The organism is Glycomyces mayteni (assembly GCF_042428885.1).
In the GTDB taxonomy this organism is placed as follows: domain Bacteria; phylum Actinomycetota; class Actinomycetes; order Mycobacteriales; family Micromonosporaceae; genus Glycomyces; species Glycomyces mayteni.
Window position 1 is genome coordinate 1,008,885 of record NZ_JBHMBP010000004.1, and the last position, 226,183, is coordinate 1,235,067.

Sequence of the window (226,183 nt, forward strand, 5' to 3'; positions counted from 1 at the left end):
CGTTCGTGTACCTCATCCCCGTGGTGATGCTCTTCAGCGTCGGCGTCGTGCCCGGCATCATCGCCACCATCATCTTCGCGATGCCCCCCGGCGTGCGCCTCACCGAACTCGGCCTGCGCCAAGTGGACCGCGAGGTCGTCGAGGCCGGGCAGGCGTTCGGCGCCTCCCCCGCGCGCATCCTCGTCCGGATCAAGATGCCGCTCGCGCTGCCCACGATCATGGCCGGGCTCAACCAGGTCATCATGCTCGCACTGTCCATGGTGGTCATCGCTGGCCTCGTCGGCGGGGGCGGCCTCGGCGCCGTCATCTCCGGGTCCCTGGGCCGCCTCGACATCGCCGCCGGGTTCAACGCCGGGCTCGCCGTGGTCCTCCTCGCGATCCTCCTCGACCGCGTCACGCAGGGCCTGTCCGACCGCACCCCGGTGGCCCGCGCCGCCCGGCTCGCCCGCTAGCCGACCCCCGAAACCGAACGCCCCCAAAAGAAGGCGCGCGCCCGTGCGCCGGAAAGCAGGAGACATGCAACGACGTTCGATCATGAAGGGCGCCGTCGCCACCGGTGCGACCGCCTCGCTGGCCCTGGCCGGATGCTCCGTCGAGGAGGAGCCCGGCGACGCCGCCGCCGAAGGCGTCGACTTCGGCCTGCCCGAGGGCGAGGGCGAGATCGTCATCGCCTACATCAACTGGGACGAGGCCGTCGTCGCCACCGAGCTGTGGCGACAGGCCCTCGAATCCGCCGGGTACACCGTGAGCACCCAGGAGTTCACCGAGGTCGGGCCGCTCTTCGAGGGCCTGTCCTCCGGCGACCTCGACGTGTTCCTCGACGGCTGGCTGCCGATCACGCACGCCACCTACATGGACACCTACGGGGACCAGCTGGAGCAGCTCGGCACCTGGAACGAGAACGCCGCGCTCACCGTCGCCGTCCCCACCTATGTGGACGTGGACTCGCTGGAGGACCTCAACGCCAACGCGGACCTCTTCGGCGGCCGCATCGTCGGCATCGAGGCCAGCGCGGGCCTGACCGAGGCCGTGCAGAACAGCGCGATCCCGACGTACGGCATCACCGACCTGACGCTGGAGACCTCCTCCACGACGGCGATGCTCACCGAGCTCGACTCGGCGATCGCCGCCGAGGAGCCGATCGTGGTGACTTTGTGGCAGCCGCACTGGGCGTACGCGAAGTACGACCTGAAGAACCTCGCGGACCCGCAGACCACGCTCGGCGAGGCCGAGACCATCAACGTCCTGGCGCGCACCGGTTTCACCGAGGAGTTCGCCGACGTCGCGGACGCGCTGGGGACGTTCGCGATGAGCGACGACCAGCTCGCGGACCTGGAGAACCTGGTGTTCGCCGAGAACGGCGGCGACGTCCAGGCCGGGGTCACGGCGTGGCTCAAGGACAACGAGTTCAAGGACCTCATCGCCTAGGGGCGGACCGTACTCGCGCGCGGCGCCGCGGCTCCGGGGCATTGGGGGCCCCGCGGCAGGAACGAGGACTGAGCCGCCTCCACCGCGGTTCGCGCGCGTCGGCCGTACGCGGCCCGGCCGTCCGCCCCCACAGGCGGCGGCCCTCCGGTGCGGGACCGGCCGATCCCCGGTCCCGCACCGGAACAGTCCGGGAACGTTCGTTTGTATTGAAATATGTTGATGGGTCGGTTACGATGTGACTCGGCAACCGGTCTCCAGACCGGCGGCCGCAGGTTGGCGGTGGCATTCCCCGGCATCGCGCACCGCATGGCGCATAGGAGCACCATGTCGTTCCACAACCGTGACAAGTCCATCCGGCCCGACGACCCCGCCCCGGCGGGACCGGGCCTCGACCGGCGGCGCCTCATCAAGGGCGCCGTGGCCGCGGGCGGCCTCGCCGCCGCGGGAGCCGGCGGCCTCGGCCTGGCCGCCGCACAGGAGCCGTCCACTGAGGACGCCTCGACGGCCGACCTCTCCACCCTGGCGGTCCACCCGGGCCTGCTGCACACCCAGGCCGACTTCGACCGCATGAAGGCCAAGGTGAACGCGGGCCTGGACCCGTGGCACTCGGGCTGGAACAAGCTCATCGCCAACTCCCACGCGCAGAGCACGTGGACCGCGCGCCCCACCTCGGTCATCGTCCGCGGCGGCGACGGCCAGAACTACCCGCAGCTGTACAACGACATCGCCGCGGCGTACCAGAACGCGCTGCGGTGGCGGGTCGCCGGCACGACCGCCCACCGCGACAAGGCGATCGAGATCCTCAACGGCTGGTCGCACACGCTCACCTCCGTCACCGGCAACGCCGACCGGTTCCTGGCGGCGGGCATCTACGGGTACCAGCTGTGCTGCGCGGCCGACATCGTGCGCGGCCAGTCCGGGTTCGACCTGGGCGCGTTCCAGGACATGATGACGAGCATCTTCCTGCCGATGAACAACTCGTTCCTCACCAACCACAACGACGCGTGCATCACGAACTACTGGGCGAACTGGGACCTGTGCAACATGGCGTCCAAGCTCGCGATCGGCCTCATCTGCGACGACAACGCCATCCGGGACCAGGCGATCGACTACTTCTGGAACGGCGAGGGCAACGGCTCCATCGAGAACGCGATCCCGTTCGTGTACTCCGGCGGCCTCGCCCAGTGGCAGGAGTCCGGGCGCGACCAGGGCCACTCCATCATGGGCATCGGGCTCATGGCGACCTTCATGGAGATGGCCTGGAACCAGGGGATCGACCTCTACGGCGCCAACGGCAACGCGTTCGCCAAGGCCGCCGAGTACGTGGCGCGCTACAACCTCGGGAACACCGTGCCGTACACGACGTACAGCTGGGGCACCGGCCAGAACTGCGCCTACAGCGAGCAGACGGTCATCGGCTCCGGCGGGCGCGGGCAGGTGCGCCCGGTCTGGGAGATGGTCTTCCACCACTACACCGCCCGCAAGGGCTTCGCGATGCCCAACGTGGCGGACATGTGCGGCGCCAACAGCCCCGAAGGCGGCGGCGGCGACTACGGCACCACCTCCGGCGGCTTCGACACCCTCGGCTTCGGCACCCTCGCGCACGTGCGCCTGACATGGGCCGAGATGCCCACGAACCTGAAGCCCCTGGGCTAGCCCCGACGCGGCCGGGTGCCCCGCACCCGGCCGCACGGGACGCGCGGGCCCTTCGCGTCGCCGTGAGCCGGTAGCATCCCCGAGCAGGACCCGCCTCCAGCCGCCGGCCCCGCCGGTGTGCTGCCGACGAGGAGGGCCTGGCCTATGGGTCAGGGCGAGGCGGTATCCGAGTCCGTTCGTTCGCTCGCAAGGCGGAGGGGCCTCCCAATACCGGTGTTGTATTGGGAGGCCCCGACAACGCGGCGAGCGGGCGAACGGGCCGGATAACGTCCGTTCTGACCCATAGGCCAGGCCCTAGGAGACCCGTTGTTCGGCATGCTCGCCCCCTGCCCGTCCCGCACCCCCAACGACCTCAAACCCCGCTGGATGGGCCACTTCTGCGGCCTGTGCCTCGAACTGCGCGACGACGCCGGGCACCTCGCCCGCCTCACCACCAACTACGACGCGCTCGCGCTCTCGGTGCTCGTGGAGGCCCAGCAGGACATGGCCGACTCGCGCGACGCCGGGCCGTGCGCGCTGCGCGGCATGCGGCGGCAGACCGTCGCCACCGGCGACGGCCCCCGGCTCGCCGCGACCGCCTCACTGCTGCTCGCCTCCGCGAAGCTGCGCGACCACGTCGAGGACGGCGACGACATCGCTGCCCGCCCCGGCGCCCGCGGCCTCGCCGGGATGACCGCGGACCGGCTGCGCGCCAAGGCCGTCGGCCTCGGCGAGTCGATCGGGCTGGACGTGGAGCCGCTCGTCGCGGCCATCGCGGGCCAGCGCGGCGCCGAAGCCGCCTGCGGTCCCGGCACCGCGATCACCGCGGTCACGGCCCCGGCCGAGACGGCGACCGCCGAGCTGTTCGCGCACGCCGCGGTCCTGGGCGGCCGCCCGGGGAACGCCGGGGCGTTCCGGGCCGCGGGCGCGGCGTTCGGCCGCCTGGCGCACCTGCTCGACGCCGCCGAGGACTTCGAGGAGGACGCCGCGAAGGGCGCGTGGAACCCGCTGGCGGCCACCGGGGTCGGCGTCGAGGGCGCGCGGCCCCTGGTGCGCGGCGCGCTCGCCGACCTGCGGGCGGCGCTGGAGTCGGCGGCGCTCATCGACCCCACGATGACGGGCCTGCTGCTGGACCGGTATGCGCACCATGCGGTGTCGCGGACGTTCGGTTCGACCTGCGCGACCTATCCGGCCGCCGAGCGGCGCGAGTACCGGCGCTACCGGGAGCGCCGCCGCGACCGCCGCGACCGCCGCGACTCCTACGAGCACGACCGGTACCGGCCCGAGCCGCGCGGCTTCTTCGGGGGCCTGTGCGCGTTCACGGTGCTGTGCTGCACGTGCCAGATGTGCTGCCGGGAGCACTACGAGGGCCCGTGGTCCCGGAAGCGCCGCGAGGGGTGCTGCCGGGACGGGTGCGACTGCTGCGAGTGCGACTGCTGCCCGTGCGGATGCGACTGACGCAGGGCCGCAAGCGGGTTCAGCGCGGCGGCTGAGGCCAGTGGTGCTGGGAGCCCTGGCCCGGCTGCTGCGGGGGCTGGTAGCCGTACGGGGGCTGGGCGGCCGGGCCCGCGGGGTCGCGCCACTGCGGGGGCGGGGCCTGCGGGGCCGCGGGAGGCGGCGTGTCGGCGCCCTTGGGCCGGTTGCCGGGGCGGTCGGCCAGCCACGCGCGCACGGGCTTGGTGAACGCGAGCACCAGGATCAGCAGGGCGGCCGTGATCTGGAGGATCGCGAGCACCACCGTGAACGGGTTGAAGACCCGGAACAAGGCGATGAGCGCCAGTGCCCCGAGTCCGATATAGATCGGGAGACGCGGGTTGTCGGACCCGAAGCGGCCCAGGGCCTCTCGGGCGACGGCCCAGATGAGGACGAGGTTCACCGCGGCGGCGACCGCGCCGAGGGCGACGCTCAGCCCCACGGAACCCGTGAGACCGAGCAGGGTGGCGACCACCGTGGCGGCCAAGTGGACCCACAGGGTCTGGAGGATCACCGTGACCTGCCGGGGCCGGTCGTCGCTGGCGAGGACGCCCCAGCGCTGCCCCCAGGTGGGCGGCGGCGGCAGGACCGGCCCGGACGGCTGTCCGTACTGGACCTCCCCCGGGTCCTGCGGCCGGTACTGGAAGGCCGCGCCCCGCGGCGGGCGGCTCGGGTCGGGTGCGGGCCCGGAAGTAAAGGGAGAGTTGGTCATCGATCGGCTCCGAGGAGTGCTTTCCGTTGAGGCGACAGGCTACCCCACCACCCGATTATGCGCCTCAGTCGACCGGCTCGAAGAGGGCGACCGTCTCGAAGTGCTGGGTCATCGGGAACGCGTCGAACGCGCGCAGGCGCTTGAGCTCGTACCCCTCGATCGCCAGGTCGCTCGCGTCCCGCGCCAGCGCGCCCGCGTCGCACGCGACGTAGCAGATCGCGCGCGGCCGGGCCTCGCCGAGCGCCACGACGACCTCGGGCCCGGCCCCGGCGCGGGGCGGGTCGAGGACGACGAGGTCGACCGAGCCGAGGTCGGGGATGATCGCGGCGACGTCGCCGTCGAGGGCCCCGGCGTTCTTGAACGCGGCGAGGTTCGCGGCGGTGCGCGCGGCGGGCGCGTTCTCGACGGCGACGACGCGCCCGGTGTCCCCGACGGCGGGGGCGAGGCCGGTCGCGAAGAGCCCGGCGCCCGCGTACAGGTCCCACGCGGACTCGCCCTCGCGCGGCTGGAGGAAGTCGAGCGCGGTCTCCAGGAACGTGGGGGCGGCGGCGGGGTGGACCTGCCAGAACGCGTCGAAGCCGATCTCGAACACGGTGTCGCCGACGGTCTGGTGCAGGAGCCTGGGGCCGCTCTTGTGGTGGGGGCGGGCGGTGCGGCGCAGCTGCGTGTACACCGACAGCTCGTCGTCGTCGGCGTGGACGACGCCCACGGCGCCCATGCCGTCCCAGTTCCGGTCGAGGACGTCGGACTCGCGGATGCGCTCGGAGGCGATGCGGCACCAGTCGATGTGGACGAGGTCGTGGGACTTGTGCCGGCGCAGGCCGGGGCGGCCGTCCTCGTCGACGGCGTACTGCATGCGGGTGCGCCATTCGAGGGGCCCGCCGGGGAGGGCCTCGACCTCGACGCCGTCGAGGAGGGCCGGGTCGATGCCGCCGATGCGGGTGAGCTGGTCGAACAGGACCTTCGCCTTGAGGCGGCGCTGGGCCTCGGGGGCGGCGTGCTGGAAGTCGCAGCCGCCGCACTTGCCGGGCCCGGCCCACGGGCAGGGGGGCGTCACGCGGTCGGGGGAGGCGTCGAGGACCTCGACGGCGTCGGCGAACGCGAAGCGCTTCTTGCGGTCGGTGATCTCGATGCGGACGCGCTCGCCGGGGAGGGCGTGGCGCACGAAGTAGACCTCGCCGTCCACGCGGGCCACGCAGTGGCCTCCGGCCGCGACGTCTCCGACGGTGACGATCATGGTGTCCTTCTTCCCCCTGGGCCCGCGCCGGGCGCGGCGGGCCGCAGGCAAGGATACGGGACCGCGCTACTTGGGGATGCGGCGCAGCGGCGGCGGCTCGGTGCTGTCGCCGAGGATCCACGGGACGGTGCAGACCATGACGCCGGGCTCGTACTTGAGCTGGCGGTGGAGGGCCTTGGTGGTCTGGTTGTGGAGCAGGCTGGTCGACCAGTTGAAGTAGCCGCGGGACAGGCGGCCCTTCTGGGGGCCGAGGCCGACGACGTACTCGGGGAGGTAGACGGTGACGACGTCCCGGGGCGCGTCGCGGCGGCGGGCCTTGACGTAGTCGACGATCGGGCCGGTGATCTCGCGGTAGGGCGAGTCGAGGACGGTGAGGGGGACGCCGATGCGGCGGCGGTCCCACTCGGCGACGAGGCGGCGGGACGCGGCGGCGTCGACGTTGACGGTGAGCGCGGTGATGGTGTCGGGCCGCGGGGCCTTCGCGTACGAGAGCATCCGCATGAGCGGCAGGTTGACGCTGGAGGCGAGGACGATCGCGTGGCTGCGCGAGGGGAGCTGCGGCCTGCCCTTGGGGAGCTCGATCTCGCCGCGCACGGCCGCGTAGTGGGTGCTGATGGCGCGCATGAGGAGGTAGCAGCCGCCGATGATGAGCACGGCGATCCAGCCGCCGCGCCGGAACATCGTGAACGCGACGATGGCGAGGACGGCGGCGCACGCGAGGACCGCGGCGACGGCGGTGGCGCGGGCCCGGTGGGCGCGGGCGCGGCGGGCCGGGTCGCGCTCGACGTCGAGGACGCGCCGCCAGTGGCGCGACATCGCGGCGTGCGACAGGACCATCGAGAGGAACACGCCCACGACGTACAGGCCGATGAGCTCGTACGCGCCGCCGCCGTAGAGGACGACGAGGAGCGCGGCGGCGACGGCGAGGATGAGGATGCCGTTGGAGTACACGAGCCGGTCGCCGCGCTTGTGGAGCTGGCGGGGCAGGAGCGAGTCCTCGGCGAACACGGACGCGAGCTGCGGGAATCCCACGAACGCGGTGTTCGCGGCGAGGAGGAGGACCCCGGCGGTGGCGAGCATGACGGGCCACAGCGCGGCGGGCGAGGAGCCGAAGACGGTGTCGGCGAGCTGCGCGAGGAGCGGGTGCCGCAGGTCGGGGGCGCTCGCGGGGTTGGCGGAGGTCTGGGCGCCGGTGAGGAATGCGAGGACCACCGTGCCGATGAACAGGGCGACGGTGGCCGCGCCGACGGCGGTGATCGCGGCGGCGGCGTTGCGCCCGCGCGGGGGCCGGAAGAAGCGCACGCGGGTCGTGAACGTCTCGATGCCGGTGACGGCGACCGATCCGGCGGCGAAGGCCCTGGCGCACAGCAGGAACAGGGCCGCGGAGGTCCACTCCTGGGCGCCTTCGCGGGCGTCGTGCCCGGCCGAGGCGGCCGTCAGGTCCTCCCCCGCGGCCAGGCGCACGAGCCCGGTGAGGACGATCGCGGCGACTCCGGCGACGAACGCGACGGTGACGGCGGCGGCGACGCGCCCGGAGACGCGCAGGCCGCGGAGGTTGAACGCGGCCAGCAGCGCGATCGCGGCGGCGGCGAGCCATTCGCGCCAGGGGCGCAGGCCCGGCACGAGCGCGTCGACGGCGGCGACTGCCGCCGCGGTGGACACGGCGACGGTGAGGATGTAGTCGAGGACGAGCGCGGCGGCGGCGAGGCGGCCCGCGCCGGGCCCGAAGTTCGCGGTGACGACCCGGTAGTCCCCGCCGCCGCCCGGGTACGCCTGGACGGTGTACCGGTACGAGGCGATGACCGCGACCATGACCGCCGCGACGGCGAGCCCGGTCCACGGCGACAGCGCGTACGCGGCGGTCCCGGCGACGCCGAGGACGAGGAACACCTGCTCGGGGGCGTACGCGATCGAGGAGATGGGGTTGACCGCGAGCAGGGGGATGGCGTACCGCTTGGAGAGCACCAGGGACGATCCGCGCCCGGAGGCGAACGGCTCGCCCACCAGCAGCCGCTTGAGGACCGCCCACGACCTTGTCACGGCCGTAGCGTAGCGCCCCTCGGCACGGCACGGGGCCGCGAGATTCCCCGCGGCCCCACTGGTGCCCGCCGGTAGCGGGCGGCCCGGTCGTGAACGGCCGGATCGTGAACGGATCAGTCGTGAACGGATCAGTCGCGGACGGCCGCCTCGACGGTGAGCGTCCCGGCCGCGGTGTCCAGGACCGCGCCGGTCCCCAGGGGCACCACGCGCGGGTCGAGGTCGTGGCCGATCTTCAGGCCGCCGAGGACGGGCACGCCGAGGTCCCCGAGCTTGTCGAGCAGGACCTCGTTCATGGTCCACTCGCCGGGCTTGTACTCGTCGAGGGGGTGCGGCACGAACTGGCCGACCGCGATCCCCGCGAGGCCGTCGAAGTGCCCGGCCCGGATGATCCGGGTGAGCATGTTGTCGACCCGGTAGCGGGCCTCCTCGACCTCTTCGACCAGGAGGATCGCGCCGTCGAGGTCGGGCCAGTTGGACCGGTCCGGCTCGGCGGCCATGAGGGACAGGTTCCCGCCGAGGAGCTTCCCCGAGGCCGTCCCGGGGACCTCCACGCCCGCGGTGGACTCGGCGGGGTCGCGGGTGAGGACCACGGGGTCGGCGGTCATGATCGCGGCCTTGAGGGACGCGGCGGTCGCGTCCGTGTTGTTCGAGGACCAGGCCGTCATCGGCGAGTGGAGCGTGGGGATGCGGGTCTGGTCGGCGACGGCGAAGTGCAGCGCGGTGATGTCGGAGTAGCCGATGACGAGCTTCGGGTGGTCTTCGAGGGCCTCGACGTCGGCGTCGTCGATGATCCGGGTGGTCCCGTAGCCGCCGCGGACGGTCATGAGCGCCTTGGCCTCCGGGTGGGCGAGCGCGTAGTTGAGGTCGGCGAGCCGGTCCGCGTCGGGCGCCGACAGGTACCCGAACGTGTCGAGGGCGTGCTCGGTGAGCTCGACGCGCAGGCCCCAGGATTCGAGGATCGCGGTGCCGCGGGCGACGGCCGCGGCGGTGGAGGGCCCGCCGGGGGCCGGGACGACGACGAGGTCGCCGGGGACGAGCTTCTTCGGCTTGCGGCCGCGGCCCTTGGCGGCGGCGGGCGCGGCGGTCGCGGCGGCGGCGACGGCCCCGGCGGCGAGGCCGCCGATGAGGGCGCGGCGGGACAGGGACGGGCGACGTTCCATGATGGCTCCTTCTGCGGCAGAACACGTTCCATTACCTAGACGCTTTCTCGGGCCGGATGACGCAGCCCGGTGCGGCATATTTCGGGAACGTCCGGGCGGGACGCGAGCGGGGCGCGGCGACCGGGGGCGCGGTAAGGTCACTGCACGTCCGATCGAGGGGTGGGGTGCCGGTGCACGTGGTGATCATGGGGTGCGGGCGCGTCGGCTCGTCCCTGGCGCGGAGCCTGGTGGAGCGCGGGCACACGATCGGGATCATCGACCAGGACCCGAAGGCGTTCCGGCGCCTGGGCCCGGACTTCGACGAGACCACGGTGCGCGGCGTCGGGTTCGACCGGGAGGTCCTCGCGAAGGCCGGGATCGGGCGCGCGGACGCGTTCGTGTCGGTGTCCTCGGGCGACAACTCGAACATCATCGCCGCGCGGGTCGCGCGCGAGAACTACGGCGTCCCGAAGGTGATCGCGCGGATCTACGACCCTCAGCGCGCCACGGTCTACGAGCGCCTCGGCATCCCCACCGTGGCGACGGTCCGGTGGACCGCCGACCGGCTCCTGCGCCACCTGGTCCCGGACGGGCAGGAGGCGCTGTGGCGGGACCCGACGGCGACGCTGTCGATGGTCGAGGTCCTGTGCGACGAGGGCTGGTACGGGACGGCGCTGTCGGTCCTGGAGCAGGCCACGGGCCACCGGGTCGCGTACATCAACCGGTTCGGGCGGGCGGCGCTGCCGACCGCCTCGACCGTCCTCCAGGACGGCGACCAGGTGTTCATGCTCGTCGCCGACGGCGACGAGGCGGGGATCAAGCGGATCGCGGGCGCGGCCCCGCAGGGGGGTTCGTGATGCGGGTGGCGATCGCCGGGGCCGGGAACGTGGGCCGGTCCATCGCGTCGGAGCTGGTCGGCAACGGCCACCAGGTGCTCCTCATCGAGCGCGACCCCGACTCGATGCGGCCCGAGCGGGTCCCCGAGGCCGAGTGGCTCCTCGCGGACGCGTGCGAGCTGGAGAACCTGCGCCAGGCGCACCTGGAGCTGTGCGACGTGGCGGTCGCCGCGACCGGGGACGACAAGGTGAACCTGGTGGTGAGCCTGCTGTCGAAGACGGAGTTCGCGGTGCCGCGCGTGGTCGCGCGGGTGAACCGGGCCGAGAACGAGTGGCTGTTCAACGAGGAGTGGGGCGTGGACGTCTCGGTCTCCAAGCCCCGGCTCCTGGCCGCGCTCGTGGAGGAGGCCGTGAGCGTCGGGGACCTGGTGCGGCTCTTGACGTTCCGCCAGTCGCAGGCGAACCTGGTGGAGATCACGCTGCCGGTGGACGCCCCGCACGTGGGGCGGCGGGTGGCCGAGGTGCCGCTGCCGCACGACGTGGCGCTGGTGGCGGTCATCCGGGGCCGGCGGGTCATCGCGCCGACGCCCGACGACACGGTGGAGGCGGGCGACGAGCTCGTGTTCGTGTGCCACGAGGACGCCGAGGACGCGACGCGCGCGGTCATGCTCGGCAAGACCCGCCTCTGACCGGGGCGCGCTTTTCATCGGGCGAGGCGACGAAATTTCCCCTGGTGGGGTTTACATCCGCTCCGCGCTCACGTTACATTGAAAGTTCTCAATGTTCCTATATTTTGGGAGCGCTATCATGCTCAACTTCCGAAGACGAGGCCCGCACGGCACGCGGCTGCGGAGCCTCATCGTCCTCATCGCGGCGCTGTTCGCGGCCGGGACCGCCGCGGTCCTGTTCGTCCAGCCCGCCTCCAGCCACGGCACCGCCATCGGCCCCTCCTCGCGGCACTACAGCTGCTGGGAGCGGTGGGGCTCGGACTTCCAGAACCCCGACATGGCCCAGGAGGACCCGATGTGCTGGGCCGCCTGGCAGAACGACCCCAACGCCATGTGGAACTGGAACGGCCTCTACCGCGAGCAGGTCGGCGGCAACCACCAGGCGGCCCTGCCCGACAACCACCTCTGCTCCGGCGGCCTGACGGGCGGCACCCGGTACGCCCCCCTCGACGACCCCGGGCCCTGGAAGACCACCCAGGTGGACGCGAACTTCACGTTCACCAACTGGGACCAGGCCAACCACGGGGCCGACTACTACCGGATCTACGTGACCAAGCAGGGGTACGACGCCGAGACCGACGCGCTCGACTGGGCCGACCTGGAACTGCTGAAGGACACCGGGGACATCGACCCGGGCGTGGGCCGCACGCCGCCCTCCGGCGGCGGCACGCTCATCGACATCCCGGTCTCGGCGCCGAACCGCACCGGGCACCACGTGGTCTTCATGATCTGGCAGGCCAGCCACTTCGACCAGTCGTTCTACTCCTGCTCGGACGTGTGGTTCGGCGACGGCCAGCCCGAGGAGCCCACCGGCGGGCCCACCACGGGCGGGCCCACGGGCGGCCCGACCAGCGGTGAGCCGACGGAGGAGCCCACCACCGGCGGCCCGGCCGCCGGGTACGCGTGCTCGGCGACGGGCGCGGTCAACTCGTGGGGCTCCGGCGCCACCGTCAGCGTCAAGGTCAAGAACACCGGCACCCAGGCGATCCACAACTGGATGCTCCACTGGACCTGGCCGGCTTCGGGAGTGACCGTCAGCCAGATATGGAACGCCGAGCACTCCGTCATGGGCGGGGTGGAGATGGCGTCCCCGGTCTCCTGGAACGCCGCGGTCCCCGTGGGCGGCACCGTCGAGTTCGGGTTCAACGTCTCCGGTTCGCTCACGGGCGCACCGGTCTTCGAGTGCTTCCCGAGTTAGGCGCGGACGCGCAGCGGCCCGGAGCGGACGCTCCGGGCCGCTGCGCGCACGTCTCAGGCCGCGTTCGGGGACGCGGCGCCCGCCTCCTCGACGGCCTTCATGTGGCGGCGCACCGCCCAGATCGTGAACGCCGTCAGCGCGATCGTCACCGGCCAGCCGCCGAACAGCGTCACCAGACCAAGCGCGTTCTCCGCGTCGATCCAGTACAGCCAGATGCGGACCGCGTTCTTGGCGATGAAGACGATCCCCCACAGGATCGTGATCCGGCTCAGCACGTCCACGAGCGGCTTGTTCTGCCGCCACTCCTTCTTGCCGCCCTGCGCCACGACCGCGTAGATCCACCCGATCACCGGGTGGCGCACCAGCGCCGAGACGATGAGCAGGACCCCGTAGATCGCCCCCTGGATGATGCCGGGGAGGTAGAAGTCGCGCGCGTCGGTGGACCGCCAGGCCAGGAACGCACCGAGCGCGATCCCGAAGAGCCCGTTGAGCGCGTGGCGCACCGACTCCTTGCGGACCGCCCGCCAGGCCGCGATGCCCAGGGCGCTCGCGGCGGACAGGATGATCGCCCACTGGAGGCCCGACAGCGGCCCGATCCGGTCGGGCAGCAGCGGGTTGAGGACCACGAACAGGGTGATCGGGACGGCGGCCTCGACGACGCCCTTGACGCCGCCGAGCTGCTGGGAGAGCTGCTCGGTGAACGGCGGGAGCTCGTCCGGGTCGGCGCCGTCGCGGGACTCGGCGTCGGGTTCGCGGCTCGGCGTCTCGGTGCTCAATGCGGGCCTTCCAGTTCGGGACGGTCCGCGCTCAGGGGCGCAGCTCGTAGGACGGGTTGAAGATCGCGAGGCGACCGTCGCCCAGCCGGCCGACCCGTCCGCGTGCGACGAGCCTGGTCCCGGCCTCCAGGCCCACGATACGCCGTCGGCCCATCCAGACCAATGCGACCTGACCGGTGCCGTCGTACAGTTCCGCCTCCACGGACGGCGAGCGCCCGTCGGCGCGGTGCACGACGGCCCGCAGCCGCCCGGCCACGACGGCGAGCTGCCGCGCCTCCAGGTCCGCGAGCGGGACCGCGTCCGGGTCGGTCTCGCGGCGCACCTCGGCGGCGAACAGCTCCTGGTGCGGGACCGCCAGGCGCCGCAGCCAGGCGCGCAGGCCCGGGCGGGCGGGGGCGGCGTCCACTACCGCTTCGGGCGGGGCGAGGGCTTGCGGCGCACCTGCGGGCGCGGGGTGTCCCCGGCCGCGATGATCGCGCGGGAGCCGTCGCCGCCCTCGGCCTTGCGCTGGGCGATGCGGGCCGCGGCCTCCTCGGCCATCTTCGGCGGGAGCTTCAGCGGCAGCGGCTCGCGCACCGGCATGGCGATGCCGCCGCGGTCGATCACCAGGTTCGTGAGGGCCTCGTCCAGTTCGGGCGCGGCGTCCTCGTCGAGGGCGCGCTGCCCCTGGAACGTGGCCTGCACGAACCAGCGCGGGCCGTCGACGCCGCAGAAGCGCACCGAGTTGACGCCCTTCTTCGTGGCGACCTTCGCGATGAGCTCGGTGCCCCAGCGGCCCTCGACCTCCTCGGTCTCGCCGCCCTGGCCCTTGACGGTGGCCGCGAGCTCCTCGCGGATCTCCGGCCAGATGCCCTCCGAGCGGGGGGCGGCGCGCACGAGCAGCTGGAGCGCGGACGCGCCCGTCGTGAGCAGGACCTGGCTGATGTTGCCCTTGGCGTCGGTCTGGGCCTGGAAGCCCACGCCCTTGGGGACGGGCAGTCGGATCGCTCCCAGGTCGATGCGCCGGATGTCGTCCTCGGGGGCGTCGGCGGCGTCGTAGGGGCCCTCGGTGGCCTCACGCTCGTAGGTGTCGCCGCTCTCGGCCAGCGAGTCGAGGACCGCGCCCTCAGCGGGGCGCTGCTTCTTCGACCCCCGTCGCCGTTTAAACACGTTCGCTCTCCTCTGCAAGTCGGCGGTGCCCGCCGGTGGATCCGTGGCCGCCCGTGCCGCGCGCGGTGGGCGCGAACTCGTCGACTTCGGTGAAGCGGGCTCGCACCACCGGTTGGACAACCAATTGTGCGACACGGTCGCCGCGTTCGATGACGGCGGTCCGCTCGGGGTCGAGGTTCACGAGGTTGATCTTGATCTCACCGCGGTACCCGGAGTCGATCGTCCCGGGCGCGTTCACGATGGTGACGCCGAGGCGGTGCGCGAGCCCGGAGCGCGGGTTCGTGTAGCCGACGTGCCCCTCGGGGATCGCCACCGCGATCCCGGTGCCGACGAGCGCGCGCTGGCCCGGGGCGAGCGTGACCCCCTCGGCGGCGTACAGGTCGGCGCCCGCGTCGCCCGGGTGGGCGTAGGCGGGGACGGGCAGGTCGGGGTCGAGCCGCCGGACGGCGACCGGGACTTCCGCGGTCATCGGGTTCCTCTCACTCGCGCCGCACGCCGCGGCGGGAACCGGGGGTGCGGGGATATGGTCTCAGACATGAGGAGTGGGGAACGGTACGCCGAGCGCATGAGCCTCCCGGTGGCGGGCTGGCTCGCGGTGCTGGCGCTCGCGGTGGTCGCCGCGGCCCTGTCGAACATGGGCGACATGCGCTGGTGGCGCGTGGCCGCCAGCGCGGTGGTCCTGGTCGTGCCCCTGGTGGGGGCGTGGTGGCTGGGCCGGCTCCCGGTGCGGGTGGTCGAGGAGTCGGGCGAGGTGTGGCTGCACGTGGACGACGCGCGGCTGCCGATGTCGGCGGTCGCCTCGGTCGAGGTGCTGGAGCCGGTGGCGTACTCGGACGCGCTGGGCGTGGCCCAGCACCCGCTGGCGTTCGCGGTGCAGCGGCCGTGGCTGAACCGGGGGGTGCGGATCGTGCTCGACGACCCCGAGGACCCGACGCCGTACTGGATCGTGTCCTCGCGGCGCCCCGAGCGGCTGCGTGCGGCGATGCTGGCGCCGGAGCCCGCCGGAGTCTGAACGGCGGGTGAACGGGCCCCCGGGGGCAAGCGAGACGGCCCGCAGGGAGTTCCTACGAGCCGTGCGCTGTCCGAGGGGTCGCTTGCCGCGCCTACGCGCAGTCCTTGCAGATCGGCTGCCCGTTCTTCTCCTTGGCGTACTGGCTCCGGTGGTGGACCAGGAAGCAGGAGGAGCAGCGGAACTCGTCCTGCTGCATCGGCAGGACCTTGACGGAGAGCTCCTCGTCGCCGAGGTCGGCGCCGGGCAGCTCGAAGTTCTCGGCGACCTCGGCCTCGTCGACGTCCACCGAGCCCGATTGATCGGTGCGGCCCTTCGCGAGGGCTTCGATGCCGTCGGGTCCGGCGTTCTCTTCCTTGTCCCGGCGGGGGGCGTCGTAGTCGGTTGCCATCGTTTTCCACTCCCATTGGTTTTGCATTCGTGGCACCGGATCCGGGCTCGGGGTGCTGCCGTCGTGCTCGGGTGGCACGGCGGCTCGGCTCGGGTCCGGGCGGGTTCGGTTCCTCCGTGCAGGCGGCGTACCTTACCGCGTGCAGTCCATTCCTATACACGATGCCCCCCGCTTTTTCATCCCCGTTGTGGCGAGAAACACTTTCCTTACGAGGGCTGCGAGTGTACCGCCTCTCGCCCACGGAGACGACCCGCGCACGATAGCCTCTCCATGGCAACGTTTGCGGGACGTCGGATCGTCTAGGTGCCAGAAGATGAACTGCTGGGGTCAGAACACTCGGGGAGGCAAGCCGTGCGTATCGCTCGTATCCGCGCTTTGATCGTGCTGTGCGCATTGGCGCTGGTCGCTGGACTGGCGACGCTCTGGGCCATCAGGAACGACTCGCAGCTCTCCGCGAGCAGCGACTGCGAGCCGGGCGCCGTGGAGATCAAGACCGCCCCGATCCCCGACCCCTCCGAGATCGAGGTGGTCGTCCTCAACGGGACCGACCAGTCCGGCCTCGCCGAGCAGGCGGCCTCCCAGCTGGAGGACCGCGGCTTCGTCGTCGTGGACACCGGCGACGCCCCCGAGGCCTACGACGGCACCGCGCTGGTCCAGTACGGGCCCGAGCAGTACGCCGCCGGGCTGCACACGTACGCGTACTTCTACCAGGGGCGCGACGGGTTCGCGCTCGACTGGGACCAGCCGATCACGATCACCCTGGGGAGTGACTTCCGCGAGGTCAGGTCCGCGTCCGACGCACGGCAGTCGTTCGCGCAGAGCGGCGGCATCGAGGCACCCGAGGGCACCTGCACGGTAGAATAGGCCGCCGTCACCCCCGACGCCTCACTGAAAATGCGGAAACACAGCTCGAAACGGCATCACGGACGGGCCGCAGGCGATTTTCGGCGCTACAATTCACGCCTGCCCGGTCGTTGTGCCGACCTGGGCTGCCGACCCAATATCCAATGCTCACCCGCTATGGAGCCCGGCTGCGCCGTGCCCGCCATTGCCTCGGAAGGTTGCTCGTGACTGACGCACGTCCCACCGGCACAGACGTCAATTCCCTGACCGACTCGCTGCTCGCTCTGGCCCGAGAGAGCAACGGGCAGCTGACGTCCGCGACGGTCGCCCAGGTTCTGGAGTCGGCGTCGGCCTCCCCCGCCGAAGGCAAGAAGGTCCTCCGCGCGCTCGCCGAGGCCGACGTCACCGTGGTCGTGGACGGCTCCTCCTCCACGCGCAAGCGCGTCCCCGCCGCCCGCACCGCCACCTCCTCCCGGACCACGACGGCCAAGGCCGCCAAGAAGACCGCGGTGAAGAAGACGGCCGCGAAGAAGGCCGCCGCCGCCGAGACCGACGAGGCCGACGCCCCGGTCCGGAAGGCCGCGAAGAAGACCGCCGTCAAGAAGGCGGCCGCGAAGAAGACCGCGGCCAAGAAGGCCGTCGCGAAGAAGGCCGCCCCCGGCGAGGAGGAGCCCGACGAGGCCGACCTCGCCGCCGCGGCCGAGGACGACGACGCGCTGGCCGAGGCCGCCGCCGCGGCCCCCGCGAAGAAGGCGTCCCGCAAGAAGGCCGCCAAGAAGGCGACGTCCCGCAAGTCCAAGAAGGACGACGAGGACGACGACGAGGAAGACGGCTTCGAGTGGGACGAGGAAGACTCCGAAGCCCTCAAGCAGGCCCGCAAGGACGCCGAGATGACGGCCTCGGCCGACTCCGTCCGCGCCTACCTCAAGCAGATCGGCAAGGTCCCCCTCCTCAACGCGGCCCAGGAGGTCGAGCTCGCCAAGCGCATCGAGGCCGGCCTGTACGCCGTCGAGCGCATCAAGCAGCTCAAGGAGGCCGGCGGCGAGATCCCGACGCAGATGCGCCGCGACCTCGAATGGATCGTCCGCGACGGCGACCGCGCCAAGGACCACCTCCTGGAGGCGAACCTCCGCCTCGTCGTCTCCCTCGCGAAGCGCTACACCGGCCGCGGCATGGCGTTCCTGGACCTCATCCAGGAGGGCAACCTCGGCCTCATCCGCGCCGTCGAGAAGTTCGACTACACCAAGGGCTACAAGTTCTCCACGTACGCCACCTGGTGGATCCGCCAGGCGATCACCAGGGCCATGGCCGACCAGGCGCGGACCATCCGCATACCGGTCCACATGGTGGAGGTCATCAACAAGCTCGGCCGCATACAGCGCGAGCTGCTCCAGGACCTCGGCCGCGAGCCCAGCCCCGACGAGCTGGCGAAGGAAATGGACATCTCCCCGGAGAAGGTCCTGGAGATCCAACAGTACGCGCGCGAGCCCATCTCGCTGGACCAGACCATCGGCGACGAGGGCGACAGCCAGCTCGGCGACTTCATCGAGGACTCCGAGGCCATCGTGGCCGTCGACGCCGTCTCCTTCTCGCTCCTCCAGGGCCAGCTCCAGCAGGTGCTCCAGACCCTCTCCGAGCGCGAGGCGGGCGTCGTGCGCCTCCGCTTCGGCCTCACCGACGGCCAGCCGCGGACCCTGGACGAGATCGGCCAGGTCTACGGCGTCACGCGCGAGCGGATCCGCCAGATCGAGTCCAAGACGATGTCCAAATTGCGACACCCGTCCCGCTCCCAGGTGCTCCGCGACTACCTCGATTAGCGGGGTCCGGTTTCGCTGTCGGCATACACCGCAGCCGAACCGCTCGCCGCAGCAAGGCCGGGACCTGGTGTGTATCACCCGAAAGGGTGGGTACCTGAAAGACGCGCCGGGTTGTCGATCGCCGCTTCGTGGGCTACGGTGTGGAACAACTATCCCGACCGCAAGAGCGAGTGAGCCGAGTCTCAGTCGGAACTTGTCGGGAAGGGGTAGTACAGTGCAGGCGTTGAACGGAACGTGCCGGTCAACCGGCTGACAGAACACCCGCGTTGTGCAGATTGCACAACGACCGAACGCAGCGGAGGACCTGGTATGACATCCACCCTGACGCCCCCGCCCCAGACGGAGGAACGTCCGATCGCGGGCGAGCGCTGCGATCGGTGTAGCGCCGCGGCAAAGCTTCGCGTGACCCTGGCCGAAGGCGGCGACCTCGTCTTCTGCGGCCACCACGCGAACCAGTTCGCCGAGAAGCTCGTCCCGATCGCCATCGACTTCACCGCCGACCCCGAATTCGAGTGGCGCGGCACCGACCTCATGGCCTCGGAGAACTAGCCCGTACGACAAAGACTTCAAGGGCCCGAGCGGATCTCCGCTCGGGCCCTGCGTCGTCCCCGGGACTTACATCCGCGAACTCACCACGATCGGATCTCCGCGATCCGCTCCTCCAGCTGCTCGATCGTCGCCTGCGCGCTCGGCGGCCCGCCGCACTTCGAGCGCAGCGTCGCGTGGATCTTCCCGTGCGGCTCGTTCGTGGAGAACGAGCGCGCGCCCACCAGGGCGTTCAACTGCTTGCGCAGCTTCAGGCGCCGCTGCGCGTTCGTCATCGGCGGCTCCGCGGTCTGGCGCTCCGCGACCTCCGTGCGGGCCCCGCCGCCCTTCTGCTTCGACATCTGCTCGCGCTGGCGCTTCTGGAGCAGCAGGTGGATCTGCTCGGGCGTCAGCAGCCCCGGCAGGCCCAGGTACTCCTGCTCCTCGTGGCTCCCCGACTGCACCGGCAGACCGAACGAGCCGCCGTCGAAGATCACCTGGTCGAGCTCCGCGCTCGACTCCAGGGTCTCGCGCTGCCCGCCGAGTTCGGTGCCCTCGTTGAGGACCCGCTGCGCCTGCTCCAGCAGCAGCTCCGGGTCCTGGTGCTCCGACTTCGGCTTGATCACGTGGTCGCGGTCCTGCTCCAGGTTCTCCGCGAGCGTCAAGAGCGGCACCACGCTCGGCAGAAACACCGACGCGGTCTCCCCCGGGCGGCGTGACCGCACGAAGCGGCCGATCGCCTGCGCGAAGTACAGCGGGGTGTGCGCGTTCGTCGCGTAGACGCCGACCGCCAGGCGCGGGATGTCCACGCCCTCCGACACCATGCGCACCGCCACCAGCCACTCCTGTTCGGACACTGCGAACTTCGCGATCTTCTCCGAGGAGCCCGCGTCGTCCGAGAGCACGATCGCCGCGCTCTTGCCGGTGACCCGCTTCAGGATGCCCGCATACGCGCGCGCCGAGTTCTGGTCCGAGGCGATGATGAGGCCCCCGGCGTCCGGGATGCCCGCGGCGCGCAGCGACGTCAGCCGCCGGTCCGCGGCCCGGATGACCTGCGAGATCCACTCCCCCTCCGGGTCGAGCGCGGTGCGCCACGCCTGGCTGGTGAGGTCCTTCGTCAGCGGCTCCCCCAGGCGCACGGCGAGCTCGTCGCCCGCACTCGTGCGCCACTTCGCCTGCCCCGAGTAGGCCATGAACATGACGGGGCGGACCACGCCGTCGGCGAGCGCGTCCCGGTAGCCGTAGAGGGAGTCCGCGCGCGAGCGCTTCGCGCCGTCGTCGTACTCCTCGTAGTCCACGAACGGGATCGGGTTGTCGTCCGAGCGGAACGGGGTGCCGGTGAGCGCCAGGCGCCGCTCGGCCTCCTCGAACGCGGTCTTGACGCCGTCGCCCCACGAGCGGGCGTCGCCGGCGTGGTGGATCTCGTCGAGGATGACGAGGGTGCGGCGGGCGAGCGTGCGGCGCCGGTGCACCGCCGGGTCCGCGCCGATCTGCGCGTAGGTGAGGACCACGCCGTGGTAGTCGGCGGCACTGTGGACGGCCGAGTTGCGGAACGCCGGGTCGAGCTGGATGCCGAAGCGGGCGGCCGCGCCGGACCACTGGACCTTCAGGTGCTCGGTGGGGCAGACGACGGTCACCGTGTCGACGGTGCCGTCGGCGAGCAGGTCGTAGGCGATGCGCAGGGCGAACGTGGTCTTCCCGGCGCCGGGGGTGGCGACGGCGAGGAAGTCGCGCGACTGACCCCGGTGGTACGACACCATCGCCTTGCGCTGCCAGACCCGAAGCGACGGAAGCGACTCGGGTGGGGCGGCCGGGATCATGCGGGCTCCTTCCGGTGGACGACGGACCCGGATGATTCTAGGCCGAGGGACGGGTCACGTTCAGCGCTCCAGGAGGATGGTGTTGGGGCCGACGTTGACACTGGAGACGCGCATCATGGCGCCGAACTTCCCGGTCTCGACGTGCGCCCCGAGCGCCCGCAGGTGCGCGGCGACGGCCTCGACCAGGGGTTCGGCGACCGGGCCGGGGGCCGCGGCGTTCCAAGAGGGCCTGCGGCCCTTGCGCGTGTCGGCGTAGAGCGTGAACTGGCTGACCAGCAGGACCGGCGCGCCGTCGTCGGAGGCGGACCGCTCGCCCTCGCGGATGCGCAGGCTCCAGATCTTCTCGGCGATCCAGCGCGCCTCGGCGTCTCCATCCGTGTGGGTGACGCCCAGGAGCACCAGGAGGCCCTCCCCGATCGCGCCGACGCTGGCTCCCTCGACGGTGACTTCGGCTTCGGCGACGGTCTGGACGACTGCTCTCATGCCCCCGATCCTCCCCTATGGCGCAGGCGTACGCTCGAAGCAGGGTGGGCGGGCGGACGAGGAGGCACGGCATGGGTCGGCGCGAGAAGACAGCGGTCATCACCGATGCGGCCATCTCCCTGGAGGAGGAGCGCCGGTACCGGACCATCCGCTACATCGTGATGATGTCGATCCGCGGGTTCCTGGTGATCCTGCTCGGCGTCCTCGTCATGGCCGACGCGCCGTACCTGTGGCTGTGGCTGCTGTTCGGCGTCGCGGGCATGGCGGTGCTCCCGTGGCTGGCGGTGCTCCTGGCGAACGACCGGGTCGTCAAGCGCCCCGGCCGGTTCTTCCACCGGCAGCGGCGGGCCCAGACGCTCCCGGCGCCCGACCGGCCCATGATCGATGCGGAGTAGCGCCCCGCGGCGCGGCGACCCGGCCGGTGATCGTTTCCGTGTCCAGACCACCGCGTGGCAATATTGAGGGATATTGCCCGCGCGATGAGGAGTGAGCGAACGTGAGCGGACTTCCCGAGACCGGCACCGGCGGTCTGGACGGCGGCGGTTCGACCCTGCTCGAAGAGCAGACCCAGACCCAGCCGAACTACACCTACGAGGACGGCGACGAGGAGCGCTTCTCGCACTACGTCCCGAAGGACAAGCTCATGGCCGCGATGGTCGACGGCGTCCCGGTGAAGGCCCTGTGCGGCAAGATGTGGGTCCCCACGCGCGACCCCGACCGGTTCCCGATCTGCCCGCAGTGCAAGGACATCTACGAGAAGATGCGGAAGTAGCGCGCAGCGCGCCTCTCACCTTCCTCCCGAGTGCCTGTGTGACGCGGGCCAAGCTGCTATAACGCTCGTGTGGCCATCCCTGGATTCGAGCCGACGAGCATGAGCCTCGTCGCGGAGCTGATCGGCACCGCGGTGTTCGCCGCCTCCGGCGCGAGCGCCGCGGTCGGCAAGCGCCTGGACCTGTTCGGCGTCGTCGTCATCGGCACGCTGTGCGCGCTCGGCGGCGGCGCCGTCCGCGACATCCTCATCGACGCCAAGCCCCTCGTGCTCACCGACTGGCGCTACCCGCTCGTGGCGGTCCTCGCGTCCCTCGTGGTGTTCCGGTTCCACCCCGCGCTCTCGCGCATGCGCCCCACCATGCTGGTCCTCGACGCGGCCGGGCTCGCGCTGTTCACCGTGGTCGGGACCCTGAAGGGCCTGGACTACGGCTTCGCGGTCTACGCGGCTTGCATCGTCGGAGTACTCTCCGGTATCGGCGGCGGCATCCTGCGCGACGTCCTCGTCCAGGAGATCCCCGCGGTCCTGCGCGAGGACTTCTACGCGATGGCCGCGGTGATCGGCGCGATCATCGTCGCCGTGGGCGCCCGGTGGGAGTCGCAGATCGGCCACTGGACGCTCATGATGATCGCCATCGCGACGATCTTCGTTGTACGGATGGTGGCCATCAGGTATCGCTGGCAGGCCCCGAAGCCGAATATCTGATCGTGTCTCCCGGGTTCGTGCCACCCTTCGAGCCGGGGGATCGCAAAGCGAGAAATCCGCTGCAAGCTGGTAAACCCGAGCCCGGTGCCCGCCGGGCGCGGTGCGGGGCCCCTCCCGCACGGGGGGATTGCAGCGAAAGGCGAAACCGATGGCACCTGTCGACAGCATCCGTCAGCGACCGGCCCAGCGACCGGCGCAGCGCGCGACCGAGTACTCCGGCGACCCCGTGCGCGCCTATCTCAACGGCATCGGCAAACACCGCCTGCTCACCGCCTCCGAGGAGGTCGAGTGCGCCAAGGCCATCGAGGCCGGCCTCATGGCCGAGTGCCGCATCTGCGAGACCACCGACCCCGACCGCCGCTCCGACCTGGCCCGCGTCGCCGCCGACGGCCGCGCCGCCAAGCAGCGGATGCTGGAGTCGAACCTGCGCCTGGTCGTGTCCGTCGCCAAGCGCTACTCCGGCGCCGGGATGAGCCTGCTGGACCTCATCCAGGAGGGGAACCTGGGCCTGATCCGCGCGGTCGAGAAGTTCGACTACCAGAAGGGCTACAAGTTCTCCACGTACGCCACGTGGTGGATCCGCCAGGCCATCAACCGGGCCGTCACCGACCAGTCCCGCACGATCCGCGTCCCCGCCCACACGGTGGACCAGATCAAGCGGATGAACCGGGTGCGCCAGGACCTCATGGCCGAGCTGGGCCGCGAGCCCCGCTACGAGGAGATCGCCCGCGAGCTCGACACGACCCCGGGCAAGGTCCTTGAGCTCATGTCCTACGACCGCGAGCCGGTGAGCCTCGACCAGACCGTCGGCGAGGACGACTCGACGGCCCTCGGCGACCTGGTCGCGCACCTCCCCCGCGAGAACGCCGGCGACGACGCCGTCTCCTACGCCCTGCTGCGCCGCCACATCGCGAACGTCCTCGCGTCACTGCCCGAACGGGAACAAACCGTCCTGCGCCTGCGTTTCGGTATCGACGACGGGCGCCAGCGCACCCTCGAAGAGGTCTCCGCCGACTTCGGCCTCTCCCGCGAGCGGGTCCGCCAGATCGAGAAGAACGCGCTGCACCGCCTCCGCCAGCCCGACTACGCGGGACGGCTCGCCGACTATGTGGCGTGAGGCGCCTCACGCCTCTGCGATCGCAGACCTGTTCTTGTCGCACCCCGCTCATACGGTTGGGGCGTGATTCGAGCCTTCAAGTATCCGCTGCGACCGACAGTCAAGCAGCAGCGTGCACTTGAGGCGATGTTCCTGGACCATTGCGAGCTCTACAACGCCGCATTGGAAGAGCGACGGACCGCTTGGTCGAAGCGCAGGGACCGGATCGGATACTTCGACCAGTGCGGCCAGCTCAAGGACGTCCGGCGGGACGACCCGGAGGGCCATGGCCGGTGGGCCGCCGCCTCCCAGCAGGCCACGCTCCGAAGGCTGGACCACGCCTACGCCGCATACTTTCGCCGTTGCAGAACCGGTGGGAAACCCGGGCACCCCCGCTTTCGGTCCGCTCGGCGGTTCGACTCGGTGACCTGGCCGCAGCACGGCAACGGGTGCGGATGGGATCCGAATCCCGACGACCCGGTGACGAGGGTCCGCCTCCTTGGAGTCGGGCACGTCCGGGTGCACCGGCACCGGCCGCTGGAAGGCCGGATCAAGACGATCACCGTCAAGCGCGAAGGCCGTCGCTGGTTCGTCGTGCTCGCCTGCGAAGCGGCAGTGCCCGCGCCGCTGCCGAAGACCGGCAGGGCGATCGGCCTCGATCTCGGCATCACCCGTTTCGCAACGATCTCGACCGGCGAGCACGTGCCGAATCCGAAGCACCTTGAGGCGTCGGCGGCGAAGATCGCCGATGCGCGGCGGGCACTCGCCGCCTTTCCTGCGAAGACCCCGTACTCGAAACGGACCAGGAAGCACCGGCTCGCTTCGGAGAAAGTCGCGGACCTGCACCGGAAGGTCGCGCGCCAGCGAGCGGACTTCGCGCACAAGACCGCGCTCGACCTGGTCCGCCGATTCGACGCGATCGCCGTCGAAGCGCTCAACGTCCGGGGCATGACCCGACGCGTCGAACCGCGAGCCGACCCCGATCGGCCCGGCGGGCACCTCAGCAACGGCGCGGCCGCGAAGACCGCGCTGAACCGGAAGATCCTCGATGCCGGATGGCGGCAGTTCCTGAACTTCCTCGCGTACAAGGCAGCATGGGCCGGTCGTGAAGTGAAGGCAGTCAACCCCGCCTATACCTCTCAGAAGTGCCCGCGTCAGGACTGCGGGCACACCTGCGGCGACAACCGGCATCGGGAGGTCTTCCACTGCACCCGTTGCGGCTATCATGATCATGCCGATCGCGTGGGTGCAATGAATGTAGCTTCCCGGGCCGGGCTGGTCCGCTTCGATGGGGCATACGTCGCACCGGAGGAAGTCGAGCCGATGTGGCGAACACGGCGAGACGGAGTCATCATTGGTGCAGACAGGGGGTCTGGCGGCTACTTGACCCACCCCGCCCGGTGCCCTGCGGGCGGACAGAGTGAAGGAACGAAGCTGTGACCACGGACCTCGTCGACACCACCGAGATGTACCTGCGCACGATCCTCGAACTGGAGGAGGAGGGCGTCCCTGCGCTGCGCGCCCGGATCGCCGAGCGGCTGGAGCAGAGCGGTCCGACGGTCTCGCAGACCGTCGGCCGGATGCAGCGCCACGGCCTGCTGAACGTGAAGAGCGACCGGCACCTGGAGCTCACCGAGGAGGGCCGCCGTCAGGCGGTCGCGGTGATGCGCAAGCACCGGCTCGCCGAGCGGCTCCTGGTCGACGTCATCGGGATGTCCTACACCGAGGCGCACGACGAGGCGTGCAAGTGGGAGCACGTCATGAGCGACACCGTCGAGAAGCGCGTGTACGAGCTGCTCAAGCACCCCACGAGGTCCCCGTACGGCAACACGATCCCCGGCCTGGGCGAGCTGGACGCCGACGCGCCCTCGGATGCGCGCGAGGCCGACGAGCGGCCCTTGAGCGTGGTCTCCTCCGGCGCGAAGGTGCGCGTGACGCGCCTGTGCGAGTCGGCGCAGACCCACCCGGACCTGCTGAACGCGCTGCACGAGGCGGGCGTGGACCCGGGCGCGGAGATCGCGGTGGACCGCCAGGACGGCGAGGTCGCGGTGACCTCCGGGACGCGGATGCTGCGCCTGTCGGTGGACGACGCCGCGAAGATCTTCGCCGTTCCTGTCGTTTAGTCCGAATTCGTTGCGGCGCAAGCCGTTTCACGGGCACTGCCGTGTCTTTCAAGCGCCTGACTGAGTCTTGACCACGGGACTACCGGGGCGTAGGCTGGCCAAAGCGTTGGAAACGGTTTCAACTGCGCGGTAGCTCCGCTCCCGGAGCCGAACGCCTGAAACCCCCCGAACTGCACTCCGCACCTGAGCGCCCTCCTTGCACCCCCGGCAGGGAGGGCGCTCGCGTGTGCGGGGGAACGGAACGGCCGCCGGACATGAGTCCGGCGGCCGTTCCTCATGCTGCGGTCACCCGGCGGCTTCGGCCTGGGCAGTGGAGATGCCGACGGCGAGCTGCGCGAAGCCGTCCACGAGGCCCTCGACCGCGGCCGGGTCGGTGTCCACGGGCGTGGTGTAGCGCATCTCGAAGATGGTGCCGCCGTCGTACCAGCCCATCTCCAGGGCCGGGCCGGCGCCGGTGTCCTCGGTGTGGACGACCCAGTACGCGGCCTCGCCGAGGCCGGTGACCTCGGAGGTGCCGTCGGCCAGCTCCTCCTCGTAGACGTCCACGGAGGCCTCGGTGCCGATGATGAACAGCGTCAGGTCCGGGTAGGCGGCCTCGCCGGTCTGGACGGCGCAGGTGAGCTGCGCGGGCGCGTCCTCCCCGGCGTCCTCGCCGGGCCCGCCGGAGGCGAAGCGGAAGTCCTCGCCGGTGGTGGAGTTGAGGAGCGCGGAGTCGATGAACGGGCAGGCGCCCGCGGCGTCGGCGAGGTCGAGCTCCACGGGCTCGGTGTCCTCGGCGGACGCGGACTCCTCGTTGGCGGCGGTGTCGAGCGGGCCCTCGTCCTCGGGGGTCTCGTCGCTGCACGCGGCGAGGGCGAGGAGCAGGGCCGCCGGGGCGGCGATCAGGAGTCGCTTCATGATTCCTCCCCGCGGGCGATCTCGCGGCCGCGCGCGGCCCAGTCGCTCCAGGATCCGATGTACACCGGCGGCGTCGGCAGGCCCGCGGCGGTGACGGCGAGCGCGCTGCGCGCGGCGCCGACCCCGGAGCCGCAGTAGAACGCGGGCTCGGGGACGGACTCGTAGCGGGCGCGGATGCGGTCCACGTCGCCCAGGTCGTCCTCGCCGAGGAACAGGTTGACCGCGCCGGGGACGTGCCCGGCGACGGGGTCCACGGGCTCGAACTCGCCGCGGTACCGCTCGGGGCTGCGCACGTCCACGAGGCTGTGGTCGGCGGCCCAGGCGGCGGCGCCGTCGGCGTCGAGCACGGGGAGGCCGCCGGGGCGCACGGTCACGTTGCCAGCGGGGCGCTGCGGGACCTGGGTCTCCAGGGGGAGCCCGGCCTCGGTCCAGGCGGCGAGGCCGCCGGTGAGGACGCGGACGTCCTCGATCCCGGCCCAGCGGAGCGTCCACCAGGTGCGGGCGGCGGACATGCCGTCGCCGCCGTCGTAGACGAGCACGGGGGTGCCGTCGTCGATTCCTGCTGCGCGCAGGACCCCTTGGAGCGCTTCGGGATCGGGCAGCGGATGGCGTCCGCCCACTGGACCGACCGGGCCGCAGACGTCCCGGTCGAAGTCGAGCCAGACGGCCCCGGGCAGGTGCCCCGCGGCGTACTCGGCTTCCTTGGAGTCGCCGCCGAGCGTCCACCGGACGTCGATGCGGACCGCGTCGGTCCAGGCGGCGGCCTCGACTGCGTCGATGAGTGGCCTCATGGGTCCCAGGTTATAGGAGGTGCGCGTTCGGCTCCGCGGCCGCCGCCGCGAATTCGGGCATCACGGTCACGACCACCCCGTGCTCCCGCAGGAAGGCGTCTCCGCCGGGCGCGGCCACGAAGGTGAGCGGCTCGGGCATGGCGTACGCGGTGCGGGCGACCCCGGCGTCGGCGAGGAGGTGCGCGCAGGGCGCGGGCCGGGAGGCGCGGCGGGCGCACGGCTCCATGGACGAGTAGGCGACCGCGCCGCGGGCGGCGGCCCCGGCATGGCGCAGGGCGACCTCCTCGGCGTGGTCGCGGGGGTCCTCGGCGCGCGACCAGCCCTCGCCGACGACGCGCCCGTCCTTGACGAGGACGGCGCCGACGCTGAACGCGGTCGCCGAGGGCGGGCAGCGCAATGCCAGCTCGCAGGCGCGGCGCATCCAGCGCGCGTCGTCCTCATCGGACTCGTTGGCGGCGTTCGGGGCCGGGCCGTTCGGGTGCTGCACGGGCCCTACCGTACCGGCAGGGTCCGCGACAGGGCGGCAGCCCGCGGGCGTTGCCGCTTGCCGATACCATGTGGGAGTCCCCCGACACTCCAGTCACGGTTGCGTGCGCGAGGCGCAGTCCCGACAGTCGTCTTCGAGTTGAGGTGCAGCAGTTTTGGCCGTCCAGTCCCCTCCAGCCCCGACCCAGGCGCCGCCTGCCGCGGGCCCGCCGGCCCCCGGCGCGGCCCCCGGCCGCTGGACCGACCGGGTCGCGGCCGCGCTGCGGCAGACGCCCGGCCAGCTGCGGGGCGTCCTCGCGGTCCTCGCCGTCCTGATCCTCGGCGCGGGGGTCACCGGCATGACCTCGATCCTCGCGAAGTCCGCGGTCATCGAGGAGACCACCAGCCAGTCCGGCCGCCTCTCGGTGGCCGCGCTCCAGCTCTACCAGGCGCTCTCGCAGGCCGACGCGACCGCGGCGTCCTCGTACCTGACGGCGGGCACCCCGTCGGAGGACATGAACGAGACGTACCGGACCGCGCTGCGCGACGCCACGGTCGCGCTCGCGACCGCCGCGGGCGAGGTGAAGACCGCCGAGGACGTGGAGCTGGTGGCCCAGCTCAACGCCCGCCTGCCGGTGTACACGGGCCTGGTCGAGACCGCCCGCACGTTCAACCGGCTCGGCGAGCCGGTCGGCGCGACCTACCAGGAGCAGGCCTCCACGCTCATGCGCCAGGAGATGCTCCCGTCGGCGCACACGCTCCAGGAGAACGCGCTCGCGCAGCTCACCGAGTCCCGCGACGGCGCCGCGGCGTTCCCGTGGGCCGCGGCCGCGCTCGTGGTCCTCGCGCTCGGGACGCTGTTCTGGGCGCAGCTGTGGCTCACCCGCAAGACGAACCGCACGTTCAACCTCGGGCTCGTGGGCGCCACGGTCCTGCTCGTGGTGTTCGCCGGGTGGCTGGCGATGGCGTCGCTGGCGTCCGCGGGCCACACGAACCGGTCCCACGAGGAGGGCTCCGGGCCGCTCGAACTGCTCGCGCAGGCCGAGATCGCGGCCCAGCAGGCCCGCGCCGAGGAGTCGCTCCTGCTCATCGCCCGCGGCGAGGACGACGACGCCGCATCCCGGTACGCGGAGCACATCGAGGAGCTGACCGCCGACGGCGGCCTGTTCGACCAGCTCGACGCGGCCTTCGCCGACGACCCCGGGCTCGGCGCGAAGGTGGACGCCGCGCGCGACGCGGCTACCGCGTGGAGCAACGGGCACGGCGAGGTCGTCAAGCTCGCCCAGGAGGGCAGCTACACCGAGGCCGTGGCGCTCGCCGTCGGCGACGACGAGGCGAGCCTCCAGACCTCCTTCAACGGCCTCAACGCGGCCCTGACCGAGGCCACCGAGACCAGCGCCGACCGGTTCGTCGACGCGACCCTCGACGCGCAGCGGACGCTCTCGGGCGCCGCCGCGGGCCTCGCGGCCCTGTCCCTGGCGGCGCTCATCTGCGCGGCCGTCGGCATCCAAGTCCGAGTGGCGGAGTACTACGCATGAACCGAACCGGAAGATCGCTCGCCGCGTTCGCGGCGGTCGCGTGCCTCGCCCTCGCCGCGTGCTCCGGCCCCGCGAGCATGGAGCCGCCAACCGTGGACGTGCCGACGCCGCTGCCCGACGGCATCGACTTCGCCCCCGAGGCCAGCCCCGCGGACGCCGACGTCAGCTGCGACCCGCTCTCGTCCTACTCCCCCGGGGCGGTCACCGCGGAGCAGGCGCGGGCGCTGCTGGAGAACCCCGAGCAGATCAGCATCGGCATCAGCCAGTCCACGAACCTCATGGGCTACCGCGACCCCGAGACCAACGACCTCGCCGGGTTCGACATCGACATCGCCGAGGCGATGGTCCAGGCCGTCATGGGCGACGCGACGAAGGTCCGCTGGGTGCCCATGAACTCCGCCGACCGCGAGCAGGCCCTCGCCGACGGCCGCGTCGACATGGTCGTGCGGACCATGTCGATCACCTGCGAGCGGTGGGAGAACGTCGAGTTCTCCACCGAGTACTACCACGCGGGCCAGCGCCTCCTGGTCGCCAAGGACTCCGGGATCGCCGGCCTCGCCGAGATGACCGCCGAACAGCAGGTGTGCACCGGCGCGAGCTCCACGTCCGTGGGGAACATCGCGGCGGTGAACCCCGAGGTCCAGCCGGTCACGGTCCCGGACTTCAACGACTGCCTGGTGCTGCTCCAGCAGGGCACCGTGGACGGGGTCGCGATCGACGACACGATCCTCGCGGGGATGGCCGTGCAGGACCCGACGCTCCAGGTCGTGGGGGACGCGTTCTCCGAGGAGCACTACGGGATCGCGTTCCAGAAGGGCGACACCGACCTCGCGCGGTTCGTGAACGGGGCGCTCGCGGACATGATCGCGGACGGGCGCTGGCAGGACTCGTACGACACGTGGCTGGCCGGCCCGCTCGCGACGGGCCCGGCCGCGCTGACCACGCAGTACCGGGACTAGTAGGGGAGCCGATGAGCGACCAGCAGCCGCCGCCCGAGCACACCCAGCGGTACATGGCGGGCCAGTACCAGCAGCCGCCGACCGAGGAGAGCGACACGCTCGCGGTCCGCAGGCGCATGTCCACGCCTCCGGCGGTGCCGCCGCAGCCGGGCTTCGCGCCCCCCGGGCCGCCCGGGCCGGGGACGGCCGCACTGTCGCCGCCGAGCCTGACGGCCCCCGTGGGGCCGCCGCAGGCGCACGCGGCGCAAGCGCAGGTGGCGCAGTCGCAGCAGGTGGTGCCCGCGAACGCGGTCGCCTCCCCGCCGCCCGCGCCGTACCGGGCCCCGGCCGCGCCGCTGCCGCAGCCGATCACCGGGCCGGTGACGCGCTCGACGACGTCGAGCACGCGCCAGCGCGGGGGCCTGTCGGACATGCCGCCGGTGCCGCCGCGCGACCCGGCCGAGGCGGTCATGGCATCGCCGCAGGTGTCGGAGCACAAGCGGTTCTGCTCCTCGTGCGGGAAACCGGTGGGGCGCCCGCAGGCGGGCCGCGCGGGCCGCGTCGAGGGCTTCTGCCCGTACTGCCGCGCGCGGTACTGGTTCACGCCGGCGCTGGCGCCCGGGGACCTGCTGTCGGACCGGTACGAGGTGCTGGGCGCGATCGCGCACGGCGGGCTCGGCTGGATCTACCTGGCGAACGACCGGAACTTCGCTGACGACCTGACGCAGCGGTGGGTCGTCATCAAGGGCCTGATCAACACCTCGGACGAGGACGCGATCGAGGCGGCGATCAACGAGCGGCGGTTCCTGGTCGGGATCGACCACCCGAACGTGGTGGACATCCACGACTTCGTGACGGCCGCGGACCCGCGCTCGGGGCAGCTCCAGTCGTACATCGTGATGGAGTACATCGCGGGGAAGTCCCTGCGGGACATCAGGGACGCGAGCGACGCGGAGGGCGAGCGGAAGCCCCTGCCGCTGGAGCAGGTGCTCACGTACACCGCGGAGCTGCTGCCCGCGTTCAGCTACCTGCACGACCGGGGCCTGCTGTTCTGCGACTTCAAGCCCGACAACGTGATCCACGTGGAGACGTGGCTCAAGCTCATCGACCTCGGGGCCGTGCGGCACGTCGAGGACATGGAGTCGGCGATCTACGGGACGCCCGGGTACTCGGTGCCGAACGACGAGATCCTCTCGGTGGGCCCGTCGGTGACCTCGGACCTGTACACGATCGGCCGGTCGATGGCCGTGCTGGCGCTGGACTTCAAGGGCTTCACGACGACGTACCGGGACCACCTGCCGCCGGCGTCGGAGGCGCCGCAGTTCGCGGAGTACGGGTCGTTCCACCGGCTCCTGATGCGCGCGACGCACATCGAGCCGCGCTCGCGCTTCCAGGACGCGGACGACATGCGCACGCAGGTGCGCGGGGTGCTCCACGAGGTGCAGTCGATCCAGCGCGGGGAGCCGCGCTCGGAGCCCTCGACGCTGTTCTCCGGCGAGCAGTCGGTGTTCGGGGAGCCCGACGTGGAGTACGACGTCCACAAGATCGGGGACCCGTTCGAGGTGGCGCACGCGCTGCCGACGCCGATGGTGGACCTCGCGGACCCGATGGCCGCGTTCCTGGCGACGCAGCAGGCCACGGACGTGAACGGCATCCTCACGGAGTTGAACTCGGCGCCGCAGCAGAGCCCGGAGGTGCAGCTGCGGCGGGTGCGCACGCTCGTGAACGCGGGCGAGCTGCACCAGGCCGCGGCGGTGCTCGACCAGTTCGCGCAGCGCGAGGGGAACACGTGGCAGGTGACGTGGCTGCGGGGGATCATCTCGCTGCTGGCCGCGGACTTCGCGACGGCGGCGGCGCATTTCGACGCGGTCTACTCGCACCTGCCCGGGGAGCTGTCGCCGCGCCTGGCGCTGGCGGCGTGCGCGGAGCTCGCGGGCCGCGCCGACCTGGCGCTGCCGCACTACACGCGGATCTGGGCGTGCGACCACCGGTTCGTGTCGGCCGCGTACGGCCGGGCGCGCCTGCTGGACCTCGAAGGGAACTCGACGGACGCGATCACGACGCTGCACCAGGTCCCGAAGACCTCGGCGCAGTACGGGATCGCGCAGACCGCGGCGATCCAGACGGCGCTGCACTCGCGCACCGCGCCGCCGTCGCTGCTGGACCTGCACCACATGGCCGGTCGCCTGGACGAGCTGAAGCTCGAACCGCGGCGCCGGCACCTGGTGTCGACGCGGATTCTGCACCTGGCGCTGGAGACGGTGCAGCGCACCGGTCCGGCCGCGGAGCCGCCGGTCTTCGGGGCGCGCCCCGAGGAGCGCGAGATGCGCCTGGCGCTGGAGCGGGCCTACCGGGACCTCGCCCACGCCTGCACCCGCAGGGAGGACCAGGTGTACTACTTCGACCTGGCCAACCGCCACCGCCCCCGCACGATGCTGTAGCGAAGGAGCCCTATGCAGCCCTCACCGACCATGGGCGCCGCGAAGCGTTGCACCGCTTGCGGTCTCCCGGCAGACCTCGGACGCTTCTGCGAGGACTGCGGCGGCGACCTGGAGGAGTTCGAGGTCCCCGCCGAGGCCGTCCCGTGGCGCTCGTCGGCGGCGGTCGAGGAGAACCCGGAGCATCCGGGCGGCTCCGACGACCACCTGACGTTCGAGATGCCGGGGATCGGCGCGGCGACGGACGTCGGGAAGCGCCACCACTACAACCAGGACTCGATCGCGATCGCCCTGGCCGAGGACGGCCGGAAGATCACGGTGGTGTGCGACGGCGTCTCGGGCGCCTCCGACTCCGAGCGGGCGTCACTCGCAGGGGTGGAAGCGGCGGTGACGGAGATCCGCTCGGCGCTGGCCGAGGGCCTGTCGGCGGAGGACGCGTCGCGGCGCGGGGTGGGCGCGGCCCACTCGGCGGTGGCCGCGGTCGGCAAGCAGTACCCGAACTCGCCGCCGTCGTCGACGTACGTGTCGGCGGTGGTCGAGGGGAACCAGGCGGTGCTGTGCTGGGTCGGGGACTCGCGGGCGTACTGGGCCGGGGAGAAGGAGGCGCGGTGCCTCACGGTGGACGACACGATCCAGGCGCGCCTGGAGTACCAGGGCGTGGACCCGTCCGATGAGCGGTACAAGAATCCGTACGCGAAAGCCCTGCTGGCGTGGCTCGGCGCGGACGCGCCGACGCTGAACCCGAACCTCCTCCGCGTGGATCTGGGCGGCGGGCATGTCGTAGTGTGCAGCGATGGTCTGTCGCGTTATTTCAATGACGATCACGACCTTCTGCCACTGCCGGACGGCAGTGTTGGCGAGAAGGCGGTAGCGTTGACACGACAAGCGCTCGCTAACGGCGGGCATGACAACATCAGTGTCGCGGTGGTGGAACTCGAATCCCCCGGTTCGGCCCAGGTCGACGAACGCGCGCGCGAGCGCGCTGACCAGGGCTCGCCGGTCGGGGAGAACGGGGCCGCCCCGCTGCTCGGTGTCGTCAGCGAGGCCGAGTACACCCAAATGCTTGGAGGGGGACGACCTTGACCTACCAGCCGACCTACGGCGGTGCCCCACAGCCGGGCGGGTACCAGTGCGCGTGCGGGGCGTTCCCGCAGGCACAGTTCTGCGAGCAGTGCGGGACCCCCAACCCGGCGTGGCAGCAAGGCCAGCCTCCGCAGTCCCCTGCGGCGTTCGGACAGGGCTACCCGTCGAACGACCCGTACGCGCAGGACCCTTACGGGCAGCAACAGCAGCAGCCGGGCGGGTACGGGCAGGACCCCTACGGCCAGCCGCAGCAGCAGGACCCCTACGGCCAGCAGCAGCCCGGCGGCTACGGACAAGACCCCTACGGGCAGTCGCAGCCCCAGGGCGGCGGGTACGGCCAGCAGGACCCGTACGGGCAGCAGCAGCCTGGTGGCTACGGGCAGGACCCGTACGGCCAGCCGCAGCAGCAGGACCCCTACGGCCAGCAGCAGCCCGGCGGCTACGGGCAGGACCCGTACGGCCAGCCCCAGCAGCAGGACCCGTACGGCCAGCAGCCGGGCGGGTACGGCCAGCAGGACCCTTACGGGCAGCCGTCGCAGCCCCAGGACCCGTACGGCCAGCCGCAGCAGGACCCGTACGGGCAGCAGCCCGGCGGGTACGGGCAGGACCCGTACGGGCAGCAGTCGTACGCGCCGACCTCGGCGCCCCCCGGGCCGCCTCCGGGCGTGCCGGCCGCGCCGTTCGGCGCCCCGACCTCCGCGCCGCCCTCGACGGGCACCGGCGGGTTCTCGATGCCCGACTCGCAGCCCGCGGACCTCGCGTCGAACTACGCACCGTCGCAGGCGGCCACCCGCTGGGGCGTCGCCGTCACCGCGGACCAGGGCTACTTCAACAAGGTCGCGGCCTCGGACGGGGCCTCGCAGCTCCAGTACCCGTCGTTCGCGAAGCCGCGCCGCTTCCCGCTCGACAAGGGCGAGCTGGGGATCGGCCGCTACAGCGCCAAGCGGGGCATCACCCCGGACATCGACCTGTCGGGCGACGTCGCGGACCCGGGCGTGAGCGCGCAGCACGCGCGGCTCTACGCCAAGCCCGACGGCTCGTGGACGATCATGGACGTCGGCTCCTCGAACGGCACGTTCCTCAACGGCTCCGACGAGCCGCTGGCGCCGAACGTGGAGTTCCCGGTCGGGGACGGCACCTACATCAACATCGGGGCGTGGACGCGCCTGACGATCCACTACGAAGGCTAAGCGCCGCAACGTGAAAGGGCCGGGTCCGATCGGACCCGGCCCTTGTCGCGCCCCTAGCCCCGCATGAACTGCGTCACGGCGCTGGAGACGGCCGGGTTCGCGAGGATCTTGCGGTGGCCGAGGCCCTCGGTGGCCATGAGCTCGGCGTTCGGCCAGGCGGCGGCTACGGCCTCGCCGTGGCGGAACGGGTTGGGGCGGTCGCGGCGGTCGTGGACGATGAGCGCCGGGGACGGCACGTCGACGCCGCGCAGGGAGAAGTCGTCGAGCTTCACGCCCGCCTTGGCCTCGCCCAGGGGCGCCAGGCGGTCCATGATGCGCGGGCCGACCGGGACGATCGCGCCGATCGTGTCGCGGAAGCCCTCCTTGCCGCCGATGAACGGGGCGAGCATCGCCAGGCGGACATCGGCGAGGTCCTCGCCGCCCGCGAGCATCCCGTGGACGGCGCTGAGGCAGCCCATGGAGTGGCCCACGACCCCGTGGGGGGTGCCGAACTTCTCGTGGACGGTGGACATCGCGTCGACCAGGTGCATGCCGTTGGCGTGCCGGTCGCCCCACGGGCCCGCCCCGGAGTTGCCGTGGCTGGGCGCGTCGAAGGCGACCACGCGGAAGCCCGCGGCGACGAGGTTCGCGGCGATGAACTTGAAGTCGCCGGTCGAGCCGCCCCAGCCGTGCACGAGGTAGACGAGGGGGCCCTCGCCCCAGTCGTACCCCCACACGGTGGTGCCGAGGCATTCGAGCTCGAACACCGAGGCCCCCGCGGGGGCCGGGCCGCGCAGGCGCTTGTCGGGGCCCGCGGGGAGCCGGAACCACATCTCGCACAGGAACTTCGCGGCCGGGCCGGGCGCGACGCGCTCGGCGGCCGTGAAGGCGGAGCGGATATACCAAGGAGCACGAACGGTCGTGCTTTTATTTGACGAGCCGGAACTCTGGGTCGTGGACGCCATGGGTGCGTGGCCTTCCTGGTCAGAATCTGTGACTGTCGATCAGCCGGTGGAACGCCGCCCAAGCGCGGTCGGCGGCGTCGGGATAGGACAGGATGCGGCTCATCCAGTTGTAGGACAGCAGGATGCCGAAGACCTCCTGCGCGACCTGGAAGACGTCGGTGTCTTCGGCGAGCTCGCCCTCGGCGACCGCCGTGGACGCGATGCGGGCGAGCGAGTCGAGCATCAGGCGCTGCTCGGCCACCATGCGGTCGTGCAGGGGGCCGGGCAGGTCGTCGAACTCGGCGGCGGCGGCCAGGAACAGGCAGCCGCCCGGTCGTGCGTACCAGGCCATCCAGTGCTCGACCACGGCCTGGAGCCGGGTCGTCCCGCGCGGCTTCGCCAGCGCGGGCCGGAAGACCTCCTCGCTGAACTGCTCGCTGTTGCGCGCCATGCACGCGAGCTGGAGGGCCTCTTTGGACTTGAAGTGGGCGTACACACCGGACTTGGACATGTCGGCGGCGGCCGCGAGCGACCCGATGGTCAGCCCGGACAGCCCCGAGTACCTGGCCATCCGGACCGCGACGTCGAGGATGGCCTGCCTGGTGAGTTCGCCTTTCCGCACGTCCTCAAAATAGCACGGTCGTGCTTGAAAAAGCCAGACCGCGGACTAGGACATCGCGTACACCGCCGCGGTGAACTCCACCTTCATCCAGGTCGAGGAGTCCTCCGGCGTCACGGAGGTGACGTCGGCGACCACGATCTGGGCCTTGTCGGTGTACAGGCACAGGCTCATGCCCTCCGTCAGCGGGGCCGCGGCCGGGTCCCACGGGTCGATCGTCCACGACAGCGCCGGGTTCGACCCGTCGATCTCGGCCCAGCACTGGTCGGCGGTGACCGCGGCGTCGAAGAACGTCCCGGAGATCCCCGACGGCGTGGTCAGGTAGCTGGTCTGGCCCGTGTTCGTCGAGTAGTCGATGTCGCACGGGTTGAGCACCAGGTCCGTGTAGTACGCGGGCGCGTCGGAGGTCATGTACTCGGTCCAGATCGAGCCGTTCGTGGTGATGTCGTCGAAGTCGACCGCCATGTACTGGCAGGTCGAGGCCGAGTCGAAGGTCGTGGTCAGCGAGACGGTGTAGTCCGAGTAGACCTCGGTCCACTGGCCCGAGGAGGCCGTGGTCGGGTCCTCGTCCGGCTCGGACGTGTCCGGGTCGTCGGGCTCGGAGGTGTCGGGGTCGTCCGGGTCGTTCTGGGAGACCGCCTCGGTCGGGTCGTCGCCCGGGTCGTCGCCGTCGCCGTTGAGGAACCACACCAGGCCCCCGATGAGCGCGATCGCGAGGATGGCGGCGATCACGGTGACCCCGATGGCGGTCCCGTTCGACTTCGGCTGCTGCCCGAACGGCGGCGGCGCCCCGTAGACCGGCGGCTGGCCCGGGTACTGCGGCGCCGTGTACTGCCCGGCCTGCTGCTGCGGGGCCGTGTACTGCATGGTCGGCTGCTGCATCGACGGGTACTGGCCGGGCGAGACCTGGCCCGGCGCGTAGCCCGGAGCCGGGGACTGCGGGGGCGCCGAGTAGGACCCCGGCTGCGCGTACGGCACCGACGTCACGGGCGAGGCGGGAGGCGCGGACATCGGGAACGCGGAGCTGGGGGCCGGGGGCTCCCCGCCGGGCACCGCGCCCGGGTAGGCGGCGGCGGGGGGCGCGGAGGAGCCGTCGAAGACCGACGCCGGCGCGCTCGGGGCCGGCGGCGGGCCCGTCGGGGCCGCGGTGTCCACCAGCGTCGAGGGCACCCCCGAGTCCCCCAGGAGGCTCGACAGCTCCCAGCGCTGGCGCTCGGCCAGTGCGTTCACCGCGTCGGGCCAGGGGCGCGTAGAGGGCGCCACAGGGCCGATGAGCGACATCAGCTCCGCGGGCGTGGGGCGCGCGCCGGGGAGGCGGATGAGGCAGCGCTCCACGATCGCGCGCACGCGCGGCGAGAGCACCGACAGGTCCGGCTGCGACCGGACCACGTTGTTCAGCGTCTCCAGGGTCGAGGCCCCGGTGAACGGGCTCGCGCCGGTCGCGGCGAGCACCAGGACCGAGCCGAGGGAGAACACGTCCGAGGCGGCCGAGACCGTGCCGGACTCGGCCTGCTCGGGCGACATGAACCCCGGCGTGCCGATCACGCCCCCGGTCTTCGTCAGGTTCGTGTCCGTGACGCCGTCCGCGGCGCGCGCGATCCCGAAGTCGATCACCCGCGGGCCGTCGGCGGCCAGGATCACGTTCGCGGGCTTGAGGTCCCGGTGGACCATCCCGGCCTTGTGGATCGCCGCCAGCGCCGACGCGAGCCCCGCGGCGAGGCGCACCACGGCGGCCTCGGGCAGCGGCCCGGAGGCCTCGACGACGTCCTTCAGGTTGGGGCCCAGGAGGAACTCGGAGGCGAGCCACGGGACCGGGTCGTCGGGCCCGGCGTCGAGCACCGAGGCGGTGTACGCGCCCGCGACCTGCTTCGACGCGTCCACTTCGCGCCGGAACCTGGCCCGGAACTCCTCGTCCTGGATGAGCGCGGCCGCGATGAGCTTGACGGCCACGGGGCGGCCGTCGGGCGCGCTGGCGAGGAACACGCGGCCCATGGCGCCGCGGCCGAGTTCGGCGATGGTCCGGTAGGGACCGATCCGTTCGGGATCGCCGGGAGCCAAGGGCTGCATTGGTGCCTCCGGGGAGCGAGGGGCGGGCGGTACCCCCCATTCTATTGCCGTTGTGCCAGCGTGCGCTGGACGCGAGGCGCTGGGCCTATGGGACACAAGCGGATCAGACCACGCGAAAGGGGCCGTTCCGCATCCGCGGAACGGCCCCTGACGGGTCGATCGATACCTAGCTGCAACCGCTGGTCGCGCCGCAGCCCTCGCAGGCGTAGCAGGAACCGGCGGGGCGCATCTTCGTGCCGCAGTTCATGCACAGCGGCGCGTCGGCGCTGCGGGCCTGGGCCGAGGTGAGGATGTCCAGGCGGGAGGGCTTGGACTCGATCTGGACGCGTTCGGCGACCGCCTCCTCGATGGGCGCGGAGGCGCGGAGCGCGTCGAGGTCGACCTCGGGCTGGGAGACCTTGGCGGGGTCTTCGCCGTTGAGCTCGGCGGTGCGCTCGGCCGTGGTGAGGATGCCGATGGCGGCGCGCTCCTCGTACGGCAGGTAGTCCAGGGCCAGGCGGCGGAAGATGTAGTCGACCACCGAGGAGGCCATGCGGATGTCCGGGTCGTCGGTCATGCCGGCGGGCTCGAAGCGCATGTTGGTGAACTTCTCGACGTACTTCTCCAGCGGCACGCCGTACTGGAGGGCGATCGAGATGGACACCGACAGGGCGTCCATGACGCCCGCGAGGGTCGAGCCCTGCTTGGACATCTTGAGGAAGACCTCGCCGAGGCCGTCGTCCGGGTAGGACGAGGAGGTCATGTAGCCCTCCGCGCCGCCGACCGAGAACGAGATGGTCTGGCTGGGGCGCTTCTTGGGGAGCTTGCGGCGGATCGGGCCGTGGGCGGCCACGGTCTCGATCGCCTTCTCCACGGCCGCCTCGACGGCCTGCTCCGCTTCCTTCTTCTTCGCGGAGAGCGGCTGGCCGACCTTGCAGTTGTCGCGGTAGATCGCGAGGGCCTTGAGGCCGAGCTTCCAGCCCTGGAAGTAGACCTCCTCGATGTCCTCCACCGTGGCCGACTCGGGCAGGTTCACGGTCTTGGAGATCGCGCCGGACAGGAACGGCTGCACGGCGGCCATCATGAGCACGTGGCCCATCGGCGCGATCGCGCGCTCGCCCATGGCGCAGTCGAACACCGGGTAGTGCTCCTCGCGCAGGGCCGGGGCGCCGACGACGTGGCCGTGGTCGGCGACGTAGTCGACGATGGCCTGGCGGTCGTCGTCGCTGTAGCCCAGGCGGGTCAGCGCGCGCGGGATGGACTGGTTGACGATCTCCATGGAGCCGCCGCCGACGAGCTTCTTGTGCTTGACGAGGGCCAGGTCCGGCTCGATGCCGGTGGTGTCGGCGTCCATCATGAACGAGATGGTGCCGGTGGGCGCGAGGACCGAGGCCTGGGCGTTGCGCCAGCCGTTGACGGCGCCGATCCCGTTGCCCTTGGCCCACTCGGCCTTCGCGGCCTCCAGGACGGTGGCGTCCACGTCGCCGAACGTCTCGACGGCGTCGGCGGCCGCGGCGTGCTTGGCCATGACGCGCTGGTGCGGCTCGGCGTTGCGCTCGTACCCGGCGTAGGGGCCGACGGCCCCGGCGATCTCGGCGGAGCGGCGGTAGGACACGCCGGTCATGAGCGCGGTGATGGCGGCGGCGAGCGCGCGGCCCTCGGCGGAGTCGTACGCGTAGCCCGAGGTCATGAGCAGCGCGCCCAGGTTCGAGTAGCCGATGCCGAGCTGGCGGTAGTCGCGGGTGGTCTCGCCGATCTTCTCGGTCGGGAAGTCCGCGAAGGAGATCGAGATCTCCATGGCGGTGATGACGAACTCGACGGCCTTGGTGAAGCGGTCGACGTCGAACGAGCCGTCGTCGCCGAGGAACTTCATGAGGTTGAGGCTGGCGAGGTTGCACGAGGAGTCGTCGAGGCTCATGTACTCCGAGCACGGGTTGGACGCGTAGATGCGGTCCGTGTTCGGGTTGGTGTGCCAGTCGTTGATGATGTCGTCGTACTGGATGCCCGGGTCGGCGCACTCCCACGCGGCCTTGGCCATGCGGCGGAACACGTCGCGCGCGTCGCGGCGCTCGATCTCGTCGCCGGTCTGGCGGGCGGTGAGGGCGTAGTCGGTGCCCTCCTCGACGGCCTTCATGAACACGTCGGAGACGCGCACGGAGTTGTTGGCGTTCTGGTACTGGACCGAGAACATGTCCTCGCCGCCGAGGTCCACGTCGAACCCGGCGTCGCGCAGGGCCCGGATCTTGTCCTCCTCGCGGGCCTTGGTGTCGATGAACGCCTCGATGTCGGGGTGGTCGACGTCGAGGACGACCATCTTGGCGGCGCGGCGGGTGGCGCCGCCGGACTTGATGGTGCCCGCGGAGGCGTCGGCGCCGCGCATGAAGCTGATCGGGCCGGAGGCGTTGCCGCCGGAGGAGAGCAGCTCGGCGGAGGCGCGGATCTTGGAGAGGTTGACCCCGGCGCCGGAGCCGCCCTTGAAGATCATGCCCTCTTCCTTGTACCAGTCGAGGATCGACTCCATGGTGTCGTCCACGCTGAGGATGAAGCACGCGGAGACCTGCTGGGGCGCGGCGGTGCCGACGTTGAACCAGACCGGGGAGTTGAAGCTGAAGTACTGGTGGAGCAGGAGCCAGGTGAGCTCGTCGGCGAAGACCTGCGCGTCCTCGGCGGTGGCGAAGTAGCCGTACTTCTCCCCCGCGTTGTGGTAGGCGTGGACGACGCGGTCGATGACCTGCTTGAGGCCGGTCTCGCGCTGCGGGGTCCCGAGGGCGCCGCGGAAGTACTTCGAGGTGACGATCTGGGTCGCGTTCTGGCTCCAGAAGGCCGGGAACTCGACGCCGCGCTGCTCGAAGTTGACGGTGCCGTCGCGCCAGTTCGTCATGACGACGTCGCGCGACTCCCATTCGACCTCGTCGTACGGGTGGACGCCCGCGGTCGTGAAGACGCGCTCGACCGTGAGGCCCTCCTTGGGCCCGGTCTTCTTGGCGGTCCTGGTCGTCGGCGCTGCTGCGGCCTTGGTGGTCTTCGGCATGTTCCTCGCCCCTGTCTGCTCATGCCTGGTCATGGGAATCGGATGTCTCGGGGTGGTGCTAGCCGCTGTTGCGGGCGGCGTGCTCCTCGCGGAGCTGGGCTATGGCGGCCTCGAAGTCCTCTAGGGACTCGAAGTCCTGGTACACGCTGGCGAAGCGCAGGTAGGCGACCTCGTCGAGCCGGCGCAGCGGCTTGAGGATCGCCAGGCCCACCTCGTGGGCGGGGACCTCGGCGGCGCCGGTCGAGCGGATCTCGTCCTCGACGGCCTGGGCCAGCTTGGCGACGTCGTCGGCGTCCACGGGACGGCCCTGGCAGGCCTTGAGGACGCCGCTGGCGACCTTCCCGCGGCTGAACGGCTCGGTGGCCCCGCTGCGCTTGACGACGGCGAGGATCGACTCCTCGACGGTGGTGAAGCGCTTCTCGCACTCCTGGCAGACCCGGCGGCGGCGGATGATCTTGCCGTCCTCCGCCTCGCGCGAATCGACCACGCGACTGTCGGGATGGCGACAGTAAGGGCATCGCATATCGCTAGTCTCCTTCTCACAACCATCGTCTCGCGGGCCGCCGACACTCCGTGCGGCTCCGGCCGTCGCGCCGGGAGGGACAGTCTGCCCCTCGCCGTCCCGGCGGGTGCGGGAACCCCAACACCTAGTGAGAGACGATACAACACACCACAAGATCTAGTGGCAAGAATAGCGCAGATCGCTGCGCGGCGAGCTTCGGAAACCGGACCCCGGGGACACGAGTCAACCAGACCGGGTCGTAAAATCGTTCACCCGTTCGGGTGAATACACCCTGAAACACATTCCTACCAGCGCGGCGACACGCCGACGTCGCACGAATGTTTGACTAGAGACCGCACGTGAGTTACATTGTCGGAATCAGACATACCGTCCCATTTGTCTTACAGGAGCCTCCTGTGGCTAGCGAGACCACGACATCCCGGCCGAAAACGCGCAAGTTGACGCGTCGGCAGCAGCAAGTCCTCGAATACATCGAGGAGTTCATCAACAACAAGGGCTACCCCCCGAGCGTCCGCGAGATCGGTGCGGAGGTCGGACTCGCCTCGGCGTCGTCCGTCGCGTACCAGATGAAGCAGCTCGAACGGAAGGGCTACCTCAACCGCCTGGCCGGACGGCCGCGCGCGGTGGGGGTCCGCCAGTCCACGCCGGGCGGGGTCCAGACCTGCTCCCAGCACCCGCGGCCCCGGTACGTCCCGATGGTCGGCGAGATCGCCGCGGGGCAGCCGATCCTGGCCGAGGAGCGCGACTACGACGTCATGCCCCTGCCCGCGGAGTTCGTGGGCGAGGGCGTCCACTTCCTCCTGCGCGTCAAGGGCGACTCGATGACCGAGGCGGCCATCACCGACGGCGACTGGGTCGTGGTGCGCCAGCAGCCCGACGCGCTCAACGGCGAGATCGTGGCCGCGATGATCGACGGCGAGGCCACGGTCAAGACCTGGAAGCGCAAGAACGGCAAGCCGTGGCTGCTCCCGGCGAACGCGCTGTACGACCCGATCGACGCCTCCGAGGCCGAGATCCTGGGCCGCGTCGTCGCGGTGCTCCGCAAGATCTAGTCAGACCTCGAACGCCAATTTCATTGCGCGCCTAGCGGTTCCGACCGTAAGTCGTGCCGCCTTCAGGCGGGCCCCAGTAGCCGTCATCGGCGTCAGGGGTCCGTTCGGCGTTTCCGCCCCCGTAGACCCCGCCCTGCTGGCGCTGCTGCTGCTGCCGGTTCTGCTGCGCGCCGTACACGTTGCCGGTGGGCTCGCGGCGAGGCGGCGGCTGCTGGCCGCCTCCGGCCCCGTAGACGTTCCCGGAGGGCTCCTGGCGGGAGCTGAAGGACTGGCCGGGCCCGGCGTTGTCGTAGACGCTGCCGTGGCCGCCGCCCTCGAACGCGCCGTACTGCGGTTCCTGGCGGCCCTGCGGGGGACGGCCCTGCTGCTGTTGCTGGCCTCCGCCGCCGCCGTAGACGTTCCCGCCGCCGGGCTCGGAGCGGGCGCCGCCGCCGTAGACGCCGCCCTGCTCGGGGCGGGCCTGCTGGCCGCCGCCCCCGTAGACGTTCCCGCTCGGCTCCTGGCGGGCGCCGCCGTACACGTTGCCGCGGGCGACCTCCCCCAGGTCCGGGTCGGGCTGGCCCGATTCGAGGCCCAGGTCCACGGGGTCGTCGTCGGCGAGGAAGGACTCCCGGCGACCGCGCGGGGCCTCCTCGGCCGCGAAGCCGAGCTCGTCGTCCCCGTCGTCGCCGTCCTGGTTCGCCTTGCGGTGCTTGCGGATCACCACGATGCCCAGGACCATGACGAGCATGCCGAGGATCGCGATGCCCGCGAGGATCTTCACGATCGTGCCGAAGCCCAGGTCCAGGATGCGGTCCACGAGGCTCTTGCCGTCGTCGCCCGAGGCGGGCGCGGCCTCGTCGTCGCCGCCGGAGGTCTCCTCCTCCGCGACGGGCGCGGCCGGCGCGTACTTGGTGACGGTGCCGAACGAGCCGTCGTCGTCTTCAGACGCGAGGGTGACGAAGTTGCCTTCGGCGTCGTAGGCGAGGCCCTCGGCCTGCCCGGAGTCGGCGACCGGCGTGGCCGCGGGCTCGCCGCCCAGGGCCGCGAGCACGTCGCCGCCCTCGACGGTCCACTCGTAGACGTTCGACTCGGTGCGCAGCGCGACCTTCGAGCCGTCGGCGTTCATCGCCCCGCCCGAGACCGCGCCGCCGTCGGGGAGGGCGACCGTGCCGACCTGGTCGAGCGGCGTGTTCTCGGCCTGGTTGTCACCCGAGGGCGAGTAGAGCGTGGCCTCGCCCGCGTCGGAGGTGACGAACAGCGGCTTCTTGCCCGGCAGGAGCAGGAACGTGCCGACGTCCTTGGGACCGTCGGGGAAGACGTAGCGCCAGACCGCGCTGTTGGGGAGGTCGTTCAGGTCGAGCTGGTTGAGCGTCAGCCACTCGCGGTTGGCGCCGTCGCCGATGTCGCCGACCCACAGGTACTCGCCGTTCTCGCTGTCGAGGACCAGCGCCTGCGGGTCGCGCGGCTGGTGGTCGATGAACGCCTCGTCGGCGCCGCGCGGGTTGCAGTCCTCGCCGACGCGCTCGACCGACAGCGTGCCGTCCTGGTTGTCGGCGGACGACACGATCCACCAGCCGTCGCCGTCCGCGGCGGCGGCGATGCCCGCTGGGTTCTGGTTGCGCGGGTCGTGCAGGGTGCACAGCACCTCGCCGCCGGACTCTTCATCCTGGGCGAAGACGGGGGACGCGGCCGTGACCAGGACGAGCACTCCGGCCGTCCCGGCGACGAGCCGCGCAGGCAGGGGCCGACGGCCCACACGGCGCTCTCGCATCACGCAAGTGTTCCAGAACACGCCATGTCAGCGCGGGGACCCCCATGAGACATGTTCAGGACCACTGCGATTCAGTCCTTTTCCAGGACGAACGCTCGCAATTCACCGGCCAGTCGGTCGTCCACACGGGCCGTTATGACCGTGCCGTCACCTCGGTGTTCAGTGGTGAGCACCTCGCCGCGGGACCGCAGGCGCGAGACCAGATCGCCTCTGACGTAAGGGATGCAGACCGTCAGCTCCGTATTCGGCTGCGGCAGCGCCTGCTCGATTGCGTCGCGGAGCTTGTCGATCCCCTCGCCCGAGTGCGCCGACACGAACACCGCGTCGGGCCAGTCCGAGCGCAGCTGGAGCATCGTGTCCGGGTCGACCAGGTCGAGCTTGTTCACCACGACCAGCTCCGGGATCTCCTCGGCGCCGACCTCGGCGAGCACCTCGCGGACCGCCTCGGCCTGGCCGAGCGGGTCCGGGTGCGAGCCGTCGATCACGTGGACCACCAGGTCCGACTCCGCGACCTCTTCGAGCGTCGAGCGGAACGCCTCCACGAGCTGGTGCGGCAGGTGCCGCACGAACCCGACCGTGTCGGTGACCGTGTACTCCCGGCCCTCCGCGGTGCGCGAGCGCCGCGTCGAGGTGTCGAGGGTCGCGAACAGCGCGTCCTGCACGAGGATGCCCGCACCCGTGAGGGCGTTGAGCAGGCTCGACTTCCCGGCGTTCGTGTACCCGGCGATGGCCACGCCCGGCACCCGGTTGCGGGTGCGCGAGTCGCGCTTGGTCTCGCGGGTGACGGTGAGCTTCGCGAGCTCCCGGCGCAGCTTCGCGACCTTCGCGCGGATGCGGCGGCGGTCGGTCTCCAGCTTCGTCTCGCCGGGGCCGCGCAGGCCCACGCCGCCGTTCGAGCCGCCCTGGCGGCTCATGGCGTCGCCCCAGCCGCGCAGGCGCGGCAGGAGGTACTGGAGCTGCGCCAGCTCGACCTGCGCCTTGCCCTCGGCGCTCTTGGCGTGCTGCGCGAAGATGTCGAGGATCAGGGCCGTGCGGTCGATGACCTTGACGTTCACGGCCTTCTCAAGGGCGATGAGCTGGCCCGGCGACAGCTCGCCGTCGGCGATCACCGTGTCGGCGCCCAGCGCCTCCACGGTGTCCTTCAGCTCCATGACCTTGCCGGAGCCGATGAACGTGCCCGCGTCGGGCTTGGAGCGGCGCTGGATCAGGCCGTCGACGACCTCCGAGCCCGCGGTCTCGGCGAGCTGCGCGAGCTCGTCGAGGGAGTTCTCGGCGTCCTCGACCGTGCCCTCGGTCCAGACGCCGACCAGGACGACGCGCTCCAGGCGCAGGCGCCGGTACTCGGCGTCGGTGACGTCGGCCAGCTCGGTGGAGGCCAGACCGGAGACGCGCCGCAGCGCCTGGCGCGCCTCCAGGTCCAGGTCGCCCGTCGAAGGGGCGTCGGAGGAGAAGTCTTCTCGGGTGTTCTCAAAAGGTTCGTGCATCACCACAAGCTTGACACGCGCCGCCCCCGGAGGCGAACCGATATCGCGCACAGCGAACGGCGTCGATCCCTGCCGCGCCGCGGCGCTGTGGCGGGGCCCCGGCCCAGCGCAGGGCCCAGGCGGCGGCGTCCCGAACAGTGGCATCATTCAAGAATCCGGCAACTGGTCCACAACGAAGTGCACATCAAAGGAGCGGCATGAGCACTGCCCGTCTTCCCAGCGCGGGGTTCTCCATCACCGTCCGGCTGGCCCTCTCGGCCGACCCGGGCGCCGCGGGACGCCTCGCCACCGTCGTAGGCCAGGCCGGGGCCATCGTCACCGCCCTCGACGTGGTCGGTTCCGACAACAAGCGCATGACCGTCGACCTCACCTGCGACACCTCCGACGCGTCGCACGCCGAGCAGGTCACGCACATCCTGGAGTCGATGCCGGACTTCGACGTCAAGAAGGTCTCCGACCGGACGTTCCTCATGCACCTCGGCGGCAAGATCGAGGTCGCCCCCAAGGTCCCGCTGCGCAACCGCGACGACCTGTCGATGGCGTACACCCCCGGCGTCGCCCGCGTCTGCATGGCCATCGCCGAGAACCCCGACGACGCCCGCCGCCTCACCATCAAGCGCAACACCGTCGCCGTCGTCACCGACGGCTCCGCCGTCCTCGGCCTCGGCAACATCGGCCCCGCGGCCGCGATGCCCGTCATGGAGGGCAAGGCGGCCCTGTTCAAGAAGTTCGGCGACGTCGACGCCTGGCCGGTGTGCCTCGACACGCAGGACACCGACGAGATCGTCAACATCGTCGCCGCCCTCGCCCCGACCTACGGCGGCATCAACCTGGAGGACATCGCCGCGCCGCGCTGCTTCGAGATCGAGGCCCGCCTGCGCGAGCGCCTCGACATCCCCGTCTTCCACGACGACCAGCACGGCACCGCCATCGTCGTCCTCGCGGCCCTCACCAACGCGCTCCGCGTCGTCGGCAAGGACTTCAAGGACGTGCGCGCCACCGTCGTCGGCTGCGGCGCCGCCGGGACCGCGATCATGCGGCTCCTGGAGAAGGCCGGCATCGGCGACATCATCCCCGTCGACCGCGACGGCGCGCTCCACTCGGGCATGGAGTGCGAGAACGAGACGTGGAAGTGGCTCGGCGAGCACTTCAACAAGACCGACTACTCCGGGGACCTCTCCGGCGCCGTCGAGGGCTCCGACATCTTCATCGGCGTGAGCGCCCCGAACATCCTCAAGGGCTCCGACGTCGCGAAGATGGCGAAGGACCCGATCGTGTTCGCGCTCGCCAACCCCGACCCGGAGATCTCCCCCACCGAGGCCGCGCGCTACGCGGCGATCGTGGCGACCGGCCGCTCGGACCAGCCGAACCAGATCAACAACGTGCTCGCGTTCCCGGGCGTCTTCCGCGGCCTCCTGGACGCGCAGGCCCGCGACTGGAACGACGACGCGGCCGTCGCGGCGGCCACGGCCATCGCCGACTGCGTCGGCGAGGACAAGGTCAACGCGACCTACATCGTCCCGAGCGTCTTCGACCCGAACGTGGCCCCCGCGGTCGCGGCGGCGGTCAAGCGAGTGATGCGGTAGCAGGCAGGCAAGGAGCCCTGGGAGCCTTCGGGTCCCGGGGCTTCTGTCGTCGCTACAGCCGGAAGGCGCCCTCGGCCACGATCACGGCCGGGCCGGTCATGTACAGGGTGTCCTCGGCGACCTCGATCGTGAGGGTCCCGCCGGGGACGTCCACCCGGCACACGCCCGTGTCGAGCCCGGCGTGGCGCAGCGCGACCGCGCCGACCGCGCACGCGCCCGTGCCGCACGAGGCGGTCTCGCCGACGCCGCGCTCGTGGACGCGCATGCGCACGTGCGGGGCGGTGCCGGTCACGAACTCGACGTTGACGCCCTCGGGGAACAGCGCCGCGTCGTACCGCGGCTGGTGGAACAGCTCCAGGGCCTCCAGCTCGGCCTCGTCCCCGAGTTGGCACACCAGGTGCGGGTTCCCCATCGAGACGACCTGTCCGGGCCATGTGAACCCCTCGACGGACGCCTGGGAGGTGGTCCCGAACTCGGCCGCGCCCATGTCGACGCGGAGCTCGTCCCCTGCGACCGTCACGGTCTTGATCCCGGCGCGGGTCGCCACGGCGACCTCGGGGCCCTCGGCGAGGCCCTTGTCGAGGAGGTAGCGCACGAAGACGCGCACGCCGTTGCCGCACATCTCGGCGATCGAGCCGTCGGCGTTGCGGTAGTCCATGAACCACTCGGCCGCCGGGTCCTCCGAGGGCGCCACGCGCAGCAGGCCGTCGCCGCCGATGCCGAACCGGCGGTCGCACAGGAGCGCGACCTGGGCGTCCTTGAGCGGGAGGGCGTCCTCGGGGTCGGGCACGATCACGAAGTCGTTGCCGGTGCCGTGCCCTTTGGCGAACTCGATGGTGGTCACTTGGCAATTGTGCCCCACCGCCCCCGCGCTAGCCTTGTGCCGTGACACAGACGACCGACGCCGGGCCGCTCGCCGAGCTGAAAGCGAAGTTCCCCAACGGGGTGTGGACGACCCGCGCGAACGCGCGGCTCCAGGACGCGCTCATCGAAGGATCGGGCCTCGGCCGCCTCCAGGCCGCGGTCGGCTGGGCCGCCCGCATGCAGGCCACCGACGCCCCCGAGCCGTTCGCCGCGCCGCGGATGCTCCTGTTCGCCGGGGAGTACCCCGAGAACTGGGACGCGGGCGACTACGCCCCCGTCGCCGACCAGGCCGCGGCCCTCGAACGCGGCGAGGGCCCCCTCGCCGAGCAGGCCGCCCGCTCCGGGCTGCCGCTGACCGTGGTCCGCACCGGCGCCAGCGACGGCGCCGAGGGCCCGCTCCTCGACGACACCGAGCTGGACGCCGCGCTGCGCCTGGGCCGCGAGACCGCCGACCGCGCGATCGACGAGGGCGCCGACGTCCTCCTCATCTCCGGGCTCGGCGCGGGCGCGGTCACCGCGTCCGTCGCGGTCTGCTCGTTCATCGCCAAGGACGAGATCACCAACTTCCAGCCGCAGCTCCACGCCCCCGGCGGCTCGGTCTTCGACGCCGCCTGGATGGGCCGCGTCTCGGCCCTGCGCGACCACCTCGCGTTCAACCGCGGCTTCAAGCGCAGTCCCCAGGAGCTCATCGCGCGCCTCGGCGGCGCGGAGCTCGGCGCGATGGCCGCGGCGATCTTCACCGCCGCCACCCGCTCCACCGCGATGATCGTCGACGGCCCCGCCGCGGTCGCCGCCGTCATGCTCGCCCGCGACTTCGGCCTGGCCGCCCCCAAGTGGTGCTACGCCCCGAACCGCTCCGCCCACCCGGTCGTCGCCAAACTCGCCAAGCAGGCCGGCCTCGCCGACGACCTCGCCCTGGACCTCGACCTCCCCGACGCCGCCGCCCTCCCCCTCGGCTGGGACCTCGTCCAGAACAGCCTCCGCATCTCCCAGTCCCTCCCCATGCCCGCCAAGCAAGAACCCGAGCCCGAGCCGAACGAGCCCGTCATCGGCGGCATCGGCCCGGTCCCCACGCCCGAAGCCAGCGAGGCGACCCTCGAAGAGGGCACGGCCGAGCAGTAGGACGGACACCGAACCGGCCCGCAGCGCCCGCTGCGGCCCGGTTCGTCGTCGGTGCGTCAGTCGTTGATCGCGCGGAGGACCGGTTTGGTGGTGAGGGCCGCCGTCAGGGTCGGGGAGGCGGCGATGATGTCGCTGGTGACGGTGAAGACGGTCTGCTCGCCGGGGATGAGGGTGACGAGGGCCTTGTCTACCAAGGCGGCGGGGTCGAGGCGGTCGGCGAAGATGCAGAGGTCGCGCAGGACGGTCTCGGCGGTGATCGTGACCTGGACGCCGCCGGGGACCGGGGCGGTCTCGGCGGTGAAATCGGCGGTGGGCCAGTCCATGTCCTTGTCCTCCTTGGTGAACCAGGTGGCGCGGGGGAAGTCCTCGCGGCCGGTCACGAGGAACTCGCCGGGCTTGGGGGCGACCTGGGCGTCGAGGACGAGTTCGGCGGTGTCGCGGGCCGGGACGCCGATGGTGAGGAGGGCGCGGCCGTTGATGCGGCCCTGCGCGGTGCACTTCCAGAAGCCCACGACCGAGCCCCAGGGGGTGTCGGAGTCGTTGACCAGCACCAGTTTGACGCCGTCCTCGTGGGGCTGGAAGGTCGCGATGCGGTCGGCGTAGGCGTCCTTGAGGGCGTACCAGAGGGGCTTGAGGCGCTCCTCGCCGTCGATCGCGGCCCAGGAGGTGACGGGCCAGCAGTCGTTGAGCTGCCACACGATCGAGCCGGCGCAGTACGGCTGGAGGGCGCGGAAGTGCTCGATGCCGAGGCGGATCGCCCTGGCCTGGTTGACCTGCGTGAAGTACAGCCAGTCGTCGAAGTCGCGCACGGGCGGCAGGTGCGCGTCGAGGCCGCGCTGGAGCTTCGCCTGGCCGTCGTCGGCCTTCTGGTGCCACAGCATGCTCGGGCTCTCGGCGCGGAGCGGCTCGTCGGTCGTCATGCGCCGCACCGTGGCCCACGTCGGCGGCGCCTGGTAGCCGAACTCGGCGACGAAGCGCGGCCGCCAGTCGCGGTAGTGCGCGTAGTCCTCCCGGTTCCACACGTCCCAGATGTGGACGGACCCGTGCGCCTGCTCGTTCGGGTGCAGCTCGCGCGCACCGGAGTACGGGCTGCCGGGCCAGTACGGGCGGGTGCCGTCCACTTCGGAGACGAGCTTCGGGAGCAGGTCGTGGTAGTAGCCCGCGCCCCACGTCAGGTCGCCGAGGGGCCCCTGCCAGTCCCAGTCGTGCCAGCCCCAGAGGTTCTCGTTGTTGCCCGTCCACGTCACCAGGCTCGGGTGCGGGGCCAGGCGGGCGAGGTTGTCGCGGGCCTCGGCCTCGACCTCGGAGCGGAACGGCTCCTCCTCGGGGTATGCGGCGCAGGCGAACAGGAAGTCCTGCCCGACCATGAGGCCCAGCTCGTCGCAGAGCCGATAGAAGTCCTCGGACTCGTAGACCCCGCCGCCCCACACGCGGATGTAGTCGATCCCGGCCGCCACGGCCTGCCGCAGCCGCCGCTCGATGCGCGCGGCGTCGATGCGGCCGAACAGGGCCTCGTCGGGGATCCAGTTGACGCCCTTGACCCACACGGCCCGGCCGTTGACCTTCAGCGTGTACGGGCGGCCGTCGGCGTCGGGCTCGGTGTCGAGTTCCACGGTGCGGAAGCCGATCCGGCTCGTCCACGAGTCGAGCTCCCCGCCGCCCGAGCGCAGCGACACCGCCACGTCGTAGAGGGGCTGGCCGCCGCGGTTGTGCGGCCACCACGGCTGCGGGTTCGGGACCTCGACGCGGACGGGCACGGTCGCGGCGCCGGCCGGGACGCCCACGGTCGTGGCGTGCCCGCCTGCGGTGCAGACGAGTTCGAGCTCCGCGTCGGCGGCACGCTGGAGATCCACAGTGAACTCGACGACGCCGGTGAAGGTGCGATCGGCGACCTCGACGGTGGCGCGCGGGACGACCTCGGCGATCCGCGCGGTGCGCCAGGTCTCCAGGCGCACCGGCCGCCAGATGCCCACGCCCGCGAGGTTCGGGCCCCAGTCCCAGCCGAAGTTGCACGCGGCCTTGCGGATGAAGTTCCCGGGCTCGGGGTAGGCGTTGGGGCGGTCGCCGAGCCGGTCGCGCTGGGCCTCGGCGTACGCGTACGGCGAGGTGAAGGCGACTTCGAGCTCGTTGGCGCCCTCGCGCACCGCCGCTCGCGCGTCGAAGCGGTAGCGGCGGTGCATGTTCGCGGTCTCGCCGACCGGGGTCCCGTTGAGGCGCACCTGCGCGACAGTGTCGAGGCCGTCGAAGACCAGGTCGACCCGGTCCTCCTCGCCCGCCGCGAAGTCGAAGGAGGTCCGGTACGTCCAGTCGCGGCGGCCGACCCACGCGAGGTCGCGCTCCGCCTCGTCGGTGTACGGGTCGGCCACGAGGCCCGCGGCGAGGAGGTCGGAGACCACCTCGCCGGGGACCGACGCCGGGATCGCCTCGACGGCGGGGAGCGCCCCGGGGCCACCGGTGACGGTCCAGCCTTCGTGCAGGGTTCGCTTGACGCTCAATGGGTCTCCTCTGGCTGGGTCGGTCGGCTCCGTCCGCCCGCCCAGGGGTGCGGGCGGGTCGTCGGCACGGGTCCGCTCCACGGTGGCACACGTCTCGATCGCGGGCGCGCTCCCGCGCCAAAGCGACTGAACCGAATAAGCAGCCCGAAAGTATAGGCTCCGGCGCCGATCGTCAACACCTTGCCGACTCCGTGACCGAATTGAAGTCATACATGTCGATAGATTGTTAGCGCCATTCTTGCTCAGAGCCCTGGCGATCCCTCCGGAACATCAATATTCTGACATTCGGAAATGTTCTTGACTTATCCGAGCACCGGTGGGCCGCCTGCACCGCCGGCACTTGACAGCCGCGACCGCAGGTGGTTCAGTGCCATCACTGACCCGGTTAAGGTGCCAGCGGTCACACCGTCGTCGCGCCCTCATCCGACTGCACCGGACCGCGTCCCCCGTCCATCCCTCGTACGAATTGCGGAGCAGACCATGATCAGACGGCGCACACTGTTCACCATCACCGCGGGCTCGGCGGCCCTGGCCGCCGCCGGCTGCACCGACGACGGCGGCGGGGGCGGGGACCCCGCCGACCTCTCGATGAACGAGTTCCCCCGCAACGAGACCCTCTACTCCACCGGCACCGCCTGGAGCCCGCCCTCCGACTGGAACACCGTCACCCCCGGCGAGGCCACCGGCCTCAACGGCCTCGGGTACGAGACCCTGTTCCTGTTCGACCCCAACACGACCGAGCTCACCCCCTGGCTCGCCGAGTCGGGCGAGTGGACCGAGGAGCTGGTCTACACCCTCAAGCTCCGCGCCGGCGTGCTCTGGTCGGACGGCGAGCAGTTCACCGCCGACGACGTCAAGTACACCGTCGAGCTCGGGCAGGTCGAGGCCGTCCCGTACCACAACATCTGGGACTGGCTCTCCGCCGTCGAGGTCGTCGACGACCTCACCGTGGCCCTCACCTTCACCGAAGCGCGCCACCAGGAGTGGAACAACTTCCTGTGGGCCGAGCAGATGCTCCCCGAGCACGTCTTCTCCGCGCTGTCCGAAGAGGAGATCCTCACCGGGGCCAACGAGGACCCCGTCGTCACCGGCCCCTACACGGTCCACAGCTACGACCAGGACCGCCTCGCGTGGGTCAAGCGCGACGACTGGTGGGCCACCGAGGCGCTCGGCCTGGAGGTCCAGCCGACCTTCATCGTCGACATCGTCAACACCTCCAACGACGTCACGCTCAACCTCATGGCGCAGGGCGAGATCGACATCTCCAACAACTTCCTGCCCGGCATCCAGGACCTCATCGCGTCCAACCCCGACCTGAGCACCTACTTCGACGGCCCGCCGTACATGCTCTCGGCGAACACCGCGATGCTCATCCCCAACACCACGATCGAGCCGCTCGACGACCCCGAGTTCCGCCGCGCCATGGCCTTCGCGATCGACGGGCCGAAGATCGTCGACTCGGTGTACGGCGGGCTCGTCGCCGCCGCCAGCCCGACGGGCCTGCTCCCGATCTGGGAGCAGTACTACGACCAGGCCGTCCTCGACGAGGTCGGCTTCTCCTACGACGTCGACCAGGCCAAGTCGATCCTCGCCGCCGCCGGGTACGAGGACGCCGACGGCGACGGCTTCGTGGAGACCAAGGGCGGCGACCCGATCGCGTTCAAGCTCAACGTCCCCACCGGCTGGACCGACTGGGAGGAGGCCGCCCGCAGCATGGCCGCCGACCTCCAGGCCGCCGGCATCAACGTCACCGAGGAGTTCATCGACGCGGGCGCCGTGGACGACGCCCGCACCACCGGCGACTTCCAGCTCATGCTCAACAACTGGAGCGGCACCAGCCACACGCCGTGGACCCACTACCGGTACCTGTTCGAGCTCCCGGTGCAGGACAACCAGACCGTCGCGAACTTCTCGCGCTGGACCAACGAGGAGGCCTGGACCCTCACCCAGCAGCTCGCCGCGACCGCCTCCGACGACCCGCAGTACCAGGCGCTCATCTCGCAGCTCCAGCGCCACTCGCTGGTCGACATGCCCGCGATCCCGATCTGGTACAACGGCGCCTGGTCCCAGGTCAACAACAGCGTCTGGACCAACTGGCCCGCCGACGCCGGGGACGCCCCCAAGGTGTTCCCCTCCATGTGGAACAGCCTGTGGAACATGGGCGCGATCTACATGCTCACCGAGCTCAAGCACCCCGAGTAGGCCCGAGGGGGCCGGGCCGCCGCGGCCCGGCCCCCGCACCGACCCTCCGGGAAGGAGACCCATGGGCCGATACTTCCGGCGCAAACTGCTCATCTACGGCATCACCTTCGTCATCGCCGTCACCATCAACTTCGCGGTCCCTCGGCTCATGCCCGGGGACCCGGTGTCGCGCATGCTCAGCCGCAACTCGGTGGCGAACCTCGAATCCTCGCAGGAGATGCGCCACTACTTCGAGAACCTCTTCGGGCTCGACGTCCCCATGTGGCAGCAGTACCTCAACTACTGGGCGGCCCTGTTCAAGGGCGACATGGGCGTCAGCGTCTTCGCGTTCCCCGCCCCCGTGTCGTCGGTGGTCCTCGACGCGCTGCCCTACACGCTGGCCCTGCTGCTCCCGGCGATCCTCCTGAGCTGGTTCGCCGGGAACGCCATCGGCGCGATGGCCGCCCGCAACCGCCTGCTCGACAACGGGGTCCTGCCGATCGGGTACGTCCTCAACGCCGTCCCCTACATGTGGCTGGCGATCCTCCTGGCCTGGGCGGCGGGCATCATCCTCGGCTGGTTCCCCGTCGCCGGCGGCTACAGCTTCGCGATGACCCCCAACGCCAGCTGGGCGTTCTTCGTCGACCTGGTCCACCACTGGTTCCTGCCGTTCCTGTCGCTCTTCCTGGTCTCCCTGGGCGGCTGGGCGATCGGCATGCGCAACCTCGTCATCTACGAGCTGGAGTCCGACTACTCCAACTACCTCCAGGCCCTCGGCGCCCCGAACCGGCTCGTGCGCAGGTACGCCTTCCGCAACGCGGTCCTGCCGCAGGTCACCGGGCTCGCGCTGCAACTGGGCGTCGTCGTCGGCGGCGCGCTGGTCACCGAGGTCGTGTTCGCCTACCCCGGTCTCGGGAGCCTCCTGCTGGAGGCCGTCAACAGCCGCGACTTCTTCCTGCTCCAAGGCATTCTGCTGTTCATCGTGATCGGGGTGCTCGTGTTCAACTTCCTCGCCGACCTGGTGTACGTCCTGGTCGACCCCCGCACCCGCCTCGGCCTCGAAGGAGGGCAGTCATGAGCGCCGAAGCGCTGCTCCAGTCCGAACCGGTCGGCCGCCGCAACGAGCACCTCTACTTCGCCCTGCGCAACCCCAAGGTCTCCGTCGGGCTCGTCCTGGTGCTCGCGCTGCTGCTGCTCGGCGTGATCGGGCCGCTGTTCCTCTCCGACTCCCCCAACGAGTACGTGGGACCGAAGTCGGAGGCGCCCTCGGGCGAGTACTGGTTCGGCACCACCTACTTCGGGCAGGACGTGTTCACCCAGTTCGTCCACGGCCTGCGCTCGTCCTACCTCGTCGGGGCCCTCGGCGGCGGGATCGCCTTCGCGATCGGCCTGACGATCGGCTTCACCGCCGGGTACCGCGGCGGCCTGGTCGACGAGTTCCTCAACATGATCACCAACGTCGTCCTGGTGCTCCCCGCGATCGCCGTCCTCATCGTCATCAGCTCATACCTGGAGGTGCGCGGCATCGTCACGCAGGCGGTCATCATCGGGGCCTTCTCCTGGCCCTGGGTCGCCAGAGCCGTGCGGGCCCAGACGTTCACGCTCCGCAACCGGGACTATGTGGACCTCGCACGGCTCACCGGCAGGCGGGCGCCGCAGATCATCGTCCGCGAGATCATGCCGAACATGGCCTCCTACCTGCTCATGACGATGATCCTGCTGTTCGGCGGCGCGATCCTGTTCGCCGCGACGCTCGACTTCATCGGCCTGGGCCCCACCAACGCCGTCTCGCTCGGCACGATGATGCAGCAGTCGATGGCCTGGTCCTCGCTGCACCTGGGCATGTGGTGGTGGTTCGTCCCGCCCGGCGCGGCGATCACCGTCATCGTCGGCGCCCTGTACATCACCAACGTCGGCCTCGACGAGGTCTTCAACCCCAAGCTCCGGGAGATGTAGCCATGGCATTGGAAGTGGAGGACCTCAAGGTCCACTACCGCACCACCAAGGGCGACGTGCGCGCGCTCGACGGGGTGTCGTTCTCCCTGGCCGACGGCGAGATCGTCGGCCTGGCGGGCGAGTCGGGCTGCGGCAAGACCACCCTCGGCAAGAGCCTCATCCGCCTCGACGGGCGCATGCGCCACGTCGGCGGCAGGGCCGTCCTCGACGGCGACGAGCTGCCGATCGGCGACGACAGGGCCATGAACGCCCGCCGCTGGAAGGAGGTCTCGATCATCCCGCAGTACTCCATGAGCGCCCTCAACCCGACCCGCAGGATCGGGAAGATGACCGCCGAACTGCTCCGGGCGCGCGGGAAGTCCTACCGGGCGCTCAAGGACGAGCTCGTCCACCGGCTCCATCTCGTCGGCCTCTCCGAGGACGTCCTCGGGAACTACCCGATCGAGCTGTCGGGCGGCATGAAGCAGCGCGTGGTCATGGTCCTGTCCACCCTCCTCGACCCGAGCCTGCTCATCGCCGACGAGGTGACCTCGGCGCTCGACGTCACCAACCAGAAGGCCGTCGCCGAGACCCTGGTCCGCTTCCGCGACATGGGCTTCGTCAAATCGATGATCGTGGTCACCCACGACCTCTCGCTGGTGTACCAGATCGCCGACACCATCATGGTCATGTACGCCGGGCAGATCGTCGAGAAGGCCCCCGCCGAGACCATCGTCACCTCGCCCAGGCACCCGTACACGAAGGCCCTCATCGGGGCCCTGCCCGAAGTGGGCCTCGAATACGGCGACGAGAAGCTCAAGAGCATCCCGGGCAAGCCCCCGCACCTGCTCGACCCGCCGACCGGCTGCCGGTTCCGGGCCCGCTGCCCGCTCGCCGCGGACGAGTGCGCCCAGGAGCCGCCGAAGGTCGCGATCGACGACCGCCACGAGGTCGCCTGCTGGAAGGCCGAGGACTGACATGCTGCAGCTTGAGAACGTGTGGAAGTCCTACCGGGTCGGCGCGCTCGGCTCGAAGCACCTCACCGCCGTCCGGGACGTGAGCCTCCAGGTCGCCCCCGGCGAGGTCCTCTCCGTCGTCGGCGAGTCCGGCAGCGGCAAGACCACGATCGGCAAGATGGTCCTCCAGCTCACCTCCGTCACCCGCGGGCGGATCCTCCTCGGCGGCGAGGACGTCACCGCCAGGCGCCACGCCGAGCGCAAGGAGTACTACCGGCGCGTCCAGGGCGTCTTCCAGGACCCGTTCAGCTCCTACAACCCGATCTTCAAGGCCGACAGGGTCTTCGAGACCGTGCGCGAGTCGTTCCGGCCCGGGACGGGCGCGGCGCAGTGGCGCGCGCGGGTCGAGGAGGTGCTCCACTCGGTGCGCCTCGACCCGGCCTCGGTGCTCGGCAAGTACCCGCACCAGCTCTCGGGCGGGCAGCTCCAGCGCATGCTCATCGCCCGCGCGCTGCTGCTGGACATCGAGGTGCTGGTGGCCGACGAGATCATCTCCATGCTCGACGCCTCGACCCGCATCGACGTGCTCAACCTCCTGGGCGAGTTGAAGGAGCGCGGCCTGGGCGTGCTGTTCATCACCCACGACCTGTCGCTGGCGAACTACATCTCCGAACGCGTCGTCATCATGCGCCACGGCGCCGTGGTCGAGACCGGCGCGACCGCCAAGGTGTTCACCGACCCGCAGCACCCGTACTCTCGGAACCTGCTGTCGTCGGTGCCCCAGCTCCACCGGAAGTGGTCCGACGACCCCGTCGAGCCCGAGGACCTGGAGCCCGACGGGGACCGCGACACACCTCCGCCTCCGCTGCGCGAGCACGCGGAGCAGCACTGGGTCGCGGCCGGCTGACCCGGACCGACCAGTGCCACGAGGAGCACCCAGATGAACAGGCGCGTGACCATCGCCGACATCGCCGCCGCGGCGGGCGTGTCGAAGGGCGCGGTCTCCTACGCGCTCAACGGCAGGCCCGGGGTCTCCGAGGCCACCCGCAAGAAGATCCTGGCGATCGCCGCCGAGATGGGCTTCGTCCCCAACCGGGCCGCCCGCTCGCTGTCGGTGTCCTCGGCGCAGGCGGTCGGCATCGCGCTGCGCCGCTCGGCCCGCACGCTCGGCATCGAGCCGTACTTCATGGAGCTCATCAGCGGCATCGAGGCGACGCTCTCGGCCGGGTCCTTCGGGCTGACCCTCCAGATCGTCGACACCGTCGAGGAGGAGCTGGAAGTCTACCGGCGCTGGTGGGCCGAGCGCCGCGTCGACGGGGTCCTCCTGTGCGACGTGGGGACCGCGGACCGGCGGCTCGACTTCATGGCCGACCTGGGGCTGCCCGCGGTGGCCGTGGGCGGGCCGGTCGAGGGCGCGCGCCTCCCGGCGGTCTGGCACGACGACGCCGAGCCGTGCCGCGAGATCCTGGAGTACCTGCACGCCTTGGGCCACAGGCGGATCGCGCGCGTCGCCGGGTTCGCGCACCTGCTGCACACCGAGATCCGCGACAACGCCTACGCCGAGACCGCCGCCGACCTGGGCCTGGAGTCCATGGAGACGTTCCACAGCGACTACACCGGCGAGCAGGGCGCGCGGATCACCCGGCGCCTCCTGTCCTCGGCGGGGCGCCCCACCGCGATCATCTACGACAACGACGTCACGGCCGTGGCCGGACTCGGCGTCGCCCACGAGCTGGGCATCGGCGTCCCGAACGGGCTGTCCATCGTGGCCTGGGACGACTCGCCGCTGTGCCGCCTCACCCATCCCGCGCTCACGTCCCTGACGCGCGACATCAGCGCCTACGGCTCGCAGTGCGCCGAAGCGCTCCTGACGGTCATCGGCGCCGAACCGGGCGCCGACCGCGCTTTCTCGGTTCAGTGCCGGCCCGCCCAGCTCTCCCCGCGCGCCTCAACCGGCCCCGCGAAGCCCTGACGCGCGGCCCGGCGTCGTTCCTGCCAGGGCAATTCCCGAGCACGTCTTGAACCCCATCAATATTTATGGTTCTCTATGTTGAAGTCGGGGTGAACCGATTCACCTCTGACCTGAACCTACAGATGGGATCACCATGGAACACGGCACGACCGACGCCGCCCCGGCACGGCGTCGGATGCGCAGATGGCTCATGGCCGTACTGGCCGCCACAGCGATCGCCTTCGGCGGCCTGTGGCAGCTCGTCCCGGCCGGCGCCCAGCAGGGCGGCTTCTCGATCGACGGCACGCAGCTCATCGACGCGAACGGCAACCCGTTCATCATGCGCGGCACCTCCCACCCCGACGTCTGGTACCAGGGCGAGTTCGCCAGCTACGGCGAGATCTCGGACCTCGGCGCGAACACCGTCCGCGTCGTCCTCGGCTCCGGCCAGCGCAACTGGGGCGTCTCGACCGCCGCGCGGGTCCAGCAGATCGTGGACGAGTGCAAGGCGCAGCGCCTGATCTGCATGCTCGAAGTCCACGACACCACCGGCTACGGCGAGGAGTCGGGTGCGGCCACCCTGGATCAGGCCGTCACCTTCTGGCAGGGCCTGTTCAGCGTGCTCGACGGCGAGGAGGCGTACGTCCTCATCAACATCGGCAACGAGCCGGTCGGCAACACCAACCCGCAGCAGTGGACGCAGCAGACCGTGGACGCGATCGAGCGGATGCGGTCGATCGGCTTCGAGCACACGCTGGTCGTGGACGCCCCGAACTGGGGCCAGGACTGGCAGAACGTGATGCGCGACAACGCCGAGACCGTCGCGGCGGCCGACGAGGACGGCAACACGCTGTTCTCGATCCACATGTACGCGGTCTACTCGAACCCGCAGACCGTGATCGACTACTTCGACGCGTTCGAGGAGATGAACCTCCCGCTCATCGTCGGCGAGTACGGCGACACGTTCCAGGGCCAGACGGTCGCGTGGGAGACGATCCAGTCCGAGGCGCAGGCCCGCGGCATCGGCTGGCTGGCGTGGTCCTACTCGGGCAACACCGGCGGGGACCTCGACCAGACCACGAGCTTCAACCCCTCGGCGCTGACCACGTGGGGGCAGCGGGTCTTCACGTCCACCAACGGCATCCAGAACACGGCCGAGCGGGCCACGGTCTTCGGCGACGACCCGGACCCGACCGACCCGACCTCGTCCCCGACGGACGGCCCGACCACGGGCGGTCCGGTCGGCGGCGACTGCACGGCCGCGATCGGCGTCGTGAACGACTGGGGCTCGGGCTGGCAGGGCAAGGTCACGGTGACGGCCACCGGCGCCGCCCTGGACGGCTGGCGGCTCACTTGGACGTGGGCGGGGTCGACCCGGATCACGTCCTCGTGGAACGCGACGATCACCAGTTCCGGCGCGGGCGTCACGGCCGCCGACGTGGGCTGGAACGGCGCCGTCGCGGCGGGGCAGAGCCGCGAGGTCTTCGGCTTCATAGGGTCCACCCCGGCGGCGACGCCGACGGTGTCCTGCGAGGCGATCTAGCGCAGAGAAGGGCGGAGGCCGCCGGACCGATGCGGTCCGGCGGCCTCTGCTTGGCCTCGCTGTGAATTCAGCCGTTCTTGGTGGGGAGCTGGAACTTGCCGACCCCGCCCTTCGGCATCTGCGAGCGGACCTTCGACTTCTTGTCGCCGATCGACTGGTGCCCGGCCTTGCCGGACTTCTTGCCGCGGGCCAGCGCCCGGCGCTCCTCGCGGTTGAGCGGCGCGTCGTCGGCGGCGTCCTGCTGCGGTTCCGGAGTTTCAGTCATGCGGATCCCCTTCTCGGGTCGAGCTTGAAGAGACGTGAGCGCGAAACGGAGCGTTGCTCGACGTCTCATGGCCGTGCTTCCAGCGGAAGCTGCACTCATCGTGGTCGGCCGGTCGGCATTCCCGCCCACAGCGGCCGTATCTCTTCTAAAGGATCATGCCGCTCACTCTAGCGCCCTCCCGCCGCGGGCACAACGCCCTTTCCGCCCGCGCCATCGGTGACTACCCTCATACGCATGGCACAGGCCCCTTCCCCGGTGAAACTCGCGCGCGTCCGCACCGTCGCGCAGGACGCGATGCGGGGCGCGCGGTGGTGGACGCTCCTCGACCTGGAGAAGACGCTGCGCGCCGACACGGAGTTCTGGCGGGACCTGTGGGCGCCGTCGCTGGCGATCGCGGCGCACAAGGTGGGGCTCAAGGGCGCGCGGGCGCGGCTCGACGAGGCGATCGAGGCCGGGTTCCACCAGACGGACCTGTTCGAGCCGGAGCTGTCGGCCGCGTTCGGCGCGGACCCGGACTGGGCGGAGGTCCTGGATCGGGCCAGGGCGAACGTCCCGGCGCCGCCGCTGCGGATCACCGCGTGGCCCGAGCCGGCGGCGGGCGCGCCGCTGCGGCTCGACCGGATCGAGGCGCACCGGGAGGGCCAGCTCGCGTCCCGGCTGCCGCGGCCGCGGGAGGGCGCGTGGCAGACCGCGCGGGACCTGCTGGCGTGGACGTCGGCGCTGTGGCGGCACGCGAACGCGCGGATCAACGCGGGCGACGCGGTGGACGTCCTGGAGCAGGTCGCCCTCGGCGCGCGGTACTCGTGCGTGGAGTACTCGATCGTGCTGGCGCAGGGCCTGAACGCGCTGCGCATCCCGGCCCGCCGGGTGTGGCTGCGCCGCGGGGACTACCACGACGGGGTCGGGCAGGGGCACGCCGTCGCGGAGGCGTGGATCGACGACCTGGACCGGTGGGTGCTCCTGGACGGCCAGCACGGCGCGTACTGGGCCGACGAGGACGGTCGCCCGCTGAGCCTCCCCGAGCTCCAGGCCCGGGAGCATCCGGCGCGGCCGGTCCACGTGGGGCCGCGGCAGGCGATCCAGGACCCGGCGATGTGGTGGGCGTACTTCGCGCACGCGTCGGTGACGGGCGCGGCGTGGGCCCCCGAGGGGTTCGTGCCGGTGTTCCAGGAGGGCCAGGTGCTCCCCACGGAGCGGCTGCTGCGCGACCCCGCGCCCGCGTACCCGCGCCTCTCGGACGTCGCGGTCGGCGTGGTCGCCCAGGACGGCGCGCCCGCGGTGCGGATCAGGCCCGAGCACCCGTACGCGGTCGGCGGCGTCTGGAACGGCGAGCCCCTCCCGGCACCGCCGAAGGACGCCGAACGGCGCTTCACCCGCGTCCTCGACCGCGAACCGGGCGAGTACAAGGCCGACCTGGCTGCGCTGACCCCCTACGGCCCCTTGCCGAGCCGCGAACTGCGATGGACCGCCGCCTGACGCCTGCGACACGGGTCACGACCCGATCGGGTGACCACACCCGGGCCCGGATTGTCGGTCCGGGCGGGGAGGGTGGCTGGGAGTATTACCCACCCATCGGGTGGGTAGGGCCCCGCCCGCCGCTGCCCGGCCGCGCGCACCCGCCCCATGGCCGCTCGCGCCCCTGCCTCACAACCGCGCTCCGCTTCCGCCCGCCTCTCGATCACGCGCCTCCTCCGCTCGCCTCTGCCGCCGCGCGCCGCGCCCGCCACCGCCGACGTCCCCGCCCGCCCCCACCCGCGCTCTCGCCCGCCGAGTCGCCTCCGCCCCCATCCCCGGGTCGCCCGCCCGTCCTCCTCCGGAGCCACCCTCTCCCCCGTTGCCGACGGGTTTCGCAAGTGGAACGATCCGAAATATTCTCTAGTATTCCGATGGGATTACTGCTAACTTCGAGTCATGAAGCCCGCCAACGCACTCGCAAGGCGGCGCGAGGTCGACCAGATGCGCGTCGCCAGCGCCCTCTGTCGCTGACCCCCGACCCCCGCCGGTCCGGGCCAGGCCGTTCCTCCCCTGCGACGCCGTCCCGGGCCGGCGGTACTCCACTCCCCCGGCGCCGCCGCGCGCCCACCGACTCCGCATCCCCGCCACCTGCCTTCCCACCGCAAGGAGCACCATGACCGCCATCTCCCGCCGCGCCGTCCTCGCCGCGGCCCCCATCGCCGCCACCGGGGCCGCCATCGGCGCCGCATCACCGGCCGCGGCCCACGGCGACAGCGCCGCCGTCCTCGACTGGTTCGACGCCACCAACGCCGCGGTCACCGCGGCCCCGGCCGCCGCCCAGGTCACCAACAGCCGCACTTGGGCTATCGCGTGGCTCGCCGCCGCCCGCGCCGTGCAGCGGGTCCCCCACGGCGTCAACGCGAAGCACTACCGCGAGGCCGCCCTCGCGGCGGCCGTCCACCGGGCGCTGTACGCGCTGGCCCCGACCCAGCAGGCCGCGCTCGACGCGGCGCTGGAGGAGGCGCTCGCCCGCGTCCCGGACGGCCGGGCCAAGCGCAAGGGCGTCGCGGCCGGGGTCGACCGCGCCGACGACCTGCTGAGCGAGCGCGTCGGCGACGGGCTCGACCCGGCGTCGGTGAACGCCGCGTACACGCCCCCGGCCGCCGCGCCGGGCGTGTGGCAGCCGACGCCGCCCGCGTTCGGGCCGGGGCAGCAGGCGGGCACCCGCTTCGCGGTGCCGTTCGCGCTCGACAGCGCCGACCAGTTCCGCCTCGACGCGCCCCCGGCGCTCGGGACACCGCAGTACCGGGCCGACGTCGCGGAGGTCTACGTCTACGGCGGCCTGAACAGCACCGCCCGCACCCAGGAGCAGACCGACACCGCGCAGTTCTGGTTCGGCTCCTCGTTCACGCTCTACAACCCGGTGCTGCGGGCGGCCCTGGAGCACCACACCGGGTCGCTGCGCGACCAGGTCGAGCTGGTGGCGCTGTTCCACGTCGCGTCGGTGGACACGCAGATCGCCACGTCGGACTCGAAGTACGCGCACGTGTGGTGGCGGCCGGTGACCGCCATCGCCGGGCCGCTCGACGACGGCGACCCGGCCACCCTGCGGGACCCCGACTGGCTGCCGTACCACAACACGCCGTCCCACCCGGACTACCCGAGCGGGCACAACACCTACTCGGGTTCGGCCGAGGAGGTGCTCACCCAGCTCGTCGGCGACGGGCCGGGCGCGGCGTTCACGATCCCGAGCCCCAGCGCGCCGGGCGTGACCCGCACGTACACGACGTGGCACCCGCTGACCACGGAGAACACGGACGCGCGCGTGTGGTCGGGCATCCACTCGCGCTCGGCGGACCTCGCGGGGGTGGAGCTGAGCCGGAACGTCGCGGCCTTCGTCCTCGGCCGCGCCGGAGACCTGCTGGCCTAGAAGGACTTCACTCCTGAGGAGTCGGGCGCCCCGCCGAGTGCAGACGGCCGGGGCGCCCGTCTTTGTGTGGCGCAAGGGGACCGGCGCGTCGCGGGGTGCCGTGGGCGCCCTCCCAAGGCACTTAATATTGACCGTTTACGATGTATTGACAGGCAAGCGCTCCCACGGTAGGTTTGCTGCAATTCCCTCAAATCCATCCCGCGCCGAAGTCCCGGCGCTCCCCCTAAGTGATTCGCCTGTTCCTCCCAATCAGCAGGCGTTTCGCAATTGGGAGCGCTCCCTTGGGCGAAGACCCCCGGCTCCCGGCTCGTCGGCGGGTCTTCGCCCTCCGCCTTGCCGGACCGCGTCGCCTGCTACCGCAGGGCCTCGTCGAGGATGTACCGCTCGGCGTCGAGCAGCCGCAGGTCCCGTGCCGGGCGGCGCAGGTGCCCCTTCTGCACGATCCGCTCGAACGCGGGGTCCCCGGCCTGGGCCATGCGGCGGATGCCCTCGATGTGGTCTACGATCCGCTTGCGGATGACCTTGATGAACCGCTGCCTGTCCCGGTCGGAGAGCCCGTACGCGTCGGCGAACATCCGCAGCCGCCGCGCCCGGTCGGGCTTCTTCCAGCCCAAGGTGATCGAGTCGCGGTCGGTGAAGATCGGGACCCACGTCCACGCCGCGTACGCGACGTCGTAGATCCGCGCGCCGGGGCTCGCCAGGTCGAAGTCGATGAGCGAGAGCGTCCCGTCGGGTCGCCACACCACGTTGTGCGGCGCGGCGTCGTGGTGGCAGATCACCTCGGTGTCGGGGGGCGGCGGCCCGAAGGACCGCCAGGTCGCGCCGGGCGGCGGCCGGAAGCCGTACTGCGCGTCGTGGTACATGCGCAGCATCTTCGCGACCGCGCTCATGGTCTCGTCGGTGGTCCAGTGCGGCGCGAGCGGGTACTTGCCCGGCTCGCCCTCCACGAAGGACAGCACCTCGCGCGCGTGCTCGTCGACGCCCAGGACCCGCGGCGCTCCGGTGAAACCGGCGCCGTCGAGGTGCCTGAGCAGGGCGTGGACCGCGGGGGTCCAGGGTCCGGTGTTCCGGCGGACCGTGTCCCCCAGCCGGATGACCGTGCTCGTGTTGCCGCCAATAAGCGGAATCTCGTCTTCGCTCACCGGTCCCCGCTGTGCGTGTGCATCGTCGTCAGCTCTCGGCGCCGTCGACGAGTGCGTCGACGAACGCTCCGACCTCGAACGGGGCCAGGTCGTCCGGGCCTTCTCCGAGTCCGACCAGCTTAACCGGTACCCCCAACTGCCGCTGAACCGCGATCACGATCCCGCCCTTGGCGGACCCGTCGAGCTTGGTCAGGACGATGCCGGTCACCTGCACGACCTCGCCGAAGACCTTCGCCTGCTGGAGCCCGTTCTGCCCGGTGGTCGCGTCGAGGACCAGGAGCGTCTCCGCGACCGGGCCCTGCTTCTCGATGACGCGCTTGACCTTCCCGAGCTCGTCCATGAGCCCGGCCTTGTTCTGGAGGCGGCCCGCGGTGTCGACCAGGACCACGTCGGCGCCGTCCTCGGCGCCGGCCTTGACGGCGTCGAACGCCACCGAGGCGGGGTCGGCGCCCTCGCCGCGGCGCACCACCTTCGCGCCCACGCGGGCGCCCCAGGTCTCCAGCTGCTCGGCGGCGGCGGCGCGGAACGTGTCGGCCGCGCCCATGACGACGGACTTGCCCTCGGCGACGAGCACCCGGGCGACGCGCCCGCAGGTCGTGGTCTTCCCGGAGCCGTTGACGCCGACCATGAGGATCACCGCGGGCCCCTCGCCGGAGGGCGAGGCGGTGGCGATGGACCGGTCGAGACCGGGTTCGAGGACCGCGGTCAGCTCGGCCTTGAGCAGGCGCCGCAGCTCCTCGGGGTCGCGGGTGCCGAGGACCTTGACCTGCTCGCGCAGGCGCTCGACCACCGCGGTCGTGTCGGCGAGGCCGACGTCGGCGGTCAGGAGCGTCTCCTCGACCTCGTCCCACACGTCGTCGTCGAGCTTGTCGCTCGCGAGCAGGGCCAGGAGGCCCTTGCCGAGCGCGTTGTTCGAGCGGGCCAGGCGCGACCGCAGCCGCACCAGGCGGCCCGCGACGGGCTCAGGGGCCTCGATGACGGGCGCGGCGGGAGCCGCGGCCTTCGGTGCCTCGGTCGGTGTCTCAGTCTTCGGCGCGGCCTCGACCTGCGGTTCCTCGGCGGGCGCCTCGACAGGCGGCTTCGACCGGCCGCGCACGGCCAGCACCACGCCGACGACGACGGCCACCGCGACGACGGCGGCGACCAGCCAGATCCACAGGTTGTCCACAGGTAAAGCCCTCCACGAGTCGACGATCGTCAACCACTGTACTGGGCTGCCCTTACTCCTCTTCGCGGGAGAACTTCTGGCTGATGACCTGCGTGACACCCGCGCGCATGGTGACGCCGTACAGCGCGTCGCCGATCTCCATCGTCCGCTTCTGGTGCGTGATGATGAGCAGCTGCGAGTTCTCCTGGAGCTGGCGCAGCAGGTCGAGCAGGCGCCCCAGGTTCACGTCGTCGAGCGCCGCCTCGACCTCGTCCATCAGATAGAACGGGCTGGGGCGGGCGCGGAAGATCGCCACCAGCAGCGCCAGCGCGGTCAGCGACCGCTCCCCGCCCGAGAGCAGCGAGAGCCGCTTGACCTTCTTGCCGGGCGGGCGGGCCTCGACCTCGACGCCGGAGCGGAGCAGGTCGTCGGGGTCGGTGAGCAGGATGCGGCCCTCGCCGCCGGGGAACACGGTCTGGAAGACGTGCTCGAACTCGCGGGCGGTGTCGGCGAACGCCTCGGCGAAGACCTGCTGGATGCGGTCGTCCACCTCCTTGACGACGGTGGTGAGGTCGGCGCGGGTCTTCTTGACGTCTTCGAGCTGCTCGCTGAGGAACTTGTACCGCTCTTCGAGGGCCGCGAACTCCTCCAGGGCCAGGGGGTTCACCTTGCCGAGGAGCTTGAGCTCGCGTTCGCCGCGGGCGGCGCGCTTCTCCATGAGGGGCCGGTCGAACTCGGCCGGGAGCGGCTCGGGCTTGCCCTTCTCGGCGGCGGCGTTGATCTCGTCGGTGCTGGGCGGGACGGGCTGGTCGGGCCCGTACTCGGCGATGAGCGTCTCGATGTCGACGCCGAACTCGGCCCCGGCCTTCTCTTCGAGGGCCTCGATGCGCAGGCGCTGCTCGGCACGGGCGACCTCGTCGCGGTGGGCGGCGGAGGTGATGCGTTCGAGCTCGGCGGCGGTGGCGGCGGCGCGGGTGCGCAGCTCGGTGAGGGCGGCCTCGCGGCGGGACTGCTCGGCGGCGACGGTGTCGCGTTCGATGGCGGCGGCTTCGAGGGAGTCGGTGAGGCGCACGCCCGCTTCTTCGGCGGCCTCGGCGACGAGGGCGGCGACGGCCGCGCCGCGGGCGCGGGCGGCCCGGCGGGCCTCGGCGCGGGCGCGGGAGGCGCGCTCGGACTGGGCCTGGCGGGTGAGGGCGTCGGCGCGTCCGGCGAGCGCGGAGGCGCGCTCCTCGGCGGCGCGGATCGCGAGGCGGGTCTCCATCTCGTTCTGGCGGGCGGCGTCGAGCTGGCGGGAGAGGACGTCGCGCTCGTCGGTGGAGGGCTCCTCGATCTCAGGGAGCGATTCGAGCTCGTCGAGCTGCGCTTCGAGGCCCTCGATCCCGGCGCTGTCGGCCTCGCGGGCGGTCTGGGCGCGGTCCTTGGCCTGGGCGAGGCGGGCGACCTCGGCTTCGGAGCCGCGGGCGGCGGCGCCGAGTTCGGCGAGGCGGCGGGCGACGACGCTGTGCGCGGCCTGGGCCTGGCGCTGGGCGCCGCGGACCTGCTCGGCGGCGGCCTCGGCGTCGGCGTGGGCGTCGCGGGCGGCGTCGAGGCGCTCGCCGAGCTGCGCGGCGAGGGACTCGGCGGCGATCTTCTTGTCGCGGGCCTCGTCGACGGCGGCCTGGATCTCGATGTAGGACTGGGCCTTCGCGGAGCCGCCGTGGGCGGTCGCGGTGCCGAGGACGTCGCCGGCGCGGGTGACGGCGGTGAGGCCGGGGTGGGCCTCCACGATGGCGCGGGCGGCGTCGAGGTCGTCGGCGACGACCATCCCGGCGAGGACGGCGCGCACGGTGGAGGAGAGCTCGGCGGGCGCGGAGACGGTGTCCGCGACCGACAGGAGTCCACTGGGGACGGTCACCTGGGCCTGGGCCCCGGCGATCAAGAACGCGGCCTGCCCGCCGTCCTCGTCGCGCAGGAGGCGGATGGCCTCGGCGGCGGTGGCGGGGCCGGTGACGGCGATGGCGTCGGCGAGGCGCCCGAGCGCGGCGGCGAGCACCGGCTCGAAGCCGGGCCTGACGGTGAGCAGCGCGGCCACGGACCCGAGGACCCCGGGGACGGCGTCGTCGCGCGCGAGCAGGGCGGCCGCGCCGTCCTTGCGGCGCAGGCCCACGGCGAGGGCCTCCTCGCGGGCGGCCCACTGGGACGCTTCGCGGTCGGCGTCGCGCTCGGCGGCCTGGAGGCGGTCGAGTTCGGCCTTCGCGGCCGCGGTGCGGGCCTTGGCTTCGGCGATGGCGTCGTCGAACTCGGCGTCGGCCTCGACCGCTTCGCTCTCGGCTTCGGCTTCGGCGTGCGCCTCGGCGGCGGCCTCGGCGCGCTCCTTCGCCTCGGCGAGCGCGATGGAGGCGCGTTCGAGCTCCTCCGCGGCGGCGGCGGTGCGGGACTTGAGGGAGTCGACGCGCCCGCGCAGCGTCGCGAGGGCCTCGCGGCGCTCGGCGGCGGCCTTGACGGCGCCGACGATCCGCTGCTCGGCGTCGCTGAGCGCGGTCTCGGTCTCCTCGCGGGCCTCGACGGCGGCGGCGAGCCGCTCGGAGTCCTCGGCGATGCCTTCGCGCAGTTCGATCTCCTGCTCGCGGATGCGCTGCGCCTCGGTCTCCAGGACCTCGGGGTCGCGTCCGGCGCGGTCGTCCTGCTCCTCGGCGAGGTAGCGGCGGCGCTCGGCGGCGAGCTGCGCGGTCGAGCGGAGCCGCTCGGCGACCGCCTGGAGGCGGTACCAGGTCTCCTGGAGGCGCGCGAGGCGCGGCTTGTCGGCGGCGTGCGCGGTCTCGACCTCGCCGACCTGGAGGGCGAGGCGCTCGTGCTCGTCGGCGAGGACGGTGCGGCGCTCCTTGATCGCCTCCTCGTCGGCGAGGTCCTTCGCGATGTTCGAGCGCAGGGACGCGAGGTCGTCGGCGAGGAGGCGCAGGCGGGCCTCGCGCAGGTCCATCTGGATGGTCTGGGCCCGGCGCGCGAGCTCGGCCTGGCGGCCGAGCGGCTTCAGCTGGCGGCGCAGCTCGCCGGTGAGGTCGGAGAGCCGGTCGAGGTTGCCCTGCATGCCTTCGAGCTTGCGGAGGGCCTTCTCCTTGCGCTTGCGGTGCTTGAGGACGCCCGCGGCCTCCTCGATGAACGCGCGGCGGTCCTCGGGGCGGGCGTGCAGATAGGAGTCGAGCTTGCCCTGGCCGACCAGGACGTGCATCTCGCGGCCGATGCCGGCGTCGGAGAGGAGGTCCTGCACGTCGAGGAGGCGGCAGCGGTCGCCGTTGATCTCGTACTCGCCCTCGCCGGAGCGGAACATGCGGCGGGTGATCGAGACCTCGGAGTAGTCGATGGGGATCGCGCCGTCGGAGTTGTCGATCGTGAGGGTGACCTCGGCGCGGCCGAGCGCGGGGCGGCCGGTGGTGCCCGCGAAGATGACGTCCTCCATCTTGCCGCCGCGCAGGGACTTCGCGCCCTGCTCGCCGAGGACCCAAGCGATGGCGTCGACGACATTGGACTTGCCGGAGCCGTTCGGGCCGACGACGCAGGTGATCCCCGGCTCGAAGCGCAGGGTGGTGGCCGAGGCGAAGGACTTGAATCCCTTCAGCGTGAGGCTCTTCAGGTGCAACGGTCGCTCCGGCTGTCGGCGTCGTCGGGGTACGGGACCGTCCCAGCCTACAAGGCGGCTGTGACCGGATCGGGGAGATCAAAGCTCTCAAAGAGGACGAACCCGGACCGCCCTCCTGGGGTTTCGCCCTCCGGACACGACAATGCGCGCCCGCTGCTGGCAGCTGGCGCGCCTATCTTCCGTTGTGCGAGTGACGGTCTAGGTCAACGCGGGCTCGTGCAGCCGCATCAGCTCCTCGACCTGATCCTGCTCGATCTCGTCCTCTCGGGACCGCAGCTCGGCAAGCTCGGTCTCAAGGTTCCGTACTCGCGCGCGTAGCTGGACCACTTCTTCGAGCAGGCGCTTGTTGGGAGCCTGGCCGATGTGGCCGTAGAGGGCTTTCGCCATAGTTTCTCCTTGCGATCACGTCGTCAGGTGGCGTTGGCGTACGCACCGGAATAGACGTCGCATTTGCTGAGTGATTTTTTTAGCCGCCGGGGCCGATTGCCCCTTGCCGGACCAGTGGAGCACGGCTCGTGAACACTGGCCGTCACCCACCATCTTCCGCCTTTCCGGCGGTCTTCGTCAAGCTTTGCACATGCTCGGACCCCCGGATTCGACGGGGGTCACACCTGCGGGGGCACCTCAGTGAGGGCCCCGTCACCGTGCGCTCAGTGCGCGGCCGGACCGGACCTGGTAGGGTCCCGTGGAACGCGAATAACCCCCGTGTATTTCCCCCCGCGACGGAGCCGTACCCCCATGCGAAGACTCCAGGGCGGACGCCACCGCGATCCCGCCGAGAGCACGCGCCGGATGTTCATCGCCATCCTGGCCTCGTTCGGCCTCGCGGCGGGAGCCACCTCACTGTGGGCGGTCGGCTCGCCACTCGACGGCACCGAGGCCGCGACCCAGGACCCCGCCACCAGCGCCTCGACCTCCGCGTCGGCCGAGGAGTCCCCCACGGTCTCCCCGCTCGCCGACATCCAGGAGGCCGAGATCCTCCCGCAGGACGCCGAGGAGGAGCCCACCACCGAGGCGGCCGAGACCACCACGGCCGCAGCGGAGGAAGAGGACGACGGCGGCTCCGGCGGCGGAGACAGCGGAGGCGGCGACGACGCCCCGTACGCCGACGCGGAGTCCGAGATCCTCGGCATTGTCAACGACCGGCGCGCCGAGAACGGCTGCGGCGACCTCGCCCGCGACTCCCGCCTCGACACCGCCGCGCGCCTCCACGCCGAGGACATGGCCGTCAACGACTACTTCGACCACACCTCGCAGGACGGCCGCAGCCCCACCGACCGGGCCAACGCCCAGGGCTACGAAGGCGGCGTCGGCGAGAACATCGCCTACGGCTACCCCGACGCCGAGGCGGTCATGGAGGGGTGGATGAACTCCGAGGGCCACCGCGCGAACATCCTCAACTGCGGCTACGACGTCATCGGCATCGGCGCGTACGACCGGGACGGCACCATCTACTGGGTGCAGATGTTCGGCTAGCCCCGCACGGGCCGCATTATCGCAGGTGAACGGCGCCGCGACCTCGTACTGTCGTCCATCCGACTCAATGCTGGACTGGACGATTACCAACAGTCATGCTGGGGTGGCCGCCTGATCGGCGCGCATCTGGGGAGGCGACCGAAGAACACCCGAAGGATGAGGTGCCAACCGTGCGTGTCATGCTGTACGACCCGAACCAGGTCTTCTCCGCCAGCATTCGACCCCTGCTCCACCGACGCGGCGACCACCCCGTCGAGGCACGCAGCGCCAAAGCGCTCGCCGCCGCGGACGCGCAAGTCGACTGCTGCCTCGTCGCCCTCGAAGCGGTCTCCCGGAACCGGGTCCTGACCGACTGCAAGCGGCCGGTCTTCCTCATCACCGACCGCGAGGACGGGTCGGTGCTCCGCAAGGCCGTCTCGGTCTCCGCCGCGGGCATCGCGAACACCCACATCCTCCCGAGCGAACTGCTCCGGGCCATCGACACCGGACTCGCGAGCCCGCCCTACTACGACCCGCAGCTCCTGCGGGCCGCGCTCCAGCCCGCACCGCTCCTCGGCGACGACGACGCCCTGGAGCTCGCGCACCACCTGACGCCCCGCGAGGACGACGTGCTCCGCCGCATCGTCCGCGGCGAGCCGACCAGCCACATGGCCGACCAGATGGGGGTGTCGGTCTCCACGGTGCGGTCGCACGTGCAGAACGTCCTCGGCAAGCTCGGCGTCAACTCGCGCCTCGCCGCGATCGCCTTCGCCATCAACTACGGCATCGACACCGTCAGGGAGAAGCACCCGCAACTGAGCTGACCGGAGTCCCTGGGCATACTTGAAACGTGCCAGAACTCCCCGAAGTCGAGACGGTCCGCCGCGGGGTCGACGCGGCCTTCCGCGGCGGACGCATCAGCACCGCCGAGGTCTACAACCCGCGGACCGTCCGCCGCCACGCGCCCGGCGTCGCGGACTTCCAGGCGAACCTCAAGGGCCTGGAGATCACCGGATCGGGCCGCCGCGGCAAGTTCATGTGGCTCGCCCTCGACGACGGCCGCGCGCTCATCTGCCACCTCGGCATGAGCGGCCAGCTCCACGTCGTCACCGACGGCCGCGAGGCCCACAAGCACCTGCGCGGGCGCCTGGTGTTCGCCGACGACCGCGAACTGTGGTTCATCGACCAGCGGACCTTCGGGTACTGGGAGCTGTCCGACATGGGCGACGACGTGCCGAAGACCATGGCCCACATCGCCCCCGACGTCTTCGAGGCCGCCTTCGACGCCTCCGCCAGTGCCGACCGGCTCCTCAAGCGCACCATCGAGGTCAAGAAGGCCCTCCTGGACCAGGGCTGGATCTCCGGCGTCGGCAACATCTACGCCGACGAGGCCCTGTGGCGCGCGCGCCTGCGCGGCCGCCGCTCCGGCGACTCCCTCACCCGCCGCAAGGCCCTGGAGCTCCTCGGCCACGTCAAGGACGTCCTCACCGAGTCCCTCGCCGTCGGCGGCACCTCCTTCGACGAGCTCTACGTCGACGCCCGCGGCGAGGCCGGCTACTTCGCCCGCGAACTCGCCGTCTACGGCCGCGCCGGCCAGCCCTGCAAACGCTGCGCCACCCCGATCGTCCGAGAAGTCATCGGCGACCGCTCGGCCCACTACTGCCCGAAGTGTCAGAGGTAGGCCGTAGCCTTCGGTTCGCATCGCCCTATGCTCGATCGCCACTCGTTCGGGTGACACGACCGCCCCGGGCCCCGATTTTTGTCGGACCCCCGCGGAAGGATGGCAGCCATGCTTCCCCGGGTGGGTGGGGGTTAGGGATGGTCGTACCCACCCGCCCACCCATACGTTCACGTGGGACAACGCCGAGGGGCGGGAACCGGATCTCCGGTTCCCGCCCCTCGTTCAGGTTCGTCTAGCGCTGCTTGACGCCCATGCGGTCCGAGAGGACCTGCCAGGCGAGCTTGGCGGCGATCTGCTCGGCGTCCTTCTTCGAGCCGCCGGTGCCCTCGCCGAACTCCTCGCCCGCGACCACGGCCCAGGCCGTGAACTGCTTGGCGTGGTCGGGGCCCGACTCGGTGATCCGGTACTCGGGCACGCCGAGACCGGAGTCGGCCGTCAGCTCCTGGAGGCTGGTCTTCCAGTCCAGGGCCGCGCCCTGGCCGGCCGCGGCCTCCATGAGCGGGTCGAAGAAGTGGTGGACCACCCGCTTGGCGGTCTCGACCCCGTACTGGAGGTAGACCGCACCGAGCAGCGCCTCCACCGCGTCCGCCAGGATCGAGTTCTTGCCCCGGCCGCCGGAGGTCTCCTCGCCCTTGCCGAGCATGAGGTGCGGGCCGATGCCGCCCGCGCCCATGCGGCGGGCGACTCCCGCCAGCGCCTTCATGTTCACCACCGACGCGCGCAGGCGCGCGAGCTGCCCTTCGGGCAGGTCGGGGTGGTTCTGGTAGAGCGCCGTGGTCACCACGAGGCTGAGCACGGAGTCCCCGAGGAACTCCAGCCGCTCGTTCGTGGGCAGCCCGCCGTGCTCGTACGCGTACGAGCGGTGGGTCAGGGCGAGACGCAGCAGTTCGGGGTCGATATCGCTGACCCCGAACACCGCTTGGAAATGTTGTACTGCCTTGTCGCCCATAAGCGGGAGGACTTAGGCTTCGAGGACCTGGCGGCCCTTGTACGTGCCGCAGACCTCGCAGACCTGGTGGCCGCGCTTCTTGGCGTGGCACTGCGGGCACTCGACCAGCTGGATCGGCGTCGCCTTCCACTGCGACCGACGGTGCCGGGTGTTGCTGCGCGACATACGACGCTTCGGAACAGCCACTTCAGAACTCCATACTTATTCGCTGTGCTATTTCGATTCGCCGTCGGTGTCGGCGAGCCGAAGCTTCTCCAAACCCGCCCAACGGGGGTCCACGGTCTCGTGAACGTGGTCGTCGGGCAGTTCGTCCCAGGGGACGCCGCAATCGGCGCACAGCCCCGGGCAGTCAGGTCGGCACAGCGGGGTGACCGGCATCGCCAGCACCAGCGCGTCCCGAACCGCGGGCTCCAGATCGAGCAGATCGCCACTGAGCCGCAGAATCTCGTCGGCTTCGGTGGTCTCGTCGGTGACGGAGCCTTCGTAAGCGTACAGCTCCTGCACCTGGACGTTGAGAGCGTCCTCCACGGGTGCGAGGCACCTCGCACACTCGCCTGCGGCGACCGCCGCGACCGTGCCGTCGGCGAGGACGCCTTCGCTGACCGCGGTCAGGTGGAAGTCCAGGTCGAGCGGGGCCGACTCCGGGACGGCGTAGCCCGCGAGACCGAGCCCGGCGGGTGCCGGGACCTCAAGCGCGACGTGCATCGTCGTGCCCGAGCTGCGCCCGAGCTCCGCGGTGTCGAACACCAGCGGCGCGGCGGGATCAGGAGCGGTCGTCATGGGTGTGCTGCGGTCCTTCGTTCAGGGAGGTTCGCCTCGATCGAGGCCGACCGGTAATGCTACATCAGCCCCGGGACCCGGCCCAACCCAGGCCGGAGCGGAGCGGGGACGTGATGTCGGCGATACCCGGCCCGTCCGCGGGCCCGGAACGTCGGACCCGCGGGCAAGACTGGCGGCCTACCCTCCCACCCGGGAGCGCCCCGCCCGCAGCCCTGCGGCCAACGCCCGCGCGGCTGCGCCGCCGGGCGCGCAGCGTCTCGCGGCCGGGCTGCGGCCGGATACGGGACCGGCCCGGACGACGGCCGAGGCCGCACCGCCTTGACGGCCGGCCGGTGCTTCGCCGTCGGGGCCTCGGCTCACCGGGCCCGAGGCCGCGGCGTCCCGCCGACTCCCCGCTGCAGCCGTACAGGCACTACAGCTGCGGGAGCGGCTTCTCGTCCTCGAACTGCTCCTGCTGCTGGGGGGCGAAGCTGCCGATCTCGCGGAGGGTGTGCATCTTGTCGCGGCCGCGCTCGACGCCCGAGAGGGCGCGGTGCAGGAACTGCTCGAAGTTGGCGAGCGTCGTGTCGACGTACTCGTCGACCTCGTCGCGCAGGCGCTGGGCCTCGCCGCGGGCCTCCGCGATGATGCGGTTGCCCTCGTGCTCGGCCGAGACGGTGATCTCGTGGCGGGAGACGAGCCGCGCGTGCTCCGACTCGCCCTCCGCGATGATCCGCTCGGCCTCGCGCTCGCCGGCGTTGATGATGTTGTCGCGCTCCTGGAGCATGGCCTCGGCCCGGCGCAGGTCGCCGGGGAGTTCGTTCTGGAGCTCTTCGAGCATGGCGATCATCTCGGCCCGGTCGACTTTGCAGGCGCGGGACATGGGCACGGCTTTCGCCTGCTCCACGTAAGCGATGATCTCTTCGATCCGGTCGAGCGCACCCACCGATTTGCTCCCGTCGATGTCTGTCATGGGGACATTGTCCCGTATGAGGGTGGAAAGTGCTGCTATTCCTGCCGCAAGCGCTCGATCAGTCGCGATTGGACGATTTCGGGCACGTGCGACGAGACGTCGCCGCCCCATTTCGTGACGTCCTTGACCATCGAGGACGACAGAAACGAGTAGAGGGGGTTGGTGGGGATGAACACCGTCTCTATGCCCGCCAACCCGTAGTTCATCTGGGCCATCTGTAGTTCGTAGTCGAAGTCGGAGGCCGCGCGCACGCCTCTGACGAGCACTCCGGCGCCGTGCTTCTGGCAGAAGTCGACCACCAGTCCCTGGAAGGACGCGACTCGTACATTGGGCATGTCCGCGGTGGTCTCTTTGAGGAGCTCCACCCGCTCCTCGACGCTGAACAGCGCGTTCTTGGAGGCGTTGTGGAAGACCGCGACCCAGACTTCATCGTACAACTGGGCGGCGCGTCCGAAGATGTCGAGATGACCGTACGTCACCGGATCGAATGACCCGGAGCAGGCGGCGATTCGGGCTTCAGGTTTCACAGGGCGTGACCGTAGCAAAGTGCCGTGGTGCCGTAGCGCCGGACGCGGTCTTCTGCGATCTTCGCGGGCCAGGGCACCGCGGCGTCCTTGCCGCCGCGCTCCACGACCACGTCGGCGTCCGGTGCGAGCCAACCGTGTTCGACCAGCGCTTCCAGCACGCCCGCGACCGCCGCGTCGGTGACGGCGTAGGGCGGGTCGGCGAAGACGATGTCGTACGGTTCGGCCGGGCCGTTCAGGACGGCCTTCTCCACGGGGGCGCAGATCACGTCGCCGCCGCGGGCGCCGAGGTCGGCGAGGTTCTTGCGGAGGAGCTTCGCGGTGAGCGCGTGGGACTCCACGAACAGGGCCGCGGAGGCGCCGCGCGAGAGCGCCTCGATGCCGACCGCGCCGGACCCGGCGTACAGGTCGGCGAAGCGGAGGCCGTCGAGGTCCCCGCCGGGCGCGAGCGAGTTGAACAGCGCTTCGCGGACCCGGTCCGAGGTGGGCCGGGTGCGGTCCCCCGGGGGCGTGGCGAGGCGGCGGCCCTTGAGGCTGCCGGCGATGATTCTGGTCATTTGGCTCCGAGTCTAGTCCGCCCGCGCGCCGTCAGCCCTTCTCCAGGAACTCGCCCCGGTCGGCCGCGAGGTCGTCCACGAGGGCGGCGAACTCGGGGAAGCGCTTGAGCTCCGGGTCGGCGTCGACGAGCGCGGCGGCCTCAGTGCGGGACGCGGCGATGATGTCGACGTCCTTCAGCAGCGACAAGAGCTTCACGTGCGACTTCATGCCGGACTGGGCCGCGCCGAGGACGTCGCCCTCGCGGCGCTGCTCCAGGTCGAGCTCGGCCAGCGCGAAGCCGTCGGTGGTCGAGGCGACGGCATCGAGGCGCTCGCGGGAGGGCGTGCCCTCCATGGCCTCGGAGACGAGGAGGCACAGCCCGGCGTGGGTGCCGCGGCCGACGCGGCCGCGGAGCTGGTGGAGCTGGGAGATGCCGAAGCGCTCGGCGTCGAGGACGACCATGGCGGTGGCGTTGGGGACGTTGACGCCGACCTCGATGACGGTGGTGGCGACGAGGACGTCGATGTCGCCGGCGGCGTAGGCGCGCATGACGCGGTCCTTCTCGTCGGCGTCGAGGCGGCCGTGGAGGAGGCCCAGGCGCAGGCCGTGGAGCTGGTTGCCGCACAGTTCCTCGATGATGTCGGTGACGGCGAGCGGCGGGCGCTTGTCCCCCACGTTCGGGTCCTCGGCGTCGTCGCCGCCGACGCGGGGGCAGACGACGTAGGCCTGGCGTCCGGCGGCGACCTCTTCGCGGATGCGCGTCCAGGTGCGCTGCATCCAGCGGCCGTCGCCGTAGGGCACGACGTGGGTGGCGATGGGGCTGCGGCCCGCGGGGAGCTCGGTGAGGCGGCTGGTCTCCAGGTCGCCGTAGACGGTCATGGCGACGGTGCGCGGGATGGGGGTGGCGGTCATGACGAGCGTGTGCGGGGTGTGCTTGGCCTTGGCGCGCAGGGCGTCGCGCTGCTCGACGCCGAAGCGGTGCTGCTCGTCGACGACGACGAGGCCGAGGTTGGCGAACTCGACGCCGTCGTAGAGGAGCGCGTGGGTGCCGATGACGATCCCGGCGGCGCCGGTCTTGACGGCGTCGAGGACGGGGCGGCGCTGGGCGGCCGTGGCCGAGCCGGTGAGGAGTTCGACGCGGGTGGCTTCGGCAGGGGCGCCGAGCTGGCCGCCTTCGGCGAGGTCGCCGAGCATCTCGGCGATGGACCGGTGGTGCTGGGCGGCGAGGACCTCGGTGGGGGCGAGGAGCGCGGCCTGGCCGCCGTGGGCGACGACCTGGAGCATGGCGCGCAGGGCGACGAGGGTCTTGCCGGAGCCGACGTCGCCTTGGAGGAGGCGGTGCATGGGGTGCTCGCGGGCGAGTTCGGCGGCGATCTCGGCGCCGACCTGGCGCTGCCCGGCGGTGAGGTCGAAGGGCAGGCGCGCGTCGAACGCGTCGAGGATCGCGCCGCCTTCGGGGTACGGGTCGGCGGCCTCGCCCGCGGACTCGGCTTTGCGGCGCACGAGGACGGTCTGCATGACCAGGGCCTCTTGCCATTTGAGGCGCTTCTTGGCGGCGCCGAGGAACTCGTGGGAGTCGGGGCGGTGGATCTGGCGCAGCGCGGTCCCGTAGTCGAGGAGGCCGAGGCGCTCGCGCAGGGGCGCCGGGAGGGGGTCGGGCGGGCTGGGGACGAGGCCGAGGACGGTGTGGACGGCCTTGGCGATGTTCCAGGTGGGGAGTTCGGCGGTGGCCGGGTAGACGGGGATGAGCGTCCCGGCGAACTCCTCGATGGCGCTTCCCGGGTCGTCGGCGTCCTCGGCGAGGAGCTGGTACTGCGGGGAGTTGAGCTGGAGGCGGCCGCGGAACTGGGCCACCTTGCCCGCGAACAGGCCCCAGCGTCCGGCGACGAGCTCCTTCGCGCGCCAGCCCTGGTTGAAGAACGTGAGGGTGAGCGAGCGCCCCGCTTCGTCGGCGACGACCACTTCGAGGAGGTCCCCGCGGCCGCCGCGCCCGCGGCCCTTGCCGGAGCGGGGCGTGAACGTCTTCTTGACGGCGGCGCGCACCTGCGCGGCGACGGTGACGTCGTCGCCGATGCCGAGCGAGGCGAGGTCGGTGCGCTCGCCGCGCTGGGCGTAGCGGAACGGGTAGTGCCCGAGGAGGTCCCCGGCGGTGTCGAGTCCCAGTCCGTCGGCGAGGGCATCGGCGGTCTTCTTGCCCAGGACCTCGCGCAGTCGGGTCTCCAGCCCCACGGTCATTCGGCTCCGATCAGCAGCAGCGGCTCAGTGTCTGCGGCGGGCAACTCCTGGATCTCCACGGTCGGCCACGCCTCGCGCACATGATGACTCAAGGCTGTGACAGTTTCCGGGTCCGACCCGGCGCCGGGCAGGACCGTGAGGAGTTCGGCCCCTTCGGCGCAGAGCCGGTCGGCGAGGTCGCGGGCGGCTTCGGCGGCGTCGGCGAAGGACGCCGGGTCCTGTCCGCGGACGGCCGCGGTGAACCCGCCGGGGGCCCGGCGGACCTCGCCGGTACGGCAGGCCTCGATCGTCTCGGCCATGGCGGCCACGTCGTCGTCGAACGGCCGCTCGGGGTCGTGGATGGCGACGGCGGCGACGGCCTGCACGGGGGTGGGGGCCATGATCGCGGCGGTGCGGCGGCCGTCGCCGCGGGGGGCCGCGACGGCGCGGTCCGCGGCGTCCGCGGCCGCCTCGGTGTCGGAGATCACGACGGCGCCGTCGGCGCCGTCGGCGAGCGCGGCGGCGAGTTCGGCCCCGACGGTGGCGGCGGTCGCGGTGCGGCAGCCTTCGCCCGCAAGGAACTCGCGGAGCCCGGCGGCCTCGGTGACCACGATGAGAGCCCGCGTCGGCGCCTCGATCCCGGTCACGTGGGCCGGGCGGCGGGCGGGGGCGGCGTGCATGCGGGCGTCCGCGTGGGACTCGGCGGCGTGCACGGTCGCGGTGTCGTCGAAGCGGGTCACGGAGATCCGGTGGACGCGGCCGCGCTCGATCCCGGCCTCGATGGCCGCGCCGATGTCGTTGACGTGCACGTGGACGTTGAACGTGGTGACGTCCCGGGCGGCCCGGGAGCCGATGATGACCACGGAGTCGCCGAGGTCGGTGAGGCGGTGGCGCAGTTCGGAGGCGGCGCCCGCGTTCGCTTCGAGGAGGTACTGGACCTCGTAGCCGTAGACCTCCGAGCCGGTCTCGCGCGGGACCTGCTCGGTCTCCTCGACCGCGCGCACGCGGTGGCGTTCGAGGAGGTCCAGCGCTCCCGTGGGGCGGGACCCGGTGAGGGTCTCCACGAGCGCTTCGAGCAGCAGCGCGAGCGCGAGGCCCCCGGCGTCCACAACCCCGGCGCGGGCCAGCGCGGGCAGCTGCCCGGGGGTCGCGGCGACCGCTTCGGCGGCGGCCTCGGCGGCGGCGCGGGAGGCGGACACGAGCCCGAACGGCGCGGCCTTCGCGGCGGCGGACGCCGCGGATTCGGCGACGGTGAGGATCGTCCCGGCCTGCGGCACGGCGACGGCCCCGGTGGCGGCGTCGGTCGCGGACCTGAGTCCGGCGGCGAAGCCCTTGGCGTCCACGGTGTCGGCGTTCCAGGCGTCGGCGAGGCCGCGGAGCATCTGCGCGAGGATCACCCCGGAGTTCCCGCGGGCCGACAGCAGCGCCCGCCCGGCGGCCTCGTCCAGGAGCGCTTCGAGCCCGAGCCCTGGCGTGCCGCCCTGGAAGGCGGCCTGGAGGGTCGCGACCATGTTCGTCGCCGTGTCCGAGTCGGCCACGGGGTACACGTTCAGCTCGTCCACTCCGCGCCGGTGCCGCGTGAGCGTGTCGATGCCGCGCGCGGCCCACTCGCGCATGAGCTCCGCGTCGAGGGCCTGGCGTCCGGTCTCAGGGATTTCCACCACGGGCCATGAGGATACGCCTCCGGGGCGGCATGCGGAAGCGCATGCCGCCCCGGAGGGCCTGCTCAGAGTTCGCCGAAGCGCAGGGAGAGGTTCGCGGCTTCGACGGCTTCGGCCGCGTCGCCGGTCGCGGTGCCGGTGAAGGCCTCGAAACCGCCGTCGACCTGGACGATCGCCGCGAAGACCGTGAGGTCGCCCGACGTGTAGGTGTGGAACCGCGCGTCGCGGCCGTCGACCCAGTAGACCTGGGACGAGACCTCGCCGTCGGGTGCGCCCAACTGCTCGCCGAGGAGCGCGACGAACGCGGTGTCCGCGTCGGCGAGCGCAGCGTCGGCGCCGCCGACCTGGCCCGCGTCGAGCACGCCGACATAGGCGCTGCCGCTGCCGTCCTCCGCCGCGACACCCGCCGCGTCGCTGAACAGCCCGGGCGGCTCGGAGGCCGCGGCCCACGAGGCCGCCGCGCCGCTGGCGAGGAACTTGAGCGTCCCGGGACCGGCGATGAGCACCGGCTCCGCCTCGGGTGCGGGCGACTCGATCGTCCCGGTGTTGTCGCCGTCGGGAGTGCCGCCGCCGGGGTTGAAGAGGATGAACCCGCCGACGCCGAGCGCCGCCGCGATGACGACGATCCCGATGAGCAGGAGCCACATCGGGCCCTTGCCCTTCTTGTTCTTGCGCTGGATCGTGTCGGGCGCGCCCCAGGGCTGCGCTCCACCGCCGCCGGACACGGGGACGAGCTGGCCGCCCTGCGGTCCGAACTGGCCGCCGCCGAACGGCGGCTGCTGGCCGTAAGGAGGCTGCTGCCCGTACTGGCCGGCGGGCGAGGAGACGGGCATCCCGGAAGCGGGGATCGAGGACACCGGCGGCATCCCGGAGACCGGCATGCCGGAGACGGGCATTCCCCCGCCGCCGCCGAACGGGTCCGCGGCCGGCATCTGCTGGGGGGACTGGGCCGGCTGGTCGAAGGGGGAGATGGGGACGCCGGGGGGCGGGCCGAACGGGGGCTGGGAGGGCTGGCCGGGGCCGCCGACGTACTTGACGGTCCCGTCGGCCTCGACAGGACCCGGCTGCTGCTGGCTCATCCCCGACATCCGCTGGCTCTCGGGCGACCACGGCGGCGGTTCCTCCGGCGGCTGCTCGTTGGGGCGGTACACCGGGGGCTGTTGCGGGGACTGCCATCCGTCGGCAGGCTGCTGCGGGGTGTTGCTCATGTTCGACTCACCAAAGAAGCTATGGGCATCGGCACATCATCTGTATGCGGCCAGCCTACGGGATTACCGCCCATCCTAGAGTCACCGACGGTAGCGGACCGCGGCAGCCGCCACAGTACAGAGCAGTGAAGCGGCGTCCTGGAAGGACGCGCGTCCGCGGCTGTGGCGCAGGTCCCCTGACCTGGATGGCAGGGGCCTCGCACGGTCCGTTAGAATTGCCGGGTTGCCCGCCCTCAGGCGGGCCGAAATGAACGTCAAGCAGGAGTTATGGATTATGTCGAGCGTGTGTGAAGTCTGTGCCAAGCGCCCGGGCTTCGGCAACAACGTCCCGTGGTCCCACAAGAAGACCCGTCGTCGTTGGAACCCGAACCTGCAGACCATCCGCATCGCGACTGGCTCCGGCGACAACAAGCGCCGCGCCAAGGTCTGCACCTCGTGCATCAAGGCCGGCAAGGTCACCCGCTAAGGGCTGACGCCGCAGAGACTTACGCCGCCGGGGCTCGGCCCCGGCGGCGCTTTGTCGTATCCGGGGACTGCGTGATCCTCGCTACGCCCGGGCCCCGGCCCGGGCGTTTTCGTCGCACCCGGGCGGGAGGTTGGGACCTGCCCACCCAAGGAGGGTGGGCAGGTCCCTAGGCGCCCGAGAAGTGGTCCCAGCCGGTGGGGCCGGACCATTTGCGGCCGTCGACCGTGACGCCGCCGCCGTCGGCGACGGCGCCGATGCGTCGCCAGCCTTCGGGGAGGAGGACGTCGGCGGGGAAGGCCGCGGCGAGGGCGTGGTCCTCGCCGCCGGTGAGGAGCCAGCGGCGGGCGTCGGAGCCGAGGGCTTCGGCGGCGTTGCGCATCGGCTCGGGTATCGGGAGCGCACTGGTGTCGACGTCGATGGCGACGCCGGAGGCGGTCGCGATGTGGCCGAGGTCGGCGAGGAGGCCGTCCGAGACGTCGATCATGGCGTTGACGCCCATGAGGGCCGCGTCGCGCGCCGCGGCGTACGGCGGCTGGGGCCGCCGGTAGGCGCCGACGAGCGCGCCCGGGGAGCGGAAGCCGCGGGAGAGCACGTTGAGGCCGCCCGCGGCCCAGCCGATCTTCCCCGCCAGCGCGATGACGTCGCCGGGGCGGGCGCCCGAGCGGGTGACCGGGGCGCGGCCTTCGAGGTCGCCGAGGGCGGTGACGGTGATGGTGAGCTGGTCGCCGCGGGTGGTGTCGCCGCCGACGACGGCGGCGGCGACGGCGGCGGCCTCGTCGGCGAGGCCGGAGGCGAGCCCTTCGAGCCATTCGGCGGGCGTGTCCTGGGGGGCGCAGACCGCGGCGAGGAGCGCGGTGGGCCGGGCGCCCATGGCGGCGATGTCGGCGAGGTTGACGGCGGCGGCCTTGTGGCCGACGTCGGCCGCGGAGCACCAGTCGCGGCGGAAGTGGTTGCCCTCCACGAGCATGTCGGTGCAGGCGACGACGCGGGCGTCGGGGGCGGCGACCACGGCGGCGTCGTCGCCGGGGCCGAGGAGGACCGCGTCGGTGGTGCCGAAATGGCGGGTGAATCGCTCGATGAGGCGGAATTCGCCGACCTCTGCGACGGTCTCGCTCACGGTCGCCCCATTCCTCGGTCGCTTGAAGGTCGGTGGATCACTCGGTAATCTTCGCTCAACGGCGAACGGGATGCGGTCAGGCCCGCCCGTGTCGGGTCCGGGCCACCGCGCTTCGCCGGTCACGGGGAGGTGGCCCGACGATGGTGCAGGCGTACATGCTCATCCAGACCGAGGTCGGCATGGCCGAGTCGGTGACCGAGGCCGTGTCCGGGATCGACGGGGTGGTCCGCGTCGACACCGTGACCGGCCCGTACGACGTGGTCGTGCTCACCGAGGCGTCCTCCGGCGATCCGCTGGGGCACGCGGTGGTCGGTAGAGTCCAGAAGGTGGCGGGCATAACCCGCACGCTGACGTGTTCGATCCTCAAGTTCTGAGGGGGCGCCCGGTGGGCGACAAGAGGCTTCCCGCGGTCATCGCGACCGTGGTGGCGGTGCCGGTGGCTGCCGTGGCGGGGGTGCTCATCTACAACGCGATGGCGCCCGTGGCCGAGGAGCACTCCGACCTGGTGCAGGCGGACCTGTCGCCGGTGACGGTGGCCGCGCCCGAGCTGACCGGGGACGACGCCGTGATCTGCCTCGCCCTGACGGCGACCGCGCCTGAGGCGGCGGGCGGCCTGGACGCGCGGCCCGTCGAGGGCGGCGAGCGCGCCGCGGAGTCGGTCCTCGCGTACGGCGACCCGGCGGTCGTCGCGACCTGCGGGGCCGCGCCCGTGGAGGTCGCCGACACCGACGCGGTCTACAAGCTCAACGGCGTCTGCTGGTACTCCGACGAGACCGGCGGGCAGTGGACGACCTTGGACCGGCAGGTCCCGGTCGCCGTCGAGGTGCCCGCCGAGCACGAGCAGCCCGTGGACGTCCTGAACGACCTCTCGACGGTGATCGCCGAGAAGGTCCCGGCCGCCGAGGACGCGCCCACCGGGTGCGCGTGAGCGCCCCGCTGGACCGGTCGTTCTTCGCCCGGGACTCGGTCGTCGTGGCCCCGGAGCTGCTGGGCTGCACCGTGACCGCGAACGGCGTGTCCGTGCGGCTGACGGAGGTCGAGGCGTACCGCGAGGACGACCCGGCCTCGCACTCCTTCCGCGGGCCCACGGCCCGGACCCGCGTCATGTTCGGGCCCGCGGGGTTCCTGTACGTGTACTTCACGTACGGCATGCACTTCTGCGCGAACCTGGTGTGCGGCGCGGACGGGGCGGGCGCGGCGGTGCTGCTGCGCGCCGGCGAGGTCGTCGAGGGCGCGCCGCTCGCGCAGGGGCGGCGCGGCGAGAACGTCGCCGAAAGGGACCTGGCGCGCGGGCCCGCGCGCCTGGCGCAGGCGATGGGCTGGGACCGGGGCGACGACGGCCGCGACATGGTCGGCGCCGTCAGTCCGGGCGCGGCCGCGGCGGTGCTCGCGGGCCCGCGGACCGGGATCACGAAGGCCGCGGACGCGCCCTGGCGGTTCTGGATCGCGGGCGACCGGTACGTGTCGCCGTACAAGCGGCACCCGAAGGCGCCCGCCGCCGGGGCGGACTGAGCCTCACTCCAGGCGCACGTCGAAGTACGGCGAGCGCATCAGGTCGCGGAACGCCTCCAGGGCGCCGTCGTCGAGGTGGATCTCGGAGTTCCTGCCGCCGTTGGAGTCCGCGGGCGTCTCGAAGTAGACGATGGCCTTCAGGCGCGGGTAGTGCGCCATCTGGTACCGCGCGGCCTGGAAGACCGCGGTCTGGTGGTCGGGGTAGTCCTCCTCGTGGAACACGCCCCATTCGGCGAGCATCATCGGCTTGGCCGGGTGCTCCTTCGCGATCCAGTGGTAGAACCCGGGCCACGCCGTGTCGCCCTTCGTCTGGTCGACGATCTCCCCGAAGTCGGAGCGCCCGTCGTCGTGGAGGGACTGGCCGTAGCCCGACAGGCCGATCCAGTCGACCACGTCGTCCCCCGGGTACAGCTGGTCGTGCCAGGGCTTCTCGACCCACTTGAGGTAGCCCATGTAGTTCATGACGGTGACGAGGTTGTCGACGCCGTGCGCGCGCAGCCGCTCCACGACGTACCGGAACATCGCCGCGTAGTCCGCGGCCTCCATGCCCGAGCCCGCCTTCTGGACCACGTCGTTCTCGGGCTCGTGGTGGACGGTGAAGAAGAACGGCTTGTCGAAGTTCGCGGTGATGTGCTCGGCGAGCCGGTCCAGGTACGCGTCGGTCTCGGGGTCGCCCGCGGCGATCTCGGCCCAGGAGGCCATGCGCGGCTTCCAGTTGATGAACAGCGTGCGCGGCTTCTCGGGGTCCTGGGTGAGCGCGATCTGCGCGTCGGTCGGGAACAGGCGGTCGTCCCCGCGCTCGTAGGCGTGGTAGATCTGCTGCGTGTGCTGCACGCGCTCCTCGAAGGCGAGCAGCTCGTCCTCCTTGACGCGGCTGGTGTGCGCCGCGGGCGCGACCCCCACGAGCGCGCCGCACGTCGGCACCAGCTTCGGCCCCGTCGAGCAGGTGCTCAACTGGTCCTCCGACTGCCCGGACTCCGGGAGCGGCTCAGTCGGGTCGGCGGCGGGCATCCCGGGGACGGCGGTCGGGTCCGCCGAGCCGACCGGGTCCAGCGGCGCGGTCGGGACCGTCCCGGTCGACGGGGGCTCCGAAGCGGACGGCGACTCGGAGGCCGAGGCCGACGGGGACTCGGACGGCGTGTCCGACGGCCCCGCCGAGGGCGCGGTCGAGGGCGCGATCGGCGGCGCCGAGGTCGCGGCGCCCGGGCCGGTCGGGGCCGGGGCCGTCGGCGGGAGCGGGCCGGTCGGTGCGTCCGGTTCGGAGACCGTGCGCAGGGCCGGGCCCGTGTTGTACTCGGCGCCTTCGAGTTCCAGGTACGCCTTGCGGTCGGGGCTGGTGATCGCGAAGCCGTAGCGGCCGGGCGCGTTGATCGCGCCGGTGACGTCGAAGACGATCTCGGTGGTGGAGGCGTTCACCTCGACGGCGTCCCAGACCGTGCCGTAGGGCGGCGCGGTCGCGGCCGTCAGGGAGCACAGGCAGCTCACCGGGTGGACGGAGGCGACCTCGACGGTCATGCCCTCCGAGTCCGGCGGGACGGCGACGGGCAGGCGCAGCTCGGCGGTGTGGTCGGGGCGCACGGTGGTCTCGTCCACGGCGAACTGGAGGTGCGCGACGGCGATGCCGAGGTCGTCGGAGTACCCGACGGGGAGCACCGACGGCGCCTGGGGCGCGCGGCCCTCGACGCCCGTGGCGGTGAAGGACGCCGCGAGGGGCCGGTGGTCGACCGTGCCCTGCCCGCCCTCCCACGCCTCGCGCAGCGGCTCGCCGAAGCGGCCGTCGCCCGAGCCGACGCCGTAGCCGATGACGAAACCCGCCAGGACCAGCGGGAGGACCGCGAGGACGGTCACGATGCCCCGGCCTGTCGCGAGCGGAAGTCGCTGCCGCGAGTCGGAGCCGCCCATGGTCCACCTTCTTCCGTCCAATGTGATCCGGACTCAATATTGCGAATCACCATATTAGCGAACAAATTGCTTTCTACTCGTCACCTCTCGCAAACACAACCCCCGTCGCGCGCGCCGCGCCGCCCGCCCGTCACCTAACGGACACATCGCTCGTTACTCATTCGAGATCCCTAGAACGAGAAAGGGCTTCGCGTTGAGGACCCCTGCCGCCCGCACGCTCGCCGATTACGGCGTCATCGTCCGCCGCTCCTGGTGGCTCGTCATCGGCACCGTCGCCGCGGCGCTCGCCGCCGGCGTCGCCTACACCGAGCTGAGCCCGGAGGTGTACGAGTCCACGGCCGCGGTCCTGGTCCTCCCCACCGAGGGCGACACCGCCGTCCAGGGGGCGCGCACCGCCGGACAGGTCAACCTGGACACCGAGGCGCAGCTCGTCAAGTCCACCGAGGTCGCCGACGCCGCCGCCGAGGCGCTCGGCGCCGACCCGGCCGACGACCTCGTCTCGCACGTGTCGGTGACCGTGCCGCCGAACACCGCGGTCCTGGAGATCAGCTTCCAGGCCGGGAGCCCGCAGGCCGCGCAGGAGGGCTCCGTCGCGTTCAGCGAGGCGTACCTCGCGCACCGCCTCGCCGGGGCCACCGCTTCGCTCGACCGCGAGATCGCCGCCGCGAACACCGAGCTCGACACCGTCGGCGGCGAGATCGCCGAGGCCCAGGACCGGCTCGACGGCATGGACTCCGGCGACGGCGGCCGGGCCGGGCTCGAATCGGACCTTGAGGACCTCCAGAACCGCGCCGGGGAGCTGGAGACCGAGATCGCCGGGCTCCAGGCGCAGACCGAGGCCGTCACGCCCGGACGCGTCATCAACTCCGCGTCGCTGCCGCAGACCCCGATCAGCCCCAAGGCGATGTTCAACCTCGCCGCGGCCCTCGGGGTCGGGCTGCCGCTGGGCCTCATGCTCGCGTGGGCCCGGCACCGCCTGGCCCGCAAGGTCTCCTACCCGGCCGACCTGGTCGACCGGTGCGAGCTCGACGTCGTCGCCTCCGTGCCGCCGGGCGTGAAGTTCCAGCGCCGCGAGGTCTTCGGGGCCTACAGCCCCGGGGGGCGCGTGTTCGCGCAGCTGCGCAACATCGTCGCCTCGCAGCTGACGCACGACCAGCGCGTCATCGTCGTCGCCGGGATCGCCCCCGGCCCGGCCGCGAGCGTCGTCGCCGCGAACCTCGCCACCGCCATGGCCCGCGCGGGCGACCGCGTCACGGCCGTGGCCGCGAACCCGAGCACCACCGTGGGCCTGCCCGAGCTGTTCGGCACCGACCCGGTCCCGGGCCTGGCCGACGCGTGGTCAGGCCGGATCGACCTGTCCGAGACCGTGCAGGCCGCGCCGCGGCAGCCGAGCCTCTCGGTCATCGGCCCCGGCGCCGCCGCCAGGGCCACCGGGCCCACCAGCGAGGCCGCCGCCGAGACGTTCGCGAAGCTCGCCGAGGCGGGCCGGTTCGTCGTCGTGGACGCGCCGCCGCTGTCGTGCTCGGCCGACGCGCAGCTCCTCGCCGGGCACGCCGACGCCGTGATCCTCGCCGTCCAGTCCCAGCGGGACGCCATCAGCGAGACCGCCGCCGCCGCGGTCGCCATGCGGCAGATCGACACGCCGCTGCTCGGCGCGGTCCTGCTCCCGGCCGTGCTCGGCCCGATGAACACCGTGCCGCTGCCGACCGCGCGCCGCGAGCTGTCCGGGCGGCGCGCGCCGACCGCCGACGAGACGCCGACCGACTCCCTCGAACCCGTGGAGTCCGGAGAGGACGCATCGACCGAGGTGATCCCGGCCGTGCCGTCGGCGGCCCCGGCCGCCGAGCCCCGATGACGCTGCTCGCGGCCGTCCGCACGGCCGACCGCACCCGACCCGGCCCGGACGAGCGCCGCGAGGGCGCGTCCCTGACATGGCTCCTCGCGGCCTACCCGCTGTGGTGGGCCCTGGGACTCGGGGTCCTCGCCATCCCGTTCGTCGCGGCCGTCGCGGCCGTGAAACTGGTGCGCCGCAAGTCGATCGCCGTGCCGCCCGCGTTCGGGTGGTGGCTGCTGTTCCTTCTCGCGGTGGTCCTCAGCCTCGCGAACCTCGGCGTGGACCCGCCCGGGGTCGTCCCCGAGACGTTCCTGTCGAGCCTGCCCGGCGCGACCTACCGGTTCGGGTTCTACTGCTGCTGCACCCTCATCGCGCTGTGGGCGTACAACCTCGTCGTCGAGGGGAAGCTCCGGCGCGAGCACCTGATCCGGCTCCTCGCGTGGCTGTTCGCCGTCACCGTCGCGGGCGGGCTGCTCGGCACGTTCTTCGGGGGCTTCGAGTACACGTCCCCGGTCGAGGCCCTGCTGCCGAAGGCCGTCGCGAAGGACGGGTTCGTGCAGTCCCTCGTCCACCCGCAGGCCGCGCAGACCATGGACTTCCTCGGCTACGAGACGCCGCGCCCGGCCGCCCCGTGGGGCTACACGAATACCTGGGGCAACAACTTCGCGATCACCGCCGTCTGGTTCGTCGTCGCCGCGTTCTGCGCGCCCGTCAAGACCAAGTGGCGCGTCGGGGCGGTCGTGCTCCTGACGGTCTCGCTCATACCCGCGGTCTACTCGATGAACCGCGGCCTGTGGCTGGGCCTGGCGGCCGTCGCGGTGTTCACCGCGCTGCGGCTCCTGGTGTCCGGCAGGCCCGGCGGGATGCTCGCGCTCGGCGGCGCCGGATGCGCGGCCGTGCTCCTCGTCGTGCTCACGCCGCTCGGAACCGTGGTGCAGGCGCGCATGGACAACGGCCACTCCGACGAGGGCCGCGCGTTCTCCTCCGAGCGGGCGACCGAACTGGTCATGGCGCACTCGCCGGTCCTCGGGTTCGGGTCCACCCGCAAGACCCTCGGGTCCGGCGAGTCGATCGCCGTCGGCCCCACCCCCGAGTGCCCGCGCTGCGGCGGGCGGACCCTCGGCGGCAACGGCCAGCTCTGGCAGGTCATGTTCGCCCACGGCGTCGCCGGGACCGTCGCCTACCTCGGGTTCGCGCTCGCGGTCCTGTGGCGCTTCAGATCCGACCACTCCGCCGTGGGGATCGCCGGGAGCGCCGTCGTCGGGTTCTCGCTGCTGACGATGTTCTACTACAACGCCCTCGTGACGCCGCTCCTGCTCACCCTGCTCAGCTACGTCCTCCTCGCCGCCAACAGAACCACCGCGCCCGCTGCCCAGGGCCCAGAGACGGAGAACCGATGAGTCGAGCACTGAAGACCGCCGACGACCTGCGACGGCGGGCCACGTACCTCGCCGAGGTCGTCGACCAGCTGTACCCCGGCGGCGCCGCCGCGGACGCGCCCGCGCGCCCGTACATCGTCGTCCCCGGACGGCGCAAGCCCCGCGTGCTCATCCCGGCCGCCGACCGGAAGGTCGCCGCCGCGGCCCTCTCCCGGTACGCGCGCCCGGCCGCGCGCGGCGCCCGCCTCAAGCGCGACGCCGCCGTCCTGGCGCTGCGCCTGGGACTGGACCGGATGCTCCTGCCGCACCGCGTCAAGGTCGGCGGGGCCGAGGGGATCGACGACCACCTGGCGGCGGTCCTCGGCCACGACGTCCACCTGAGCATCCACATCGGACCGGCGCGGGCGAACCGCAAGCCGGTGCTCCAGATCCTCGACGGGGACGCGAACACCGTCGCGTTCGCCAAGCTCGGCGTCAACGCGCTCACCAGGGAGCTCGTGGACGCCGAGACCGCCGCGACCAAGCGCCTCAGCGAGTTCTGCGAACTGCGGCTGCTCCAAGTGCCGCGGCTCCTCCACTCGGGGAACTGGAACGGCCACAACCTCATGGTCACCTCCGCGCTCCCCGCGTGGGAGGCCCCCGCCGACCTCGGGCCCGGCCGCCGCAGCGCCGCCATGCGCGAGCTCGCCGACGCCTGCGGCACCGGCCGCTTCCCGCTCGGCGAGTCCGACTACGCCGCGCGCCTGCGCCTGCGGCTCAAGGCCCTCACCGACCGCGGCGAACCCGACGCCGACACGCTCCAGACCGCCGGGGAGACCCTCCTCGACCGGTACGCGTCCACGTCGATGACCTTCGGCGCCTGGCACGGCGACTGGGCCCCGTGGAACATGCGCGAGACCGGCGACCGGATCTACCTGTGGGACCTGGAGCGGTTCGAGACCGGCGTCCCCTACGGCTTCGACGCCGCGCACTACCGGCTCCAGGACGACATCGTCACCAAGGCCGCCGACCCGACCACGGCCGTGCTCGGGCTCGTCGCCGACGCGCCCGCGATCCTCGCGCCCATGGGCGTCGCGCCCGGCGAGGCCGAGCCGACCGCGCTGCTGTACCTCGTGGACCTCGCCGCCCGCTACATGGGCGACCAGGCCGAGCGCGCCGGCGCGGCGCTCGGGGCGCTGGGCCGCTGGCTCCTGCCGACCCTCCTGCGCCACATCGCCCGCCAGCGGACCGCGCAGGCCGGCTCCACCGACGGAACCTGTTGAGCGGCGAGGAAGCACCATGAGCCAGCGGACCATGCGCGAGCGCATCCCGACCCAGTTGAAGGCCGTCGTCGGCCACTCGTCGCGCACCTTCGGGCGCCTGACGGCCTCCTCCCGGATGCTCCCGGGCCTGCTCGTGTGCGGCGGCCAGCGCTGCGGCACCACGTCCCTGTACCGGGCCCTGGCCCAGCACCCGGCGATCCTGAAGCCGGTGTTCCACAAGGGCGTCCACTACTTCGACACGAACTACCGGCGCGGCCCGGCCTGGTACCGCGGGCACTTCCCGACCCAGGGCGCGGCGGCCCGGGTCGCCGACCGGACCGGCCTCGCGCCGGTCGCGTTCGAGTCGAGCCCGTACTACCTGTACCACCCGCTGGCCGCGGAGCGCTTCGCCCGGGACCTGCCCGGCGTCAAGGTGATCGTCCTCGTGCGCGACCCGGTCGAGCGGGCCTGGTCGCACCACGCGCACGAGGTGGCGCGCGGGTTCGAGCCGATCGCGGACTTCGCGGAGGCCGTGGAGGCCGAGTCCTCGCGCCTCGACGGCGTGGAGGCGCGGCTCAAGGCCGACCCGTCGCTGTACAGCTTCGACCACCAGCACCACGCGTACACCGCGCGCGGGCAGTACACGGACTTCCTTGAGCCGCTCGCCGAGCGGGTCGGCCGGGACCGGGTGCTCGTGCTCGACTCGGGCGAGTTCTTCACGCGCCCCGACGACGCGTTCGAGCGGGTCCTGCGGTTCCTGGGCCTGCCGTGGATCGGGGACTTCGCGTTCGCCCGCCACAACGCGCGCGGGCGGCCCTCGCCGATGTCCGCAGAGTTGCGGGAGCTGCTGACCGAGCATTACGGGCCCTACGACGAGCGGCTCGCGGAATGGCTTGGGGGCGTGCCGAGTTGGCGGCGCTGACCGCGTCCGTCGCGGAACAGGAGGCCGCCGGGCGCGAGGAGCTGCGCGGGACCGCGCGCGGGGGCCTGGCGAACCTCGTGGGGGCCGCGGTCTCCGGGCTCGGGGGCCTGGCGGTCACGTGGCTTGCGGCCGTGGCGCTGTCCCCCGCGGAGGCGGGCGCGTTCTTCGCGGCGACCTCGGTGTTCATGCTCGCGGGCGCGCTCGCGCGCCTGGGCACGCCGACGGGGCTCGTGTACTGGGTGGCGCGGCTGCACAAGAACGGGCGGGACGCGGCCATCGGGTCGGTCCTGCGCCTGGGCCTGTGGCCCGCGGCGGTCGCGTCGTTCGCGGCCGCGGCGGTGCTGCTGGTGACCGCGCCGCTGTTCGCGAGCCCGGACCTGGTGCGGCTGCTCGCGGTGTTCATCCCCGCGTCGGTCGCGATGGAGGCGCTGCTCGCGGCGACCCGCGGGTACCGGCTCATGGGCCCGTCGGTGGTCATCGACAAGCTCGGGCGGACCGTGGCGCAGCTCGTGGGCCTGGGCGCGATCGCCTTGGCGGGCACGGCGACCGCGCAGTGGATCACGTTCGCGTGGGTGCTGCCGTACCTGCCGGCGGCGCTGGCGGCGGGCTGGTACCTGCTGCGGCGACACCGCCGGGCCGCGGTGGACCGGGCGTTCCCCGACCGGGTGTCGGGGCGGGCGTTCTGGGGGTTCACGGCGCCGCGTGCGGCGGCGAGCGTCGCGCAACTGGGCTTGCAGCGCCTCGACATCATCATGGTCGCGGCGCTCGCGGGGCTCGGCGCGGCCGCGGTGTACACGGTGGCGACGCGGTTCGTGATCGTCGGGCAGATGGCCTCGGGCGCGGTGGGCCAGTCGGTGCAGCCGCGCGCGGCCGCGGCGATGGCCGCCGGGGAGCCCGCCTCGGCGCGGGCGCTGTACCAGGAGTCCACTGCGTGGATCGTGGCGCTGACGTGGCCGGTGTACCTGGCAGTGGGGCTGCTCGCGGACTGGTACCTGCGGCTGTTCGGCGGCGGGTACGCGAGCCACGAGGCGCGCCTGGTGGTGTGGATCCTGGTGCCCGCGATGATGATAGGGGCGGCGTGCGGGGTGGTGGACTCGATGCTGTCGATGGCGGGGAAGACCTCGTGGCAGCTCATCGACGTCTCGATTTCACTCGTCGTCAATGTCGGATTGAACCTCGCGTTGATTCCCGCGATGGGGGTCGTCGGCGCGGCGATCGCGTGGTCGGCGGCCGTTCTGGTCAATAATTTGGTTCCACTCGCGCAGCTGTGGCGCGCCTTCGGACTGCATCCCTTCGGGGCGCTGACCCGGCGCGCCCTGCTCGCGGCGGGCCTGCTGTTCGGGGCCCTGCCGCTGGCGGCGGCGCCGTTCGGCCCGCTGTGGACGCTCGCGGCCCTCGGGGCGGCGGCGGCCGTGTGGGCGGTGGCGCTCCTGCGCTACCGGGCCGGGATCTGAACGTCGGAGGGAACACCGTGGCAGCCAACTACACCGAGGTCTTCCAGGACCCGACCGCGGTAGAGAAGTACGCCGAGCGCACGTACGCGCCGGGGACGTTCTCCTCGATCGTGTCGAGCCGCCAGACGGGTTGGCTGCGCGGATTCGTGCCGCACGCGTTCGGGATGCCGCCGGTGCACCACGACTTCGCCTGCGGGACGGGCCGGGTGGCGCGGATGCTCGCGGGGCTGGTGTCGGTCTCGCACGGGTACGACACGTCGGAGGCGATGCTCCAGAAGGGCCGCGAGCTGGGCACGCCCGGCCACGCGCACCTGGTCGCGCCGGGCCTGGCGGTGCCCGAGCCCGACGAGACGCGCCAGCGTCTGGTGACGGCGTTCCGGTTCGTGCTCAATGTGGACCTGCACCTGCGGGACCAGCTGATGGACTTCGCGTCGATGGCGCTGCCGGACGCGGACTCGGGGCTGCTGCTGGTGGAGAACCACGGCAACGCGTCGTCGCTGCGGCACCTGCGCAAGACGTTCGGCCGCCTGGACGCGCACACGTGGTTCCAGGAGCTCTCGCACGAGGAGATGCGGGAGCTGTTCGACCGGCACGGGTTCGACCTGGTCGGCATGCAGGGCTTCACGATGTTCACGCAGGGCTGCTACCGGGCCCCGTGGGCGTGGGCGTCGAAGGCCGCCGACGCGGCGCTGTGCTCGCCGATGTCGAAGTGGGCCACCGACGTCGTGTACATCGCGCGCAGGCGCTAGCGAGGCGCTCAGGGCCGGTCGCGGCGGGCCTTCGCGGCTTCGGCGAGGAGCCTCGCGGCCTCGGGGAGGTCGTCGCGCAGGTACCTGCGGGCGAGCCTGCGGGGCTCGGAGCACAGGCGGAAGAGCCATTCTGTGCCGGTGCGCTGCATCCATCTCGGGGCGCGGCGGCGGTGTCCGGCGATGAAGTCGATGCTCGCGCCGCAGCCGAGGAACCACGCCCGGGGGGCGGTGGCGCGCAGGCGCACGATCACGTGCTCCTGCTTGGGGAAGCCGAGGCCGACGTAGACGAGGTCGGGGGCGGCGGCGGCGAGCCGCTGGGTGAGGGCGCTCCAGTGCGCGTCGTCGCGGTCGAAGCCCATGGGCGGGCACCAGGCGCCGACGACTTTCAGCCCGGGGTAGCGGGTTTCGAGGATCTCGGCGGCGCGCTCGGTGGGCCGGGCGGCGGCGTCGGGGGTGCCGCCGAGGAGCGCGACGCGCAGGCCCCGCCGGGCGGCGGCCTCCGCGAGGCTCCAGACGAGGTCCGATCCGGCGACGCGTTCGGGCAGGGGCGTCCCGGCGACGCGCGAGGCCCACACGAGCGGCGCGCCGTCGGCGGTGACGAGGTCGGCGGCGTTGACGACGGCGCGCAGCGCGCGGCTGCGGCGCGCGGCCGCGACGATGTCGACGTTCGGCGTGACGATCTGCCCACCGCGCCCGGCGTCGATCGCGTCGAGGACGCGCGCGACCGCGCCGGCCCCGGTGACCGGGTCGATGCCGATGCCGCCCATGCGGACTCGTGGGGAAGGTCGGCCGTCCGCGCCGTCGACGCGTGCAGGGCCCAAGCGCTCCATGACATCAGACGCTAAGGCCCCGCGGGCGGTTTTCCGGGATTTTTCGCCGCAGGGCGTGTCCCCGACCCCACCTCGGATCGTTATAGGGGTCAACAGGGGGGCAACGAGGGTGAGCGAGGGTTCAGTGAGCTGGAGAACGGCCGAGCAGTCCGAGCAGTCCGAGAACCGCGTGAAAGTGGTCTTCATCGGCGGCCTGGGCCGCAGCGGCACCACGCTCCTGGAGCGGCTGCTGGGGCAGTTGCCGGGGGTCGTCCCGCTCGGGGAGATCACCCACCTGTGGGAGCGGGACCTGGTCGGGAACGAGATGTGCGCGTGCGGCGCGACGTTCTCGCACTGCGAGTTCTGGCAGCGCATCGGCGCCCGCGCGTTCGGGTCCTGGGAGGACGTGGACGTCGAGCGGCTCAACGCCCTGAAGGCGACCGTGGACCGGACCCGGCACATCCCGGCGCTCGCCTCGAAGAAGCTCGCCCCGGCGCAGCACCAGCTCGTCACCGAGTACGCCGAGTACTTCGAGAAGATCTACACGGCCGCGGCGAAGGACACGCGCGCGCAGGTCGTCGTCGACTCGTCCAAGCACGCGTCGCTCGCGTACTGCCTGCGGTGGTCGCCGAAGATCGACCTGCGGGTGATGCACGTGGTGCGCGACTCGCGGGGCGTCGCGTACTCGTGGACGAAGCAGGTGCGCCGGCCCGAGTCGCCCACGGGCGACCAGATGACCCGCTACTCCCCCGCGAAGGCCGCGATGCTGTGGAACGCGCAGAACGCCGCGTTCAGCCTGCTCGCGCGCCGCGGGGTGCCGGTGCGGCGGGTCAGGTACGAGCGGATCATCCAGCGGCCCAGGCGCGTCATCGCCTCGCTCGCGCGGTTCTGCGGACTCGACCTGGTCGAGTCGGACCTGAACTTCATCGGCGACGGCTGGGCCGACCTGGGGCCGAGCCACTCGGCGGCGGGGAACCCGATGCGGTTCACCGTGGGGCGCATCCCGATCCGGCCCGACGAGGCGTGGACCGAGGACCTCTCGGACGGCACGCGGCGGATGGTCTCGACCTTGACGCGCCCGCTCCTGGGGAGATACGGGTACCTCACCGAAGACGAGGCCCCCCTTGAGGACCCGGCACGCGAAGAGGTGAGCGCACGTGACTGACTGGCCCTCGGTCGGAGTGGTGATCCCGACCCACGACCGCCCGCAGCAGGTCCGCGCGGCCCTGCGGTCGGTCCTGACGCAGTTCTACCCCGGCGAACTCGAAGTGGTCGTGGTCTTCGACCGCGCCAAACCCACGGGCGACCTGGTGGACGAGGACGGCGAGCGGCCGGTCCGGGAGGTCAAGAACGACCGCACCCCGGGCCTGGCGGGGGCCCGCAACACCGGGATCACCGCGCTGGACACCGATCTCGTGGCGTTCCTCGACGACGACGACGAATGGCTCCCCGGGAAGCTCGCCGCGCAGGTCGCGGCCCTGGGCACCGAGGCGGAGCTGTGCACCACCGCGATCGAGGTCGACTACCGGGGCAGGCGCAACGCGCGGCTCGCGCAGCGCTCGACCGTGCGGCACGCGGACCTGCTCCGGTCCCGCATGATGATGCTCCACTCCTCGACGTTCCTGTTCCGCCGCTCGGCGCTCCTGGGCGGGCTCGGGCTCGTCGCGGAGGACGCGCCGGGGAGCCAGAACGAGGACTGGGACATGCTCCTGCGCGCGTCCCGGCGCCGCCCCATCGCGCACGTGGACACGCCGTACGCGCTCGTCAACTGGGCCGGGTCGCACTTCGAGACCCGCTGGGACACCAAGATCTCCTCGCTGCGGTGGATCCTCGACCGGCACCCGGAGATCCACGGCAGCCCCGAGGGCGCCGCCCGCGTCTACGGCCAGATCGCCTGCTGGCACGCGGCCATCGGCGACCGCAAGGAGGCCCTCCGCTGGGCCCTGCGGGCCACCAAGGCCAACCCGGGCGAGCCCCGCGCGGCGGTCGCCGCCGCGGCGGCCGCCGGCATCGTGGGCGTCCCCGCCGTCATGGCCGCGCTCCACAGAAGAGGCCGCGGCATCTGACCCACACATGCGGAACGGCCCCGGAACCTCGCGGTTCCGGGGCCGTTCGCTTTGTCGCTGCGAAGAAGGGCTAGCCCTTCTTGCGGAGCTCCTCTTCGTTCCGGTGCAGGTCGTCGAGACCGCCGCACATGAAGAACGCCTGCTCGGGGAAGTGGTCGTACTCGCCCTCGGCGATCTTCTTGAAGGCCTCGACCGTCTCCTTGACGGGGACGAACGAGCCCTCGACGCCGGTGAACTGCTTCGCCGCGAACGTGTTCTGCGACAGGAAGCGCTCGATGCGGCGCGCGCGGCCCACGACGAGGCGGTCCTCTTCGGAGAGCTCGTCCATGCCGAGGATCGCGATGATGTCCTGAAGCTCGTTGTACTTCTGGAGGATCTGCTTCACCGTCGAGGCGACCGCGTAGTGCTCGGCGCCGACGACCTCGGGCTCCAGGATGCGGGAGTTCGAGGCCAGCGGGTCGATCGCGGGGTAGATGCCCTTGTCGGAGATCTTCCGCTCCAGGTTCGTCGTCGCGTCCAAGTGCGTGAACGCGGTGAACGGCGCCGGGTCGGTGTAGTCGTCCGCGGGGACGTACACGGCCTGCATCGAGGTGATGGCCTTGCCGCGCAGCGAGGTGATGCGCTCCTGGAGCTCACCCATCTCGTCCGCGAGGGTCGGCTGGTAGCCCACGGCCGAGGGCATGCGGCCCAGCAGCGCGGAGGTCTCCGAACCGGCCTGCGTGAACCGGAAGATGTTGTCGATGAAGAGCAGCACCTCCTGGTTCTTCACGTCGCGGAAGTACTCGGCCATCGTCAGAGCCGACAGGGCGACGCGGAGGCGCACCCCCGGCGGCTCGTCCATCTGGCCGTAGACGAGGGAGGTCTTCTCCAGCACCCCGGCCTCGTCCATCTCCGCGATGAGGTCGTTGCCCTCACGCGTGCGCTCGCCGACGCCGGCGAACACCGACGAACCGCCGAAGTTCTGGGCGACACGGATGATCATCTCCTGGATGAGGACCGTCTTGCCCACGCCGGCGCCGCCGAACAGGCCGATCTTGCCGCCCTTGACGTACGGCGCGAGGAGGTCGATCGCCTTGATGCCGGTCTCCAGCATCTCGGTCTTCGGCTCCAGCTGCGCGAACGCCGGGGCGTGGCGGTGGATCTCCCAGTGGTCGTCGGCTTCGAGCGACTCGCCCTCGGCGAGGTTGAGGCACTCGCCGAGCACGTTGAAGACCTTGCCCTTGATGCCGTCGCCGACGGGGACCTTGATCTGGGCGCCGGTGTCGCGCACCTCGGCGCCGCGGACGAGGCCGTCCGTCGGCGCCATGCAGATGCCGCGGATCTGGCTGTCGCCCAGGTGCTGGGCCACTTCCAGGGTCAGCGTCTTCGGCTCGTCGCCGTAGGTCACGTCAACGTGGAGTGCGTTGAAGATCGCCGGAATGGCGTTTCGCGGGAACTCGACGTCGACGACGGGCCCGATGACCCGTACGACGCGCCCCACTCCTTGGGTGTCAGTCATCGTTACTCTCTTCCTGCGGCGGAAAGGGCACTGGCCCCGCCCACGATTTCGCTGATCTCCTGCGTGATCGCCGCCTGCCGCGCCGCGTTCGCGCTCCGCCGCAGGGTCTTGATCAATTCATCGGCATTGTCCGAAGCCGCCTTCATCGCCCGTCGCTTGGACGCGAGCTCGCTGGCCGCCGCGTCGATCAACGCCGCATAGATGCGCGTCGTCAGATACTTCGGCAGCAGCGCGTCGAGCAGCGCCTCCGGGTTCGGCTCGAACTCGTAGTCCGGGAGGAGGATGTGCTCGTCGAGCTCGTGCTCCTCCACCTCTTCGACTTCGAGCGGCGCCAGTTGCCGCGGCTCAGGAGTCTGCGTCAGCAGCGAGACGAACTTGGTGTGCACGATGTGCAGCTCGTCGACTCCCAGGATACCGTCGGCGCCCGCGTCGTCACCCTCGTCGTCGGCGCCGGACATGAACGCCGCGAGCAGCGTCCGCGTGATCTCCTGCGCGTCCGAGACCTTCGGGAGCTGGGAGAACCCGGTCCACGAGTGCTCGATCGGGCGGGAGCGGAACCGGTAGTAGTCCACGCCCCGGCGCCCGGCCACGTACAGGACCGGGACCTTGCCCTCCTCGGACAGGCGCGTGACCAGCTGCTCGGCGGTGCGGATGGCGTTCGCGTTGTACGCGCCGCACATCCCCTTGTCGGCAGTGATCACGAGCACGCCCGCGCGGCGGACCGTCGGCCTCGGCTGGAGCAGCGGGTGGTTGATCGACGCGTTCGACGCCAGGGACGTCATGACGCCCGTCATCGCCCGCGCGTACGGCAGCGACGCCGCGACCCGCTCCTGCGCCTTGGAGATCCGGCTGGTGGCGACCAGCTCCTGCGCCTTGGTGATCTTCTTGATGGACTGGGTCGACTTCAGCCGCTTGCGCAAGGTACGAAGCTGCGCTGACATGGCTAACCCTTCTTGACGCGCTTGACGGTCTCGACGTCGACGTCGCCCTCAAGGGCGTCTTCGGCGATGTCGGTCACGTTCAGGTCGTCGACGTTGGCCTTGAACATCTGCTTGAACTTGGCGACGGCGCGCGTGAGGGTGTCCTCGATGTCGCCCGCGACCTTGTCCTTGCCCGCGTTGAGCTGCGAGACGACGTCCTTGTGGTTGGCGCGCATGTAGGTCAGGAACTCGTTCTCGAACCGGCGCACCTCCCCGACGGGGATGTCGTCCAGGGCCCCGGAGGTGCCCGCCCAGATCGAGATGGTCTCCTCGCCCATGGGGAGCGGCGCGGCCACACCCTGCTTGAGGAGCTCCACCATGCGCAGACCGCGGTCCAGCTGCGCGCGGGACGCGGCGTCCAGGTCCGACGCGAAGGCCGCGAAGGCCTCCAGGTCGCGGTACTGGGCCAGGTCCAGACGCAGGGAGCCCGCGACGGAACGCATGCCCTTGGTCTGCGCGGCGCCGCCGACACGGGAGACCGACGTGCCGACGTTGATCGCCGGCCGGACGCCCGAGTTGAACAGGCCCTCTTCGAGGTACACCTGGCCGTCGGTGATGGAGATGACGTTGGTCGGGATGAACTGCGAGATGTCCCCGGCCTTGGTCTCGATGATCGGCAGACCGGTCATCGAGCCGCCGCCCAGCTCCTGCGACAGCTTCGCGCAGCGCTCCAGCAGACGGGAGTGCAGGTAGAAGACGTCGCCGGGGAAGGCCTCGCGGCCCGGGGGGCGACGCAGCAGCAGCGACACGGTGCGGTACGCCTCGGCCTGCTTCGACAGGTCGTCGAAGACGATGAGGACGTGCTTGCCGCCGTACATCCAGTGCTGGCCGATGGCCGAACCGGTGTAGGGGGCCAGGTACTTCAGGCCCGCGGGCTCGTCGGCGTTCGCCGCGACGATGGTGGTGTACTCCATCGCCCCGTGCTCTTCGAGCATGCCCTTGATGCCCGCGACGGTGGAGCCCTTCTGGCCGACCGCGACGTAGATGCAGCGCAGCTGCTTGTTCGGGTCGCCGGACTCCCAGTTCGCGCGCTGGTTGATGATCGTGTCGATCGCGACCTGCGTCTTGCCGGTCTTGCGGTCGCCGATGATGAGCTGGCGCTGGCCGCGGCCGATGGGGGTCATCGAGTCGATGGCCTTGATGCCGGTCTCGACCGGCTCGAACACCGACTGGCGGTTGATGACGTTCGGGGCCTGGGCTTCGAGCTCGCGCTCGCCTTCGGCCTCGATGTCGCCGAGGTCGTCGATGGGGTTGCCCAGGGCGTCCACGACGCGGCCCAGGAACTTGTCGCCGACCGGCACCGAGAGGACCTTGCCGGTGCGCTTCACGGACTGGCCCTCGCCGACCTTGGTCGGGTCGCCGAGGAGCACGGCGCCGATCTCGCGCACGTCGAGGTTCAGGGCCAGGCCCATCACGCCGCCCTCGAACTCCAGGAGCTCGCTGGCCATGACGGACGGGAGGCCCTCGACGACGGCGATGCCGTCGCCGGCGCTGGTCACGGTACCGACCTCTTCGCGGGTGATCTCCGGCCGGTACGACGAGACGTACGCGTCGAGCGCGTTGCGGATCTCGTCAGAGGAGATGGTCAATTCAGCCATCTGAACGTTTACCTTTCTGTTGCTACCGGCTGGATCAGCGTCCGGCCAAGGCTTGGCGGGCTTCGTCGAGGCGGCGCGAGACGGAGCCGTCCCACAGTTCCGAGCCGACTTGCACCCGGATGCCCCCGACGATCGCGGGGTCGACGGTGACCTTGAGCGCCACCGGGCGGCCGTAGACGAGCGACAGCTTGGCGGCGAGCTGGCGCTCGCCGTGCTCGTCGAGCGGCTTGGCCACGGTCACGTAGGCCACGGCCTCGTCGCGGGCCGCCGCGGCGACCTCGACCAGGTAGGCCAGCGAGGCGTGGAAGCTGCGCCCGCCGATGCCGAAGCATGCGGCGGCCGCGAGCTTCACCGTCACCGGCTCGGCCTTGCCGCCGAGCAGGCGCTCGGTCAGCTCGGCCCGGCCCTTGGGGTCGGTGCCGGTGGCGCCGAGGGCCGCGGCGAGCTCGGCGTCGCCGTCGACGAGCCGTCCGAAGCGGAAGAGCTGGTCTTCGACGTTGGCCAGGCTGCCGTCCTTGGCGGCCGCGAGCAGCAGCGCCTCGACGGCGAGCTGCTCGGTGCCGTCCACCAGTTCGGACGGGCTGCTCCAGCGGCCGCGCACCAGGGCGGCGACCACGTCAGCGGAGGTGTCGCCGACTTGACCGGCGAGGAGCCCGCGGAGCAGGCCCTCGCGGTCGTCCGCCTCGCGGGCGGGGTCGGACAGGGCGCGACGCAGCCGAGGCTGGTCGACGAGGAACCGCGTCACTCCCAGCAGCTGATCGCCGCACTCGGTGAGCTGCTCAGCCGAGGAACCGGAGGCGGCGGCCTCCAGCACGGCCCGGCCGGCCTCGATGCTTTCGCGTCCAGTCGTCGACATCAGCGCGCTCCGCTCGTCTCGGCCGTGTCGTCCGCGATCTCGGCCAGGAACTGGTCGACGGTCGCGGTCGTGTCGGCGTCGCCGGCGAGGCGCTGGCCGATGATCTTCCCGGCCAGGTCGACCGCCAGGTTGCCGACCTCGCTGCGCAGCTCGCGGACGAGCTGCTGGCGCGAGGCCTCGACCTGGGCGTGGCCGGCCGCGATGATCCGGTTGGACTCCTCGCGGGCGGAGACGAGGATCTCCTCCTTGGCGGCCACGGCGTCGGCGCGGGCCTCGTCGCGGATCGCGGCGGCCTCCTCCTGCGCAGTGGCGAGCTTCCGGCGGTACTCCTCAAGCGTCTGGTTGGCCTCTTCCTGAGCGCGCTCGGCGCGCTCGATGCCGCCCTCGATCGCGTCGACCCGTGCCTCGAACGTCTTCTCCATGCGGGGGAAGACGAACTTGATGAGCACGAAGCACAGCAGACCGAAAGCGATGGCCCCGACCAGCATCTCCTGCCAGATCGGGAAGAGGATCCCGGCCCCTCCTTCGGCGGCGTGAATCATGATGACTCCCTTAGAGGGTGACTAGTTGCCGCCGCCGAGGGCGAAGGCGAGGACGAGGCCGAACAGCGCGAGCACCTCGACGAGGGCGAAGCCCATGAACAGCATCGGGCGGGTGATGCCGGCCGACTCGGGCTGGCGGGCGGTGGCGGTGATCCACGCGGCGAAAATGAGGGCAACACCGATACCGGGGCCGATCGCAGCGAGACCGTAACCGATGACGTTGACGGAGCCTTCCATCTGGCTTTCTCCTAGGTGTCAGCGTGGCGTGACCGTCACGCGCACGATGTTGTTCAATTGCGAAATCTCTGGGTGAGGGGTGGAAGCTTCGGGGAGCTCTAGTGCTCTTCCGCGAGGGACCCCTGGATGTACATGCCCGTCAGGAGCGTGAAGACGTACGCCTGGAGCAGGATGACGATGAGCTCGAAGAGGGTCATCGCGATGCCCATGCCGAACGAGAAGATCGACAGGCCCTGGATGAAGAAGTTGCTGGAGTTGAGCATCTCGAACCCGCCGAGGATGAACACCAGCAGGATGAGGTGGCCCGCGAACATGTTCGCGAAGAGCCGCAGGGCCAGGGTGACCGGGCGCAGGATGATGTTCTGGAGGATCTCGATCGGGATCAGCAGCGGGTAGATGAACAGCGGCGCGCCCGGGGGCACGACGGTGATCTTCAGCCACTTGGCCAGGCCGTGCTGCTTGATGCCGACCCAGACGTAGATGATCCACGAGAGGATCGCCAGCATCGCCGGGAACGCGATGTGCGCGTTCGGGGAGATCTGGATGCCGGGCACGACGGCCCAGAAGTTCATGAGGACGATGAACAGGAACAGGGTCGCGAGGTACGGGGCGAACTTCACGCCGTCCTTCTTGCCCATGAGGTCGATGGCGACGGTGTTCCGGATGAAGCCGTAGGCGGACTCGGCCAGCCACTGCTTCTTGGTGGGGACGATCTGGGGCTTGCGGTAGGCCCACAGGAAGAAGACGATGAGGATCGCGACCGTCAGCCACACACCGAGGGTGATGGTGGTGAACATGTGGGCGAGCGCGGTCCCGGTGAGCCCGGAGAACCAGTCGGCAAAGTCAAAGCTGTGGATACCGGGCGGGAAGTGGGACTCCCCTTCGGCCAGCACGATGGCTGAGTCGGTCACGCGAGCCACGCCTCTCAGTCAGTGTCGGTCACAAAAAGAACTACGGCGACATCTGCTTGATGAGCAGGTACATCCCCGCTCCAGCACCGACCAGCATCCCTACCAGGAGCCCGACTTTGGGCAGTTCGAGCCACAGGTCGACGAGATATCCGAGACCACCCCAGACGATGATCCCGGACAGCAGATATCCCAGAGCGCGCCAGCCCATGTCAGAACCGTCAGGCTGGGGCTTGCGTTCGGGGGGTTCCATGTCGGCCATGTCGGATTGAACTCTAACAGCTACTACGCAGGAACTGCCCAGCGGGTTCGCTGAGATGAGCGCCATCCGTGCGCAATTGTCAACCTCCACGAAACACCGCGTGTCGCATCGCATGCGGGCGTCAAGGGCGCGTCAAGACGGCTGGTCGAGCTCGATGTAGGGGATCTTGGCCTTGTATGCCCAGACAGCCTGGGTCGCGAGCCACGCGACGGCGCCGCCGACGATCCCGCAGGCGAAGGGGAGCAAGGCATTCGGGGCCGTCGATTGGACCGTCCACAATGCAAAAAAGGCGATCACGAGCTTGAATGCGTATGTGATCAAAGCCATAGGCAGGGTGAGACGCAGGTCAATCTTCTCGGCTGCTGCGACCGCTTGCACCGAGCCGGCGAAACCCAAGGCGGCCAACGCTACTCCTGCCGGAGCGCCCCAGGCGCCCGGCCCTCCCGCGGTGATCCACCCGGCGACCGCCGCGATCACCGCGGCGATCCCGGCGACGGCGAAGCACGGCTTCAGAAAGCCCCGCGCGGCCCTCACGACGGGCCCTCCAGGGCCGCCGCGACCGGCGTGAGCGCGGCCTCCAGCTGGTCGGCGATCCGGCCGTACTCGGCGCGGCTCATCCCCCACGGGTCCGCCAGGTCGGCGTCCTCGTAGTCGCCGCGGCGCCGCTCCGCGAGCGCCAGGAGCGCCTTGCCGCGGGTGTGGACGTCGCCGCCGGGGACCTCGCCGGCGGCGTCGGCGGCGATGCGCCCGAACGTGCGCACGAGGAAGGTCTTCCCGGTCGCCTCGGGGTAGGACTCGGCGATGAACTCCGCGTGCCCGGCCGTCGCGACCAGGATCAGGTCGGAGGCCTCGATGTGGGCCCGGACCAGGTGCCTGGCGCCGTGGCCCGCGGACTCGTAGCCGCGGTCCTCCAGTTCGCGCGCGGAGAACGGCTGCATGTCGTCGCCCTCGTGCCACGACGAGGTCCCGGCGCCGTGGTTGTACACGTCGTCGCCGGTGAGGCCGTCGAGGATGCGCTCGGACATGGGCGACCGGCAGATGTTGCCGGTGCACACGTGGAGGACCGAGAAGGGCGCGCTCACGCCGGGCGCTCCTCGGCGGGGGCCTCGTCGGTCGCCTCGGCGGTCTCGGACGCGTCGGCCTCGTCCGCTTCGGGGGCCTCGTCCGGCTCCTGGTCCTCGGGGCGCTGGCCGGGGCCGTAGCCGTCGCGGTCGAGCGTGTCGGGGACGATCTTGCGGATCTGCTCCAGCGTGAGGGCGCCCTCGCGCAGCAGCTGCGGCGGGTGCGCGACGCAGTCGACGATCGTCGAGGGCAGGTTGTCCTCGCTGGGCCCGGCCTCCAGGTACACGGAGACGTCGGAGCCGAGCTGGGCCTTCGCGTCGGCGGCGGTCTCGGCCGGGGGCTGACCGGTCTTGTTCGCGGAGGACACGGCCATGGGGCCGGTCTCCTTGAGCAGCTCGATCGCGAGCGGGTGCAGCGGCATGCGCACCGCGACGGTGCCGTCGGTGTCGCCGAGGTCCCAGGTCAGCGTCGGGGTGTAGGGCACCACGACGGTGAGCGGGCCGGGCCAGAACGCCTCGATGAGCTCCTTCGCGGAGTCCGGGACGTCGGAGGCGATGCCGTCGAGGGCCCGCTTGGAGCCGACGAGGACGGGCGGGGCCATGTCGCGCCCGCGGCCCTTCGCGGCGAGGAGCGCCTTCACGGCGGCGTGGTTGAACGCGTCACAGCCGATCCCGTACACGGTGTCGGTGGGGATGACGACCAGCCGGCCGCCGGTGACGGCGCGCGCGGCGGACTTGATGCCCGTGGCGCGGTCCTTGATCTTCCTGCAATTGAACAGCCTCACGGCAGCAAGCCTAGCCTTCCTGTAGCGAACCTCGGCCGGCCGGCGAGGTCGTCGTGGTCCTCCGCATCGGTGAACCCGCTGACACGGAGGATCTCCGGGGCCACGGTCCCGTGGGTGTCGTCGTGCTCGAAGCCGTACCAGCCGCCGGGCCGGAGCCAGCCCGCGGCGCGGACGGCGAGCGGCTGGATGACCGCGAGCCCGGCCTCGGCCGCGTACACGGCCCCGGACGGGTCGAACTCCACCTCGGGGGCCACTTCGATCTCGAACGGCACGTACGGCGGGTTCGCGGTCACGAGGTCGGCGAGCCCGTCGAGCTCGGCGAGCGTCCCGGCGGCGGTGGCGTCGGCGAGGACGGGCACCGCGCCGGTGCCCTCCAGGTTCGATTCGAGCCACTCGAACGCGTCGGGGTCGACCTCGACGGCCCACACGCGGGCGTCGGGCCGCTCGGTCGCGATCGAGTAGGCCACGGCCCCCGAACCCGAGCACGCGTCGATGACGGTGCCCCCTTCCGGCAAGTGGGCGAGCGCCCAGTCCACGAGCAGCTCCGTCTCGGGCCGGGGCACGAACACCCCCGGTCCGACCGCGAGCTCGCCGTAGCGGAACGCCGCCGAGCCGGTGAGGTGCTGGAGCGGTTCGCGGGCGGCCCGGCGCGCCGTGAGCGCGTCGAACACGGCCGCCTGGGCCTCGGTCGGCCCGTCGGCGATGAGGAGCTGCGCGCGCGTGAGCCCGGAGACGTGGGCCGCGAGCAGTTCGGCGTCGTTGCGCGGGGAGTGGACCCCTGCCGCCGCGAGCCGCGCCGCGGCCGCGGCCACCGTCTCGGGCCAGGCCACCGCGCCGCGCCTACTCAGCGCCGCGCGCCATGCGCTCGGCGCGGTCGGCGGCGGCGAGGGCGTCCAGGACCTCGTCGAGGGAGCCGTCCATGACCTGGTCGAGGTTGTACGCGGTGAACCCGACGCGGTGGTCGGTGAGGCGGTTCTGCGGGAAGTTGTAGGTGCGGATGCGCTCGGAGCGGTCGGCGGTGCGCACCTGCGACAGGCGCGCGGCCCCGGCCGCGGCCGCGGCCTCCTCCTGCTGCTTCGCGAGCAGGCGGGCGCGCAGGACCTTGATCGCCGCCTCCTTGTTCTGGAGCTGGCTCTTCTCGTTCTGCGAGGTGACGACGACGCCGGTGGGCACGTGGGTGAGGCGCACCGCCGAGTCGGTGGTGTTGACCGACTGGCCGCCGGGCCCGGAGGACCGGTACACGTCCACCCGCACGTCGTTCATGTTCAGCTCGAAGTCGACCTCCTCGGCCTCGGGCATCACGACGACCGCCGCCGCCGAGGTGTGGACGCGGCCCTGCGACTCGGTCACGGGCACGCGCTGCACGCGGTGGACGCCGCCCTCGAACTTCATGCGCGACCACACGCCGTTGCCGCCCTCGGGGTTCCCCTTGGTGCGCACCGCGATCGAGGAGTCCTTGACGCCGCCCAGGTCGGTGGGGACCATTTCGAGGGTCTCCACGGCCCAGCCCTGGCGCTCGAAGTACCGCAGGTACATGCGCAGGAGGTCCCCGGCGAACAGGCCGGACTCCTCGCCGCCCGCGCCCGCCTTGATCTCGATGATGACGTCCTTGGAGTCGTCGGGGTCGCGCGGCACCAGCAGCTCCGCGAGCTTCTCCTCAAGCTGCGGGATGCGCCCCCGCAGCCGGTCGGCCTCCTCCGCGAACTCCGAGTCCTCCTTGGCGAGCTCCTCGGCGGTCTCCAGGTCGTCCTTGGCCGACGCGATGTCCTCGGCGGTCTTCGCGATCGGCGACAGCTCCGCGTAGCGGCGCCCGACCCGCCTGGCCTGGGCCTGGTCGGCGTGCAGGGCGGGGTCGCCCATCTGGACTTCGAGGTCGCGGTACTCCGCGATGAGCATTTCCAGGCGGTTGTCGGCTGCGGACGTCATCTCTGTTCCTTAAGAAAGCCTTGCAAGACATCGGACGGGACGAAAAACGCGGCGCCCGTGTCGCAGGGACACGGACGCCGCGGAGCACAGCTACTTGCCGGCCTGGGCCTTCTCGGCAGCCTTGGCGTAGCGGGCCTTGAACTTGGCCACGCGACCGCCGGTGTCGAGGATGCGCTGCTTGCCGGTGTAGAACGGGTGGCACTTGTTGCAGGTCGCAGCCTGGATCTTGCCGCTGGTCACCGTCGACCGGGTGGTGAAGCTGTTCCCGCAGGAGCAGGTCACCTCGGTGACGACGTACTCAGGGTGGATGCCCTCTTTCATGACTTCCCTTTCATGCCGGTCGCCGGGTCGGCTTGCGCCGTGAACCGGTACCGCGTCGAGCCCCCAAGGGGCTATCGGAGGGTGCGCGACCTGCGCACCAGCGTTCAATGGTAAGGCGTGAGGCCGCTCTCAGCGAGGGCGGCCTCACGTCTCGTACGACTAGTCGCCGGGCGTGCTCTTGACGATGGACATCAGGAACTCGGCGTTCGTCTGGGTCTTCTTCAGCCGGTCGATGAGCAGCTCGATCGCCTGCTGCGGCTCCAGCGAGGACAGGACCCGGCGGAGCTTCAGCATGACCGCCTGCTCCTCGGGGCTCATCATGAGCTCGTCCTTGCGGGTGCTCGACTGGTGCACGTCGATCGCCGGCCACGTGCGCTTCTCGGCGATCTTCCGGTCCAGCTTGAGCTCGGCGTTGCCGGTGCCCTTGAACTCCTCGAAGATGACCGTGTCGCCCATGGAGCCGGTCTCGACCAGCGCCGTGCCGATGATGGTCAGCGACCCGCCGTGCTCGATGTTCCGCGCCGCGCCCAGGAAGCGCTTCGGCGGGTAGAGCGCGGTCGAGTCGATGCCGCCGGACAGGATCCGGCCCGACGCGGGCGACGAGTTGTTGTACGCGCGGCCCAGGCGGGTGATCGAGTCGAGCAGCACGACCACGTCGTGGCCCAGCTCCACGAGGCGCTTCGCGCGCTCGATGGCGAGCTCGGCGACCGTGGTGTGGTCCGACGGCGGGCGGTCGAAGGTCGAGGCGATGACCTCGCCCTTCACCGATCGCTGCATGTCGGTGACCTCTTCGGGCCGCTCGTCCGCGAGGACCACCATGAGGTGGCACTCGGGGTTGTTCGTGGTGATCGCGTTCGCGATCGCCTGGAGCACCATCGTCTTGCCGGCCTTCGGCGGCGAGACGATGAGGGCGCGCTGGCCCTTGCCGATCGGGGCCACGAGGTCTATCACCCGCGTGGTCAGCGCGTTCGGCTCGGTCTCCAGGCGCAGGCGCTCCTGCGGGTACAGCGGCGTGAGCTTGTAGAACTCGTCGCGCTTCTTCGCGTCCTCGGGGTTCATGCCGTTGACGGTGTCGAGGCGCACGAGCGGGTTGTACTTCTCGCGGCGCTGCTTGGCCTGCTGGCTGTTGCCGTTCCCGGGCTCCTCGCCGCGGGTGGGCTTGACGGCGCCGGTGATGGCGTCGCCGCGGCGCAGCCGGTACTTGCGGACCTGCGACATCGAGACGTACACGTCGTCCGGTCCGGCGAGGTAGCCGGTCGTGCGGATGAACGCGTAGTTGTCGAGGATGTCGAGGATGCCGGCGACCGGGACGAGCAGCTCGTCGTTCTGGGAGCCGCCGCTGCCGCCGCCCTGCGGGCCGCGCTCGTTCTCGTCGCGCCCGCCGCGCTGGCGGCGGTCGGAGCGGTCCCGGCGCTTGCGGCGGCGGCCTTCGCCGTCGCCGTCGCGCGGGCCGCGGTCGTCGTCGTAGTCGTCGTTGCGCTCATTGCGGCGCTCACGGGACTCGTTGCGGGACTCGGGCTGCTCGTCGCGGCGGCCGTTCTCGCGCCCGTTCTCACGGGAGCGGCGGCGGCGCTGCGGACGGTCCTCATCGGAATCGAACTGCGAGCCGGACGTGTTGGCGTCGGCGCTCCCGGTCTCCTCCGCGTCCTGCACGGTCGACTGGTGCTCCTGGCGACGGCGCGGCTGCGGCGGGCCGGCCGGGCGGGTGGCCCGGCGAACGGCACTGCCGCCCTTGGCGTCGGCGCTCTCGGAGCCGTTGTCGCCCGGCGCGGTGTCGACAGTGGCCTGCGGACCCTCGGCGGTCGGTGTGTGTTCGGAGTCAGGCACTGGCGGGGCCTCCTGTTCGGCGCTGGCACCGCCGGGCTGCGAGCCCTCATCCTGCCGTTCCTGGATGGCGGCGATCAGCTCGCTCTTGCGCATCCGGCCAACGCCGGTGATGCCGAGCGATTGCGCCATCTGCTGGAGCTCGGGCATCAGCAGTGAGGCCAGACCGGTTCCTGCCCGGCGGCGCTTCCTGGCCTCGGGGAGTTCCTCTCCCGAAGTCGGCGCCGCATCGCTCATCCGGTCCGACGTCGTGCCGGTGGTGTCGCTCAATGGATTCCTTCCCTGGCGGAACTTCGAATGGGATTCGAGGAGTTTCCGCGTCTTTCAAATAGCCGCAATGCCGATGTTCTGGTCTGCGTCCCGCCATCGCTTCGACCGCCTCGGCCCGAGCGGGCGCGGCGGATGGAAGACGACGGTTGACACCGGGTGCAACACCCCTGGGCTGTCCGCTGAGCAGACGGTCCTGATCGAGGCGACGCCTCTGGGTTTGTGACCGGCGAGCTCGCGTTGAATGATCGTGCACGGTGAGACACGTGGCGCCGATCTCCGCTGATTGCGATCCATGCGGACAGCGACTGTTCCTTCGTCGAAACCGTGCCATGCCACGCTGGAGCTTTGCAAAGTCACAAATCCATGGTTGAGGGTGATGACCCAAACAAGAGATCAGGCGTGCGCTGGATGCGCCGCAGCTGTTGTGACCACAAGCATAAGCAAGGCTTCGAGCAGTCACGACACCGGGTGGTCGTCTAACTGGAATAGTAGCGCACCTTTGCCATTCCCAACAACGGACCCGAGGATCATTCGCTGGGGACGGGTGCGACCTGCACTGCCCCGCCGGCGACGTCCAGGCGCCTCGCCTCGAAGCCTTCGGGGGCCTCGGGGACGGGTGCGCCGTCCACCGCCAGGGCGAGCACGGTCGGCCCTGCGCCCGAGATCGCCGCGGCGGTCCCGGTGGTGCGCAGCTGTTCCAACAACGCCGCGCTCTCCGGCATTCCCGCGGCACGGAACCGCTGGTGGAGGCGGTCGTCGGTGGCCTCGAAGAGGCGCGAGGGACGCACCGTCACCGCGGCCACGAGCAGCGCCGAACGCGAGAGGTTGAACACCGCGTCGGCGTACGCGACCTTCTCCGGGAGCGCCGCGCGGGCGACCGAGGTCAGGCCCTTCGACCGCGGGATGTAGACCCACGGGTGCAGGCGCGGGGACGGGTCGAGGGCGACGGCCCGCGCTCCGTCCTCTGTGGAGTAGGCGATGGTGAACCCGCCGAGGAGGCAGGGGGCCACGTTGTCGGGGTGGCCCTCGATCTCGCTCGCGAGCTTCAGCTTCTCGGCGCGGGTGAGCCCGGCCCCGGCCAGCGCGTCGGCGAGCATGATGCCCGCGACGATCGCCGCGGAGGAGGACCCGAGGCCGCGGGCGTGCGGAATGCTGTTGCGGCACTTGAGGTCCAGGCCCGGCGGCGTGAGGTCGAGCGAGGCGAACGTGCGGAGCATCGCGGAGGCGACGAGGTGTCGTTCGTCGCTCGGGACGGTGCCCGCGCCCTCGCCTTCGACCTCCACGGTGATCTTCGTGCCGCTGGTGGCCTCGGCGGTGACCTCGTCCCACAGGTCGAGGGCGAGGCCGAGCGAGTCGAAGCCGGGCCCGAGGTTCGCTGAGGTGGCCGGGACGCGGACGGTCGCCCGCGGCCCGGTGTTGAAGGCGCCCAATTAGAGTCCCAGCGCCGTGGCCGTCTGCAGCACGTCCACGGGGACGGTCTGCGGCTGCGGCGCGGTGGAGACGGCCCAGTCGGGGTCCTTGAGGCCGTTGCCGGTGACGGTGCAGACGACGGTCTGGCCGGGTGCGAGCCAGCCCGCGGCGGCCTGCTTGAGCAGGCCCGCGACCGAGGCCGCGGAGGCGAGTTCGACGAAGACGCCTTCGGAGCGGGCCAGGAGCATGTACGCGGCGTGGATCTCGCGGTCGGTGGCGGCGATGATGTCGCCGTTCGACTCGGCCTTGGCGTCGAGGGCCTTGGTCCACGACGCGGGGTTGCCGATGCGGATCGCGGTGGCGATGGTCTGCGGGTGCTCCACGACGCGGCCGTCGACGATCGGCGCGGACCCGGCGGCCTGGACGCCGAGCATCCTCGGGAGCTTCGTGGAGGTCCCGGCGGCGTGGTCCTCGTTGTACCCGAGCCAGTAGGCGGTGATGTTGCCCGCGTTGCCGACCGGGAGGCAGTGGATGTCGGGGGCGTCGCCGAGGACCTGCACGACCTCGTACGCGGCGGTCTTCTGCCCGAGGATGCGGTTGTAGTTCAGGTGGTTGACGAGCGTGACGGGGTACTCGACGGCGAGCTTGTCGGCGATGGACAGGCAGTCGTCGAAGTTCCCGTCGACCTGGAGGACCTTGGCGCCGTGGACGAGGGCCTGGGCGAGCTTGCCGAGGGCGATCTTCCCGGCGGGGATGAGCACCGCGCAGGTGATCCCGGCGCGGGCGGCGTAGGCCGCGGCGGACGCGGACGTGTTGCCGGTGGAGGCGCAGATGACGGCCTTGGAGCCGTCCTCGACGGCCTTGGAGACCGCGAGGGTCATGCCGCGGTCCTTGAAGGACCCGGTCGGGTTGAGGCCCTCGATCTTGAGGTACACGTCGCAGCCGGTCTTCGCGGACAGGACGGGCGCGGGGAGCAGCGGCGTGCCGCCCTCCTGGAGGGTTACCACGGGGGTGTCCCCGGTGACGGGGAGGCGGTCCCTGAACTCCTCGATCAGGCCGCGCCACCCCGGGCGCATAGCAGCAGAGCCGGACATTTCGTCCCTATTCTCCTTCGACGCGCATGACGCTGGTGACCTGGTGCACCGACGTCAGCTGCGACAGTTCGTCAACGGTGTCCGACAACTGCTTGTCGGCGGCCGTGTGGGTGACCACCACCAGCTGGGCGTCGTCGCCGCGGCCGGACTGGTGGACGGTGGCGAGGCTGACGCCGTGGTGGGCGAAGGTGGCCGCCACGCGGGCGAGCACGCCGGGCTCGTCCACCACGTCGAGGCTGACGTGGTAGCGGGTGCGGGCCTCGCCGATGGGTTTCACCGGCAGGTCCTGGTAGGCGGCCTCGGGCGGGAACGCGGTGATCCCGCCGCGCTTGTTGCGCGCCACGGCCACGATATCGCCGAGCACGGCCGAGGCGGTCTCGGTGCCGCCCGCTCCCGCTCCGTAGAACATGAGGCGGCCTGCGGACTCGGCCTCGACGAACACGGCGTTGTACGCGCCGTTGACGTTCGCGAGCGGGTGGTTGCGGGGGATCATCGCCGGGTGGACGCGCACGGACACGCCGTCGGCCTCCCGGGTGGCGATGCACAGCGGCTTGACGACGCGCCCTTCGGCGGCGGCCGACGCGATGTCGGCGGCGGAGACGTCGCGGATGCCCTCCCGGTAGACGTCGCCGAGGTCGATGTGGGTGTGGAACGCGAGCGAGGCGATGAGCGCGGCCTTCGCGGCGGCGTCGTAGTTGTCGACGTCGGCGGTCGGGTCCGCCTCGGCGTACCCGAGCTCGGTGGCCTCGCCGAGGGCCTCCTCAAACGCGGCGCCGGTCTGCGACATGCTGCTGAGGATGTAGTTCGTGGTCCCGTTGACGATCCCGAGGACCCGGTTGATCGTGTCGCCGTGCAGCGACTCGCGCAGCGGGCGCATGAGCGGGATCGCGGCCGCGGCGGCGGCCTCGTAGTACAGGTCCGCGCCGCCCGCCTTCGCGGCGGCCGACAGCGCCGGGCCGTCCTCGGCGAGGAGGGCCTTGTTCGCGGTCACCACGGACTTGCCCTCGCCGAGGGCGGTGGTGATCCAGGTGCGCGCGGGCTCGATGCCCCCGGCGACCTCCACGACGATGTCCACGTCCTCGCGCTTGACCAGGCCCAGCGCGTCGTTGGTGAACATCTCCTTGGGCACCGGCAGGTGCGAGCGGTCGCGGTCGAGGCGGCGCACGGCGATGCCGACGATCTCGACCGGCTCCCCCACCCGGGCCGCCAGCTCCTCCCCGCGCGTTCGCATGAGGCGCACGACTTCACTGCCGACGTTGCCGCATCCGAGTAGCGCGAGTTTCATCGCTGGTGTCCTCTTTCTGTGGGTTCAGCCGGACGCGCGGGCGCGGCCGGTCTAGCCGACGTCGAGACGCAAGAGGTCGTCGACGGTCTCGCGTGCCAGGATCACCCGGGCCTGGCCGTCGCGGACGGCCACGACCGGCGGACGCGGCACGTGGTTGTAGTTCGAGCCCATGGAGCGGCAGTAGGCGCCGGTTCCAGGGACCGCGAGCAGGTCTCCCGGCTTCACGTCGGCCGGCAGGAATTCATCTTTAACAACAATGTCGCCGGATTCGCAATGCTTTCCCACAACGCGGGCGAGCGCCGGTGTGGCGGTGGACGAACGCGAGGCGAGCGTCGCCGAGTAGGTGGCGTCGTACAGCGCGGTCCGGATGTTGTCGGAGATGCCGCCGTCGACCGAGACGTACAGGCGCGAGGCGCCCGCCGAGAGCGTCACGGGCTTGACGGTGCCCACCTCGTAGAGGGTGAACATCGAGGGCCCGATGAGGCTGCGGCCCGGCTCAATCGACAGGCGCGGGACGCCGATCCCGGCCGCGGCGCACTCGTCGGCCACGATCTTGCGCAGCGACGAGGCGATGTCGGCGGGCGGCTGCGGGTCGTCCTGCGTCGTGTAGGCCATGCCGAAGCCGCCGCCGAGGTCCAGCTCGTCGAGCGTGATCCCGAAGTCGGCCTGGAGCTTCGCCTGGAGGCGGGCCACGCGCGCGGCCGAGACCTCGAACGCGGCGGTGTCGAAGATCTGCGACCCGATGTGCGAGTGCAGGCCCAGCAGGTGCAGGTGCTCGGCGGCGACGACGCGGCGCGCGGCCTCGTAGGCGACGCCGTCGGCCAGCGAGAACCCGAACTTCTGGTCCTCGTGCGCGGTCGCGATGAACTCGTGCGTGTGCGCCTCGACGCCCACGTTCACGCGGACCATCACGTTCGGGCGCTTCCCCAGCTCCTCCGCGATCGCTTCGAGCCGCTCGATCTCCTGGAACGAGTCGGCCACGATCCGGCCCACCCCGATCTCCACGGCCTGGTGCAGCTCGGCGAGGGACTTGTTGTTCCCGTGCAGGCCCAGCCGGGCCGGGTCGAGCCCGGCCGCGAGGGCCACCGCGAGCTCGCCCGCGGTGCACACGTCCACGAACAGGCCCTCTTCGGCGGCGGCGCGGAGCACGGCCTTGGAGCAGAACGCCTTCGACGCGTAGAACACGTCGGCGTCGGCGAACGCCTCGGTCCAGGCCCGGCAGCGGGCCCGGAAGTCGTCCTCGTCGAACACGTACGCGGGCGTGCCGAACTCGGCCGCGAGCTTCTCCGCCGAGACGCCGCCGACGTGCAGGACGCCGTCCTCGGCGCGCTCGACGTTCTTCGCCCACAGCTGCGGGAGGATCGTGTTCACGTCCTCGGGCACGCCGAGCCACGACGGGCGCAGCGAGTCGAAGTCGCCGTGCAGCGCACCGGCCTCGTGCATGCGCATTACATCCGCTCCGGGGCCGAGACGCCGAGCAGCGCGAGCGCGTTGGCGAGGACGGTCCGGGTGGCGTCCACGACCCACAGCCGCGCGCGGTTGAGGTCCGTGGGCTCCTCGTCGCCGACCGGCAGGACCCGGCAGTCGTGCTGGAACCGGTGGTAGGCCCCGGCGAGCTCCTCGGCGTACCGGGCGACGCGGTGCGGCTCGCGCAGCTCCGCGGCGGTGGCGACCACCGACGGGAACTCGGCGAGGGCCTTGAGCAGGTCCGACTCGCGCTCGTGGACGAGCACCGACGCGTCGTACGCCTCGCCCTTGTCCACGCCGCGGTCGGCGGCGTTGCGCAGGACCCCGGCGATCCGGGCGTGCGCGTACTGCACGTAGTAGACCGGGTTGTCGCTGGAGTGCTTGGTCCACAGGTCGATGTCGAGGTCGATCGAGGAGTCCGCGGAGTAGCGCGCCAGCGCGTACCGCGAGGCGTCCACGCCGATGGCCCCGACGATGTCGTCCAGACCCAGGACCGTGCCCGCCCGCTTGGACATCCGCAGGGGCTTGCCGTCGCGCAGGAGGTTCACCAGCTGGCCGATGAGGATCTCCATGGTGCCCGGCTCGTCGCCGAAGGCGCGGCTCATGGCCTGCATGCGGCCGATGTAGCCGTGGTGGTCGGCGCCGAGCATGAACACGAGCTTGTCGAAGCCGCGCTCGCGCTTGTCGAGGTAGTACGCGCAGTCGGCGGCGAAGTAGGTCCACTCGCCGTTGGACTTCTTCAGCGGCCGGTCCTTGTCGTCGCCGAAGGTGGTGGTGCGCAGCCAGATCGCGCCGTCGGCCTCGTAGATGTGGCCCTGCTTGTCGAGGCGTTCGACGGCGGCGTCGAGCTCGCCCTTGTCGTGGAGGTCCTTCTCGTTGAAGAACACGTCGAAGTGGGTGCCGAACGCTTCGAGGTCGCTCTTGATCTCGGCGAACATGAGGTCCACGCCGACCTCCCGGAAGACCTCCTGCGGGTCGGCGGCGTCGAGCGCGTCGGGGCGCCGCTTGAGCACCTCGGCGGCGATGTCGGCGATGTAGGCGCCGCCGTAGCCGTTCTCGGGGGTCGGCTCGCCCTTCGCGGAGGCGAGCAGCGACGCGGAGAAGTTGTCGATCTGGGAGCCGGCGTCGTTGAAGTAGTACTCGGAGGTGACCTTCGCGCCGGAGGCGCGCATGACGCGGGCGAGGGCGTCGCCGACGGCGGCCCAGCGGACGGCGCCGATGTGCACGGGCCCGGTCGGGTTCGCGGACACGAACTCCAGGTTGACGTTGTGCCCGGCCATGGAGTCGTTGTCGCCGAAGGAGGGCCCGGCGGCGACGATCGTCCCGGCGATCTCGCCGGCGGCGGCCGCGTCGAGGGTGATGTTGAGGAACCCGGGCCCGGCGATGTCGACCTTGGCGACGCCGTCGGTGCTCGTCAGGTTCTCGGCGATCTTCTCGGCGAGCGCGCGCGGGTTGGTCCCGGCCTTCTTCGCGGTCTGGAGGGCGATGTTGGAGGCGTAGTCGCCGTGCTTGGGGTCCCTGGGTCGCTCCACCGCCGTCGCGGCGGGCAGTACGGCGGCGTCGAGGCCGAGGGCCTCGAAGGCATCGCGCGTAGCGGACAGCACTTTCTCTGCGAGCGTCTCAGGAGTCACCCGGTAATCGTAGACTCCCGGCTCGGGCGCCTGCGAGTGATAAAGGCGCGTGTGGCCTGCACCGGTAGGTTGTGGAGCAGCAACTCCGACGGAAGGCTCCCGAACATGCGCACGCTTCGCACCCGCTGGACCGCGATCGCCCCCCTCCTCGCCCTGGCGGCCCTCGCGGCCTGCTCCCCGGCCGCGGACTCGGGGGACGACGGCGGGGCCGCGGCCGACCAGACCTCCCAGGACGACGCGCAGGGCGTCGACATCGAGGGCGTGGAGTCGTTCTACGGGGAGTACGGCGACTACACGACCGTGATGGCCGCGATCCAGGCCGGGGACGTCACCGCCGAGGACCTGGAGTACCCGTTCGTGGCGCAGCAGGACCACGTGGACATCGCGACGGACTGGGACGGGCAGCCGCCGGTGTACGACCTGGTGCCCCCGGCGGGCGGGAACCACCTGTCGGCGTGGCAGACGTGCACGGGCTCGGTGTACGACGCGCCGCTGGTCGACGGGAACGCGGTCCACTCCCTGGAGCACGGGGCGGTGTGGCTGACGTACGACCCGGAACTGGTCGCGCCGGAGGCGGTGGACGCGCTGGCGCTGCTGGTGCAGGGCCGCGACTACTCGCTGATGAGCCCGTACCCGGGGCAGGGCCCGGCGGTGTCGCTCCAGTCGTGGGGGAACCGGTACCAGACCGAGGACCCGGCCGATCCGGCGATCGAGGCGTACCTGGACGAGTTCATCCTCAACGAGCGGTTCAACCCGGAGGCGATGGCGACCTGCGCGGGGGGCGTGAGCACGACGGTCGAGTCGTAGCGGGGCCGGGACGGGCCGCGCACGAAAGCCGCGCGCTCTAAGGAAGTGTCGCGGCCCGACCAGGTAAGGTGGCGTACGCGAGTGGTGTTCATGCCGGGCCCTCCCCCGGTGCCGCTGGCTCAACCTGTCGTCGACGATAGAGGCACGCCCCGCGATATGGCTACCAAGAAGCAATCCGCCACCAAGAGCGCCGGCAAGGGCAGCACTGGCAAAGGCAAAGGCACCGACAAGGAATCCGAGGAGACTCCGGTGAAGGAGTCGGCCGAGGCCAAGGGCTCGCCCAAGGCCAAGGCCGCGGGGAAGACCCCGGCCAAGGGCGCCGGGAAGACCCCCGCCAAGAGCTCCGGCAAGAGCGCCTTCGACACCTCCTCCGCGAAGAAGGACGCGAAGTCCGGGCCCGCCCGCAAGGGCCGCGCGGTCCAGGTGAAGCAGCCGAAGCCGTGGGGCATGATCTTCACGTTCGGCGGCGTCGGCGTCGTCGCGCTCGGCCTGATCGGGGCCGCCGTGTTCGTCGTGTGGGACCGGAGCCAGCCGCCGGAAGGCGTCACCGACTACTACGGCGAGTACGCGAACTACTCGGAGGTCTCCGCGGCCGTCCGGGACGGCGACGTCACCGAGGACGACCTGGAGCACCCGTGGGTGGTCCAGCAGACCCACGTCGACGGCGACGAGGACACCGCGAACGACGCCGTCGAGTACGAGACCACCCCGCCTTCGGGCGGCAACCACCTCGGCGCGTGGCAGACCTGCACCGGCTCGGTGTACGCGGCCGCGATCGTCGACGGCAACGCGGTCCACTCCCTGGAGCACGGCGCCGTGTGGCTCACCTACGACCCGGCCCTGGTCGACGGCGACGGCATCGCGCAGCTCGCCGGGAAGATCAACGGCCGCGACTACTCCCTCATGAGCCCCTACCCCGAGCTCGGCACGGAGGTCTCGATCCAGGCGTGGGGCGTCCAGTACAAGACGGACGACCTGAACGACCCGAAGATCGACGAGTTCCTGGACTACTACGTCCAGAACGCCGACAACACGGCCGAGGCGAACGCGACCTGCACCGGCGGGGTCTCGACCACGGTCGAGGACGCCGGCCAGATGTAGCGCGGGTGAGGGCGGCGAACCTTTCGGGCCGACGCTCGTTAGGCATGACGAGGGCGCGGGCGCTCCGCGAGGGCGCCCGCCGAAGGAGGACGAATGAGCGGCTTGTGGCGCAGGCCCGCACTGCTGATCGCGGTCACCGCCGTGCTCATGCTGGCCGCGGGCGGGGCGGTCGGCTACGTGGTCGGCACGTCCTCGCCCGGCAACGACTCGGTCGAGGCCGGGTTCGCGCGCGACATGATCACGCATCACCAGCAGGCCGTCGACATGGCGATGTACGAGTGGCAGAACGGCTCCGACGAGACGATGAAGATCGTCGCGTACGACATCGCCACCTCCCAGAGCGCCGAGATGGGCATGTACCGCTCCTGGCTGCGCCAGTGGGGCGTGCAGCTGTCCACCGGCGAGCCGATGGCGTGGGCGGGCGAGGAGCACGCCCACGACTCGCAGGAGGCCGGCGGGCTCATGCCCGGCATGGCGACCGACGAGGAGCTCGCGGAGTTCAAGTCCACCACGGGGACCGACGCCGACGTCATGTTCGCGAACCTGATGATCGACCACCACATCGGCGGCGTCGACATGGCGAAGGCCGCGCTGGACCTCACCGACGACGAGCTGGTCGTGGACGCGGCGCAGCGCACGATCACGGTGCAGCAGGCCGAGATCGAGAACCTCGCAGGCCACCGCGACCGGATCCTCTCGACCGTCGAGAACTAGGGAGTCCGCCGTGAGCGACAACTGGGGACCGCGATACGGCGACCCGGCGCACCCGACCACCGGGGAGCTGCCCCGGGTCGGGGACGGCCGCGGCACCGACGAGCTCAAGACCGTGCAGGTCGACACCGTCTCCGGCCCGCTCCCCCACACGCGCGAGCCGTCCCGGCCGCGCTACTCCTGGGAGCGCCCCGACGACCACGGCCGCTTCGAGCCCTCCGCGCCGCGCGAGGAGCCGGTCGCGGGCGGCTGGTCCGTCCCGCGGGCCGGACGCGAAGGCTCGCAGCCCCAGATGCAGTCCAACCGGTTCCGGTACTCCTGGGAGACCTCGCAGCCGCGCATGGAGCCCTCGCGGCCCCGCGCCGACGACACGACGCAGTTCGCGCGGGTCGGCGACGGCCTGCGCGGCGCGGTCGGGCCCGTCACCGTCCAGGTCGACCACGTGCGCGTCGACGGCGGCGTCCGCTCCGACGACACGCAGCTCCTCCCCACCTCGGCCTTCATGCGGCCCAAGCCGGAGGAGATCCCCGAGGCGTACGAGTCCCCGCAGCCCGAGCCGGGCACCGGGTCGATGCCCGCGATGCGCCACCAGATCGGCCCCGACTGGACCCAGACGCCCCTGCGGCTCCTCGCCGCGGCCGTCGTCGCCACCGCCGTCCTCGGCGCCTCCGCCGCGAGCCTCATCACGATCGGCAACTGGATCAACCCCTGAGGGCCTGAAAATGTCGCACCCTTGCGGGAACATGGACATATGGCTACCTGGGACGACGTGGTCGAGATCGCGATGCGCTACCCCGAGGTCGAAGAGACCACCAGCTGGCAGACGCCCTCGTTGAAAGTGAAGGGCCGCTTCTTCGCACGCCTGCGCACCGAGGCCGAGGGCGGCCTCGCCATCGTCTGCGACCCGAGCGAGAAGGCCGCCCTCCTCGCCTCCGGCGATCCGGCCTTCTACACGACCAAGCACTACGACGGCTACGCCATGATCCTCGTCGACCTGGACCGCATCGACGAGCCCCGGCTCACCGAGCTGATAGAGGACGCCTGGTACGCCAAGGCGCCCGTCAGGGTCAAGAAGGCGTGGGAGGAGACCTGACAGGGGGCCCGGACCGAAACGGTCCGGGCCCCCTCTCGTTGCACTGCTCAGACGATGATGCCCGCGCCGACGGTGCGGTTGTCGGACTCGTCGATGATGATGAAGCCGCCGGTGGAGCGGTTGCGGCGGTAGTCGTCGCACAGGAGCGGCTTCGTGGTGCGGAGCGTGACGCGCCCGATCTCGTTGAGCCGCAGCTCGTTCGCCGACTCGTCGCGGTGGAGCGTGTTGACGTCGAGCTGGTACTGCACGTCCTTGACGACGGCGCGCGCGTCCGCGGTCGTGTGCTTGATCGCGTACTTGCCGCGCAGGCGCAGCGGCCGGGCCTCGTCCATCCAGCAGACCATCGCCTCGATGTCCTGGGAGACGCGCGGCTGGTTGCCGGGGCGGCAGAGCATGTCGCCGCGGGAGACGTCGAGCTCGTCCTCCAGCCGCACGGTGACCGACAGCGGCGGGAACGCCTCGTCCAAGGGGCCGTCGGCGGTCTCGATCGACGCGATGCGCGAGGTGAACCCGCTGGGCAGCACCATGACCTCGTCGCCGGGCTTCATGACCCCGGAGGCGATCTGGCCCGCGTAGCCGCGGTAGTCGTGGTTGTCGCTCGAATGCGGCCGGATCACGTGCTGGACCGGGAAGCGCACGTCCACGAGGTTGCGGTCCGAGGCGATGTGGACCTTCTCCAGGTGGTGGAGCAGGCTCGGGCCCTGGAACCACGGCATGTTCTCGGACCGGTGGACCACGTTGTCGCCCTTGAGGGCCGAGATCGGGACCACCGTCAGGTCGGGGACTTCGAGCTTCGTTGCGAACGCCTTGAACTCGTTCTCGATGCGCTTGAACACGGCCTCGTCGTAGTCCACGAGGTCCATCTTGTTGACGCACAGGACCATGTGCGGGACGCGCAGCAGCGAGCACAGGAACGCGTGCCGCCGCGACTGCTCCACCAGGCCCTTGCGGGCGTCCACGAGGATCAGCGCCAGGTCGGCGGTCGAGGCGCCGGTGACCATGTTCCGCGTGTACTGGATGTGCCCGGGGGTGTCCGCGATGATGAACTTCCGCTCGGGCGTGGAGAAGTAGCGGTACGCGACGTCGATGGTGATGCCCTGCTCGCGCTCCGAGCGGAGCCCGTCGGTGAGCAGCGCCAGGTCGGTGTACTCGTCGCCGCGGCCCGCGGAGACGGCCTCCACGGCGTCCCACTGGTCGTCGAAGAGCGACTTCGAGTCGAACAGGAGGCGCCCGATGAGCGTGGACTTGCCGTCGTCGACCGAACCGGCCGTGGCGAAGCGCAGCAGCTCGTGCGTGTCCTCGCGCGAGGTCAGCGTGTCCGTCATCTAGAAGTACCCTTCCCGCTTGCGGTCTTCCATGGCCGCTTCAGAGGTCTTGTCGTCGCCGCGGGTCGCGCCGCGCTCGGTGACGCGGGTGACCTCGACCTCGGCGATGATCTCCTCGATCGTCGTCGCCTCGGAGCGGACCCCGGCCGTCAGGTTCGCGTCGCCCACGGTGCGGTAGCGGACGGTCTCCTTGAAAACCGACTCGCCCTCGCGCACCTGGATGAACTCGTTGACCGCGTACAGCATCCCGCCGCGGTCGACCACTTCCCGCTCGGACGCGAAGTACACCTCGGGCAGCGGGATCGACTCGGAGCCGATGTAGCGCCACACGTCGAGCTCGGTCCAGTTCGACAGCGGGAACACCCGGATCTGCTCGCCCGGGTGGACGCGCCCGTTGTACAGGCCCCACAGCTCGGGCCGCTGGTTCTTGGGGTCCCACTGGCCGAAGTCGTCGCGGAAGGAGAACACGCGCTCCTTGGCGCGGGCCTTCTCCTCGTCGCGGCGGGCCCCGCCGAACAGGGCGTCGAACTGGTACTTCTCGGCGGCCTCCAGGAGCACGGGCGTCTGGATGCGGTTGCGGGTGCCGTCCGGCGGCTCGGTGACCATGCCGCGGTCGATGGCGTCCTGGACGGACGCGACGATGAGCTGGACGCCGGTCTCGGCGACCCGGCGATCGCGGTAGTCGATGACCTCCGCGAAGTTCTGGCCGGTGTCGACGTGCATGACCGGGAACGGGATCGGCGCGGGCGCGAACGCCTTCTGCGCCAGGTGCAGCATGACGATCGAGTCCTTGCCGCCCGAGAACAGCAGCACGGGGCGCTGACAGGTGGCCGCGACCTCACGGAAGATGAAGATCGCCTCGGCCTCCAGCGCGGCGGTATGGCTGATTCGATAGTCGCTCACCGGCGCAGTGCTCCTCTCAGCTCGACCCCGGACGGGGTGTCGGTCATCGTTGCGGCCCTTGCGGACCAGTGCGGTCAGTGTCCCTCGACGGCGCGGAGCAGCGGCTCCGCCAGGTCGGGGCGACAGACCAGCAGATCGGGAAGGTAGGGGTCGGCCTCGTTGTACCGCAGCGGAGCGCCGTCGATCCGCGAGGCGTGCCAGCCCGAGGCCAGCGCCACCGCGACCGGCGCGGCGGAGTCCCACTCGAACTGGCCGCCGGCGTGGACGTACGCGTCGACTGTACCGGCGACCACGGCCATGACCTTGGCTCCGGCCGAGCCCATCGGCACGAGCTCGGCCCCGAGCGCGGCCTCGGCGGCGAGCGCCTGCGCGGGCGGGCGGGTGCGGGAGACGGCGATGCGCGGCTTGGCGGGCGCCTCGGCGGGCACGGCGTAGACCGCGTCGGTGCGCAAGGTCACGCCCTGCGCGGGGAGGGCGACGGCGGCGGCGGTGAGGCCGAGGCCGCGCTGCCAGAGGGCGACGTGGACGGCCCAGTCGTCGCGGCCCTCCTCGGAGTACTCGCGGGTGCCGTCGAGCGGGTCGATGATCCACACGCGGTCGGCCCCGAGCCGCTCGGTCCCGACGCGACCGGCCTCGCCCTTGCCCTCCTCGGAGAGCACGGCGTCGCCGGGGCGCTCGGCGCCGACGCGGCCGAGCAGGAAGTCGTTGGCGCGCAGGTCCCCCGCGGCCTTGAGCGCACGGGCGTCGCCGAAGCCGAGCTCGTCCCTGATCCGCAGCAGCAGCTCCCCGGCACCGGTCGCCAGCGACGCGGCCAGCGCCGTGTCGGCGGGGTCCGCGGCCTCGGGCGTGGCGGTGGGGGCTCCGGTCTCGGACGCGGGGCCAGGGGCGTCGTGCATGCCGGTCAGTCTACGCTGCGGCCCTTCCGCGTCCAAATGTTGAGCGATCGTGTCCCGCGATTCGGGAGTCATGGGCGGCTTTCTAGAGCGGAGCGGAACGGTCAGTACGCGCCCTGCGGGCGCAGGATCGCGGTCACGGTGCGCAGCAGGATCACGAAGTCGAGCGAGAGCGTCCAGTGCTCGACGTACCGCAGGTCGAGGCGCACGGCCTCCTCCCACGGCAGGTCGGAGCGGCCCGAGACCTGCCACAGGCCGGTCATGCCGGGCTTGACGGCGAGACGGCGGCGCATGTCGGACTCGTACGCGGCGACCTCGACGGCCAGCGGCGGGCGCGGCCCGACCAGGCTCATGTCGCCGCGGAGCACGTTCACCAGCTGCGGGAACTCGTCGATCGAGAAGCGGCGCAGGTACTTCCCGATCGGGGTGATGCGCGGGTCGTCCTTCATCTTGAACAGCACGCCGTCGGACTCGTTGAGGTGCGCGATCTCCGCGAGCCGCCGCTCCGCGTCGGTGTACATGGTGCGGAACTTCCAGATCGTGAACGGCTGCCCGTCCTTGCCGATGCGCTCCTGCTTGAACAGGGCCGGGCCCGGGGAGGTACATCGGATGAGGAACGCGGCGCCCAGCAGCAGCGGCGAGAGCATGAGCAGCATGAACGCGGCGCCGAGGCGGTCCACGGCGTCCTTGGCGACGCGGCGCACGCCGGTGAGGCGCGCGTGGTCGAGGTGGAGCATCGGGAGGCCGTCGACGGGGCGCACGGTGGTGCGGTCGCCCGCGACGTCGACGAGCGCGGAGGCGACGATGAGGTCGACTTCGCTGCGCTCCAGCTTCCACGCGAGGCGGCGCAGCGCCTGCCCGTCGATCTCGGGGCAGGACAGGACGATGACGGTGTCGGCGCGCTCGGCGGCGACGGCCTCGGCGATCCGGTGGAAGCTGCCGCGCACGCGGGTGTTGAACTCCAGCAGGGCCCCTCGGGGCCGCTCGGTCGGCAGGCAGGCGGCGACCACGTTGAGCCCGTGGTAGTGCTCGCGCCGCAGCTGCACGATGAGCGCGGCCACGGAGGACTCGTGGCCGACCAGGACGACCCGCTTCATGCACCTGCCGGAGCGGCGCATCCGGTGCAGCCACTTGCGCCACGCGAAGCGCGCGGTGATGGAGAACGCTGCGGCCGTGGGGATCGCGATGAGCACGAACACCCGCGAGGTCGGCACTTCGAGTCCATAGGAGACGATTGCGACGACGGCGGTGAGGCCCACGGCGGCGTGCACGACGCGCTGGTACTCCTCGGTGCCCACGAACAGGTACCGCTTCTCGAAGGCCCGCGAGAGCCCGAGCGCGAAGAGCCACACGGCGGGCAGGGCGATGAGCGCGAGCGCGTACACGCGGGTGTGCCCGTCGAGGTGCCCGAAGCGGGCGCCGAACGCCAGGCCCGCGCCGAGGATGCCCGCGGTGACGTCCGAGGCGATGATCCCGGCGAAGTACTTGCGCTGCCACGCCGGTGGGCCGCTGTAGGGCCTGGTCCCCTGAGGACTGATGGAGTAGACGCGCCCGCGCGCGCGCACGCCGTGGGTGCTCTCGGAGCTCTCAAGTGCCTCGGTAACCGTCACAACGGATCTAACGACCGAGTGGACGAAGAGTGACGGAATTGTCACGCTAAGGAGTACATGAGACCGGTCCACACGCGAGGAGGGTGAGGGGATTCCACCCGAAAGTGGAAGCGGCGCAGGAAGAACCTAAGAGGGAGCGTTACTGAGCCTTCGGTTCGCTCCGCTTCGCTGCGTTCACAGCGTTCTGCGCCATCACGAAGCCCTTCTCGATGATCGCCTCGACCGCGTCGGCGGCGAGTTCGATGCCGAGGTCCACTTCGGGGCGTTCGGCCTTGGCGAAGTCCTTGAGGACGAAGTCGGCGGCGTCCTGGCGGCCGGGCGGGCGGCCGACGCCGAAGCGGACCCGGGCGTAGTCCTTGGTGCCGAGGGACTTCGAGAGCGAGCGCAGGCCGTTGTGGCCGCCCTCGCCGCCGCCGCGCTTGATGCGGATCTCCCCGAACGGGATGTCGAGCTCGTCGTGGACGGCGATCACCGACTCGGCGGGGACGCCGTAGTACTGGGCGAGCGGGGCGACCGAGTCGCCCGAGAGGTTCATGAAGGTCAGGGGCTTCACGAGGATGACGCGAGGCCCGCCTACCCCCAGGCGGGCCTCGCAGACTTCGGCGCGGGCCTTGCGGACCACGGCGAACTTGCCGCCGACGCGTCGGGCGAGGGCGTCGGCGACCATGAAACCGACATTGTGACGGTTCGCGGCGTATTTCGGCCCGGGGTTGCCCAGGCCCGCCACGAGCGTCGGGGTGTCGGTCATGAGTCGAATCTACTCCGCGGCGGCGGGGGCCTCGGCGGCCTCGTCGGCGTCGGAGTCGGCGGCGGCCTCGGAGCGGGGCTCGCTCACGGTCGCGACGGACTGCTCGCCGTCGTTGAGGATGACGACGCCCTTGGGGACGGCGATCTCGGCGACGGTGCGCTGCGAGCCGATGGCCAGGCCTTCGAGGTCGACCTCGATGGAGTCGGGGATGGCGGTGGCCTCGGCCTCGATGTTCAGGCTGGTGAGCTCGTGGACGACCAGGCCGCCCTTCTCCACCTCGCCGGTGAAGGAGATCGGCACGTCGGTGGTGATGGTCTCGCCGCGGCGGACGATCAGGAGGTCGGCGTGGACGATCTCGTCGCGGAGCGGGTCGCGCTGGATGTCCTTGGGGATCACCAGTTCGCGGGTCCCGTCGGTGACCTCGACCTGGATGAGCTGGTTCAGGCCGCCCTTGCGGAGGACGGCGGCGAATTCGAGTCCGGGAAGGGAAATGTGGCGCGGCTTCTCGCCGTGGCCGTAGACCACCGCGGGAACCTTTCCAGCCCTGCGCGTACGGCGGGCACCGCCCTTCCCGAAGTCAGTGCGAGGCTCTGCGCTGATACGAACTTCGGACACGGAAATACTCCCCTGTTTTTTAGCAACGATTCATGCGGCGCTCGACGCTCACGTCGGCATTCAGAAGGGCACAGCAGCCCTGAAAAGACCTACGCCTTTGCGTCGATTACGGCGCCCTCTGGAGGACACCCTCGCCGTCGGCAACCCCACCAGAGTACTACGCGCATCCGGTGGGGCTTGCCACGGGCGTCGATATGTGATTTAGGAGAGGCCGCCGAACAGGGTCGTGACGGAGCCGTCGTTGAAGACCTCCCAGATGGCCTTCGCGACGAGCGGGGCGATCGAGAGGGTGGTGATCTTCTCCAGGTCCTGCGCCTCCTTGGGGAGGGGCAGCGTGTTCGTCACGATGACCTCGGAGACGGGGGCCTTGGCGAGGCGCTCGACGGCGGGCCCGGACATGATCGCGTGCGTCGAGGCGATGACGATGTCCTCGACGCCGGACTTGGCGAGCATCTCGGCGGCGGAGCAGATGGTGCCCGCGGTGTCGATCATGTCGTCGATGAGCAGGCAGGTGCGGCCCTCGACGTCGCCGACGACCTTGTGCGCGACGACCTGGTTGGGCTTGAGCGGGTCGCGGGTCTTGTGCACGAACGCGATCGGGCAGCCGCCGAGCCGGTCGGACCAGCGCTCGGCGAGGCGCACGCGCCCGGTGTCGGGCGAGACGATCGCCATCGGGCGGTCGCCGTACTTCTCCTCGACGTAGCGCGCGAGCGTGCCCATGGCGAACAGGTGGTCGACGGGGCCGTCGAAGAAGCCCTGGATCTGCGCGGTGTGCAGGTCCACGGTGAGGATGCGGTCGGCGCCGGCGGTCTTGAACAGGTCGGCGACCAGGCGCGCGGAGATGGGCTCGCGGCCGCGGTGCTTCTTGTCCTGGCGCGCGTACGGGTAGAACGGGAGGACGATCGTGATGCGCTTGGCGGAGCCGCGCTTGAGCGCGTCGATCATGATGAGGGTCTCCATGACCCACTCGTTGATCGGCGCGGGCATGGACTGCACGACGAAGGCGTCGCAGCCGCGCACGGACTCCTGGTAGCGGACGAACAGCTCGCCGTTGGCGAACGAGTACGCGCTCATCGGGGTCGGCGCGACCCCCAGGTGCTTGCCGATCTCCTCGGCCAGCTCCGGGTACGCGCGCCCGGAGAACAGCATGAGCATCTTGGAGTTGACAGCGGACATGCTCGCCATGACGTGGGCTCCCCCATAGGTCGTCTCACCAGAACCTCGACGGTTCCAGTGTCCCCGACCGGCCCGGCCGGCGGAAGCCGACCGGGGCGTTTAGTGTCGCGTCACGCTTCGGACACTCCCGCCTCACCTTTCGCTCGCCTTGCTGCTTTGTCGGAGACGGTGCCGGGGCGCTTGCGGGCGACCCAGTCCTCCAGCGCGGCCTGGCGGGCGCGGGCGACGGCGAGGTCGCCGGGCTCGACGTCCTTGACGATCGTGGACCCGGCGGCGACGTACGCGCCGTCGCCGACCGAGACCGGGGCGACCAGCACGGAGTCGCAGCCGAGGAACGCGCCCTCGCCGATCTCGGTGTGGTGCTTCTTGACCCCGTCGTAGTTGGCGACGATGACGCCGCAGCCGATGTTCGCGTCGGCGCCGACCGTCGCGTCACCGAGGTAGGCGAGGTGCGCGGCCTTGGCGCCCGCGCCCATCTCCAGGTTCTTCGTCTCGACGAACGCGCCGATCTTCGACCGCTCGGCGAGCTTGGAGGCCGGGCGCAGGTGCGCGAAGGGGCCGACGTGGGCGCCCTCGCCGATGTGGGCCTGCGTCGCGTGCGAGCGCACGACCTCGGCGCCGGCGCCGACGATGGTGTCGGTGAGCGTCGTGTCGGGGCCGATCTCGGCGCCGGAGTCGACGGCGGTGGCGCCCTTGAGCTGCACGCCCGGGTGGATGAGCACGTCGGGGGCGACCTTGACGGTGGCGTCGATCCAGGTGGTGGCCGGGTCGTCCATGGTCACGCCGGACTTCATCAGCTCGGTGTTGATGCGGCCCTGGAGGATGCGGCGCAGCTCGGCGAGCTGCGCGCGGTCGTTGCAGCCGAGGGTCTCGGTGGGGTCGTCCACGACGACCGCGCCGACGGTGTGCCCGGCCTCGCGCGCCAGCTCGATGATGTCGGTGAGGTAGTACTCGCCCTGGTCGTTCGCGGTGGAGAGGCGGTCGAGCTGCTCGCGCAGCACGTCGGCGTCGCACGCGAAGGTCCCGGAGTTGATCTCGCGGATGGCGAGCTCGGTGAGGTCGGCGTCGCGGTGCTCGACGTTGCGGAGCACGTTGCCCTCGTTGTCGCGCACGATGCGGCCCAGGCCGGTGGGGTCGTCGACGACGGCGGTGAGGACCGTGACGGCGTTGCCCTTCTTCTCGTGCACCTCGACGAGCTCGGCGATGGACGCGGCGCGCAGCAGCGGCGCGTCGCCGAAGGCGACCAGGACGGTGCCCTTGAGGTCCGGGTTGGCGTCCATGGCGATGCGCACGGCGTGGCCGGTGCCCAGCTGCTTGTCCTGGAAGACCGTGTCGGCCTCGGGGGCGACCTCGGCGAGGTGGGCGCGGACCTGGTCCGCGGCGGCCCCGACGACCACGATCCGGCGCTCGGGCCGGATCGCCCGCACGCTGCGGAGGACGTGGCCCACCAGGGTGCGGCCGAGCACCTCGTGGAGGACCTTCGGTTTGGTGGACTTCATGCGGGTGCCCAGGCCGGCGGCCAGGATGATCGCAGAACGCTCACTGCTCATGATGGGCCATGGTAGTCGGTGGCGCCGACGTGAACGGCCCGGGCCGCCGGGCCGCGGCGTGCGCGCTCCATTACCGAATCGTTACGCGTGGAACACGTTCTCCATCCCGCCGCCTCTTGTGCGACGTGTGTCGGTCATCATATGTTGCAGTCAACAACAAATCTCGGAGGTACCTCTCATGCACTCCACCAGCATCCCGCTCCGACTCCTCGCCGCGCTGGGCGCGGCGGCCCTGGCCCTGACCGCGGCCGCGTGCGGCTCCGGCGACGACGGGGCCGGGGGCGACGGCGACACCCCCCTCATCGGCGTCATCCTCCCCGACTCCGCCTCGTCCGACCGGTGGGAGACCGCCGACCGCAAGTACCTCGAAGAGGCCTTCAAGGCGGCCGGGGTCGACTACGACATCCAGAACGCCCAGGGCAGCCGCGAGGACTTCCAGACCATCGCCGACCAGATGCTCACCAACGGCGTGGACGTCCTCGTCACCGTGAACCTCGACTCCGGCACCGGCAAGACGGTCATCGAGAAGGCCAAGTCCCAGGGCGTGGCCACCATCGACTACGACCGCCTCACCGAGGACGGCGGCGCGGACTACTACGTCAGCTTCGACAACGAGCAGGTCGGCGTCCTCCAGGGCCAGGGCCTCGTCGCGTGCCTCGAAGGCGCCGCGGGCCCCTCCCTCATCGCCGAGCTGAACGGCTCCCCCACCGACAACAACGCGACCCTGTTCAAGAACGGGTACGACTCGGTCCTCGACCCGCTGTACGCCGACGGCACCTTCGAGAAGGGCCCCGACGAGTGGGTCCCCGACTGGGACAACGCCCAGGGCGGCACCCTCTTCGAGCAGATGCTCACCGACACCGGCGCCGAGATCGACGGGGTCCTGGCCGCCAACGACGGCCTCGCCCACGCCGTGATCACCGTCCTCCAGCGCAACAACCTCAACGGCACCGTGCCCGTCACCGGCCAGGACGCCACCATCCAGGGGCTCCAGAACATCCTCACCGGCGACCAGTGCATGACCGTCTACAAGGCGATCAAGCAGGAGGCCGACGCCGCCGCCGAGCTCGCGGTGGCCCTCGCGAACGGCGAGACGCCCGAGACCGAGGCCAGCGTGACCGACCCGATCAGCTCCGCGGAGGTCCCCTCGGTCCTCCTGGAGCCCCTCTCCGTCAACATCGACAACATCCAGGACGTCGTCGACGACGGCTACGCCGACCCGGCGGAGCTGTGCGCCGGCGACTACGCGGCCCTGTGCACCGAGCACGGGATCGGTTAAAGGAGAAGAACACGGTGCTGCTCGAACTCACCGGCATCTCGAAGCGCTTCGGACCGGTGGAGGTCCTCTCCGACGTCGATCTCGCGATCGACGCCGGAGAGGTCTGCGCCCTGGTCGGCGACAACGGCGCAGGGAAGTCCACTCTGGTCAAATGCGTGGCCGGCATCCACAGCGTCGACGGCGGCGAGGTCCGCGTCGACGGGGAGCCCCGCACCATCACCGGGCCGCGCGACGCCGCGGGCCTGGGGATCGAGGTCGTCTACCAGGACCTCGCCCTGTGCGACAACCTCGACGTGGTCGAGAACCTCTTCCTCGGGCGCGAGAAGCGCCGGGGCATCGTCCTCGACGACGACGCCATGGAGCAGCTCGCCGCCGAGACCCTCTCCTCGCTGGCCGTGCGCACCATCCGCAACCTCCGCCAGCCCGTCGCGAGCCTCTCGGGCGGGCAGCGCCAGACCGTCGCCATCGCCAAGGCGGTCCTGTGGAACTCCCGGCTCGTCATCCTCGACGAGCCGACCGCCGCGCTCGGCGTCGCCCAGACCCGCCAGGTCCTCGAACTCATCCGCCGCCTCGCCGACCAGGGCCTGGCCGTCCTCTACATCTCCCACAACCTCAACGACGTGTTCGCCGTGGCCGACCGGATCGCCGCGCTCTACCTGGGTCGCATGGCCGCCGTCCTCGACGCGGCCGACACCACCCAGTCGCAGGTCGTCGAGTTGATCACCAGCGGCCGCTCCGGCCAGCTCGGCCTGACCGACCAGAACGGAGCCCGGCCGTGACCACTCCTGTGCTTCCGAACGACGCCGACACCCCGCAGGCGGCCCCGCCGGCCCCCGGCGCGGTCCAGGCCGTCGTCGACCACGCCAAGGACTACTGGGCGAACGTCCGGTCCGGCGAGGTCGGGGCGCTCCCGGCCGTCGCCGGGATCATCGCGCTGTGCGTGTTCTTCGGGCTCTCCAAACCCGTGTTCCTGTCCGTGGGGAACCTCGCGAACCTCTTCGGGCAGGGCGCGGCCGTCGCGTGCATTGCCATGGGCCTGGTGTTCGTGCTCATCCTCGGCGAGATCGACCTCTCCGCGGGCTTCGCGTCCGGCGTGTGCGCCTCCGTGATGGCCGTGATCCTCACCGACTGGGGCACGCCCTGGCCGCTCGCGATCGGCGCGGCCCTCGCCACCGGCGTCGTCATCGGCCTCGTCCTCGGGACGCTCGTGGTGAAACTCGGCATCCCCTCGTTCGTGGTCACCCTCGCGGCGTTCCTCGCCTTCCAGGGGATCGTCCTGATGATCCTCGACGAGGGCAGCAACATCTCCATCAACGACGAGACCGTCAAGACCATCGCGGGCGGGAACCTGGAGCGCTGGCAGGGCTGGGCGCTCCTGGCCGTGACCGTCGCCGCGTACGGGGCCATCCAGATCCAGCGGTGGCGCCGGCGCATCGCGCGCTCGCTCGTCCACGAGCCGCTCGCGGTCGTGCTCGCGCGGATCGGGGCGCTCACGGCGCTGCTGGCCGCGGGCGTGTTCCTGCTCAACCTGGAGCGCTCGGCGAACCCGCAGATCATCTCCCTCACCGGCGTGCCCGTCGTCGTGGTGATCCTCGGGGGCCTGTTCGCGGTGTGGACGTTCGTCCTCCACCGCACCAGGTTCGGGCGCCACCTCTACGCGGTCGGCGGGAACCCGGAGGCGGCCGTGCGCGCCGGGGTCAACGTCGACCGCGTGCGCATCGCCGCGTTCGTCATCTGCTCGGGCATGGCCGCGGTCGGCGGCGTCGTCGCCGCATCCCGTGCGGCCTCGGTGGATCCCAACACCGGAGGGTCCAATGTGCTGCTGCTTTCGGTCGGGGCGGCGGTGATCGGCGGTGCTAGCCTCTTCGGAGGCAAGGGCACGGTGCGGGCTGCCCTCCTGGGAGGAGCGGTGGTGGCGATCATCAACAACGGCATGGGGCTCATGGGCCTCAGCGCCGGGGTGCGGTTCGGCGTCACCGGTGCGGTCCTGCTCCTCGCGGCGGGCGTCGACGCCATGTCGCGGGGCCGGGGCAAGCTCTTCGGCAGGCACTGACCGGTGGCCCGGACCGGGACCGAGGAGCTGCGGCGACGCAACCGCGCGGCGCTCGTCGAGCAGTTGCACCGGCACGGTCCCCAGACCCGCGCCGAACTCACCGAGGCCCTCGGGCTCAACCGGTCGACCATCGGCGCGCTCGCGGCCGACCTCGCCGAGTCGGGGCACCTCCACGAGACGACGGGGCGGTCGACCGGCTCGGCCGGCCGGCCCTCCACCCTCGTGGAGTGCGTCCCCAAGGCCGCCACCGTCACCGCCGTCGAGATCCGCGCCGACCGGGTGCGGTTCGCGCTCGTCGGCCTCGGCGGCGAGGTCCTCGAACGCGCCGAGACCGAACTCGACGGCGCCGACCCCGTGGAGGCCGTCGCGGTCGTCACCGGCGGGTCCGCCCGCGACGCCCTCGAATCGGTCGCCGCCGTCCCGGGCCTGGTGGACGCCGGGGTCGTCGCCCACTCCACCGAGCTCGGCTGGGCCGGGCGCGACCTGGCCGCCGACCTCGCGACCGCGACCGGCCGCACCTGGCAGGTCGTGGACACCGCGACCGCCGCCGCGGTCGGCGAATGGTCCCGCGGCGACGCCCACGAGTCCGTGAAGCTCCTGTACCTCCACGGCGGCCGCGGCCTCACCGCGGGCCTGGTCGCCGAGGGCCGCGCCCAGCGCGGCGGCTCGATCCAACTGGGCCACATCGTGGTCCAGCCCGGCGGGCACGAATGCGGGTGCGGCCTGCGCGGGTGCCTGGAGGCCGAGATGGAGGTGTTCGGGTACGCGGAGGACATCGAGCACGCGACCCTCGCCGCCGGCATGGGCGACGCCGCCGCCCGCGACGGCCTCCGCCGCTCCGGCGAGGACCTGGGCCGCGCCCTCGGCGCCGTCGTCACCGCCACCGGCCCCGACGAGATCCTCTTCGGCGGCTGGCTCCGCGAGCTCTACCTCTCCGCGGCCGCCCCCGTCCGCTCCGCCCTCGCCGAGACCACCCTCCCCCACCTCCGCTCCCGCCTGCGCCTGCGCACACCGGTGCTCGCCGACGAGGGGGCCCTCATCGGAGCGGCGGAGACGGGGTTCGCAGCGGTCATCGACGGCATGCGCTGAAAGGGCTGATGGCTGGCCCGCCAGGACTCGAACCTGAAACGACTGAACCAAAATCAGTAGTGTTGCCGATTACACCACGGGCCAATGGCCGCACGAAGCGGCCGGAACAAGGATATCGCTAACGGTCGGCCGCGGCATGCCCGGGCCGCGGAGACGGCGGGGGCCGCGCCTCCCGGCGCGGCCCCGCTCCTAGCTGTTCGACCAGACGTGCCTGGGCACCTGCGCGTAGATGTCGATGAGGAAGTCCGCATAGAAGAACACCTCGTCGAGCTTGAGCGCCCCCGACCGGAACGTCATGAGCCAGGGCCCCTCGAAGCGCCACTGGTAGGAGCGGGCGCGCTGGTCGGCGAGCATCCACTCCATGGTCCGGGCGTGGATCACGTCGTACGCGAAGCGGCGGTTCGGGGACTTGATGCGGAAGAAGTCGTTGAACGCCTGGTTCTCGAAGTCGATGTCCTTCGCGAACCGCTTCGTCAGGAAGTTCTCCTGGCTGATGTCCAGCAGCGGCCGGGTCGTGGGCAGGCCGATCGCGACGATCTGGTTGGTGTGGGTCTGCTGCTCCTTGCCCGAACCCGTCGTGTACTGGTACTGGAAGAACACGATGTGAGAGCCCTTGTACATCCCCCGGAACACGTCGATGCCCTTGCGGGAGTGCCCGTTGTTGAACGGGTCCTCGCTGGAGAGGCCGACCACCGAGTTGTCGGACGGCTCGTACGTGAAGCCGTACTGGGCCGCCCAGGCCCGGTACATCGCGATCTTCTTCTGGCGGGCGCGCCAGCCGAAGTAGGCGATGGCGGCGACGATCACGCCGCAGACGACGTAGATCACCCAGTTGCTGCTGTCCACGGGGCGCATTCCTTCTTACGGTGTGCCGGGATCGCTCGGGGCTCTCGGCGGGGGCAGGGGGGATCGGGGCGGCGGGCTACCGGCCGTAGGGCGGCTGGCCGTACCCGGGCTGCTGCGGCTGCTGGGGCTGCTGCGGGTAGCCGGGCTGGCCGTAGCCCTGCTGGGGCTGGCCGTACCCGGGCGGCGGCTGCTGGCCGTAGCCCGGCTGCTGCTGCGGCTGCCCGTACCCGGGCTGCTGCACCGGCTGCTGGTAGCCCGGCTGCTGGCCGTAACCGGGCTGCTGGGGCTGGCCGTAGCCGGGGAGCTGGCCGGGCGCGGGCTGCGGCGGCATCTGCTGCTGCTGGGGCTGCTGCATGAAGCCGGGCTGGCCCATCTCGCGCAGCTTCGGGGCGGTGCGGGCCTCGGGCGTGTCCAGCTCGAAGTACTCCTCGGGCGTGAACCCGCCCATCTTCGCGGAGATCGAGCCGGGGAAGACCTGGAGCGCGGTGTTGTACTCGCGCACGTTCGCGTTGTAGAACCGGCGCGGGGCGGCGATGCGGTTCTCGGTCTCGGCCATCTCCGTCTGGAGCTGGAGGAAGTTCTGGTTGGTCTGGAGCGCGGGGTACGCCTCCTGCATGTGGATGACGCCGCGGATCGCGTTCCCGAGCTGGCCCTCGACCTGGCCCTGCACGCCGTGCCCGGCGTTCGGGTCCTGCCGGGCCTGCATCGCGGCCGACCGGGCCTCGGCGACCTGGCGGAGCGTGGCGTTCTCGGCGCCCGCGGCCTGCTGCACGATGTACATCAGGTTGTCGAGCAGGTCGTACCGGCGCTGGAGCTCCACGTCGATCTGCGCCCAGGACTCCTGGGTGATGTTCCGCAGGCGGACCAGCTTGTTGCGGCCGCCGATGACGGCGAACAGCACGATCAGGCCGATCAGCAGAACGAGGATCAGGATCCAGACGATTGGGTTGTCCATAGTCCGTGAGCCTAGTCCATCTGTGCCAGCGGGAGGGCACCCCCGAGGGGCCCCTCCCGCGTACAGAGACGGTGGTCAATGGTCAGGAACGGGCGTGCTCCACGACCGCGGCGAGCTCGGCCGCGACGGACTGCGCGACCGGCTCCTCGGACGCCTCCACCATGACCCGCACGAGCGGCTCGGTCCCCGAGGGCCGCAGCAGGACCCGGCCGTCGGCCCCGAGCTTCGCCTGCCACAGCGCGACCGCGTTCCTCACGTCCTCGTGGTCGATCACCGACTTGTCGGCGACCCGCACGTTCAGCAGCACCTGCGGCGCGGGCGTGAACACCGACGCGAGGTCCTTCAGGGTCCGCCCGGTCGCGGCCATGCGCGCGAGCAGCATGATCGCGGTGAGCGAGCCGTCCCCGGTGGTCGCGTGGTCGGACATGATGATGTGCCCGGACTGCTCGCCGCCGAGGGAGTACCCGCCCTCGGAGAGCCGCTCCAGGACGTACCGGTCGCCGACCTTCGTCGTCTCCAGCTCGATCCCGGCCTCGCCCATCGCCTGGTGCAGGCCCAGGTTGCTCATGACGGTGGTCACCAGGACGCCGCCGCGCAGGTCCCCCGCGTCGCGCATCGCCAGCGCCAGGATCGCCATGATGGCGTCCCCGTCGACCGTGTTCCCCTCGGCGTCGACGGCCAGGCACCGGTCGGCGTCGCCGTCGAGCGCGATCCCGGCGTCGGCGCCGTGGGCGAGGACGGCCTCGCGCAGGCCCTCCATGTGCGTGGACCCGCAATCCTCGTTGATGTTGAGGCCGTTGGGGTCGGCGTTGATCGTGACGACCTCGGCCCCGGCGCGGCGCAGGGCCTCGGGGGCCGCGCCGGTGGCGGCGCCGTTGGCGGGGTCGACGACGACCTTGATGCCGGTGAGCGGGTTCGGGCACACGGCCACGAGGTGCTCGATGTAGGACTCGACGGGGTCGACGGAGCGGGCGATGCGGCCGACGTCCTCGCCCTGCGGGAGGGGGGCGGGGTCGTCCATGGCGGCTTCGATGGCGTCCTCGACGTCGTCGGGGAGCTTGCGCCCGCCCGCGGCGAAGAACTTGATGCCGTTGTCGGGCATGGGGTTGTGCGAGGCGGAGACCATGACGCCGAAGTCGGCGCCGGTCAGGGCGGTGAGGTGCGCGACGGCGGGCGTGGGAAGGATGCCCAGGTCGATGACCTTGGCTCCGGCGGCGGCGAGGCCCGCGGCGCTGGCGGCGGCGAGCATCTCGCCGGAGGCGCGGGGGTCGCGGCCGATGACGGCGACGGTGCGCCTGCCGGTGGCGCCGAGGACGCGGGCGGCGGCGATGCTGAGGCGGAGTGCCAGGTCGGGCGTGAGGTCGGCGTTCGCCCGCCCCCGTACGCCGTCGGTGCCGAACAGTCGTGACACGGTGTGGCTTCCCATCTTGGTGCCGGGCGCGGCGTCCGCGGGCCTCTCGCGTGCCCTGCGGAGCGGGACCGGACCGGTCGGTCGGTGGCAGCGCCGGTTCGGCCTGCCGGGTGGCATGGAAAAAGGGGCCGCCGAGGATGTCCTCCTCGGCAGCCCCGTCGCTTGTGCAGACTAGCGCGTCTCCCGGTCGGGCGGTCTCACGGCTCGTGAGCTCGGCCCCGGCCGGGCGGTGCGTGCTAGCGCTTCGAGTACTGCGGCGCCTTGCGGGCCTTCTTGAGGCCGTACTTCTTCGATTCCTTCTCGCGGGCGTCGCGGGTCAGGAAGCCGGCGGCCTTGAGGGCCGGGCGCATGTTCGGGTCGACCTCCAGCAGGGCGCGGGCGATGCCGAGGCGCAGGGCGCCGGCCTGGCCGGTGGCGCCGCCGCCGTGGATGTTGACGAGGACGTCGAAGTTGTCGCCGGCCTCGACGGTCACGAAGGGCTCCGCGACGGTCTGCTGGTGGACCTTGGACGGGAAGTACTCTTCAAGGCTCTTGCCGTTGACGACGTACTTGCCGCTGCCCGGGACCAGGCGGACGCGGGCGATGGCGCGCTTGCGGCGGCCCACGGTCTGGATCGGGCGGTCGATCGGGATCGCGGGGATGCTGGGCACGGACGGCGCGGCGGCGACGTCGGCGGGGACCTCGACCGGGACCTCGACGGCCTCGGGGGTCTCCGCGACCTCGACGACCTCAGCGGTCTCGGCGGTCTCGGTCTCGGCGGCGGGGGCCTCGACGGCCTCGGTCTCGACGGCCTCGGTGGCCTGGATCTCGTCACTCATGTGTCTGCTCCTGACCGCGCGCTACTGCGCGACCTTCGTGATCTCGTACGGCTTCGGCTGCTGGGCGGCGTGCGGGTGGCCGGGGCCCGCGTAGACCTTCAGCTTCTTGAACACGCTGCGGCCGAGCTTGGTCTTCGGCAGCATGCCGATGACGGCCTTCTCGACCACCTTCGTCGGGGCCTTCTCCATCAGCTCGGCGTAGGACTTCTCCTTGAGACCGCCCGGGTAGCCGGAGTGGCGGATCGCCTTCTTGGTCTGGAGCTTGTTGCGGGTCAGCACGACCTTCTCGGCGTTGACCACGATGACGTAGTCGCCGGTGTCGGCGTTCGGAGTGAACGTCGGCTTGTGCTTGCCGCGGAGCAGTTCGGCCGTGTGCGTCGCGAGACGACCCAACACCACGTCGGTCGCGTCGATCACGAGCCACTGCGGGTCGAGGTCACCCGCTTTGGGAGTGTACGTCGGCACAGTGTTACCTAGCTTTCGTTGTCGGTGTGGAACGAATCCCGCAGATGAGGGCGGGACCGCCTGAATCCCCGCGGCCGCGTGCGGCGCGCGCCGGCCGCATCGCGGCCGTCCGGGATTCGTTGGACAGCGCCCCCCGCAGGGGGCACTCGAACAACAGTCGCCAAGTCTACGCGGTGGTGGCGGCCCCCTTGACGGCGGCCGCCGTGACCTCGGATACAGCTGCTGGTCGCCGCTGCCGGTCGGCGCTACTGGTCGACCACGGGCAGGTAGACGCGGCCCCCGGAGGCGGCGAACTCCTCGCTCTTGTCGGCCATCCCTTTCGCGGCGTACTCCTTCAGCTCCTGGGAGATCTTCATGGAGCAGAACTTGGGGCCGCACATGGAGCAGAAGTGGGCGGTCTTCGCGGGTTCGGCGGGGAGGGTCTCGTCGTGGTACTCGCGGGCCCGGTCGGGGTCGAGCGCCAGGTTGAACTGGTCCTGCCAGCGGAACTCGAAGCGGGCCTTGGAGAGGGCGTCGTCCCAGGCCTGGGCCTGCGGGTGGCCTTTGGCGAGGTCGGCGGCGTGGGCGGCGATCTTGTAGGCGATCACGCCCTCCTTGACGTCCTCGCGGTTCGGGAGGCCGAGGTGCTCCTTGGGGGTCACGTAGCAGAGCATCGCGGTGCCGAACCAGCCGATCATGGCGGCGCCGATCGCGGAGGTGATGTGGTCGTAGGCGGGCGCGATGTCGGTGGTGAGCGGCCCGAGCGTGTAGAACGGGGCCTCGCCGCAGATCTCCTGCTGGAGGTCCACGTTCTCCTTGATCTTGTGCATGGGGACGTGCCCGGGGCCCTCGACCATGACCTGCACGTCGTACTCCCACGCGATGTGGGTGAGCTCGCCGAGGGTGCGCAGCTCGGCGAACTGGGCCTCGTCGTTGGCGTCGGCGATGGACCCGGGGCGCAGGCCGTCGCCGAGGGAGAACGCGATGTCGTACTCGGCGAAGATCTCGCACAGCTCGCGGAAGTGCTCGTACAGGAAGTTCTCCCGGTGGTGCGCGAGGCACCACGCGGCCATGATCGACCCGCCGCGCGAGACGATCCCGGTGACGCGCTCGGCGGCGAGGGGCACGTACCGCAGGAGGACCCCGGCGTGGACGGTCATGTAGTCGACGCCCTGCTCGGCCTGTTCGACGATGGTGTCGCGGTAGACCTCCCACGTGAGCTTCACGGGGTCGCCGTCGACCTTTTCGAGGGCCTGGTAGAGCGGGACGGTGCCGATGGGGACCGGGGAGTTGCGCATGATGTGCTCGCGCGTCTCGTGGATGTGCTTCCCGGTGGAGAGGTCCATCACGGTGTCGGCGCCCCATTTGACGGCCCAGGTGAGCTTCTCGACCTCGGCGGCGATGGAGTCGGAGACGGCGGAGGTGCCGATGTTCGCGTTGATCTTGGTCAGGAAGTGCTTCCCGATGATCATCGGCTCGGTCTCGGCGTGGTTGACGTTCGCGGGCAGGATCGCCCGCCCCGCGGCGATCTCGGCCCGCACGAACTCGGCGTCGAGGCCCTCGCGCACGGCGACGAACTCCATCTCGGGGGTCACCACCCCCTGCTTCGCGTAGTGCAGCTGCGTCCGACACGGCAGCGCGGCCCCGCCGTGCTCGACGGTGTCCCCCGCGCCCTCCCTTTCGGCGATCCAGTGCGCCCGCAGCCGCGGCAACCCCACCTCCGGCTCCGACCCGGGCCCCGACGTGTCGTACAACCGCACCGGCGCCTCCCCACCGCTCAACGCCACCTCGGTGAACGGAACCCGAACCCCAGCCCGCGCCCCCTCGACGTACACCTTGCTCCTGCCGTTCATGCTCTCTCCTCAGTGATCTCGATCAACCGACCCGCGGCCCGGCCGCGAACTGTCGTACCTGCAATGCAGGGTTTGAACTGGGGGCCCGAATTCCCCGATTCGGGCGATGTCTGCGCTGCCCGCCCGCCACGGCCCGCCGAGCGCTGTCGTACCCCCGTGTCAGGGTTTTGACCGGGGGCCCGCGATTCCCGATCCGGGCGGTGCTTGCCATGCCTGCGATCTGCCATGGCGCTCAGAGGGCCGCGCTCTTGCGGCCGTGATGGTGGTGGACCGGTCCCGGGCCGGTGCCGAGGTGCCAGTCGGCGGCCGCTTTGAGGGCCTCGGTGACGTAGACCTTCGCGCCCGCGACCGCCTGCGGGAGCGGGTGGCCGAGGGCGAGGCGCGCGGCGATGGCCGAGGCGAGGGTGCAGCCGGTGCCGTGGTCGTTGCGGGTGGCGACGCGCGGGGCGGCCAGGTCGAGCATCTGGCCGTCGCACCACAGCACGTCGACGGCCGCGTCGCCGCGTTCGAGGTGTCCGCCTTTGACCAGCACGGCCCGCGGCCCGTAGGTCGCCAGCGCGCGGGCGGCCTCCCTCATGTCCTCGACCGTGGCGATGGCGCGCCCGAGCAGCAGTTGCGCCTCGATCAGGTTGGGGGTGAGCACCGTGGAGAGCGGCCCGAGTCCGCCGAGGTACGCGGCCGGGTCCCCGGCGTACAGGGAGTCGCCGGTGGTGGTGACCATGACGGGGTCGACGACGAGGTTCGGCAGCCGGTCGTCCTGTCCGTATTCGGCCACGAGTTCCAGGAGCCGGACCCCGCCGAGCATCCCGGTCTTGGCGGCGGCGACGGGGAAGTCGGCGAGGACCGCGTCGAGCTGCGCCCGCACGAGTTCCTCGGAGACCGCTTCGGCCGCGGTGACGCCGCGCGTGTTCTGGGCGGTGACCGCGGTGAGGACGCTGGTGCCGTGGACGCCGTGCGCGGCGAAGGTGTGGAGGTCGGCTTGGATGCCCGCGCCGCCGCCGGAGTCCGATCCGGCGATGGTGAGGGCGACGGGCGGTTGCTGGTGGACGCGGTTCACAGGTCGGCCATCCCTTCGAAGGCGGTGGACGCTTTCGCCAAGTGCCGCTTGGGGATGCGCCCGGCGAGCCGGGCGGCGCGACCGGCGTTGACGGCGTCGCGCATGGCGGCGGCCATGAGCGCGGGGTCGGCGGCGCGGGTGACGGCGGTGGCGAGGAGGACCGCGGAGCAGCCGAGTTCCATGGCCTGCGCCGCGTCGGAGGCGGTGCCGATCCCGGCGTCGCAGATGACCGGGACGGCGGCGTTGTCGCAGATGAGCGCCAGATTGTGGGGGTTGCGGACGCCGAGCCCGGTCCCGATGGGCGCGGCGAGGGGCATGACGGCGGCGCACCCGGCGTCTTCGAGGCGGCGGGCCAGGACGGGGTCGTCGCTGGTGTACGGGAGGACGGTGAACCCGTCGCGGACGAGGGTCTCGGCGGCGTCGAGGAGTTCGACGGGGTCGGGCAGGAGCGTGTCCTCGTCGCCGATCACTTCGAGTTTGATCCACTCGGTGCCGAACGCTTCGCGGGCGAGCCGCGCGGTGCGCACGGCCTGCTCGGCGGTGAAGCAGCCCGCGGTGTTGGGGAGGACCCCCACGCCGCACTGCTCGATGACGTCGAGCACGGACCCGGCCGCGCCGGGGTCGACGCGCCTGAGCGCCACGGTGACCAGTTCGGTCCCAGACGCTTCGATGGCCTCGGCGAGCTGCACATGGCTGGCAGCCCCGCCGGTCCCGAGGATCAGCCGCGACCCGAAGGTCCGCCCGGCGACGGTGAACGCGGTGTCGCGTCCACTGAGCACACTGGTCACGATCAGCCTCCCTGCGTGGCGGTCAGGACTTCGACGGCGTCCCCGTCTACGAGCGCCCGGCCCCACTCCGACCTCGGCACCACCTCCCCGTTGACGGCCGCAGCGATCCCCCGCCGCGCCTCGGTCACAGCCGCCACCGCCTCGGCAACGGTCGCGACCCCTTCTCGCACTTCCCCATTGACGACGACACTCACGTTTCCTCCCGCTCACTCGCACTGTCGGACCCATCGGGCACTGTTGATTCGGGGGCGCTCGGATTCGCCGCACGCCGAGGCTCCCGGCCGCCCTCGATTCCGGGCGCGGCCGGGCGCGCCCCCACCGGACCCGACTTCCCCAAGTCGAGCCGCCCCAGGTCGAGCCGCCCCGGGTCGAAAGGCGCGATCAGCGCCGGAGCGTTCCCGCGGAGGACCGCGGCGACCGCGTCCGCGGTGGCCGGGATCAGGGCGATGCCGTTGCGGTAGTGGCCGGTCGCGGCGATGAGGCCGGGGGCGAGGGGGCCGATGATCGGGAGGTTGTCGGGGGTGCCGGGCCGGAAGCCGACGGTCACTTCGCCGAGGTGGTACTCGGCGATCTCGGGCACGAGCGCGATCGACCACCGCAGCAGGTCGTGGACGGCCCCGGCGGTGCCGGTAGTGCGGTCGAAGCCGCGTTCGTCGCTCGTCGCGCCCACCACGACCTCGCCGTTCTCGCGGGTCACGATGTACACCGACTGGCCGTTCACGTAGCCGCGCACAGTGGTCCGCGGCACCGCCTGCCCCGCGGCGGCGCGCAGCCGCAGCACGACCCCGCGGACCGGCCGCACCGGAAGCCCGAACCCCGCCGAACCGCAGCCCGCCGCGATGACGACCTGGTCGGCGTCGAGCGCCCCGAGATCCACGACCTCGCCGGCCCTAGCCTCGGTTCCTTCGACCTGGCCCGCCGCGGCCCGGCCCGTCTTGACCTCGCCCCCGGCGAACCTGACGCCCGCGCGTTCGGCCGCGACGAGCAGTGCCGCGTGCACGGCCCGCGGATCGACGGCCCGGTCCTCGGTCGCGAGGACCCCGGCCCGGACCCGGTGGCTGAGCAGCGGCTCGGCCTTGCGGATCGCTCGTCCCGCAAGGACTTCGACGCCGCGGCCGGTCTCGCGGTACAGCGCGGTCTGGCGCTCGACCTCGGCGCGGTCGCCGTCCTCGACGCCGACGACCACCGTGGGGATGTCGCGGAACCCGACCGGCAGCCCGGAGGCCGTTTCGAGTTCGCGAGCGAAGGCGGGCCAGGCGTCGGCCGAGGCGGCCATGAAGGGCGTCAGCGCCGCCTCGCCGTAATGGGATTCGGTGACAGGCGCGATCATCCCGGCCGCGACCCGTGACGCGCCCGAGCCGGGCTCCGGGTCGTGCACGACGACCTCGGCACCGGCCAGCGCCGCCCGCCACGCGACCGCGAGCCCGATCGAGCCGCCACCGACGACGGCGACGCGCATCAGCCCGCGCCCGTCCCTCGCAGGGGGTCGAGTGGTCGATCGGGTTCAGGCGAGGAAGACGCCCGTCGGAGCGCAACGTCGTCGGCCGCGGCCGGGCGTACCGTCCCTCGGCGCCGAGCGTCGGCGGCGATGGCGGGCGATGCCGCCGGACGGCTCGCCTGCACCGCATCCACTGAACGACGCTCAGTCCCGAGCGCACCAGCCCGTCGCGCCACCGGATCACTCAGCGCGGCAACGACACCGGAGTGTCCGCCGAACGCCTCGCCGACGGCCGCACTGAACTCCGTCGCAGTGTCGGCGGGCGAGGCCTCCGAACGGCGGCCGGTTTCGGCTGCGGCAGCGAGCCGCGCCGCCGGAGCGCTCGCCGCGGCACCGGTACCAGCGAGCCCGCCGGGTGTCTCATCTACGGCCGCAAGCAGTTCCGCCGTGGCGGCGGCAGGGTCGTCCGCGGCCGCGATGGCGCCGACGACCGCCACGCCGTGGGCTCCGGCCTCGCGGCACAGGGCCGCCCGTTCGGCGGTGATGCCGCCGATCGCGATCACGGGAAGATCCACGGCCGCGCAGACCGCGGCGAGCCCTTCCAGGCCGATCGGCTGCGGCAGACCGGTTTTGGTGGTGGTGCCCCAGACCGGGCCGACGCCGAGGTAGTCCGCTCCAGCCCTCCGCGCGGCGCGAGCCGATTCGGGGTCGCGGCAGGTGCCGCCGATGATCGCGGCGGGCAGAAGCCGCCGGGCGGCGTCGAGCGGGAGGTCCTCGGCGCCGAGGTGGACGCCGTCGGCGCCGACCGCCTGGGCGATGTGGACGCGGTCGTTGACCAGGCACACGGCACCGTAGGCGTCGCACAGGTCCGCGACGGCGGCGGCGAAGTCGAAGGCGGCCCGGTCGGTGTAGTGGTCCTCGGGGCGGACCTGGATCAGGCGGGCCCCGGCCGCCAGCGCGGCGGCGACAGTCTTGAGGGCGACGTCGAGCGGGTCGCGCTGTGGCGCAGCCGCTCCGATGGCCCGCGCCGCGGAGGCGCGGGTGTCGGTGATGACGTGCAGTCGGGGTAGGCGAATGGCTCGCATAGGCTCCTTCTCCCTGCGCCAGCATGACCTGGATCAGGTTCGACGGTCGGGACTACCAAGTCCCCTCTCAGCCCGATGCATCGGACTCCCGCGGGTTTGTCGTTCGGCGGTCACGCTACGCCATCGCGAGCGGTTTTCGCAACCGGTGTGTCAGCAAGCGGACACGGCGGTTCGCGGGTCCGCCGGGCTGTCGCCATTGCCCTCCGCGGCCCGTTTGAGGCCGGTTTTGCACCTGTGACCTGGGGCTTGACCTCCAGCCCCGAAGGGTCTTACGATGACCCGCACCCATACTACAACGTTGTAAAGAACGGGAGCTCCTCATGCGACACGCCCAATCCCTCGACCTGCGGAGAGGGGGCGCCCTCCTCCTCGCGGCGGTCCTCCTCCTCACCGCCGCCATGGCCGCGTCCCTCGCGTGGGCCGCTCCCGCCGCGGCCGTCACCACCGGGAACGGCGCGCTGGTGTACTCGCCGGCGGCCGGCAGCTCGTTCAACCCCGAGGGCGGCACGCCCGCCGGGACCACCTACGCCAAGATCATCGTGCTCAAGAACAGCGGCAGTTCCAATGGCACGCAACTGGTCACGTATGACCAACTGGTCCTCCAGAACGGCGACCAGGTCTACCCGATCTACCGCAGCACCAACGACGGCGCGAGCTGGACCCACGTCGCCGACGTCAACCCCAGCGACACCTTCCCGGCGCTCACCCGCACCGCGCAGCCGTTCCTGTTCGAGGTCACCGAGACCACCGGGAACCTGACGGCGGGCACGATCCTCCTGGCGGGCATGGTCATGCCCGAGGACCGCTCCACCAGCCGCCTGGTCGTCTACAAGAGCACGAACCAGGGCACGAGCTGGAGCTACCTGTCCACGATCGACACCGGCGGCCCCGCGGTCTACGACCCGAGCCCCTCGTCGACGACCACGACCGTGTGGGAGCCCTCGCTCGCGATCGACGCGAACGGCGGCCTCGTCGCCTACTACTCCGACGAGCGCCAGAAGGCGAACGGCGTCCTCCAGGCCGTCTCCTACCGCCGCTCCACCGACGGCGGCCAGACCTGGGGCTCCCTCGTCAACGTCTCAGCCCCCACCAACCAGAGCGACCGGCCCGGCATGATCACGGTGACCGAACTGCCCGACGGCCGCTACATGGCGACCTTCGAGGTCGTCAACCGCCCCAGCCGGACCAACAACACCGCGCCGGTCTACTACAAGATCTCCGCCGACGGCCTCAACTGGGGCTCGACCACGAGCATCGGCACCCCGATCCTGCTCGCGAACGGCCGCGGCATCGGCTCCTCCCCGTACGTCAAGTGGGTGCCGACCGGCGGCCCGAAGGGGATGGTCGTGGTCGCCTCGAAGTGGTCGCTCGACGCGAGCGGCAACATCGACGGCGGCCAGAACTTCTACGTCAACTACAACCTCGGCGAAGGCCCCTGGGAGCGCCTGCCGATGGCGGTCACCTACGACGCCACCGACACGCAGGGCGGGAACTTCTCCGGCTTCGCCCAGGGCATCGACTACAGCGCCGACGGCCGCACCCTCTACCAGGCCGTGAACGTCGAGAACACCGCCACCGACCTCAACGACATCCGCGTCGGCTCCATCCCCCTCGACGCCCGCCAGTACGAGGCCGAGAACGCGACCCTGAACAGCGTCTCCACGGTCACCCACGTGCAGGCGTCGAACGGCTCGAAGATCGGCAACATCAACGACGCCGGCGACTACGTCGAGTTCACCGTCAACGTCCCCGCCGCGGGGACCTACACGATGAACGTCCGCTACGACAACGGCTACGGCTCGACCGCCACCCACTCGGTCAGCGTCAACGGCGGCACGGCCTCCTCGATCAGCTACCCGGTCAACGTGGACTGGGGCCGGTTCGGTTGGGCCCAGAAGTCCGTCACCCTGAACGCGGGCACGAACACGATCCGGTTCACCAAGGCCACCAACTTCGCCGAACTCGACGTGATCCACCTGTACCGCAGCACCGCCCTCGACCCGGTCTTCCAGGTACAGAATCGGGGCAGCGGCAAGTACCTCGAAGTCGTCAGTGCCCTCACCACCGACGGCGCAGCCGTCGGCCAGTGGGGCGACACGAACCACGCGACCCAGCGGTGGACCGTCTCCGGCGGCTCCACCGTCCAGTTCGCCAACCAGAACAGCGGCAAGCTCCTGGAGATCCCCTCGGCGCAGACCGCCGACGGCGTCGACGCCGTCCAATGGGGCCCGACCGGCCACGCCACCCAGTCGTGGACGGCCGCGACCAGCGGCGGCTACTGGACGTTCGCGAACGCCAACAGCGGCAAACTCCTCGAAATCGACGGCTGCTCGACGGCGGACGGCGCGGTGGCGCAGCAGTACACCGCCAACGGCGCGACCTGCCAGCAGTGGCGGCTCGTGAAGGAGGGCATCCAGTAGGACCGGCGGCGGCGGGGCGCCTCCGGCGTCCCGCCGTTCCCTTTGCTTTGAAAGCAAAGGGAGTCACGATCACTGCTTGACTTTGCTTGCAAAGCAAAGATGTTTGCGAATCCAGAGCGCACCTTTGCTTGCAAAGCAAAGGTAAATCCTGAGGCGGCGTGTCTTTGCTCGCAAAGCAAAGGTGTTCTTGCGGCACGGGTGCCTTTGCTTGCAAAGCAAAGGCACCCGTGCCGCTACGCCTCCGCGCGGTCCACGCGCAGGACCCGGTAGCCCTTCGCGCTCGCGTGCTTGTCCACGGTCCAGCCGCGCTCGGTGAGCCAGCGCGCGAGCGAGTCGGCGCCGAGGTGCTTGGAGACCACGAGCCAGGCGACGCCGCCGTCCTTGAGGCGCGGCAGCCACGTGTCGAGGAGGTCGTGGAGCGCCTCCTTGCCGACCTTGATGGGCGGGTTGGACCAGATCTCGTCGAAGCGCAGGTCCGCCGGGACGTCCTCGGGCACGGCGACGTGCACCGTCCCCGGGGCCTTCTCGGTGTTGCGGCGGGTCAGGTCCAGGGCCCGGCGGTTGACGTCCACGGCCCAGACCTCGGCGTCCTCGCGCTGCGCGAGCACCTTGGTGATGGGCCCGTAGCCGCAGCCGAGGTCGAGGAAGACGCCCGCGGTGTCGGGCAGGACGACCTTGTGCAGGAGCACGCTCGTGCCGGGGTCGAGGCGGCTGCCGGAGAAGACGCCGGTGGAGGTCGTCAGTTCGTACTCGACGCCGTCGAGGTCGAACGCGATGGCGCGCTCGCGGTCGTCGACGGCGGGCTGCTCGCTGAAGTAGTGCTCGGGCTGGTCGGCTGGGCCATTGGACATGCGGACCATTGTCGCGCGCCGGGGCCGGGTGCGGCGGCGGGACCGGCTGGCGGGGAACCGCGGGTCACACGTGTCACCCGGGGAGATGAACCGGGCTCGCGCCGTCCATCTCCAGGGGGAACGATTCACCGTTTCGCCCCCGTGCGGGGCTAAGCTGCCAGCATGGCACATGGCCCGTCCCCCTTCGGGGTCCCGCAGCAGGCGGGGCAAGGGAACCAGCGCGAACCGGGGTTCGACTGGGATCAGTACGACGAGCGCGCGCGCATGAACGCGCCCACCGTCCGCCTCAGCCCTGAGGAGCGCGCGCAGCTCGAACTCGACGCGACGCGCTCCCCGGAGGAGGAGATGGAGGCGCACCTGGAGAGCATCCACGCCTCGCGCCCCCTGCGCCGCGCCGCCCAGCGCGCGCGCCGCCGCACCAAGTGGTGGCTGGTGGCGCTCGCGGTCGTCAGCGGCCTGGCGGTCGCCGCGGCCTGCACCGCGGGCGCGTTCATCGTCCTGCGCGAGGGCGAGCAGGACCCGGCGGCGCAGAACGCGGGCGGCGCCGACGACCAGGAGACCTCCGCGGACGACGCGTCGGAGGCGCCCGAGGTCGTCGACCCGATCGCGAGCCGCGAGACCGACTCCGCGCCGTTCACTGCCGAGGAGCTGTTCGGCGCCGGGCCGCTCGCGCCCGCCGGGGCGGCCGGCACGTACGAGGTCCTCCAGACCGAGGAGCTCGCCGACTGCGCCGAGGCCGGGCTCGACGAGCTCGCCGACCTCCTCGCCGACGCCGACTGCACGCAGGCCGCGCGCGCCACGATCGTCAACCCCGACGGCGAGTACGCCGCCACCGCGGGGGTCCTCAACCTCGCCACCGCCGAGGAGGCCGAGGCGCTCCGGGCCGCCATCGCGAGCGACCTCGACGGCGGGTTCGCGGTGCTGCGCACCGACGGCGACGCCGAGGAGCTCGGCCGCGCCGACACCCAGCTCGGCTACAACACGTACGGGCACTACCTGATGTACGTCGTCATCGGCCGCACCGACGGCGAGGCGCTGACGGAGGCGAACGACGCGGTCCGCACCGTCGTCGGCGACGTGCTCGACATCTGGTTCGTGGACCGGCTGAGCCCCCGCCGCGACGTCCAGTAAGGACTACCAGCTCACGCCGCCCGGCCGACGGCCGGGCGGCGCCGTCGTGTCCGGCTCGTGAACATTCGCCCGAAACCCTTGCCTGAGCCCATGATCCCATGTTTACATCGAAGCAGGCAAATGCACACGATCCCCCGTCTGCCTGCCCCGCAACCGGTTCCCATCGCCGTCCCCGTCAACCTCCCCCATCACCTTCCCCCATCGCCTCAGGAGTCCCGCATGTCTTCCTGGTCCCACCTCACCCGCCGCGCCACGGCCGCGCTCGCCGCCGCCGCGCTGGCGCTGCTCGGCCTCCTCGCGGTCGACGCCGCCCCGGCCGAGGCCGTCCGCCCGCCGGGCATCCCCTCCACCGCGACCGCGCAGTCCGAGCTGAACGCGCTCACCGTCGCGGCCGAGTCCCACGGCTCCACCTACGACCGGGACCTGTTCCCGCACTGGAAGTCCGTGACCGGCTCGGGCGGCTGCACCGCCCGCCAGTACATCCTCAAGCGCGACGGCCAGAACGTCGTCACCTCCGACGGCTGCCAGCCGACCTCCGGCAACTGGCAGTCCGACTTCGACAACACCTGGACCACCACGGTCTCCAACGCCACCATCGACCACGTCGTCGCGCTCTCCGAGGCGTGGGCGTCGGGCGCGTGGGCCTGGACCACCGCCGAGCGCCAGGCGTTCGCCAACGACATCAACTCCCCGCAGCTGTGGATCGCCACGACCTCCGCGAACTCCTCGAAGAGCGACTACGACCCCGCCGAGTGGATGCCCTCCAACAGTGCCGTGCGCTGCGACTACGTCAAGGCGTGGACGCACGTGAAGTACCTGTACGACCTGACGGTCGACTCCTCGGAGAAGACCGCGATCCAGTCGCACCTGACGAACTACTGCGGCTCCTCCGGCGGCGACCCGACCGGCTGCTCCGGCTCGAACACCACCGCCGGGACGATCACCGAGGGCGGCACGATCACCCGCGCGATCACCTTGAGCTGCAACGGTTCCGCCTCGTCCACCAGCTCTGTGACGGTGAGCATCACGCACCCGTACTACGGCGACATCCAGGTGCAGCTCCGCGCACCCGACGGGACGGTCCGCACCGTCCAGGCGTCGAGCTCGGCCACCGGCAACTTCGGCAGCCGCAGCTACAGCCTCAACCTGTCGAGCGAGGCGCGGTCCGGCACCTGGACGCTCCTGGTGACCGACACCTACAACGGCGGCTCGACCGGCACGTTCAACTCCTGGTCGCTGAGCATCTAAGCAACTCCCGCGCGGTCCCCCAGGGCTCGCGCGGAGGGCCGGGCGCACCGCGCGCCCGGCCCTCCGTTCATCCACCGCGGAACCAAGTATGTCCTATGTGGTCAATCACTGAGCCTGGCGCTCCAGTGCACGCGCTCGGCCCCTTCGGGCTCCTGGTCGCTCCACTGCGGCGTCTGCGTCAGGTACAGCAGGTAGCCCAGGGCCGGCCCGACGACCACAGTCGCCACGCCCACGGCCACCAGCAGCCCCTGCAAGGTCGCCCGCGCGCCCGCGGCCTCCGCGATGCTCACCTGATCGACCAGGACCCACGGGTACTGCCCGATCCCCCAGCCCGCCATCACGGCCGCCACCGCGACCACCGCGGTCAGCCGCGCCGGGCCGAAGCGCCTGCGCCACAGCAGGACCAGCGTCGCCGCGCCCCCGACCGCCGAGAGGGCGATGACGGGCGCGGCGCGGCCGACCAGGCCCTCCCACAGCGTCGGCGCGTCGTGCTCGATCGGGATGAGCCCGGCGAAGACGACCAGGCCCGTGGCCGCGCCGACCACGATGGACCGCCGCCGCATCCGCTCGGCGAGCGCCGTCCGGCCCCGCCGGGCCGCGTCCGCGGTCAGGAACGCCCCGGCCAGGAACGCGCACGTGCCCACCGAGATCGCGCCCGTCAGCAGCGGCGTCGGCGCGATCCACGACGACCACGCGTCCCCGTACCCGCCCTCGGGGACCCGCCCCGACGCGAGCGACCCGGCGACCGTGCCCAGGAAGAACGGCGCCAGCACCGACGAGGTCGCGAACACGACCCCGAACAGCCGCGCCTGCGCGAGCGTCTCGCTGTACTTGCGGAACGCGAAGCTCGCGCCCCGCAGCACGATCCCGACCAGCGCCAGCAGCAGCGGCACGTACAGGGTCGTCATCGCCGCGGCGAACGACTCGGGGAACCCGGTCCACCACATCACCAGCACGTAGATGAGCCACACGTGGTTGGCCTCCCACACCGGCCCGATGCTCTGGTCGATGAGCGTGCGCACCTCCGCGCCCCGGCGGCTCCCGCCCGAGACCAGGTCGTGGAAGCCCGACCCGAAGTCGGCCCCGCCGAGCACGGCGTAGAAAAGCACCCCGGCGAACAGCGCTGCGGCGACGGCGAACTCAAGGGTCATCATCGCGCGTCCTCCTTCTCGTCGGCGCAGTCGCGGACCTCCTCGGGCCCGTCCGCCTTCGCCAGCGGCGACTGCGGCCCGTACGGGCTCGGCAGGTCTCCCGCGCCCTTGCGCCAGCGCCGGGCCATCGACCGGAGGACGACGATCGCGCCGATCGTCATGCCGCCGTACAGGACGACCGAGCCGCCGTAGATCCCCCACAGCTCCCCCGCGTGGTCCCCGGCCGCCTCGGTGGTCCGCATGACGCCGTAGACGATCCACGGCTGCCGCCCGACCTCGGTGGCGATCCACCCGGCCTCCATAGCGAGCACCGCGAGGACCCCGGTCATCGCCATGAACCGCAGGAACCACTTGTTGTCGAGCAGGTCCCGCTTGCGCCATCTGAGGAACCAGTAGAGGGCGACCGCGGCCATGAGCAGCAGGCCGAGGCCGATCATGGCCTGGAACGCGAGGTGCGTGATGTTGACGGGCGGCTCGTCCTCGTCGGCGACCTGGTCGAGGCCCGGGACGGGGTCGAGCGAGCCCATCGAGATGATCGACCCGAGGTAGGGGATCTCGATGGCGCCCTTGACCTCCCCGTCGATGATGACGCCGCCGAGGCGCAGCGGCGAGGCGCCGTCGTCGGTCTCCAGGGCGAGCTCGAACGCGGCGAGCTTCGAGGGCTGGCGCTCGTCCAGGCCCTCGCCGAGGAAGTGGCCCACGAACGGCTGCGCGAGCGCGGCGATCGTCGCGAACGCGAACGGCACCATGAACCCGAGCCGGTGGTGGCGGTCGCGGCGGCCCTTGAGCATCCCCGCGGCGTAGACGGCGGCGATGGAGAACCCGGCGACCATGTACGCGGCGACCCACATGTGCGCAAACTGCATGAACGCGTGCTGGTTGAACAGCACCGCCCACGGTTCGATGTTGGTGACCTCCCCGTCGATGACGTCGAAGCCGACCGGCACGTTCATCCAGGCGTTCACGGCGAGCACGCAGTAGGTGCCGATGACGCCGGTGATCGCCATGGGCACCACCATGAGCAGGTGGAGCTTCTGCGGCATGCGGCCCCAGCCGTAGAGGTAGATGCCGAGGAAGATCGCTTCGAGGAAGAACGCGAGGCCCTCGAACGCGAACGGGAGGCCGAGCACGTCCCCGTAGGTGCCCATGAGGCCGGGCCAGAGCATGCCCATCTCGAAGCTGAGGACGGTCCCGGAGACCGCGCCGATCGCGAAGAGCACGGCCGAGGCCTTGCCCCAGCGCTTCGCGAGGCCGAGCGCGACCGGGTCCTTCTTGCGGATGCCGCGCAGGTGCATCACGAAGATGATCGCGGGGAAGGCGACGCCGAAGCACGCGAGGATGATGTGCCATCCGAGCGACAGCGCCATCTGCTGCCGGGCGGGCATGAGGCCCGCGGGATCGGCCGCCGCTTCGGCGGCCTGGGCGAGGAGCTGGGTTGCGTCCATGCCTTGAACATAGGTGCCCGAACGTCCGAATCCACGCTCATGTGAAAGCTTTCACAAGGCTCGGAAGGTGTGTTCCGAACGTGTTCAAAAACGCTGGGGCCTGCGAGAACGCACCGAACGCTGCATGTTCGGCCGCCCGGCTAGCGCCCCGGGCCGGCAGCGCTCAATTTTCCACGGCGCGGCCCTCCGGTGCGCCCGGAGGGCCGCGCCGTCAGCAGGAGCGGTACCGCTTCGGGAGTTTGAGACCGTAGTCCTTCATCACCTCGCGCAGCACGTCCGGGTAGTCGGTGATGATGCCGTCCACGCCGTCGTCGATGAGCTTGCGCATGGTCGCCTCGTCGTCCACGGTCCACGGGACCACCTTGATCCCGTACTCGTGCGCGTGGTCCACCATCGCCTCGGTCACGTACGGCACGTAATCCGCGTCGCCGACCTTCCCGCTCTGCGGCGACCCGTGCACCGGCGAGAACGCGTCCGCGCCGAACGAGTCCACCGCCGCGATCGGGTCGCCCCCGAAGTCGTCGATGTCGATGCCGCCCAGCCACGGCGACGCCCCGGGCTTCCCGGTCTGAAGGAAGTCGATGTTCGTCAGCGCCACGAGCGGCAGCTCCGGCGCGGTCTCGCCCATGAGCATGAGCGCACCCCAGTCGAAGCTCTGGATCGTCACCTGACGCCCGATCCGCGCCTCCCGAATGTCGGCCACTACCGCGTCCACGAACGCCTCCTGCGGCGCGGTCTCCTGCGGCGCACCGGCCTCGACCTTCGTCTCGACGTTCAGCTTCACCCCGTTCGCCCGGTACTCGCGCACCAGGCCGAAGACCTCCGACAGCAGCGGCATCGGCTCGCCCGGGTGGAGTTCCTGGTTCGGGAAGCTCGCCTGCCGGAGGCTGCCGCAGTCGAGGGTGCGGACCTGTTCGAGGGTCAGGTTGACGATGTACTTCCCGACATAGGGGTACTCGGGATCGCCCGCGAAAGCCGGGGCCGTGTCCAGGCACTTCGCACCGCTCACGCGGCGGTCGTGCGTGACGACCGCATGGCCGTCCTCGGTGATCTGCACGTCGAGCTCCAGGGTGCTGACCCCCAGTTCCAGCGCATTCGCAAACGCGGGCAACGTGTTCTCCACAACGAGCCCGATCCCACCGCGGTGGGCCTGAAGGTCGAAGTCGCGCTTCGGATGCGCGTCGGCGGGCGAGGGCAGGGCAATGAACAGCGCAGAGGCGGCCACAACCGCCACCGCGCCAGCGGTGAGAAAGCGTCTCATCGCCTCAGCCTGGGGGTTCGGACTGACGGGTGGGTGAATTGCGGCCTGACGGTTGGTGACGTTTTTGGCTTACGGGCTTGGTTGGGTCGGGGTTAGAGCGGGCAGCGACGAAGAGGCCGTCCTCTTCCTGGGGTTGGGTTGGCGGCCATGGGGTCCGCGGTGGGAGCCTGGCTTGGTGCGGGTGGGGCGAGATGAAACTTCCTCACCAAAGATCACCCTTCTGGGTGTTGACGCACTTTAGCACACAGAGTCACAATTGAAGCACGAACATCGAACAGGCACACGGAAACAGGCAACACATACGAGAACAGCGACAGGGGGTGATCCCGATGGCAGCCACGACAGGCAACACGATCCAGGCCCGCACCAGTGCGAGCGACCAGGCGGCCGCCATCCGCACCACCCTCAACGCAGCGGCCCAGGCCGTGAACAACCACTACGCCCAGGTGCTCGCCTCGGTCATCGCGATGAAAGAGCAGAACCTTCATCGCACCGCCTTCGGCTACTCGGCCTTGCGGGACCTGCTGCTCTCCCAGTTCGACTTCACCCACCGCACTGCCTCGGACATCGCGGCCATCGCCCGCCTCTCCTCCAAGTTCCGGGCCCTGGTGGAGGCGGCAGTCTCAGGACAGGCGAGGATCGACCAGGTCGCCTACGCCGTCCGCCAACTCGACCGGACCCCCGCGATGCGCCTGTTCACCCTCACCCCCTTCCGACAGCCGGTCCCCTCCCCCTTCGATGCGGACACCCTGTGCCCGACACCGGAACACCTGATCGCCCAATACGCCCAGCACGCCCCCTTCAAAGACCTCCAACGCCACCTCGATGAACTCGCCGCCCACCTGGCCGAGGAGACCGAACTCCTCGACAGCCTCGGCGAGCAGTCCCTCCAATGGATCGAAGTCGCCGAACAGGACAACGGCATGTGGGCCCTCTCAGGCGAACTCTCCTCCGACACCGGTCGCCTACTCGACAAGTACTTGAAGACCGCCTGCCCGCCACCCCGCCAGGACGAACAAGACGCTGAGGGTGTGCTCCCGGCCCAGCCCAACCGGCACGCCGAAGCCCTCCACCAACTCCTCGCCGGATACGGCACCTCACCCAAGGCAGTGAAACGCCACGGCCACACCGCCACCCTCGACCTGACCGTCGACATCCAGACGCTCAAAGGCGAAGACACCGGTAGGACACCCCTCCTGGAAGGCCAGCCCGTCTCCGTCGCCAAAGCCCGCCACCTCGCCTGCGAAGCCGGGATCATCCCCTCAGTGTTCGACTACGCGACCGGGGAAGCCATCGAACTGGGCAGGGAGAAGCGCCTCCCCAACGCGGCCCTGCGCCGCAAGCTGGAGCTTGAGCAGCGGGAAGGCTGCGCCTGGTCGGGCTGCTCCCGGCCGGTCGCCTGGACCGAAGCCCACCACATCACCCACTGGGCGAACGGCGGGGAGACCAACGCAGGCAACCTGATCCTGCTGTGCCGCTTCCACCACGGCCGCATCCACACCGCAGGCTGGAGCGTCGAGAAGACCGGACCCGGCCAAGCCACCATCACCCACCACAACCACACCACCACCGACACCGGTGCCGGGGCCGAGCAGGCGAGGGGATGCGGGTGCGAGGACTGGCGAACCGACCAGGACATGGACGCCGAGCACGCCACCGATGAAGCCAACAACGTCTTCCCCACCGGGCTCTACCGCACCGAATGGTCCGACACCCTCAAACCCGACCTCGACTCACGAGCCGAAGCAGCCGAGAGGCAACGAGCCCTCGCCGCCATCCGCGCCGCCCGAGCCAAATGCCGAACACGGTTCACACCCTCGGCAACCAAGGCACCCGAACCGGCCGGAGCCCCAGGCGACCCGCCCACCTGAACACCCCCTCCACCCCTCGGTCGCCGCCCAAAGACCCGCGCCCTCCACCTCCCGGAAAGCCACAGAACCCGACCCCGCCCCACCCCACACCCTCTTGTCGCCGCCGCTTGAACCTCAACCAAAGCGGGCCGGGCCCCGCAACGATTCGTCGCAAATTTTGGACACAAATCTTTGTTGCCGCACACGACAACTGGCAGTGACCTTGTGGGTACCGATCTCGACTACCGGGCTCTACCATGAGGTTTCCCACCAAATCGTATGGAGGCTCCATGGCGGACTCACGGCTTGCGAAGTGGTACATCACCGCCGAACTCATTGCACTTCGCACGATCCTTGGACTGACGGAAGCCGGACTGGCCAACCTGCTTGGAGTCTCTCCCGGAACGATCAGGAACTGGGAGAGCGGTAAGACGGTTCCGCTGAGGTCTGTCGCAAAGGACATCGGGCAGATGGCCGGGGTCGAGCAGAGCCGCATCGACTTCCTGTGCTTCGTGATCGACAACTACAAGGTTCCGGGACTGGTCGCGAACCTGCACACCAGGAATGTTCGGATGGTCGAGCAGGCCGAGCGGACCTACGGATACATCTTCAAGTTCGAGCCGGAGTACGTCCCTGGGCCACTCCAGCTCTCGGGCTACCAGGACGAGGTACTTCCAAACAGCAAAGACGGTCGCACAGAGTCCAGGAAGCGAAGGATCGCCCGCGGGAAGGTGTTGAAGGACCGCGTCGGTGGTCCCCGTGTCGAATTGTTGATCGGTTACAACGCCCTGCGTCACCTCCGATTCATGACGCACTGGGATCGGCAGATCGAAGCGCTGTTGGAAGCCTCGGAGCGGGAGAACTGGGAGATTCGGGTGATCGATGGCCTGCATCGCGGGTCGCGAGGCGGATTCGAGAGGTACATACCTGCTGGTCACATCAGTGCCGGACCAGGTTTCGTCTACACCGAATCACTGGATCAGAGCCGCTACCTGGAAGATGAACAGACCCTTGGTTGGTACGATGAGCTCCGCAGAGCGATCTGGGAACCGGCGAAGCCAATCAGGGAGATCTTCAGTGGTGGAATACAGCTCCTGGCGTAAGAGCAGCCGCAGCGGAGACGGCAATGAGAGCAGCTGCGTGGAGTGCCGCCGGTCCTGGCGTAAGAGCAGCCGTAGCGCGGGCCAAAATGAGAGCAACTGCTTGGAGGCCCGGAGTGCTGGTTCGGATTTTCAGGTCCGGGACTCGAAGTTGGGCCATGAATCCCCCGTGTTCGCGCTCCGGACCGCTGACTTCTCCGCCCTGCTCAGCACCGCCGGCCGGTTAGGCGGTGACGATGTCGTCCTTGAGCGGGAGGAGCTTTCCGGCGATGGCGGCGATCGTCTCCTGATCGACCCCGGCTTCCGTCAGGGAGGCCGCGAGATGTCCTACGACCAGGTCGAAGTGGTCTGAGGTGATCGACAGGCCCGCGTGGGCCTTGCCCATCGAGCGGCCGCTGTAGGGCCGGGCCGCCCCGAGGGCCATGGCCACGAAGCGGGCCTGGTGCTGTTTCAAACGGTCGATGTCGGTGTCCGCGAAGTAGTCCTTCAGCTCCGAGTCGCCGAGGACCTTCCCGTAGAAGATCTCCACGACCGCCTCCACGGCGGCGTCGCCGCCGATGCGCTCGAAAATGGTGTCAGGTGCCTGCAACTCGCTCATGCCACCACGTTCGGGGCACCGTGATGCGCCCCCGTGACCGGGTCGTTCGCTCCAGGTAACTTCCCGCGCAGGGGAAAGCGTCCGAGGCCGTGCGGTCAGCGGCGGGCGATCGGCTCCTGCGGGTGGAGGCGGGCGGCGTCGGCCGCGGCGAGGCCCGCGATGTGGCCCTCGTAGTTGGTGATGCGGGTGGAGCGGCCGGACTTCAAGCGAGGGAACAGCTCGTCGGTGCGGGCGTCGACGCGGTCGTCGCGCTGGCGCATTACCGGGACGAGGTCGGTGCCGGTCTCCTCGGCGACCTCGCGGGCCGTGTCGTCGGCGGATTCGCGGAGGCGCTCGCCGATGCGCATCGCGAAGGACGCGAGGAAGGACTGCCGGAACGAGCGCGTCTGCGACTTGCCGCGCCGGGCCGACACCGAGCCGACCCGGGACATCGCCGCGGTCGCCTGCACCAGCAGCGAGTGGTACAGCAACTCGACGGAGCGAAGGTCCGCGCGGTCGCCGATGATCGTCATGAAGCCGCCCTCGGCCCAGTAGACGGAGCGGCAGTGGTTGGCGTCGGCGATCTGGGCCAGCAGCTCGGCCTTCGGCTGCTCGTACGGCCGCTCGACCACCACGCGCAGCGCCTCGGGCTCGCGCTTCTCCTGGCCCGACTCGGCCAGGAGCGCTTCGTTGATGCTGTGGCGGGCGATGAGCTGCTGGGCCTTCGCGGTGAACGCCTCCGCTTCGGCGTCGGAGTCCGTCGATTCGGCCTTCGCCAGGAGCGCCCGGATCTTCTCGTACTCCTTCGAGGACTCGGCCACGCCGAGCTTGTGCGCGATCAGAGGCGTGCCAGGGAGCGGTTCGACGCGCGGGATCTTCGGGAGGCCGCCGATGCAGTCGAGGGCTTCGAGCACCTCCGACCACGCCACGATCCGGTCCCAGCGGCCGAGGCCCGCGACGGCTTCGGCGACGTTCCCGTACGGCGAGGCCGCGTCGAGCTCGTCGCGGTGGGCGATCCAGCGGTCGCTGAGCTGCGCCTCGGTGTAGCGGGCGAGCTGGCCGCGCATCATCACGGCACCGGCGCGCGCCGCCTCGGGGCTGAGCGACTTCTTCAGCGCGCTCGTCACCTCGCGGGGCATCCAGCCCCACTCCCAGGCGCGGAGCACCGCGTCGTCGCCGAGCTCGCCGAAGACGCGCGCGAGCGCGCCGGGCCAGCGCGGGTCGTCCGATGCGCCTTCGAGTTCGGAGGCCGCGTCGACCCAGTCAAGGCGGGCGTTCTGGGCCCGCTGGAGGACGCCGAGCACGGCGTACCGGGCGCGGCCCTCGATCGGCAGGGCGTTGAGTTCCTCGGGGTTCACTGCGCCCCCGGTCCGGCGGTGCGCACGCGCCTGGTGAGGCCCACGCGGGCGGCCCAGTCCCGCGGGTCGTCCGAGTAGGACACTTCGACGAGGGTGAGGCCGTGGGGGCCGACGACGTGGACGTCGTTGGCGCGCTCGCCGATACTGAGGATCGAGGCGAGCCAGGTCTCGTCGCGGCGGCCGTCGCCGACGGCGAGGGAGGCGCCGACGAGGCTGCGGACCATGGAGTGGCAGAAGGCGTCGGCGCGCACGGTGGCGACGGCGGTGCCGTCCTCGTCGCGGGCCCAGTCGTACTGGAGGAGTTCGCGGATGGTCGTGGCGCCTTCGCGCTGCTTGCAGAAGCCCACGAAGTCGTGCTCGCCGAGCAGGGCTTGGGATGCGGCGTGCATGCGCTCGACGTCGAGCGGGCGCGGCCACGCGAGGGTGTCGAGGCGGCGCAGCGGGGTCACCCCGTAGACGGCGTCGGCGACGCGGTACCTGTAGCGGCGCCAGCGGGCCGCGAAGCGGGCGTTGAAGGTCGGGTCGACGGCTTCGGCGGAGACGACGCGCACGTCGGGCGGGAGGATGCCGCGCAGGCGCCACAGGAGCCGCTCGCGCAGCTCCTCCCATTTGGCGGTCGGCACGTCGACGTGGACGACCTGGCCGGTGGCGTGGACGCCCGCGTCGGTGCGTCCGGCGACGGTGAAATCGGCGATGTCGCGGAACAGCAGTTCGAGGCCGCGGATGACCTCCGAGGCGACGGTCCGCAGGCCCGGTTGGAGGGCCCAGCCGGAGAACTCGGCCCCGTCGTAGGCGACGCCGAGGCGCAGGCGCGTCGTGTCCTCCATGCCGGTTTCCCTTCCCGTGATTGCCGTGCTGCTCGTGCTCGTGCTGCTCGTGCTTCCCGTGCGTCCCGTACTTCTCGTGGAACCGCCGCGGCTTCCCCTGAAAACCGAACCGCGCGCAGAGCGGGTGCCCTGCGCGCGGTTCAGCTTCGGCGTTGCTTGCGAGCCGTGGACCGGCCCAGCCGTACTAGTCGACGAGCTCGATGATCGCCATCGGCGCGTTGTCGCCCTTACGGTTCCCGGCCTTGATGATCCGGGTGTAGCCGCCCTCGCGGGCGGCGAAGCGCGGGGCGACCTGCTCGAACAGGTCGTGCGTGGCGTCCTTGTTGCGGAGCTTGGCCAGCGCCAGGCGGCGGTGGTGCAGCGTGCCCTTCTTGCCGTGCGTGATCAGCTTTTCAGCGTAGGGACGCAGACGGCGGGCCTTGGTCAGCGTCGTGGTGATGCTGCCGTGCTCGAACAGGGAGGCCGCGAGGCCCGAGAGCATGAGCTTCTCGTGCGCCGGGGAACCGCCCAGGCGCGGGCCCTTAGTGGGCTTAGGCATTTCTTACTCCTCTTGGTTTGACACGGCCGGCCGTCTTACGGAACCGACCGCCGTATTCACGCAGCTTCTAGAGCTGCTCGGTCTCGCGGAGGTCTTCGCCGTCGTCCTCGTACTCGTCGGACTCGGCGACCGGCGACCCGCCGTAGGCCACAGCGGCCTCGCTGGGGTCGAAGGTCCCGGGGGAGTCCTTGAGGCTCAGGCCCATGCCGGCGAGCTTCATCTTGACCTCGTCGATCGACTTCTGCCCGAAGTTGCGGATGTCGAGCAGGTCGGCCTCGGTGCGGTTGATGAGTTCGCCGACGGTGTTGACGCCCTCGCGCTTGAGGCAGTTGTAGGACCGGACGGTCATGTCGAGGTCCTCGATCGGCAGGGCCAGATCGGCGGCGAGCTGCTGGTCGGCCGGGCTGGGCCCGACGTCGATGCCCTCGGCCTCGGTGTCGAGCTCGCGGTACAGGCCGAACAGCTCCACCAGGGTGGAGCCGGCCGACGCCAGCGCGGTGCGCGGCGTCGTGGAGGCCTTGGTCTCGACGTCGACGGTGAGCTTGTCGAAGTCGGTGCGCTGCTCGACGCGCGTCGCGTCGACCGAGTAGGCGACCTTCAGCACGGGCGAGTAGATCGAGTCGACCGGGATGCGGCCGATCTCGTTCGTGTCGGCCTTGTTCGCCGGGGCCGAGACGTAGCCGCGGCCGCGCTCCACCACGAACTCCATGTCGAGGCGGCCCTTCGAGTTGAGGGTCGCCAGCTTGAGCTCGGGGTTGTGGACCTGCACGCCCGCGGGGGGCTGGATGTCGCCGGCGAGGACGTCGCCGGGGCCTTCCTTGCGCAGGTACATGGTGGCCGGCTCGTCGTTCTCCGAGGAGACGCAGATCTGCTTGACGTTCAGCACCAGTTCCACGACGTCTTCCTTCACGCCGGGGATGGTGGAGAACTCGTGCAGGACGCCGTCGATCTTGATCGACGTGACCGCCGCGCCCGGGATGGACGACAGCAGCGTGCGCCGCAGCGAGTTGCCGAGCGTGTAGCCGAAGCCGGGCTCCAGGGGTTCGATGGTGAACTTGGAGCGGGTCGGGCTGATCTGCTGCTCGGTGAGCGTGGGCCGCTGAGTGATAAGCACTGTGCGATGTTTCCTTTGTTCGGGGCGCCCGCTATTTGACGCCTAGACACTTGGATTGTTGAAGAACTCCGCGAAGCGGGTCGCTACTGGGTTCCGGGGAACCTAGACGCGGCGGCGCTTCGGCGGGCGGCAGCCGTTGTGCGGCTGGGGGGTGACGTCGTTGATCGAGCCGACCTCAAGGCCGACGGCCTGGAGGGAGCGGATCGCGGTCTCGCGGCCCGAGCCCGGGCCCTTGACGTAGACGTCGACCTTGCGCATGCCGTTGTCCATCGCACGGCGGGCGGCGGCCTCGGCGGCCATCTGCGCGGCGTACGGGGTCGACTTGCGCGAGCCCTTGAAGCCCACCTGGCCGGACGAGGCCCAGGAGATCACGGCACCGGTCGGGTCGGTGATCGACACGATGGTGTTGTTGAAGGTGCTCTTGATGTGCGCGTGCCCGTGGGGCACGTTCTTCTTCTTGGCGCGCGGGTTCTTGGAACCGCCGCGAGTCTTCGGTGGCATCAGATGGTCTCCTAACGTGCCTTCTTCTTGCCCGCGACGGTCTTCTTCGGACCCTTGCGAGTACGGGCGTTGGTCTTGGTCCGCTGACCGTGGACCGGAAGGCCGTAGCGGTGACGGAGACCCTGGTAGCAGTTGATCTCGATCTTGCGGCGGATGTCGGCCTGCACCTCGCGGCGCAGGTCGCCCTCGACCTGGAAGTGCTCTTCGATGTAGTTGCGGAGCAACACGAGCTCTTCGTCGGTGAGGTCCTTGACGCGCTTGTCGCGGTCGAGTTCGGTCGCGGCGATCGTCTCAAGCGAGCGCGTGCGGCCGATGCCGTAAATGTAGGTGAGTGCGATCTCCAGGCGCTTGTCGCGCGGGAGGTCCACTCCAACCAGGCGTGCCACTGAGGCGTACTCCTAGTGTTGTCGGAGGTCTGACCACTGCCTTCTCGTCGGGGTGTCGTTCGTCCCCTGCCCTGACGGGCGATGCGAGCCACGGCCTCCGAGCCGTGGGTTGTGCTTGCGCACTGGCGGCGGTTTCCCCTTCTGGGGCCTTTCTGCTGGCGTGTGTGCTGCTTAGCCCTGACGCTGCTTGTGACGCGGGTCGGTCGAGCAGATAACCATCACTCGTCCGTGCCTGCGGATCACGCGGCAGTTCTTGCAGATCACTTTGACGCTCGGCTTGACTTTCACGAGTCCTACTTCATGTAGTCGTCAGGTCAGCGGTAACGGTAGACAATCCGCCCGCGCGACAGGTCGTACGGCGAGAGCTCCACCACGACCCGGTCCTCGGGGAGGATCCGGATGTAGTTCTGGCGCATCTTGCCGCTGATGTGAGCGAGTACTTTGTGGCCGTTGGTGAGTTCCACCCGGAACATGGCGTTCGGGAGGGACTCGACGACCTTGCCTTCAATCTCGATGGCACCGTCTTTTTTCGGCATGTCCTCCGCTACCGTGACAACTCGGTCTGAAAACCCCGCACGTGGATCTGGTGTGCGGAGCTACTGGCACGCCTGTCCGAGGCTGAGAGCTTCGGGCGGGCGAAAGAACGGTGCGGCGGTCTCTGAAAAGGCAGGGCCCCGGTTGCGATCGGCGTGCGACCGCGGGGCGACCCGACAAGGGACGCACTGCACCACTGAGCGAGTCTACTCGCGCCTGGGAGCCGCCTACCAGGGGGTTGACCGTGACGGACGGCACTCGGGCGACGCCTGAACGCCGCCGGGTCGACACGTGGCCGGCCTCGGCGGCGTTCAGTGCACGCTCAGGCGATCACTTCGAGCAGCGCTGGCAGCAGCTCTAGGCTGAGCCGCTACTTCGAGTAGTACTCGACGACGAGCTGCTCGTCGCAGATCACGGGGATCTGCTTGCGCTCGGGCACCGACAGGAAGCGGGCGATCAGGCCTTCGAGGTGCGACTCGATGTAGGCCGGAGTCGTCTCGCCCGCCCACGCGCCGGCGGCGGCGAGCTGGAACGGCGTGGTCTCGCGGGACTTCTTGCGGACCTGGATGAAGTCGCCCGCCTTCAGGCGGTAGGAGGCGATGTCGACCTTGCGGCCGTTCACGGTGAAGTGGCCGTGGTTGACGAACTGGCGCGCCTGGTAGATCGTGCGCGCGAACCCGGCGCGGAGCACGAAGGCGTCCAGGCGGGATTCGAGCAGGCTCACCAGGTTCTCACCGGTCTTGCCGGAGCGGCGCACGGCTTCGGCGTACGCGTTCCGGAGCTGGCGCTCGGAGATGTTGTACTGCGCGCGCAGACGCTGCTTCTCGACGAGCTGGTTCTTGTAGTCCGATTCCTTCTTGCGGCCGCGGCCGTGCTGCCCCGGAGGGTAGGGACGGCGCTCCATGTACTTGGCGGCCTTCGGCGTCAGAGCGATGCCGAGGGATCGGGAAAGCTTGACTTTCGCCTTAGCTTGCAATGATCTCTCCAGTAATTCATGCGTTGCCTCGAAGGGAACTACGAGGCGGAATGCGTCCCTGACCGGCAGAAACGCGTGAGTGTAGCGCGCTCAGGAGTGCACCCGGGGCTGTCTTTCGAAGCACAATCGTTCGAAGCACAGCCGGGGCCTGGCGCGCACACGGTGATGCGGTCGCTTCGCACCGCCGGGGCGGTGCAGAGCTCGGGTCCAGGTTACGCGGCGTCCTTCCGGTCGCCCACCCGGGCCGCCGCGAGAGTGACCAGGCGCTCCACGAGGTCGCCGTAGGAGACGCCCGCGGCCGCGAATGCCTGCGGGACGCCGCTCATGGGCGTGAGGCCCGGCATGGTGTTGACCTCGTTGAGGTAGACCGTGCCGTCGGGCGCCAGGAAGCAGTCGACGCGGGCGAGGTCGCGGCAGTCGAGGAGGCGGAAGACCTTGCGGGCCAGGTCCTGCGCGCGCTCGGCGACGCCCTCGGGGTAGTCCGGGTGCAGGTTGAACGGCTCGGGGTTGTCGAGGTACTTGGCGTCGAAGTCGAACCAGCCGTCCTCGCCCATGGCGAGGACTTCGAGCGGGAAGGTGATCTCCAGGTCCCCGTCGAGGGTCTCCAGGACGCCCATCTCGATCTCGCGGACGTCCATGAACGCCGCCTCGAAGACGACCTTCTCGTCGACCTCGCGGGCCTTCGCCACCGCGGCCGCCAGCTCGTCGGCCGACTTGGCGCGGCTGATGCCGAGGCTCGATCCGGCGCGGGCGGGCTTGACGAAGATCGGGAGGCCGAGCTGCTCGACGACCGCGTCGGCGTCGAGCTCCTCGCCGGGCTTGAGGACCGCGAACGCGCCCTGCGGGACGCCCTCGGCCGCCAGGAGGCGCTTGGAGAACTCCTTGTCCATCGACAGGGAGCTGGAGAGGACGCCGGAGCCCACGTAGGGGACGTCGGCCATCTCGAACAGGCCCTGAATGGTGCCGTCCTCGCCGTAGGGGCCGTGGAGGACCGGGAAGTAGACGTCGGCGATCGGGCGCGAGCCCGGGCCGAGGTCGATCGCGACGGACTTGCCGGCGTCGGCGGTGACCTCGGGGAGCGCGTCGGCCGAGTCGATCGCGAAGGCCGCGCCCGAGGGCAGCTCCACCCATTCGCCGGCGCGGGTGATGCCGATGGCGGTCACGTCGAAGCCCCGCTCGCGCAGGGCGTTCGCGACCCCGGAGCCGGAGGCCGCGGAGACGGGCTGCTCGACGCTGCGCCCGCCGAAGAAGACGGCGACGGTCGGTTTAGTCATTGTGGGACCTCAAACTGTCGATTTCTGGTTTGGTCTCGCGCCCCATGAGTTCGGCGACCGCGGCTCTGGGGTCGAGCCCTTCGTGGCAGACCCGTTCGACGGCGTCGCAGATGGGCATCTCGACGCCGACCTTCCGGGCGAGGTCGGTGATCGAGCGGCAGCTCTTCACGCCCTCGGCGGTCTGCTTGGTGACGCGCGCGGCCTCCTCCAGGGTTGCTCCGAGGCCGAGCTGCTCTCCGAAGGTGTGGTTGCGCGACAGCGGCGAGGAGCAGGTGGCGACGAGGTCCCCGAGGCCCGCGAGCCCGGCGAACGTGGCCGGGTCGGCGCCCAGGCGCACGCCGAGGCGGGTGGTCTCGGTGAGGCCGCGGGTGATGATCGTGGCCTTCGTGTTGTCGCCCATGCCCATCCCGGCGGCCATGCCGTAGGCGAGCGCGATGACGTTCTTGACGGCGCCGCCGAGTTCGCAGCCGACGACGTCGGTGTTCGTGTACGGCCGGAAGTAGCCGGTGGTGACGGCCTTCTGGATGTCGACGGCGCGGCCGTGGTCGATGCAGGCGACGACCGAGGCGGTCGGCTGCTGCTCGGCGATCTCGCGGGCCAGGTTCGGGCCCGACAGGACCGCGATGCGCGACTCGGCGGCGCCCGTGACCTCCGCGATGACCTCGGTCATGCGCTCGGTCGTGCCGAGTTCGATGCCCTTCATGAGGCTCAGGAGCGTCGAATGCGGCTCCAGCAGGCCCGACCAGGCGGCGAGGTTGCCGCGGAGGGTCTGGCTCGGCACGGACAGGACCACGAGGTCGGCGCCCGCGAGGGCCTCGGCGGGGTCGCTGGTGGCCGAGACGAGCCGGGGCAGTTCGATGTCCGGGAAGTAGTCGGGGTTGCGGCGGTCGGCGTTGATCGCCGCCGCCACGGACTCCCGCCTCGCCCAGACGGTGACCGGCGTCCCGGCGTCGGCGAGGATCTTGGCGAAGACGGTCCCCCACGAACCGGCTCCCATCACGGCTGCTTTCACTCAGAAGACTCGCTTTCCTCGGGACGGTGCTGCCGGGGGTCGAACAAGGGGGGTGCTTCCTGGCCGCGGACCTCGGCGAGGCCGGCGCGGAGGTCCTCCATGATGCGGTCGGTGACCGCGGCGAGGTCCTCGCGGGTCGGCTCCTTGCCGAGCCAGGGGGAGAGGTCGACGGGCGGGAGGGCCCGGACGGTGACGGCCTTGCGGCCGAACTTGAACTTCGGGTCGCGGTTGCGGTCGTGGATGCCGAGGGCGCCCCACTGGACGACCGGGATCACGGGCGCGCCGGATTCGAGCGCCAGGCGGGCGACGCCGGTCTTGCCGCGCATGGGCCAGTGGTCGGGCTCCTTCGTCACGGTCCCTTCGGGGGCCATGATCACGACGTTGCCCTTGGCGAGTTGGTCCTTGAGGACCCGGAGGGAGTCGGCGGCCTCGGCGCTGCCGCGCTTGACCGGGATCTGCCCGGCGCGCTTGAGGATCGGGCCGATCACGGGCACGTTGGTGATCGACTCCTTGAGGAGGAACCGCGGGTGGCGTCCGGCGTTGTACACGTAGTGGACGACCAGGAGCGGGTCGATGTCGGAGTAGTGGTTCCAGACGAGGATCGCGGGCCCGGTGAGCGGGACGTTCTCCATGCCGGACCAGGCGCGGCTGGTGAGCCCGAGCATGCCGCCCTTGACGATGTTGGCGTAGACCCGGACATCGGGGGTGAGTCGGTCGCCGCCGCGGCGGCGGAAGGTGTACTGCGCCTCAGGGCCAGGCTCGTTCACCTGCTGGCTCGCTTTCTCGGTGGGCACGGGCCGCATGGGCTCGGCCTGTGCCGTTGTGTACGGGATCGTCAGTGCATTGCACTCTAACGTCCTCACCGGGGCGCACGGGCGACGGGAAGCGGAGCGTGGGGTTTGACTCCCTGCACCGGGGGTGCGGCTCACGCGGCGTGAACCCGCAGGTACGCGCCGCGCTGGACGACCGGTCGGCGGGGGCTCACGGGTTGCGCCGGATCGGTTATGATGTCATCATAGAGTCAAAGTGACATCTAGCCGGTCGGCCGAACCCAGTCGATCCGGAATACGACTCGACTCGGAGTGAGTGACATGAACTGGCGGCTCTTCGGCTGGCTCGCGGCCCTGTTCGGCGGTGCCATCATCGTGATCTGGATCGTGGCGTCCCTGATCGGCTTCATCTTCGGCGCCCTCGGCTTCCTCATCAAGGCCGCCCTCGTCGTCGGCATCATCGGTGTCATCGGCTGGCTCGGATACAAGGGCTACAAGGCCGTCGGCGGCTCTGAGCGCCGCCAGATCCGGAAGTAATCCGGGAAAGAGGGCACAGCCGGAAGTAGCCCTGGCGCCCGAAGTCCTGGTGGTCCATGCTGAAGCCATGCAGGGCACCGTCTCGATCTTCAACGAGGACACTTCCGGCGAGGCCGTCCTCGACAGTCCCCCCGAACTCAGCGGCCGCCGCGTCTCCTTCGACGCGGCGGCCTTCGCCGTCTCCGGGCTGCGCTTCCTCCGCCCGGGACAGCGCGTTTCGCTCGAAACGGACGAAGCGGGGACAGTGGTCGCCGTGCGCATCTTCACGATGCGCGAGTAGATCCCCGGCGGGTCCTCCGCGCGAGTGGCGAGCTTCCCCGCAGTGGGTGATCCCCAGTACGGTATGAGCGTGAGCGGTACGCAGAGGCGGGTGGCCGCCGCCGGCGGCCTGTTGTGGCGCAACGGCGAGCGCGGTCTGGTCGAGGTGGTCGCGGTGTGGCGGCCCTTGGTGGGGAACTGGTCGCTGCCCAAGGGCAAGCTCGACCCGGGCGAGCCCCCGCTCGCGGCCGCGTGCCGCGAAGTGGAGGAGGAGACCGGAATCCCGGTCATCCCGCAGATGTGGCTGTGCCGGGCCTCGTACGTGCTGCCCAATCCGGAAGGGGACGTGCACAAGCACGTCGACTACTGGTCCATGCGCACCGAGAAGCCCGACGCGGTGTTCACCGCCGACGACGAGATCGGCGAGCGCCGGTGGCTCACCCTCGCCGAGGCCCGCGAGGCCCTGACGCGGCCGCGGGACCAGCAGGTGCTGTCGGCGTTCGCGGCGCTGCCCGCGGTGACGTCCACGGTCCTCCTGACGGCCCCCGCGGAGGTCGAGCAGGACTGGGACGGGCCGGTCGTGGCGCGGCCGCTGAGCCTGCGCGGGCAGGACCAGGCGGTGCGGCTGGCCGCACTCGCCTCGCTGTACCAGCCGGACCGGGCGTTCACGGCGACCGGGCGGGCGAGCGTGCAGACCGTGGAGCCGATCGCGCAGGCCGTGCGGTGCACGCTGGCCGGGGACTCGGTGTTCGACACCGAAGCGCACGAACGCAACCCCGAGCGCTCCAGCGCGCGCGTGCGCGAGCTCGCGGGCGGCGGCGGGGCCGTGATCGTCTGCGCCGAGCCGGAGGTCGTGTGCGACACGGTCGCGATCCTCGCCGACGAGGACGGTATCGACGCGCCGGACGTGTCGACGCGTCCGGGCGAGGCGTGGGTGCTGTCGCTGTCGGGGCAGAAGCTCGTGGGGATCGAGCGGTTGTAGGTCGTTGGGGTCCGAAGGATCTGGCGGGGGTCGAGCGGCTGTAGGGCCGGGCGGGTCGCGCTAGGGTTGCGTCCGCAAACGGATTCCGGCGCCGGAGTGCGCCTTCACAGGAGGTAGGCCCGTGCCTGAGCGCGCCCCACTGCACAACTGGGCCGGGAACGTCGCGTTCTCCCCCGTCTCGTTCGCGACCCCGACGACCCTCGACGAGGCGCGCGCGGTCGTCGCCGGAGCGGACCGGGTCCGCGTGCTCGGATCGGGCCACTCGTTCAACGCGATCGCCGCTTCCGAGGGCGTGATGCTGTCCCTCGCCGGCATGGAGCCGTTCGCGGAGCTGGACATCCTCAAGGGGACCGTGCGGGCCTCGGGCTGGCTCACGTACGCGGAGCTGAGCGCCGCGGTGCACCGGGCCGGGTTCGCGCTGCACAACATGGCGTCCCTGCCGCACATCTCGGTGGCCGGTTCGATCGCCACGGGCACGCACGGCTCGGGGGACCGCAACGGGAACCTCGCGACCGCGGTGGCCGCGATCGAGTTCATCGGCCCCGACGGGGAGCTGCGGACCGTCAGGCGCGGCGAGGAGGACTTCGCGGGCTCGGTGGTCCACCTGGGGGCCTTGGGGGTCGTCCACTCGGTGACCCTGGACCTGCTGCCCGCGTTCGAGATGCGCCAGTACGTGTACGACGGGCTGGGCCTGGACGCGGTCCTGGCGAACTTCGACGAGCTGACCGGCTCCGCGTACTCCACGAGCCTGTTCACGCCGTGGGGGGCGGACCCGCGGTTCCAGTTCTGGGTCAAGCAGCGCACGAAGGACCAGACGCACCCGTTCCCGCCCTCCAGCCGCTACGGCGCGCCCCTGGCGGACGGACCGCGGCACCCGGTGCCGGGCGTGGACCCGGCCGCGTGCACCGTGCAGCAGGGGCAGACGGGCCCGTGGCACGAGCGCCTGCCGCACTTCAGGCCCGAGTTCACGCCCTCCTCGGGGGACGAGATCCAGTCGGAGTACCTGATCGGGCGCGATGACGCCGTGGCGGCCCTGGAGGCACTGGCGGGCATCGGGGAGCGGCTGGGGTCGGTGCTCCAGATCTGCGAGGTGCGGACGATGGCCGCGGACGACCTGTGGCTTTCTCCGGCGTTCGAGCGCGACACCGTGGGGCTGCACTTCACGTGGACGAGTGACGATGCGGCGGTGCGTCCGGTGGTCGGTGCGCTCGAAGCGGCATTGGAACCGTTTTCTGCGCGGCCCCATTGGGGGAAATTGTTCACGATACCAATGAATGAGATCGGTTCGCGTTATCGGCGAATGGGCGACTTCGCGAAACTGCGCGCCCGCGTCGATCCAGAGGGGAAGTTCATGAATGGCTTCTCCGCGGGCCTGTTCGACACCGCCGGGTCCTAATCGGCTCCCCTCCGCCGCGGGCTCGGGGCTAGGTCGGGTCCGGGCCGATTCCTGAAAAGCAGCGAGGGCATTCAGGCGGCTCCTGAATGCCCTCTTCCCCGTGCGAGTCGGACGGGTGCCCCACCGTGCCCCGAACCGGTTCGGGGCACGGCATAAGCTGCGCCCGCGCTTCGCGGTCTTCTTCGCCGCGGTCTTCTTGGCGGCCGTGGCCTTGGTGGCGGTCTTGCGCACGGCCTTCTTGGCGGTGCTGGCCTTCTTCGCCGGCGTCGCCTTCTTGGTCGCGGTCTTCTTGGCGGCCACGCGGCTCGTGGCCGTCGAGCGCGCCGCGGTGGACGCCGCGCGCGTGGTCTTCTTGGCGGCCTTCTTGGCCGTGGTCGCCTTCTTGGTGGCGGCCTTCTTCGCCGGCGCGGCCTTCTTCGCGGCCGTGGCGGACTTCGCCGCCTTGCGCTTGCCGGTCACGAGCTCCTTGAACCCGGTACCGGGGCGGAACGCCGGGACGACGGTCTTCTTGACCTTGACGGCCTCACCGGTGCGCGGGTTGCGGGCCATGCGAGCTGCGCGCTGGCGCTTCTCGAAGACGCCGAAACCGGCGAAGGAGACTTTCTCCCCTTTCACCACCGCGCGCTGTATCTCGTCGATCGCGACATCCACGACTTCTTTCGCGGCGTTGCGGTCGCCAGTGCGAGCGGCGATCCGATCGACGAACTCTGCCTTGTTCACGAGTCCTACCCTCCCGATAAGGTTCTGGAGTCATACCAGCTTGTTAAGCGCACGTTATGACGTTTCGAGAGCGAAGGCAACTGTTTCCGCGAAAATCGACCCGTTGTGTCGCAAGGAATTTTTAATCCGGTGCCCGAAATCGACGCTCGCAACCCCGTTGGCGGGGCCCGGAACACGCCTGGAGCCGGTGGCGACGCCACCGGCTCCGTACGTGAGCGCTAAAAGGATCGGCCCTGCGCGGCTACACCGCGGCCGGGAGAGTCCTAGGCCGCCAAGCGTCCCGGTTCGATTCGAAGGCGGCGATCTTGTCCTCGTCGCGGAGCGTCAGCGCCACGTCGTCGAGGCCCTCCATCATCCGCCAGCGCAGGAACTCGTCGAACTCGAAGCCCCAGGTGCGGTCCCCCGCACGGACTTCGCACGCCTCCAGGTCCACCGTGACCTCGGTGTCCGGGTTCACCTCGGCGAGGTGCCACAGCTCCTCGACGGCGGCGTCGGGCAGCTCCACAGTCAACAGACCGTTCTTGAGCGAGTTGCCGCGGAAGATGTCGCCGAAGCGGGGCGCGATGACCGCCTTGAAGCCGTAGTCCTTCAGGGCCCAGACGGCGTGCTCGCGGGAGGAGCCGGTGCCGAACTCGGTGCCCGCGACGAGGATCGTGGCGTGGCGGTACTCGTCCTGGTTCAGCAGGAACTTCTCGTCCTCGCGCCACTCGGCGAACAGGCCGTCCTCGAAGCCGGTCTTGGTGACGCGCTTGAGGTAGACGGCGGGGATGATCTGGTCGGTGTCGACGTTCGAGCGGCGCAGCGGGGCCACGCGGCCGGTGTGGGTCGTGAACTTGTCCATGTCCCTTGCCCTTCCTACAGGTCCGCGGGGCCCGCGAGGCGGCCCGCGACGGCGGTGGCGGCGGCGACGGCCGGGCTGACCAGGTGGGTGCGCCCGCCCTTGCCCTGGCGTCCCTCGAAGTTGCGGTTCGAGGTGGAGGCGGCGCGCTGGCCGGGCGTGAGCTGGTCGGGGTTCATGCCCAGGCACATCGAGCAGCCCGCGAAGCGCCAGTCGGCGCCCGCGTCGATGAAGACCTTGTCGAGGCCCTCTTCGATGGCCTGCTCGCGGACCTTCGCGGAGCCGGGGACGACCATCATGTTGACGGTGTCGGCGACCTTGCGGCCCTTGATGACGTCGGCGGCGGTGCGGAGGTCCTCGATGCGCCCGTTGGTACAGGAGCCGAGGAAGACCACGTCCACGTCGATGTCGCGCATGGGCGTGCCCGCTTCGAGGCCCATGTACTCCAGGGCGCTCGCGGCCGTGGTGCGCGCGACGGCGTCGTCCAGGTCGGCGGGGTCGGGGACGTTCCCGGAGAGCTCGACGCCCTGGCCGGGGTTGGTGCCCCAGGTGACGAACGGGCTCAGGGAGGCCGCGTCGATGACGATCTCCTTGTCGAAGACGGCGCCCTCGTCGGTCTTGAGGCCCTGCCAGTACTCGACGGCGGCGTCCCAGTCCTCGCCCTGGGGGGCGTGGGCGCGGCCCTGGACGTACTCGAAGGTCTTCTCGTCGGGGGCGATCATGCCCGCCTTCGCGCCCCACTCGATCGACATGTTGCAGACCGTCATGCGGCCCTCCATGGAGAGCTCCTCGATGGCCTGGCCGCGGTACTCGACGATGTGGCCCTTGCCGCCGCCGGTGCCGGTGATCGAGATGATCTTGAGGATGAGGTCCTTCGCGGAGACGCCCTCGGGGAGGGAGCCGTTCACGGTGACGGCCATGTACTTCGGCTTCGCCTGGGGCAGGGTCTGCGTGGCGAGGACGTGCTCGACCTCGCTGGTGCCGATGCCGAACGCGATGGAGCCGAAGGCGCCGTGCGTGGAGGTGTGCGAGTCGCCGCAGACGACGGTCATACCCGGCTGGGTGAGTCCCAGCTGGGGTCCCACGACGTGGACGACGCCCTGGTTGGCGTCGCCGAGCGAGTGGATGCGGACGCCGAACTCCTCGCAGTTGGCGCGGAGCGTCTCGATCTGCTTGCGGCTGGTGGGGTCCGCGATGGTGAAGAGGTTGTCGGTGGGCGTGTTGTGGTCCTCGGTGGCGATCGTGAGATCGGTGCGGCGGACCTTGCGCCCGGCCTGCCGCAGGCCGTCGAAGGCCTGGGGGCTGGTCACCTCGTGGAGGAGGTGCAGGTCGATGTAGAGCAGGTCCGGCTGCTGGCCGCCGGTGCGGACCACGTGGGCGTTCCAGACCTTCTCGGCGAGGGTCTGCGGTCGCGCGCCCTCAGCTTCGTGTGGTGTACGTGACATCTCTGTTCCCAGTCGTTGGACTTCTCGAAATATGGGAGGTAATGTTCAGCTCGTGAGAACGAATACTATCAGCGGAGTGGGCGTCCTCGACAAGGCGGTGCTCATCCTCACTGCTTGCACCAACGGCGCCAGCCTGGCTGAGCTCGTGCACGAGACGGGATTGCCCAGGGCCACGGCCCACCGGCTCGCGCAGGCCCTGGAGGCCCACGAGATGCTGCAACGCGACCACGAGGGGCGCTGGCGTCCCGGCCCGAAGCTCGGCGAGCTCGCCGGGTCCACGGCCGACGTGCTCCTCAGCGCCGCCGAACCGGTCCTCAACCTGCTGCGGGACCAGACCGGCGAGTCGACGCAGCTGTACCGCAGGAGGGCCGACGAGCGCGTGTGCGTCGCCGCGGCCGAGCGCGCCTCCGGGCTGCGCGACACCGTCCCCGTCGGCGCCGGCCTGCCGATGACCGCCGGGTCCGGCGCCCAGGTGCTCCTCGCCTGGGAACCGCCCGAGGGAATCCTGCCCCTGCTGCCGAAGTGCCGCTTCTCCTCCAAGACCCTCGCCGAGGTCCGCCGCCGCGGCTTCGCGCAGTCGGTCGCCGAGCGCGAACCCGGCGTCGTCAGCGTCTCCGCCCCCGTCCGCGACAAGACCGGCCGCGTCGTCGCCGCCATCTCCGTGTCCGGCCCGATAGAACGCCTCGGCCGCCGCCCCGGCGACCGCCTCGGCATGGCGGTCATCCGCGCCGGGCAGAAGCTCTCGGGGCTCTAGCCCCGCTCCCCTTTCGCCCCTGCGACGCCGAAGCGGCCCGACGGTAATCCGTCGGGCCGCTTCCGTGCGCGCGTCAGGCGGCGGCGAGCGCCTCTTCGGCCCGTGCGACGTGCTTCGCGTGGCGGCGGCGCTCGTCCTCCAGCAGCGGCGAGTCGGGGGCGTGCGCCTCCAGGTAGGCGATCGCGACCGCGTCGTCCTGGCAGCGCCCGAACCGGTTCTGGATCTTCTTGGCCTCGGCGGCGACTTCCTCGGCGCCCTCCCCCAGGACCGTCGCGGCCTCGGCGGTGTAGCGGGTCCGCTTGGCGGCGTTGCGGGCCTGGTGCCGGGCCTCGTCCGCGTCCTCGGCGCCCCCGATGCGCGCCAGCGCCCGCAGCATCTCCTGCCGCGACGCCTCCACGATCGGCGCGAGCACCTCGTCGGCGGGCCGCGCGGCCGCGGCCGTGAACACGGGTGATGCAGCGAGCGACTGGGCCGCGTCGAGCAGCTTCGCGGTCCGCTCCCGCCGCATCGCCTGCTCCAAGGGCCCGTACGCGTCCCGCTCCTGCGCTTCGAGCGCGAGGAACCACTCGGGCCGCTCCTCCCCCAGGCGCTTGGCGAACCGCGTCCGCAGCACTTCGAGGTCCCGGACCTTCCCGAGCTCGTCGGCGAGCCACCGCAGCCGCCTGCGCGTCAGCGGCAGCTCCGCGTACAGGCCCGAGTACGTCGCCAGGACCGACCTGAGCCGCCGCGTCGCCACCCGCATCCGGTGCACCGCATCGTCCTCCCGCGCGATCACCGGCCCCCGCCACTCCCGCAGCGCCGCCGCCTGCACGGCGAGGTACGCGTGGACGCCGTCCCCGGCACTGGTCCCAGTCATGAAGCCCTCCAAGCTCGGTGACGTGCAAAAGTACCCGGCCGGAACCGCCGCCGCGCAACCCCGGAGGCACGGAACGGCCCGGCGGGCCGACCGCCGGGCCGTTCTCGCGCGCGCACTATCGGAGCGGGCCGACTGCGGCTTCGATCTCGGCGCGGAGGTCCGGGCCCTGGAGGAGGTGCTTGACCTGTTCGAGGACGGGGGCGAGGAACTGGTCGGGGCCGGGCTTGCCCGCGATGGGGGCGACGGCGGCGATGGCGGCGCGGGCCGCGGGGCTGGGGATGAGGGGCTGGCGGAGCTGGAGGCCCTGGACGCCCGCGAGGAGCTCGACGGCGAGGAGGGTCCCGAGGTTGTCGATGATGGTGCGCAGCTTGCAGCCCGCGGCCCACCCCATGGAGACGTGGTCTTCTTGCATGCCGGAGGTCGGGACGGAGTCGACGGACGCGGGCGAGGCGAGGCGTCGGTTCTCGGCGACGACCCCGGCGGCCGTGTACTGGGCGATCATGAGGCCGGAGTTGACGCCCGGGTCGGGGCTGAGGAACGCCGGGAGGCCGCGCGAGCGCGTGACGTCGAGGAGGCGGTCCACGCGGCGCTCGGAGATCGAGCCGACGTCGGCCGCGGCGATGCCGAGGAAGTCCGCGGCGTAGCCGAGGGGCGCGCCGTGGAAGTTCCCGGTGGACTCGACGCGGCCGTCAGGGAGGACCACCGGGTTGTCCACGACCGAGAGGAGTTCGCGCGCGGCGACGGTCTCGGCGTAGTCGAGGACGTCGCGCGCGGCACCAGCGACCTGCGGGGCGCAGCGCATCGAGTAGGCGTCCTGCACGGCGTGCGCGGTGTCGTTGCGGTGGGAGTCCATGACCTCGGAGTCCTGGAGCAGCCGGTGGATGTTCGCGGCGCTGCGCGCCTGGCCCGGCTGCGGGCGGATCTCGTGGAGCTCGGGCTGGAACGGCCGGTCGGAGCCGAGCATCGCCTCGTTCGACAGCGCGGCGCACACGTCGGCCATGGCGAGCAGGTGCCGCAGGTCGGCGACGGCGAGCAGGAGCATCCCGAGCATCCCGTCCGTGCCGTTGATGAGCGCCAGGCCCTCCTTGGACGACAGGGTGATCGGCGCGAGCCCCTTGGACTCCAGGACCGGGCCCGCCTCCGCACGGGTCCCGTCCGCCGCCCGCACCCAGCCCTCGCCGAGGAGCACGATCGCGCAGTGCGCCAGGGGCGCGAGGTCCCCGGACGCGCCGAGGGAGCCGTGCCGCGGCACCCACGGGGTGACGTCGGCGTTCAGCAGCGCCGCGAGCGCGTCGGCGACCTCGGGGCGGACCCCGGAGCGGCCCATGGCGAGCGAGCGCAGCCGCAGCAGCATCATCGCGCGGACCACTTCGACGGGCATCGGGTCGCCGACGCCCGCGGCGTGCGAGCGGATGAGCGCGTGCTGGAGCTCGGCGCGCCGCTCGGGCGCGACGAACGTGTTGGCGAGGGCCCCGAACCCGGTCGAGACGCCGTACACGGGGCGGCCGTCGCGCTCGATGGCGTCGACGACGGCGCGGCTGCGCGCCATGGCCTCGCGGGCCTCGCCGTCGATGACGACGCGGGCGCGGTCACGCGCGACGGCGATCACCTCCTCGGGCGACACGGGGACCGGTGTGATGTGGACCGTGGACATCGCTGCTCCTCTAGAAATGACGGTGCTGCTCCAGCACCCTGCTACTCCAGCGCCCTGCCGTCGCGGTAGACGGCGTGGACCAGAGGCGTTCCCGGCCGGTAGGCCAGGTGGACGTAGGAGGGGGCGTCGAGCACGACGAGGTCGGCGCGCGCACCCGGGACGATCCGACCGACGTCGGTGCGGCGCAGCGCGTCCGCGCCGCCGGAGGTGGCCGCGTCGAGGGCCTCGGCGGGGGTCATGCGCATCTCGCGGACCGCCAGCGCGATGCAGAACGCCATGCTGGAGGTGTACGAGGAGCCGGGGTTGCAGTCGGTGGCGAGCGCGACGCGCGCGCCCGCGTCGATGAGGCGCCGCGCATCCGGGTAGGGCGAGCGGGTCGAGAACTCCGCGCCGGGGAGGAGGGTGGCGACGGTGGAGGAGTTCGCGAGGGCGTCTACGTCGGCGTCCGACAGGTGCGTGCAGTGGTCGGCCGAGGCCGCGCCGAGTTCCACGGCGAGCCGCACCCCGGGGCCCTCGGTGAGCTGGTTGGCGTGGACGCGGGTCTGGAGCCCGGCGGCGGCCCCGGCGGTGAGGACCGCGCGGGCCTGGTCGCCGTCGAAGGCGCCGCGCTCGCAGAACACGTCGATCCACTTCGCGTGCGGGGCGCAGGCGTCGAGCATGGGCCCGGCGGCGAGCGCGGTGTACGCATCAGCGTCGTACAGAACACCGTCGGCGTCGGCGGGGACGGTGTGCGCGCCGAGGTAGGTGGTCTCGGGCGTGAACTCGCCGGCGATGCGCAGGGAGCGGACCTCGTCCTCGACGGTGAGCCCGTACCCGGACTTGATCTCCACTGTGGTCGTCCCTTGGCGGAGCATCTCGGCGGTGAGGCGGGCGCAGTTCTCGCGGAGGCGGTCGTCGCCGGCGAGGCGGGTGGCGGTGACAGTGGTGCGGATGCCGCCGCCGTCGTAGGGCTCGCCGCTCATGCGCGCGTCGAACTCGCCGGAGCGGTCGCCCGCGAACACGAGGTGCGCGTGGCTGTCGACGAACCCGGGGACGACGGCGCGGTTGTCGAGGTCGAGGTAGGCGTCGGCGGCGGGCCGTTCGAGGCGGTGGCCGACCCAGGCGATCTTCCCGTCCTCGACGACGAGTGCGGCGTCGTAGTAGACGGTGCCGTCGTCGTCGGCGGAGAAGAGTTCGCCGATGCCGTCGATGAGCAGGCTCTTCGGTTCGGTCATCGCCACAGCTCCTCTATCGTCTCGCGCAGTTCCGCACCGGCGTCGATGTACCGGTGTCGTCCTTCGTGGACGATGTGGCGGCCGTCTGCCACGACGTCGGCGACGTCGGCCGCGGTGGCGGCGTAGGCGATCCCGTCGGGGCGGGCCCCGGCGGTGCGGGGCGTGTCGAGACTGAGGGCGACGAGGTCGGCGCGGGCGCCGGGCGCGATGGCGCCCGCGTCGGGGAAGCCGAGGCCCGCGTGGCCGGTCGCCATGTCCAGCAGGGCGTCGGCGGTGAAGCGGCCGCGCTCCTCGCGGGCGAGGCGCTCGTGCATCTCGACGGCGCGAACCTCCTCGAACATGTCGACCACGGCGTTCGAGTCGGTCCCCAGGCTCAGGCGCACCCCGGCGTCGGCGAGCGCGCGGGCGGGGCCGATGCCGTCGGCGAGGTCGCGTTCGGTGGTGGGGCAGAACGCGACGTTGGTGCCGGAGAGGGCGAGGAGTTCGATGTCGTGGTCGGCGAGGTGGGTGGCGTGGACGGCGGTGAGGTCGGGGCCGAGGAGCCCGCAGCGCTCCAGGAGCTCGGTGGGGGTGCAGCCGTGCTCGGCGCGGCAGGCGTCGTTCTCGGCGCGCTGCTCGGAGAGGTGCACGTGGACCGGGCGGCCCTCGGTGGAGCACGCGAACGCGGCGATGGCCTCTTCGGGGACGGCGCGCACGGAGTGGACGGCGCCGCCGAGGACCGCGTGCGGCGGGAGGTCGAGGCGTTCGACGCGGTCGAGCCAGCCTTCCAGGCTCCCGTCGCCGAAGCGCTCCTGCGCGGGTTCCAGGGGTTTTCCGAACCCGCCGGAGAGGTAGAGCGTGTCGAGGAGCGCGATGCGGATTCCGGCGTCGGCGGCGGCCTGGACCAGGGCCTCGCCCATGGCGTTCGGGTCGGCGTAGGGGCGGCCGCCGGGCCGGTGGTGGAGGTAGTGGAACTCGCCGACGCAGGTGATCCCGGCGAGGGCCATCTCGGCGTAGACGGCGCGGGCGAGCCGGTGGTAGGAGTCGGGGTCGAGGCGCTCGGCGAGGGCGTACATGCCGGTGCGCCAGGTCCAGAAGGTGCCGGTGCCGTCGTGGGTGCGGCCGCGCAGGGCGCGGTGGAACGCGTGCGAGTGGGCGTTGGCGAAGCCCGGGAGCACGAGCCCGCCGAGGATCTCGCCGCGCGGGGCGGCGCCCGGGGTGACGGCGGCGATGCGGCCGTCGGCGACGTCGATCGCCACGGACTCGGCGATGCCGCCGGGGAGCCGCGCGTACCGGGCCCAGTAGGTCAGCACGCGAGGTCCCGCAGCACCGCTGCGAGGGCGTCGACGCCGGCCGCGCAGTCCTCGTCGCTCGCGCCCTCGCCGGGCGCGTGGGAGACGCCGGTGGGGTTGCGCACGAACAGCATCGCGGTCGGCACGTGCGCGGCGAGGACTCCGGCGTCGTGTCCCGCGCCGGTGGGGAGGACGGGGACGCCGCCGAGGAGGTCGGCGAGGCGGTCGCGCAGGGACGCGTCGAACTCCACGATCGGGGTCTCGGACTCGGGGCTGATGGCGAAGCCCGTGCCGTCCCGCTCCGCGCGTTCAGACACTTTGGACTCGATGCCGGAGAGGATCTCGGCGAGCACGGCCTCGTCGGGCGCGCGGGAGTCGAGCCAGGCGGTGACCTGTGAGGCGATGGCGTTGGTGGCGTTGGGGACCGCTTCGACCCGGCCGACGGTGGCGAGGCCCCCGGCGAGGCGGGCCTCCTTGCGGGCGGCGAGGACCGCGAACGCGAAGGTGAGCATCGGGTCGCGCCGGTCGGGCAGGCGCGTGGTCCCGGCGTGGTCGCCCGCGCCGGTGAAGGTCATGCGCCAGCGCCCGTGGGGCCAGATGGCGGAGGCGACGCCCACGGGCGCTTCGAGGCTGCGGCCCTGCTCGACGTGGAGCTCCACGAACGCGGCGAGGTCGGCGAGGCGCTCGGGGTCGGGTCCGAGCGCGTCGGGGTCGGCTCCGGCCTCGCGCATGGCGTCGGCGAGGGTGGTCCCGGACGGGTCGGTGAGCGCGCGGGCGCGGTCGGGGTGGACGGCTCCGGCCATGAGGCGCGAGCCGAGGCAGGGGACGCCGAACCGGCCGCCCTCCTCCTCGGTGAACGCGCCGATGGCGATGGGGCGCTTCGGCTCGAAGCCCTGGGCGCGGAGTTCGTCCACGGCGAGGAACGCGGAGACGATCCCCAGGGGGCCGTCGTAGGCGCCGCCGTGGGGGACGGAGTCGAAGTGGCTGCCGGTGAGGACCGCGCGCCGGTCCGGGGCCGCGCCGGGCGGGACGACGTCCTCGGGCGGGAGGTCCCACCAGGCGTAGCGGTTGCCGTTGCGGTCGGCTTCGACGCGCAGGCCGCGGCGGGCGGCCTGCGCGTCGAACCACTCGCGGAGCGCGAGATCGGTCGCGCTCCACGAGAACCGCAGGTAGCCGCCGCCGTCGGTACGGCCGACCGGGGCGATCTCGTCCCAGAGCCGCCGGAACCCCGTGGCATCCATTCAGGACTCCCTGGCGGGGATGCGGACGCCGTTGGCCTCGGCGGTGCGGTCGGCCTCCTCGTATCCGGCGTCCACGTGGCGGATGACGCCCATCGCCGGGTCGTTGGAGAGGACCCGTTCGAGCTTCTGCGCGGCGAGCGCGGTGCCGTCGGCGACGCTCACCTGCCCGGCGTGGATCGAGCGGCCGATGCCGACCCCGCCGCCGTGGTGGATGGAGACCCAGCTCGCGCCCGACGCGGTGTTGACGAGGGCGTTGAGCAGGGGCCAGTCCGCGACGGCGTCGGAACCGTCCTTCATGGACTCGGTCTCGCGGTAGGGGCTGGCGACCGAGCCGCAGTCGAGGTGGTCGCGGCCGATCACGATGGGGGCCTTGAGGGTCCCGTCGGCGACCATCTCGTTGAAGCGGACGCCCGCGACGTCCCGTTCGCCGTGGCCGAGCCAGCAGATCCGGGCCGGGAGGCCCTGGAACGCGACGCGCTCGCGGGCCAGGGAGATCCACCGGTGCAGGGACCGGTTCTCGGGGAACAGGTCGAGCACGGCCTTGTCGGTGGCCGCGATGTCCGCGGGGTCGCCCGAGAGCGCGGCCCACCGGAAGGGGCCCTTGCCTTCGCAGAACAGGGGCCGGATGTAGGCGGGGACGAACCCGGGGAAGTCGAACGCGCGGGCGAAGCCGCCGGTGAGGGCCTCGCCGCGGATCGAGTTGCCGTAGTCGAAGACCTCGGCGCCCGCGTCGAGGAAGCCGACCATGGCCTCCACGTGGCGGGCCATGGACTCGCGGGCGCGGTCGGTGAAGGCGTCCGGGTCGGCCTTCGCGAGGTCCGCGGCGTCCTCAAGGGGCACTCCGGCGGGGACGTACGAGAGCGGGTCGTGCGCGGAGGTCTGGTCGGTGACGATGTCGACTTCGACGCCGCGGGCGAGCAGCTCGGGGAGGACCTCGGCGGCGTTGCCGACCAGGCCGATCGACTTCGCCTCCCCGGACCGCTTGGCGGCGAGGGCCTGGGCGACGGCGTCGTCCAGGTCCGCTGCGACGGTGTCGAGGTAGCGGGTCTCCACGCGCCGCTGGAGGCGGTGCGGGTCCACTTCCACGATGAGGCACACGCCGTCGTTCATGGTGACGGCGAGCGGCTGCGCGCCGCCCATGCCGCCGCACCCGGCTGTCAGCGTCAGGGTGCCTTTCAGGGTGCCGCCACTGCGCTTCTTAACTGCGAGCTTGGCGGCGACGGCCGCGAACGTCTCGTAGGTCCCTTGGAGGATGCCCTGGGTGCCGATGTAGATCCACGACCCGGCGGTCATCTGCCCGTACATGGTGAGCCCGAGGGACTCCAGGCGGCGGAACTCGGGCCAGGTCGCCCAGTCGGGCACCAGGTTCGAGTTGGCGATGAGCACGCGCGGGGCCCACTCGTGGGTGCGCATGACGCCGACCGCGCGCCCCGACTGGACCAGGAGGGTCTCGTCGGGGGCGAGGGTCAGCAGGGTCCGCAGGATCGCGGCGAGGTCGCCGCGGCTGCGCGCGGCCTTCCCGGTGCCGCCGTAAACGACCAGGTCCTCGGGGCGCTCGGCGACCGCCGGGTCGAGGTTGTTCTGGAGCATCCGGTAGGCGGCCTCGGTCTGCCAGGTCCGGCAGTGCAGGTCCGTCCCGTGTGGTGCGTGCATGTCGCTCCCCGCTCAGAGGTTGCCGCGCTTGGCCTGCTCCTTCTCAAGGGCCTCGAAGAGGGCCTTGAAGTTGCCCTTGCCGAAGCTCAGCGAGCCGTGCCGCTCGATGATCTCGTAGAACATCGTGGGCCGGTCCTGCTGCGGCTTGGTGAAGATCTGGAGCATATAGCCGTCCTCGTCGCGGTCGACCAGCACACGCCGCTTCTGGAGCTCCTCGATCGGGACGCGGACGGTGCCGATGCGCTCCCGCATTTCGGGGTCCTCGTAATAGGCGTCGGGGGCCTCCAGGAACTCCACGCCCCGCTCGCGCATCGCGTCGACGGCGGCGAGGATGTCGCTCGTGGCGAGCGCGATGTGCTGCACGCCGGGGCCGCCGTAGAACTCCAGGTACTCGTCGATCTGCGACTTCTTCTTGCCGACGGCGGGCTCGTTGATCGGGAACTTGATCTTGCGGGTGCCGTTGGCGACGACCTTGCTCATGAGCGCGGAGTACTCGGTGGCGATGGCGTCCTCGACGAACTCGACGATGTTCGTGAAGCCCATGACCCGCTCGTAGTACTCGACCCACTCGCGCATCTTCCCGAGCTCGACGTTCCCGACGATGTGGTCGATCGCCTGGAAGAACCGCTTCGGCGGCGGGGTCACCATCGGCTCAGCGGCCACGAAGCCGGGCAGGAACGGGCCGGTGTAGCCGGAGCGGTCGACCAGGACGTTGCGGGTCTCGCCGTAGGTGCCGATGACGGCGCGGCGGATCGTGCCGTGCTCGTCGGCGAGGTCGTGGGGCTCCTCGATCGCGATGGCCCCCTGCTTGACCGCGTGCGCGTAGTTCTTGTCGACGTCGGGCACTTCGAGGGCCACTTCGATGACGCCGTCGCCGTGGCGGGCGTAGTGCTGGGAGGCCGCGGAGTCGGCGGTGGTGCCGCCCGCGAGGACGAAGACGACGCCGCCGGACTTGAGGGCGTACTCGGCGTGCTCGCGGTGGCCCTGCTCGGGGCCGCGGTAGGCGAAGAGGGTCATGCCGAACGCGGTCGAGTAGTAGTGGGCGGCCTGGCGGGCGTTGCCGACGTAGTACTTGACGTGGTCCCAGCCCTTGATGGGGAAGGCGTCCTCGCGGATGTCGTGCGCGACCGCACCCACCAGGGCGTCGGGCAGGCCGGCGGTGTCGGCGGAGCGGCTGGCGGTGTCGACCATGGCGGCCTCCGTAGTCCTCGTGGGGCTGATGAGCGGGGCGGTGACCCCTGTGGCCTCGATCATTGTTCACGTCGCGGCACTGGGCAAGCAGTTCCGTGAAAGCTGGTCAACTTGCGCAGATGTGCCAGAGGGAAGGCGCATACACTGGTCGATATGACCAGTGGAACGGGTATCGACGCGCTCGACGCGAAGCTCATCGGGCTCCTGGAGGCCGAACCGCGCATCGGCGTCCTCGAATGCGCCCGGCGCCTCGGCGTCGCGCGCGGGACCGTGCAGGCGCGGCTCGACAAGCTCTGGACGCGCGGGGTGGTGCGCGACTTCGGGCCGCGCGTCGACCCCGCGGCGCTCGGCTACCCGGTGACGGCGTTCGTGACGCTCGAACTGCGGCAGGCCGTGGGCCACCGGCCGATGGCCCAGCGGCTCGCGCTCATCCCCGAGGTCCTGGAGGCGCACACCGTGACCGGCGCGGGCGACATGCTGTGCCGCATCGTCGCCCGCACCAACGCCGAGCTCCAGGGCGTCATCGACCGGGTCCTCGCGAGCGAGGGCGTCCTGCGGGCCACGACGGTGATCGCCTTGGCGGAGCAGATCCCCCACCGGACGCTGCCGCTGGTCAACGAGGCCGCGGGGCTCGACTGAGGGGGCTCAGCCGACGGCGGGCAGGATCGTCCCGGTGACCTCGCCGAGGCCGATGACCGAGCCGTCCGGGCCGGGCGCGGTCGCTTCGACGACGACGGTGTCGCCGTCTTCGAGGAACGTGCGGGACTCGCCGTCGCCGACCTTCACCGGCTGCTTGCCGCCCCAGGTGAGTTCGAGGAACGAACCGCGCTCGTCGGCGCCGTCGCCCGAGACCGTCCCTGACGCGTACAGGTCGCCGGTGCGCAGGGACGCGCCGTTGACGGTCATGTGCGCGAGCATCTGCGCCGGAGTCCAGTACATGCCCTTGAACGGCGGGCGCGAGACCTCGGTGCCGTTCCAGCGCACCGACATCGACAGGTCGTAGCCGAAGCGCGCGGTCTCCTGGAGGTAGGCGAACGGGGCCGGGTCCTGCACGGGGGCCTCGGCCTTCGCGGCCGCGAGCGCGTCGAGCGGGGTGACCCAGTGGCCGATCGAGGTCGCGAAGGACTTCCCGAGGAACGGGCCGAGCGGCACGTACTCCCACGCCTGGATGTCGCGGGCGGACCAGTCGTTGACCAGGACCGCGCCGAAGACGTGCTCGGTGAAGTCGTCGGGGCTCACGGGCGTGCCGAGGTCGGTGCCGACGCCGACGACGAACCCCACTTCGGCCTCGATGTCGAGGCGCGCGCTGGGGCCGAACTCGACGGGGCCGCCGGGGGTCTTGCGCTGGCCGCGGGGGCGGACGACGGGCGTCCCGGAGGGGACGACGGTCCCGGCGCGGCCGTGGTAGCCGACCGGGAGGTGCTTCCAGTTGGGCAGCAGGGGCTCCGAGTCGGGCCTGAAGAGGCGGCCGAGGTTCGTGGCGTGCTGCTCGGAGGCGTAGAAGTCCACGTAGTCGGCGACGGTGAACGGGAGGTGCATGCGGGCCTTGTGGACCGGGGTGAGGAGCGTCGCGGACTGGTCGCGGTGGCGGCGGTCGGCGAGGAGCTCGGTGAGCTGGTGGCGCACGAGGCGCCACGCGGGCGGGCCCATCGCGAGGAACGCGTTCAGGTCGTGCTCGTGGAAGGCGGGGCGGATCCACGGCAGGAAGAACTGCCCGGTGGCGAGCGCGCGCAGGTCCAGGACCTGGTCGCCGATGCGGACCCCGATGCGCGGGGCCGGGTCCTTGCGGGTCGAGAAGACCCCGTAGGGCAGGTGGGCGAGGCCGTAGGGGCCGGGGTCGGCGTTCTCGACCCAGCTCGTGGCGGCGGTCATGCGGCGTCCCTTCGTTCTTGGAGGCCCCGTTGGAGGAGTCCCAGGTCCAGGAGGTCTTGCAGCGGTTCGCTCACCGAGCACGAGCCGAAGCCGGTCCACAGCGCGCGCGGGCGGGCGAGGAGGCGCTTGGCGCGGGCGGCGAGGTCGGCGGCGTCCTCGGAGGCGAGGATCGCGGTGGTCTCGTCGAGGCCGGCGTTGCTCGCGGTCGCGTCGGCGGCGACGAGGACGTTCACGAAGCCGTGGTGGCGGACGCCGGTGACGGGGTCGCGGTGGCGGACCGCGCGGTGCAGGCCCGCGGTGAGCTTGAAGCGCATCCCGCGGCGGCGGCACCCGTGCATCGCGGCGGCGAGGTCCGCGGGGCTGGGGAACAGGTCGGGAGTGGGGCCGCCGGTGCGGAACTTCGGGGTGAACCCGGTGGGGCGGACCGCTTCGAGCGCGTCCTCGTCCACCGGTATCTCGGCGTAGACGGGCTTGCCCGCGAGGTGCTCGGCCAGGTCGGCGAGGGGGTGGCGGGACTCGTAGTGCGCGACGGCGACCTGCGGGCCGAGGGCGTCCACGGCCTTGCGGACCTCGGCGGGGTCGCCGTCCACGATGACGGCGATGCGCAGGCCGCCGCGGCCCGGGTCCAGGTCGCCGAGGCGCGACTGCGGGACGAGGAGCGGGCCCACGAGCGGCTCGTACCAGGACTGGCGGTACCCGCGGTGAGCGGGGACGGCGGCTTCGAGCGGCGCGTTCCCCGGCGGGAAGAGCGCGGCGTCGTCGATCAGGTCCCGCAGCGCCGCGGGGATCATTCCGGCCATGCCCGAAGCCTAGAGCGGAACGGGCGCGCGGGTCCAGCGGTCCGCGCAAGGGCTGCGCGAAGCGGGCCGGCCGGCGTCGCCGGGTGCGCGGAGCGGTCGAATCCGGGCGCTCGCGGGGCTATCCTCGGGGCATATCCGTGACGGGGGCGACACCCTTGGCCGCCGTCCGATCCGACAAAGGAGTCGTCGTGCCGTTCTACCGTTCGGTCGGGCAGATCCCCGACAAGCGACACACGCAGTTCCGCCAGGACGACGGGAGCCTGTACTCCGAGGAGCTCATGGGCCAGGAGGGCTTCTCCTCGGACTCCTCGCTCCTGTACCACCGCTTCCGGCCCACGGCCGTCAGCGCGAGCACCGAGCACCGGCCCGAGCGGGCCGAGCCGTCCCCGAACCACCCGCTCAAGCCCCGCCACTTCCGCACCCACAAGCTCGACGCGGCCGGGGACGCGGTCTTCGGCCGCGAGCACCTGCTGTCCAACGCGGACGTCAGGATCTCCTATGCCGTCGCCGACAAGCCGTCCCCGCTGTACCGCAACGCCATCGGCGACGAGCTGCTGTACGTCGAGGCCGGGGCGGCGCGCGTCGAGACCTCCTTCGGGGCCTTCGACGTCGGCCCCGGGGACTACCTGGTCATGCCGATGTCCACGATCTACCGCGTCCTCCCCGAGGACGGCGAGCCGCTGCGGACCCTCGTCATCGAGTCCACCGGGCACATCACGCCGCCCAAGCGGTACCTGTCGGTGCGCGGCCAGTTCCTGGAGCACTCCCCGTACTGCGAGCGGGACCTGCGCAGCCCCGCGGAGCCGCTGCTCGCCGACGGCGAGGACGTCGACGTGTACGTGCAGCACCGCGGGCGCGGGATGGCGACGCTGTGGACGAAGTTCACGTACGCGCACCACCCGTTCGACGTCGTCGGCTGGGACGGGTGCCTGTACCCGTGGGTGTTCTCGATCCACGACTACGAGCCGATCACCGGCCGCATCCACCAGCCCCCGCCCGCGCACCAGGTGTTCCAGGGCCCGAACTTCGTGGTCTGCAACTTCGTGCCCCGCAAGGTGGACTACCACCCGGACGCGATCCCGGTGCCCTACAACCACCACAACGTCGACTCCGACGAGGTCATGTTCTACTGCGGCGGCAACTACGAAGCCCGCCGCGGCTCCGGCATCGAGCAGGGCTCGATCTCCCTGCACCCGTCCGGCTTCACCCACGGCCCCCAGCCCGGCGCGCCCGAACGCTCCATCGGCGCCGAGTTCTTCGACGAGCTCGCCGTCATGGTCGACACGTTCCGGCCCCTGGAACTGTGCGAACCGGCCCTCGACGTCGAGGACACCAATTACGCCTGGACCTGGAACCGCGACCCGGCCTAGAGGCTCCCGGTGACGGGGCCGCCTTCACCGGGCGGCCCCGTTCTCCGTGCCGTCAATAGGACTTCAGGCGCGCGATCAGGTCGTCGTTGTCGAGGTCGGCGACCGGGCGCCACTCGGCGGCGTGGACCTCCGCGGCGGCCGGGGCCAGGTCCGTCGTCGCGGCGCGGAAGAGGTAGCGCACGTCGTAGTGGTCATGGGCCGCTTCGTCTTTGCGCGGGTTGGCCGGGATCGGGTGGACGTCGATGTGGATCGGGGCCGGGTCGAGCAGTTCGAGCGCGGCCAGTCCCGTCTCCTCGGTCGCCTCGCGGCGGGCCGCGGCCGGGAGGGACTCGTCGCCCGGTTCGAGGTGGCCGCCGGGCTGGAACCACCGGTCGAGCGCGCGGTGGTGGACGAGCAGCACTTGGCTTTCGGCGTTCAGGATGATCGCGGAGGCCGTCACGTGCCCGGGGAGCGCCTTGCGGTCGAACCCGGACGGGGAGTCGAGGTCGAGCAGCGGCCGGACCTCGCATTCGGACTCGGGCCAGCGGGTGAGATAGGCCGTCAGGTGTTCGCGCAGGTGGGCGATGGTGATGGGCACCGGGCCATTCTGCCAGCGCCCGCCGAAGGTAGGGCGTACCCCCGGCCCTGACGGGACCCACCATGATTCCCGGAGGCCGCCTCCGCCGCCTACGTTGGGATGCAACGGCATCCCCAATGGAAGGCGATCGAGATGGCATCCCTCAGCAGGACGATCGGAGCGGCGGCGGCAGGACTGCTGGCCGCCGCGCTCGCGGTCGGGCCCCCGCCGCCCGCCGCGGCGCAGGAGACGGCGGCGAACGAGACGGCGCTCGTGGAGACCGAGGTGGTGTTCCACTCCGGCGACCGGGAGGTCGGCGCGACGGTCATCGCCCCCGAAGGCGCGCAAGGGCTTCCGGGCGTGGTCCTGGTGGCCGGGTCCGGGCCGGGGCCCGGCCGGGACCGGTACCGGGCGAACGCGGAGGCGTTCGCGGAGGCCGGGATCGTCGCGATGATCTACGACAAGCGCGGGACCGGCGAGGGCTACACGCAGTTCGAGGGGTCGTTCGCGGACCTCGCCGACGACGCGAACGCCGCCGTCCAGGCGCTCCGCGTCCGCCCCGAGGTGGACCCGGCGCTGGTGGGCCTGCACGGGCACAGCGAGGGCGCGTGGACGGTGATCGAGGCGGCGGCGCGGTCCGAAGCGGCGGCGTTCGTGATCACCTCGGGCGGGAGCGGGCTCACGCCGGAGGACACGCAGGCGTGGATGAACCGCAACGGCCTGGTGGATGCGGGCGTCGGTGAGGGGCTGGCTGCGGCTCTGGGCGACAGGATGATCGCGGCGCTGGCGGCGGACGGCTTGTTCCGGTTGGCCGGGTACGACCCGGTGCCGGCGCTGAGCGGGCTGGACCGGCCGTTCCTCGGGGTGTTCGCGGAGTTCGACCTGAACACGCCGCCCGGTCGCACGATGGAGCTGTACGAGGCGGCGCTGCAAGGGAACGACAACTACGCGCTGCGGCTGATCCCGGGCGTGGACCACGGGATGGCGCCGACGGTCGACGGGACGACGGCCCCCGGCCACGACGAGGACGCGATCGACCCGCGGTACGTCGAGACGGTCGCCGACTGGGTCCTGGGCCTCGCGGCCGGGGAGTCCGGGGTGGTCGTGGACGCGATCCCGGTGGAGGCGGTGCCGCCGGGCCCGGTGGCGGCGGCGCCGTGGTTCGGGACGGCGACGGCGCTGCTGGCGGCGCTCGGGCTGTTCGGCGTGCTGTTCCTCGCGTATCCGGCGGCGGCGCTGGTCGCGAAGGCGTCGGGGCGCGGGCCGCTGGCGGCGACGTGGGCGTCGCGGACCGTCGCGGCGATCGGGCTGCTGCTGCCGGTCCTGGCGGCGTGCTATTCGGCGTGGGTGCTCATGAGCGGCGGCCAGGAGCCGCTGGGGCCGGTGGTCGCGGGCAGGCCGCTGCCGTGGCTGGTGCTCCAGGCGGCGGCGGTGGCGATGCTGGCCGCGGCCGTCGTGCTGGGCGTGCAGTGGCGGCGGCGGAGGAAGGAGCTGGGGGCCGGGTCGAAGCTGCGGTTCTCGGCGCTCTTGATCGGTGCGGCGCTGATGGTCCCGTGGGGCGTGTACTGGGGCCTCGCGGCGTAAGGGGGAGCCCGGCGGCGGGGGCCGCCGGGCTTCCGTTCGCCGATTTACATAAGCAGTGTATATACTTTATCTATGGTTTCACGGACTGTGGTTTCACGGAGCCCCGACGACCTCGACCAGTTCTCCGCGCGGCTCACCTCGCAGGCGAGTCGCTTCGCGCGCACCGCCTCCCGCAAGGCCGGGACCCGCCGGTCCCTCATCTCGCTCCGCGCGCTCGCCAACCTCCAGCAGGACGGCGACCTGCGCGTGGGCGAACTGGCCCTGCGCGAGGCGATCACGCAGCCCGCGATGACCTCGGCCGTGAACCGCCTCGAAGCGGACGGCCTCGTCGTGCGCCGCGCCGACCCGGGCGACGCGCGGGCCGCCGTCGTGAGCCTCACAGAGGCCGGGGCCGAGGAGCTCCACGAGTTCCGGATGCGCGCCGCCGCGAAGGTGCGGCCCGCGCTCGAAGCGCTGGGAGAAGAGGACCTGGCCGTGCTCGCCAGGGCCGCCGACCTGCTCGAAGCGCTCGCGGACCGGCTCAACAAGGAATGAACCCCGGGGCCCGCGGGTCCCGCACATAGGAGGAAGTGCCCGAATGGAACAGCCGAAGAAGGCGTCGATCCTGCGCCAGCCGACGGCGGTGTGGGCCATCGCGTTCGCGTGCGCGGTGTCGTTCATGGGGATCGGCCTCGTGGACCCGATCCTGCCCGCGATCAGCGAGGGCCTCAAGGCGTCCCCGTCGCAGACGATGCTGCTCTTCACGAGCTACCTGATGATCACCGCGGTCGCGATGTTCTTCAGCGGCTACCTCTCCAGCCGCGTCGGCGTCAAGCGGACCCTCATCGCCGGGCTCGCGCTCATCGTCGTCTTCGCCGGGCTCGCCGGGGCCTCCGACACGGTCGGCCAGATCATCGGCTTCCGCGCGGGCTGGGGCCTGGGGAACGCCCTGTTCATCTCCACGGCGCTCGCCTCGATCGTCGGCGCGGCCTCCGGCGGCAGCCGCCAGGCCGTGATCCTCTACGAGGCGGCCCTCGGCATCGGCCTCGCGGTGGGCCCGCTCCTCGGCGGCGCGCTCGGCGAGGCGTCGTGGCGCGGCCCGTTCTTCGGCACGGCGGTCCTCATGGCCATCGCGCTGATCGCGATCGTGGTCCTGCTCAAGGGGCCCATCGCGAAACCGGCCCCCGTCCCGCTCACCGCCGGGTTCACGGCCCTGCGCAACCCGGCCCTGCGCACGCTCGCGATCACCGCGCTGTTCTACAACTACGCGTTCTTCACCCTGCTCGCCTACTCCCCCTACCCGATCGAGGCCGCCGCGGCGAAGTCCGGCCTCGACTTCGGCGCCCACGAACTCGGCCTGGTCTTCTTCGGCTGGGGCGCGGCGGTCGCGGTCACCTCGGTCTTCGCCGCCCCGATCCTGACGCGCCGCCTCGGGCTGCTCCCGGTCCTGTACTCGATGTTCGCGCTCCTGGGGATCGCCTTGGCGGCCATGGGCATCGGCGTCGCGTCGGCCCCGCTGCTCATCACCGTGGTGATCCTCGCGGGCCTGTTCCTGGGCGTCCTCAACACCGCGCTCACCGAGACGGTCATGGAGGCCACGGATCTGCCGCGGGGCGTCGCGTCCTCCACGTACTCGGGCGTGCGCTTCCTCGGCGGCGCCATCGCCCCGGCCGTCACCGGCGCCATCGCCGCCGCCTGGGGCGACGGCGCCCCCTACTGGTTCGCCGTCGCGGCCCTCGCCGTCGCGATCGCGGTCCTGGCAACCGGCAGGCGCACGCTGGCCCACCTCACCCGCCCCCGCAACACCGCGGAGGCCGAGGCCCAGCTCATCACCGTCGGCGACGAGGTCTAGGCCGACTCGCGCAGCACCAGAACCGGGTCGAAGACGACCGAGACCGGGTCCGGGGACGGGTCCTCGATGCGCTGGAGGAGCAGGCGGACCATCGCGGCCGCCATCTCCTCCAGGGGCTGGCGGACCGTGGTGATCCCGGGGCGGCTCAGCCGCGCGGGGGCGCTGTCGTCGAAGCCGACGACGGCCACGTCGTCGGGGACGCGGCGCCCCTGGTCGCCGAGGGCGTGGATCGCGCCCTGCGCCATGAGGTCGCTCGCGGCGAAGACCGCGTCGAGGTCCGGGACCCGGTCGAGGAGCTCCTTCATGGCGCGTTCGCCGCTGTCGTAGGTGAAGCCGCCCTCGACGGCGGGCACGAACGGGCAGCCGTGCCGGGCCCAGCCCTCCTCGTACCCGGCCTGGCGCTCCTGGGCGGCCGGGATCTCCAGCGGGCCGGTGATCGCGACGGGCCTGCGGCGGCCGATCGAGGCGAGGTGGTCGGCGGCCATGCGGCCGCCCTCGCGGTGCGCGAGGTCCACATAGCTCACCGGGGCGGGGCGCGCGGGGCGGGCGAACCGCACCGAGGGGCGGCCGACGGCCGCGAGCATCTCCGGCAGCCGTTCGTCGGGGTACGTGGAGATGAGCAGGGCCCCGTCAGCGTTGCCCTGCTTGAAGTACGCGGTGATCGCGAGGTCGTCCGCCGGGTTCTCGGCGAGCATGAGCGCCGGGAAGATCCCGCGCGGCTTCAGGGCCCCGATGATGCCGGTGAGGAGCCGTCCGAAGAACGGGTCGGTGAGGAACTGCCCAGCGTTGAGGCTGTCGCTCAGGTCGGTCCCGGCGACGACCACGCCGACCGCCTCGCTGCGGCGGGTCACCAGCGAGCGGGCGGCCCGGTTCGGGACGTAGCCGGTGGCCTCGACGGCGCGGCGCACGACCTCCTGGATCTCGGGGGCGACGTTCCGGGTCTCGTTGATGACCCGCGAGACCGTCGCACGCGAGACGCCGGCGACGCGCGCGACGTCCTCAAGCGTCGGGGAGGGATCAGCGCTCATCGCCAAGTTATAACACGGTCTTGGAAATCGCTCTCCCGCGGGAAAAGCCGCTTCCGGTGGCAGACAACGCGATTCGGACGCGGTTTCGGGCGGAATCTCCGATATCGAAGAACTTGACAATATCGAAATATTCGTTTTAGCATGACTTCATGGGAGAGCGCTCTCCCATATCAGCCCGGCAGCGATCCCTCCGTTCCTTCCCCGCGAACCTCGTTGGAGGCCCACATGCAGGAACAATCCCCACCGGAGCACCGCGGCTTCAAGCGCCGAGCAGCACTCGGCGGCGCGGCCGCGGCGGCCGTCGCCGCGGGCATCGGCGCCGGGAGCGCCGTCGCCCGCGCACAGGCGCAGCCGCCGAGCGCGTGCGGCGAGGACCCCGACGTCCTCCCGCCCACCGACGCCTACGACCCCGACCTCGGCCCGAACACCCTCGTCTTCGACGAGTCGACCCCGGCCGCCGAGATCCAGAGCGCGGTCGACGCGATCACCGACCAGATGCGCACCAACCAGTTCGGGCGCGAGCGGCACGCCGTGCTGCTGCGCCCCGGCACCTACGCCGTCGACATCGACCTGCGGTTCTACACGCAGGTCGCCGGGCTCGGGCTCCTCCCCGGGGACACGGTCGTCGACGGCCACGTCAGGGTCGAGGCCGACTGGCTCCCCCAGGGCTCAGACCGTCCCGACTACCTCGGGAACGCCACCCAGAACTTCTGGCGCTCGGTCGAGAACCTCGCCATCCGCAACCCCGCGGGCCAGATCGCCCGATGGGCGGTCTCGCAGGCGGCCCCGTTCCGCCGCATCGACCTCCAGACCGCGGAGATGCAGCTGTGGGACGGGTACGAGGGCTGGGCCTCCGGCGGGTTCTTCGCCGACTCCCGGTTCTCGGGCCGGGTCGTCTCGGGCTCGCAGCAGCAGTTCTTCACCCGCAACTCGAACCTCCAAGGGGGATGGGCGGGTTCGGTGTGGAACATGGTGTTCGTCGGCACCGGCGGCGCCCCCGCGCACCACTTCCCCGACCCGTCCCACACCGTCGTGGACCGGGCCCCCGTCATCCGCGAGAAGCCGTTCCTCTACACCGCGTCCGACGGCGAGTTCCGGGTCTTCAAGCCCGCGGTCCGCCGCGACGCCGCGGGCACGAGCTGGGAGGGCGGCGCCCCCGCGGGCACCTCGATCTCGCTCGCGGAGTTCTACGTCGTCAACCCCGGCGAGGACGTCGCCACCGTCAACCGGGCGCTCGCCGAAGGACGCCACCTGCTCTTCACGCCCGGCGTGCACGAGTTCGACCAGACCCTGAACGTCACCGCGCCGGGGACCGTGGTCCTCGGACTGGGCCTGGCGACGATCATCCCCACCGGCGGGCAGACCGCGATCGCCGTCGCCGACGTGGACGGCGCCGTCATCGCCGGGCTCCTCATCGACGCCGGGGAGGCCGAGTCCGACGTCCTCGTCCAGATCGGCCCGCCCGGCTCCACCGCCGACCACGGCGCGGACCCGGTCTCGCTCCACGACCTGTTCGCCCGCATCGGCGGCGCGCACCCCGGCTCCGCGCGGGTCAGCCTGGAGATCAACTCCCGCAACGTCATCGCCGACCACCTGTGGCTGTGGCGCGGCGACCACGGCGAGGGGGTCGGCTGGGACGTCAACCCGGCCGCGAACGGCCTGGTCGTCCACGGCGACGACGTGGTCGCCTACGGGCTCTTCGCCGAGCACTACCAGGAGTACCAGGTGGTCTGGGCGGGGGAGCGCGGCCGCACCTACTTCTTCCAGAACGAGATGCCCTACGACCCGCCGGACCAGGCGTCCTGGCGCTCCGGTGCGAACGGCTGGGCATCGTACAAAGTGGACGACTCCGTGGCCGAGCACGCCCTGTGGGGCGGGGGCGGCTACTGCTTCTTCAACGTCGATCCGGGCGTCGTGTGCGACCGGGTCTTCGAGACCCCGAGCCACGGCGGCATCCGGCTCACGTCCCTGGTGAGCGTGTCGCTCGGCGGCGTCGGCACCATCCGCCGCGTCGTCAACGAGACCGGCGACCAGGTCGACGCCGGCTCCTTCACCAGTTACGTGGTGGCGTACCCGTGACCCCTCGAACCCGAAACGGAGCATCCATGCGAACCCCCATGTCCCGCAGGGCCGTCGCGGCCCTCACCGCGCTGTTCTGCGCGGCGGCCGGCTGGGCCGCGGCCCTCGCGCCGGCCCAGGCCCAAGCGGAGGAGGCGCTGCTGTCGCACCAGCGGCCCGCCTCGGCCTCGTCCGAGGAGAGCCCCGACTACACCCCGGCGTCGGCCGCGTTCGACGGCGACCCGGGCACCCGCTGGTCCTCGCAGTTCAGCGACGACGAGTGGATCCAGGTGGACCTCGGCGGGCAGTTCGACCTGACGCGGGTCGAGCTCGTCTGGGAGGCCGCGTACGCGACCGCCTACGAGATCCAGGTGTCGGCCGACGGGTCCGCGTGGACCACCGCGTACGCCGAGTCCTCCGGCGGCGGCGGGTCCGAGTCGATCGGCCTCGACGCGACCGGCCGGTACGTGCGCATGCAGGGCCTCGACCGCGTCGGCGGCTACGGCTACTCGCTGTGGAGCTTCGACGTGTACGGCTGCGCCGCGGGCGGCGGCAGCGAGGTCCCCGACGGTCCCGCCGAAGTGGAAGTGGTGGGCTCCCAAGGGAACTGGCGGCTCACCGTGAACGACGAGCCGTTCACGATCAAGGGCCTCACGTGGGGCCCCTCCCCCGCCGAGGCCGCCGCGCTCATGCCCGAGGTCGCCGCGATGGGCGTGAACACGTTGCGCACGTGGGGCACCGACGCCTCGTCGCTGCCGCTGCTCGACGCGGCCGCCGCCAACGGCGTCCGGGTCATGCTCGGGTTCTGGCTGCTGCCGGGCGGCGGGCCCGGCTCGGGCGGGTGCATCGACTACACCGCCGACACCGCGTACAAGACGCAGGCGCTCGGCGACATCACCGACTGGGTCGGGGTCTACAAGGACCACCCCGGGGTCCTGATGTGGAACGTCGGCAACGAGTCGGTGCTGGGCCTCCAGAACTGCTACAGCGGCGCGGCCCTGGAAGCCCAGCGGAACGCCTACACCGCCTTCGTCAACGAAGCGGCCGTGGCGATCCACGCGATCGACGCCGACCACCCGGTGACCTCCACCGACGCGTGGACCGGCGCCTGGCCGTACTACGAGGCCAACGCCCCCGACCTGGACCTGCTGGCCGTGAACTCCTACGGCGACGTCTGCGGCGTGCAGGCGGCGTGGGAGGCCGGCGGGTACGACCGGCCGTACGTCGTCACCGAGACCGGCCCGGCCGGCGAGTGGGAGGTCCCCGACGACGCGAACGGCGTCCCCGACGAGCCGTCCGACGTGGACAAGGCCGCGGCGTACACCGAGGCGTGGGAGTGCATCACCGGCCACGAGGGCGTGGCCCTGGGCGCGACCATGTTCCACTTCGGCACCGAGGGCGACTTCGGCGGCGTCTGGTTCAACCTCTACCCAGGCGGCAACCGGCGCCTGTCGTTCTACGCGGTCGCCGAGGCCTACGGCGGCACGGCGCAGGCGAACACGCCCCCGGTGATCACCGGCATGGACCTGGGCCTGGACGGCCCGGTCGTCGGCGGCGAGGAGTTCACCGTCGACCTCGACGTGGCCGACCCCGACGGGGACGCCCTCGAATACATCCCGATGGTCAACAGCGCCTATGTCAACGGCTCCTGGGACATGCTGCTCGCGGACTACACCGTCAACGCCGAGGGCACCATCGCGATCCGCGCGCCCGAGATCCTCGGCGTGTGGAAGCTGTACGTCTGGGTCGAGGACGGGCACGGCAACGTCGGCGTCGAGAGCCGCTCCTTCGAGGTGACGCTCCCCGACGTGGAGGGCGAGAACATCGCACTGAACCGACCGGCCGAGGCGTCCACGTTCCAGGAGTGGGGCGGCCACACGCCCGCCGCGGCCTTCGACGGCGACCTCGCGACCCGCTGGGCCAGCGAGTGGGCCGACGACCAGTGGCTGCGCGTGGACCTCGGGTCCCGCCGCGACTTCGACGCCGTCCAGCTCGTCTGGGAGACCGCGTACGCCACCGGCTACCAGATCCAGGTGTCCGACAACGGGACCGACTGGACCACCGTCCACACCGCGACCGGCGGCAACGGCGGCGCGGACACCCTCCAGATCTCCGGTACCGGCCGCTACGTGCGCGTCCTGTGCACCGACCGCGCCACCGAGTGGGGCTTCTCGCTCTACGAGTTCGGCGTCTACACCTGATGACCCTCGGGCGGGCCGCTCCGGCGGCCCGCCCCCTTCCGAGAGGAGACCGACATGCGACTGCGCCACGCCGCCATCGCCTTCGCGGGCCTCGCGGCCGCCGCCGCGGCCCTGGTGGTGGCGCCCACGGCGAACGCCGCCGACGAGGTGACCCACCACGAGTTCCAGGCCAACTGCACCATCGACCACACCGCGAGCGACGACCCGATCGTCTACCCGGGCGTCCCCGGCGCCTCCCACAACCACACGTTCCTCGGCGCCGAGGACGTCGACGCGCACACCACCCTCGACTCGCTCCGGCAGAGCGAGACGACCTGCCTGGTCCCCGACGACCACTCCGCGTACTGGTTCCCGACCCTCTCTCGCGACGGCGAGCCGATCCTCACCGACTGGCACCTCGTCGTCTACTACAAGTCCGGGATCGAGGACTACACCGCGGTGCAGCCCTTCCCGGAGGGCCTGCGCTTCATCGCGGGCGACATGATGGCCACCGAGGAGCAGTTCGCGACCGCGCCGGGCCAGGTCGAGGGCTACGAGTGCGGTGAGTCCTTCTTCAACTGGGACATCCCCGACTACTGCACCTCGTGGCTGAACATCCGCTACCAGTCCCCGAGCTGCTGGGACGGCGTCAACCTCGACTCCCCGAACCACAAGAGCCACATGGCCTACCCGGTCTCAGGCGCCTGCCCGGCCTCCCACCCGGTCCCCGTCCCCATGATCGAGTTCAAGATCCACTGGCCCGTCCAGGGCGACATGACCGGCGTCCAGCTCGCCAGCGGCCCCGGCTACTCCTGGCACTACGACTTCTTCAACGCCTGGGCCCCCGACACCCTCGCCGCCATGGTCGACCACTGCATCAACGGCGGCCTCCAATGCGACTCCCGCGGCTACGACCTCTACAAACCCCACCGCGGCCAAGTCCTCGACGAGAACTACGAACTCATCCGCTAACCCCATTGAGACCAGCCCCGGGCGCGAGTTCCCGGGGCCGGTCTTGTTCCGATGTTCAGGGTCACATGCCAGTAGCCGACTTGAGGTCCAAGGCTTATCTGTATCTTTTTTCGTGCAACAATCTTGTCAGGCCCACAATAATTACATCAACGCTGCAAGCTGCTGCGATTCACTCGACACTTCCGCGGCGGCACACTGACCAGTTTGCAAGCCCCGGTCCAAAGGTTGCGCCCGCCACCGAATCGGGAATCTTCGCCTGGCAGGCGCAGCGTCGTCATGCAACGATGAGGATTCGATGAGCAGGGCCGGAGTGCCCATTGAGCACTCATCGTGAGCACTGACGACTTCGGAACCGGAGCTGTGACATGGTCAGAATCGCCCCCGCGCAGAGCGATCCGCAAGAGACGTGGCGACGTGCCATCACGATCGTCTCCATTGTCCTGGTGTTCGGCTTCGTCCTCCTGATGGTGGTCCTGGGACAGAGCCTCGCCGCCGCCACCGGCGCGGCAGCTGCTTGCGCGTTCGCCGCGGCGAACCTCGCCCACAGGCTGGCCAGCCCGAGCTCCCGGAGGCAGCAACCGCTCAATCCGGGGGCCGAACCCAAGGGCGAAGACGATGCCCAGACCTGAAAATGAGGTCCGAGGGACGTCCGACGCCGCCACCGACTTCGCGCGCCAGCTTCGGGCAGCCCGTCGAGACGCGGCGATGCCCACATACCGGCAGCTCGCGCAGATGACCGGACTCGCCGCGCCCACGCTTTCTAAGGCCGCTTCGGGCAAGAAGCTCCCGACACAGCAGATTGCGATCGCATATGCGGTCGCCTGCGGCCAGTCTCGAGCGCTCTGGGAGTCCCGATGGCTCGAGGCGAAGCGTCGGCTCGAAGTCGAACGCTCGCGATCAGAGGCCGCGAGGGACGTCACCGACACGCAGAACTCGATGGCGATCGCCGAGTCGCTGCGCGACCTCACCTCCCGGGTCCGGCAGTTGTGCAGCGGCCCGGAGCTCACCTTCTCACAGCGAGGTTCGAATCGGACCAGGAAGCGTCCGAGGGTGCCAGGATCGACCCGCCATCTCGCCGACGTCATCACTCGGGGACAGCATCCGACATCGGCCATATCGCATGTCCACGTCGCCAGGGCGTTGAACGGCAATCCGCGGTATGCGCTGAACGAAGTGCTCGTGGTCTCCATTGTCCGGGCATGCCATGAACTCTGCGGCATCGCCTTCTCCGAGGAGGACCGACGTTCCTGGCACGAACGCATCGCGGCAGCAGATCGATGACCCTGTTTCGAACTTCCGACAGGCCTCCCGCCGGATCGAACAACGCCCACCGCGTGTCCATCACCTGAGTCCCCCGACCTGAAAGGCCGAGACAGTGCACATGAACTTCGACCCCGAGCAGCGCCTTCCGAAAGCGGCGATCATCGGAAGCTTCCGAAAGCACTACAAGGAGGTCGTCGATGCAGCGCTGAAGTTCGAGTCATCGTCGATCTCCGTACTCAGTCCACCGGTCTCGCGGATCGTGGATCCGAAGGCGAACTTCGTCAGGTTCGAAACCGATGCGCTCGACTCCACCGATCATCAGATCCAGACCGAGACCTTCGCGCGCATCTTCAAGTCAGACTTCGTCTACGTTGTGACGCCAGGGGGATACATCGGCCGCACCACGTGCTTTGAACTCGGTAGGATTCTGGAGCGTGGAATCCCTGTCTTCTACTCAGAGGAGCCAGATGATCTCCCGATCTCGATCGCCTCGGAGTCAGTCTGCAGCGTCGATGAGCTTGTCATTCGAATGCGAACCGTCGAGGTTCGCAGCAGTCTTTGCCGTTGAGAGGTCGAGCAGGATGTCAGTCGGTATCCCCGAGCAGCCCCATTCCGCGATGATCGAGTATCCCCGGCTCACGGCGGATCTTGTCGTCCTCACCATTCGGGACGACCGGCTGAAGGTGCTGCTGGTCGTGAGGGGCAGACAACCTTTCAAGGGCCGACTGGCGCTTCCCGGAGGATTCCTTGAACACGGCGAGAGCCTGGAGGAGACTGCGGCCCGTGAGCTCTTCGAGGAGACGGGCCTTGATGCGGACCGGCTCCACCTGAAGCCGACGGGCATCTACTCAGATCCCGAGCGCGACCCGCGGAGCAGGGTCATCACCGTGTCGTACCTTGCCATCGCACCGAATCTCGAGATGCCCTCTCCCGGCGACGAGATCCTGAGCACCGACTGGTACGAGGTGGACGACGACCTCTACATGAATCTGGCATTCGATCACGCCAGAATCCTCGAAGACGCGCTGGAGCAAGCCAGAGCGCTCCTTGAGCAGACGTCGATCGGCACCACCTTCTGCAAAGAGCCCTTCACCATCAGCGAACTTCGACGGGTGTACGAGATCATCATGGACATCCAGTGGAACCAAGGGAACTTTCAGAACAAGGTTCTGGGCATCGAGGGATTCCTCGAGTACTCCGGGGAGAAGGGCTCGAAAGGTCCCGGTCGCCCCGGAAAGCTGTACAGAGCCGGGCCGGTCAGAAAACTCAACGGCCTCATGAAACGCCCGAAGACGGCCGGCACGCTCGTCGAGGGTTAGTCAACGAGAAGGGCTCCCCAGGCGGGTTCCGGGGCGGGCCGCGTTACCCACCGCTCAGAGCTTGCCGAAGAACTGGGCCAGCTTGACTCCCAACCCGAGCAAGCTGACGACGAAGCCTGCTTTGCGAAGGCGCAGACCGCTGGGCGATCCCTCGCCTCGTTGGCGGACAGACGTCCCGCTGCCTCCCTCCCAGGGTTGATATCGCCAGGCCTCGTAACGATTCTTGCCGTCGTAGAGCAGGTCGCACAGGACTGCGATGGTGATCATGTCCTGGGCGCGGCGAGCAATGGCAGCCGGAGAGATCGCCTTCTGTCGGTCGTCCCGCTTGGGGGCCCTGTCCTCTCGCTGCTCCGAGACCAGGAACCTCAGTAGTCGGAACAGGGCCGCCTGGCACCGGCGTTGCAGGCCCGAAGGCACATAGGCGAGGCCGACACAGATCGCCCGGGTGATGATTGCGTGCGCGCTGTATTCGAGCCGATGGGGAGTTTCGTGCTGCTCTGAAGCGAGGACGTCTTCTTCCAGGTCCTCCCAGGAGCCGTCGGGCTTCTGCTGCCCCAGGATGAACTTGAGCGCGGCGGCGATCTTCGTCCGCTCGCACTCGCCGCTGCACATGAGGGCCGTGACGACGAGAGCCGTGGTGGCGGCGTCGACCCGGCGGGACGGGTTCATGCTCGACTTCCAGGCCCCATCGGTCGAGCAGTCCTCCGCACGTATGAGGAACTTCCTCATGGCGGTGACGGGGCCCGCGTGCACGTGCTCGTCTTCGCCGTAGAGCGCCAGCACGGTAAGCGTCAGCGCCGTGGGGATGAGCCTGACGGCGTCCGCTTCGTGTCGGCCCGGGTTGCAGAGCACCCGACCGGATTCAAGATGTACGAGTCCGAGGAGCGACTCGATGGCACGCTTCAAGCCGTCGGGGCGCCCCAGATTCAGGGGCTGCAAGAGGAGGAGGTCCTGCGTGATGATCTCAGCGCCGTCGTAGTCGCCGAGATATCCGCAGGTGACCCGGCCGTTGTCGTCGACGAGCTCAAGGACGGCTCTGCCGTCCTTGGCTGAAGATCGGTCGCCCATGAAGTGCGCCAAGCAGGATGCAGCGGCGCCTGCACAGCCGGACGGCTCAGACCCGAGAGGGTAGGTAGGCCAGCCGGTCTGATCCAGCAGTCGAGCCTGATTGATCTCGCTGAAGCGCCGCTTCAGGCACTGCTTCGCTTGTGCCCGAAGCTTGCGACGACCCCTACGCACCGGCGGTTCCCGGGGCAGCCAGGCGCTGGCTCAGCTCCGAACGGGTGATCCAGTTTCGGGCCAAGGGGATCAGGGTGCACCGATATCGGACCAGTCCGAATACCTTGATGAACTCCACATCGCCCCCCTTGGTGTATGCGACTGCCATCGCATGCCGCACTAAAGCTCTCGGGTCGACCGCGAGCGGACTTGACCCGATGATCACGCGGATCCATGAGCGGACCTCGCGAAGAGGAACTATCTTACGATCTTGCCCCGACGGTTGTCGCTGTCTAGTGTCGGATTTCCGCTTGCGGGTGTTCCGCGGTGACAGGTTGTGGCGCATTGCTCGCCGACAGATCGATTCCAGCTCGCCCGTGATCGCAGAGTCATGTGGTATTGGAAACCGTATGTCCGTCCTTTGGAGGAGCATTGTGGCTGCTTGTCGCCCCGGCACTCATATCAGGGTCGGCGGTCGATTCAGACACGCCAATGAAAGCGATTGCCCCTCGCCTGACATCACTAGACCATCTGACATGGCAAATCATTCTCATTCAGTAACAGTGATTGTTGTCTCACTCAGCACTCATCCAATCGATCAGATCGCGACCACATCTCTATTGCAATAGAATTGCACAAGGCATCCGATCGTAGGACCTTTAAGTTCTGTACTTCAAGTAGCGACGAGCCCGGGCCGCGGCGCGTCCGTTCCTCGGGCCTCCCAACATGAGTAGAGCCGTGGAACACCATGCGGTGGTATCGATCCGGCTTACGGAGATGAGGTCGGAAGTTGATTTTCTGACCGACCAGACATCCTCTTCTTTCGGCCAATGGCCGTCGCGGCGCTGCGCGCTCCGGAGGTAAGCGGCAGCGGGCTTGAGTTCGGATCGTGGCACTCCTGCGGCGATAAGAGCGAAGCAGGCAGCTGCGGTGTATGCCGGTCGCGGCTCCGATTCAGGGAACGCGCCCCACATACCGCTAGGGAACTCGTTGAGGAGGAAGCCTTTCACGAGATCGATGTCCCTCAAGGCACCCCCCCACGCAGCGAGAGCGATGAGCGTCAATGCCGCCGGATAGGTCCGCCTTATGCCGACGCCTTCAAGAAAATGCGGATTTGCCGCCCTGTCCAGTATAGGACCTTCCGGCCAACCTTGATCGATGGCATCCGATGACGATCGGACTGAGCCGTCGTCGCGACGTATCTGTTTAGAGAGGAACTGCAGTGCCAGTTCGATGAAGCAATCACGGGGGCGTCCGATCGCTTTGAGCGCGAGGAGTAGCCGTGCGGTTTCCTCGACACCGTTGAAGCGGTGATCGCCCCATGACACCGATCCGTCGCTTCGCTGCCGCCCCAGAAGGCCCCTATCGGCAGGAACGTCGCCAGAGTCCATGAAGTCCCCGGCGGTGGCGAAAAGGCGCTCCACAGCGAAACGTTCACTGTCGATTACAGATCCAGTTACTCCTCGTGATTCCATGGACACCTCCAATGGCTTGAGGGGTAAAGGTATTGGAGGAAACCCGGTTAGAGTATCCGCGAAACGTCTAAGAAAATGTCGTGTATCCGACAAAAATCGTTCTAGATTGTGAACAGTGAGACTGTTGATGCGAAATATCACATTGTATTACCCGCAGTGTCAGTTTGTGTACTACTTGGGCACAGATGGGTGAGTGTTTCCAGAGGATCACGTCTTCCCACGCGAGCAACCAAAGCGGTTGGATTCGGACGGCCCAGCGTGGCCTTCGAAGTCCGGAACCCGCTCCGCGAAGCGCGCCAGCGGAACGGCTGCGCGAGATGACAGGCGACGATCAGGAGGCCTTCAAGCACGGTGGGCGCAGGGGCGCCGGGGCAGCGACAACGGGATTGTGGGGAGGTCTTGTACCTCGTCGACCACGGTCGGGCCCTTTTACGCGAGACGGCTCCGTAGGAGTCACGGCCGGTATGAACGGCGGCGTCCGGGCCGCTTGGGTCGAAGCCGTGGCGGTCGGCGGCACCACCGCAGGAGCATCGAGGGCTACTTGCCGCCGCAAGCGTCGGCTGCGGCAAGGTGACGAGTCGCTATGCCCTGATGTAGGGCAGATTGTCGTGGGACCACATCGCACGCGCCATCGAGGCTCGTTCCAGCTCAGCGGCAATCTCGCAAAGCTCAGAGACTTCAAAAGGTTCTATACTCGGGTGGGAACCCCAGGCGCTTGAAAGACGGTCGAATCGCGGAGTGGTCTCACCTTCTCGGATTGGATGCACGATCACCGCATCATGGATGAGGCGATTCCTCTTATCCTTCAACGCGTTGAGATCATCTAGCAGCGAATCTGCGTGGGCTCGCCGGGTGCCCAGGTCATCGCGATCACCTAGAAGTCTTCTGGCTTCCTTAATCAGCTGCCCCATGGGACGACCAGGCTTTCCTATGAAATGCACCTCTTCAGACTCAGCTAGCCCCAATATGAGTCCTCCTAGCAGGTGCTCAGCCTTCGCGCACGCTAGAGTCGCGTCGCCAACGGCTCGGCTCAATTCCTCCAAATGCCTCGCCATGTTCATCGTTCACCTCACACCGCTCATCTTTCAGTTCGCAAGTAGCCTAGTACTGCAGTGAGAGTTCTGGGTTTGAGCTGGGGGGATGCCGTGGTTGGGCGTGGGACGGCCGTCGTGATCATTGTTGTTGTGAGGCAACTGAAGAGCACGACGGCGGATGGAGCGAGTGTAGCTGTGGAACGGTGGAGGGAGGGCCTGGACGCGCTGTTGGCCCGGGCCGCCCCGGCGTTCCGTCGCATCGAGACTCGTCTGAACGCGAAACGCCTGGTGAACGCCTTGATGGCCCATCTGGAACGGCGGAACTGCTGGACCTTGGCCGAGCAGGCTGGCGAAGTCGGCCCGTGGCGGTTCCAGCACCTGCTCTCCCGTGCGAAATGGGACGACGCCCAGGTCCGGGCCGAGGTCCGCGCCTACGTGTCCGAGCATCTGGGCGCCGAACGCGGTCTGCGGGTCCTGGCCGTCGATGAGACCGGTGATGTCAAGAACGGCACGGCGACAGTCGGGGTCCAGCGGCAGTACTCGGGAACCGCGGGCCGGATCGAGAACTGCCAGCTGGCCGTCTACCTCGCCCTCGCCACCACCGCCGGGCATGCGGCGATCGACGTCCGCCTCTACCTGCCGAAAGTATGGGCCGAAGATCCTGGCCGGCGCGAGAGCGCCGGAGTTCCCGAGGAAGTCACGTTTGCGACCAAGCCCGAGCTGGCCGCCGACATGATCGAGGCCGCGCTAGACGCGGGCGTGGACGCGGATTTCGCGTCCGGTGACGAGGCGCATGGCATTAACCCCGGCCTGCGGGCGCGCCTCCAGCAACGGCGACTGTCCTATGTCCTTGCCATCGCCCGCACCACCCCGGTCATGCTCTGCACCGGTAAGGCCACCGCCGAAACGGCGCTCGACCAAGTGCCCGGGACCGCGTGGCAGCACCGTTCGGCCCCAAACGGCGCGAAAGGGTTGCGGCTCTACGGCTGGGCCTGGGTCGACCTCGAGCCCGAAGACAGCGGGCACGCTGGTCTCTTGGCCCGCCGCAACCGAACGACCGGCGAGATTGCCTACTACCTGACCTGGACTACCGCGCCGGTCCCGCTCCTGGTCACCGTGGCCGGGATGCGTTGGCGGATCGAGGAGACCTTCAACGGCGCCAAGGAACTTGCCGGGCTCGACGAGCACCAGGTCCGCACCTGGACCTCCTGGCACCGGTGGGTCACCCTCGCCATGCTCGCCTACGCCTTCCTCGCCATCACCCGCGCCACCGAGACCACCGAAACCGAGCCGGACATGATCCCGTTGAACTGCAACGAGATCCGCCACCTCATGGTCAGCGCAGCAATGCCGAACATCAGTTGGGAGCATCGCCTCCGATGGTCTGGCTGGCCACGCCGCCACCAGGCCACCGCCAAACGACTGCACTACCAGCGGTAACTCGCCCTCGCCGCATGAACACCGAACGCATCACCGCTGGTCCAGATCGGCGCGGACCTCCGTGTCCTCGTCCGCACCCGGGACTTGGCGGGCCTCTCGCCGAGCCTCGGCGCCGCGAACGCACCAATCGAGAATCCAGAGCACCGCGAGCGCGGGAACTCCGACCAGACCCGTGCCCAAGGACCCCCTGAGGATTGCCTCGGCCTCACGGTCACCGGCAAGGTAGTAGCCGTTCATCATCATGGCGCACAACGCAATCGCCGAGATCCCGGGTCGCATTCGACGCCATGCCGCAATCCAGAAGTCCATGCCCCTCACCCCTCGCTCGACAACCTGAGCAACCCGAGGATCGCACACCAACGGCATCAACGGCGGCCGCACAAAGCTCGGCACCGACAGCCTCGCAGGTCAGGCCAGGAACTCTCACTGGAGTACTAGCTGCGGTCTCGCACTCGAATTGAGTGGCGGCCAACGGGATCGCTCGCGATGATTGCAGCGTGGAAACACTGACACACGCGATCGAGGACTCCCTCTACCGGCTCGACAGCGGTCTGGACCTGACCATGGCCGCTGCCGAAGCACTGGCCCGTGGGATCGACTTCCCCAGCTTTGGCAGAGCTGGCCGGTCTGTCGAAAGGCGCTGCTTACGAGATCCGCGAGATCGTACCGAAGGTCGTCGACGAACTCGCAATCAAGGTGTCCACCCTTCCTGAGGCGATCTTCAGGAAGGCAGGTCACCCCGCACGAGCGTTCCTGGCCGGTGACCTCGAATTCCTCACGGCTGCGCGGGAGGTCACCGATCTACTCTTTGGGACGGCGTGCTGGGACTTCGCTGAGCGACCCGACGTCGAGCTTGATTCATTCGGCGACATCACGCTTTTCAACGAGTGGGTCTACACCGTAGACAACGGCTTTGAAGACGACGGTTGGTACTTCTTCAAGTCGCGCTCGGATGCCGAAGCCTGCTTTCGAGCCGTGGCGGCGGCGCTGACAAATAGTGCGTGATCGAAGCCGTCCTGCCACGTCTAGCCACTGTTTTAGCTGGTAGTCCCATTTTTTGAGTCTGTATTTGCGACTTGGAGAATGGTAGAATCGATGGGTCCAGGCCGTTCGATCGCGGCGAGACATCGCCATTGGTCGTTTTCTTTGTGCGTGTAGCCAGCGCGCGTTCTTGTGGTGTTCCCGAAGGTTCTCCCGTACGCGGCGCGGTTCGGGGTGCTCTGGAGTCGGATAATTCGGGTCGCTCGACGGTGCGGGGAAGCGGGTCTACGGTGGCGTTGACCTGCTGCCGTGCTGGAGTCGGAGCGGAGTGCCGATGGGAAGCCCGGGGGCGCGGATGCACGTCGGACCGAATCCTCAAGTCGGAAGGCCGATCGATCATGAGTCAGGACGTCAGGGCGAAGCGTGCCGTGCTCTATCTGCGAGTGTCCTCGCGGGGACAGGTGGAGACGGATTACGACCCGGAGGGGAACTCGATTCCAGCGCAGCGGAAGGCGTGCCAGCGGCGGGCTGAAGAGCTGGGGATGGAGGTCGTGGACGAGTACGTCGAGCCTGGGAAGTCGGGGATGACGGTCGACGGGCGGCCGAAGTTCCTGGAGATGATGGCGCGCATCCGGAATGAGAAGGATGTCGGGGCGATCATCGTGTACGCGAGGTCGCGGATGCACCGGGATACGGCGGATGCGGCGATCACGCGGCGGGAGCTGAAGAAGCTCGGGGTGCAGCTCGTCTCGATCATGGACTACACCGAGGACAGTTACGTCGGGGACTTGGTGGCCGCGATCCTGGACGGGGTCAACGAGTATCAGTCTCGGGCGTCGGGCGCGGACGTGGCCTACAAGATGAGTGCGAAGGCGGCCAACGGCGGCACCGCTCATCAGGCGCCGATCGGGTACCTCAACACCGGAGTGATGGTCGACGGCCGCGAGTTTCGGACGGTCGTCTTGGACGAGGAGCGGGCGCCGCTCATTCGGATGATGTTCGAGCTGTATGCGAGCGGAACGTACTCGTTCCGGGAGGTGCAGCGGGTGGTCACCGAGTCGGGACTTCGGACTCGGCCGAGCAAGCGGTGCCCGGCTGGTCGCGAGGTGCCGATGTACACCATCGGCTCGATCCTGCGGAACCGGTATTACCTGGGGCGGGTCACGTTCAAGGGCGTCGAGTACCAGGGACGGCATGAGCCGCTGGTGAACCAGGAGCTGTTCGACCGGGTCCAGGGTGTGATGCGGCAGAACAACGGCGGTATCCGGAAGCGGGTGTACGACCACCCCTTGAAGGGGGTGTTGTGGTGCGGGCGTTGCCGGACCAGGTTCTACCTCGACATCGTGACCAATGGACGGGGCGTGAAGTACGCCTACTTCGTTTGCAGCGGCCGGGCAAACAAGACGTGCCGGAGCGAGCGGGTTCCCGTCGCCATCATGGAGGCCAAGGTGCGGGCTCACTATGCGCGCCTTCGGGTTCCTTCGAGCATCGCGAGTGAGCTTCAGTCGCAGCTTGACGCGGCGTTCCGGGAGCGCCAGCGGCTTGATGTCGAAGTTCGAGAGCAGCTGAGTTCGGAGCGGGCTCGGCTCGAACGGCAGCAGGATCAGCTCTTGGAGCTGATCGGTGATCCGGACTGGCCGCAGGTGCGCCTCAACGAGAAGGTTCGGGAACTGCGGGATCAGCTCTCGCGAGTAACCGAGCGCTTGGAGAGGATCGGCAGCGCCGGGTTGGAGGCCGCGGGACGGGCGGTCAACCTGCTGCTTGAGCTGCTCGATGATCCGGTTCGGTTTCTTGAGGTGCTGCCTAAAGCGCAGCACCGGGCGGTTCATCTCGGGTTCTTCGGACGGCTCTACGTCACCGTCGAGGACGGGGAACGCGAGCCGAAGGTGGTCGGTAACCAAGTCGCGGAGCTGCTGGAACCGCTGGTATCCGCGGCGCAGCGAACGACCCTGGGCAAACAAAAAGGCCCGCACAGCGGCGGGCCTGTTTGTTTGGATGAAACCAAATTGGCTGGGGTACCTGGACTCGAACCAAGAACGGCTGAACCAGAATCAGCTGTGTTGCCAATTACACCATACCCCAATGGTGTCGTAGCGCCTCGAAGCTCGTTGCGCTGACGGGATGTAACTGTACCGGACGGGCTCGCGGGCCTTCAAACGGGTTCCTGTGATGGGGACGACTCGGTTGAAAGGACGCGGGGATGGTGGGAGTCAGGAAGGGGAGGGGGCGGGGGTGGGGCGGTCGAGGCGCAGGTAGGTGAGGGTGAGGGCGATGAAGGCGGCGAGGATGAGGAGGTCGGCGGCGTGGGCGAGGGATTCGGTGCGGGTGATGCGGCTGAGGGGGAAGAGGGCGCCGGAGGCGATGAGGAGGAGGCCGAGCCAGAGGGGGGCGAGGCGGGTCCAGAGGAGGGCCGCGCCGAGGGCGCAGAGAGCGAGGGGGAAGGCGGGGCCGGGGATCCAGAGGACGACGGCGGAGGCGACCGGGTGCTCGGCGGCCGCGGCGAGGGAGTCGGGGCCGGAGACGCCGAAGAGGCCCTCGAAGTAGCCCTGGAGGCTGAAGGCCATGCCGCCCGCGAAGCCGGCGAGGGACAGGACGGCGCCGAGGGCGCCGACCCAGGGCCGGCGCTCGCCGATGCGGGTCCAGACGGCAAGGAGGCCGTAGATCCAGGCGACGGTGGAGCACATGAGGACGGTCGAGGCGGTGACGCCGTAGCGGTCGCTCTCCCACAGGAACGTGGCGATCGCGCCGAGGAGGGGGCCGAGGACGAGGGAGGCGGTGGCGAGGTATCTGTTCATGTAGAGAGACTACATGTAGAAGTTCTACATAGCAAGACCGTCTACCTATCGGGGCGTAGCCTTGGCCCATGGACGCGGACGGCATTCACGGACAGCTCGACACCCTCATCCTCGCCACCCTCAAACGCGGTGAGGCCCACGGCTACGCGATCATCACTGCCCTGCGCGAGCACAGCGGCGAGCGGCTCGACCTCCCGAGCGGCACGGTCTACCCGGCGCTGCGGCGGCTGGAGCGCGCCGGGAGCATCAGCGGCACGTGGTCGCAGGACACGGGCAGGCGCCGCCGCGTCTACGCGCTCACCGAGGACGGCCTGAAGGCCCTCGACAAGGGCGTGCGGGACTGGAGGTCCCTGCGCGAGGTCATGTCGGCGGTCCTCGGCGCATGAACGAGTACATCGCCGCGGTCGCCGCACCGCTGCGCGGCCCCAGGCGGGTCCGCCGGGACATGCTCGCCGAGATCGAGGACGGTTTCGAGGAGGCGGTCGCCGAGCACGTCGCGGCCGGGCTGAGCCGGGGCGAGGCCGTCGGGGCGGCCGCCGCGGAGTTCGGGGAGCCGCGGGCCGTCGCCGCGGGGTTCCAGCGGGAGCTGGAGGCCGCGCAGGCCCGGCGGACCGCGTGGACGCTCGTGATCGCCTTGCCCGCCATGACGATCATGTGGGACGTGTTCGGCGGGGACGGCGACCCCGGACTGGCCGCAACCCTTCTGGCGCGCGTAGTGGACGCCGCGACCGCCGTCGCGTTCGGCGCGGCCGCGCTCGTGCTCACCGGGCACCTCGAACGCCGGGCCGCCCGCCTCTGCGGACTCCTGGGCCTCGTTCAGATCGCCACGGCGCTCGGGTGCTCGGCCCTCATCGCCGCCGTCGCGCAAGGGCAGGGGCCGACGGGGGCCTGGGCCGCGTTGATCGCGGCGTCCGCGGTGGGGGCGGTCCTCGTGTGCGCCACGTCGGTGCGGGCGCTGCGGACGGCCCGCGCGGCGATCCTCTAGGGCCGCAGGGAGAGGCAGCGCCAGCGCAGCCAGGGCAAGCAAGCACCAGAGCCGCGCGGAGGTCGCACAGGGCCGCACGGAGACCGCGCAGAGGCAGCACCGGGCCGCCGGACGACCCGCCGACGGGAAAGCGCCGCGTGGTCGAGAAAACGCCCCGCACGGGACAACCGCGCCCGGCCCGTCCGCGTATGTAGCGTGCCGGGCCGCGCCGCCATCCACCACCGTGCGCGCGAGGCCGGGCCCCTACCCGTCATCTGAAAGAGGCCCAGTGGAGTCCGAGGAGCAGCAAGAGGCCGAGTTCCGTTCCTTCGCGATCGCCCAGCGCGACAGCCTGCGGCGGTACGCCTACCTGCTGTGCGGGGACTGGTTCGAGGCCGACGACATCGTGCAGAAGGCGCTGACGAAGCTGTTCGCCGCGTGGAGGCGCGTCGAGCCCGGCGGGGCGCCCGCGTACGTGCGGCGCATCGTCACGAACGTGTACTTCTCGCACCGCCGCCTGTCGTGGGTGCGCCGCGAGCGCGCCAGCGACGAGCTGCCGGTGCGGCGCCTCGACCGCCCGCAGGAGGAGGTCGACGTGCGGCTCGAACTCGCCGCAGCGCTGGACCGGCTGCCGCCGCGCCAGCGGGCGACGCTCGTCCTGCGGTACTGGGAGCAGTTGTCAGTCGACGAGACCGCCGCGGCCATGGGCTGTTCGACGGGGACCGTGAAGAGCCAGTGCGCCAAGGGAATCGCCAAGATGCGCGAACTCCTCACCGACGCCGCCGTCCCTGCCCGGGCGTAGCGGAAGGAAGCGAACCACCATGAATCTGCAAGACGACCCCGGCGCGGTGCTCCGGGAGCTCATGCCCGACAGGCCCCCCGCGGGCGCGTTCGACCTCGACGGCATCGTCCGCGACGGCTACAGGGCGCGGCGCCGCCACCGAGCGGTCCTCGCGGGCGCGTCGGCGACCAGCGTCGCCGTCATCGCCGGGGTGCTGGCCGTCTCGATCACGGGTCTGCCTGGAGTGATCGCCGACCCGAACGGCCCGCCCGCGTCCGAGACGGGCCCGGACACGGCCCTGTCGGGCTACCCGCAGCCCGGGGAGGAGGGCTTCGGCGATCCGGACGTCGCGCAGGCGCTCACCGAGGCCGGGCGGGACGCGTTCGCGCCGCTGCTGGTGGACACGGGCCTGTTCGCGGCGTCCGATTTCGAGACGGTCGTGAACGAGCCGAGCGAGCAGGAGGTCCAGGACTACGCGGCCGAGCACGCCGTGGGCCTGGAGGAGGCCGAGGAGGCGCTCACCTACGTCGCCGACAACGGCGAGTTCGCGTTCGGCGGGCACATGCGGCCCGGGAACTACGGGCAGGTGCAGCTTCGCAGCTACCTGGCGTCGGTCCGGACCGGCCTGGACGAGGACGGGTCCGGCGGGCGGGTCCTGCTCGACGTGGAGGCGCTGCTGCCGGGCGGCTGGACCGACGAGCCGGGCCCCACGAGCGAGCAGTACTTCCCGCAGCACCTCATCGACGACGACGCCGCGGCGTTCGACCGGATCGAGCTGGACGACGGCCGGGTCCTGTACACCGCCGACGACGGCTGCGAGCAGCGCGCGGCCGTGATGTACCCCAACGGGTCCGGGCTGCGGGCGACCTGGAACGGCTGCGACGGGGGCCCGGAGGTGGACGCGGAGCGGTTTGCCGAGGCCGTCGAGGCCATGCCGGAGACGGACTTCGACACGGCGGACCTGCAAGGCGTCGAGGAGGTCGTGGACGTGCCGCCGGGGTGGCTCGCGTCCGACGACTCGTGGCGGCCGTGGGCCGAGGACGGTGCGCAGTCGACGGCGGTGGCGGCCGGGGAGGTCCTCGGCGGACTTGTGCCGGGCGCGGTGCTGTTCGACCCGTGGGTGACCCCGGAGCTCGACCCGGCGGACCCGGTGGACGAGGACGCGGTGGCGCTGCGCCGGTACGCGATGAACGGGACCATGCCGGTCGGGGACGACCCGGACGTGCCGTTCGACCTGGTGTACACGCTCCCCGGCGGGTGGGTGCCCGGGTTCGGCGACGCGGACTTCACCGGGCCGTACCTCGCCGACGGCAGCCGCGGCGACTGCACGGAGACCGAGGTCGAGGGCGGCGGGACGGCGTACGTGGCGCAGACGCTCGTCGAGCACGACGCCGATCCCGAGATGGGGATCGAGGACCCGTGGTTCGCGGGCGAGTACGAGGTGACGGTGGTCGACCCGGACGGCTGGGCCGTAATGGTGCGCTTCTCGTTCTCGGACCCGGACTTCGCGCTGACCGCGGAGGAGTTGACGGCGATCGTGGCGGCGCTCCCGGCGCCGGTGTACGACGAGGACGCGGAGCCGGTGTTCGGGGAGTGAGGTGCGGCGGGGCCGGTCCTCGGCGGTCGGGACCGGGGTTCCGGTCCGGGACCGGGACCGGCTCCGGCTCCGGCTCCGGCTCCGGCTCCGGCTCCGGCTCCGGCTCCGGCTCCGGCTCCGGCTCCGGCTCCGGCTCCGGCTCCGGCGGATGAGGCTCCAGTGGAGCCGGGGCCGCGCCGCGTCCTGCCACGGAATGGCCCGCCGGGGGCGGGGACGCCGGTCCTCTTCCAGGGCTTCGGGGGCGCCTAGTTGAGGACCTGCCAGTCGCGCGAGCCGAGGTACTCGGGGCGCGGGCGGTCGGCCGCGAACGGCTCGACCAGCGAGTTGTCGATCGCGTTGAACACGATGAACAGGTTTGAGCGCGGGAACGGCGTGATGTTCCCGTTCGAGCCGTGCATGCAGTTCGAGTCGAACCAGACCGCGGAGCCGGCGGGGCCGGTGAACTGGTGGATGCCGTACTTGTCGGCGAGGAGGCGCAGCGACGCCTGGTCGGGCGTGCCGATCTCCTGCTTGACGAGCGAGGCCTTATGGTTGTCCGCGGGGGTCTCGCCGATGCACGAGACGAACGTCTGGTGCGAGCCCGGCATGATCATCAGCGAGCCGTTGAAGTGGTAGTTCTCGGTCATCGCGAGGGACAGGCTGACCGCGCGCATGCGCGGCATCCCGTCCTCGGCGTGCCAGGTCTCGAAGTCCGAGTGCCACTCGAAGGGCGCGCCGCCGAAGCCGGGCTTGTAGTTGATCCGGCTCTGGTGGACGTACACGTCGGAGCCGAGGATCTGGCGGGCGACCCCGGCGATCCGGTCGTCGCGGATCATCGCGGCGAAGAACGGCGAGATCTTGTGGACGTCGAAGACCGAGCGGACCTCGTCGGTGGTCCGCTCCCGCACGACCCGCTCGTCCCCGGCGAGGGACGGGTCGTGGAGGAGCTGCTCGATCTCGTTCTGGGCCGCGGCGAGTTCGGCCGGGGTGAGGAGCTGCTCCACGGGGGTGAAGCCGTGCTGGGTGTGGCCGTCGAGGTGCTGCTGCGCGAGCGGCCCGTCGGCGGCCGAGCCCCAGACGGCCGGGTCCTCGGTGCGGTAGATCAGGCGCGGCTCGTCGAACCGGCGCGTCGGATAGAGGTCGGTGGGCGACATGGTCGTTCGTTCCTCTCTGCGCCGCAAGGGATGCGGCGCGTTCCGTCAGGCTTCTTCGGTGATGAGGGGGTACACGCCGTCGGCGTCGTGGACCTCCCGGCCGGTGACCGGCGGGTTGAACACGCACACGCAGCGCAGGTCCTCTTCCACGTCGAGGGTGTGCCGCTCGTGTCCGTTGAGGACGTACATGGTCCCCGGCGCGAGCGCGTGGACCTCGCCGCTGTCCAGGTCGCGGAGTTTCGCGGACCCTTCGATGACGTAGACGGCCTCGACGTGGTTGGCGTAGTGCATCGTCGTGGAGGTCCCCGCGTAGAGGACGGTGTCGTGCAGGGAGAACCCGGTCCCGTCGCCCGCGAGCAGCAGGCGCCGCGAGCGCCACGTCCCGGCGGCCCGGTCCCGGTCGCCGCCTTCGACGTCGGCGCTCGTGCCGACGAGATCCTGGAGCCTTCTGACGATCATGCGGCCTCCTTCGCTTCCTGTTCCTTGGCGACGGCGGCGACGGCTTCGCGGGCGATGCCGATGCCCTCCTCGAAGTCGTCCCTGGTGGTGGTCAGCGGCGGGAGGAGCTTGACGACCTCGTCCTCGGCGCCGGAGGTCTCCATGAGCAGGCCGTTCGCGAACGCCTCCTGGCAGACCAGGCCCGCGTGCGCGGGCTCGGTGAAGACCAGGCCGCGCGCGAGGCCCCGGCCGCGGGTGGTGATCCCGAGTTCGGGATGGGACTCGGCGATGCCGTTGAGCTCGCCGTCGAGCCACGCGGCGCGGTCGTCGACCGCGGCGGTGAGGTCGTCGTCGCGCCAGAACGTCTCCAGAGCGGCTGTGGCCGTGACGAACGCGGGGGCGAACCCGCGGAACGTGCCGTTGTGCTCGCCGGGCTCCCACACGTCCAGGTGCGGCTTCATGAGCGTGAGCGCGAACGGCAGGCCCATGCCGGACAGGGACTTCGAGAGCGTGACGATGTCGGGGCTGATCCCGGCGCGCTCGAATGAGAAGAACGGGCCGGTGCGCCCGCAGCCCATCTGGATGTCGTCCACGATGAACAGCAGCTCGTGCTCGCGGCAGACCTGTTCGAGGCCGCGCAGCCACGCGTCGGAGGCGACGTTCACGCCGCCTTCGCCCTGGACGGTCTCCACGATGACCGCGGCGGGCAGGTCGAGCCCCGAGCCCGGGTCCTCCAGGAGGCTTCGCAGCCAAAGGAAGTCGGGCGTGCGGCCGTCCATGTAGTTGTCGTAGGGCATGGTCGCGGCGTTGTTGAGCGGGACGCCCGCGCCGCCGCGCTTCATGGAGTTCCCGGTGACCGCGAGGGCCCCGAGGGTCATGCCGTGGAAGCCGTTCGTGAAGGACACGACGGTCTCGCGGCCGGTGTACTTGCGGGCGAGCTTGAGCGCGGCCTCGACGGCGTTGTTCCCCGCGGGGCCGGGGAACTGGACCTTGTAGTCGAGGTTGCGGGGGGCGAGCACGAGGTCGCGGAACGATTCGAGGAACCGGCGCTTGGCGACCGAGTAGGTGTCGAGGGTGTGGACGACGTTGTCCTCGGCGAGGTAAGCGAGCAGCGCCTCCTTGAGCGCGGGGTGGTTGTGCCCGTAGTTGAGCGTCCCCGCCCCGGCGAAGAAGTCCACATAGGATCTTCCCTGCTCGTCGGTGATGCGGCTGCCCCTGGCGGTGGAGAACACCGTCGGCCAGTTGCGGCAGTAGGAGCGGACTTCTGATTCGACCTGTTCGAAAACCTGCATGAGTCTCTCTGGGTCGGCCTGATAAGCGGTCCTCCGCTCCCCGCCCGCGCGAGCGGACGGGCGCTTACCCGGGCCGGCGCTTGTCGGTGCCCGGGTAGGGCGGGCTCAGCCCAGGGCGCGTCCCGCGGTGCCGCTCGGGTCGGGCGGCGGGCAAGCGCCGTCCGTCCCGGGAGGGGCCGCGAGCGGCCCGCCCATCCCCCCGATCGGGCGCGCGAGCGGCCCGATCCGGTGCAGCACTTCGGGTTCGTGTCCGGAGCCGAGCTCGCGCTCGGAGAACAGCACGTCGCGCGTCAGGTCCGCGCCGTTCGCGTTCGCGAACGACTCGAACAGGTGCATCGACGCTTTGTTGTCGGGGGTGACGGTCGCTTCGACGAAGCGCACCCCTTGGTCGGCGCGCACGGTCCCGGCCAGGTGGCCGAGCATGCGCGATGCCAGTCCGCGCCTGCGGAAGTCCGGGCCCACGGCCACCTGCCACACGAAGAGCGTGTCGGGCGCGGCCGGGCGCCGGTATCCGGTGATGAAGCCCGCCAGGCGGTCTCCCGCACGAGCGACGACGCTGGTGTCCGCGAAGTCGCGGCACCACAGCAGGTACGCGTACCTGGAGTTGACGTCGAGGCCCCCCGATTCACGGGCGAGCCGTTCCATCGGGCCCCCGTCCGCCGGGCTCGGCGAGCCCAGTGCGAAGCGGGTCGGGGAGCCCGGTTCGAGCGGCCCCTGGGGGTCGCTCGCCTTGTTGAGCTGGGCCTTGACTTGGGTGTCGGCCCCTGCCGGGCTCGGAACACTTGCGTCACCGGATGGCATGGGGACGACCGTAACAAAGATCGGACCGATTGTTAAGCCCAACCGAACGATATTGTGAAGTTTTCCGCAAAGGTTGAGGAGAACGTCTATGCCCGGCGGCCGCCTTCGCCGGTCTCGTCCTCGTCCTCGTCCTCGTCCTCGTCCTCGTCCGCTGCTTCGTACCCGTCTTCGTCCTCGTCGACCTCGTCTTCGTCGTACTCCGCGTCGCCGTCTGCTCCGTGGCCCTGCGGGTCAAGGCGTTCGAGCCCGGCGCGCTCGCCGATGGCCTGGCGCAGCGCGAGTTCGGGATCGACCCCGGCCTCCCGCGCGGCGCTGACGGCCGCGAGCAGGAAGTCCCCGACGTCCTCCGGTGCGAGCTTCATCCCGTCCGGGAGCTCCGGCAGGTCGAGCGGTTCGCCCTGGTCGCTGAAGCGCTCGATGACCTTGGCGGCCAAGGCGAGCGACGGCAGCTGGCGGGAGACGCCGTCGGCGGGGTGGTCACGGTGGGGCTTCTCGGCGGCCTTCGCCTCGTTCCAGTGCTCGTACAGGTCGTCGGGGTCGGCGTCGCCCCACACGTGCGGGTGGCGGCGGATGATCTTCTCGACCAGGTCCCCCGCGACGTCGTCGATGTCGAAGCCCTCGGCGAGCGAGGCGTGCAGGAGCGGCTGGAACAGCAGGTCGCCGAGCTCCTCGCGCAGCTCGTCCGGATCGCCCCCGGCGATCGCGTCGAGGACCTCGTAGGACTCCTCCAGCAGGTACGGGCCGAGGCTCTGGTGGGTCTGGCCGCGGTGCCACGGGCAGCCGTCCTCGGCGTGGAGGCGCGCGACGGCCTCGACGAGGTCGAGCAGGCGCGCGCCGGCCGGGTCCCAAGAGCCGTAGACGACTTCGAGCTCGATCTCGCCGCCCGCCACGTACTCGGCGAGCGCCTCGCGCAGCTCCTCGTCGCCCTCCTCGCCGACGATCCAGACGCCGCCCTCCTCAAGGAACTCGGCGGCGTCCTCGACGATGTCGACGTCGATCCCGGCGCCGCGGATCGCCTCCACGGCGGGCGTCTCGTCGAACGCGGCCACCGCCTCGGCCTCTTGCAGCGCGTCCCACGCCTCGACCGAGAGGAGGCCGGCGGGGATGCGAGGGGAGGTCAGGAGCCAGGTGACGGTGCTCAACGCTGCGGGACCTCGACGGGGAACACCGAGGGGAGCGGGCTGAGGTCGAATTCGCCGTAGCGGGGGTTCACGGAGATGTCGTATTCATCCACATAGGAGGCGAGGTCGTCGGTGAACCCGGCGAGGAGCTCCAGGTCCGCCTGGCCGTACCCGGCGACGTTCGCGTCGGTCTGCGCGGCCTCGACGACCCGAGCCATCTCGTCCTCGGTCAGCGCCCGCGGCTCCGCCTCGGCCACGAGGGCCTGGAAGTACTGCTCGGCCTCGACGGCGACGGTCTCCAGCTCGTCGGCGCCCGCACTCCCCACGGGGTCCAGGCCGACGGCCTGCCCGAGCTCGGAGTACAGCACGTACGTGACGATCTGCTTCCGGTCGTCCGAGTAGTTGAAGACGCTCAGGTCCTCGCCCTGCTCCGCGCGGAAGTCCGCGATCGTCGTCACGTAACCGTCGATCGTGGACTCGGGCACCCGCTCGTCCCCGACGAACAGCGCCGCCCCCTGCTGGCTCCCGCAGGCCCCCAGCGCGAGCAGCCCGACCGCGGCGACACCCGCCACTCTCAGTGTGCGCACAGCACTTCCTTTCAGTTCGACAAGCACCTGTGACCTTAGCCTCACAAGCAAACGCCCCACAATCCGCCCACCTCGCCCGATCCGGAGCGGTCCTTTCACCCTTCAGTTGTCCATGATCCGACAGAAACTCGTATTGACTGCCGGTATGAAGGTCGAGTGAATGCACCTCCGCCACCTCTCCCCAGCCGTGGTTTCCAGGAACTGCTACCACCCGACCAGTGGGACGACCTGATCCGAACCGGCCCCGAAGCGGTCGCGCGCAGCGGCGACGCACTGCTGTCCCAGGGCGGCCGCTCCGGTGTGGTCTACGCCCTGCGAACCGGCCGCGTCCGGGTGGTCCATACCGAGCCCGACGGCAACGAAGCCCTGATCGCGGTCCGAGGCCCGGGCGACCTGCTCGGCGAGTACGCACAGCAGGACCACGGCGAGCACATGGCCTCGGTATGGGCACTCGAGGCATGCGAGGTGACGAGGCTGACCACCGCCCAGTTCAAGTCGTTCGTCCAGCGGCGTCGCTGCGAAGCACTGCTCCAGAGGTACATCCTCAGCAAGATCAGGCAGGGCGGGAGGCGGATCTGGCACGCCGCGAACCTCCAGACCGAGCAGCGGATGGCGCTGCTCTTCCTGGAGGTGATCGGTGCGGCCCCAGTCGGGGCGGCCCCCACGGTCCCCATGACCCAGGCGCAAGTAGCCGCCTCCCTCGGCGTAGCGCTCAGCTCGGTCACCCGGATCCTCGCCCAGTGGAAGGAGAACGACGTGATCCGGACCGTACCCGCGCCACTGCACGTTCTTGACATGGCCACCCTCGCCCGCCACGCCAATCTGCGATGAGTGATCCGAAACACATTCAGATTCATCCGACATCGGACAGCCCGAATCCGCACCGCCGCAGACGATGAGGTCGTGCCCTCCACCCCGCACGCAAAGGAGCCCTCCCGTGTCCGAGTCCCCACTCCCCCAGTCCCAGGACCGGTACCTCACCGTCGTCATGCTCGACATCGAGCGCTTCGGCCGCTTCACCGACTCTCAGAGCACCCGCGTCGCCTCCTCCTTCCGCGACGCGGTGGAGCAGGCGTTCGAGCGCAGCGGTCTCGCCGACACCTATGCGGCCCATGCCTTCATGCAGAACCAGGGCGACGGCATCGTGGCGGGGTTCGACGAATCCCGCCTCCCGCAGATCGTCGACCGGGTCCCGAACGCGCTCCAGTCGAGCCTGCGCGAGCTCCACCAGCAGGACGGATTCGGCGTGCGCATGCGCATGGGCGTCTCCTACGGCCCGGTCCAGGGCATCGCCGACAAGCGCGTCGACGTCGCGCCAAACCGGACCGTCGTCGACGCGTGCCGCATCGCCGACGCCGAACCCACGAGATCCGTCCTCCGGCGCTCGGACCCGGAGGCCACCTTCCTCGCCGTGGCGGTCACCGCGCCCGTCTTCGACTTCACCGTCGCTCGCAACCCGCTGTGGCTCAGGCATAGCGAGTTCGTCGAGGCCGAGATCGCGGTCGAGAAGAAGGACTACCGTACGAACGCGTTCCTCCACGTACCCGCGCCCTCAGGAGAATTGCTGCGCTGGGGACTCCTGAGCGCCGATGAATCCAAGGACGAAACCGAATCGGCTGCCCCGCGTGAGGAGCACAGGGACCGCCCGGTCGGCAACGGCCCGCGAGGCGAGATCAGATCCGACGGCGGCCAGGCCAACATGATCGGCAGCATCGGCCGCGACTTCCAGCAGATCAGTACAGGGGAAACCTCCGGGGACGGCGCGATCGGCGTCGTCGCGGGAGGCACGGTCAACCAGCACCGCATCGGAGGCGACCAGATCGCCGCCGACCACGACGTCCAGATCAAGCGGTTCCTCGGAGAAACGGCCGACGGCAAGCACCGCCGCACTCCTGAGGGATGGGAGCACCCGTGAACATCCGCGGCATGGAAGTCGGTCCGGAGGCGAAGGCCCAGATCGACGCCGCGGCGGCGGCCGCGACCGCCGTTGACGCCGATGCGCCGCAGAAGGTAGCGGCGTCGAAGACCGAGCTCCACACCGGAGAGGTCTCCGGGGACGGCGCGATCGGCGGGATGACGGGCGGCGAGGTGAACCAGACGTTCATCGACAGCATCCGGATCGAGCGCAACGAGGCGGCCGACCACATCCGGGGGCTCTTCGGACCCGCTTCCGATCAGGAGTCCCCAGAAGTCGCAGTCGAGGACGTCCTTCCCGTCCCCGGCACCGAAGCACACTTCAAATCCCTCGACGAAACGCGCCTCCTGATCCTCGCCTCCACCCGTCGCACCGGCTTGACCACGGCCGCGAGACAGCGGTGCAGGGCCTACGCGGACCGCGAATCGCTGCCCGCGAAGCGGCTCCTGTCTACGAGCCTCGACGAGCTCGGCAAGGAACTCCGGGGAATCGGCACAGCGACCGTCCTCGTCCTCGACGCCTCGCAGAACCCCGAGCTTCAGCAAGCGCTCCTCGAGCGTGCCGATCAGCTCCGCGATCGCCTCAAGAACCAGTCGTGCCACCTCGTCCTCGCGGTCGAGATCGAGTTCCGCCGCTCCTTCAAGGACCAGTTCCCAGGAACCGTGTTCGACCTCGAACGCCTGCAACCCGACCTAGTGTTCGCCCATTACCTCAAGCGGCCCGAGGATCAAGTAGCAAGCATTCTCGCTTCCGAGTACTTCCGCGACACGCTGGGCCCCGCGTGGCCGCCCCTCGCCCGCCTCATGGCCGAAGTCCTCAATGAGGCACCGGATGGCATCGCACCGGAGCAATTCCGGGAACGGCTCGGCGCCCGGCTCGGCAATCCGTCCGAATCCATCCGCAACCTCCTCGAACGGTCGCTCGACAAGCGCGGGAGGGCCGTGCTGATCGCCGCGGCGGCACTGGAGCAGATGACGCCCGAGGCGATCGCCCTCGCCGCGGACGAGCTCCTGGAGGCCACCCGACCTCCCGATGATCGACGGGAACTCCTCGACGAGCCAGGGATCGCGCAGAAACTCGAGCTCATCCGCGAGGACTTCAACCTGGTGGGCTCGACGTTCAAGAACCCCGACATCGGCGACGAGGTCCTCCTCCACGTCTGGCGCCAGTACCCCTCCTGGCGGGAGCCGGTCATGAACTGGCTCGACGGCCTCCTCCTCGCACCCGACTATGTCGAATGGACGGACCGCACGCGGCTGCCTCGGAGGCTCGTCCTCCTCGCTTCCGCGGCCGAGGACGACCGGATGCTCAAGAACCGCGTCAAACTGATGCTCCAGAGCAGATCTCCGGTCATGTCGTCCTTCGCGCCCGCAATCATGCTCGGCGGTGCGATCGACCCCGTGATCGGACCGGGAATCAGGAACAGGCTCTATGAATGGAGCCGGAGCGCACAGGCCGCGCTCCAGCGGACCGCTCTGGCGACCTGCTCGGACGAGGACTACCTCGTCCGGTTCCCGAGCGAAGCCCTCTTCCGTCTCCACCTGCTCTCCGAGTCGAAGTTCGGCGACGTCGCCGACGCGGCGTTCGAGGCCATCATCGACTCGACCGGTCACTTCCACCTCACCGAGCTGCTGCTCCACTTCCGGTACTGGCTGATCGGCTCCAGTGGAGACGAGCCTGCCCGGATCGCGAAGATCCTCGACCAGATCTGCGATAGGCCCGACCTCGTCGACCGCCTCGAACAGGATCCGATGCATTTGTTGAGGAATTTCCTCAGCATTCCGGCGGGGTTCTGGAAGTCCATGTCACAACTCGCCGACGCCGCTTCGTTCCGGCTCGCGGTCAGGGCCTGGCTCATTCTCGCCGCGAAACTCGACGCTCAGCACGCGGAGGGGATGGTCGACCTGCTCATCGCCGCAGGCGCCGATGACCACCGCGCAATCGGCCAGATCGTCCAGGCTGCCAGGTCACTCTCCCTCGAAGGCACGGACCTGTCCGACCGGGCCAGGAAACTCGCCCTCTTCATGTACAACCGCGTCTTCGAAATCGAGGTGCCCCTTCAATGATCGCGATCATCCTCATCCTCGGCCTCATCGGTGCCGTCTGCGTCCTCATCTGGGGCCAGATCAAGTACGGCATCTTCTCCAGCTCGATCGGCGAGGACCCGTACCTGCCGGAGACCGCCCAGCCGCCTGCCACCAGGCACCTGGAGGCAAAGGTGTCGCTGCCGAGCAAGGACCTGTACTACCAGTTCGACTGCACGTTCAAGGTCGCCTTCACCGCGACCCTCACCGGTATGGAGGGCCACGAGCCGCCGATCCCCGAGGTCGAGTCCCTGATCTTCAGCGCCGTCAAGGGCCACTCGGACAAGCTCGCCCTGCCGCAGAAGGACCAGTTGCGGCACGAGCTGAACAGCGTTCTCATGAGCGAGCGGTCGATGCCGCGCCACCACTTCCGGATCACCGCTGAGTGCAAGAAGGTCGACGTCGACCCCAAGCAGCTCGAAGCCATCAGGAACAGCTACGAGGAGGACCTCGCCGACGAGCGCCTGCAACGCAAGGTGTCGTACCTCGGGGCGGTCTTCGAGCAGCCGCTGAACGCCACCATGTGGTGGCTCGCGCAGAACTCCGACAAGGTCGACGACCTGGAGGACAAGGCCAAGCTGCTGTACCGGCTCGACCGGCGGCTCCACCCGGATGCGAACCCGTCGAAGCACGCGTTCCTCCACGAGCTCGACCTGTTCCTCGACAAGGCCACGGACGACGAGCGTGGTGCCATCGCGCATGCCCTCGCGGGAGTCTTCCGCAGCTACGGCCACAACGACCTGGTGGCGGAGGCGGAGAGTCTCATTCCCGGCCGCGCGATGCCTTCTCGCAACGGCAGCAAACCCGACAACCCGGAGGCGAGCATCCCCACCCAGACCACCCGGTCCTGAACGGAACGGCTCCGTCACAGGCGGGGCCGTTTTTCTTTCGGGTCACCACTCGGCGAGGAGTGGGGGTGCCGTGGGTGGGGTGGTCTGCCAGGTTTTGGTGAGGCGGTGGAGGCGGGTGGGGGTTGCTATGGAGGTGGCATTGGCGATGAGGCTGTGGCGGGGGGTGAGGAGGACGGTGCCGATGACGCGGTCGTCGACGGTGGCGATGAGGGCGGGGGTGGTGTTGACGAGGGCGGCGTGGATGGAGGGGGTGCCTCCGGCGAGGCGGCGCTTGGCGGGGGTGGGTTTGAAGCCGCCGCGCATGACGCGGGCGAGCTGGGCGGCGCCGGTGTGGGACATGAGGGTCGCGGAGAGGCCCGCGCCGTCGGAGAGGCCGGTGGCGTCGTCGGTGAGGAGGGCGACGAGGCGGTCGGTGCGGCCGGAGGCCGCGGCGGCGACGAATGCCTCGACGATCTCGCGGGCGGCGGCGCGGTCCACTTCGGTGCGGGGCTCGGCGCGGACGCGGCGGCGGGCGCGCAGGGCGTGCTGCTGGCTCGCGGACTCGGTGATGTCGAGGATCTGGGCTATTTCCTTGTGGGAGTGGGAGAAGGCTTCTCGCAGGACGTAGACGGCCCGCTCGACCGGCGGGACTCTCTCCAGGAGGAGCAGCACCGCTATGGTGACCGATTCTCGTTGCTCCAGCGTGTCGAGCGGGCCGAGCATCGGGTCGCCTTCCAGGAGGGGTTCGGGGAGCCAGAAGCCCACGGCGCGTTCGCGGCGGGACTGGGCCGAGCGGAGGCGGTCGAGGGCGAGGTTGGTGGTGACCTTGGTGAGCCAGGCTTCGGGGGTGTCGATGCGGTCGCGGTGGGCGGCGTGCCAGCGCAGGAAGGCGTCCTGGACGACGTCCTCGGCGTCGGCGGCGGAGCCCAGGAGGCGGTACGCGAGGGAGGCCAGCCGGGTGCGGCTGGCCTCGAAGCGCTCGACGGCGTCCATGCTCCGACTCTAGGCCGGGACGGCCTCGCCGCGGCGCGACGGCGCCGGAGTGAGGCGTTGCCTGCGGACGGGCAGGCCGTAGGTCGGGTGGGCGACGCCGAACGCGGCGCCCTTGAGGATGGCGTTCTTGAGGCGGGCGGCGGTGCGGCCGCGCAGGGACCAGGTGGTGTCGCGGGAGCCGAGGGCGAGGGCCTGGAAGACGGCGTCGCGGCGGCCGAGGCTGATGTGGTTGCCGTAGTACATGAGCGAGGTGCGGCCGGTGCGGGCGCCGGTGAGGTCGCCGACGATCGCGCTGGTGGCCTGCATGGCGGTGAATCCCGCTGAGGCGCATGACATCGGGAGCGGCTCGCCGTCCTCGGCGAGGGTGAACGCGGCGTCGCCCGCGGCGTAGACGCCGGGGTGGGAGACCGAGCGCATCTGGCGGTCGACGAGGATCTGGCCGTTGTCGCGGACGGCGAGGCCGCTCGCGGCGGCGATCGGGTGGACGGCGAATCCGGCGGCCCAGACGACGGCGTCGGCGGCGAAGTCGCGGCCGTCGGCGGCGCGGGCGCCGGTGGCGGTGGTCTCGGTGATGCCGGCGTGCTCGTGGACGGCGATGCCGAGGCGGTCGAAGGCGCGCAGGAGGTGCGCGCGGCCCCTGGGGCCGATCCAGCCGCCGAGTTCCCCTGCGGTGGCGAGGACGACGCGAAGACTGGGCCGGGACTCGGCGATCTCGGTGGCGGCCTCGATCGCGGTGAGGTTGCCGCCGACGACGAGGACGATGCCGCCGTCCAGCTCGTCGAGGCGCTGCCGCAGGCGCAGGGCGGCGGGCCGGGACGCGACGTGGTGGGCGTGCTCGGCGCCGGGGACCTGCGCGGCGGCGGTGGAGCCGAGGGCGTACAGGAGCGTGTCGTAGGCGAGGGTGTCGCCGGTGCCGGAGGAGTCGTCGGCGAGGGAGACGGTCTTCGCGTCGGGGTCGAGGGCCTCGACGCGGGCGCGGCGGAAGCGGACGCCGGTGCGGGAGAAGAGGTCGGCGAGGTCGCGGCGGGGCAGGTCCTGCCCGGCGGCGACCTGGTGGAGGCGGAGGCGCTCGACGAAGTCGGGTTCGGCGTTGACGACGGTGATCGCGGTGTCGGCGGGGTGCAGGCGGCGCGCGAGGGCGCCCGCGGCCCAGGTCCCGGCGTATCCGGCGCCGAGGACGATGATGCGGTGCTGGTGGTGCTGCATGGTCTCACTCCTGTCCGGTGGTGTTCGCCCTTTGAACGGGGCGGCGGCCGGTTCCATGACAGGTTCGGGCGGGAGCGGGGTGTGCAGTGCGTCTCAGTCGGCGCTGTCCTCGTCGCCGGCGGGGACGCGGCGGCGTCCGGAGCGGCGGTGTTCGAGCTGGTCCATCTCGTACCGGGCGTACCAGGGCGCCCACCCGCCCTGCGTGAACCACTGGCGGCCGCTGCGGGAGGCGAGGCCGCCGAGCACGCACAGCCCCATGACGATCCAGATCGGGGAGATGACGAGCGCGGTGATGTCGCCGTAGGTCCGCCAGACGCCGACGATGCCGATCGCGGTGTTCCCGATCGCGAAGGCCACCGCGAACGCGCGGGCCCAGCGGCGGCCGCGGCCGAGCTGGAACACGATGGCGGCGTACGGGATCGTGA

The 226,183-nt window shown here is 70.9% G+C and carries 211 protein-coding genes, 2 tRNA genes, 5 pseudogenes and 1 riboswitch (2 of these 219 only partly in view); of the genes and pseudogenes, 93 read left to right on the forward strand and 125 right to left on the reverse strand.

From position 1 onward, the window contains the following. The 4 genes from ACFFXY_RS19945 to ACFFXY_RS19960 form a co-directional block, all read left to right on the forward strand. A protein-coding gene (locus ACFFXY_RS19945) for an ABC transporter permease (protein WP_382354591.1) crosses the window boundary here: on the forward strand, positions 1-452 show its 3' portion. Its footprint begins 448 nt before the window's first position; only the last 452 of its 900 coding nucleotides appear in the window; the start codon falls outside the window, past its left edge; it ends in the stop codon at positions 450-452. A gap of 64 nt (positions 453-516) precedes the next feature. Continuing rightward, positions 517-1,428: a glycine betaine ABC transporter substrate-binding protein gene (locus tag ACFFXY_RS19950; protein WP_382354594.1), complete on the forward strand. Its 912-nt coding sequence runs from the start codon at positions 517-519 to the stop codon at positions 1,426-1,428. Between the two features lie 324 nt (positions 1,429-1,752). After that, on the forward strand, positions 1,753-3,084 hold the full coding sequence (locus tag ACFFXY_RS19955; RefSeq protein ID WP_382354597.1) for an alginate lyase family protein: 1,332 nt from the start codon (positions 1,753-1,755) through the stop codon (positions 3,082-3,084). 315 nt (positions 3,085-3,399) lie between these two features. Next, entirely contained in the window at positions 3,400-4,521 is a 1,122-nt protein-coding gene (locus tag ACFFXY_RS19960) for a DUF5685 family protein (protein WP_382355536.1), read from the forward strand. A 19-nt stretch (positions 4,522-4,540) separates the two neighbouring features. Here ACFFXY_RS19960 and ACFFXY_RS19965 read toward each other — a convergent pair whose 3' ends face one another. The 4 genes from ACFFXY_RS19965 to ACFFXY_RS19980 form a co-directional block, all read right to left on the reverse strand. Beyond that, entirely contained in the window at positions 4,541-5,248 is a 708-nt protein-coding gene (locus ACFFXY_RS19965; protein ID WP_382354600.1) for a hypothetical protein, read from the reverse strand. A 64-nt stretch (positions 5,249-5,312) separates the two neighbouring features. Beyond that, on the reverse strand, positions 5,313-6,485 hold the full coding sequence (locus ACFFXY_RS19970; protein ID WP_382354603.1) for a class I SAM-dependent RNA methyltransferase: 1,173 nt from the start codon (positions 6,483-6,485) through the stop codon (positions 5,313-5,315). A 66-nt stretch (positions 6,486-6,551) separates the two neighbouring features. Further along, the gene (locus tag ACFFXY_RS19975) at positions 6,552-8,525 is read right to left on the reverse strand and encodes an amino acid permease (protein ID WP_382354606.1); all 1,974 of its coding nucleotides are present in this window, start codon (positions 8,523-8,525) and stop codon (positions 6,552-6,554) included. A 128-nt stretch (positions 8,526-8,653) separates the two neighbouring features. Then, positions 8,654-9,685 carry a S66 peptidase family protein gene (locus ACFFXY_RS19980; RefSeq protein WP_382354609.1) on the reverse strand — a complete coding sequence of 344 codons (1,032 nt, stop codon included), beginning with the start codon at positions 9,683-9,685 and terminating at the stop codon, positions 8,654-8,656. 170 nt (positions 9,686-9,855) lie between these two features. Here ACFFXY_RS19980 and ACFFXY_RS19985 point away from each other — a divergent pair, with 170 nt between their 5' ends. From ACFFXY_RS19985 to ACFFXY_RS19995, 3 genes are all read left to right on the forward strand, one after another. After that, positions 9,856-10,521: a potassium channel family protein gene (locus ACFFXY_RS19985; protein ID WP_382354612.1), complete on the forward strand. Its 666-nt coding sequence runs from the start codon at positions 9,856-9,858 to the stop codon at positions 10,519-10,521. Continuing rightward, on the forward strand, positions 10,521-11,189 hold the full coding sequence (locus ACFFXY_RS19990; RefSeq protein ID WP_382355538.1) for a potassium channel family protein: 669 nt from the start codon (positions 10,521-10,523) through the stop codon (positions 11,187-11,189). Before ACFFXY_RS19985 ends, ACFFXY_RS19990 begins: the two co-directional genes overlap by 1 nt. Before the next feature lie 118 nt (positions 11,190-11,307). After that, positions 11,308-12,426 carry a lytic polysaccharide monooxygenase auxiliary activity family 9 protein gene (locus ACFFXY_RS19995; protein ID WP_382354615.1) on the forward strand — a complete coding sequence of 373 codons (1,119 nt, stop codon included), beginning with the start codon at positions 11,308-11,310 and terminating at the stop codon, positions 12,424-12,426. Between the two features lie 53 nt (positions 12,427-12,479). Here the strand turns inward: ACFFXY_RS19995 and ACFFXY_RS20000 are convergent, their stop codons facing one another. Genes ACFFXY_RS20000 through dut form a run of 4 tightly spaced genes read right to left on the reverse strand, consistent with a single transcriptional unit; the run spans position 12,480 to position 14,820 of the window. Then, a complete protein-coding gene (locus ACFFXY_RS20000) occupies positions 12,480-13,202 on the reverse strand; it encodes a DUF3159 domain-containing protein (RefSeq protein ID WP_382354618.1) in 723 nt (240 codons plus the stop codon). A 31-nt stretch (positions 13,203-13,233) separates the two neighbouring features. Then, a complete protein-coding gene (locus ACFFXY_RS20005; protein ID WP_382354621.1) occupies positions 13,234-13,608 on the reverse strand; it encodes an OB-fold nucleic acid binding domain-containing protein in 375 nt (124 codons plus the stop codon). Continuing rightward, positions 13,608-14,351: a DUF3710 domain-containing protein gene (locus ACFFXY_RS20010; protein ID WP_382354624.1), complete on the reverse strand. Its 744-nt coding sequence runs from the start codon at positions 14,349-14,351 to the stop codon at positions 13,608-13,610. Before ACFFXY_RS20010 ends, ACFFXY_RS20005 begins: the two co-directional genes overlap by 1 nt. Beyond that, on the reverse strand, positions 14,344-14,820 hold the full coding sequence (gene dut, locus ACFFXY_RS20015; RefSeq protein ID WP_382354627.1) for a dUTP diphosphatase: 477 nt from the start codon (positions 14,818-14,820) through the stop codon (positions 14,344-14,346). Before dut ends, ACFFXY_RS20010 begins: the two co-directional genes overlap by 8 nt. Positions 14,821-14,886: 66 nt before the next feature. On the opposite strand from dut, the gene ACFFXY_RS20020 reads away from it, so the two are divergent. Continuing rightward, on the forward strand, positions 14,887-15,363 hold the full coding sequence (locus ACFFXY_RS20020; RefSeq protein WP_382354630.1) for a DUF3093 domain-containing protein: 477 nt from the start codon (positions 14,887-14,889) through the stop codon (positions 15,361-15,363). Positions 15,364-15,454: 91 nt separating this feature from the next. Here ACFFXY_RS20020 and ACFFXY_RS20025 read toward each other — a convergent pair whose 3' ends face one another. Then, entirely contained in the window at positions 15,455-15,751 is a 297-nt protein-coding gene (locus tag ACFFXY_RS20025; protein ID WP_359947834.1) for a DUF4193 domain-containing protein, read from the reverse strand. A 351-nt stretch (positions 15,752-16,102) separates the two neighbouring features. On the opposite strand from ACFFXY_RS20025, the gene ACFFXY_RS20030 reads away from it, so the two are divergent. The 3 genes from ACFFXY_RS20030 (at position 16,103) to ACFFXY_RS20040 (ending at position 18,960) form a co-directional block, all read left to right on the forward strand. Further along, the gene (locus ACFFXY_RS20030; protein ID WP_360055142.1) at positions 16,103-16,615 is read left to right on the forward strand and encodes a LytR C-terminal domain-containing protein; all 513 of its coding nucleotides are present in this window, start codon (positions 16,103-16,105) and stop codon (positions 16,613-16,615) included. Between the two features lie 143 nt (positions 16,616-16,758). After that, on the forward strand, positions 16,759-18,411 hold the full coding sequence (locus tag ACFFXY_RS20035) for an RNA polymerase sigma factor (RefSeq protein ID WP_382354633.1): 1,653 nt from the start codon (positions 16,759-16,761) through the stop codon (positions 18,409-18,411). 309 nt (positions 18,412-18,720) lie between these two features. Continuing rightward, the gene (locus tag ACFFXY_RS20040) at positions 18,721-18,960 is read left to right on the forward strand and encodes a DUF7455 domain-containing protein (protein ID WP_091053111.1); all 240 of its coding nucleotides are present in this window, start codon (positions 18,721-18,723) and stop codon (positions 18,958-18,960) included. A gap of 80 nt (positions 18,961-19,040) precedes the next feature. Here the strand turns inward: ACFFXY_RS20040 and ACFFXY_RS20045 are convergent, their stop codons facing one another. Both ACFFXY_RS20045 and dtd read right to left on the reverse strand, forming a co-directional pair. Continuing rightward, on the reverse strand, positions 19,041-20,756 hold the full coding sequence (locus ACFFXY_RS20045; protein ID WP_382354637.1) for a DEAD/DEAH box helicase: 1,716 nt from the start codon (positions 20,754-20,756) through the stop codon (positions 19,041-19,043). 60 nt (positions 20,757-20,816) lie between these two features. Continuing rightward, a complete protein-coding gene (gene dtd / locus ACFFXY_RS20050; protein WP_382354640.1) occupies positions 20,817-21,239 on the reverse strand; it encodes a D-aminoacyl-tRNA deacylase in 423 nt (140 codons plus the stop codon). A gap of 71 nt (positions 21,240-21,310) precedes the next feature. Here dtd and ACFFXY_RS20055 point away from each other — a divergent pair, with 71 nt between their 5' ends. The 6 genes from ACFFXY_RS20055 (at position 21,311) to ACFFXY_RS20080 (ending at position 25,932) form a co-directional block, all read left to right on the forward strand. Further along, positions 21,311-21,634: a DUF3099 domain-containing protein gene (locus ACFFXY_RS20055; protein WP_382354643.1), complete on the forward strand. Its 324-nt coding sequence runs from the start codon at positions 21,311-21,313 to the stop codon at positions 21,632-21,634. 134 nt (positions 21,635-21,768) lie between these two features. Then, a complete protein-coding gene (locus ACFFXY_RS20060; protein ID WP_382355541.1) occupies positions 21,769-22,011 on the forward strand; it encodes a DUF3039 domain-containing protein in 243 nt (80 codons plus the stop codon). Positions 22,012-22,080: 69 nt separating this feature from the next. Then, on the forward strand, positions 22,081-22,713 hold the full coding sequence (locus ACFFXY_RS20065) for a trimeric intracellular cation channel family protein (RefSeq protein ID WP_382354646.1): 633 nt from the start codon (positions 22,081-22,083) through the stop codon (positions 22,711-22,713). A gap of 148 nt (positions 22,714-22,861) precedes the next feature. Continuing rightward, positions 22,862-23,830 carry a sigma-70 family RNA polymerase sigma factor gene (locus ACFFXY_RS20070; protein ID WP_359947855.1) on the forward strand — a complete coding sequence of 323 codons (969 nt, stop codon included), beginning with the start codon at positions 22,862-22,864 and terminating at the stop codon, positions 23,828-23,830. A 63-nt stretch (positions 23,831-23,893) separates the two neighbouring features. Then, positions 23,894-25,249 (forward strand): RNA-guided endonuclease InsQ/TnpB family protein, encoded by a 1,356-nt coding sequence (locus tag ACFFXY_RS20075; protein ID WP_382354650.1) that lies wholly within the window; start codon positions 23,894-23,896, stop codon positions 25,247-25,249. Further along, positions 25,246-25,932 (forward strand): metal-dependent transcriptional regulator, encoded by a 687-nt coding sequence (locus ACFFXY_RS20080; RefSeq protein ID WP_382354653.1) that lies wholly within the window; start codon positions 25,246-25,248, stop codon positions 25,930-25,932. The genes ACFFXY_RS20075 and ACFFXY_RS20080 overlap by 4 nt, the downstream gene beginning before the upstream one ends. 285 nt (positions 25,933-26,217) lie before the next feature. Here the strand turns inward: ACFFXY_RS20080 and ACFFXY_RS20085 are convergent, their stop codons facing one another. The 3 genes from ACFFXY_RS20085 to ACFFXY_RS20095 are packed head-to-tail and all read right to left on the reverse strand — an operon-like array spanning position 26,218 to position 28,107. Further along, on the reverse strand, positions 26,218-26,829 hold the full coding sequence (locus tag ACFFXY_RS20085; RefSeq protein ID WP_382354656.1) for a hypothetical protein: 612 nt from the start codon (positions 26,827-26,829) through the stop codon (positions 26,218-26,220). Next, positions 26,826-27,620, reverse strand: coding sequence for a sulfurtransferase (locus ACFFXY_RS20090; RefSeq protein WP_382354659.1), 795 nt, complete (start codon positions 27,618-27,620; stop codon positions 26,826-26,828). Before ACFFXY_RS20090 ends, ACFFXY_RS20085 begins: the two co-directional genes overlap by 4 nt. A 10-nt stretch (positions 27,621-27,630) precedes the next feature. Next, on the reverse strand, positions 27,631-28,107 hold the full coding sequence (locus ACFFXY_RS20095) for a deaminase (RefSeq protein WP_382354662.1): 477 nt from the start codon (positions 28,105-28,107) through the stop codon (positions 27,631-27,633). A 154-nt stretch (positions 28,108-28,261) separates the two neighbouring features. Between ACFFXY_RS20095 and ACFFXY_RS20100 the strand changes: the two genes are divergently transcribed. The 5 genes from ACFFXY_RS20100 to ACFFXY_RS20120 are packed head-to-tail and all read left to right on the forward strand — an operon-like array spanning position 28,262 to position 35,272. Further along, entirely contained in the window at positions 28,262-29,623 is a 1,362-nt protein-coding gene (locus ACFFXY_RS20100; RefSeq protein ID WP_382354665.1) for a GlnX family signal transduction membrane protein, read from the forward strand. Beyond that, positions 29,620-30,582, forward strand: coding sequence for a glutamate ABC transporter substrate-binding protein (locus ACFFXY_RS20105; RefSeq protein WP_382354668.1), 963 nt, complete (start codon positions 29,620-29,622; stop codon positions 30,580-30,582). The genes ACFFXY_RS20100 and ACFFXY_RS20105 overlap by 4 nt, the downstream gene beginning before the upstream one ends. A gap of 11 nt (positions 30,583-30,593) precedes the next feature. Beyond that, positions 30,594-33,002 carry a serine/threonine-protein kinase gene (locus ACFFXY_RS20110; RefSeq protein WP_382354671.1) on the forward strand — a complete coding sequence of 803 codons (2,409 nt, stop codon included), beginning with the start codon at positions 30,594-30,596 and terminating at the stop codon, positions 33,000-33,002. Between the two features lie 12 nt (positions 33,003-33,014). Beyond that, entirely contained in the window at positions 33,015-34,082 is a 1,068-nt protein-coding gene (locus tag ACFFXY_RS20115) for a PP2C family protein-serine/threonine phosphatase (protein ID WP_382354674.1), read from the forward strand. Beyond that, the gene (locus tag ACFFXY_RS20120; RefSeq protein ID WP_382354677.1) at positions 34,079-35,272 is read left to right on the forward strand and encodes an FHA domain-containing protein; all 1,194 of its coding nucleotides are present in this window, start codon (positions 34,079-34,081) and stop codon (positions 35,270-35,272) included. The genes ACFFXY_RS20115 and ACFFXY_RS20120 overlap by 4 nt, the downstream gene beginning before the upstream one ends. Before the next feature lie 53 nt (positions 35,273-35,325). Here the strand turns inward: ACFFXY_RS20120 and ACFFXY_RS20125 are convergent, their stop codons facing one another. From ACFFXY_RS20125 to nrdR, 5 genes are all read right to left on the reverse strand, one after another. After that, a complete protein-coding gene (locus ACFFXY_RS20125; RefSeq protein ID WP_382354679.1) occupies positions 35,326-36,216 on the reverse strand; it encodes an alpha/beta fold hydrolase in 891 nt (296 codons plus the stop codon). 19 nt (positions 36,217-36,235) lie between these two features. Beyond that, complete coding sequence (locus ACFFXY_RS20130) at positions 36,236-36,817, reverse strand: TetR/AcrR family transcriptional regulator (RefSeq protein WP_382354682.1); 582 nt, start codon at positions 36,815-36,817, stop codon at positions 36,236-36,238. 45 nt (positions 36,818-36,862) lie between these two features. Further along, a complete protein-coding gene (locus ACFFXY_RS20135) occupies positions 36,863-38,881 on the reverse strand; it encodes a serine/threonine protein kinase (protein ID WP_382354685.1) in 2,019 nt (672 codons plus the stop codon). A gap of 166 nt (positions 38,882-39,047) precedes the next feature. Continuing rightward, the gene (locus ACFFXY_RS20140; protein ID WP_382354688.1) at positions 39,048-41,891 is read right to left on the reverse strand and encodes a vitamin B12-dependent ribonucleotide reductase; all 2,844 of its coding nucleotides are present in this window, start codon (positions 41,889-41,891) and stop codon (positions 39,048-39,050) included. A 58-nt stretch (positions 41,892-41,949) separates the two neighbouring features. After that, positions 41,950-42,414, reverse strand: coding sequence for a transcriptional regulator NrdR (gene nrdR / locus ACFFXY_RS20145; RefSeq protein ID WP_382354691.1), 465 nt, complete (start codon positions 42,412-42,414; stop codon positions 41,950-41,952). A 395-nt stretch (positions 42,415-42,809) separates the two neighbouring features. Here nrdR and lexA point away from each other — a divergent pair, with 395 nt between their 5' ends. After that, positions 42,810-43,466, forward strand: coding sequence for a transcriptional repressor LexA (lexA, locus tag ACFFXY_RS20150; RefSeq protein WP_197717131.1), 657 nt, complete (start codon positions 42,810-42,812; stop codon positions 43,464-43,466). 31 nt (positions 43,467-43,497) lie between these two features. Here the strand turns inward: lexA and ACFFXY_RS20155 are convergent, their stop codons facing one another. Further along, complete coding sequence (locus tag ACFFXY_RS20155; protein ID WP_382354695.1) at positions 43,498-45,219, reverse strand: hypothetical protein; 1,722 nt, start codon at positions 45,217-45,219, stop codon at positions 43,498-43,500. Positions 45,220-45,290: 71 nt separating this feature from the next. Next, positions 45,291-46,703: a GTPase HflX gene (hflX, locus tag ACFFXY_RS20160; RefSeq protein ID WP_382354698.1), complete on the reverse strand. Its 1,413-nt coding sequence runs from the start codon at positions 46,701-46,703 to the stop codon at positions 45,291-45,293. 197 nt (positions 46,704-46,900) lie between these two features. On the opposite strand from hflX, the gene ACFFXY_RS20165 reads away from it, so the two are divergent. Next, positions 46,901-48,289, forward strand: coding sequence for an NAD-dependent malic enzyme (locus ACFFXY_RS20165; protein WP_360055175.1), 1,389 nt, complete (start codon positions 46,901-46,903; stop codon positions 48,287-48,289). Positions 48,290-48,341: 52 nt separating this feature from the next. Here the strand turns inward: ACFFXY_RS20165 and dapF are convergent, their stop codons facing one another. After that, positions 48,342-49,124, reverse strand: a complete 783-nt coding sequence (gene dapF, locus ACFFXY_RS20170; protein WP_382355544.1) for a diaminopimelate epimerase — start codon at positions 49,122-49,124, stop codon at positions 48,342-48,344. Positions 49,125-49,174: 50 nt separating this feature from the next. Here dapF and ACFFXY_RS20175 point away from each other — a divergent pair, with 50 nt between their 5' ends. Beyond that, on the forward strand, positions 49,175-50,275 hold the full coding sequence (locus ACFFXY_RS20175) for a nicotinate-nucleotide--dimethylbenzimidazole phosphoribosyltransferase (RefSeq protein WP_382354702.1): 1,101 nt from the start codon (positions 49,175-49,177) through the stop codon (positions 50,273-50,275). A gap of 56 nt (positions 50,276-50,331) precedes the next feature. On the opposite strand, the gene ACFFXY_RS20180 is transcribed toward ACFFXY_RS20175, so the two are convergent. After that, on the reverse strand, positions 50,332-52,770 hold the full coding sequence (locus tag ACFFXY_RS20180; RefSeq protein ID WP_382354706.1) for a glycoside hydrolase family 2 protein: 2,439 nt from the start codon (positions 52,768-52,770) through the stop codon (positions 50,332-50,334). 480 nt (positions 52,771-53,250) lie between these two features. On the opposite strand from ACFFXY_RS20180, the gene ACFFXY_RS20185 reads away from it, so the two are divergent. The 7 genes from ACFFXY_RS20185 (at position 53,251) to ACFFXY_RS20215 (ending at position 61,336) form a co-directional block, all read left to right on the forward strand. Beyond that, the gene (locus ACFFXY_RS20185; RefSeq protein WP_382354709.1) at positions 53,251-54,972 is read left to right on the forward strand and encodes an ABC transporter substrate-binding protein; all 1,722 of its coding nucleotides are present in this window, start codon (positions 53,251-53,253) and stop codon (positions 54,970-54,972) included. A gap of 61 nt (positions 54,973-55,033) precedes the next feature. Continuing rightward, positions 55,034-56,029 (forward strand): ABC transporter permease, encoded by a 996-nt coding sequence (locus ACFFXY_RS20190; RefSeq protein WP_382354712.1) that lies wholly within the window; start codon positions 55,034-55,036, stop codon positions 56,027-56,029. Next, the gene (locus ACFFXY_RS20195; RefSeq protein WP_382354715.1) at positions 56,026-56,907 is read left to right on the forward strand and encodes an ABC transporter permease; all 882 of its coding nucleotides are present in this window, start codon (positions 56,026-56,028) and stop codon (positions 56,905-56,907) included. The genes ACFFXY_RS20190 and ACFFXY_RS20195 overlap by 4 nt, the downstream gene beginning before the upstream one ends. Positions 56,908-56,909: 2 nt before the next feature. Then, positions 56,910-57,863 carry an ABC transporter ATP-binding protein gene (locus ACFFXY_RS20200; protein ID WP_382354718.1) on the forward strand — a complete coding sequence of 318 codons (954 nt, stop codon included), beginning with the start codon at positions 56,910-56,912 and terminating at the stop codon, positions 57,861-57,863. Between the two features lies 1 nt (position 57,864). Continuing rightward, the gene (locus ACFFXY_RS20205) at positions 57,865-58,749 is read left to right on the forward strand and encodes an ABC transporter ATP-binding protein (protein WP_382354721.1); all 885 of its coding nucleotides are present in this window, start codon (positions 57,865-57,867) and stop codon (positions 58,747-58,749) included. Between the two features lie 33 nt (positions 58,750-58,782). Beyond that, positions 58,783-59,814, forward strand: coding sequence for a LacI family DNA-binding transcriptional regulator (locus ACFFXY_RS20210; RefSeq protein ID WP_382354724.1), 1,032 nt, complete (start codon positions 58,783-58,785; stop codon positions 59,812-59,814). A gap of 133 nt (positions 59,815-59,947) precedes the next feature. Beyond that, positions 59,948-61,336 carry a cellulase family glycosylhydrolase gene (locus ACFFXY_RS20215; RefSeq protein ID WP_382354727.1) on the forward strand — a complete coding sequence of 463 codons (1,389 nt, stop codon included), beginning with the start codon at positions 59,948-59,950 and terminating at the stop codon, positions 61,334-61,336. 67 nt (positions 61,337-61,403) lie between these two features. On the opposite strand, the gene ACFFXY_RS20220 is transcribed toward ACFFXY_RS20215, so the two are convergent. Next, a complete protein-coding gene (locus ACFFXY_RS20220) occupies positions 61,404-61,601 on the reverse strand; it encodes a hypothetical protein (protein ID WP_382354730.1) in 198 nt (65 codons plus the stop codon). Positions 61,602-61,835: 234 nt separating this feature from the next. Between ACFFXY_RS20220 and ACFFXY_RS20225 the strand changes: the two genes are divergently transcribed. Beyond that, positions 61,836-63,077: a transglutaminase-like domain-containing protein gene (locus ACFFXY_RS20225; protein ID WP_382354733.1), complete on the forward strand. Its 1,242-nt coding sequence runs from the start codon at positions 61,836-61,838 to the stop codon at positions 63,075-63,077. A 652-nt stretch (positions 63,078-63,729) separates the two neighbouring features. Further along, positions 63,730-64,986 carry a vanadium-dependent haloperoxidase gene (locus tag ACFFXY_RS20230; protein WP_382354735.1) on the forward strand — a complete coding sequence of 419 codons (1,257 nt, stop codon included), beginning with the start codon at positions 63,730-63,732 and terminating at the stop codon, positions 64,984-64,986. Between the two features lie 353 nt (positions 64,987-65,339). Here ACFFXY_RS20230 and ACFFXY_RS20235 read toward each other — a convergent pair whose 3' ends face one another. The 4 genes from ACFFXY_RS20235 to ACFFXY_RS20250 all read right to left on the reverse strand — a co-directional run bounded on the left by ACFFXY_RS20235 (position 65,340) and on the right by ACFFXY_RS20250 (position 71,278). Then, positions 65,340-66,128: a phosphotransferase enzyme family protein gene (locus ACFFXY_RS20235; protein ID WP_382354738.1), complete on the reverse strand. Its 789-nt coding sequence runs from the start codon at positions 66,126-66,128 to the stop codon at positions 65,340-65,342. A 28-nt stretch (positions 66,129-66,156) separates the two neighbouring features. Continuing rightward, positions 66,157-67,296, reverse strand: a complete 1,140-nt coding sequence (gene ftsY / locus ACFFXY_RS20240; RefSeq protein WP_382355547.1) for a signal recognition particle-docking protein FtsY — start codon at positions 67,294-67,296, stop codon at positions 66,157-66,159. Positions 67,297-67,348: 52 nt separating this feature from the next. Next, positions 67,349-70,891: a chromosome segregation protein SMC gene (gene smc, locus ACFFXY_RS20245; protein ID WP_382354741.1), complete on the reverse strand. Its 3,543-nt coding sequence runs from the start codon at positions 70,889-70,891 to the stop codon at positions 67,349-67,351. Positions 70,892-71,089: 198 nt separating this feature from the next. After that, positions 71,090-71,278: a hypothetical protein gene (locus tag ACFFXY_RS20250; protein WP_106364912.1), complete on the reverse strand. Its 189-nt coding sequence runs from the start codon at positions 71,276-71,278 to the stop codon at positions 71,090-71,092. Between the two features lie 351 nt (positions 71,279-71,629). Here ACFFXY_RS20250 and ACFFXY_RS20255 point away from each other — a divergent pair, with 351 nt between their 5' ends. The 3 genes from ACFFXY_RS20255 (at position 71,630) to mutM (ending at position 74,027) form a co-directional block, all read left to right on the forward strand. Beyond that, positions 71,630-72,367 carry a CAP domain-containing protein gene (locus tag ACFFXY_RS20255; protein WP_382354744.1) on the forward strand — a complete coding sequence of 246 codons (738 nt, stop codon included), beginning with the start codon at positions 71,630-71,632 and terminating at the stop codon, positions 72,365-72,367. 161 nt (positions 72,368-72,528) lie between these two features. Then, complete coding sequence (locus ACFFXY_RS20260; protein ID WP_382354747.1) at positions 72,529-73,170, forward strand: helix-turn-helix transcriptional regulator; 642 nt, start codon at positions 72,529-72,531, stop codon at positions 73,168-73,170. Between the two features lie 26 nt (positions 73,171-73,196). Then, complete coding sequence (mutM, locus tag ACFFXY_RS20265) at positions 73,197-74,027, forward strand: bifunctional DNA-formamidopyrimidine glycosylase/DNA-(apurinic or apyrimidinic site) lyase (protein WP_382354750.1); 831 nt, start codon at positions 73,197-73,199, stop codon at positions 74,025-74,027. Positions 74,028-74,259: 232 nt separating this feature from the next. Here the strand turns inward: mutM and rnc are convergent, their stop codons facing one another. The 9 genes from rnc to ACFFXY_RS20310 all read right to left on the reverse strand — a co-directional run bounded on the left by rnc (position 74,260) and on the right by ACFFXY_RS20310 (position 82,852). Continuing rightward, positions 74,260-74,976: a ribonuclease III gene (gene rnc / locus ACFFXY_RS20270; RefSeq protein ID WP_359947945.1), complete on the reverse strand. Its 717-nt coding sequence runs from the start codon at positions 74,974-74,976 to the stop codon at positions 74,260-74,262. Between the two features lie 12 nt (positions 74,977-74,988). Next, positions 74,989-75,162 carry a 50S ribosomal protein L32 gene (gene rpmF, locus ACFFXY_RS20275; RefSeq protein WP_091053207.1) on the reverse strand — a complete coding sequence of 58 codons (174 nt, stop codon included), beginning with the start codon at positions 75,160-75,162 and terminating at the stop codon, positions 74,989-74,991. Positions 75,163-75,189: 27 nt separating this feature from the next. Beyond that, a complete protein-coding gene (locus tag ACFFXY_RS20280) occupies positions 75,190-75,756 on the reverse strand; it encodes a YceD family protein (RefSeq protein WP_359947949.1) in 567 nt (188 codons plus the stop codon). A gap of 412 nt (positions 75,757-76,168) precedes the next feature. Beyond that, positions 76,169-76,681, reverse strand: coding sequence for a hypothetical protein (locus ACFFXY_RS20285; protein ID WP_382355550.1), 513 nt, complete (start codon positions 76,679-76,681; stop codon positions 76,169-76,171). 62 nt (positions 76,682-76,743) lie between these two features. Then, positions 76,744-77,235, reverse strand: a complete 492-nt coding sequence (coaD, locus tag ACFFXY_RS20290; RefSeq protein ID WP_106364919.1) for a pantetheine-phosphate adenylyltransferase — start codon at positions 77,233-77,235, stop codon at positions 76,744-76,746. Continuing rightward, positions 77,232-77,789: a 16S rRNA (guanine(966)-N(2))-methyltransferase RsmD gene (gene rsmD / locus ACFFXY_RS20295; RefSeq protein ID WP_382354757.1), complete on the reverse strand. Its 558-nt coding sequence runs from the start codon at positions 77,787-77,789 to the stop codon at positions 77,232-77,234. Before rsmD ends, coaD begins: the two co-directional genes overlap by 4 nt. Before the next feature lie 31 nt (positions 77,790-77,820). Further along, positions 77,821-80,004 carry an ATP-dependent DNA helicase RecG gene (gene recG / locus ACFFXY_RS20300; protein ID WP_382354760.1) on the reverse strand — a complete coding sequence of 728 codons (2,184 nt, stop codon included), beginning with the start codon at positions 80,002-80,004 and terminating at the stop codon, positions 77,821-77,823. Beyond that, positions 80,001-81,647 carry a DAK2 domain-containing protein gene (locus tag ACFFXY_RS20305; protein WP_382354763.1) on the reverse strand — a complete coding sequence of 549 codons (1,647 nt, stop codon included), beginning with the start codon at positions 81,645-81,647 and terminating at the stop codon, positions 80,001-80,003. Before ACFFXY_RS20305 ends, recG begins: the two co-directional genes overlap by 4 nt. Positions 81,648-81,709: 62 nt before the next feature. Next, a complete protein-coding gene (locus ACFFXY_RS20310; protein WP_382354766.1) occupies positions 81,710-82,852 on the reverse strand; it encodes a hypothetical protein in 1,143 nt (380 codons plus the stop codon). Positions 82,853-83,126: 274 nt separating this feature from the next. On the opposite strand from ACFFXY_RS20310, the gene rpmB reads away from it, so the two are divergent. Further along, positions 83,127-83,318 carry a 50S ribosomal protein L28 gene (gene rpmB, locus ACFFXY_RS20315; RefSeq protein ID WP_030157716.1) on the forward strand — a complete coding sequence of 64 codons (192 nt, stop codon included), beginning with the start codon at positions 83,127-83,129 and terminating at the stop codon, positions 83,316-83,318. 166 nt (positions 83,319-83,484) lie between these two features. Here the strand turns inward: rpmB and ACFFXY_RS20320 are convergent, their stop codons facing one another. Next, positions 83,485-84,435, reverse strand: a complete 951-nt coding sequence (locus ACFFXY_RS20320) for a thiamine-phosphate kinase (RefSeq protein WP_382354769.1) — start codon at positions 84,433-84,435, stop codon at positions 83,485-83,487. 140 nt (positions 84,436-84,575) lie between these two features. Between ACFFXY_RS20320 and ACFFXY_RS20325 the strand changes: the two genes are divergently transcribed. From ACFFXY_RS20325 to ACFFXY_RS20335, 3 genes are read left to right on the forward strand one after another with little or no spacing between them, the layout of a single operon-like run. Further along, the gene (locus ACFFXY_RS20325) at positions 84,576-84,809 is read left to right on the forward strand and encodes an Lrp/AsnC ligand binding domain-containing protein (protein ID WP_382354772.1); all 234 of its coding nucleotides are present in this window, start codon (positions 84,576-84,578) and stop codon (positions 84,807-84,809) included. 11 nt (positions 84,810-84,820) lie between these two features. Further along, positions 84,821-85,363, forward strand: coding sequence for a DUF3515 family protein (locus ACFFXY_RS20330; RefSeq protein WP_382354775.1), 543 nt, complete (start codon positions 84,821-84,823; stop codon positions 85,361-85,363). Further along, the gene (locus tag ACFFXY_RS20335; RefSeq protein ID WP_382354778.1) at positions 85,360-85,947 is read left to right on the forward strand and encodes a DNA-3-methyladenine glycosylase; all 588 of its coding nucleotides are present in this window, start codon (positions 85,360-85,362) and stop codon (positions 85,945-85,947) included. The genes ACFFXY_RS20330 and ACFFXY_RS20335 overlap by 4 nt, the downstream gene beginning before the upstream one ends. Before the next feature lie 3 nt (positions 85,948-85,950). Here the strand turns inward: ACFFXY_RS20335 and ACFFXY_RS20340 are convergent, their stop codons facing one another. Further along, complete coding sequence (locus ACFFXY_RS20340; protein ID WP_382354781.1) at positions 85,951-87,849, reverse strand: glycosyl hydrolase; 1,899 nt, start codon at positions 87,847-87,849, stop codon at positions 85,951-85,953. 193 nt (positions 87,850-88,042) lie between these two features. On the opposite strand from ACFFXY_RS20340, the gene ACFFXY_RS20345 reads away from it, so the two are divergent. From ACFFXY_RS20345 to ACFFXY_RS20370, 6 genes are read left to right on the forward strand one after another with little or no spacing between them, the layout of a single operon-like run. Next, a complete protein-coding gene (locus ACFFXY_RS20345) occupies positions 88,043-89,704 on the forward strand; it encodes a Wzz/FepE/Etk N-terminal domain-containing protein (protein WP_382354784.1) in 1,662 nt (553 codons plus the stop codon). Further along, on the forward strand, positions 89,701-91,083 hold the full coding sequence (locus tag ACFFXY_RS20350) for an O-antigen ligase family protein (protein ID WP_382354786.1): 1,383 nt from the start codon (positions 89,701-89,703) through the stop codon (positions 91,081-91,083). The genes ACFFXY_RS20345 and ACFFXY_RS20350 overlap by 4 nt, the downstream gene beginning before the upstream one ends. Next, positions 91,080-92,324, forward strand: coding sequence for a hypothetical protein (locus tag ACFFXY_RS20355; RefSeq protein ID WP_382354789.1), 1,245 nt, complete (start codon positions 91,080-91,082; stop codon positions 92,322-92,324). The genes ACFFXY_RS20350 and ACFFXY_RS20355 overlap by 4 nt, the downstream gene beginning before the upstream one ends. Before the next feature lie 16 nt (positions 92,325-92,340). Then, complete coding sequence (locus tag ACFFXY_RS20360; RefSeq protein ID WP_382354792.1) at positions 92,341-93,225, forward strand: sulfotransferase family protein; 885 nt, start codon at positions 92,341-92,343, stop codon at positions 93,223-93,225. After that, positions 93,192-94,679, forward strand: a complete 1,488-nt coding sequence (locus tag ACFFXY_RS20365) for an MATE family efflux transporter (protein WP_382354795.1) — start codon at positions 93,192-93,194, stop codon at positions 94,677-94,679. Before ACFFXY_RS20360 ends, ACFFXY_RS20365 begins: the two co-directional genes overlap by 34 nt. A gap of 17 nt (positions 94,680-94,696) precedes the next feature. After that, positions 94,697-95,428 carry a class I SAM-dependent methyltransferase gene (locus ACFFXY_RS20370; RefSeq protein WP_382354798.1) on the forward strand — a complete coding sequence of 244 codons (732 nt, stop codon included), beginning with the start codon at positions 94,697-94,699 and terminating at the stop codon, positions 95,426-95,428. Positions 95,429-95,436: 8 nt separating this feature from the next. On the opposite strand, the gene ACFFXY_RS20375 is transcribed toward ACFFXY_RS20370, so the two are convergent. Continuing rightward, positions 95,437-96,195 (reverse strand): WecB/TagA/CpsF family glycosyltransferase, encoded by a 759-nt coding sequence (locus tag ACFFXY_RS20375; RefSeq protein WP_382354801.1) that lies wholly within the window; start codon positions 96,193-96,195, stop codon positions 95,437-95,439. A gap of 187 nt (positions 96,196-96,382) precedes the next feature. On the opposite strand from ACFFXY_RS20375, the gene ACFFXY_RS20380 reads away from it, so the two are divergent. Together ACFFXY_RS20380 and ACFFXY_RS20385 are read left to right on the forward strand one after the other, a co-directional pair. After that, the gene (locus tag ACFFXY_RS20380) at positions 96,383-97,402 is read left to right on the forward strand and encodes a sulfotransferase (RefSeq protein ID WP_382354804.1); all 1,020 of its coding nucleotides are present in this window, start codon (positions 96,383-96,385) and stop codon (positions 97,400-97,402) included. Beyond that, entirely contained in the window at positions 97,395-98,303 is a 909-nt protein-coding gene (locus tag ACFFXY_RS20385; protein WP_382354807.1) for a glycosyltransferase family 2 protein, read from the forward strand. The genes ACFFXY_RS20380 and ACFFXY_RS20385 overlap by 8 nt, the downstream gene beginning before the upstream one ends. A 70-nt stretch (positions 98,304-98,373) precedes the next feature. On the opposite strand, the gene atpD is transcribed toward ACFFXY_RS20385, so the two are convergent. The 15 genes from atpD to rho form a co-directional block, all read right to left on the reverse strand. Beyond that, complete coding sequence (gene atpD / locus ACFFXY_RS20390) at positions 98,374-99,801, reverse strand: F0F1 ATP synthase subunit beta (protein ID WP_382354810.1); 1,428 nt, start codon at positions 99,799-99,801, stop codon at positions 98,374-98,376. A gap of 2 nt (positions 99,802-99,803) precedes the next feature. Further along, positions 99,804-100,742, reverse strand: coding sequence for a F0F1 ATP synthase subunit gamma (locus ACFFXY_RS20395; protein ID WP_382354812.1), 939 nt, complete (start codon positions 100,740-100,742; stop codon positions 99,804-99,806). 2 nt (positions 100,743-100,744) lie between these two features. Further along, on the reverse strand, positions 100,745-102,379 hold the full coding sequence (gene atpA, locus ACFFXY_RS20400) for a F0F1 ATP synthase subunit alpha (RefSeq protein WP_382354814.1): 1,635 nt from the start codon (positions 102,377-102,379) through the stop codon (positions 100,745-100,747). A 34-nt stretch (positions 102,380-102,413) separates the two neighbouring features. Beyond that, positions 102,414-103,235, reverse strand: a complete 822-nt coding sequence (locus ACFFXY_RS20405) for a F0F1 ATP synthase subunit delta (RefSeq protein WP_382354817.1) — start codon at positions 103,233-103,235, stop codon at positions 102,414-102,416. After that, on the reverse strand, positions 103,235-103,777 hold the full coding sequence (locus ACFFXY_RS20410) for a F0F1 ATP synthase subunit B (protein ID WP_382354820.1): 543 nt from the start codon (positions 103,775-103,777) through the stop codon (positions 103,235-103,237). The genes ACFFXY_RS20405 and ACFFXY_RS20410 overlap by 1 nt, the downstream gene beginning before the upstream one ends. Before the next feature lie 21 nt (positions 103,778-103,798). Beyond that, complete coding sequence (locus ACFFXY_RS20415; protein WP_106364943.1) at positions 103,799-104,014, reverse strand: ATP synthase subunit C-like protein; 216 nt, start codon at positions 104,012-104,014, stop codon at positions 103,799-103,801. Positions 104,015-104,112: 98 nt separating this feature from the next. Next, complete coding sequence (gene atpB / locus ACFFXY_RS20420; RefSeq protein WP_360055237.1) at positions 104,113-104,925, reverse strand: F0F1 ATP synthase subunit A; 813 nt, start codon at positions 104,923-104,925, stop codon at positions 104,113-104,115. Between the two features lie 40 nt (positions 104,926-104,965). Then, positions 104,966-105,184: an AtpZ/AtpI family protein gene (locus tag ACFFXY_RS20425; RefSeq protein ID WP_382354824.1), complete on the reverse strand. Its 219-nt coding sequence runs from the start codon at positions 105,182-105,184 to the stop codon at positions 104,966-104,968. Between the two features lie 132 nt (positions 105,185-105,316). Then, positions 105,317-105,718 carry a Cg1360 family ATP-synthase-associated protein gene (locus ACFFXY_RS20430; RefSeq protein WP_382354827.1) on the reverse strand — a complete coding sequence of 134 codons (402 nt, stop codon included), beginning with the start codon at positions 105,716-105,718 and terminating at the stop codon, positions 105,317-105,319. Further along, the gene (locus ACFFXY_RS20435; RefSeq protein WP_382354830.1) at positions 105,715-106,266 is read right to left on the reverse strand and encodes an arsenate reductase/protein-tyrosine-phosphatase family protein; all 552 of its coding nucleotides are present in this window, start codon (positions 106,264-106,266) and stop codon (positions 105,715-105,717) included. Before ACFFXY_RS20435 ends, ACFFXY_RS20430 begins: the two co-directional genes overlap by 4 nt. Beyond that, positions 106,263-107,030 (reverse strand): L-threonylcarbamoyladenylate synthase, encoded by a 768-nt coding sequence (locus tag ACFFXY_RS20440; RefSeq protein ID WP_382354832.1) that lies wholly within the window; start codon positions 107,028-107,030, stop codon positions 106,263-106,265. The genes ACFFXY_RS20435 and ACFFXY_RS20440 overlap by 4 nt, the downstream gene beginning before the upstream one ends. After that, positions 107,027-107,860: a peptide chain release factor N(5)-glutamine methyltransferase gene (gene prmC, locus ACFFXY_RS20445; RefSeq protein WP_382354835.1), complete on the reverse strand. Its 834-nt coding sequence runs from the start codon at positions 107,858-107,860 to the stop codon at positions 107,027-107,029. The genes ACFFXY_RS20440 and prmC overlap by 4 nt, the downstream gene beginning before the upstream one ends. A gap of 10 nt (positions 107,861-107,870) precedes the next feature. Beyond that, a complete protein-coding gene (prfA, locus tag ACFFXY_RS20450) occupies positions 107,871-108,956 on the reverse strand; it encodes a peptide chain release factor 1 (RefSeq protein WP_382354838.1) in 1,086 nt (361 codons plus the stop codon). A 90-nt stretch (positions 108,957-109,046) separates the two neighbouring features. Next, a complete protein-coding gene (gene rpmE / locus ACFFXY_RS20455) occupies positions 109,047-109,277 on the reverse strand; it encodes a 50S ribosomal protein L31 (protein WP_106364949.1) in 231 nt (76 codons plus the stop codon). Positions 109,278-109,436: 159 nt separating this feature from the next. Further along, the gene (rho, locus tag ACFFXY_RS20460; protein WP_382355555.1) at positions 109,437-111,251 is read right to left on the reverse strand and encodes a transcription termination factor Rho; all 1,815 of its coding nucleotides are present in this window, start codon (positions 111,249-111,251) and stop codon (positions 109,437-109,439) included. Between rho and ACFFXY_RS20465 the strand changes: the two genes are divergently transcribed. After that, on the forward strand, positions 111,169-111,594 hold the full coding sequence (locus ACFFXY_RS20465; protein WP_382355581.1) for a hypothetical protein: 426 nt from the start codon (positions 111,169-111,171) through the stop codon (positions 111,592-111,594). The genes rho and ACFFXY_RS20465 overlap by 83 nt on opposite strands. A 304-nt stretch (positions 111,595-111,898) precedes the next feature. Here ACFFXY_RS20465 and thrB read toward each other — a convergent pair whose 3' ends face one another. From thrB to argS, 5 genes are read right to left on the reverse strand one after another with little or no spacing between them, the layout of a single operon-like run. After that, complete coding sequence (gene thrB / locus ACFFXY_RS20470; protein WP_382354841.1) at positions 111,899-112,801, reverse strand: homoserine kinase; 903 nt, start codon at positions 112,799-112,801, stop codon at positions 111,899-111,901. Next, positions 112,802-113,875 (reverse strand): threonine synthase, encoded by a 1,074-nt coding sequence (thrC, locus tag ACFFXY_RS20475; RefSeq protein WP_382354843.1) that lies wholly within the window; start codon positions 113,873-113,875, stop codon positions 112,802-112,804. It lies immediately after the preceding gene. A 7-nt stretch (positions 113,876-113,882) separates the two neighbouring features. Beyond that, positions 113,883-115,160 (reverse strand): homoserine dehydrogenase, encoded by a 1,278-nt coding sequence (locus ACFFXY_RS20480; protein WP_382354846.1) that lies wholly within the window; start codon positions 115,158-115,160, stop codon positions 113,883-113,885. 51 nt (positions 115,161-115,211) lie between these two features. Then, complete coding sequence (gene lysA, locus ACFFXY_RS20485; RefSeq protein ID WP_382354849.1) at positions 115,212-116,609, reverse strand: diaminopimelate decarboxylase; 1,398 nt, start codon at positions 116,607-116,609, stop codon at positions 115,212-115,214. Then, complete coding sequence (gene argS / locus ACFFXY_RS20490) at positions 116,609-118,258, reverse strand: arginine--tRNA ligase (RefSeq protein ID WP_382354852.1); 1,650 nt, start codon at positions 118,256-118,258, stop codon at positions 116,609-116,611. The genes lysA and argS overlap by 1 nt, the downstream gene beginning before the upstream one ends. A gap of 105 nt (positions 118,259-118,363) precedes the next feature. Between argS and ACFFXY_RS20495 the strand changes: the two genes are divergently transcribed. From ACFFXY_RS20495 to ACFFXY_RS20515, 5 genes are all read left to right on the forward strand, one after another. After that, positions 118,364-119,065, forward strand: coding sequence for a thioredoxin-like domain-containing protein (locus tag ACFFXY_RS20495; RefSeq protein ID WP_382354855.1), 702 nt, complete (start codon positions 118,364-118,366; stop codon positions 119,063-119,065). A 249-nt stretch (positions 119,066-119,314) separates the two neighbouring features. Next, positions 119,315-120,166 (forward strand): thioredoxin-like domain-containing protein, encoded by an 852-nt coding sequence (locus tag ACFFXY_RS20500; RefSeq protein ID WP_382354858.1) that lies wholly within the window; start codon positions 119,315-119,317, stop codon positions 120,164-120,166. Between the two features lie 93 nt (positions 120,167-120,259). After that, a complete protein-coding gene (locus ACFFXY_RS20505) occupies positions 120,260-120,880 on the forward strand; it encodes a DUF305 domain-containing protein (RefSeq protein ID WP_382354860.1) in 621 nt (206 codons plus the stop codon). Between the two features lie 10 nt (positions 120,881-120,890). After that, positions 120,891-121,589: a hypothetical protein gene (locus ACFFXY_RS20510; RefSeq protein WP_382354863.1), complete on the forward strand. Its 699-nt coding sequence runs from the start codon at positions 120,891-120,893 to the stop codon at positions 121,587-121,589. Positions 121,590-121,628: 39 nt separating this feature from the next. Beyond that, positions 121,629-121,970, forward strand: coding sequence for an MmcQ/YjbR family DNA-binding protein (locus ACFFXY_RS20515; protein ID WP_382354866.1), 342 nt, complete (start codon positions 121,629-121,631; stop codon positions 121,968-121,970). A 47-nt stretch (positions 121,971-122,017) separates the two neighbouring features. Here ACFFXY_RS20515 and ACFFXY_RS20520 read toward each other — a convergent pair whose 3' ends face one another. The 8 genes from ACFFXY_RS20520 to glmU all read right to left on the reverse strand — a co-directional run bounded on the left by ACFFXY_RS20520 (position 122,018) and on the right by glmU (position 130,790). Next, entirely contained in the window at positions 122,018-123,295 is a 1,278-nt protein-coding gene (locus ACFFXY_RS20520; protein ID WP_382354868.1) for a sulfate adenylyltransferase subunit 1, read from the reverse strand. After that, positions 123,296-124,198 carry a sulfate adenylyltransferase subunit CysD gene (cysD, locus tag ACFFXY_RS20525; RefSeq protein WP_382354871.1) on the reverse strand — a complete coding sequence of 301 codons (903 nt, stop codon included), beginning with the start codon at positions 124,196-124,198 and terminating at the stop codon, positions 123,296-123,298. A 74-nt stretch (positions 124,199-124,272) separates the two neighbouring features. Beyond that, positions 124,273-125,094, reverse strand: coding sequence for a 3'(2'),5'-bisphosphate nucleotidase CysQ (locus tag ACFFXY_RS20530; protein WP_382354874.1), 822 nt, complete (start codon positions 125,092-125,094; stop codon positions 124,273-124,275). A 101-nt stretch (positions 125,095-125,195) separates the two neighbouring features. Continuing rightward, entirely contained in the window at positions 125,196-126,701 is a 1,506-nt protein-coding gene (locus ACFFXY_RS20535; protein ID WP_382354877.1) for a sugar transferase, read from the reverse strand. 139 nt (positions 126,702-126,840) lie between these two features. Beyond that, on the reverse strand, positions 126,841-127,449 hold the full coding sequence (gene pth / locus ACFFXY_RS20540) for an aminoacyl-tRNA hydrolase (RefSeq protein WP_382354880.1): 609 nt from the start codon (positions 127,447-127,449) through the stop codon (positions 126,841-126,843). 9 nt (positions 127,450-127,458) lie between these two features. Continuing rightward, positions 127,459-128,064, reverse strand: coding sequence for a 50S ribosomal protein L25/general stress protein Ctc (locus tag ACFFXY_RS20545; protein ID WP_382354883.1), 606 nt, complete (start codon positions 128,062-128,064; stop codon positions 127,459-127,461). 201 nt (positions 128,065-128,265) lie between these two features. After that, positions 128,266-129,249, reverse strand: a complete 984-nt coding sequence (locus ACFFXY_RS20550; protein WP_359948089.1) for a ribose-phosphate diphosphokinase — start codon at positions 129,247-129,249, stop codon at positions 128,266-128,268. Between the two features lie 101 nt (positions 129,250-129,350). Beyond that, the gene (gene glmU / locus ACFFXY_RS20555) at positions 129,351-130,790 is read right to left on the reverse strand and encodes a bifunctional UDP-N-acetylglucosamine diphosphorylase/glucosamine-1-phosphate N-acetyltransferase GlmU (protein ID WP_382354886.1); all 1,440 of its coding nucleotides are present in this window, start codon (positions 130,788-130,790) and stop codon (positions 129,351-129,353) included. Positions 130,791-130,968: 178 nt separating this feature from the next. Between glmU and ACFFXY_RS20560 the strand changes: the two genes are divergently transcribed. The 4 genes from ACFFXY_RS20560 to ACFFXY_RS20575 are packed head-to-tail and all read left to right on the forward strand — an operon-like array spanning position 130,969 to position 135,211. Beyond that, positions 130,969-132,069: a sugar ABC transporter substrate-binding protein gene (locus ACFFXY_RS20560; RefSeq protein WP_382354888.1), complete on the forward strand. Its 1,101-nt coding sequence runs from the start codon at positions 130,969-130,971 to the stop codon at positions 132,067-132,069. Positions 132,070-132,086: 17 nt separating this feature from the next. Then, complete coding sequence (locus ACFFXY_RS20565; protein WP_382355558.1) at positions 132,087-132,848, forward strand: ATP-binding cassette domain-containing protein; 762 nt, start codon at positions 132,087-132,089, stop codon at positions 132,846-132,848. Further along, the gene (locus ACFFXY_RS20570; RefSeq protein WP_382354891.1) at positions 132,845-134,122 is read left to right on the forward strand and encodes a sugar ABC transporter permease; all 1,278 of its coding nucleotides are present in this window, start codon (positions 132,845-132,847) and stop codon (positions 134,120-134,122) included. Before ACFFXY_RS20565 ends, ACFFXY_RS20570 begins: the two co-directional genes overlap by 4 nt. Positions 134,123-134,125: 3 nt before the next feature. Further along, complete coding sequence (locus tag ACFFXY_RS20575) at positions 134,126-135,211, forward strand: ROK family protein (RefSeq protein WP_382354894.1); 1,086 nt, start codon at positions 134,126-134,128, stop codon at positions 135,209-135,211. A 9-nt stretch (positions 135,212-135,220) separates the two neighbouring features. Here the strand turns inward: ACFFXY_RS20575 and ACFFXY_RS20580 are convergent. From ACFFXY_RS20580 to thiE, 12 genes and pseudogenes are all read right to left on the reverse strand, one after another. Further along, positions 135,221-135,295 (reverse strand) — tRNA-Gln (locus ACFFXY_RS20580). Between the two features lie 105 nt (positions 135,296-135,400). Next, positions 135,401-136,057: a hypothetical protein gene (locus ACFFXY_RS20585; protein ID WP_382354897.1), complete on the reverse strand. Its 657-nt coding sequence runs from the start codon at positions 136,055-136,057 to the stop codon at positions 135,401-135,403. Between the two features lie 76 nt (positions 136,058-136,133). Beyond that, positions 136,134-137,012, reverse strand: a complete 879-nt coding sequence (locus ACFFXY_RS20590; protein WP_382354900.1) for a LemA family protein — start codon at positions 137,010-137,012, stop codon at positions 136,134-136,136. A gap of 82 nt (positions 137,013-137,094) precedes the next feature. After that, entirely contained in the window at positions 137,095-138,423 is a 1,329-nt protein-coding gene (glmM, locus tag ACFFXY_RS20595; RefSeq protein WP_382354903.1) for a phosphoglucosamine mutase, read from the reverse strand. 236 nt (positions 138,424-138,659) lie between these two features. After that, positions 138,660-139,241 (reverse strand): 30S ribosomal protein S9, encoded by a 582-nt coding sequence (gene rpsI / locus ACFFXY_RS20600; RefSeq protein WP_382354906.1) that lies wholly within the window; start codon positions 139,239-139,241, stop codon positions 138,660-138,662. A 21-nt stretch (positions 139,242-139,262) separates the two neighbouring features. Continuing rightward, the gene (gene rplM, locus ACFFXY_RS20605; protein WP_091053344.1) at positions 139,263-139,706 is read right to left on the reverse strand and encodes a 50S ribosomal protein L13; all 444 of its coding nucleotides are present in this window, start codon (positions 139,704-139,706) and stop codon (positions 139,263-139,265) included. Positions 139,707-139,951: 245 nt separating this feature from the next. Beyond that, a complete protein-coding gene (gene thiC, locus ACFFXY_RS20610; RefSeq protein ID WP_382354910.1) occupies positions 139,952-141,538 on the reverse strand; it encodes a phosphomethylpyrimidine synthase ThiC in 1,587 nt (528 codons plus the stop codon). A gap of 232 nt (positions 141,539-141,770) precedes the next feature. Further along, positions 141,771-142,595: a bifunctional hydroxymethylpyrimidine kinase/phosphomethylpyrimidine kinase gene (gene thiD / locus ACFFXY_RS20615; RefSeq protein ID WP_382354913.1), complete on the reverse strand. Its 825-nt coding sequence runs from the start codon at positions 142,593-142,595 to the stop codon at positions 141,771-141,773. After that, positions 142,592-143,383, reverse strand: a complete 792-nt coding sequence (locus ACFFXY_RS20620; protein WP_382354915.1) for a thiazole synthase — start codon at positions 143,381-143,383, stop codon at positions 142,592-142,594. Before ACFFXY_RS20620 ends, thiD begins: the two co-directional genes overlap by 4 nt. A gap of 2 nt (positions 143,384-143,385) precedes the next feature. Continuing rightward, a complete protein-coding gene (gene thiS, locus ACFFXY_RS20625; RefSeq protein WP_382354918.1) occupies positions 143,386-143,577 on the reverse strand; it encodes a sulfur carrier protein ThiS in 192 nt (63 codons plus the stop codon). Further along, positions 143,574-144,842 (reverse strand): glycine oxidase ThiO, encoded by a 1,269-nt coding sequence (thiO, locus tag ACFFXY_RS20630; RefSeq protein ID WP_382354921.1) that lies wholly within the window; start codon positions 144,840-144,842, stop codon positions 143,574-143,576. Before thiO ends, thiS begins: the two co-directional genes overlap by 4 nt. Positions 144,843-145,246: 404 nt before the next feature. Beyond that, positions 145,247-145,906 (reverse strand): annotated as a pseudogene (gene thiE, locus ACFFXY_RS20635) (thiamine phosphate synthase); the annotation flags it as partial. Further along, positions 145,900-146,006, reverse strand: a riboswitch (TPP riboswitch). (Overlaps the previous pseudogene by 7 nt.) Positions 146,007-146,226: 220 nt before the next feature. On the opposite strand from thiE, the gene ACFFXY_RS20640 reads away from it, so the two are divergent. Then, positions 146,227-148,326, forward strand: a complete 2,100-nt coding sequence (locus tag ACFFXY_RS20640) for an RICIN domain-containing protein (RefSeq protein WP_382354923.1) — start codon at positions 146,227-146,229, stop codon at positions 148,324-148,326. Between the two features lie 233 nt (positions 148,327-148,559). On the opposite strand, the gene ACFFXY_RS20645 is transcribed toward ACFFXY_RS20640, so the two are convergent. Continuing rightward, positions 148,560-149,177 carry a class I SAM-dependent methyltransferase gene (locus ACFFXY_RS20645; protein WP_382354926.1) on the reverse strand — a complete coding sequence of 206 codons (618 nt, stop codon included), beginning with the start codon at positions 149,175-149,177 and terminating at the stop codon, positions 148,560-148,562. Positions 149,178-149,339: 162 nt separating this feature from the next. Between ACFFXY_RS20645 and ACFFXY_RS20650 the strand changes: the two genes are divergently transcribed. Both ACFFXY_RS20650 and ACFFXY_RS20655 read left to right on the forward strand, forming a co-directional pair. Beyond that, positions 149,340-150,308: a hypothetical protein gene (locus tag ACFFXY_RS20650; protein WP_382354929.1), complete on the forward strand. Its 969-nt coding sequence runs from the start codon at positions 149,340-149,342 to the stop codon at positions 150,306-150,308. Positions 150,309-150,527: 219 nt separating this feature from the next. Then, positions 150,528-151,556, forward strand: coding sequence for a proprotein convertase P-domain-containing protein (locus ACFFXY_RS20655; protein WP_382354932.1), 1,029 nt, complete (start codon positions 150,528-150,530; stop codon positions 151,554-151,556). Positions 151,557-151,657: 101 nt separating this feature from the next. On the opposite strand, the gene ACFFXY_RS20660 is transcribed toward ACFFXY_RS20655, so the two are convergent. From ACFFXY_RS20660 to ACFFXY_RS20670, 3 genes are all read right to left on the reverse strand, one after another. Then, positions 151,658-152,707 carry a cytochrome d ubiquinol oxidase subunit II gene (locus tag ACFFXY_RS20660; RefSeq protein ID WP_382355561.1) on the reverse strand — a complete coding sequence of 350 codons (1,050 nt, stop codon included), beginning with the start codon at positions 152,705-152,707 and terminating at the stop codon, positions 151,658-151,660. After that, the gene (locus ACFFXY_RS20665; protein WP_382354935.1) at positions 152,707-154,152 is read right to left on the reverse strand and encodes a cytochrome ubiquinol oxidase subunit I; all 1,446 of its coding nucleotides are present in this window, start codon (positions 154,150-154,152) and stop codon (positions 152,707-152,709) included. Before ACFFXY_RS20665 ends, ACFFXY_RS20660 begins: the two co-directional genes overlap by 1 nt. A 211-nt stretch (positions 154,153-154,363) precedes the next feature. After that, positions 154,364-155,413 carry a glycerophosphodiester phosphodiesterase family protein gene (locus tag ACFFXY_RS20670; protein ID WP_382354938.1) on the reverse strand — a complete coding sequence of 350 codons (1,050 nt, stop codon included), beginning with the start codon at positions 155,411-155,413 and terminating at the stop codon, positions 154,364-154,366. A gap of 329 nt (positions 155,414-155,742) precedes the next feature. On the opposite strand from ACFFXY_RS20670, the gene ACFFXY_RS20675 reads away from it, so the two are divergent. The 3 genes and pseudogenes from ACFFXY_RS20675 to ACFFXY_RS20685 form a co-directional block, all read left to right on the forward strand. Next, positions 155,743-157,284 carry an HNH endonuclease signature motif containing protein gene (locus tag ACFFXY_RS20675; RefSeq protein WP_382354941.1) on the forward strand — a complete coding sequence of 514 codons (1,542 nt, stop codon included), beginning with the start codon at positions 155,743-155,745 and terminating at the stop codon, positions 157,282-157,284. Positions 157,285-157,553: 269 nt separating this feature from the next. Further along, positions 157,554-158,366, forward strand: coding sequence for a Scr1 family TA system antitoxin-like transcriptional regulator (locus ACFFXY_RS20680; protein WP_382354943.1), 813 nt, complete (start codon positions 157,554-157,556; stop codon positions 158,364-158,366). Further along, a pseudogene (locus tag ACFFXY_RS20685) lies at positions 158,287-158,565 on the forward strand (DUF397 domain-containing protein); the annotation flags it as partial. The gene ACFFXY_RS20680 and the pseudogene ACFFXY_RS20685, both read left to right, overlap by 80 nt. A 21-nt stretch (positions 158,566-158,586) precedes the next feature. Here ACFFXY_RS20685 and ACFFXY_RS20690 read toward each other — a convergent pair. The 13 genes and pseudogenes from ACFFXY_RS20690 to ACFFXY_RS20750 all read right to left on the reverse strand — a co-directional run bounded on the left by ACFFXY_RS20690 (position 158,587) and on the right by ACFFXY_RS20750 (position 168,254). Continuing rightward, positions 158,587-158,961: a group I truncated hemoglobin gene (locus ACFFXY_RS20690; protein ID WP_382354946.1), complete on the reverse strand. Its 375-nt coding sequence runs from the start codon at positions 158,959-158,961 to the stop codon at positions 158,587-158,589. 95 nt (positions 158,962-159,056) lie between these two features. After that, positions 159,057-160,298 carry a DUF2786 domain-containing protein gene (locus tag ACFFXY_RS20695; RefSeq protein ID WP_382354949.1) on the reverse strand — a complete coding sequence of 414 codons (1,242 nt, stop codon included), beginning with the start codon at positions 160,296-160,298 and terminating at the stop codon, positions 159,057-159,059. Continuing rightward, the gene (gene truA / locus ACFFXY_RS20700) at positions 160,295-161,125 is read right to left on the reverse strand and encodes a tRNA pseudouridine(38-40) synthase TruA (RefSeq protein WP_382354952.1); all 831 of its coding nucleotides are present in this window, start codon (positions 161,123-161,125) and stop codon (positions 160,295-160,297) included. Before truA ends, ACFFXY_RS20695 begins: the two co-directional genes overlap by 4 nt. A 190-nt stretch (positions 161,126-161,315) precedes the next feature. Beyond that, positions 161,316-161,663, reverse strand: a pseudogene (gene rplQ, locus ACFFXY_RS20705) (50S ribosomal protein L17); the annotation flags it as partial. Positions 161,664-161,730: 67 nt separating this feature from the next. After that, a complete protein-coding gene (locus ACFFXY_RS20710; RefSeq protein WP_106364992.1) occupies positions 161,731-162,777 on the reverse strand; it encodes a DNA-directed RNA polymerase subunit alpha in 1,047 nt (348 codons plus the stop codon). A 102-nt stretch (positions 162,778-162,879) separates the two neighbouring features. Continuing rightward, entirely contained in the window at positions 162,880-163,278 is a 399-nt protein-coding gene (rpsK, locus tag ACFFXY_RS20715; protein WP_091053358.1) for a 30S ribosomal protein S11, read from the reverse strand. Positions 163,279-163,289: 11 nt separating this feature from the next. Further along, positions 163,290-163,664, reverse strand: coding sequence for a 30S ribosomal protein S13 (gene rpsM / locus ACFFXY_RS20720; RefSeq protein ID WP_359948165.1), 375 nt, complete (start codon positions 163,662-163,664; stop codon positions 163,290-163,292). Positions 163,665-163,835: 171 nt separating this feature from the next. Then, the gene (gene rpmJ, locus ACFFXY_RS20725) at positions 163,836-163,952 is read right to left on the reverse strand and encodes a 50S ribosomal protein L36 (protein WP_359948168.1); all 117 of its coding nucleotides are present in this window, start codon (positions 163,950-163,952) and stop codon (positions 163,836-163,838) included. Positions 163,953-163,978: 26 nt separating this feature from the next. Then, positions 163,979-164,200: a translation initiation factor IF-1 gene (gene infA, locus ACFFXY_RS20730; protein ID WP_026929479.1), complete on the reverse strand. Its 222-nt coding sequence runs from the start codon at positions 164,198-164,200 to the stop codon at positions 163,979-163,981. 368 nt (positions 164,201-164,568) lie between these two features. Then, the gene (rpsD, locus tag ACFFXY_RS20735; protein WP_382354958.1) at positions 164,569-165,174 is read right to left on the reverse strand and encodes a 30S ribosomal protein S4; all 606 of its coding nucleotides are present in this window, start codon (positions 165,172-165,174) and stop codon (positions 164,569-164,571) included. A 212-nt stretch (positions 165,175-165,386) separates the two neighbouring features. Continuing rightward, positions 165,387-166,448, reverse strand: a complete 1,062-nt coding sequence (locus ACFFXY_RS20740; RefSeq protein WP_382354961.1) for a D-alanine--D-alanine ligase family protein — start codon at positions 166,446-166,448, stop codon at positions 165,387-165,389. Next, positions 166,441-167,445: an NAD(P)H-dependent glycerol-3-phosphate dehydrogenase gene (locus ACFFXY_RS20745; RefSeq protein WP_382354964.1), complete on the reverse strand. Its 1,005-nt coding sequence runs from the start codon at positions 167,443-167,445 to the stop codon at positions 166,441-166,443. Before ACFFXY_RS20745 ends, ACFFXY_RS20740 begins: the two co-directional genes overlap by 8 nt. Before the next feature lie 11 nt (positions 167,446-167,456). Further along, entirely contained in the window at positions 167,457-168,254 is a 798-nt protein-coding gene (locus ACFFXY_RS20750) for a lysophospholipid acyltransferase family protein (protein WP_382354967.1), read from the reverse strand. Positions 168,255-168,551: 297 nt separating this feature from the next. Here ACFFXY_RS20750 and ACFFXY_RS20755 point away from each other — a divergent pair, with 297 nt between their 5' ends. The 4 genes from ACFFXY_RS20755 (at position 168,552) to ACFFXY_RS20770 (ending at position 171,403) form a co-directional block, all read left to right on the forward strand. Then, positions 168,552-168,767 carry a hypothetical protein gene (locus ACFFXY_RS20755; protein WP_382354969.1) on the forward strand — a complete coding sequence of 72 codons (216 nt, stop codon included), beginning with the start codon at positions 168,552-168,554 and terminating at the stop codon, positions 168,765-168,767. A 67-nt stretch (positions 168,768-168,834) separates the two neighbouring features. Further along, positions 168,835-169,047: a hypothetical protein gene (locus tag ACFFXY_RS20760; protein ID WP_382354972.1), complete on the forward strand. Its 213-nt coding sequence runs from the start codon at positions 168,835-168,837 to the stop codon at positions 169,045-169,047. 69 nt (positions 169,048-169,116) lie between these two features. After that, positions 169,117-170,007: an NUDIX domain-containing protein gene (locus ACFFXY_RS20765; RefSeq protein ID WP_382354974.1), complete on the forward strand. Its 891-nt coding sequence runs from the start codon at positions 169,117-169,119 to the stop codon at positions 170,005-170,007. 121 nt (positions 170,008-170,128) lie between these two features. After that, positions 170,129-171,403 carry a D-arabinono-1,4-lactone oxidase gene (locus ACFFXY_RS20770; protein WP_382354977.1) on the forward strand — a complete coding sequence of 425 codons (1,275 nt, stop codon included), beginning with the start codon at positions 170,129-170,131 and terminating at the stop codon, positions 171,401-171,403. 468 nt (positions 171,404-171,871) lie between these two features. Here the strand turns inward: ACFFXY_RS20770 and ACFFXY_RS20775 are convergent. The 3 genes and pseudogenes from ACFFXY_RS20775 to leuC all read right to left on the reverse strand — a co-directional run. Then, positions 171,872-172,123 (reverse strand): annotated as a pseudogene (locus ACFFXY_RS20775) (HU family DNA-binding protein); the annotation flags it as partial. A gap of 241 nt (positions 172,124-172,364) precedes the next feature. Next, positions 172,365-172,964 (reverse strand): 3-isopropylmalate dehydratase small subunit, encoded by a 600-nt coding sequence (gene leuD / locus ACFFXY_RS20780; protein WP_382354979.1) that lies wholly within the window; start codon positions 172,962-172,964, stop codon positions 172,365-172,367. Between the two features lie 14 nt (positions 172,965-172,978). Further along, a complete protein-coding gene (gene leuC / locus ACFFXY_RS20785) occupies positions 172,979-174,406 on the reverse strand; it encodes a 3-isopropylmalate dehydratase large subunit (RefSeq protein WP_382354982.1) in 1,428 nt (475 codons plus the stop codon). A 67-nt stretch (positions 174,407-174,473) separates the two neighbouring features. Between leuC and ACFFXY_RS20790 the strand changes: the two genes are divergently transcribed. Further along, positions 174,474-175,160, forward strand: coding sequence for an IclR family transcriptional regulator (locus ACFFXY_RS20790; protein ID WP_344469158.1), 687 nt, complete (start codon positions 174,474-174,476; stop codon positions 175,158-175,160). A 73-nt stretch (positions 175,161-175,233) separates the two neighbouring features. On the opposite strand, the gene ACFFXY_RS20795 is transcribed toward ACFFXY_RS20790, so the two are convergent. From ACFFXY_RS20795 to hppD, 7 genes are all read right to left on the reverse strand, one after another. Beyond that, positions 175,234-176,016, reverse strand: coding sequence for a CHAD domain-containing protein (locus tag ACFFXY_RS20795; RefSeq protein WP_382354985.1), 783 nt, complete (start codon positions 176,014-176,016; stop codon positions 175,234-175,236). A gap of 115 nt (positions 176,017-176,131) precedes the next feature. Further along, entirely contained in the window at positions 176,132-177,670 is a 1,539-nt protein-coding gene (hutH, locus tag ACFFXY_RS20800; RefSeq protein ID WP_382354988.1) for a histidine ammonia-lyase, read from the reverse strand. A gap of 41 nt (positions 177,671-177,711) precedes the next feature. Further along, positions 177,712-178,884, reverse strand: coding sequence for an imidazolonepropionase (gene hutI / locus ACFFXY_RS20805; protein ID WP_382354991.1), 1,173 nt, complete (start codon positions 178,882-178,884; stop codon positions 177,712-177,714). Then, complete coding sequence (locus ACFFXY_RS20810; RefSeq protein WP_382354994.1) at positions 178,881-180,176, reverse strand: formimidoylglutamate deiminase; 1,296 nt, start codon at positions 180,174-180,176, stop codon at positions 178,881-178,883. Before ACFFXY_RS20810 ends, hutI begins: the two co-directional genes overlap by 4 nt. Next, entirely contained in the window at positions 180,170-181,396 is a 1,227-nt protein-coding gene (locus ACFFXY_RS20815) for an allantoate amidohydrolase (protein WP_382354997.1), read from the reverse strand. Before ACFFXY_RS20815 ends, ACFFXY_RS20810 begins: the two co-directional genes overlap by 7 nt. Beyond that, the gene (gene hutU, locus ACFFXY_RS20820) at positions 181,397-183,049 is read right to left on the reverse strand and encodes a urocanate hydratase (protein WP_382355000.1); all 1,653 of its coding nucleotides are present in this window, start codon (positions 183,047-183,049) and stop codon (positions 181,397-181,399) included. It abuts the gene before it with no gap. Positions 183,050-183,061: 12 nt separating this feature from the next. Further along, positions 183,062-184,240, reverse strand: coding sequence for a 4-hydroxyphenylpyruvate dioxygenase (gene hppD / locus ACFFXY_RS20825; RefSeq protein ID WP_382355565.1), 1,179 nt, complete (start codon positions 184,238-184,240; stop codon positions 183,062-183,064). A 153-nt stretch (positions 184,241-184,393) separates the two neighbouring features. On the opposite strand from hppD, the gene ACFFXY_RS20830 reads away from it, so the two are divergent. Beyond that, positions 184,394-184,879 (forward strand): Lrp/AsnC family transcriptional regulator, encoded by a 486-nt coding sequence (locus ACFFXY_RS20830; RefSeq protein WP_382355002.1) that lies wholly within the window; start codon positions 184,394-184,396, stop codon positions 184,877-184,879. 6 nt (positions 184,880-184,885) lie between these two features. Here ACFFXY_RS20830 and fahA read toward each other — a convergent pair whose 3' ends face one another. Then, positions 184,886-186,112, reverse strand: coding sequence for a fumarylacetoacetase (gene fahA, locus ACFFXY_RS20835; RefSeq protein ID WP_382355005.1), 1,227 nt, complete (start codon positions 186,110-186,112; stop codon positions 184,886-184,888). Then, a complete protein-coding gene (locus tag ACFFXY_RS20840; RefSeq protein ID WP_382355008.1) occupies positions 186,109-186,912 on the reverse strand; it encodes a hypothetical protein in 804 nt (267 codons plus the stop codon). Before ACFFXY_RS20840 ends, fahA begins: the two co-directional genes overlap by 4 nt. 188 nt (positions 186,913-187,100) lie before the next feature. Here ACFFXY_RS20840 and ACFFXY_RS20845 point away from each other — a divergent pair, with 188 nt between their 5' ends. Beyond that, the gene (locus ACFFXY_RS20845; protein ID WP_382355010.1) at positions 187,101-188,282 is read left to right on the forward strand and encodes a homogentisate 1,2-dioxygenase; all 1,182 of its coding nucleotides are present in this window, start codon (positions 187,101-187,103) and stop codon (positions 188,280-188,282) included. 52 nt (positions 188,283-188,334) lie between these two features. On the opposite strand, the gene ACFFXY_RS20850 is transcribed toward ACFFXY_RS20845, so the two are convergent. Further along, positions 188,335-188,859 (reverse strand): NUDIX hydrolase, encoded by a 525-nt coding sequence (locus tag ACFFXY_RS20850; protein WP_382355013.1) that lies wholly within the window; start codon positions 188,857-188,859, stop codon positions 188,335-188,337. A 132-nt stretch (positions 188,860-188,991) separates the two neighbouring features. Between ACFFXY_RS20850 and ACFFXY_RS20855 the strand changes: the two genes are divergently transcribed. From ACFFXY_RS20855 to ACFFXY_RS20865, 3 genes are all read left to right on the forward strand, one after another. Continuing rightward, on the forward strand, positions 188,992-190,422 hold the full coding sequence (locus ACFFXY_RS20855; RefSeq protein WP_382355016.1) for an alpha/beta hydrolase family protein: 1,431 nt from the start codon (positions 188,992-188,994) through the stop codon (positions 190,420-190,422). Positions 190,423-190,494: 72 nt separating this feature from the next. Continuing rightward, the gene (locus ACFFXY_RS20860; protein ID WP_382355018.1) at positions 190,495-190,956 is read left to right on the forward strand and encodes a MarR family winged helix-turn-helix transcriptional regulator; all 462 of its coding nucleotides are present in this window, start codon (positions 190,495-190,497) and stop codon (positions 190,954-190,956) included. 43 nt (positions 190,957-190,999) lie between these two features. Beyond that, the gene (locus ACFFXY_RS20865; RefSeq protein WP_382355021.1) at positions 191,000-192,253 is read left to right on the forward strand and encodes an MFS transporter; all 1,254 of its coding nucleotides are present in this window, start codon (positions 191,000-191,002) and stop codon (positions 192,251-192,253) included. Here ACFFXY_RS20865 and ACFFXY_RS20870 read toward each other — a convergent pair. Continuing rightward, positions 192,250-193,281 (reverse strand): LacI family DNA-binding transcriptional regulator, encoded by a 1,032-nt coding sequence (locus tag ACFFXY_RS20870; RefSeq protein WP_382355024.1) that lies wholly within the window; start codon positions 193,279-193,281, stop codon positions 192,250-192,252. The two genes, ACFFXY_RS20865 and ACFFXY_RS20870, sit on opposite strands and share 4 nt — an antisense overlap. A 225-nt stretch (positions 193,282-193,506) precedes the next feature. On the opposite strand from ACFFXY_RS20870, the gene ACFFXY_RS20875 reads away from it, so the two are divergent. From ACFFXY_RS20875 to ACFFXY_RS20905, 7 genes are all read left to right on the forward strand, one after another. Then, positions 193,507-195,360 carry a pectate lyase-like domain-containing protein gene (locus ACFFXY_RS20875; RefSeq protein ID WP_382355027.1) on the forward strand — a complete coding sequence of 618 codons (1,854 nt, stop codon included), beginning with the start codon at positions 193,507-193,509 and terminating at the stop codon, positions 195,358-195,360. Positions 195,361-195,386: 26 nt separating this feature from the next. Beyond that, positions 195,387-197,540, forward strand: coding sequence for a discoidin domain-containing protein (locus tag ACFFXY_RS20880; RefSeq protein WP_382355030.1), 2,154 nt, complete (start codon positions 195,387-195,389; stop codon positions 197,538-197,540). Between the two features lie 54 nt (positions 197,541-197,594). After that, positions 197,595-198,491, forward strand: a complete 897-nt coding sequence (locus tag ACFFXY_RS20885) for a DUF1996 domain-containing protein (protein ID WP_382355033.1) — start codon at positions 197,595-197,597, stop codon at positions 198,489-198,491. Between the two features lie 365 nt (positions 198,492-198,856). Further along, complete coding sequence (locus ACFFXY_RS20890) at positions 198,857-199,120, forward strand: hypothetical protein (protein WP_382355036.1); 264 nt, start codon at positions 198,857-198,859, stop codon at positions 199,118-199,120. Next, a complete protein-coding gene (locus ACFFXY_RS20895) occupies positions 199,107-199,772 on the forward strand; it encodes a helix-turn-helix domain-containing protein (RefSeq protein WP_382355038.1) in 666 nt (221 codons plus the stop codon). The genes ACFFXY_RS20890 and ACFFXY_RS20895 overlap by 14 nt, the downstream gene beginning before the upstream one ends. Positions 199,773-199,872: 100 nt before the next feature. Next, positions 199,873-200,322 (forward strand): hypothetical protein, encoded by a 450-nt coding sequence (locus tag ACFFXY_RS20900; RefSeq protein ID WP_382355040.1) that lies wholly within the window; start codon positions 199,873-199,875, stop codon positions 200,320-200,322. A 49-nt stretch (positions 200,323-200,371) separates the two neighbouring features. Then, positions 200,372-201,073 (forward strand): NUDIX hydrolase, encoded by a 702-nt coding sequence (locus ACFFXY_RS20905; protein ID WP_382355043.1) that lies wholly within the window; start codon positions 200,372-200,374, stop codon positions 201,071-201,073. Positions 201,074-201,127: 54 nt separating this feature from the next. Here the strand turns inward: ACFFXY_RS20905 and ACFFXY_RS20910 are convergent, their stop codons facing one another. After that, positions 201,128-202,141, reverse strand: a complete 1,014-nt coding sequence (locus ACFFXY_RS20910; protein ID WP_382355046.1) for a prenyltransferase/squalene oxidase repeat-containing protein — start codon at positions 202,139-202,141, stop codon at positions 201,128-201,130. 809 nt (positions 202,142-202,950) lie between these two features. Further along, entirely contained in the window at positions 202,951-203,766 is an 816-nt protein-coding gene (locus tag ACFFXY_RS20915; protein WP_382355049.1) for a prenyltransferase/squalene oxidase repeat-containing protein, read from the reverse strand. Positions 203,767-205,028: 1,262 nt separating this feature from the next. On the opposite strand from ACFFXY_RS20915, the gene ACFFXY_RS20920 reads away from it, so the two are divergent. Further along, a complete protein-coding gene (locus ACFFXY_RS20920) occupies positions 205,029-206,240 on the forward strand; it encodes an IS701 family transposase (RefSeq protein ID WP_382355567.1) in 1,212 nt (403 codons plus the stop codon). Between the two features lie 30 nt (positions 206,241-206,270). Here the strand turns inward: ACFFXY_RS20920 and ACFFXY_RS20925 are convergent, their stop codons facing one another. Further along, entirely contained in the window at positions 206,271-206,549 is a 279-nt protein-coding gene (locus ACFFXY_RS20925) for a hypothetical protein (RefSeq protein ID WP_382355052.1), read from the reverse strand. Positions 206,550-206,849: 300 nt separating this feature from the next. On the opposite strand from ACFFXY_RS20925, the gene ACFFXY_RS20930 reads away from it, so the two are divergent. Both ACFFXY_RS20930 and ACFFXY_RS20935 read left to right on the forward strand, forming a co-directional pair. Beyond that, entirely contained in the window at positions 206,850-207,245 is a 396-nt protein-coding gene (locus tag ACFFXY_RS20930; RefSeq protein WP_382355055.1) for a hypothetical protein, read from the forward strand. A 374-nt stretch (positions 207,246-207,619) separates the two neighbouring features. Beyond that, positions 207,620-208,660, forward strand: a pseudogene (locus tag ACFFXY_RS20935) (recombinase family protein); the annotation flags it as partial. A 568-nt stretch (positions 208,661-209,228) separates the two neighbouring features. Here ACFFXY_RS20935 and ACFFXY_RS20940 read toward each other — a convergent pair. Both ACFFXY_RS20940 and ACFFXY_RS20945 read right to left on the reverse strand, forming a co-directional pair. Continuing rightward, positions 209,229-209,303, reverse strand: a tRNA-Gln gene (locus ACFFXY_RS20940). Positions 209,304-209,431: 128 nt separating this feature from the next. Next, positions 209,432-210,016: a hypothetical protein gene (locus ACFFXY_RS20945; RefSeq protein WP_382355058.1), complete on the reverse strand. Its 585-nt coding sequence runs from the start codon at positions 210,014-210,016 to the stop codon at positions 209,432-209,434. A 68-nt stretch (positions 210,017-210,084) separates the two neighbouring features. Here ACFFXY_RS20945 and ACFFXY_RS20950 point away from each other — a divergent pair, with 68 nt between their 5' ends. The 4 genes from ACFFXY_RS20950 (at position 210,085) to ACFFXY_RS20965 (ending at position 213,358) form a co-directional block, all read left to right on the forward strand. Continuing rightward, entirely contained in the window at positions 210,085-210,402 is a 318-nt protein-coding gene (locus ACFFXY_RS20950) for a PadR family transcriptional regulator (protein ID WP_382355061.1), read from the forward strand. Beyond that, a complete protein-coding gene (locus tag ACFFXY_RS20955; protein WP_382355064.1) occupies positions 210,399-211,001 on the forward strand; it encodes a permease prefix domain 1-containing protein in 603 nt (200 codons plus the stop codon). Before ACFFXY_RS20950 ends, ACFFXY_RS20955 begins: the two co-directional genes overlap by 4 nt. Positions 211,002-211,269: 268 nt before the next feature. Then, positions 211,270-211,782, forward strand: a complete 513-nt coding sequence (locus ACFFXY_RS20960; RefSeq protein ID WP_382355067.1) for a SigE family RNA polymerase sigma factor — start codon at positions 211,270-211,272, stop codon at positions 211,780-211,782. A 19-nt stretch (positions 211,783-211,801) separates the two neighbouring features. Next, complete coding sequence (locus ACFFXY_RS20965; RefSeq protein ID WP_382355070.1) at positions 211,802-213,358, forward strand: hypothetical protein; 1,557 nt, start codon at positions 211,802-211,804, stop codon at positions 213,356-213,358. Positions 213,359-213,603: 245 nt separating this feature from the next. Here ACFFXY_RS20965 and thpD read toward each other — a convergent pair whose 3' ends face one another. The 6 genes from thpD to ACFFXY_RS20995 form a co-directional block, all read right to left on the reverse strand. After that, positions 213,604-214,491: an ectoine hydroxylase gene (gene thpD / locus ACFFXY_RS20970; protein WP_382355072.1), complete on the reverse strand. Its 888-nt coding sequence runs from the start codon at positions 214,489-214,491 to the stop codon at positions 213,604-213,606. Between the two features lie 45 nt (positions 214,492-214,536). Further along, positions 214,537-214,950, reverse strand: coding sequence for an ectoine synthase (locus ACFFXY_RS20975; RefSeq protein ID WP_382355075.1), 414 nt, complete (start codon positions 214,948-214,950; stop codon positions 214,537-214,539). After that, positions 214,947-216,221: a diaminobutyrate--2-oxoglutarate transaminase gene (ectB, locus tag ACFFXY_RS20980; RefSeq protein ID WP_382355078.1), complete on the reverse strand. Its 1,275-nt coding sequence runs from the start codon at positions 216,219-216,221 to the stop codon at positions 214,947-214,949. The genes ACFFXY_RS20975 and ectB overlap by 4 nt, the downstream gene beginning before the upstream one ends. Positions 216,222-216,326: 105 nt before the next feature. Then, complete coding sequence (gene ectA / locus ACFFXY_RS20985; RefSeq protein ID WP_382355081.1) at positions 216,327-217,022, reverse strand: diaminobutyrate acetyltransferase; 696 nt, start codon at positions 217,020-217,022, stop codon at positions 216,327-216,329. An 86-nt stretch (positions 217,023-217,108) separates the two neighbouring features. Beyond that, on the reverse strand, positions 217,109-218,164 hold the full coding sequence (locus ACFFXY_RS20990; protein ID WP_382355084.1) for a nucleoside triphosphate pyrophosphohydrolase: 1,056 nt from the start codon (positions 218,162-218,164) through the stop codon (positions 217,109-217,111). After that, entirely contained in the window at positions 218,161-218,730 is a 570-nt protein-coding gene (locus ACFFXY_RS20995; RefSeq protein WP_382355087.1) for a hypothetical protein, read from the reverse strand. Before ACFFXY_RS20995 ends, ACFFXY_RS20990 begins: the two co-directional genes overlap by 4 nt. A gap of 156 nt (positions 218,731-218,886) precedes the next feature. Here ACFFXY_RS20995 and ACFFXY_RS21000 point away from each other — a divergent pair, with 156 nt between their 5' ends. The 4 genes from ACFFXY_RS21000 to ACFFXY_RS21015 all read left to right on the forward strand — a co-directional run bounded on the left by ACFFXY_RS21000 (position 218,887) and on the right by ACFFXY_RS21015 (position 223,580). Next, the gene (locus ACFFXY_RS21000) at positions 218,887-219,561 is read left to right on the forward strand and encodes a Crp/Fnr family transcriptional regulator (protein ID WP_382355090.1); all 675 of its coding nucleotides are present in this window, start codon (positions 218,887-218,889) and stop codon (positions 219,559-219,561) included. Between the two features lie 106 nt (positions 219,562-219,667). Continuing rightward, complete coding sequence (locus ACFFXY_RS21005; protein WP_382355093.1) at positions 219,668-220,645, forward strand: hypothetical protein; 978 nt, start codon at positions 219,668-219,670, stop codon at positions 220,643-220,645. Next, entirely contained in the window at positions 220,642-222,711 is a 2,070-nt protein-coding gene (locus ACFFXY_RS21010; RefSeq protein ID WP_382355096.1) for a hypothetical protein, read from the forward strand. The genes ACFFXY_RS21005 and ACFFXY_RS21010 overlap by 4 nt, the downstream gene beginning before the upstream one ends. Next, positions 222,708-223,580, forward strand: coding sequence for a hypothetical protein (locus tag ACFFXY_RS21015; protein ID WP_382355099.1), 873 nt, complete (start codon positions 222,708-222,710; stop codon positions 223,578-223,580). Before ACFFXY_RS21010 ends, ACFFXY_RS21015 begins: the two co-directional genes overlap by 4 nt. 42 nt (positions 223,581-223,622) lie before the next feature. Here the strand turns inward: ACFFXY_RS21015 and ACFFXY_RS21020 are convergent, their stop codons facing one another. From ACFFXY_RS21020 to ACFFXY_RS21030, 3 genes are all read right to left on the reverse strand, one after another. Then, positions 223,623-224,552 (reverse strand): sigma-70 family RNA polymerase sigma factor, encoded by a 930-nt coding sequence (locus ACFFXY_RS21020; protein WP_382355102.1) that lies wholly within the window; start codon positions 224,550-224,552, stop codon positions 223,623-223,625. Positions 224,553-224,561: 9 nt separating this feature from the next. Further along, positions 224,562-225,758 carry an NAD(P)/FAD-dependent oxidoreductase gene (locus tag ACFFXY_RS21025; RefSeq protein WP_382355105.1) on the reverse strand — a complete coding sequence of 399 codons (1,197 nt, stop codon included), beginning with the start codon at positions 225,756-225,758 and terminating at the stop codon, positions 224,562-224,564. Positions 225,759-225,851: 93 nt separating this feature from the next. Beyond that, on the reverse strand, positions 225,852-226,183 hold the 3' portion of the coding sequence (locus ACFFXY_RS21030) for a hypothetical protein (RefSeq protein WP_382355107.1). 247 nt of this gene lie beyond the right edge of the window; only the last 332 of its 579 coding nucleotides appear in the window; its start codon lies beyond the right edge, outside the window; the stop codon is at positions 225,852-225,854.

Coding starts and splice junctions, on each gene's coding strand:
- ACFFXY_RS19950 (WP_382354594.1), top strand. CDS start 517: ATGCAACGACGTTCGATCATGAAGGGCGCCGTCGCCACCGGTGCGACC.
- ACFFXY_RS19955 (WP_382354597.1), top strand. CDS start 1,753: ATGTCGTTCCACAACCGTGACAAGTCCATCCGGCCCGACGACCCCGCC.
- ACFFXY_RS19960 (WP_382355536.1), top strand. CDS start 3,400: ATGCTCGCCCCCTGCCCGTCCCGCACCCCCAACGACCTCAAACCCCGC.
- ACFFXY_RS19965 (WP_382354600.1), bottom strand. CDS start 5,248: ATGACCAACTCTCCCTTTACTTCCGGGCCCGCACCCGACCCGAGCCGC.
- ACFFXY_RS19970 (WP_382354603.1), bottom strand. CDS start 6,485: ATGATCGTCACCGTCGGAGACGTCGCGGCCGGAGGCCACTGCGTGGCC.
- ACFFXY_RS19980 (WP_382354609.1), bottom strand. CDS start 9,685: ATGGAACGTCGCCCGTCCCTGTCCCGCCGCGCCCTCATCGGCGGCCTC.
- ACFFXY_RS19990 (WP_382355538.1), top strand. CDS start 10,521: ATGCGGGTGGCGATCGCCGGGGCCGGGAACGTGGGCCGGTCCATCGCG.
- ACFFXY_RS19995 (WP_382354615.1), top strand. CDS start 11,308: ATGCTCAACTTCCGAAGACGAGGCCCGCACGGCACGCGGCTGCGGAGC.
- dut (WP_382354627.1), bottom strand. CDS start 14,820: ATGACCGCGGAAGTCCCGGTCGCCGTCCGGCGGCTCGACCCCGACCTG.
- ACFFXY_RS20020 (WP_382354630.1), top strand. CDS start 14,887: ATGAGGAGTGGGGAACGGTACGCCGAGCGCATGAGCCTCCCGGTGGCG.
- ACFFXY_RS20025 (WP_359947834.1), bottom strand. CDS start 15,751: ATGGCAACCGACTACGACGCCCCCCGCCGGGACAAGGAAGAGAACGCC.
- ACFFXY_RS20035 (WP_382354633.1), top strand. CDS start 16,759: ATGCTCACCCGCTATGGAGCCCGGCTGCGCCGTGCCCGCCATTGCCTC.
- ACFFXY_RS20040 (WP_091053111.1), top strand. CDS start 18,721: ATGACATCCACCCTGACGCCCCCGCCCCAGACGGAGGAACGTCCGATC.
- ACFFXY_RS20045 (WP_382354637.1), bottom strand. CDS start 20,756: ATGATCCCGGCCGCCCCACCCGAGTCGCTTCCGTCGCTTCGGGTCTGG.
- dtd (WP_382354640.1), bottom strand. CDS start 21,239: ATGAGAGCAGTCGTCCAGACCGTCGCCGAAGCCGAAGTCACCGTCGAG.
- ACFFXY_RS20055 (WP_382354643.1), top strand. CDS start 21,311: ATGGGTCGGCGCGAGAAGACAGCGGTCATCACCGATGCGGCCATCTCC.
- ACFFXY_RS20070 (WP_359947855.1), top strand. CDS start 22,862: ATGGCACCTGTCGACAGCATCCGTCAGCGACCGGCCCAGCGACCGGCG.
- ACFFXY_RS20085 (WP_382354656.1), bottom strand. CDS start 26,829: ATGAAGCGACTCCTGATCGCCGCCCCGGCGGCCCTGCTCCTCGCCCTC.
- ACFFXY_RS20090 (WP_382354659.1), bottom strand. CDS start 27,620: ATGAGGCCACTCATCGACGCAGTCGAGGCCGCCGCCTGGACCGACGCG.
- ACFFXY_RS20105 (WP_382354668.1), top strand. CDS start 29,620: ATGAACCGAACCGGAAGATCGCTCGCCGCGTTCGCGGCGGTCGCGTGC.
- ACFFXY_RS20110 (WP_382354671.1), top strand. CDS start 30,594: ATGAGCGACCAGCAGCCGCCGCCCGAGCACACCCAGCGGTACATGGCG.
- ACFFXY_RS20115 (WP_382354674.1), top strand. CDS start 33,015: ATGCAGCCCTCACCGACCATGGGCGCCGCGAAGCGTTGCACCGCTTGC.
- ACFFXY_RS20125 (WP_382354679.1), bottom strand. CDS start 36,216: ATGGCGTCCACGACCCAGAGTTCCGGCTCGTCAAATAAAAGCACGACC.
- ACFFXY_RS20135 (WP_382354685.1), bottom strand. CDS start 38,881: ATGCAGCCCTTGGCTCCCGGCGATCCCGAACGGATCGGTCCCTACCGG.
- ACFFXY_RS20140 (WP_382354688.1), bottom strand. CDS start 41,891: ATGCCGAAGACCACCAAGGCCGCAGCAGCGCCGACGACCAGGACCGCC.
- nrdR (WP_382354691.1), bottom strand. CDS start 42,414: ATGCGATGCCCTTACTGTCGCCATCCCGACAGTCGCGTGGTCGATTCG.
- ACFFXY_RS20155 (WP_382354695.1), bottom strand. CDS start 45,219: ATGCGAGAGCGCCGTGTGGGCCGTCGGCCCCTGCCTGCGCGGCTCGTC.
- hflX (WP_382354698.1), bottom strand. CDS start 46,703: ATGCACGAACCTTTTGAGAACACCCGAGAAGACTTCTCCTCCGACGCC.
- ACFFXY_RS20165 (WP_360055175.1), top strand. CDS start 46,901: ATGAGCACTGCCCGTCTTCCCAGCGCGGGGTTCTCCATCACCGTCCGG.
- ACFFXY_RS20185 (WP_382354709.1), top strand. CDS start 53,251: ATGATCAGACGGCGCACACTGTTCACCATCACCGCGGGCTCGGCGGCC.
- ACFFXY_RS20190 (WP_382354712.1), top strand. CDS start 55,034: ATGGGCCGATACTTCCGGCGCAAACTGCTCATCTACGGCATCACCTTC.
- ACFFXY_RS20195 (WP_382354715.1), top strand. CDS start 56,026: ATGAGCGCCGAAGCGCTGCTCCAGTCCGAACCGGTCGGCCGCCGCAAC.
- ACFFXY_RS20200 (WP_382354718.1), top strand. CDS start 56,910: ATGGCATTGGAAGTGGAGGACCTCAAGGTCCACTACCGCACCACCAAG.
- ACFFXY_RS20205 (WP_382354721.1), top strand. CDS start 57,865: ATGCTGCAGCTTGAGAACGTGTGGAAGTCCTACCGGGTCGGCGCGCTC.
- ACFFXY_RS20210 (WP_382354724.1), top strand. CDS start 58,783: ATGAACAGGCGCGTGACCATCGCCGACATCGCCGCCGCGGCGGGCGTG.
- ACFFXY_RS20215 (WP_382354727.1), top strand. CDS start 59,948: ATGGAACACGGCACGACCGACGCCGCCCCGGCACGGCGTCGGATGCGC.
- ACFFXY_RS20220 (WP_382354730.1), bottom strand. CDS start 61,601: ATGACTGAAACTCCGGAACCGCAGCAGGACGCCGCCGACGACGCGCCG.
- ACFFXY_RS20225 (WP_382354733.1), top strand. CDS start 61,836: ATGGCACAGGCCCCTTCCCCGGTGAAACTCGCGCGCGTCCGCACCGTC.
- ACFFXY_RS20230 (WP_382354735.1), top strand. CDS start 63,730: ATGACCGCCATCTCCCGCCGCGCCGTCCTCGCCGCGGCCCCCATCGCC.
- ACFFXY_RS20250 (WP_106364912.1), bottom strand. CDS start 71,278: ATGGCGAAAGCCCTCTACGGCCACATCGGCCAGGCTCCCAACAAGCGC.
- ACFFXY_RS20255 (WP_382354744.1), top strand. CDS start 71,630: ATGCGAAGACTCCAGGGCGGACGCCACCGCGATCCCGCCGAGAGCACG.
- rnc (WP_359947945.1), bottom strand. CDS start 74,976: ATGGGCGACAAGGCAGTACAACATTTCCAAGCGGTGTTCGGGGTCAGC.
- ACFFXY_RS20280 (WP_359947949.1), bottom strand. CDS start 75,756: ATGACGACCGCTCCTGATCCCGCCGCGCCGCTGGTGTTCGACACCGCG.
- rsmD (WP_382354757.1), bottom strand. CDS start 77,789: ATGACCAGAATCATCGCCGGCAGCCTCAAGGGCCGCCGCCTCGCCACG.
- recG (WP_382354760.1), bottom strand. CDS start 80,004: ATGACCGTGGGGCTGGAGACCCGACTGCGCGAGGTCCTGGGCAAGAAG.
- ACFFXY_RS20310 (WP_382354766.1), bottom strand. CDS start 82,852: ATGAGCAACACCCCGCAGCAGCCTGCCGACGGATGGCAGTCCCCGCAA.
- rpmB (WP_030157716.1), top strand. CDS start 83,127: ATGTCGAGCGTGTGTGAAGTCTGTGCCAAGCGCCCGGGCTTCGGCAAC.
- ACFFXY_RS20325 (WP_382354772.1), top strand. CDS start 84,576: ATGGTGCAGGCGTACATGCTCATCCAGACCGAGGTCGGCATGGCCGAG.
- ACFFXY_RS20340 (WP_382354781.1), bottom strand. CDS start 87,849: ATGGGCGGCTCCGACTCGCGGCAGCGACTTCCGCTCGCGACAGGCCGG.
- ACFFXY_RS20350 (WP_382354786.1), top strand. CDS start 89,701: ATGACGCTGCTCGCGGCCGTCCGCACGGCCGACCGCACCCGACCCGGC.
- ACFFXY_RS20355 (WP_382354789.1), top strand. CDS start 91,080: ATGAGTCGAGCACTGAAGACCGCCGACGACCTGCGACGGCGGGCCACG.
- ACFFXY_RS20360 (WP_382354792.1), top strand. CDS start 92,341: ATGAGCCAGCGGACCATGCGCGAGCGCATCCCGACCCAGTTGAAGGCC.
- ACFFXY_RS20365 (WP_382354795.1), top strand. CDS start 93,192: ATGGCTTGGGGGCGTGCCGAGTTGGCGGCGCTGACCGCGTCCGTCGCG.
- ACFFXY_RS20375 (WP_382354801.1), bottom strand. CDS start 96,195: ATGGGCGGCATCGGCATCGACCCGGTCACCGGGGCCGGCGCGGTCGCG.
- atpD (WP_382354810.1), bottom strand. CDS start 99,801: ATGACTGACACCCAAGGAGTGGGGCGCGTCGTACGGGTCATCGGGCCC.
- ACFFXY_RS20395 (WP_382354812.1), bottom strand. CDS start 100,742: ATGTCAGCGCAGCTTCGTACCTTGCGCAAGCGGCTGAAGTCGACCCAG.
- atpA (WP_382354814.1), bottom strand. CDS start 102,379: ATGGCTGAATTGACCATCTCCTCTGACGAGATCCGCAACGCGCTCGAC.
- ACFFXY_RS20405 (WP_382354817.1), bottom strand. CDS start 103,235: ATGTCGACGACTGGACGCGAAAGCATCGAGGCCGGCCGGGCCGTGCTG.
- ACFFXY_RS20410 (WP_382354820.1), bottom strand. CDS start 103,777: ATGATTCACGCCGCCGAAGGAGGGGCCGGGATCCTCTTCCCGATCTGG.
- ACFFXY_RS20415 (WP_106364943.1), bottom strand. CDS start 104,014: ATGGAAGGCTCCGTCAACGTCATCGGTTACGGTCTCGCTGCGATCGGC.
- ACFFXY_RS20425 (WP_382354824.1), bottom strand. CDS start 105,184: ATGGCCGACATGGAACCCCCCGAACGCAAGCCCCAGCCTGACGGTTCT.
- prfA (WP_382354838.1), bottom strand. CDS start 108,956: ATGACGTCCGCAGCCGACAACCGCCTGGAAATGCTCATCGCGGAGTAC.
- rpmE (WP_106364949.1), bottom strand. CDS start 109,277: ATGAAAGAGGGCATCCACCCTGAGTACGTCGTCACCGAGGTGACCTGC.
- ACFFXY_RS20465 (WP_382355581.1), top strand. CDS start 111,169: ATGGCGGCGATCAGCTCGCTCTTGCGCATCCGGCCAACGCCGGTGATG.
- rho (WP_382355555.1), bottom strand. CDS start 111,251: ATGCCCGAGCTCCAGCAGATGGCGCAATCGCTCGGCATCACCGGCGTT.
- thrC (WP_382354843.1), bottom strand. CDS start 113,875: ATGTCCGGCTCTGCTGCTATGCGCCCGGGGTGGCGCGGCCTGATCGAG.
- ACFFXY_RS20480 (WP_382354846.1), bottom strand. CDS start 115,160: ATGAAACTCGCGCTACTCGGATGCGGCAACGTCGGCAGTGAAGTCGTG.
- lysA (WP_382354849.1), bottom strand. CDS start 116,609: ATGCGCATGCACGAGGCCGGTGCGCTGCACGGCGACTTCGACTCGCTG.
- ACFFXY_RS20495 (WP_382354855.1), top strand. CDS start 118,364: ATGCGCACGCTTCGCACCCGCTGGACCGCGATCGCCCCCCTCCTCGCC.
- ACFFXY_RS20505 (WP_382354860.1), top strand. CDS start 120,260: ATGAGCGGCTTGTGGCGCAGGCCCGCACTGCTGATCGCGGTCACCGCC.
- ACFFXY_RS20515 (WP_382354866.1), top strand. CDS start 121,629: ATGGCTACCTGGGACGACGTGGTCGAGATCGCGATGCGCTACCCCGAG.
- ACFFXY_RS20520 (WP_382354868.1), bottom strand. CDS start 123,295: ATGACGGACACGCTGACCTCGCGCGAGGACACGCACGAGCTGCTGCGC.
- ACFFXY_RS20530 (WP_382354874.1), bottom strand. CDS start 125,094: ATGCACGACGCCCCTGGCCCCGCGTCCGAGACCGGAGCCCCCACCGCC.
- pth (WP_382354880.1), bottom strand. CDS start 127,449: ATGACCGACACCCCGACGCTCGTGGCGGGCCTGGGCAACCCCGGGCCG.
- ACFFXY_RS20550 (WP_359948089.1), bottom strand. CDS start 129,249: ATGGCGAGCATGTCCGCTGTCAACTCCAAGATGCTCATGCTGTTCTCC.
- glmU (WP_382354886.1), bottom strand. CDS start 130,790: ATGAGCAGTGAGCGTTCTGCGATCATCCTGGCCGCCGGCCTGGGCACC.
- ACFFXY_RS20560 (WP_382354888.1), top strand. CDS start 130,969: ATGCACTCCACCAGCATCCCGCTCCGACTCCTCGCCGCGCTGGGCGCG.
- ACFFXY_RS20590 (WP_382354900.1), bottom strand. CDS start 137,012: ATGGACAACCCAATCGTCTGGATCCTGATCCTCGTTCTGCTGATCGGC.
- rpsI (WP_382354906.1), bottom strand. CDS start 139,241: ATGAGTGACGAGATCCAGGCCACCGAGGCCGTCGAGACCGAGGCCGTC.
- thiC (WP_382354910.1), bottom strand. CDS start 141,538: ATGAACGGCAGGAGCAAGGTGTACGTCGAGGGGGCGCGGGCTGGGGTT.
- thiO (WP_382354921.1), bottom strand. CDS start 144,842: ATGCGCGTCGCCGTCGTCGGTGGCGGCTCGATCGGGCTCGCGGTCGCG.
- ACFFXY_RS20640 (WP_382354923.1), top strand. CDS start 146,227: ATGCGACACGCCCAATCCCTCGACCTGCGGAGAGGGGGCGCCCTCCTC.
- ACFFXY_RS20645 (WP_382354926.1), bottom strand. CDS start 149,177: ATGTCCAATGGCCCAGCCGACCAGCCCGAGCACTACTTCAGCGAGCAG.
- ACFFXY_RS20650 (WP_382354929.1), top strand. CDS start 149,340: ATGGCACATGGCCCGTCCCCCTTCGGGGTCCCGCAGCAGGCGGGGCAA.
- ACFFXY_RS20655 (WP_382354932.1), top strand. CDS start 150,528: ATGTCTTCCTGGTCCCACCTCACCCGCCGCGCCACGGCCGCGCTCGCC.
- ACFFXY_RS20660 (WP_382355561.1), bottom strand. CDS start 152,707: ATGACCCTTGAGTTCGCCGTCGCCGCAGCGCTGTTCGCCGGGGTGCTT.
- ACFFXY_RS20665 (WP_382354935.1), bottom strand. CDS start 154,152: ATGGACGCAACCCAGCTCCTCGCCCAGGCCGCCGAAGCGGCGGCCGAT.
- ACFFXY_RS20670 (WP_382354938.1), bottom strand. CDS start 155,413: ATGAGACGCTTTCTCACCGCTGGCGCGGTGGCGGTTGTGGCCGCCTCT.
- ACFFXY_RS20675 (WP_382354941.1), top strand. CDS start 155,743: ATGGCAGCCACGACAGGCAACACGATCCAGGCCCGCACCAGTGCGAGC.
- ACFFXY_RS20680 (WP_382354943.1), top strand. CDS start 157,554: ATGGCGGACTCACGGCTTGCGAAGTGGTACATCACCGCCGAACTCATT.
- ACFFXY_RS20690 (WP_382354946.1), bottom strand. CDS start 158,961: ATGAGCGAGTTGCAGGCACCTGACACCATTTTCGAGCGCATCGGCGGC.
- truA (WP_382354952.1), bottom strand. CDS start 161,125: ATGGAGGACACGACGCGCCTGCGCCTCGGCGTCGCCTACGACGGGGCC.
- rpsK (WP_091053358.1), bottom strand. CDS start 163,278: ATGCCACCGAAGACTCGCGGCGGTTCCAAGAACCCGCGCGCCAAGAAG.
- infA (WP_026929479.1), bottom strand. CDS start 164,200: ATGCCGAAAAAAGACGGTGCCATCGAGATTGAAGGCAAGGTCGTCGAG.
- ACFFXY_RS20740 (WP_382354961.1), bottom strand. CDS start 166,448: ATGACTAAACCGACCGTCGCCGTCTTCTTCGGCGGGCGCAGCGTCGAG.
- ACFFXY_RS20745 (WP_382354964.1), bottom strand. CDS start 167,445: ATGGGAGCCGGTTCGTGGGGGACCGTCTTCGCCAAGATCCTCGCCGAC.
- ACFFXY_RS20755 (WP_382354969.1), top strand. CDS start 168,552: ATGAACTGGCGGCTCTTCGGCTGGCTCGCGGCCCTGTTCGGCGGTGCC.
- ACFFXY_RS20760 (WP_382354972.1), top strand. CDS start 168,835: ATGCAGGGCACCGTCTCGATCTTCAACGAGGACACTTCCGGCGAGGCC.
- leuD (WP_382354979.1), bottom strand. CDS start 172,964: ATGGACAAGTTCACGACCCACACCGGCCGCGTGGCCCCGCTGCGCCGC.
- leuC (WP_382354982.1), bottom strand. CDS start 174,406: ATGTCACGTACACCACACGAAGCTGAGGGCGCGCGACCGCAGACCCTC.
- ACFFXY_RS20795 (WP_382354985.1), bottom strand. CDS start 176,016: ATGACTGGGACCAGTGCCGGGGACGGCGTCCACGCGTACCTCGCCGTG.
- hutH (WP_382354988.1), bottom strand. CDS start 177,670: ATGTCCACGGTCCACATCACACCGGTCCCCGTGTCGCCCGAGGAGGTG.
- hutI (WP_382354991.1), bottom strand. CDS start 178,884: ATGACCGAACCGAAGAGCCTGCTCATCGACGGCATCGGCGAACTCTTC.
- ACFFXY_RS20815 (WP_382354997.1), bottom strand. CDS start 181,396: ATGGATGCCACGGGGTTCCGGCGGCTCTGGGACGAGATCGCCCCGGTC.
- hutU (WP_382355000.1), bottom strand. CDS start 183,049: ATGCACGCACCACACGGGACGGACCTGCACTGCCGGACCTGGCAGACC.
- hppD (WP_382355565.1), bottom strand. CDS start 184,240: ATGGTCGACACCGCCAGCCGCTCCGCCGACACCGCCGGCCTGCCCGAC.
- ACFFXY_RS20830 (WP_382355002.1), top strand. CDS start 184,394: ATGACCAGTGGAACGGGTATCGACGCGCTCGACGCGAAGCTCATCGGG.
- fahA (WP_382355005.1), bottom strand. CDS start 186,112: ATGACCGCCGCCACGAGCTGGGTCGAGAACGCCGACCCCGGCCCCTAC.
- ACFFXY_RS20840 (WP_382355008.1), bottom strand. CDS start 186,912: ATGGCCGGAATGATCCCCGCGGCGCTGCGGGACCTGATCGACGACGCC.
- ACFFXY_RS20855 (WP_382355016.1), top strand. CDS start 188,992: ATGGCATCCCTCAGCAGGACGATCGGAGCGGCGGCGGCAGGACTGCTG.
- ACFFXY_RS20860 (WP_382355018.1), top strand. CDS start 190,495: ATGGTTTCACGGACTGTGGTTTCACGGAGCCCCGACGACCTCGACCAG.
- ACFFXY_RS20865 (WP_382355021.1), top strand. CDS start 191,000: ATGGAACAGCCGAAGAAGGCGTCGATCCTGCGCCAGCCGACGGCGGTG.
- ACFFXY_RS20870 (WP_382355024.1), bottom strand. CDS start 193,281: ATGAGCGCTGATCCCTCCCCGACGCTTGAGGACGTCGCGCGCGTCGCC.
- ACFFXY_RS20875 (WP_382355027.1), top strand. CDS start 193,507: ATGCAGGAACAATCCCCACCGGAGCACCGCGGCTTCAAGCGCCGAGCA.
- ACFFXY_RS20880 (WP_382355030.1), top strand. CDS start 195,387: ATGCGAACCCCCATGTCCCGCAGGGCCGTCGCGGCCCTCACCGCGCTG.
- ACFFXY_RS20885 (WP_382355033.1), top strand. CDS start 197,595: ATGCGACTGCGCCACGCCGCCATCGCCTTCGCGGGCCTCGCGGCCGCC.
- ACFFXY_RS20890 (WP_382355036.1), top strand. CDS start 198,857: ATGGTCAGAATCGCCCCCGCGCAGAGCGATCCGCAAGAGACGTGGCGA.
- ACFFXY_RS20895 (WP_382355038.1), top strand. CDS start 199,107: ATGCCCAGACCTGAAAATGAGGTCCGAGGGACGTCCGACGCCGCCACC.
- ACFFXY_RS20900 (WP_382355040.1), top strand. CDS start 199,873: ATGAACTTCGACCCCGAGCAGCGCCTTCCGAAAGCGGCGATCATCGGA.
- ACFFXY_RS20905 (WP_382355043.1), top strand. CDS start 200,372: ATGATCGAGTATCCCCGGCTCACGGCGGATCTTGTCGTCCTCACCATT.
- ACFFXY_RS20910 (WP_382355046.1), bottom strand. CDS start 202,141: ATGGGCGACCGATCTTCAGCCAAGGACGGCAGAGCCGTCCTTGAGCTC.
- ACFFXY_RS20915 (WP_382355049.1), bottom strand. CDS start 203,766: ATGGAATCACGAGGAGTAACTGGATCTGTAATCGACAGTGAACGTTTC.
- ACFFXY_RS20925 (WP_382355052.1), bottom strand. CDS start 206,549: ATGGACTTCTGGATTGCGGCATGGCGTCGAATGCGACCCGGGATCTCG.
- ACFFXY_RS20945 (WP_382355058.1), bottom strand. CDS start 210,016: ATGAACAGATACCTCGCCACCGCCTCCCTCGTCCTCGGCCCCCTCCTC.
- ACFFXY_RS20950 (WP_382355061.1), top strand. CDS start 210,085: ATGGACGCGGACGGCATTCACGGACAGCTCGACACCCTCATCCTCGCC.
- ACFFXY_RS20955 (WP_382355064.1), top strand. CDS start 210,399: ATGAACGAGTACATCGCCGCGGTCGCCGCACCGCTGCGCGGCCCCAGG.
- ACFFXY_RS20965 (WP_382355070.1), top strand. CDS start 211,802: ATGAATCTGCAAGACGACCCCGGCGCGGTGCTCCGGGAGCTCATGCCC.
- thpD (WP_382355072.1), bottom strand. CDS start 214,491: ATGTCGCCCACCGACCTCTATCCGACGCGCCGGTTCGACGAGCCGCGC.
- ACFFXY_RS20975 (WP_382355075.1), bottom strand. CDS start 214,950: ATGATCGTCAGAAGGCTCCAGGATCTCGTCGGCACGAGCGCCGACGTC.
- ectB (WP_382355078.1), bottom strand. CDS start 216,221: ATGCAGGTTTTCGAACAGGTCGAATCAGAAGTCCGCTCCTACTGCCGC.
- ectA (WP_382355081.1), bottom strand. CDS start 217,022: ATGCCATCCGGTGACGCAAGTGTTCCGAGCCCGGCAGGGGCCGACACC.
- ACFFXY_RS21015 (WP_382355099.1), top strand. CDS start 222,708: ATGATCGCGATCATCCTCATCCTCGGCCTCATCGGTGCCGTCTGCGTC.
- ACFFXY_RS21020 (WP_382355102.1), bottom strand. CDS start 224,552: ATGGACGCCGTCGAGCGCTTCGAGGCCAGCCGCACCCGGCTGGCCTCC.
- ACFFXY_RS21025 (WP_382355105.1), bottom strand. CDS start 225,758: ATGCAGCACCACCAGCACCGCATCATCGTCCTCGGCGCCGGATACGCC.